Raw genomic sequence first — 227,354 nt, forward strand, 5'->3', positions numbered from 1 at the left:
GGGATATCGAACACCGTGCCGTCCGGCATGATGCCGCGTGCGCGGGTGATGGCGATCTTTCCCAGGCTCAAGTATTCGTCGTTCAGTTGCAGCTCGCTGAATCCATAGAAGGCTGCGTTCAGGCTGCCAAGGCGTTGATGCAGGGCCGCTTCAGCGGCACGGCCAGCCTGCTGGAAATGCTGCGGTTTGACGAACAGGCCTTCAGGCCACAGGACGGGATTACGTGAACTCATGAGCGCTCCATGTCAGCGTGAGTAAGTGAGAAGGGCAGGGTTGCAGGCGCCATCAGTCCTCCTCCTTGAGCAGGATCTGCGTGTCGTTGAGCAAGACCGACAAGATGATGTGTTGGCCGCGCGGTGGAATGCGCAGTACCTGGCTCCAGGTCGCGTTTTCCTGGTGGCGGTAGTCGGCGATCACCGCGATGAACCGGGTCTCGGCCTCGATAGCGGCAAACGGAATGAACTTGAATTGCCCGGGGCGTAGCAGGTAGTCGTCATCACGAATGTAGGTGCTGCGCAGCACCTTGGCGGGGTCCTTGTCCAACAGCTCATAGATGCTGTTGCGCAGCAGCGAGTCGTCGCGTAGTTGCAGGATCTTGATGGCCATTGGGGTGGCGGCCGGCTCGGGGGCCACTGTGGTTGTACGCGGTAAGGTCAGCACCACATTCGATTCTTCGTAGTGGCCCGGCGTACTTTCCTCCAAGGGAGAACGAGCCGGCTCATCGGCCTCGTCCTCTGGCAGTTCGACGGGCGAGATGGCCGGGAATTGCTCGTGAAGAAACTCGAGCAGGGTCCCGACTTTCTCGGTCAGGGCATAGGGATCGCCCGCGCTCAAGCTGACCGCGTAGGGGCTGGGTTCCAGGCTGCTTTCTTGCTCAGTCGCTGCTTGCAGGCTGTTGGGGTTGCTGTTAAGCGCGGGGCTGGCGTTGATGCTGAACGCGATTTCGGTGGGCTGATCCTTGGTCGCGCCGACGGGTATCGAGGGGTCCATCGCCACTTGGCTCATTTTGCTCAGGGCGGTGCAGCCCGAGGCCCCGATCAGTGTTGCCAGAAGGCCGGCCATGAGTGAATGACGCGTCATGAGCGTTCTCCTGAGATCAGTCGATCCAGCGGGTTCTCTTGCACTGGCCGCGTCACTGCTTCCAGGGCAGCCAAGGGATCGTTGCCCATGCCCGGATCGAAGACCGAGCAGATCTCAGCGACGACTGGGGCAGCCGTGGGCCTGTGCAGCCAACGCTGCGCGGGTGCATCCAGGATGAGTCGGTCGAGCACCCGCAAGTCAGTGGTTAACAACTCTTCCAGCGAACGGGCATCAGCTTGTGAAAGCTGAACCAACAGTCGATAAGCGCCAACACGTAGCCGGTCACCCTCGAGCAAACGCCTGGCCGATAGCGGCCCCAGGCTATCGAGGTTGTCGTTCAGGTAGGTGCGCTCGCAGCGGTCGATCACGCAGAAGCCGCCTTCGATCCAGCGGATCTCGCAATGGATCGGCGCCACGCCCTGCTCACGATCATTGATCAGCCACGTGGTTCCCGCGCTGCCGACGGTGCCACCTGCACGATCGAATTCGTGCCGGGCGGTGACGTTGTGCTGCAACTGGTCGAGGTTGGTGATGCTCAAGATCAATGTGCTCATGAGCGCCCCCGGAACCGCACGACGGGGCTGATCTGGCCGTGGTGGTCATCGACGAAGCTGGTCCAGCCCAATTGGGCGCCACGGCTGGGGTGCAGGCAGAAGGGCGACAGCGCGTGCTGCTTCAGCCGCAGCTCCAGGTCGTAGGCCAAGCCGTCGCGCAGCAGGAAGTCGATCAGGGCACGCAAGCGGTTGAAGTTGATGCCGCTGGGCAACAGGTCACGCAGCTGTGCCTGGTCGAGCTCGCTGATCACGATGGTGAACTTGCTGCTGCGAGTCCGCGTGCGGCTGCCGACCATGAAGGAGTTGCCCAGCTCACCATTGCTGCGGCCAAGGCTTACCTGTTGCAGGATTGTCGTAGGTACCAAGCGGGTTTCGAACTCGCGAATCTGCACCTGCTTCAGGTCGAAGCAGTGCGCGATGATGCCGGCGACGGTGCCCGGTGCGCGGCTGCGGCTGGCGATGACGCCGGCGAAACTGAGCAGCCGGCTCCAGGGCAACGCCGTGTCGCCGCGCAGCTGTTTGTCATTCAACCCGAGCAGGGCAAAGATGTACTGGGAGAATCCATCGCTGGCACCCGGCTGGAAACGAATGTAGTAGCGGTACTTGCGCCAGATGCGGTGTAGCAGGCTGAGCAGGTAGTGATTGAAGAAGTCGAAGAACGCCGGGCGCACGCCGATACCCTGTGCATGCTCGTATGCCACCTGCTCCAGATAATAGGAGGGCAAAGGCGAATCAGTGCCGTGCAGACCCATGAACGTGGTGCACACGCGATAGCGATCTTGTGCCTCGGGCATGCGTTCGGCCTTGCAGATGTCCGAAACGGGGAAGCTCAGGCGCGGGTCGCTGCCAAGCCGCACGCGCAGGCGGGCTTCTTCGCTGGGCCAACGGGGTTCAAGATCGTCTCCGTGAAGCCCGTGAAGGCGCTCGAGCAACTGGTAGAAGTTGTACCGGTGCGCGCCCGCGAGCAACTTGTCGGCTAGATCAGCGGTTGCTTGCCGGTCTGGATGGGCCATGTGTAGTGCTCGTTGTTGGTGATGTTGATCACTTCCAGCTGATGGAAGGAATTGATGCTGGAGTACAAGGCGAAGAAGTGCGCGAGCACACAGCCGAACAGGTACAGGTCGCCTTCGCAGAGGAATGCTGCCTGGTCGAGCTTCAGTTGCGTGCGCAGGCCGCGAATGGGCTGCCCTTTGATCAGCCAATCCAGAGGCGCCGTTTGGATATCCCGGATGCCGTCGAGGCGTTTGCGGGTGGTGCGTGTCTGCTGGATGTCGTGCAAGGCCGCGAAGTCATAAGCGCGAATAACCGCCTTCAATGGCTCGGCTGAGAGCAGCGACAAGTAGTTGAGCGACATGTTGGATATCAAGGCCCATTGCAACTGGCCGTCCAGCACCGGCCGATAGGGGCGGGTCGGTGCACAGATATTGGTGTAGGTGGTCAGCGGCGGGGTGACTTCGCAGAGCACATTGATGTCATCGATGCCCAGAGCCAGGGGCAGATCGCGGTTGGTGCAGGTCAGGTCGATGGACGCCGTTTCCAGCTCACCGATATAGGTATTGGCGTCGGCACGCACGAAGGCGATGCGATGCGTGACGCCATCACCCCGCAGTGAGTCTTCGAGGGTGTAGCGGTAATACAGCGCCGTGCGCCCTTGAATATGCTCGATCTCATGGGCGAACGATTCGAAGGGGCGGAAGGTTCGCAGGTATTTACCAGGACTTCCGTCGCTTGTCGTACGGGTGCTGATCACCTGATCGACACTGAAGATTTCGTAGGCGTGGCGTTCGGCGCCTTTGGGTGTGAGCTCGACCTGGGCGGCCTCGTTGGAGAGGTCAATGGGCTCGGCGCTGTGCTTGAACAGGTTTACCGCAGGGGCGCAGAACAAGTTGAAATCCGCTTTGCCAATGCGCAGCGAGTCCGGTAGTTGACGGGTGAAGTGGAAATCCAGACCCACTTGCTGAGTCGTCTGACCAGGCCAGATCTTCTCCAGGCCCGTCAGGGCGAAGAAGTGAAAGCGCTCAGGAAAAATGAAGTATTCCTGCAGGATCCGGTAACCGTCGAAGACGTTCTGCGGATAAGGCAACAACGCGTCGTCCGGGCTGAAACCTGGGAAGACGATGCTGCTGGCCGGCAGCCTGAGGGCCTGATCATTGATGGTCACGCTGACATGGCTGAGATAGTGAGCGATCCATAGGTACAGTGTGCGCGCTGTTTGGGTGGTACCGCTCAGGTGAAAGTCGAGGCTGGTGCATTCGAGCGTGTTCAATGGGCGCTCGACCAAGGTGTGTAGGTCGATGCGAACCACTGAACTGTCGAGCGTTTGGGTTGAGGCCACCGCGTCGATCTCGAACGGGTGAATGTCCACGGTGGTACAGGTGCGGAACTCACAGGGAATTCCGTCGACAGGCTTGGAGAGCAGGCGTGCCCCCCTTGGCACGCGTTGCGACTGGCTGAGCGCCTGTTTGCACGGTGTGAACTGGATGATCGTGGCGCTCGGCAGCGGGCGAAGGTAGTTGGGCCACAGCAGTTGCAACATGGGGTGCGTCAGCTCTGGGAGGTCGTCCTCCAACTTGAGGCGCAGCTTCGCCGTCAGAAAGGCGAAGGCTTCCATCAAGCGCTCCACATCGGGGTCGCTACCCCTCTTGCCCAGCAGCCGGGCAAGTTGTGGATTGTCCTGGGCGAAGTCGTCCCCAAGTTCATGGAGATAGCGTAACTCTTCGCTGAATCGATCTTTGAGCGACATCGATTACCTCACTCGGGTATGGCGGTTATGGCCGTTGACCAGCAGCTCCAGTTGCAACTGCTCCGTGTGGTTATTCACCTGCACTTGGCAGTCCAGCCTGAATTGCAGCTCCTGAGGGGCGTGACAAGCGGGCACGGCTTTGAGTGAACGTACCTGCACGCGAGGCTCGAAACGCTGGATGGTGCGGCGTATGTCGGCGCTCACTTGTTTAAGGAGGTCGCCACTGCTCACGTCATGCCCGTTGAAATCGCGCAGGCCCAGTTCAGGGCTGCTCTGTGAGCAACCCTGTCGAGCGTTGAGCAACGTTTCCAAGTGGCGCTTGATGGCGGCGAACTTGTGGGATGCGTTCTCTTGCCTGGACGGCGCCCGGATCACGGACTGATCGGCAACCAAACGGTCGAAAAATCCGCTCATTGGGTGTCGAGCCGGCCTACCAGGGAGATCTCGAAGTTCGCGCCCATGTATTTGAAGTGCGGGCGCACTGCGAGCGAAACCTGATACCAACCCGGATCGCCGGCAACGTCTGAAACCTCGACCTTCGCAGCACGTAGGGGACGGCGGCTGCGGACGTCGGCCGAGGGATTTTCCTGGTCGGCGACGTACTGCCTGATCCATTTGTTCAGCTCGGACTCAAGGTTGCGGCGCTCCTTCCAGCTGCCGATCTGCTCGCGTTGCAGCACCTTGATGTAATGGGCCAGCCGGTTGACGATGAACAGGTAAGGCAGCTGTGTGCCCAGCTTGTAGTTGGTTTGAGCCTGCAAACCTTCCGGGGTCTTGGGGAAGTTCTTCGGTTTCTGTACCGAATTGGCTGAGAAGAACGCGGCGTTGTCGCTGTCCTTGCGCATGGTCAGCGCGATGAAGCCTTCTTCGGCCAGCTCGAATTCCTTGCGGTCGGAAATCAGCACCTCGGTTGGGATCTTCGCTTGCAACTGCCCAAGCGCCTCGTAGAGATGCACAGGCAGATCCTCCACGGCGCCACCGGACTGCGGGCCGATGATGTTCGGGCACCAGCGGTAGCGGGCAAAGCTGTCGTTGATGCAGCTGGCCAGCAGGAAGGCGGAATTGCCCCACAGGTAATTGTCGTGTCGCCCGTCGATATGTTCTTCGTAGTTGAAGCTTTTGATCGGCTGTTCCTGGGGGTGGTAGGCCGAGCGAAGCATGAAGCGTGGCCCGGTCAGCGCTGTGTGGCGGGCATCTTCGCTTTCGCGGAAGGCGCGCCATTTGGCATGTCGCGGCCCTGCGAAAATGTCTTTGATTTCCTTCAGGTTTGGCAGCTCTTCAAAGCTGCTCAGGTTGAAGAAATCGGGGGAGGGGGCGGCCAGGAACGGGGCATGCGACATGGCGCCGACAGAGGCCATGTAGCTCAGTAACTTTATGTCTGTCGAAGAGGGGCCGAAGTTGTAGTTCCCCAGCATGGCCGCCACCGGCTCACCACCGAACTGCCCATAGCCTGCGGTGTAAACGTGTTTGTACATACCGCTGCAGGTGATATCGGCGGCATTGTCGAAATCGTCGAGCAAGTCTTCTTTGCTGACATGCAGGACTTCAAGCTTGATGTTCTCGCGGAAGTCCGTGCGGTCCACCAGAAGTTTGAGGCTGCGCCACGAGGACTCGAGTGCCTGGAATTCCGGCTGATGAAGAATGGCATCCATTTGCTTGCTGAGCACTCGATCCAGCTCTGCAATCATCTGGTCGACGCGATGTTTATTGATTAGTTGATCTGGATCACCAGTTTTGAGTATTTCTGCAATAAAGGCCGATACGCCTTGACGAGCGACTTGATAGCCCTCTTGAGCGGGAACTAGCTTTGTTTGCGCCATGATCTGATCGAGCAGAGTGGCATGGCTCAATGTCTCGCCAGATAGTTCAGCGGCGAGGGAGGTGCTGGTTGGCTTTGGCATGGGGACGCTCCGTTGTCTCAGTCTTCTTTTGGCGCCTCAAGCACCAGGTCCAATTCTTCGGCGAGTTGTTTGCGGGCCTGCTCGTTGTTCAATAGGTGCTGCAACTGCTCGCGGAAAGCGGGTACGTTGCCCAGCGGGCCTTTCAGTGCCACCAGCGCCTCACGCAGCTCCAGAAGCTTGCTGAGCTCTGGTACTTGGCGAGCGATGCCGTCTGGCCCGAAGTCATTGATCGATCTGAACTGCAGGTTGACCGCCAGCTCCGCGTCGGCGGCCGTGCTGAGCATGGAAGGTACCGACATGGCCAAGCTGACATCGGCGTCGTTCAACACGTTGTTGAAGGTGTGTTTATCGATACGCATGACCGATCGGTCTTCCAGCGAACGGGTGTCATCCAGGCCGAAGTCGCCCATTACCAACATCTTGTGCGGCAGCTCTACTTCGGCCTGTTCATCGCCGGTGGCGGGTACATATTTGATGTTGATGCGTTCTTTGGGTGCAACCGATCCTGTGGATTTTGCCATCGCAGAATCTCTCCGTGTTCTAGTAAGAGTTGTCCGTATTGGATTTTTAGTTACAAATTAGTGTGTGGGAAGTTTCCTAGTTACTTGTCGGATGTGTAAACAAGGTGCGGGATTGGTTGTGCGTCGCGTAAAAACATTGCGCTTGGTTTTGTCATGTCGTCGAGCATGGAAGTGTAAGAAAATATTTTTTTGTTTGTTGCTGTTCCGATGGGCTAGGCTCTTGCCGTCTGCGGAAATTTGAGTGCCTGAGAGGGCTGTTTCAGATCCGCTAATTTGAATAGGTCATATGCACTATATGAAAGGTGTTTACTTGCGATGCCTGGTAATAAAACTTGTGGCGTAAGTCTTTGGCTGGTGCTCGGGTGTATGCCAATACCCGTGTATTCCGATCAGGATTGCTCGCGGATCGTGTCCAACCTGAAGCGTTTGGCGTGTTTTGATGAAGCCGCCGGAACGCCTGCACACTCGGTGCCCATGCAGTGGTCGCCGCCAGAACAGGACTCACCCACGGTGCGCCGGGTGCTGACTCACGAAGCAGGACGCCATCCTGACGACCTAACGTTTCGACTCACGCCTGAAGACGACGGGCTGACGATCTCTGCACCTGCAATCGCTTCGGCCGCGTCGCATCCCTACCTGGTGATCAGTTGTTTGCAGAACATCTCCAGGCTGCAACTGGTCGCCGCGCAACCCGTTGATGCTGGTCGGGTGACGGTGCGATTGCAGGGGGAGCGGAGTACCACCGTCGCAACCCCTTGGCAGGTGACGGAGAACGGTCAGGTACTCGATGCGGGCCGGGGCTTGCCCGGAATCGAGCAGATCAAGCAACTGATTGGGGCCCATCGCATTCAGGTCCAAAGCGACAACCCCTCCATTGACGGGTTGGTCTTCGATGCTCAAGGCCTGGACCCACTCATCGACGAGGCGCGCAAAACATGTCGTTGGTAGCAGAGGTCAACGCACAGGAAATTGTCCGGCTGCTCGCACCCATCGATGCGCAGGCACCGGTCGGTCTGTTCGATGTGGAGGACGAAACCTATCAGGCCATTGACCAGGAAATGGTCAAGCTGGGCGGGCTGCAGGCAGCCACCATCGACTGGGCCTATATCGAGGAAGCCTCACGACAGTATCTGGCGCAGCAGTGCAAGCACTTGCGTATCGTCGCGCACCTGAGTGCTGCGTGGCTTCGCAGTGGATGTTGGGAGCGATGGGGTTTTACCTTGGCGTTGCTGGCCGGCATGGTCGAGCGCTATTGGGAGGTTGCGCATCCAAAGCCTGGCCCCAAAGGTTTTCTGGGCAAGCGCAAGCTGGTTGGCCTTGTGCTCGATCGTTTGAACGAAGCGCTGCCGCGCCTGGACCGCTACACATTCACCCCAGCTCATGCGGCCGTAGCTCAAGAGGCATTGCGGCGCCTGCAACAGCAGCAAGCCGTTGCTCAGTTGGATGGAGCCTTTCTGAATGATGTAGATCGACTGCTGCGCAAGCAGGCGGAGCAGGCGAGCGGTGCTGGCGAGCCTGCTGCGGCGAAGTCGTCGGCGGCGGCCACCAAGTCTGCACCGCTGGCTGAGGTCATTGCCACCCCAATGCCACGTGTGTCGTTAGGCAACGAGCGCGAATCACGACGGGCCGTGCTGGCCATGGCCGAGATGATCAATCAAAAAGACCCCTACGACCCGACGGGCTACCAGTTGCGTCGATTCGGCCTGTGGTCCCATATCCAGGCGGCGCCTCAGATCAAGCAAGGCAATCGCACGGAACTGATGGCGGTGCCAGTGGATATCGCCATCGACTATGAAGAGGCGATTGCTGGCACTGCGATCAGCGCGGCGTTGCTTCAGCGGATCGAAAAGAGCGTGACGGCTTGCCCCTATTGGATACGCGGCAGTTTCCTCGCGGCCAGTGCGGCGACACGGCTGGCGATGGGGGAGGTAGCTGAGGCAATCCGCGCAGCGACTGCCCGATTCGTCCAACGCATGCCCGCGCTCCAGCAGTTGTGTTTCAGCGACGGCAGGTCGTTCGTGGACGATCAAAGCATGGCTTGGCTCAGAGGCGCAGCTGGGCAAGCGCAAGTCGAATCTGCCCACGAGTTCGCAGACCTGCGCGAAGAGTTGGCCGGTCAGTTGGACGCAAGTGGGGTAGAGCCGGTTTTGCTCAAGTTGCAGGCCATGCAGGCGAACCTTCGTGCTCCGCGTGAGCGCTGCCATACCACCGTCATTGCGGCCGATCTCTTGGCAGCGCGAGGCGTGTCCTGGCTGGCTCAGGCCCTGTGCGCCAGCGTCGCACGGACCATGCAGCACACCACGGCCGCCGTTTGGGAGCCAGAGGTGTTTCAACGACTGCAACAGTATGCCTCTGCTCATGTGTTGGCTGATCAGAACAAGGACTAGGCCCCCCTCATGAATCAACTATGGAAGCTATGGAAACGTTGGGGTTTGCCCCTGATGACTCGGATCGGCCTGGCCATGCCGCTGCTGCTTGTGCTGGGTACCGTGCTGATGCTGGTCGCCATCTGGTGGCTCGGGCCGCAGTGGATGTGGCGTGATCAGCACCCGCTGGCCAGCCTGGCGCATCGCAGCTTGGCCAGCCTGGTGCTCGTGCTGGTGCCGATGTTGTGCTGGCTAGTGGTGCTGCGCAGGCGATACGTTCGCCTGCAGGCTGAGCGCAAGCACGCAGTGGCCGCTGAGCTGGACAGCGTATTGCCGCTGGTTCAGGCGCAAGAGAAAGCCTTGGACCAAGGACTTTCGCGATTTCTCGATGGCGCAGGCGGGCGCCGTGCGTTGTATCGATTGCCCTGGTACTTGGTGATAGGCGACCAGCATGCTGGCAAGACCAGCTTCATCGATCGCACAGAACAAAGCTTTTCCCTGACCCGCATCGACAAGGCACAGGCTCGGGGCATGCAGGCCCAAGCGCTGGCCTTTCCGATAGGTTGGTGGGTCAGCAATGATGCGGTGATCATCGATCCGCCAGGGGCGTTCATCAGGCAGGAGTCGCCGGCAGGCTCGCCCGTCGACGAATCAGCCACACAGCAAGTGCCACCTGCAACTTCGGCCAGGCTGTGGCAGCACCTGCTGGACTGGTTGTTGCGCAGCCGCAGCCAGAGAGCCCTCAATGGCATATTGCTGGTAGTCGACTTACCCGCGCTATTGCATGGCACCCCCGAGCAGCGCATTGCCTTGGCGCATGTGTTGCGCGCCCGTCTGTACGAGGTCAGTAGTCAATTGGGTTCGCGACTGCCGCTGTATGTGGTGCTGACCAAGTTCGATCTGTTGGACGGGTTCGACCAGCTCTATACCGGGCTTTCCGTCTCCATGCGGGAAAAAATGCTCGGTTTCACGTTCAAGCTGGATGCGATCGGCACGTTCGACGCTTGGCTGGAGGAGTATGGCGATCACTACGAACAGTTGATCAGCCAGCTGTTCGAGCAGGTGGTGGATCGGCTCGATGCGCTGGACAGTGCTCCGCAGCGCGCGCGCCTGTTCTCATTGCATGCCCAACTGATCGGCTTACGCCCAATACTGCTGGAATTCCTGAAAGAAGCGCTGGCCAGTGATCGCTACACCACGCCAGCCTTGGTACGCGGAGTGTACTGGTCCTCGGTCAGCCAGCAAGGTGACATGCTCAATGCGTTCGTGCGCGAGGCCGCGCAACCCTACAAGACGAAGCTCCCTCTGCTCGAGGGCAAGGCGCAAACCAAGGCGCTGCCGTACTTCGTCCAGCATGCGTTCGGGCGCGTCATCTATAAGGAAGCCGGACTTGCTGGGGATAACATCAAGGTGGCACGCAGTAAGCGCCAACTCCTATGGGTGGGCTCAGGGGTAGGCATGCTGGCTTTTTGTGTCGCCATCGCCGGCTGGCAGCGCTTTTTCGACATCAATGGCGACAAAGCCGCCAACGTGCTTGCCAAAAGCAGGGAGTACAGCCATCACGAGGTGGACCAGCGTCTGGATCCTACCGGACGCAACCTGCTGGAGCCGCTGGACCAGATTCGCGATGCGGTATCGGTTTTTGGCGACTACCGCGCTGCATGGCCGGGTGTTTCCGATTTTGGCCTGTATCAGGGGCGCGCTATAGGCCCGCGTGTCGATGAGGCATATCTCAGCTTGCTCTCCAAGCGGTTCCTGCCGGCCTTGGCCAGTGGTGTGATAGATGCCATGGATGCGGCGCCGCCAGGCAGTGAGCAGCAAATGGCTGCTCTCAGGGTTTACCGCATGCTGGAAGACCGTCAGAACCGCCGCACCGAATGGGTCGAAGAGTGGATGGCCCGACAATGGCAGCAGAAATTCCCTGGCCAGGGGCAACTGCAGCGCGACCTCATGCGGCACCTTAAGTACGCCTTGGCCTACGCCGATACCGACCTGCCGCAGTACAGCCAACGTGTCGCCGTGGCGCAGGCAGCGCTGCGCAAGGTGCCGCTACCCGAGCGGGTTTACGCCGGCCTGAAACAACAGGCCGGGGAGCAGTTGCACACCGGGCTGGACTTGCGTCATCAGGTTGGGCCTGCCTTCGACGTGGTGTATCAGCCGTCCATGGGCGTCAGTAAGGGTAATGATGTGCTGTTAGCGCCGATGCTCACTGCCAAAGGTTTCAAGGAGTACTTCGAGCCACGCAGTCAGAGCTTCGCCGATTTGGCGATGATTGACCAATGGGCGCTGGGCGAGCGTAGCCAGCTCGATTATTCGGAAGCCGACAGGGAGGCGCTAAGCGAACGGCTGCGCAACTTATACAGCGCCGATTACATTGACAGTTGGCGCCGTGCCCTCAACGCTTTCAGCGTGGCTGATTTCCGTGACCTGGACCATGGTGTCGCGATCCTGCAGCAGTTGACGGGGCCTGCGGCGCCGCTGCATCGATTGCTCGATACGGTAAGGGACAACACGTCGCTCTCATCGACTGGCGTTGTTGAGGTGGCAGATGAAGTCAAGACAGTGCCACCGACAAGTCGTAAGCCTGAGCATCAGCAGGCGTGGACTATTCAAAGGGCCTTTGCCGGGCTGAGCGCGATGCTGCAGGTAACGGCAGAGAAGCCTAGCTACTACGATGAAACCCTGGCTGCTATCGCAGCCGTGCACGACTACGCCAAGGCGGTGCAGGACAGCCCGGACCGAGGCAAGGCTGCACTGCAGGCCGTGCATCAGCGTTTCTCGATGACCGGGCATGACCCCATCGGCACCTTGCAGCGGGTATCCACCGGCTTGCCTGAGCCGATCAACCACCAGGTCCGAAAGGTGGCTGATCAAACGGCGCAGGTATTGAACGTTGAAGCCCTGCGCGAGTTGGAACGGCGCTGGGACGCCGAGGTGTACAGCTTCTTCCAGCAGCGCCTGGCAGGCCGATACCCCTTCGTGGCCAGGGCGCCCGACGCGTCCCTGGATGACTTCGAGGCGTTCTTCGGGCCGAAGGGCCGGCTGAAGCAGTTCAATGAGCAGTATCTGAAGGTGTTCCTGAAGGACAACCTCGAAGCCCTGCAAACCGGCCAGCAGGGGCAGTCCCTGATCCGCAGCGATGTGATCGAGCAGTTGGAACTGGCAGACCGCATTCGTGAAACGTTCTTCGATCAGCGCGGCAACTTGAGTGTGCAGTTCAGTATCGAGCCGTTGGGGCTGAGTGCGAACCAGCGCACCAGCCTGCTGGATCTGGACGGTCAGTTGATTTCCTACACCCATGGCACGAGCCAGATCACCGGCATCATCTGGCCCAATACGCTTGGGCAACATGTGCGTAGCAACCTGACGCTGCTCAGGCAGAACGGCAACAGCAGCAGCCTGGAGTATCGAGGGCCATGGTCCATGTTTCGCCTGCTCAGTCGCGGTTCGCTCAATGGGCGGACGGCGACCAGCGTGGATCTGAGTTTCAGGACTGGTGATGGTGTGATGCGCTACCGGCTCAGCGCAGAGAAGGCCTTCAACCCGATTACTCAACAACCGTTCAAAGGCTTCCGCTTGCCGCGCGGGCTGCTGCAACAGCCATCCAGTGTGGCTCTGGTCGGACAGACGATCGCACCTGTCATGTAAGGAGTGGGCGATACAAAAGGAAGGGCGAGTACAAGCTTTGCATTACTGTACCCAGGCCATCGAACAACTTGAGGCTGGGATGCGCACCGTGCGCAATCCGATCGTCGCAGGAGGAGAAATGATGGATGAAGAGGTACTCGTTGGCCTTGCAACCCAGTGCAGGGACAAAATGGAGTACAGAGGTCACCGAGTGATCGAAATGCTCAGTCGCGAAGCGACCCTGGTTGCCGAGATCGCTTCAATGCGGGCGCAGATCAAGCTTGCGCGGCAGGAGGCTTATGCTGGGCACAAGGATCTGGATACCCAGTGGCTGAGAAGGATCAACTACGCAATCATCATGACCAAGAAGGAGTTGGCTGGCATTCGGGTTGATCGTGGCTTGGCACAGTATCAGCAGAAGGAAGAGAGGCGTAAGTTGAATCTGTTGACCCAACTATCCGAGCAAGCGTTGTTCGTGCGCCATGCTAAGTGCCTCCTTACAAAGAAGGCCTTCGAAGAGATTCGCGCGGGAGTTCGTAGCGAGGTGTCGGTAGTGGTGCCGCAGATGTCTGGGCATGGGGTCGATGACTGCACGTAAGCTTGCGCAGGCGCCAGATGGTGGCCAGATCAGGGGAGGGGCGCAGCGCTCCTGTCCGCCGTTTCCCATCTTCACCTGAGGCAGTCAGTTTGCCTCGCCCTTGACCAGTGCTCCCGCTGACTCGTCGAATCTTCATCTTGCTGTCGGCTGACCACAGTCCGCAAGAAACGGAGAGCATCCCCCCGTACCGCACCCAATAGTACCCGCGCACCCTGCAAATCACCTTCAGGACGAGGTACTCATCATGCAACTGGCAGGCAAAGTGGCAATCATCACCGGCGCCAGCTCCGGTATCGGCCGAGCCGCGGCGACATTGTTCGCCCGGCACGGCGCCAACCTTGTGCTCACGGCCCGGCGCCAGGCCGAACTCGAGCAGCTGACGGCGGACATCGCGGCGGCCGGACAAGGCCGGGCTGTGGCCGTGGCTGGCGACATCACCGATGCGGCGTTGGCCAGGGAACTGGTGGACGTGGCGGTGGCGCGCTTCGGTGGCCTGGACATCGCCTTCAACAATGCCGGTACCCTCGGTGAACTGGCCGCCGTCCCCGAGCTGTCCCTGGAGGGCTGGCAACACACCCTGCACACCAACCTCACCAGCGCCTTCCTCTGCGCCCAGGCGCAGATTCCGGCGTTGCTGGCCCGTGGCGGCGGCTCGCTGATTTTCACCTCGACCTTTGTCGGCCACAGCGTGGGCATGCCGGGCATGGCCGCCTATGCGGCGAGCAAGGCCGGGCTGGTCGGCCTGGTCCAGGTCATTGCGGCGGAGCAGGGCAGCCGTGGCATACGCGCCAACGCGCTGCTGCCCGGCGGTACCGATACGCCCATGGGCCGCAGTGCGATGAACAGCCCCGAGGCCCGGGCCCATGTCGAAGGGTTGCATGCCCTCAAGCGCCTGGCCCGGCCGCAGGAGATCGCCGAGGCGGCGTTGTTTTTGGCGTCGGAGGCATCGAGTTTCATGACCGGGGCGGCCATGGTGGTGGATGGTGGGGTGTCGGTGGTGCGGGGGTGAGGTGGTCTGCAGGTTCCGCGTGGTGCTGTAGAAATGATCGCGGGGCAAGCCCGCTCCCACGCAGGTTCAGTTACCAGTAGATCAAACGGGGCTGCCAGGCAGCCCCGAGCGCTTGCATCAATCCGCCGGCTTGGGCGCGAAGCGCAGGATCAGGCAGGCGATCACCGCCGACAGCAGCGAGCCCAGCAGGATGCCGATCTTGGCCGCGTCGATCTTATCGGCCTGGCCGGGGAAGGCCAGCTCGCCGATGAACAGGCTCATGGTGAAGCCGATGCCGCACAGCATCGCCACGCCGTAGATCTGCAGCCAGCTGGCGCCATGGGGCTTGCTGGCCAGGCCGGTCTTGACCGCCAGCAGCACGCCGCCGAACACGCCGAGCTGCTTGCCCAGCAGCAGGCCCAGGGCAATGGCCAGCGGCAGCGGAGCGAAGATGTCGCTCAGGCCCAGGTCGCCGAACGAGACACCGGCGTTGGCGAAGCCGAAGGCCGGCACGATGAGGAAGCCGACCCAGGGCGCCAGGCCATGCTCCAGCTTGAGCAGCGGGCTGGCTTCGCGGGCCTCGCTGTCGCCGGTGCTGTAGGGGATCAGCAGGGCGCCGACCACGCCGGCGATGGTGGCGTGTACGCCCGACAGCAGGGTCACGTACCACAGCGCGGCCACGCCGATCAGGTAGGGCCACAGGCTGACCACGCGCAGGCGGTTGCAGGCCAGCAGCACGGCGACGATGCCGGCGGCGCCGGCCAGGGCCAGCAGGTTCAGCGACGAGGTGTAGAACACGGCGATGATTGCCACCGCGCCCATGTCGTCGATGATCGCCACCGAGACCAGCATCACCTTGAGCGACAGCGGCGCGTGCCGGCCGAGCAGGGCCAGGGCGCCGACGGCGAAGGCGATGTCGGTGGCGGCCGGGATCGCCCAGCCGTCGGCCAGGCCAGGCTCGCCACGGGATACCGCCAGGTAGATGAGCGCCGGCACGGCCATGCCCATCAGTGCCGGCAGTGCCGGCAGGCGGCGCTGCTCCCAACTGGCCAGGCGACCGTCGACCAGCTCGCGCTTGATCTCCAGGCCCACCAGCAGGAAGAAGATCGCCATCAGGCCATCGTTGATCCACATGTGCACGGTCATCGGGCCGAGCTTGTCGGTCAGCACCGGGCCGACGGGCAGGTGCAGCAGGTGCTGGTAGGCACTGGCCCAGGGGCTGTTGGCGATGACGATGGCCAGCGCGGCGGTGAACATCAGCAAGACGCCGCCGGCCGCCTCGGTGGCCAGCAGGTGCCGCAGCATCGAGCGCGGCTTGACGGGTGGAAGGGGTGCGGTCATGTAACGCTCCTCGTTCATGGCATCACCCTCGCGGTGGCAGTGGCGCGGCGGGCAACGGGCACGGCGGTACGCTGGCTCCGGACAAGACGGGCCACTGCGGCGAAGGGCGAGAAGAAGGATAGGGAATGCGGCGCAACAACCCACGCCGTGAAGACACGGGGCAGGAAGGGCCATGGGGAATGGAGGCATGCGTGCAACATGGATAAATCTCACGGAAAACAAATGAATGTTCTCCGTATTCGGGAAGGCTCCCGGGCGCACGCAGCACACGCCAGGCGGCCATTCTAACGGTGCAGGCGAAGGTGTGTGTTGCATTTTTGCATCGAAATGTTGCCAAGCGAAGGTGTCGCCCCGTAGCATCGCCCCTCAGGAGATGGCATTCCTCCTTGAACCGCCTCAGCGCTGATGATGCCTACGCAACCCCTTTGGAGGGCGCGTAGGCCTGTGCCTGTCTCTCTCCATGGGGGTCTTTCGGACCTTTCCTGGAGCTTGTCGATGTACCTCTCGTTCATTTCCGTTGTCGTCGGTGGCAGTGCCGGTTGCGTATTGCGCTGGATCCTTGGCCTGCGCCTGAATTCGCTGTTTCCCGGCATGCCGTTGGGCACCTTGCTGGTCAACCTCGTCGGTGGTTTCGTCATCGGCGGCGCAATGGCCTTCTTCCTGCGCTTCCCCAACCTCGATCCGGCCTGGCGCTTGCTGATCACCACGGGTTTCTGCGGCGGGCTGACCACCTTCTCGACGTTCTCCGCCGAAGTGCTGTCGATGCTCATGCACGGCCGCGCCGGCTGGGCAATGGCCACGGTGCTGGCCCATGTGCTCGGCTCGCTGCTGATGACCTTCGCCGGCTTTGCCCTGGTGCGCTGGCTGGGGTGAGTCAATGCCCGACCAGTTGCGCCAGCAGGCGCTGCTTGTGCTGGAGCAACAGCGCCGTATCGCGTTGTCGCGGATGTGCCAGCTCCAGTTGCACCTGCTCGCCGATGCGCCCCGGATTGGCCTCCATCACGATCACCCGGTCCCCCAGGTACAAGGCCTCCTCGATATCGTGGGTGACCATGATCACCGTGCAGCGCTCCTGCACCCAGATGCGCTGCAGTTCCTGCTGCAGGCGCACGCGGGTCAGGGCATCGAGGGCGCCGAAGGGCTCGTCGAGCAGCAGCACCTTGGGCTTGTTCACCAGCGCCCGGGCGATCGCGCCGCGCTGGGCCATGCCGCCGGAGAGCTGGTGCGGATAGGCCTGCTCGTAGCCCCGCAGGCCGACCAGGGCGATGTGCTCCTCGACCAGGCGCTGCTTCTGCGCCGTGCCCAGGTCATGGTTCTTCAAGGCCAGGGCGATGTTCTGCTGCAGCGTCATCCAGGGGAACAGGCGGTGGTCCTGGAACACGATGCCGCGCTCCAGGCCCGGGCCGTTCAGCGGCTGGCCGTCGAGCAGGATCTGCCCCTGGTAGTCCGGGTCGAGGCCGACGATCAGGCGCAGCAGGGTGGACTTGCCGCAGCCGCTGGCGCCGAGGATGCTGACGAACTCGCCGGGGCGAATGTCCAGGTCGATACCTTGCAGCACCGGCACGGGCCGGCCCTTGAGCGGGTAGGTCTTGCTCAGGTTGCGGATGCTCAGCGCGCCGGTCTGCACGTGGGCGGGAAAGGATGGGGCGATGGCGTTCATGGTCGGGCCTTTCAACGGGTGGGGCGCCAGCGCAGCAGGCGGCGGGCGAGCAGGGTGGACAGCCAGGTCATCAGGTAGCCGCACAGGCCGATGCACAGCACGCAGATCACGATGATCTCCATGCGTGCGCCGGCCTCGGCGTTCATCATCAGGTTGCCCAGGCCGGCGCCGGAGGCGAGGAACAGCTCGCTGCCGACCGCCGTGACCCAGGCGAAGGCCAGGGCCTGCAGTACACCGGTGGCGATGCTCGGCAGGGCACCGGGCAGCAGGACCAGGCGCAATTGCTGCCAGCGCCCGAGCGCCAGTACCTGGCCGACTTCGCGATGGCGCACATCGACCTGGCGCAGGCCCTCGAAGGTGTTGAGCACCATCGGGTACAGCGCCGCCAGGCTGACGATCAGCAGTTTCGACGCTTCGCCGTTGCCCAGCCACAGGGCGATCAGCGGGATCCAGCCGAGCATCGGCACCTGGCGCAGGGCGTGGAACAACGGTGCCACCAGGCGGTTGGCCAGGGGCGACAGGGCCATGAGCGCGCCCAGAGCGACGCCACCGAGGATGCCCAGGGCGAGGCCGGCACTGGTGCGGGCCAGGCTGGCCAGCAGGTTGATCAGCAGTTCGCCGTTGCCCAGCAGTTCCACCAGGGCCTGGCCGATGGTTGCCAGTGGCACGAAAGCGTAGGCGCCGGCGGCGTCCTGGCGCGAGGCCAGTTCCCAGGCGCCGATCAGCAGCAGTGGCAGCAGCAGGCCACGCAGGTTGCGCAGTTTCATCATCACCTCCCGGCTTGCCAGCCGGACAGACGCCGCTCGACACGGCGCAGCGAGAAGTCCAGGGCAAAGCCGATCACCCCGGTGATCGCCACGCCCACCATCACCACATCGATGCGCAGCATCTGCCGGCCCATCTCGATCATCTGCCCCAGGCCGCTGTCGGCCGCCAGCAACTCGCAGGCCACCAGCACCACCCAGGCGCGGGTCAGGGCCACGCGCACGCCGGTGACGATGGCCGGCACCGCGGCGGGCAGGGCGATGCGTGCGACCAGGGTCGGCCAGCGCAGGCGGTACACCGCGGCCACCTCGAAGTGGCTGCGGGGGATGGCGCGGATGCCCTCGACCGTGGCCAGGGCCACCGGGAAGAACGCGGTCTTGGCGACGATCACCACCTTGAAGGTCTCGTCGATGCCCAGCAGCAGCACCAGCATCGGGATCAGGGCGATGCTGGGGATCTGCCGCAGGGTATGGAACAGCGGCGCGCAATAGGCCTCGACCGTGTCCGACAGGGCCATGGCCGTGCCGAACGCAAGGCCGGCCAGGGCGCCGGCGGCGAAGCCCAGCGACAGGCGCGACAGGCTGCCGGCCAGGTGTTCCTGCAATTCGCCCGTGGCCAGCAAGTCGGCGAAGCTGCGCCAGACCTCCAGGGGTGGCACCAGCAGGTTGGCCGGGAACAGTCCGGCGTCGGCGACCACGGCCCACAAGGCGAGCAGGGCCAGGGGCGAGACCAGCCAGGTGAGGGCTTTGAATGGGGGCATGGCGAACCTTGTGCACGGCGGGTGATACCGAGGTATCGCAATCGCCGTGCCAGGGATCAGGCTTCGGTTTTACAGGGGCTGCGAGCGGGGGTGCTGGTGGCGCAGCAGTGGGGTGTTGCTGAGGCAACAGTCGCTCAGCAATGGCCCGGGATATTCGCGGGGGACTGGCTTGCGGCGTCCTGGCGGGAAAGCCAGGCCACGGCACACAGCGCCATCCCCGCCACATTCAGCGAAACCGGGTTGAAGGCATCCACCAGCATCGAGGGTTGCATCACCGCCACATCCACCAGCAGGCCCAGCAGTACCGCTGCGCCGACCAGTAACGGCCAGGCCAGCCGTTGCACCAGCAGCAGGGCGGCGAGCGCCAGTTCGGCCACGCCGGCGGCCTGGGACAACCAGGTGGCGTGCGCCAGTCCGTGAGCTTGCAGCAGCACCTGTTCACCGGGGCTGAGAATGATCAGCTTGGGCACCAGCCCATGGTAGGCGAACATGAAGGCCAGGCTGGCCCGGGCCAGCCAATGGACCTGGTTCAGACGGTTCATGGCTGCTCCTCGAGGAAACGACGCTGGTGGTCCGGGCTGGGCAGCAGGCATTGGTCGTATCGGCCGAACAGCCGATAGCGGTTGAGCGCCACGCGGTCGTACAGCCAGTCCCGCAATCTGCGGGGACAGAGGCGCAGCACGCGCAGCAGCGGCCAGGCGCCGGGCAGCTGGCGCACCACCTCGAAGAAGGCCTCGGAGCGTACCCAGTAGTGTCGATCACGGATCACCGCCATGGTGTCGAAGGCTGTCACCGGCAGGCCTGCCCAGGCCAGCAGGGCCTGGCCTTGCGCTGACTGGACCGTGGCCAGGCGGATACGCAGGTGGCGATCATGGCGGATAACGAACCTCGCCCAGCCGTTGCACAGCCTGCACACGCCGTCGAACAGCAACACGGTTTCCCCAGGCGCAAGCAGTGGGGCAGGGGACGGGCGTATCAGTGAGGCGGGCATGGCTTGCTTCCGTTCAGGCTGGAAGTGGCATTTTAGAGGGCTTGAGCGGGAAATGGCGAGCCACCGGCGCAGGGGGCGAAGCGCCCACTCGGGGATTGGTCGGTTCAAGGGCGATAGCCGAACCGTTATCATGCGCGCCCGACAGTGGAGCGCCCCATGGCCAAAGACATCGACAACCCCTGCGTCTCGCTGTGCCAGCTCAACAGCGAGTTGTGCGTGAGCTGCGGCCGTACCCGGGACGAGATCCGCAAATGGCGGGGCATGAAACGCCCGGAGAAGATGGCGACCGTACAGCGGGCCGCGACGCGGATGAAGGCCATCGTCAAGAAAAACGCCAGGCGTTCGATCCAAGAGACGCCGAACACCTAGACTTGCGCTGACGACCGCTTCCGTGGGAGAGCCCCATGCGCAGACTCTGGCAAAAGTACCTCGCACTGCTCGACGCCGACCTCAGTGCCAAGGTCTTCGACAATTTCAAGAACCTGCTGGTGTGCGCGCTGCTGTTCGCCGCAGGCACCGAGGCGATCCACGGCAACCAGCAGGTCCTGCTGGGGCTGTGGGTGTTCAGTTTCACCGGCTGGGGGTTGATCCTGGTGTCGGCGCTGCTGTTTCTGCTGAATGTCAGCGATACCTTGCACCGCCTGGCGAAGTTGCCCTACCACACGGTACTGCAGGTGATCCTGTGCCTGGTCTATCTGATCCTGGCGTCGCGGGTGGTCGAAATCGTCTGGAGTTTTCGGGCGGAGTAGGTATCGCGGCGGATTCGGGCCTGGGGCCATTCCTATTATGGCCTTTGGGTATAGGGGTATTGACCGAGTGAGGACCGCCAGGTGTTCGCTGCAACGCTAACGTCGAACATCTTGAAAGGCTTGCCTACCGCTTGCAGGTGAGCGGCCGACCTCCAACTCGTCGCCAGCCAACACTTCCCGGCAAAAATCCCGGATAATGCCCGCCATTTATCCGTTCCCGCCCGCTTTTGGTACCCCTGCGCATGGAAATCAAGGTCAATTTTCTCGACAACCTTCGTCTCGAAGCCAAGTTCGATGACTTCACGGTGATCGCCGACCAGCCGATCCGCTACAAGGGCGACGGCTCGGCCCCGGGGCCGTTCGACTATTTCCTGGCGTCGTCGGCCCTGTGCGCGGCGTACTTCGTCAAGCTGTACTGCCAGACCCGCGATATTCCGACCGAGAACATCCGCCTGTCGCAGAACAACATCGTCGACCCCGAGAACCGCTACAACCAGATCTTCAAGATCCAGGTCGAGCTGCCCGAGGACATCTCCGAAAAAGACCGCCAGGGCATCCTGCGCTCCATCGACCGCTGCACCGTGAAGAAGGTGGTGCAGACCGGCCCCGAGTTCATCATCGAGCAGGTCGACAACCTCGATGCCGACGCCCAGGCGCTGCTGATGCCGGTGTCGGATACCAGTACCTACATCCCGGGCAAGGACCTGCCGCTGGAGCAGACCATCGCCAACATGTCGGCGATCCTCGCGGGCCTCGGGATGAAGATCGAGATCGCCTCGTGGCGCAACATCGTGCCCAACGTCTGGTCGCTGCATATACGCGACGCGCAGTCGCCGATGTGCTTCACCAACGGCAAGGGCGCGACCAAGGAAGCGGCGCTGGCCTCGGCGCTGGGCGAGTTCATCGAGCGGCTGAACTGCAACTTCTTCTACAACGACCAGTTCTGGGGCGAGGACATCGCCAACGCGGCGTTCGTGCACTACCCCAACGAGCAGTGGTTCAAGCCAGGACCCAAGGACGCGCTGCCGGCCGAGATTCTCGACGAGCACTGCCTGGCGATCTTCAACCCCGACGGCGAGCTGCGCGGCTCGCACCTGTACGACACCAACTCGGGCAACAAGGAGCGTGGCATCTGCTCGCTGCCGTTCGTGCGCCAGTCGGACGGCGAGACGGTGTTCTTCCCGTCCAACCTGATCGAGAACCTGTACCTGAGCAACGGCATGAGCGCCGGCAACACCCTGGCCGAGGCGCAGGTGCAGTGCCTGTCGGAGATCTTCGAGCGGGCGGTCAAGCGCGAGATCCTCGAAGGCGAGCTGTGCCTGCCGGACGTGCCGCCGGAGGTGCTGGCCAAGTACCCGGGCATCGTCGCCGGCATCCAGGGCCTGGAGGAGCAGGGCTTCCCGGTGCTGGTCAAGGACGCGTCGCTGGGCGGTGAGTTCCCGGTGATGTGCGTGACCTTGATGAACCCGCGCACCGGCGGCGTGTTCGCCTCGTTCGGCGCCCACCCGAGCTTCGAAGTGGCGCTGGAACGCAGCCTCACCGAACTGCTCCAGGGCCGCAGCTTCGAGGGCCTGAACGACCTGCCGCAGCCGACCTTCGACAGCCTCGCGCTGACCGAGCCGAACAACTTCGTCGAGCACTTCATCGATTCCAGCGGCGTGGTGTCGTGGCGCTTCTTCGGCGCCAAGGCCGACTTCGAGTTCGTCGAGTGGGACTTCTCGGGCCACGGCGAGGACTCCAACCAGCAGGAGGCGCGGACCCTGTTCGGCATCCTCGAGGACCTGGGCAAGGAGGTGTACATGGCCGTGTACGACGACCTCGGCGCCACCGCCTGCCGCATCCTGGTGCCGGGCTACTCCGAGATCTATCCGGTCGAGGACCTGATCTGGGACAACACCAACCGCGCCCTGGGGTTCCGTGCCGACATCCTCAACCTGCACAAGCTGGACAACCGCTCGCTCAAGCTGCTGCTCAAGCGTCTGGACAACGCCGAGGTGGACGACTACACCACCATCACCACGCTGATCGGCGTCGAGTTCGACGACAACACGGTGTGGGGCCAGTTGACCATCCTCGAACTGAAGCTGCTGATCCACCTGGTGCTGCAGCGCTTCGAGGAGGCCAAGGAGCTGGTCGAGATGTTCCTGCAGTTCAACGACAACACCGTCGAGCGCGGGCTGTTCTACCAGGCGCTGAATGTGGTGCTGGAGGTGGTGCTGGACGATGAGCTGGAGATGGCCGACTACGAGCACAACTTCCGTCGCATGTTCGGCAACGAGCGGATGGACGCGGTGCTGGGCTCGGTGGATGGCAGCGTGCGGTTCCATGGGCTGACGCCAACCAACCTGCAGCTCGAAGGGCTGGACCGCCACCTGCGCCTGGTTGAAAGCTACAAGAAGCTGCACGCGGCGCGGGCGCGGGCGGCAGGGCTCTGAGCCAAGCCGCTTCGCGTTGGGAAAAGGGTCGCTTGGCGACCCTTTTTCTTTAGCGCAACCGTAATACCCGGTCCAGGGACAGTGTCCCGCCGCCCCGGGCGATCAGCAGCAGGAGCAGGCCGGCCCAGGAAAGGTGGGTGGGCCAGGCATCCGGGTAGACGAAGATCTCGATCACCAGGGTCATGCCCAGCAGGGCCAGGGCCGACAGTCGGGTGAACAGGCCGAGCACCAGCAACAGCGGGAACAGGTGCTCGGCGTAGGTCGCCAGGTGCGCCGCCAGCCACGGTGACACCAGCGGCAAGGCGTACTCGCTCCTGAACAGCTCGTAGGTGCCGGGGGTGATGCTCAGCAGGCCTTCGACCTTGGTCCGACCGGAAAGAAAGAAGATCGAGGCGATGCCCAGGCGGGCGACCAGGCACAGGACGCTGTCGCCGAGCAGGCGCTGCAGTTGTTCGGCGACGCGGTTCCAGTAAAGGCGCAGGCCGTGGGGCGATGGGCTGGCGTGGCTGATGTCCATGGCGTTTTCCTCAGGTGAAGGCGAGCGGGCGCAGGGCCCGGGCATTCAGCAGCCTGCCAAGCAGGTCGCTGAAGTCCAGGTCAGGTTGGGCGTGCAGGGCGAGCTGTGAGGCTTTGTCCAATGTGCAGCCGGCGGCACAGGCATCGAGGAAGGTGCATCCCCCCAAGCTCAACGGCTGGTGGACGACGCCTTCGTGGTCGCCGCTGAGCAGGGCGCCCTCGGCCACCCAAGGCTGATCCTCGGGCCAGGCCCTGCCGTCGCGGCTGTGGTGCCAGAGGCTATAGGCAGGATGCTGGTCGAACCAGTGCCAGCGTACGCTGGAGCGCAGGCTCAAGTAGCTGCGTTCGAGGTCCGAGGCGGTCATGCCAGCCAGGTCGGCCAATGTCAGCCAGGGGTCGTCGTCGGCGCTGAACGCTTCGCACCAGGCGAAGTCCAGCCGTGCGACATCCGCCAGATAGCAAAGCCCATGGACGGGCTGCAGCACCTCGAGAAACGCCGGAAACGCCGCGCCATAGCGGATCAGTCGCACATCACAGGGCGGCGATTGCCGGGCATATTCCGCAGCGGCGTCGTGCATCCATTGCTGCCCGACCAAGGTTTCGACGCTGGGGAAGTTGGCGCGCAGGGCCTCGACGCAACCGGCCAGCACCGTGTTGCGGTACACCGCGAACGCGGGCTGCACTATCAGCGTCCCCAGCTCAGGCGCGGGGCGCTGATAGAGGGCGTCGATGAAGGCATTCTGGAACTGTCCGAGACGCAGGTTCATGGCAAGGCTCCTGCCAGGTCGAGGGTGGCCTGGGCGAGGGCGCGTTCGGCGAGCAGTTCGTCGAACGCGGGGATGTTGCCGTCGCGTTCAATCAGGGTCGGACGCGGGCCGATGCGGGCGATCAACAGCTGGTAAAGCGACCATACCGGCGCGGCGATGGCGGCATCGTGGGAATCGACCAGCAGTGCGCCCTGGGCGTCGTGACTGTGTCCGGCCAGGTGGATCTCGGTGATGGCCTGGGCAGGGAAACGGGCGAGGTAGTCGGCGGCATCGAAGCCGAGATTGTGAGCACTGACGTACACATTGTTGACGTCCAGCAACAGGCCGCAGCCGGTGCGTCGCACCAGCTCGGCGAGGAAGTCGATCTCATCCAGGTCATGGCCCTGCAGGTGCAGGTAGTGGCTGGGGTTCTCGATGGAGATGCGGCACCCCAGGGCATCCTGGGTGCGCTGGATGTTGTCGGCGATGCGGATCAGGGCCTCGTCGCTGCGTGGAAAGGGCAGCAGGTCCGGATGGTACTGGCCGCGCCAGGTCGACCAGGCCAGGTGTTCCGACACCAGGGCCGGGTGTACCTGGTCGATCAGGGTGCGCAGGCGCCGCAGGTGCGTGGCGTCAGGTTCGGCATCCGCCGCCAGTGACAGTGCCACGCCGTGCAGCGACAGCGGATGGCGCTCGGCCATCCGCGCCAGCCAGGCCAGGCGGGGGCCGCCGACCATGTAGTTTTCCGGATGGACTTCGAACCACAACCCTTCGGCGTGGCAGGCCCAGGCCTGGTCATAGTGCTCGGCCTTGAGGCCGAGCCCTGCGCCCATCGGCGTATTTCCGTTCATGGTCGATGGCCTGTGCTCAGGATTTGATCGGGGTCAGCGAACCCATGCCGTTGGGGGTCTTGATCGAGGTGCAGGTACCCGTCGGCACGTTTTTCCACTGCATGCCGTCGTAGTCCTTTTTCGCGCTGCCGGCGCAGGTGGTACCGGCGCCGGCCTTGCAGTCGTTCTTGCCGGCCATGGCAACGCCGTAGCATTTCTCCATGGTGGCCGCCTTGGTGGTGTCGTCGGCCAGTGCCGCGCCTGCCAGCGAGGCGAGGGCAAGGGCTGCAGTGGCGAGGGCGAGGGTTTTCATGGTGTCGTCTCCAGAAGGTGGGGCCGTGGCGAGGTACCGGCGGCTCATGGAGTAGTTCGCGGCGATGGGCGAGGCGGTTACAGCGCCTGCAAAATATTTTTCGCCACCTGCGCCGGCCACCTAAGGTAAGGAAGCGGCGTCGGTGCTTGCGCAGGGCGTTGCGGCGATGGTTGGATAAAAAAGAAACCCACAGACGGTGTAACCCCGGCGGCCGATGCAACGAACTAACCCACAGGATGTGCTCAGCGCACGCGAGTCACAGCTGCAGGCCCTGCTGTTGCTTGGGCTGGCCGGTGACGCCGGGGCCTATCGCGAATTCCTCGCGGCACTGGCGGTGCACCTGCGCGGCTTTTTGCGTCGGCGCCTGGCGCAGCGGCCGGCCGAGGTCGAGGACTTGCTGCAGGAGGTGCTGCTGGCGGTGCACAATGCCCGTCACACCTACCAGGCGCAGCAACCGTTGACCGCATGGGTGCAGGCGATCGCCCGCTACAAGCTGGCCGACCACTGGCGCGGCCAGGCCCGGCGCGAGGCGCGCCATGAGCCGCTGGAGGACGACAGCGAGCTGTTCGCCTGTGGCGAAGAAGAGCCGGCCCAGGCCAGCCGGGACCTGAACAAGCTGCTCGGGCAGTTGCCCGACCGCCAGCGCCTGCCCATCGTCCACGTCAAGCTGGAAGGGCTGTCGGTGGAGGAAACCGCGCGTATCACCGGGCTGTCCAGTTCGGCGGTGAAGGTGGGCATACACCGGGGGCTCAAGGCCCTGGGAAGGTTGATTCGAGGTAAAGACGACCATGAAGACCGATGAGCTGATCAGCCTTCTGGCGAGCGCCGCAGAGCCGGTGGATCGTCATGCGCTGGCGCGACGCCTGCTGCTGGCGCTATTGGCTGGCATGCTGGGCGCGTTGCTGATGACCCTGGCCATCTACGGCGTGCGCAGCGATCTGGCCGAGGTGGCGCGCACGCCGTTGTTCTGGGCCAAGCTGGCCTTGCCCACCAGCCTGGGCCTGCTGGCCCTGTGGCTGACCCAGCGCCTGGCCAGGCCAGGTGTGCGCGGTGGCGCGCTGTGGGGGGGGCTCGGCCTGCCGCTGCTGCTGGTATGGCTGGGGGCAGCCGTCAGCCTGGCCGGCGCGCCAGTGGAAGCCCGCGCCGACCTGATCTTCGGCCGCACCTGGCGCACCTGCGCGTTGAACATCACCCTGCTCTCGGCACCCGTGTTCACCGCCGTGTTCTGGGCCCTGCGCGGTCTGGCGCCGACCCGGCTGCGCCAGGCCGGCGCAGCCGGCGGGTTGCTCGCCGGCTCCACCGCGACCCTCGTGTACTGCCTGCACTGCCCGGAAATGGCGGTGCCGTTCTGGGGGCTGTGGTACCTGCTGGGAATGTTGTTGCCGACCGTAATCGGGGCGTTGGCAGGGCCTCGACTGCTGCGTTGGTGATCGGGTGCGGGTTTGCGGTGCTGCGCAGCCCTTTCGCGGCACAAGGCCGCTCCTACAGGGCAACGTGTGAAGCCTTCAGGCTGTCGTGACCAGAGGCAATGTCACCTGCAGTGCCAGCCCGCCTTCGCTCCGGCGCTGCGCGATGATGCGGCCGCCATGGGCCTCGCAGATGGCCTGGGCGATCGACAGGCCCAGGCCGCCGCCGCCGCTGACCCGCGCCCGCGACTGCTCCGCGCGCCAGAAGCGCACGAACATGTTGCCCAGGTCCTTCTGCTCGACCGCTTGCCCACGATCAAGGAATTCCAACTGCACGCAGTCTTTGGCCTGGCGCACGGCGACGCTGAGCTCGCGGCCGTCGGAGGCATATTTCAGGGCATTCTCGATCAGGATATTGATCAGCTGGCCGACCCGCGCCGGGTCGGCCTCGATCACCACGTCATCGGTCAGCGCCGTGTGCAACTGCATCCCGGCGGCCTCGAACTGCGGCGCGAACCAGGCCAGGCGCTCCTCGACCAGCCTGGCCGGGGAGAACAGGCTGATGTGCAGGGGCAGCTGCCCGGCATGGGCCAGGGACAGCAGGTGCAGGTCGCCCACCAGGGTGTTGAGGTTGTACAGCTGGTTCTGCACCAGGCGCAATTGCTCGGGGCTCAGCGGGAACACCTCGTCGAGCATGCCCTGCACCCGGCCCAGGGCGGCATTGAGCGGGGTGCGCAGTTCATGGGCCAGGTTGGAGCTCGACTCGGCCACTTCGCTTTCGTACAGCGCCAGGCGTTCGACCAGTTTGTTGAAGTCGGTGCACAGGCGCTGCATTTCCTTGGGCTGGCGCGGGTGCTGGCTGACCCGCACGCTGAGGTCGCCCTCGGCCACCCGCCGTGCCCCTACGGCGATCTGGCGGAACTGTCGGGACAGCGGCCTGGACAGGTACAGGCCGACCATCAGGGTGAACGGGATGACCACGATGACGAAACCGTACAGCACCAGCCAGTCGATGCTGTTGCCGGGACCCGGAAGGAAGTCGTGGATGTCGTAGTAGGTCTGCAGCAACTGCCACAGCCTGGACTCGTTGCGCGGCACATCGGCCAGGCCGGCCAGCATCGCGGCGCGGTCCTCGGGCCGCATCGACTGCAGCACCAGGAAGTCGCTGATCCAGAAGTACAGGTACATGCACACGGTGATGGTGATCACCGCGCCGACGGCGAGCAGGGTCATTCTCAGGCCGACCCACAGCCACAGCGGACGCTTGCTCATGGTGGTCAGCGGAACCGGTAGCCAACGGAGCGCACGGTCACCAGCACGCCGCTGACGCCCAGGGCTGCGAGCTTGCGCCGCAGGTTGAGCACGTGGGTGTCGATGATACGCACCAGCGCATCGCTCTCGGGCATGCACAATTCGAGCAGTTCCTCGCGGCTGAAGGCCTTGCTCGGAGTGCGCAGCAGCGCGGCGAGCAGGAGCAGTTCCGAGCGGGTCAGGTCGAGCACCTGTTCCTCGCCATCGCCGGCCCGCACCCCGGCCACGAAACGCTCGGCATCGACCCAGACGCCCAGGCATTCCAGGCGCTGGCGACTGTCGGCCGATGCGCCGTAGCGACGCAGCACCGCGTGTACCCGGGCCACCACCTCCTTGGGGTTGCAGGGCTTGACCACATAGTCGTCGGCGCCGTAGCGCAGGGCGCCGATCTTGTCCGGCTCGTCGCCGATGGCGGTGACCATGATCACCGGGGTGTCGGCGCCGCGGCGGATCTCGGTCAGCAGCTCCGGCCCGGACATTTTTGGCAGCATCATGTCCAGCAGCACGATCGCCGGCGTGCGCTGGCGGAACAGGGCCAGCCCGCGGGCGCCGTCCTCGGCGATGTCCACCTCGAAGCCATCGCGCTTCAGGTAGGCTTCCAGAATGCTTGCACTATCGGCGTCGTCCTCGACGATCAATACGCGCTTGGCGATCATGGGTTGCCTCGTGGGTCGCGCAGCCCGGCCAGTACCTCGGCGGCGGTGGTGACATGACCGAAGTGGTGTTTCCACAGGTCGATGCCCAACTGCCCGGAGCGGTCCAGCGAAGAGCCCATGGTCAGGTCGGTAACCAGCGTTGGCGTCAGGCCCGCATCGAACAGGGCGAAGCCTGCGGCCAGCACGCAGGTTTCGGTCTGCAGGCCGCACACGAGGACGCGTTCGACGCCCAGGCGCTTGATGTAGTCCAGTGTCTCGGCGGTCTGGCCATAGCCATGCTTGACGAACACCTTGTCCGCCTCGACCAGGGCCACGTCCTCAGCGGCCGGGTGCCAGCCGAGCTGGCGCTGGAACGGGGTCACCTGCTCGTCGTGCAGCTCGATCGAGGCGATGGTGGGGATGTGCGCCGACAACACGCGGATGCCATCCACCAGTTTCTCGGAGGGGCTGAAGGTGGATTGCACATCGACGATGAGCAGGACTTGCTGCATGGCGGATTCCCGGACGCGGTTCGAAGGTGGGCGAGTATACCGCCGCGCGCGGGAGTTTTGCGCCAAGGGGCCGGCACCGGCATCGCCGGTGCCATGCATTGCGTTGCCTGCATCGCGGGGCAAGCCCGCTCCCACGCAGTCCTTTTCTCGCTTGCTAGGCCGCCAACCGCCCGCTGGCAATCGCCTCCGAGGCCGCCAGCATCGCCCGCAGCAGCACCGCGCAACCGGCCGCGAGGTCCTCGGGGGCGGCGTTCTCGATTTCGTTGTGGCTGATCCCGCCCTCGCAGGGCACGAAGATCATCCCGGCAGGGCCCAGCTCAGCGAGGAAGATCGCGTCGTGTCCGGCGCCGCTGACAATATCCATGTGCGCCAGGCCCAGGTTGCGCGCCGAGTCGCGCACCGCCTCGACGCAGCCCTTGTCGAAGTACAGGGCCGGGAAGTCGGCAGTGGGCACCAGTTCGTAGCTCAATCCGTGCTTGGCGGTAGTGGCCTCGATAACCTGGCGCACCTCGGCGATCATCGCGTCCAGCTGCTGGCCTTCGAGGTGACGGAAATCCAGGGTCATGCGCACTTCGCCGGGGATCACGTTGCGTGAGCCGGGATAGGCCTGCAGGCAGCCGACCGTGCCGCAGGCGTGGGGCTGGTGGGCGAGGGCGGTGCGGTTGACCGCCTCGACCACGGCGGCGGCGCCGACCAGGGCGTCCTTGCGCAGGTGCATGGGGGTGGGGCCGGCGTGGGCCTCGACACCGCGCAGGGTCAGGTCGAACCACTTCTGGCCGAGGGCACCGAGCACCACGCCGATGGTCTTGCGCTGGTCCTCGAGGATCGGGCCCTGTTCGATGTGCGCCTCGAAGTAGGCGCCCACCGGGTGGCCGGTCACGATGCGGCTGCCGGCGTAGCCGATGGCATTCAGTGCCTCGCCGACGCTCACGCCCTGGGCGTCGCGCTTGGCCAGGGTCTCCTCGAGGGTGAACTTGCTGGCGAACACCCCCGAGCCCATCATGCAGGGGGCGAAGCGCGAGCCTTCCTCGTTGGTCCACACCACCACCTCCAGCGGCGCCTCGGTCTCCACGCCCAGGTCGTTGAGGGTGCGGATCACCTCCAGCCCGGCCATTACGCCGAAGCAACCGTCGAACTTGCCGCCGGTGGGCTGGGTGTCGATATGGCTGCCGGTCATCACCGGTGGCAGCTTGGCGTTGCGCCCGGGGCGGCGGGCGAAGATGTTGCCGACCGCATCGATGCTCACCGTGCAGCCGGCCGCTTCGCACCACTGCACGAACAGGTCGCGGGCCTGGCGGTCGAGGTCGGTCAGCGCCAGGCGGCAGACGCCGCCCTTGGCCGTGGCGCCGAGGCGGGCGAGGTCCATCAGGGACTGCCACAGGCGGGCGCTGTCGATGTGGTGCTTGCTCGATTGCAGAACTTCCTTGGCGAGGGTGGTCATGGGTGTCTCCTCAGGCTGTTTTATTCTTCGGCCCTGTTCGCCGGCAAGTCGGCTCTCATGGCACTGCACATCACTTATCGATTAAGCAGGGACCTGTGGGAGCGGCTTTAGCCGCGAACACCGGCCAAGTCGGTGCCATCCACCGCGTCGCTTGCTTCGCGGCTGAAGCCGCTCCCACAGGGAGCATCACGGCAAAGGTTTCGCCAGCCGCGCCGGCCCGCGCACCGCGAGGCCGCCGAGGGCGTAGTAGAGCCCGCCGCCAAGCAGCGAGCCGGTGAACCAGCCATAGTCGTAGAACCAGCTGAAACTACTGTTGCCGATGGCCATCACGGTCAGCGCCACCGGCACGCCGAAGGCGACGAACCCGGCCCAGTTCCAGGCTGGGTACACGTCGTCGCGGTACAGCCCGGCCAGGTCCAGGTGCTGGCGGCGCACCAGGAAGTAGTCCACCACCATGATCCCGGCGATCGGCCCGAGCAGGCTGGAGTAGCCCAGCAGCCAGTTGGAGTAGACGCTCTCCAGGCTCAGGTCGGAGACGATCCAGCCAAGCTTCTTGAGCAGCTCGTGACCCATCAGCGCCAGGCCGATGAAGCCGGTCAGCCAGACCGCGCGGCTGCGCCCGATCAGGCGCGGGGCGATGTTCTGGAAGTCGTTGGTGGGCGAGACGATGTTGGCCGCGGTGTTGGTCGACAGCGTGGCGATGATGATCAGCGCCATGGCCAGGGCCACCCAGCCGGGGCTCTGGATATGGCCGATCAGGCTCACCGGGTCGGACACCGTCTGGCCCACCAGCGAGGCGGAGGCGGCGGTCATGATCACGCCTAGCGAAGCGAACAGGAACATGGTCAGCGGCAGGCCGAAGATCTGCCCGAGGATCTGGTCCTTCTGGCTCTTGGCGTAACGGCTGAAATCGGGGATGTTCAGCGACAGCGTGGCCCAGAAGCCGACCATGGCGGTAAGCCCGGCGCAGAAGTAGCCGACCACGCTGGCGCCCTCGGGGCGCTTGGGTGGCTGCGCCAGCAGCTCGCTCATCGACATGTGCGGCAGCGCCCAGAACAGCAGGCCGACTCCGACCGCCACCAGCAGCGGCGCCGACAGCGTCTCCAGCCATTTGATCGATTCGGCGCCGCGCAGTACCACCCACAGGTTCAGCGACCAGAACAGCATGAAACCGATCACCTCGCCGGTGCCGCCCAGTGCCTTCCACTCGGGGAACAGCGAACCGAGGAACAGGTGGATGGCCAGCCCGCCGAACATCGTCTGGATACCGAACCAGCCGCAGGCCACCACGGCGCGGATCAGGCACGGCACGTTGGAGCCGAACACGCCGAACGAGGCGCGCAGCAGCACCGGGAAGGGAATGCCGTACTTGGTGCCGGGGAAGGCGTTGAGGGTCAGCGGAATCAGCACGATGAGGTTGGCCAGCAGGATCGCCAGCAGCGCCTCGCCCACGCTCAGGCCGAAGTAGGCGGTGAGCACGCCGCCGAGGGTGTAGGTGGGCACGCAGATGGACATGCCCACCCACAGCGCGGTGATGTGCCACTTGTTCCAGGTGCGCTGGTGCACCTTGGTCGGGGCGATGTCGTGGTTGTAGCGGGGGCTGTCGAGGACGTCGCTGCCGGCGTCGAGCTCGAACAGGCCATGCTGCTCGACCACTTGCGATCTGCTCTGTTGCATGGGGTTCTCCAGGTCTTTTTTCTTGTAGTTGTCGCTCATCGGGCTGACGCGATGGCCGGAGTACACACACCAGCAGTACTGCACCTCCGGCCCGGCCAGGCGGTTGTGGCCTGCGTTTTCAACAAACGTGCCGGGAAAGCCCGCGCCTTCCCGGCGGCCGCCGCCGACCGGAGGTAACTCACTGTCTTGCAAAGGCATTCTTCAGCACGACGACGAGGGTGGGGTGGGCACCCTGGTACGCCGTCCGTCTGGCCGGTCCATCACCCGCGTGGTTCAAACGGGTGCAACCTGGAAAACCACCGGCGCGGCCTGCGCCATCCAGCCAGGAAACAAACAGCTGATTTTGCATAGGAAATCTTGACCAATTTGGCTTCCTGTCAAGTGCGTCAAAATGGTGAAGGGGTGTCACATTTTGGTGATTTCGATAAATTATCGTTAATAATCAACAAGATACGAAATAAGACATTTGCATAGATTTTTTCTTGATCAATATCCGATCAGATACTAGCCTCGATTCTTGTCAGGCCTGACAGGATTGAGCGAATCGCCTCCAGCGCCCGGCCCGAAACAATTCCAAGAACCGGCCAGAAGACCGGTCAGCCTGCGAGGAAAACGGCATGTCCCTGTTGATCCGTGGCGCCACCGTGGTTACCCATGAAGAGAGTTACCGTGCAGATGTCCTGTGTGTCGATGGCCTGATCCGCGCCATTGGCAGCCACCTCGAAACCCCCACCGATTGCGAAGTTCTCGACGGTTCTGGCCAGTACCTGATGCCCGGTGGCATCGATCCGCACACCCACATGCAGCTGCCGTTCATGGGCACGGTGGCCAGCGAGGACTTCTTCAGCGGTACCGCCGCGGGCCTGGCCGGGGGGACCACCTCGATCATCGACTTCGTCATTCCCAACCCACAGCAATCACTGCTCGAGGCGTTCCACACCTGGCGCGGCTGGGCGCAGAAGAGCGCCAGCGACTATGGCTTTCATGTCGCCATCACCTGGTGGAGCGAGCAGGTGGCCGAGGAGATGGGCGAGCTGGTGGCCAAGCATGGGGTGAACAGCTTCAAGCACTTCATGGCCTACAAGAACGCGATCATGGCCGCAGACGACACCCTGGTGGCCAGCTTCGAACGCTGCCTGCAACTGGGCGCGGTGCCGACGGTGCACGCCGAGAACGGCGAGCTGGTGTATCACCTGCAGAAAAAACTGCTGGCCCAGGGCCTGACCGGGCCCGAGGCGCATCCGCTGTCGCGCCCCTCGCAGGTCGAGGGCGAGGCCGCCAGCCGCGCCATCCGCATCGCCGAGACCCTCGGCACGCCGCTGTACCTGGTGCATGTCTCCAGCCGCGAGGCGCTGGACGAAATCACCTATGCCCGGGCCAAGGGCCAGCCGGTATACGGCGAAGTGCTGCCGGGCCACCTGCTGCTCGACGACAGCGTCTACCGCGACCCGGACTGGGCCACCGCCGCCGGCTACGTGATGAGCCCGCCGTTCCGTCCGCGCGAACACCAGGAGGCGCTGTGGCGCGGCCTGCAGTCGGGCAACCTGCACACCACCGCCACCGACCACTGCTGCTTCTGCGCCGAGCAGAAGGCCATGGGCCGTGACGACTTCAGCCGCATTCCCAACGGCACCGCCGGCATCGAGGACCGCATGGCGGTGCTGTGGGATGCCGGGGTGAACAGCGGGCGCCTGTCGATCCACGAGTTCGTCGCGCTGACCTCCACCAACACCGCGAAGATCTTCAACCTGTTCCCGCGCAAGGGCGCGATCCGCGTCGGCGCCGACGCCGACCTGGTGCTGTGGGACCCGCAGGGCACGCGCACGATCAGCGCCCAGACCCATCACCAGCGGGTCGACTTCAACATCTTCGAAGGCCGCACCGTGCGCGGCATCCCCAGCCACACCATCAGCCAGGGCAAGGTGCTCTGGGCCGATGGCGACCTGCGCGCCGAACCGGGCGCGGGGCGCTACGTGGAGCGGCCGGCGTATCCGTCGGTGTACGAGGTGCTGGAACGCCGGGCCGAGCACCAGCGGCCGACACCGGTTCAGCGCTGAGGCCTTTCGCGGCACAAGGCCGCTCCTACAGCAGAACGCGATCCCCTGTAGGAGCGGCCTTGTGCCGCGAAAGGGGCGCAAAGCGCCCCCTGATAACAACACAGACACATGCTCCTGTTGACTGCCATCCCTCAGAACGGACAGGCGAGTGACCGCCGCCTGAGCCCATAAAAAAGCGAGAGGCTACAACCGTGATCGACGCCCTGAACCACTTGCCGCGCCCCCGGGCCGGCGCCGACCAGCTGGCCGAGGCCTTCAGCGACCTCGCGCCCCCGCTCACCGCCCGCCAGGCCGCCGTCGAAAGCGCGCGCTGCCTGTACTGCTACGACGCGCCCTGCGTCAATGCCTGCCCCAGCGAAATCGACATCCCCTCGTTCATCCACCGCATCAGCGACGAGAACCTGCAGGGCGCCGCCGAACGCATCCTCTCGGCCAACATCCTCGGCGGCAGCTGCGCCCGGGTGTGCCCGACCGAGATCCTCTGCCAGCAGGCCTGCGTGCGCAACAACGCCCAGGAATGCGCGCCGGTGCTGATCGGCCAGCTGCAGCGCTACGCCCTGGACCACGCCGGCTTTACCGAGCATCCGTTCCAGCGCTCGCCGGCCAGCGGAAAGCGCATCGCCGTGGTCGGTGCCGGCCCCGCCGGGCTGTCTTGCGCGCACCGCCTGGCCATGCACGGCCATGACGTGGTGATCTTCGAGGCGCGGGAGAAAGCCGGTGGCCTCAATGAGTACGGCATCGCCCGCTACAAGCTGGTGGACGACTACGCCCAGCGCGAAGTGGAGTTCCTGCTGGGCATCGGCGGTATCGAGATCCGCCATGGCCAGCGCCTGGGCGCCAACCTGTCGCTGGGCGAGCTGCATGCCCAGTACGACGCGGTGTTCCTCGGCCTGGGCCTGGCTGCCGTGCGCCAGCTGGGCCTGCCGGACGAAGACGCGCCAGGCATGCTCGCCGCCACCGAGTACATCCGCGAGCTGCGCCAGGCCGACGACCTCACCCAGCTGCCGCTGGCCGACCGCTGCCTGGTGCTCGGCGCCGGCAACACCGCCATCGACATGGCCGTGCAGATGAGTTGCCTGGGTGCCCGCGACGTCAACCTGGTGTACCGCCGTGGCGTGTCCGACATGGGCGCCACCGGCCATGAGCAGGAGATTGCCAAGCACAACCAGGTGCGCCTGCACACCTGGGCCCGGCCCGATGCCGTGCTGCTGGATGATGCCGGGCGTGTGCGCGGCATGCGTTTCGTACGCACCCAGCTGGTCGACGGACGCCTGGGCGATACCGGCGAGACCTTCGAACTTGCCGCCGACGCGATCTTCAAGGCCATCGGCCAACGCTTCGACGACGCAAGCCTGGCTGACCCGCTGGCGGCGCAACTGGCCCGCGACGGCGAGCGCATCCAGGTGGATGCGCACATGCAGACCTCGGTCCCCGGCATCTACGCCGGCGGCGACTGCACCGCGCTGGGCCAGGACCTCACCGTCCAGGCCGTGCAACATGGCAAGCTGGCCGCCGAAGCCATCCATGCCCAACTCATGCTCAACGTGGAGGCTGCGTAAATGGCCGACCTGTCCATCGAATTCGCCGGCATCAAGGCACCCAATCCGTTCTGGCTGGCCTCCGCGCCACCCACCGACAAAGCCTACAACGTGGTCCGCGCCTTCGAGGCCGGGTGGGGCGGGGTGGTGTGGAAGACCCTGGGCGAGGATCCGGCGGCGGTCAACGTGTCGTCGCGCTACTCGGCGCACTTCGGCGCCAACCGCCAGGTGCAGGGCATCAACAACATCGAGCTGATCACCGACCGCTCGCTGGAGATCAACCTGCGCGAGATCACCCAGGTCAAGAAGGACTGGCCCGACCGCGCGCTGATCGTGTCGCTGATGGTGCCGTGTATCGAGGAGTCCTGGAAGTTCATCCTGCCGTTGGTGGAGGCCACCGGCGCCGACGGCATCGAACTCAACTTCGGTTGCCCCCACGGCATGCCCGAGCGCGGCATGGGCGCCGCCGTCGGCCAGGTGCCGGAGTACGTGGAGATGGTCACCCGCTGGTGCAAGACCCACTGCGCGCTGCCGGTGATCGTCAAGCTCACCCCCAACATCACCGACATCCGCCAGTCGGCGCGCGCCGCGCACCGGGGTGGGGCGGATGCGGTGTCCTTGATCAACACCATCAACTCGATCACCAGCGTCGACCTCGACCGCATGGTCGCCCACCCCATCGTCGGCGACCAGAGCACCCATGGCGGCTACTGTGGGTCGGCAGTCAAGCCGATCGCCCTGAACATGGTCGCGGAAATCGCCCGTGATCCCGAGACCCAAGGCCTGCCGATCTGCGGCATCGGCGGTATCGGCACCTGGCGCGACGCCGCCGAGTTCATCGCCCTGGGCAGCGGCGCGGTGCAGGTGTGCACGGCGGCGATGCTGCATGGCTTTCGCATCGTCGACGACATGAAGGACGGCCTGGCGCGCTGGATGGACCAGCACGGCCACCGCAACCTCGAGGCGTTTCGCGGCCAGGCCGTGGGGCACACCACCGACTGGAAGTACCTGGACATCAACTACCAGTCGGTGGCGCACATCGACCAGGACGCCTGCATCGGCTGCGGGCGCTGCCACATCGCCTGCGAGGACACCTCGCACCAGGCCATCGCCAGCACCCTGAAGGCCGACGGCACCCACGCCTACAGCGTGATCGAAGCCGAGTGCGTCGGTTGCAACCTGTGCCAGATCACCTGCCCGGTGGAGGGCTGCATCGACATGCAGGCGCAGGACACCGGCAAGCCGTACATGAACTGGACGCAGGATCCGCGTAATCCCTATCGCGAGGCGGGTTGAGGTCGGTGGGACGCAGACCTCACGCAGGTCTCTAGTGGGAGCGGGCTTGCCCCGCGATAGCGTTGGACGCAGGTCGAACGCTATCGCGGGGCAAGCCCGCTCCCACGAAGTTTTCGTCTACCCGCTCAGACCGCCGCGCAAGGTCTGCTCGATCACCTCGACGAACGCCCGCACCAGTGGGCTGCGCTCGTGCCTGCGGGTCAGCACCAGCAGCGGCGCGCAGGCGCCGGGCTCGGCCAGCGGCAGGTAGGACACGCCACGCCTGACCAAGGTCCGGGTGCACTGCGGTACCACCGCGACACCACGACCCGCGGCAACCAGGGCGATGATCGAGGTGATCTGCCGACCGCTTGGCGCCGGGCGCGGCGTCAGCCCGTGGCGGCGGTACAGGCCGAGGATGATTTCGTTCAAGCCCGAGCCGTAGTCCGGGGGGAAGGTGATCAGCGGCAGTTCGCCGAGCTCGGCCAGGCTGACCTGCAACTGCTGGGCGAGGGGGCTGTCGCTGGGAACGGCCGCGACCAGCGGCTCGTTGTCCACGCAGATGGCCTGGACCTGAGGATCGTCACCTGATGGGCGCATGCGGCTCATGCCGATATCCAGGCGGCCTTCGATCAGTTGCGTGCACTGAGTGCTGGAAGCACCTTCCTCCACATTCAGCTGCACATCCGGGTACTTCGAGCAGAACGCCTGGATGGTATGGCTGAAGGTGTCCGACAGGGCGATCGAACTGGCATAGCCGACCGTCAGTTGGCCGGCCGAACCCGCCGCCAGCTTGCTGGTGATCGCCGTGGTCAGGTCGACCTGTTCGAGCACGCCGCGGGCGTAGGGCAGCAGGTGACGGCCCGCGGTGGTAAGGCTGACGTTGCGCGTGCTGCGGTCGAACAGGCGAAACCCGAGCTCCGTCTCCAGTGCCGATATCTGTCGGGTCAGCGGCGGCTGGGCCATGTGCAGGCGCGCTGCCGCTCGGCCGAAGTGCAATTCCTCGCTGACCACCAGGAAACAGCGCAGACGGCGCAAATCCATCATGTTCTTCCTTGAGTATCAATCGGTCGGGAATAGGTATTGGATCCAAAGTTCGTCCTACCTTATAAACCTGTAACAATTTTTTACGAGTGTTTGTATGCGTTTTCCCGCCGATTTCCCCCGAATTGCCCTATTTCTTGGCGGATGTGCCGCATTTCTCAACCTCTATTCCACCCAGGGCCTGCTCACGGAACTGACCCGGGCCTTTCCGGTAACGCTGCGCCAGGCCAGTTGGAGCATTACCGTGACCATCCTTGCCGTGGCCTTGACCGCGCCTTTTGTCGGCTGGCTGACGGCGCGCGGCGAGCAGCACCGGGTTATCGCCGGGGCGGCGCTGTTGCTGGCGCTGCCTGCATTGTTGGCGGCGTGGGCGGGCAGCTATGGCGAATTCCTGCTGTGGCGTTCGGTGCAGGGGCTGTTCATTCCGATGGTGTTCGCCACCAGCGTGGCCTACATCGGCGTGCGCTGGCAGGGCGGTGCTGTGACCGAAATGACCAGCGTCTATGTTGCCGGCACGATCTTCGGCGGTTTCTGCGGGCGTTTTCTCACCGGACTGGTCACCGAGCTTGCTGACTGGCGCGTGGCATTGACGGTCCAGGCGGGGCTCAGCCTGGCGGTCGCGCTGGGCATCGCGCTGCTGTTGCCGCGCAACCCGCCCGCAGCCAGGCGCGAGCCGCTGGCGCTTGGCGAGCTCGCCAGCAGGCCGTTGCTGGGGGCCTATGCCGTGGGGTTCTGCGTCTTGTTTGCCCAGGTCGCGACCTTCACCTACGTCGGCCTGCACCTGAGCGAGGCCCCGTTTGCCCTGGGCACCGCCGCGCTGGGTGCCATCTACGCCGTGTTCCTGCTGGCGCTGGTGGTGGTGCCGCTGGCCGGACGCCTGAGCAAGGCGCGGCCCCATGCCGACCTGGTGCGGGTGGCCGGTTACCTGGGCATCGCCGGCTCGGCGCTGACCCTGTCCCCGTCGCTGTGGTTGATCGTGCTGGGCCTGGCGCTCAGCTCCACCGGCGTGTTTCTCGCCCAGGCCGCTGCCAATGCCTTCATCACCGCCCAGGCACCCCGGCAGAAATCTGCCGCGGTCGGTCTGTACCTGAGCTGCTACTACCTGGGTGGCAGCTTCGGCGCCTTCGTGCCCGGCGGGCTTTGGGAACGCTGGGGGTGGGGTGGCTGCGTCGCCCTGATCGTGGTGTTCCAGCTGCTGCCGCTGCTGATCGCGCGGGGCAGCTGGCGGGTGGCGCCGGTCCGTGGGCCGGCGGTCCAGCCATTGCAATGAATCGTTTCCTCAACGCGCTACATCATCATCCAACAAGGAAAAGAGTGAGATGACCGTGAGTAACTTGCCGACCGTGCACAGCCAGTTGCTGAATGTGATTGAACCGGTGTTGCAGGAGATGCCTGCCGGCGTGCTGAAACAGGCGCTATGGGATGAGTTCCGCAACCAGGAGGCCGCGCTGGTCGACATCGAGCAGGCGTTCCAGGTGCTGACCTCGCGCCGCCATGGCGCCGCGGCGTTGCGCAAGTTCTTCGCCAGCTGGTCGAAGACCAACAACTCGGCCGCCAGCGTCTCCGGGTTGGCCAATCGCCTGACCCTGCTGGCGCGTTCCGAGCAGGGCAGCGCCGCGGCGCAGCAGATCTACCAGGTGTGTGGCAGCCTGCAGCGGATCACCGACGAGGACCTGGGGGCGCTGGGCAACACCTTGCATGCCGACCTGTTCTACAACATGGCCACGCCCCTTTGCGGCGACGACCAGTGGTTGCTCAAGGAAAACTGCCTGCCATCCGCGCAGGCGTTCAAGGACTGGACCGATGCCCGCCGCCTGCGTGATCGCGACCTGCTCCAGGGCCTGCTGACCACGCTGGTGCATGAGGTCTACACCCACGGTGAAGTGGAGTACATCCATCCGCTGTACACCCGCTGGTTCGAGCGCGACATGGGCGTCCCGCCCGAGCAGGTGCGCAAGACCGTAGCCTGGGTCACCGTGCACACCGGGGGGACCGAGAGCAATCATTTCGCCCACGCGGTCGAGGCGGTCGAGGCCTTCGTCAAGGCCATGGGCATCGCGGTGGACAGGACCACGGCCCGCGAAGTCTTTGCCCAGTACCTGCAGCGCAAGGCCGAGGTGATGCGCGACTGCGCCGCCTGCCTGATCTGACCGGCTGAATCCCGCATGAAAGTCGCCTGCCATGTTCCCCGACATGGCAGCGCTTTCGCGCGCCTTGCAAACCGCCTGCGCGGGCAAGGCGAGGAGTATCAATAACGACTGAATCGGTATTGGCATCGGCCACCGACTCCTCAGCAGAATCATAGTGGAACCTAGCCCTGGTGCCTGGTCACTTTCTGACTCATGCAAGTACGCAAGGAACGCCCCATGCAGCTGATCGTCTTCTGTCCCCCCAAGATCATTCTCCAGCACAGCGCGCAAAGCTGGGCCGACGCGCTAGGGCCGGGAGGCATGCTGCTGAGCTGCAACTCCCGCGCCCAGGAAATCACCGCGCACCTTGGCGAACAAGTGGCGTACCGGTTGTTCGACTATTTCAACGACAACGCGCTGGTCGAGGTGGATGTCCATGACATGGCCCGCGAGATGCGTGATCCGCTGTGCGTGGCACTGGCCGAAATCGACGTGCTGCGGGCGGCGCGCATCAATGACCGGCTGGGTGTCAGCCAGGGCGCCGAGGGGCGCGCGATGTTCTATCGCGACAAGTTCTTCATGAAGCAGCGGGCCCGCGACCGTGGTTTCGCCGTCGCCGACATGGCGCCGCTGACCCACGCCACCGGGGCGATCCAGTTCAGTGAGCAGCACGGCTTCCCGGTGGTGGTCAAACCGCGCGATGGGCGTGGCTCGAACGGCGTGGAAGTGCTCAGGGACCTGCCGCAGCTGCGCCAGTGGCTGGCCGCGCGCGGCGCCACCACCTTCCACAACCTGATGATCGAGCGCTACGTGCGGGGCAGCCACTACATCGTCAACGGCCTGTACATCGACGGCAAGCCGATCCTGGTGTCGCCGGTGCGGGTGATGACCTCGGCGCTGGATTTTCTCGGCGGCAAGGCCCACGACCTGCACATGCTCGATGCCAGCAATCCGATGCGCGACAAGCTGGTGCGCTATGCCCGCGCGCTGGTCGAGGACGTGCTGCCTTCCGAGCCGACCCTGCTGTTCCACCTCGAACTGTTCGTCACCGACGCGGGCGAGATCGTCCTGTGCGAAATCGCCTCGCGGTTGGGCGGGGTGTTCTTCAACCAGGAGATCAGCCATGCCTGGGGCCTGGATCCGCGCATGAGCTTCCTGCGCGCGCTGCGCGATCCCGAGTATCGTCCGGCGGCCATGATCGAGCCGCGGCAGATGGTCGGGCACATCAGCATTCCACCGCGGGTCGGCCTGTTGCGCGAGGTGCCGAGCGACTGCCCGTTGGACGGCGTGCTGGAGTACCGCATCTCGGCGAGCAGGATGACCGCCTACCGGTCGATGGAGTTCACCAACTCGGAAATCCTCAACGCCATCGTCGCCGGGCGCAACGAGCGTGAACTGCAATTGCGCCTTGGCGAAGTCGAGCGCTGGTTCCACGAAAGCTGCGACTGGGCGGGTAACGAAGCGGCCGTCGTCTAGCCGCTGATCCGTCCCGTTCCTCCATCACTTTTGCTGACCGTGCCGCCAGTCGGGACGGTCATGCCTGCAGACAGGTGACGATGCCATGAAACCTTTGATCGAGAGCCTTATCCCCATTCCGGTCGCGGCCCTGGGCGCCTGGCTGGGATTTCTCACCGGGCTGCCGCTCGGTGAACTGATCGGCGCCATCTGCGCGGTCACGGCGCTGAGCAAGTGGGGCGTGCGCATGCGCATGCCGTTTCCGTTCGTGGCCACCGTGCAGTTGCTGCTCGGCATCAGCGTCGGCTCCACGGTCACCGCCTCGATGATGCACGAGCTCACCGACGTCAGCATCCTGCTCGGGCTGCTGGTGTGCATGACCACGCAGATCCTGGTGGGCTACAACTGGCTGCGACGCATGGAGAAGTGGGGCCATATCGAAAGCCTGCTCAGTGCGATTCCCGGCGCCATGGCGGCGGTGATGACGGTGTCGGGAGAAGAGGGGCCGGCCTCCGGACGCATCGCCTTCGTGCATATCGTGCGCCTGCTCGCGCTGTTGCTGGTGGTCACCCTGATCGCCGGTGGCCATGGCGACAGCGCGGCGCATGCGGCGGGAACCCTGGGCGACTACCTGCGCATCGTGCCGGTCGCGCTCGTCGCGGTGGTTGCCGGCTACCTGCTGGAGCGTCTGGATGTGCCCGCGCCCTACATGCTGACCGGGCTGGTGTGCGCCGCCGCGGTGAACATCGGCATGCCCCAGTTCAACCTGCATGTACCCGACCCGGTGGCGATGGTGGCGTTGATCCTGCTGGGCGGCTTGATCGGCATCCGCCTGCGCGACATCACCTTGGGGGACGTGCTGCGATACGTGCGTGCGGGTCTGGTGGTGACCACGCTGACGTTCTGCACCACCTTGCTGGTGGCCGCGCTTGCCGCCCAGCTCACCGGCAAGCCCTTCCTCGCACTGTTCATGTCCTGGGTACCGGGCGGTGTCGAGGTCATGACCGCGGCAGCCCTGTTGCTCAAGCTCGACCCTGCCTTCGTCATGCTCAACCACGTGGTGCGCATGTCGATTATTCATATCTCGCCGGCGTTCCTGCCCAAGCGGCTACTCCAGCCCGAGCCGGCTGCCGACTCACCGCGCAACTGAACCTTCGATCACAAGGACTCGATCTCGATGACCGCTGCAATCGCCATTCATGATCCGACCCTGCGCGACGGCAACCATGCCGTCTCCCATTCGTTGAGCCTGGAAGATATCGCCGCCTATTGCCGTGCAGTCGACGGCTGCGGCCTGAGCGTGGTCGAGGTGGGCCACGGCAACGGCCTGGGGGCATCGTCCCTGCAACTGGGCCTGGCCCGCCACGCCGACACCGAGATGCTCGAGACCGCGCGCGCCAACCTCAGTCGCACGCGCCTGGGCATCCATATGATTCCAGGCTTCGCCAGGCTCGATGATATCGATACCGCGTTGCGGATCGGTGTCGAGGTGTTGCGCATCGCCTCCCATTGCACCGAGGCGAGCGTGACCGAAAGCTATATCGAGCATGCCCGCGCCAACGGCGCCTATGTGCATGGCGTGCTGATGATGTGCCACATGGCCAGCCCCGAGCGGTTGCTCGAGGAGGCGACCAAACAGCAGGGCTATGGCGCCAACGCCATCGTGCTGATGGACTCGGCGGGCCACCTCGATCCGGACAGCACCCGTGAGCGCATTGCCTTGCTCAGCAGCGAACTGTCGATTCCGCTGGGCTTCCATGGCCACAACAACCTGGGCCTGGCCATCGCCAACTCACTGGCCGCGGTCCAGGCCGGGGCGACCATCGTCGACGGCTGCATGCGCGGCTTCGGCGCCGGCGCCGGCAACACCCAGTTGGAGACCCTGTGCGCCGTGCTGGAGCGCTACCGCTTCGCCACCGGCGTGGACATCTTCGCCCTGTGCCGCGCCATCGAGCAGCTGGAGAGCATCGCCCCGGTCAGCACGCCCACGGTCGTCAAGACCGCCAACCTGATCAGCGGTCTGTATGGCGTGTGCAGCGGTTTCGAGAAACATGTCGCGCGCGCCGCCAGCGAGTTCGGCGTCGAACCACGGCGAATCTACGAAGCCCTGGCCCAGTGCAATGCGGTGGCCGGCCAGGAAGATCTGATCATCTCGGTGGCCAGCCGCCTTTCCCAACCTTCTGTTGCCTGACCCTGGAGTGCGTTCATGTCCCTGAAAACCGCCATTATCGGCAGCGGCAACATCGGTTGCGACATCCTGTGCAAGGTCCTGGCCCACCCTGACCTGGACTGCACGCTGGTCGCCGGACGTTCCCCGCACTCCGCGGGCCTGGCCTTCGCCCGGGAGCGCGGGGTCGCCACCACCGCCGATGGCATCGAAGGCTTGTTCGCCCGGATCGGCGAGTTCGACCTGGTGTTCGACGCCACCTCGGCCGCCGACCATGAGCGCCACGCACCACGCCTGATCGAGGCCGGCAAGCTGATCATCAACCTCACCCCGGCGGCCCTGGGCCAACTGTGCGTGCCTTCGCTCAACGGCCTGGATCTGACCGGGGCGAGCAACGTCAACATGATCACCTGTGGGGGGCAGGCCTCGATTCCGCTGGCCGCCGCCATCGCCCGGGCCAACCCGGCGGTGCGCTACATCGAGGTGGTGTCGTCGATCAGCGCCGAAAGCGCAGGCCCCGCCACCCGCCGCAACCTGAGCAACTACATCACCACCACCGAACAGGCGCTGCGGCGCTTCACCGGCTGCGCTCAGGTCAAGGCGATCCTCAACATCAACCCGGCCAAGCCCAATGTCTACATGCAGACGGCGGTCTCGGCACTGATCGCCCAGGCCGACCTGGCCGCTACCCGTCGCGAGGTGGAGCGGGCCGTGGCGCTGGTGCGCGAGGCCGTGCCGGGCTACGAGGTGATCGTCGACCTGCACTACAGCGAAGGTCGCCTGTTCACCATGGTGCGGGTCGAGGGAGCGGGGGACTACCTCGATCCAAGTGCCGGCAATCTCGACATCATCACCGCGACGGCCACCCACATGGCCGCGCTCATGGCGCGTGGCCGCATGGCCGTGCGCGCCGCCTGAAACGGACCTCTGGAGAATCCTGCATGCCTACGCTTTCAGCAGACCTGGAATTCGCGCGATTCTGTCCGATCCTCGGGGTGGCGCAGAAGGTCAGGGAGGCGCCGCAGCCGGTCATCGACCTGGGTGTCGGCGTGCCCGGGTTCCTGCCGGCACCCCATATCCTCGAGGCGGCAGTGCGGGCGGCCCACGAGGACACCGGCGGCTATGGCGCCAGCCGTGGCGACCCGGCATTGCTCAAGGCCTACCTGGGCTACCTGCGGCGCCTTGGCCACGCGCATTTCGACGAACGCAACCTGGTCGCCGGCCTCGGCGCCAAGCACCTGCTGTTCAGCGTGCTGCGGGCGATTATCCGCCCGGGTGACAAGCTGCTGGTGTCGACCCCGTGCTGGCCGACCTACTTCGATATCGCCGATCTGGTCGGGGCGGGGGTCGTCGATGTGCGCTGCACCGCGCAGAGCGGCTACAAGATGTCCCCCCAGGCCCTGGAACAGGCGCTCGACGAACAGGTGCGGGTGGTGCTGCTCAATTCCCCCGGCAACCCTACGGGTGCCGTGTACTCGGCCGAGGAACTCCAGGGGCTGGCGCAAGTGCTGCGCAATCATGACGTCTGGATCATTTGCGATGACGTCTACCAGCGCTTCGTCTACGACATGGACAGCTGTCCCGACCTGCTGACGGTGGCGCCGGATCTGGCCGGGCGCATCATCAAGATCGACAGCGTCTCCAAGCTCTATGGCATGCCGGGGTGGCGGGTCGGCTTGCTGGCGGCGGACCGGCGGATCGCCGACGCGGTCACCACGCTCAACTCCAACTCGATCTCCAACCTGCCGGCCCCCGCGGCGGCGGCGGCGACGGCGGCGCTGGAGGGTGACCAGGCGTTCTCCATCGCTGCCCGGCAGCGTCTTGCCGGGCAGCGCCAGGCCTTGCTCGAAGTGCTGCGCGGTGCGCCGTTGCTGCGCTTCTGCGAGCCTGCCGGAGCGTTCTACCTGTTCCTCGATATCGGCCAGGCGCTGGGCCGGTCGTTCCGCGGGCAGGTGATCGGTGATGACGAGTCGTTCTGCGACGTACTGCTCAGGGACTTCGGCGTTGCCCTGATCCCCGGCAGTTTCTTCGGCGCGGCGGGGCATGCCCGGCTGTCGTATTCCGGCGAAGCCGGCAAGGTCCTGGCCGGTGCCGAGCGCATCAAGGCCTTCCTGGGCGAGCTCGCCTGAGGCTGGAACGCAATCCGTGGACAGGGAAGCATTACTGGAGAGGGACGCACGTTGATGAAAAACACCTTTGCAATCGTCGGCTGCGGCGCGACGGCCATCGCCTTCCTGCAACGCCATCTGGACCGCGTGGCCGCCGGCAGCGCGCCGGCAGGCGTCATCCACCTGTTCGAGAAGCGGGATGATTTCGGACGCGGTGCGGCCTACGAGGCCGACCTGGAGAGCAACCTGCTCAACACCAGGACCGGCCTTATCACGCCATACCCGCATCTGCCCGGGCATTTCCTGCAGTGGTTGCAGCAGAGCCCGCAGGCCTGGCGCCGCGCCTACCCCGATTTTCGTCCCGAGGCGGACGGATTCGCGCCTCGGGCCCTGTTCGGTATCTACCTGCAGCACCAGCTCAAGCAGATCGTGCTGCGCGGCGCGACCCTGGGTTGCCAGCTGGTGCAATTGCAGGCGGAGGTCTGCGCGATCGACCTGATCGATGGCGTGGAAACCCTGCGCACCCGCTGTGGCCTCAGCCTGCCGACCGGCAAGGTCGTGCTGTGCTGTGGCCCGCTGGGCAAGAAGCCGGAGCCGTCCGGCGACCCGCGGGTGCTGGATACGCCGTATCCGGTTTCCCGCCTGCTGCGCGTGGTGGCGCCCCACGAGCGGGTGGCGGTGGTCGGCGCACGGCTGAGCGCCATCGACACCGTCATAGCCCTGATCGAACGAGGGCATCGAGGCCCCATCCGCATGCATTCGCGCAGTGGTTACTTTCCCGTGGTGCGGGGGACCCAGGAGCCGGTTACGTTGCGCTACCTGACCCGCGAGGGCCTTCATGCGCTGGTGGCGCAGAACGGCCGTCTGCAGATCAGCGACCTGGTCGGCCTGTTCCGCAAGGAGCTGGCTTTCCAGGAGCCGGGCAAGGCCAGCGCGGTGATCCCCATGCCCGCGCCGCCGGCCGACATCGCCGGTTTCATCGAGGCTGAACTCGAGCATGCCCGCTCAGCGCGGACCTGGCAGGCGATCCTCTATGCCACCAACGGGTTTGTCGAGGATATCTGGCAGGCACTGGACGATGCCGCGCAGGCGCGCTTCCTGCGCGAGTACTTCAGTTTCTTCATGGCCTATCGGGTCTCCATCCCGGCGCAGAATGCGCGCAAGATCCTCAGCTACCTGCGCAGTGGCCAGCTGGAGTTCGTCGCCGGTCCGTTCGCCGCACCGCAGCGGGGCGGCGATGGGCTGGTCCTGCAGGGCAGCGGCTGGCGCCATGTCTACGACCGGCTGATCCATGCCATCGGCTCTCCGCGCGACGCCGACCTGCTCGACTCGCCGTTGCTCGCCACGCTGCTGGAAAACGGCACGGTCACCCGTCACCCGCAGGGGGGGATCTGCATCGACCCGACGAGCTATCGCGTGCAGGGGCGGACCGGCAGCACCCGGCAGATCCATGCGGTGGGCGAGCTGACGGTGGGCCAGTTCTTCTTCACCTCCGCGTTGGACATCAATGGTCGCCATGCCGCCAGCTGCGCCGATGGGCTCGACTGGAAGCAGGGCGTGCGCGCGGTCGGGCGTGTGGAGGAGCATGTCTGAGCTATCGTTGCCGGGGCACCTTTGACCGGCAACTTCACAGGATGAACCATGACCTACCGATTCGAACGCATTCTGTTGACCAACGACGATGGCATCGACGCGCCTGGCCTGGCCGTGCTGGAACAGGTGGCGGCCAGGCTGGCCAGGGAGGTGTGGGTAGTGGCGCCGCACCGCGACCAGAGCGGCACCTCCCATTCGTTGAGCCTGCATGCCCCGCTGCGGGTCAGCAGCCATGGCGAGCGGCGCTTCGCCGTCACCGGCACGCCGGGTGACTGCGTGGCGCTGGCGCTGGGGCATCTGCTCAAGGACGCCAGGCCTGACCTTGTGTTATCCGGTATCAACCGTGGGGCGAACCTGGGCACTGAAACCGTATTCTCCGGAACGGTCGGCGCGGCGATGACCGGGCTGCTGCTGGGGGTACGCTCGATCGCCCTGAGCCAGGCCTACAGCGACCGCGACGCGGTGCCCTGGGACATCGGCCTGAACCTGGCGCCCGAGGTGATTCTCGGCGTGCTGGATATGCCGTGGCCGGCCGATGCCTGCCTCAACGTCAACTTCCCTGATTGTGCCCTGGAGGCGGTCCGGCCGTTGAAGGTGACGCGCCAGGGGGTCGGGCCGTTGAACAGCGTCTCGGTGCGTACCGAGGTCGACCCGCGACACTTCGAGTACCACTGGTTGCAGCTGAACAATCACCGCACCGAGGATGAGCCCGGCAGCGAAATGGCGGAGCTGGCACGAGGTCACGTGACAGTGACGCCGCTGCAGTTCGAGCGCACCCATGGCGCTGTGGAACAAGCCATGTCTGATTGATTGGCCGGGGCTGCAGACGCGCAATCGCCTAGGCAATCGCGGTTTCATGCAGGCAGCGCCACACCACCCCGCGGTCGCTGCATTCGAGCAAAGCCAGCGACCAGCGCGCCTGCGCCATGCCCTGCGAACGGTGGGTTTCCTTGTAGCGCATCGCCACATTCAACCCGACCTGCCACACCCGTTGCACATCGCTGATCGTGATCTGCAATCCTGGCCTGGTCCCGGCGGCCCCCTTGAACAATTGCTCGACCTGCGGGCGGCTCACCAGCGTGCCTGTCGTGCCGACCATGCTGAAATCATCGGCGAACACCGCCATCAGCCTACCGAGCACCGAGTGGGTCTCGGCCGCCGGGCGGGTGAAGACCATCTGGATCAGTTCGTGGACGTGGTGAATGCTGCGTTCGGCGCGGGCAATCGCGTGTTCAGGCATGGGCATGGTTCTCCTTGGGCAGTGTGTTCAGTGACAGCAGTGGCGTCAGCCCCAGCAGCGCGGCCAGGGTGAAGGTCAGGTATCACCAGGGTGGACACGCGGGCGCGCTCCAGGCCCTGGAACCGCTAGAAGGTCAGCGCTTGCCCCACCAGGATAAGCAAGCCACCGGCCATGCCCTGGAGCAGGCGCCAGGTGATCAGCGCGGCGAAGCTTGCGGCTTCGCCGCAGCCCCACACGGCCACGCTGAACCCCAGCATGGCGGCGCACAGCAGGCGCCGCGCGCCCCAGCGGCTCGCCAGCCAGGTGCTCACCGGCACGGCCAGGGTCAGCCCGAGCATGTAGGCATTGCCGACCCAGGCGCTGCTGGCGTTGCCAATGGCGAACTCGGCCGCGATCCGCGGCAACGCCACCGTCGGTATGAACAGGTTGATGCAGTCGATGAAAAAGCCCATCAGGAAGATCGTTGCCACGCGATACCGGTACGTCATTGCCACTCCTTTTCGGCGCGCAGCGTAGGTGCCGTGGACTGTCCGTGTCGATGTCGCTACCCTTGAAACTCTGTTTGATGGAAGTGAACAATGCCGCGCACGGCCCTCCACACCCAGCTCAACCGGGTGCAGACGTTTCTGGCAGTGGTCGATTTCGGCTCCTTCACCAAGGCGGCGGACTTTCTCGGCATCAGCAAAGCCATGGCCAGCCAGCACGTCAAGGCACTGGAGCAGGCCCTGGGCGTGACGCTGCTGGCGCGCAGTACCCGCGCCGTCGCCCCGACCGAAACCGGCCAGGGCTTCTACGACGATTTCAAGGTGATCATCAGCGATGTCGAAGGCGCCTTCGACAGTGTGCTGCGTCGGCACAACGGCGTATCGGGCAGGCTGCGCATCAGTACCACCGGGGAGTACGGCGAGCGCTTCATCCTGCCGCTGATCCCGTTGTTCGCCGAGCGCTACCCGGCGCTGTCGATCAGCTACGAGACCGACTCGTCGCTGAGCGACCTGATTGCCGAACGGCTCGACCTGGTGGTGCGCCTCGGCGCCTTGACCGACTCGAACCTGCGCAGCCGCAAGCTGGCCGACTACGACATCCTGCTGGTGGCCTCACCGGCGTTTCTCGCTCGCCATGCCATCTCCGAGCCCGCGGACCTTGCGGATGTGCCCTGGATCGCCAACAGCAACCTGCACAGCCCGACCAGCTGGACCTTGCACGGCGCGCGGACGGGCAGCGTGAGCGTGGTGGGCAGGGCGGCCTACCAGTCCAATGCGTCCCACGCCATCCGCGCGATGGCCTGCGCCGCGCTGGGCGTGGCGGTGCTGCCCGCCTGGCTGGTCGAGGAGGATCTGGATGCCGGCAGGTTGCGGCGGGTGCTGCCGGACTACAGCCTGCCGGCGCAGCCGATCAGCGTGGTTTACCCCTACGGCAACCATGTGCCGCACAAGACCCGGGTGTTCATCGACTTCCTGTGCGAGCACCTGGGCCGCTAAGGCTCCAGGCCGATACCGCGCAGGATGACGCCGGTGACGGTCTGCACCGCCTGCTCGAACGCCAGGTCGGACAGCGGCTCGCCGCCATTGAGCAGGTTGACCTGATAACCGAAGTCGGCGTAGTGCTGGGTCGCGGCCCAGATCATGTACAGCAGCGCCGAGGGCTCCACCGGCAGGATGCGCCGGTCCTCGACCCAGCTGCGGATCTTCGCTTGCTTGAGCTGCGCCCAGGGCACCAGAATTTCGTCCAGGCTGGCGCCGAGCAGCGGGGCGCCATGGAGCATCTCCTCGGCCCAGATCTTCGAGCCCAGCGGCCTTGAGCGCGAGTGGCCCATCTTGGCGCGGATGTAGCTGGTCAGCACCACCCGCGGGTCGTCGAAGTGCTCGAAGCACAGGGCGTCCTGCTTCCATACATCCAGCAGGTCCTGCAGCACGGCGCGGTACAGTTCGTCCTTGGTGCTGAAGTAGTAGTGCAGGTTGGAGCGCGGCAGTTGCGCCCGCTCGGCGATATCACCCATGGAGGTGGCGCCGTAGCCCTTGTCGGCGAACACCTGTTCGGCGGCTTGCAGGATCTTCTCGACGTTGCGCCGGCGGATCTCGATCTTGTGGTTGGCCATGGGCTGTCCGTGGTGACCTGAACAGGGCAAGGCTAACAGCTTTGCCGTGCCCGAGGTAAACGGCCTCACGCGATCCCTGTAGGAGCGGCCTTGTGCCGCGAAAGGGCTGCGTAGCGGCCCCAGGATTTCAGCTTCGCAGTCGAAATTGCCGGGGCCGCTGTGCGGCCCTTTCGCGGCACGAGGCCGCTCCTACAGGTGAATGCGTCAGCCCTGGGTGTTCGGCAGCAGGGTCAAGGCCTGGCGGCTTGCCTCGCGTAGATCGTGCGCAGGTACGCCGTCGCGGGCCTGCACGGAAATGCCGTGGAGGAAGGTGGCATAGAAGTGGCCGAGAGCCTCGACCTGCGTGTCGGCCGGCAACTGCCCTTGTTCGCGGGCCTGGCGCAGGCGCTCGACGATCGACTCGGTGCGCTGCCGGCGGTGCCCGGACAACCACTGCTGGACGGCCAGGTTGTCCGGCGCCACGCCGCTGGCGGCGCTGACCACCAGGCAGCCCCTGGGCTCGTCGACGCGGGTATAGGTGCTGATGGCGTCCTCGAGCATCCGCGCCAGGGCCTGATGGATATCCGGCAGGGCCAGGGCGCGGTCAGCGAAGCCACCCTCGGCTGACTCGTACAAGGCCACGGCCTCCTCGAACAGCTTCTGCTTGCTGCCGAAGGCCGCGTAGATACGCGCGGAGGCGATGCCCAGCGCGGACACTAGGGCCGACATCGAGGTGCCTTCGTAGCCGTGTTCCCAGAACAGCCGCATCGCCTTGCGCAGCGCCTGTTGCTTGTCGAATTCCCGAGGTCGCCCTGCCATCGCTCGTCTGCCTGAATACGCAAAACGCGCATTCTAGCCAATTTGCGATTGACGGACAGCGTCGTTCGATCCTATTGTTTGTCGATCAACAAACAATAGGATGACATCATGCGAACACTCAAGGGACCGAGCCTGCACCTCGCGCAGTTCAGCAGTGACAAACCGCCGTTCGACAGCCTGGACAGCATTGCCGATTGGGCCGCGGGGCTTGGCTTCAAGGGCTTGCAGGTGCCGGCCTGGGATGCCCGGCTGTTCGATCTGGAACTGGCCGCGCAGAGCAAGGGTTACTGCGATGAGATCAAGGGCCGTCTGGCCGAGCGCGGCTTGCAGGTCAGCGAGCTGACCACCCATCTGATCGGCCAGCTGGTCGCCGTGCACCCGGCCTATGACCCGATGTGCGACGCCTTTGCCCCGGCCGCGTTGGCCGGGCACCCAGCGGAGCGCACCGCCTGGGCGATCGAGCAGATGAAACTGGCGGCGCGGGCCAGCCGCAACCTGGGCCTGGACGACATGGGTACGTTCTCCGGCGCGCTGGCCTGGCCCTACCTGTTCCCGTTCCCGCAGCGCCCCCAGGGCCTGGTAGAGGCCGCTTTCGAGGAGCTGGCGCGGCGCTGGCGGCCGATCCTCGACTGCTGCGACGAGCAGGGCGTCAACCTGTGTTTCGAGATCCACCCGGCCGAGGACCTGCACGACGGCACCAGCTTCGAGCGTTTCCATGCCCTGGTGGGTGAACACCCGCGCTGCCGCATCCTCTTCGACCCCAGCCATTTCGTCCTGCAGCAACTCGACTACCTGGCCTACCTGGACCTCTACCATCCGTTGATCCGCATGTTTCACGTCAAGGACGCCGAGTTCAATCCGAGCGGCCGGCAGGGCCTGTACGGTGGCTACAGCGACTGGACCGAGCGTGCCGGGCGCTTCCGCTCGCTGGGCGATGGCCAGGTGGACTTCAAGGCGATTTTCTCCAAGCTGGCGCAATACGACTTCGCCGGCTGGGCGACCCTGGAGTGGGAGTGCTGCCTGAAGAACCAGGAGGACGGCGCCCGTGAAGGCGTCGAGTTCATCAACCGCCATATCATCCAGGTCACCGACCAGGTGTTCGACGACTTCGCCGGCGCGCCGATCGACGCCCGGCAGATCCAGCGCATGCTGGGTATCGACAAGGAGGTACGGGTATGAGCTTGTCCGTCGAGACCTTGGGCGATGCCTTCGAGCATGTCTATGTGCAGGTAGAGGGCCAGCGTCTGCACTGTGTCGTGGCCGGTGCGGGCGAGCCGGTGCTATTGGTGCCGGGCTGGCCGCAGACCTGGTACGCCTGGCGCCATGTCCTGCCGATCCTGGCTGCGCGGGGCTTTCGCGCCATCGCCATCGATCCGCCTGGGCTGGGGGATTCGGACCGTCCCGAGCAGGGCTACGACACCGGCAACGTCGCCCGTGTGCTGCATGCCGCCATGACCCGGCTGGGGCATGAGCGCTACCACCTGGTCGGTCACGACGTGGGGATGTGGGTGGCCTATGCCATGGCCAGCGACCTGCCGCAGGCGGTCCGTTCGTTGACGGTGGCCGAGGCGGTGATTCCCGGCCTGGCCGAGGCACCGCCGATCTTCGTGGCGCCGCAGGAGAACAGCTTCCTCTGGCATTTCCTGTTCAACCAGGTGCGCGACTTGCCGGAATTCCTGATCGCCGGACGCGAGGAGGGCTACCTCAACTTCATGTTCGATCGCTGGGCGGTGCGTCGGCACGCGGTGGCGGCGGATGTCTATATCCGCGCCTACGCCTCGCCGGGCGGAATGCGGGCGGGCTTCGCCTATTACCGGGCGATCCCCGAGACCATCCGGCAGAACCTCGAACGCGCCAGGACGCCGCTGCCCATGCCGGTGCTGGCGATCGGTGCCGAGCATGCCACGGGTGATGCGCCGCTGCTGACGATGCAGGGCCACGCCGACTCGGTGCGCGGCGTGATCCTGCCGGGTTGTGGGCACTTCGTCATGGAGGAAGCGCCGGTGTCGTTCAATGAGCACCTGCTGGCGTTCCTGGAGGAGGTCGAGATCAACCGCTGATCGCGGTCCTGGCCCTGGCGGCGTCGGTCACCACCTGCGGGCGGCCGGCGCGCGATACAGCCAATTTGCGCTGCTCGTACTCCTCCAGGCTCAGGCCCTGACGCTGCAACGCCTCGAGTTGCAGCTGGCGGGTTTCCTCGGCGGTATAGGGGCGCAGCTCGGGATGATTGGCACAGCCGCTCAGCACGGCGATGGCCAGGGCGGCGAGGAGGAGGCGGGCGGTAGTGTTCATCGGGGCGGTTCCGTGAGCCTGGGATTCGAGGGTGTCGAATCGATGAGCTCAGGTTATTGGCCACGTCGATGCTTTGGAAATTGCTGCGCTCGATAGTGACTATCGAAGCACACGCATACCCTGTAGGAGATCACACAGCCTCCGGGCCGCGCTGTCGTGCAGGGAACAGGGTTCCAGCGTGGGAGCGGGCTTGCCCCGCGATCACCGGCGAAGCCGGTGCCAAACGCCGCATCGCGGGGCAAGCCCGCTCCCACGCTGCCCCAGTCAAATCAAAGAATTATGTTTTGTTCCATGAGAGCGGGCTTGACCCGCGATGAGGCCAACCCAGTAAAGGCTGGTGTTCGCAGAACAAACCCGTTCCTACAGTCGGCAGGTCAGAACCGGTAATTGACACTGGCCTCAAGGGTTCGTGGCGCACCCGGGGTGATCAGGTCCACCGAACCATGGGCCGAGGCGTAGTAGTCGCGGTCGAAGGCGTTCTTCAGGCGCAAGGCCGCATCCCAGTGCTGCACGCTGTACAACAACGCGGCATCGAAGGTGGTGTAGCCGGGCATCACCACGTTGTTGTCCAGCGCGGTGTAGCGCTCGTCGACGTAGTTGGCGCCGGCGGCCACGCGCCATTCGGGGGTGAGGGTGCGCACCAGCCAGACGTTGGCGCTGTTGCGTGGTGTCAGGGTGGGCACCTGGCCTTCGTTGGCGACGCCGTTGGTCTTGCTGTTGGACTTGGTGATCTCGGCATCCAGATAGGCGTAGCCGGCATAGATCTGCCACTTGTCGCTCAACTGGCCGCTGAGGGTGGCCTCGAAGCCGTCGGTGCGTTGTTCACCGGCCAGGATGGTGAGGTTGGGATTGCTCGGGTCGGCGGTCTTCATGTTGGTGCGTTCGAGGCGGAACACCGCGGCGGTCAGCGACAGGCGACTGTCGAGCAGGTCCCACTTGGCGCCCACCTCGTAGTTGGTGGTCTCCTCGGGTTCCAGGCCGGCATTGGTCGGCGATACCGCGAACACCTCGCCTGAAGGCTGGTAGCTGCGGCTGACCGACACGTAGTAGGACTGCACCTGGTCAGGCTGGTAGACCAGGCCGGCGCGTGGGCTCCAGGTCTTGTCGGTGCGGTCGAGGTCGACGTTCTGCACCCGGGCGTCGTTGTACTCCTGGCCGAAGATGTCGTAGCGCACGCCCAGCAGCGCCTTCCACTGCGAGGTCAGTTCGATCAGGTCCTGCACGTAGAAGCCGCTGGTCTGCTGGTAGTTGGTACCTTCGGAGGACAGGTTGGCGGCGTGTTCCGGCACTGCCACCAGGGCGTCGCGGTACACCGGCACGCGGGCGACGTTGTTCTGGCTGTAGACACGCTGGTATTTGTCCTGGAAACCCACCTCCACGCCATACAGCAGGTTGTGCTGCATGCCGGCCAGTTGCGCCTGCTGCTTGAGCTCGGTCTGGTTGAACACGCCGGACTCGTCGCGGGCCACGTTGCCGCGATTGAGCTTGACCAGCAGTTCACCGTCGGGCGCGGTGACGAAGCGTGTCGGGCTGCTGTCGGCCAGGGTGTTGTTGCGGTCCAGGTCGTAGCGGTAGTAGCGGCTGGTGTTGGTCAGGATGAGCGCGTCGTTGATGCGGTAGTCCAGGCTGGCGGTAAACGAGAACACTTCGCTGCGCGCATAGTCCTGGGACGCGTTGCCCGAACCGAAACGCTTGTCGCGGCTGACGTCTACCGGACGGTTGCCCAGCGCGGGGATGCCGAAGTCGATCAGGCGCTTGTCGTACAGGTAGGTTGCGCCGAGGTTCAGTTCCAGGTCGTCGGACAGTTTGAAGTAGGCCGACGGCGCAATGGCCTTGCGATCGATGTAGCCGTCATCGCGGAAGGTGTCGCTGTCTTCGAAGGCGCCGGTGATACGATACGCCTGGTTGCCTTGCGGGTCGGCCCAGCCGCTGTCGAACTGGGTGCGGCGCTTGCCCTCGCTGTCGAAGCTCACGCCGACTTCCTGCTTGGGGGCGAAGCCGGGTTTCTTGCTGATGCTGTTGATCAGGCCGCCCGACGAACCACGGCCATAGAGCACGGCGGCCGGCCCCTTGATGACCTCGACCCGCTCGATGTTGGAGAGGTCGCGAAAGTACAGGGCGTCGTCGCGCACGCCGTCGATGTACATGTCGCCAATGGCGCTGAAACCGCGGATGGTCACCTGGTCGCGCTGGCCATCGCCGTTGGACAGGCCGACCCCGGGCACGTTCTTGAGCACGTCTTCCATGGATTGGGCGCCCTGGTCCTTGATCACGCTCTCGGGCACCACGTTGACGGTCTGCGGGATGTCACGCAGCGGGGCGTCGATCTTCAGCGCGCTCTTGCTCTCGCTGGCCTTGTAGCTCTGCTGTTCGTAGGCGCCGGTCACCGAAGTCGCCGGCAGGGCGAGCGGGTCTTTGTTTTCAGCATGAAGGGCAGGGGTGACCAGCAGGCCCAGCATCGACAGGGACACTGGGGCAACGGACTTCTTGGCCATCGAATGCGACTCATTTGTTGTTGTGAGGTCGCGAATGGTAATGGTTCGCAAATGTAAAGCAAGTGTAAAGGCGACATATTCAGAAAAATATTTTCTGTTGTCGCAGGTATCCACGTGAGTGTCGGTTCGGCGATGCGCTCAACGCGGCATGTAGCCCAGTTGCCAGGCCCGCGGAATGAACACCGTCACCAGTGCCAGCAGACAAGCCAGGCCGCAACTGGCCGCCAGCGCCTGCAAGCCGAGCCGCTGCTGCAGCCAGGCGCCGAGCGCGGCGCCCAGCAGCATGCCGCTCCAGGGCACCAACTGCACCCGCCAGCCATCGCGCCGCTCACCCAGCAACCAGCGTCCCAGGCCACGACCGAAGCGCGACAGCGCGCCGGTGACGTAGGTCAGGCCAATCGGCAGGCCGTTCACCTGCTCGACCACGGCGTTGAGCATGCCCATGGCCAGGGTGGCCGCGATCAGCGCGGGGAAGGTGATCGATACCGGCCAGGCCGCGGCGAAGGCCAGCAGGGTGGCGACGATCAGCAGCAAGGGCGCGGCGCGCCGGTTCAGGCGCCGGGCCAGCAGGACGCCCAGGGTGTTGCCCAGCACGAAACCGAGGATCGCCAGGGCCAGGCGCAGGATCAGCGCTAGGTCCGCCTGGCTGATGGCCACCGCCAGGCGCGTGGTGTTGCCACTCATGAACGAGACGAAGTCGCCCAGCGCCAGCAGGCCGATGGCATCGGTCATGCCGGCCAGCACCGACAGCCCGGCCACCAGCCCCAGGCCGACCCGCCCGCGCAGGGCCTGCAAGCGAACGCGGCGGACACTGTGCTGGGAGGCGGCGGTGGGCAGCATGGGACGGGTCTCCGGGGCAGGGGGCTCTGATCTTATACCCGGGCCATGGCCTTGCGCATGGGGATACAGGACAGTTCGAGGCCAAAGGGCGACTGGTAGGTCGATAGTGCGTCGCCGACGTAGCCGCAGCGGCGATAGAACGCGGCGGCGTTGAGGGTGGCATCCAGATGGACGGTTTCCAGGCCCTCGGCCCTGGCGATGCTTTCAAGGTGTTCGACCATCCGCCGGGCGATGCCCCGGCCCATGAACGACGGCAGCACGAACAGCGCGCCCAGCTCGCCGCTGTGCAGGTCGAGCATGCCGGTGGCGGCAATCGTAACAAGGGCGTCCGGGAAAACACTGATTGGCGCGACGCAAGGGGATTGTGCTGTTAAATCACCATGGCAGGTCGCATGCTGCGGGCTTCCCGCAAGCACAGTGTCGAGGCAGGCAATGGCAATGGATACGCCCGTGGTAATGGTCAATGGCCTGATCGGCTGCCTGGATCACCCGACGTTTCAGCGCACCCTGCGACCCAGGAAGGTGTTTGCCCCGGACCTGCTCGGCTACGGCAGCCTGGACGACACGCCGTCGACGCTGGTCGACATCGACGCCCAGGTCGAACACCTGCGGCGGATCCTGCTGGCGCGCAACCTGCCCTATGTGCACCTGCTCGGCCACTCCGTGGGCGGGGTGGTGGCGATGCTGTTTGCCCGGCGCTATCCGGCCAGTGTGGCGAGCGTGATCAGTGTCGAGGGCAATTTCACCTTGAAGGATGCGTTCTGGTCGGCGTCGGTGGCGCGTATGGTCCCAAACGAGGCCGAGGCATTGCTGCAAGGTTATCGTGACGATGCCTCTGCCTGGCTGGCGCGCTCCGGCATCATGGCCGATCCTGGGCGCCTGGTCCTGGCGGACCAGTGGCTGGCCCACCAAGGCGCGGGCACGCTGCAGGCCATGGCGCGCTCGGTGGTCGCGGTGACCGGCGTACCAGGCTACCTGACGGAGCTGCGCACGTTGTTCGCCACGAAACCGGTGCATCTGGTCGCCGGCGAACATTCGCGGGCTGGCTGGGATGTACCGGGCTGGGCCGAGGAGCAGGCGGCCAGTTTTACCGTGCTGCCGCGTGTGGGGCACCTGATGATGCTCGAAGACCCGCAAGGCTTCGCCAACGCCATCGCCCGCCTGCTCGACTGACCGGGCTCAGAACGATCCTGTCTGCACCTCGCCGCTGCGCACGTAATGGGCCAGCAGCACCCCGTTGGGCGTGCTGCTCGATTCCACCAGCTTGAAGGCTGCGGCCCGTGCATCGTCACCGAACAGGCGCTTGCCGCGCCCCAGCAGCAGGGGATGGATCAGCAGGCGCAGCTCGTCCACCAGCCCGGCCGCCAGCAGCTGGCGTACCAGTTCACCGCTGCCCTGGGTCAGCAGCGCCGGGCCCTCCTGTTGCTTGAGCGCGCGCACCGCGCCTGTCACATCGGCGCCCAACGGGTGGCTGTTTTGCCAGTCGATGGATTCGGGGCGGTGGGTGGCGACATGCTTGGCCACGCCATTGAACAAGTCGGCCAACGGACGATCCGGCGCCTCGGGCCCGACTTCTGGCCAGAACCCGGCGAAGATGTCGTAGGTGCGCCGCCCCAGCAGCAGTTCGAACGGTTGGCTGAACAAGGTCTGCATGGCCTGGCCGAAGGCCTCGTCGGCCAACGGCGGGATCCAGCCGCCACGGGTGAAGCCGCCGCTGGTGTCCTCCTGCGGACCGCCGGGGGCCTGCATGACGCCGTCGAGGGTGATGAAGGCGGCGACGATGAGCTTGCGCATGGGATGAATCTCCTCGGGTGGGTGTGCTGGGTAGTCGAACGGGGTTGGCGAGAATCGACAGCAGTGCTGAACGATAGTCAGGGTTCGACGGGTCGGTGCACGGGAGGAGAGAAAGCAGGGGCGGGGTACGCGCTCGTCTGCAGGAGCGGCTTCAGCCGCGAGGCCGGCAGCGGGCCGTGTTGTCCTGGCAGGCAATAAAAAACCCGCCACAAGTGGCGGGTTTTTTTGCAGCTATCCGAAAATTACTCCGGACGAACCTGCGCAGCCTGCATGCCCTTCTGGCCTTTTTCGGCGACGAAGGAAACAGTTTGGCCTTCTTTCAGGCTTTTGAAACCGTCGGTTTCGATAGCCTTGAAGTGTACGAACAGGTCGTCGCCGCCGCCTTGAGGAGTGATGAAGCCGAAGCCTTTCTCATCGTTGAACCACTTGACGGTGCCGGTTTGGCGATTGGACATGGGGTGAATCTCCAGAAACATGATTTTTTATCGGGGTGCGATGTCGCCGTGGCTTCAGTAGCACCGACGACACTATAGTCCATTTCTGCGTATCTAGCGCCTTTTACCTTCGCAGGATGTTGATCCAGCGCAAAAGATGCGTGCAATGGCCCGCTATCCCTGGTTATTTCGGCTTGCAGGTGGCCTGAACCACCTGCTGGGCCTTCTGCATCAGTTTGGCGTCAACGCCGTCCTGGCTGTCGAGGTCCTCGATCTCCTTGTCGTTGAAATTCTTCTTGATGGCTTGGGCGCCACACTCGCAGTGTTTCTTCGCCGTCGCCGCGTCCACGCCCTGGCCGCTCGCCACCTGTTGGCACTGGGTCATGTAGTGCGCTTCCTTACCGGCGGGGAAATTGCCTGCGTTGGCAGCCAGCGGCAGCAGCAGGGCGCTTGCGGCGCAGGCAGCCAGAAGGGACTGAAGTCGCATAACCGAACACTCCTTGGGTAAAGGTCTCATCAAGAGTAGGTTGCTTCAGAAGGTCTGATAGGAAATTTTCCGTACAAGTTCACCCCGGCAACGTAATTTCCAAATATTTCTGCGACCCGGTGCAACCCGCGTGCTAGCATGCTCGGCTTGCGGCTCGCCACTGGCAGCCTGCAACTTTTACCTTCCAGTCACTCTGGTTCGACCCTGGCAGGCCGAAAGGTCTCTGCCACTGTGAGGCAGGCTTTCCCGCGGGAAAGGCAGGGCGGATCTTGTACTGGCTCATCCCAACCCACGTGACCTTTGGTAGGGGTCACCACTAGGAGAGGAGGCGCCATGCCCGTTATTACTCTTCCCGATGGCAGTCAACGCACGTTCGACCAGCCGGTATCCGTAGCCGAAGTCGCCGCATCCATTGGTGCGGGCCTGGCCAAGGCCACCCTGGCCGGCAAGGTCGACGGCAAGCTCGTCGATGCCTGCGACAAGATCGACCACGACGCCACTCTGCAGATCATCACCCCTAAAGATGAAGAGGGACTGGAGATCATCCGTCACTCGTGCGCCCACCTGATCGGCCACGCGGTGAAGCAGCTGTACCCGACCGCCCGCATGGTGATCGGCCCGGTGATCGACGAAGGCTTCTATTACGACATCGCCTACGAGCGTCCTTTCACCCCGGACGACCTCGCCGCCATCGAAAAGCGCATGCAGCAGCTGATCGACACGGATTACGACGTGGTCAAGAAGATGACCCCGCGCGCCGAAGTCATCGACGTGTTCACTCAGCGTGGCGAAGACTACAAGCTGCGCCTGGTCGAGGACATGCCGGATGAACAGGCCATGGGCCTGTACTACCACGAAGAATACGTCGACATGTGCCGTGGCCCGCACGTGCCGAATACTCGTTTCCTCAAGGCATTCAAGCTGACCAAGCTGAGCGGCGCCTACTGGCGCGGCGATGCCAAGAACGAGCAGCTGCAACGCGTGTACGGCACCGCCTGGGCCGACAAGAAGCAGCTGGCCGCCTACATCCAGCGCATCGAAGAAGCCGAAAAGCGCGACCACCGCAAGATCGGCAAGCAGCTCGACCTGTTCCACCTGCAGGAAGAAGCCCCGGGCATGGTGTTCTGGCACGCCAACGGCTGGACCGTGTACCAGGTGCTCGAGCAGTACATGCGCCAGGTCCAGCGTGAAAACGGCTACCAGGAAATCAAGACCCCGCAGGTCGTCGACCGCATTCTCTGGGAGCGTTCCGGCCACTGGTCCAACTACGCTGAGAACATGTTCACCACTTCGTCGGAAAACCGCGACTACGCGGTAAAACCGATGAACTGCCCGTGCCACGTGCAGGTGTTCAACCAGGGCCTCAAATCCTACCGCGACCTGCCGCTGCGCCTGGCCGAGTTCGGTGCCTGCCACCGCAACGAGCCGTCCGGTGCCCTGCACGGCATCATGCGCGTGCGTGGCTTCGTGCAAGACGACGCGCACATCTTCTGCACCGAAGACCAGGTGAAGAAAGAAGCCGCCGACTTCATCAAGCTGACCCTGGATGTGTACAAGGACTTCGGTTTCACCGACGTCGCCATGAAGCTCTCGACCCGCCCGGCCAAGCGCGTGGGCTCCGAAGAGCTGTGGGACCGCGCCGAAGGCGCGCTGGCCGACGCCCTGAACGAATCGGGCCTGGAGTGGGAATACCAGCCGGGCGAGGGCGCGTTCTACGGTCCGAAGATCGAGTTCACCCTGCGCGACTGCCTCGGCCGTAACTGGCAGTGCGGCACCCTGCAGTACGACCCGAACCTGCCCGAGCGCCTGGACGCCAGCTACATCGCCGAAGACAACAGCCGCGTGCGCCCGGTGATGCTGCACCGCGCCATCCTCGGTTCGTTCGAGCGCTTCATCGGCATGCTCATCGAGCACTACGCCGGCGTGTTCCCGGCCTGGCTCGCCCCGACCCAAGCCGTGATCATGAACATCACCGACAAGCAGGCCGATTTCGCCCTCGAGGTGGAAAAAGCCCTGAACGGTAGCGGATTCCGTGCCAAGTCGGACTTGAGAAATGAGAAGATCGGCTTTAAAATCCGCGAGCATACGTTGCTGCGGGTCCCTTATCTTTTGGTTATAGGGGATCGCGAAGTCGAAACGCAAACCGTCGCTGTGCGCACCCGCGAAGGCGCTGACCTGGGCTCGATGCCCGTCGCGCAGTTCGCTGAGCTGCTGTCGCAAGCGGTTTCCCGGCGTGGTCGCCAAGAATCGGAGTAATGACTATTAAGCGTGAAATGAGAAACGATAAACGAACTGCACCGAAAGCCCCGATCAACGAGAATATCTCGGCACGCGAGGTTCGGTTAATTGGTGCTGACGGCGAGCAGATTGGCATCGTCTCGATTGATGAAGCGCTGCGTATCGCTGATGAAGCGAAGCTGGATCTGGTGGAAATCTCTGCAGACGCGGTACCGCCCGTCTGCAAGGTGATGGACTACGGCAAGCACCTCTTCGAGAAGAAGAAGCAGGCCAACGAAGCCAAGAAGAACCAGAAGCAGATCCAGATCAAAGAAATCAAGTTTCGTCCAGGGACGGAAGAAGGGGATTACCAGGTAAAACTACGCAACCTGGTACGTTTCCTTAGCGATGGGGACAAGGCCAAGATCTCTCTGAGATTCCGCGGCCGTGAGATGGCCCACCAGGAGCTGGGCATGGAGCTGTTGAAGCGGGTCGAAACCGACCTCGCCGAATATGGCACCGTTGAGCAGCATCCGAAGATGGAAGGACGCCAGCTTATGATGGTCATCGCCCCCAAAAAGAAGAAGTAATCTCCCGGGCACGGCAGGCCTGATGATTATTGTGTAATTTTTATTCGAATGCGGAGTTCCAACATGCCAAAGATGAAAACCAAGAGCGGTGCTGCGAAGCGCTTCCTGAAGACGGCTTCCGGCTTCAAGCACAAGCACGCTTTCAAGAGCCACATCCTGACCAAAATGTCGACCAAGCGTAAGCGTCAACTGCGCGGTGCCAGCCTGCTGCACCCGTCTGACGTGGCAAAAGTCGAGCGCATGCTGCGCGTTCGTTAATTCTGGTTAAGATAGAGGAAGTTACTCATGGCTCGTGTTAAGCGCGGCGTTATCGCTCGTAAGCGTCACAAAAAAATTCTGAAACTGGCTAAAGGTTACTACGGTGCACGTTCGCGCGTATTCCGTGTAGCCAAGCAAGCGGTCATCAAGGCAGGCCAATACGCCTACCGCGACCGTCGTCAGAAGAAGCGTCAGTTCCGCGCACTGTGGATCGCTCGTATCAACGCCGGTGCTCGCACCAACGGCCTGTCCTACAGCCGTCTGATTGCTGGCCTGAAAAAGGCGTCGATCGAAATCGACCGTAAGGTTCTGGCCGATCTGGCAGTGAACGAAAAAGCGGCGTTTGCTGCGATTGTCGAGAAGGCTAAAGCCGTACTGGCTTAAGTACCCACGACAATCATCCGGCGGCGCCTGCGCCGTCGGGTGTAAAACGTCATCGGATAGGGGAAGAGCCTTCAAAAGCTCTTCCCCTATTTTCGTATCTGGAGTCTGTACATGGAAAACCTGGACGCGCTGGTCGCCCAAGCCCTCGAGGCCGTGGAACGCGCTGAAGACATCACTACCCTGGAACAGATCCGGGTTCAATTCCTCGGCAAGAAAGGCGAGCTGACCCAGGTGATGAAGACCCTGGGCAACCTGCCAGCCGAAGAGCGCCCCAAGGTTGGCGCGCTGATCAACGACGCCAAGGAACGCGTCACCGACGTGCTCAACGCACGCAAGGCCGGTTTTGAAGAGGCTGAGCTCAACGCTCGCCTGGCCGCCGAATGCATCGACGTGACCCTGCCAGGCCGTGGCCAGACCACCGGCGGGCTGCACCCGATCACCCGTACTCTCGAGCGCATCGAGCAGTTCTTCACCCACATCGGCTACGGCATCGCCGAAGGCCCCGAGGTCGAAGACGACTACCACAACTTCGAAGCGCTCAACATCCCCGGCCACCACCCGGCCCGGGCGATGCATGACACCTTCTATTTCAACGCCAACATGCTGCTGCGCACCCACACCTCGCCGGTACAGGTCCGCACCATGGAAAGCACCCAGCCGCCGATCCGCATCGTCTGCCCAGGCCGTGTGTACCGTTGCGACTCGGATATCACCCACTCGCCGATGTTCCACCAGGTCGAAGGCCTGCTGATCGACCGCGGCATCAACTTCGCCGACCTCAAGGGCACCATCGAAGAGTTCCTGCGGGTGTTCTTCGAGAAAGAACTGGCCGTGCGCTTCCGCCCGTCGTTCTTCCCCTTCACCGAGCCGTCCGCCGAAGTCGACATCCAGTGCGTGATGTGTTCCGGCAAGGGCTGCCGCGTGTGCAAGCAGACCGGCTGGCTGGAAGTGATGGGCTGCGGCATGGTCCACCCGAACGTGCTGCGCATGTCCGGCATCGACCCGGAAGAGTTCCAGGGCTTCGCCTTCGGCATGGGCGCCGAGCGCCTGGCCATGCTGCGCTATGGCGTCAACGATTTGCGTCTGTTCTTCGACAACGACCTGCGGTTCTTGGCTCAATTCCGCTAGGCCCAATCGACGCAACTTTCAGGAGAACAGCATGAAATTCAGTGAACAGTGGCTGCGCGGTTGGGTAAACCCGCAAGTCTCCCGTGACGAACTGGTTGCCCGCCTGTCCATGGCCGGCCTCGAAGTCGACAGCGTGACCCCCGCTGCCGGCCAGTTCAGCGGCATCGTGGTGGGCGAGATCCTCACCACCGAACAACACCCGGACGCCGACAAGCTGCGCGTGTGCCAGGTGAGCAACGGCGCAGAGACCTTCCAGGTGGTCTGCGGCGCCCCGAATGCCCGCCCAGGCATCAAGATCCCGTTCGCCATGATCGGCGCCGAACTGCCGGGCGACTTCAAGATCAAGAAAGCCAAGCTGCGCGGCGTCGAGTCGTTCGGCATGCTCTGCTCGGCTTCCGAGCTGCAGATCAGCGAAGAGAACGACGGCCTGCTGGAACTGGCGGCTGACGCCCCGGTTGGCGAAGACATTCGCAAGTACCTGAACCTCGACGACGCCAGCATCGAGATCGGCCTGACCCCGAACCGCGGCGACTGCCTGTCCCTGGCCGGCCTGGCCCGTGACGTCAGCGCCCTGTACGACGTGCCGGTCACCCGCCCAGTCGTGCCGGCCGTACCGGCCGCCCACGACGAAGTGCGCCCGGTCGAAGTCAGCGCCCCGGCCGCTTGCCCACGCTACCTGGGCCGCGTGATCCGCAACGTCGACCTGAGCAAGCCGACCCCGCTGTGGATGGTCGAGCGCCTGCGCCGCAGCGACGTGCGCAGCATCGACGCCGCCGTCGACATCACCAACTACGTGATGCTCGAGCTCGGCCAGCCGATGCACGCCTTCGACCTCGCCGAAATCAACGGTGGCATCCGCGTACGCATGGCCGAAGAGGGCGAGAAGCTCGTCCTGCTGGACGGCCAGGAAGTTGCCCTGCGCGCCGACACCCTGGTGATCGCCGACCACACCCGCGCCCTGGCCATTGCCGGCGTGATGGGTGGCGAGCACAGCGGCGTCAACACCGAGAAGACCCGCGACCTGTTCCTCGAGAGCGCCTTCTTCGAGCCGATTTCCGTTGCCGGCAAGGCCCGTTCCTACGGCCTGCACACCGACGCCTCGCACCGCTACGAGCGCGGCGTGGACTCGCAACTGGCCCGTGAAGCCATGGAGCGCGCCACCGCCCTGATCCTCGAGATCGTCGGCGGCGAAGCAGGCCCCGTAGTCGAGACCGTGAGCGAGCAGCACCTGCCGAACATCGCGCCGATCACCCTGCGCGCCGAACGCATCACCCAGATGCTCGGCATGGAGATGGACGCCGCCCAGGTCGAACAACTGCTCAACGCCCTGGAGCTGAACACCAGCGCAAACGGGGCAGGGCAGTGGACGGTCACCGTCCCAAGCCACCGCTTCGACGTCAGCCTGGAAGTCGACCTGATCGAAGAGCTGGCCCGCCTGTACGGCTACAACAACCTGCCGGTCCGCTACCCGCAGGCCCGCCTGGCCCCGCAAGCCCGCCCGGAAACCCGAGGCGAGCTGCCGAACCTGCGTCGTCTGCTCGTCGCCCGCGGCTACCAGGAAGCCATCACCTACAGCTTCATCGACCCGAAACTGTTCGAGCTGTTCACCCCAGGCGTCGAGCCGCTGCTGCTGGCCAACCCCATCTCCAGCGACATGGCCGCCATGCGCGCCTCGCTGTGGCCGGGCCTGGTCAAGGCGATGCAGCACAACCTCAACCGCCAGCAAGACCGCGTGCGCCTGTTCGAAAGCGGCCTGCGCTTCGTCGGCCAGCTCGGTGACCTCAAGCAGCAGCCGATGATCGCCGGCGTCGTCACCGGCAGCCGCCAGCCCGAAGGCTGGGCAAACGGTCGCGACGGCATCGACTTCTTCGACGTCAAAGCCGACGTGGAAGCCCTGCTGGGCTACTCCGGCGCCCTGAGCGACTTCACTTTCGTCGCCGGCAAGCACCCAGCCCTGCACCCAGGCCAGACCGCCCGCATCGAGCGCGACGGCAAGGAAGTCGGCTACCTCGGCGCCATCCACCCGGAACTGGCCAAGATCCTCGGCCTCGACCGTCCGGTGTTCGTCTTCGAGCTGGTGCTCGGTGATGTCGTGGAAGGCCGCCTGCCGAAGTTCAGCGAGCTGTCCAAGTTCCCGGAAACCCGCCGTGACCTGGCTTTGATCGCCGGTCGTGATGTAGCTTCGAGCTCGGTGCTTGAAGTAATTCGTGACAATGCAGGCGAATGGCTCACAGACCTCAGGCTGTTTGACGTCTACCAGGGTAAAGGCATTGATCCTGATAGAAAAAGCCTGGCCGTCGGCTTGACCTGGCAACATCCATCGCGCACTCTTAACGACGATGAGGTGAATGAAACCCTGCAAACCATCCTCACCTCGCTTGAACAAAGGTTGAACACCACGTTAAGGAAATAACGGCATGGGTGCTCTGACGAAAGCTGAGATGGCCGAAAGGCTGTACGAGGAGCTGGGGCTTAACAAGCGTGAGGCCAAGGAGCTGGTCGAGCTGTTTTTCGAAGAAATTCGGCACGCGCTTGAAGACAACGAGCAGGTCAAGTTGTCCGGTTTCGGCAACTTCGACCTTCGCGACAAACGCCAGCGGCCGGGCCGCAACCCTAAAACAGGGGAAGAGATCCCGATCACCGCGCGCCGCGTCGTCACCTTTCGTCCAGGGCAGAAGCTGAAAGCCCGGGTAGAGGCCTATGCTGGAACCAAGCCATAACGACGAGCTGCCCCCCATCCCGGGCAAACGCTACTTCACCATCGGTGAAGTCAGCGAGCTCTGTGCGGTAAAACCGCACGTGCTGCGCTACTGGGAGCAGGAATTTCCGCAGCTCAACCCGGTGAAGCGCCGTGGCAACCGGCGGTATTATCAGCGCCAGGACGTGCTGATGATCCGCCAGATCCGCGCTTTGCTGTATGACCAGGGCTTTACCATTGGCGGGGCGCGCTTGCGGCTTTCCAGTGATGAGGTCAAGGATGAGTCCAGCCAGTACAAGCAGCTGATTCGGCAGATGATTGCGGAGTTGGAGGATGTGTTGGTGGTGCTCAAGAAGTGACCAAAGCCGATGAGTGGAAAGTTTTTTGAAAAAAAGCTTCCATTAATCAAAAGGTTAGGGTACATTTCTTCTCGTTCTCGGCAACATTGAGAACCGCCTTGTCGGGGCGTAGCGCAGCCCGGTAGCGCACTTGCATGGGGTGCAAGGGGTCGAGTGTTCGAATCACTCCGTCCCGACCATTATTGAAACGAAAAAGCCCAGTCGGAAACGACTGGGCTTTTTTGTGTTTTTTAATTGGCTTAAGCTAAATGCAGTGAATGTTGAGTCAATTGAGTAAATCTATTTATTAATAATGGTCAAGCTTTATAGTCCTGGCTGAATGTCACGAGCAAGTGGAAGCGAACTGCCATGGAGCTATTTTGCCCCGTGTTTTTAGCTGGTAGTATCTCCCTATCTGGCTTTTCATGGATTTCAAAAAGTATGTTGGGGGCGATCCGATGAGATCAGTAGAGCTATTCGCAGGGGCGGGTGGCCTGGCCATGGGATGCGAGATTGCAGGTTTTGAACACCTTGCTGTCGTTGAGTGGGATAAATGGGCTTGTGATACAGTTCGAGAGAATCAACGACTTGGTCATTCCTTATTAGCTAGCTGGCAACTCCATGAGGGTGATGTCCGATCGTTTGACTGGTCGACTGTGCCAGAAGGCATTGAGTTACTCGCCGGCGGGCCGCCATGTCAGCCGTTTTCCATCGGGGGAAAGCATAAGGCGCAGGGTGATACGCGAGATATGTTTCCAGCTACAGTGGATGTGATCAGGCAGTTGAAGCCTCAGGCGTTTCTCATTGAGAATGTTAAAGGGCTTACGAGGGTAACTTTTGCCAGCTACTTCAACTACATCCAGCTACAATTACAGTTCCCCGAGCTGCCACCTCGCGATAACGAAGATTGGAGTGAACATCATAGTCGGCTTAAGCAAGAGATGGCTAGTTGTCACTGTTCAGAGCTTAGCTATAACGTTACGGCTACTCTAGTAAATGCGGCCGATTATGGCGTCCCTCAGAAGCGGGAACGAATTTTTTTGGTTGGCTTTAGGAATGACCTCAATGTCAGCTGGAAATTTCCCTCTCCTACGCACAGCTATGATGCGTTGCTTTACGATCAGTGGGTGACTGGGAATTATTGGCGTCGGCATGGGCTGCCAGTTCCTATTCTCCCCGAAAAGCTCATGGCCAGGGTTCAACGGCTGAAAAATCAGAAAGATGGATTGAGCACCCTTCCATGGCAAACGGTTCGAGATGCAATTTACGATCTACCTGATCCCTGCACTTCTGCTTCGTCTACAATATCCAATCATCTCTATCAGGCCGGGGCGAGGGTGTATCCAGGCCATACAGGTAGTCCTCTCGATCTCCCTGCCAAGACCCTCAAGGCGGGGGGGCATGGAGTTCCGGGTGGAGAGAATATGCTAGTCCGTGATGATGGGTCGGTCCGCTATTTTACTGTTAGGGAAAGTGCGCGCATCCAGACTTTTCCGGATAGCTTCAAGTTTCATGGCAGTTGGTCAGAGACTATGCGGCAATTGGGTAATGCTGTTCCAGTTTTATTAGCGCAGCAGGTTGCAGCGAGTGTGGCGGAGCAGCTTAGGGGGGCAGTGTCCATAGCTCAGCGGCTTCGCTGAAGCTGAATGTAGCTACAGAGCTGCTAACATACTGACGCTTCAAAAATCATGTTTGCCAAGGAAATCTGGGTAGGGCGTACTCGCCATGCGCCCAAGCAAAAATTCTAGTAGGGAACAATATGGCACAGGAATTCGATCTTACACCTGACCCGCGTATTTTGCAGATGCTGGGTGAAATCAATCTACCTCAATGGCGCTGTTTGGCTGAGTTGATTGACAACTCTATCGATGGATTTGTGCATGCAACGCGGGCCGGTGCCCCTATTGAAGGCCCAGAAATATCTATTTCCCTGCCAATGGCGGATAATGAGAGCGCCAGGGTCACTATTAAGGACAACGGCCCAGGGATGTCGTTTGAGTCTTTAGAAAATGCTGTAAGAGCTGGTTGGTCAGGTAATGATCCTTTATTCAATCTTGGCCTATTTGGTATGGGTTTCAACATCGCTACCGCTCGTCTGGGCCTGGTAACTGAGGTTTGGACGACACGTGCTGGTGATGCTGAGGAAGTAGGTGTGCGGATTGATCTTGAGGAACTTAGTGCTACTAGAAGTTTCAAGGTCCCGCGGCAAACTCGCCCTAAAGCTGATCATGCGTCACATGGCACAACCATTGTAGTAAGTCGGCTCAAGCAAGATCAAAGGTCGTATTTGGCGAGAGGCAATAACCAGAAGACGATGCGTAAGCATCTTGCCAGGACTTATTCATCCTTACTTGGGCAATCTGAAGCAGGTAGAATCAGATTGACAGTGGGAGGTGTTCGTCTTTCTCCGCGTAGGCACTGCATCTGGAATGAAGGTCGCGTAGTGAACTTCCCAGATGGCTCATGTGCTAGGGCGGTTGAATATATTGATTTAAATCTAGCTTCTCGCCTTTATTGCACAAGTTGCATGCGTACGCTTGCGGTTTCTGAGAAGGTCTGCCCGACGGCGAGTGGGCGTTGCAATATTGTAGAAGTGAAGCGTCGGATTCATGGTTGGATCGGACTTCAGCGATATCTCCATAATACTGAATTTGGTCTCGACTTTATTCGTAATGGCCGAAAAATAGAGATTGCTAATAAGGACCTATTTGAGTGGAGTGATGGAGACGTTTCGGAGGTAGAGTATCCGACTGACGACCAGCGTGGACGTGGTCGCTTTGTCGGTGAAATCCATATTGACCATTGCCGTGTAAGCTATACAAAGGATCGCTTTGAGCGGGATGACCCTGCCTGGAGCGAGATGATAAGGGTAGTGCGAGGTGAAGGCCCGCTGCGCCCCATAGTTGCAAGGCAGCGTGGCTATGAAGGCAACGATAGCCCTCTGTATCGCCTATTTCAAGCTTTCCGGCGTTCGAGCCCGCAAGGAAAAAATGGATTGTGGTCACGAGTACTGGTGGTAAAGGACAACGACCGAGCCATGCAAATGGCGGATCTTTTTGAGCAGGATGAATCCGACTATTTAGCCGATGATCGGTGGTGGGAACTTGTGCTTGAACAAGATCGAGATGTGCTAGGAGAAAAAGTGGGAGGCGAAAATGAAAGTTCGCTTCCGGAGGGTTTTTTAGATATTGAGTCTCCGACCCCTGAAGCCCCAGGAGTTGTTACTGATCAACTACTGATTGAGGCAATGCCTGCCCCAGTATTTGCCCATCGGCCAATTTACGAAATGTCGAGAAAATACATTCATCCGACATATCGAGTTGAGTACGAGGTGCAGGCTTATAGTGTAGATACAAAAGATCCAGGCTTCCCAGTTGGTCTTCCCTGGCTGCTGAAACTAGAAGATGTTTCGACCCGAACTTACGCCTTCATGGTGGATTTGACGCATGATATGTTTCGCTCGACCACCATGACTCCAGTAGATGCCTTGCTTATAGAGCTTACTTATCGAACGGTAGAGTTTTTGAAGGGGCAGGCTCAAGAGCCTCCTTTTGCGCTTGTACTGGCTGATTTTCGGAAACAATATTGCATTGATTCTCGTTTGGATCCGCAGGAGATCATTGCCTCGGCATCTTCGGTAATGTCGGACCTTGCTCGTGCAATACCTCAGTTAGTACCGGATGCGGAAGGAGGCAATATATTCCAAGAGTTGGACGAGCGGGATAAAGAAGTTATTTTTCGGAGAATGGCTCATCGCGGCGTTCCTGATCATAAGGCGTTAATTTCTGAAGGTCGTTTTTGGGAGTATGCTGATCCTGAGGCTATAAGAGCGTTCTTTAGTCGTAGGCCAGATTTGTTCCTAGATGGTAAGTTCTGGGAGGACGCGTATACTTCACTAGATTTTGGTAGTGTGGTAGTGACTAGTCAAGTGCGTGAGTCTGTGCGAACTCGTTATGACGCATACTTGCGTGATTTGGTCTGGATTATTAATCAGTCGCCGTCCGACATTGAGCGCGCAAGCCGAGATGTGATTGTCAGGGCAACATGTTCAGTTCGGCTTCTTAAATCGGATACTTTTGACTGATGAATGAATCTTATCTTGACGCCTCCCGGCTTATAAACGGTACATGGCAAGCATTCGAGCGCGATATTGCTCGCTTGCTTGTATGTAATGGCTTCCAGGATGTTAGATTGGTTGGTGGTTCTGGGGATCATGGCGCCGATGTCCTGGGCGTGAAGAATGGCGAGCTTTGGGTCGTTCAGTGTAAGTTCACAACTGTTGGATATCCTTCCGCAAGTGCCGTGGATGAGGTTGGTGAGGCTGCTCGGTTTTACAAAGCTGACAGAATTTATGTTGCTTTGAATAGAAGGCCTGGCCCGGCAGTTTACGAAGCAATCAAACGTTGGGCGGCGTTGGGTATTAAGATAGATGTACTTGACCCTTCTGTACTCATCGAGCTTGCCAGAAAAAGCCCCGAATATTCATCGCACAGGCGTGAATTGAGAAGCTATCAAGACGAAGCGGTAAGAAAGTTTGTGGCTTCTCTTCGTGAAACTGGGAGGGCTCAAGTTGTTCTTGCTACCGGTCTTGGTAAAACCGTAGTACTAGCTGAGAGCGTATCGGAGTTATTGCGGGATAACGCTGTGCCAGGAGGGGCGGTATTGGTGCTGGCGGGTACGCGAGAACTTGTTGATCAGCTCCAAAGGTCTTTCTGGGACCAACTCCCGAAGTGGGTGAAAACCCATCGATTGATGGCTGGTGAGAAGCCTGATGAATGGAATGGAATAACATTTGCGACTGTTCAGAGTGCTGTGTCTAAGCTTGATGAACTTCCAGATTTCGGCTTGGTTTTGATTGATGAAGCACACCATGTTGGCTCGGAGACTTTTCGTCGCGTAACTCAACGTCTCTCAAGTGCAATGATTGGTGGAGTTACCGCCACGCCTTGGCGAGGAGATGGCTATGATATTGACGAGTTACTAGGGTCGCCGGTCATACAAATCGGTATAGCGGACGGCCTGAAAAACGGATTTTTATGTGAGGCAGACTATCGTTTGCTTGCAGATAATGTTGATTGGAGCGCTGTTCAGAAAAGCTCTCGTCATAAATATTCTGTCTCGCAACTGAATAAGTTGTTGTTGATGCCGGTCAGGGACGAAGAAGCTGCAAGGGCTGTAAGGGAAAGTTTTGATAAGGAATGCCGTCGCTCCGTTATCGTGTTCTGCGCGTCGGTGCATCATGCAAAAAGCTTTGCAGCAACTTTACAATTATTTGGGTTTCGGGCACAGCCTATTACAGGTGAAATGACGGCGCGAGAGCGAGATCGCACGATGGCGGCGTTTCGGAAGGGACATTTGGATGTTGTCACCACTCGAGATTTATTCAATGAGGGTGTAGATGTACCAGACGTCGACATGATTGTATTTATGCGTGTAACGCATAGTCGCAGGATATTTGTTCAGCAGCTCGGGCGAGGCCTCCGCATAAGCCCGAAGAAAAAGAAGGTCGTTGTCTTGGATTTTGTCAGTGATCTGAGACGGATTGCGGAGGTTGTTGAATTGGAGAAAAGTGCGCGAGGAGATATTGAAAGACTCTCGCTGCCTGGTGTTGTGCAATTTCGCGATGAAAGCGCAGGGAGTTTTATGCTGGATTGGATGCGTGATCAGGCGGATCTATTTATGCGCGAGGGTGATCCTGTCCTTGAACTACCGGCTTTTGAGTTTCCAAGGCCTCATAATCGAGGAACGGTACAGTGATGCTTCCTGAGAAGATTAGGATATCCATTAGGGATAAAATTTGGTCGCTTGCGGATCAAATAGGTTGGTCTTCACTTAATGATTTGGATCGCTCTAAGCTCTATGAGAGATGGACTAAAGATCCGGACGTTGGCGGCCAGCTAGCTCATTTTATGGATCCGAGAAAAGTTCGTGTTTACATCAAGGACTCTCTTATAAAGCCATACGAGCGCGCTAAGCTGCTGGCTGCGGAGGATGATATATGGCGAGCTTTAGATATGTCTCCACCAAGAGATGTGAGCGGGACTTTTATTAAGCCGCACGGTTGTCAGTTAGATGATGGGCGAGTCGTCTGCTGGGGTAAGAGTAGAGACTGGAAGTTGGTTCTAATGGCCGCGTTTGAGCGGGCTATAAACAATGGAGGTGTCTCCCATGGTGTTGTTCTTCTAGAGACCGGTAAAACAAGTGATGAGTCTTCGAGGAAATTGGTGGTTGAAGCCTCTATGCGGCTAGGTATTAAAAAAATTGCATGGTTGGACTAAATTATGCGTGATACTTTCGCTGGGTGGTATGGTAAAGATAGCGTTCAAATTGAAAGGATATGGAATGAAGGCCTGTTCATTCCAGATACGAACGTATTGCTGCATTGTTTGCGCCACCCGGCGAAAGTTCGTGACAGATTGTTGGGGGTTTTTGAAGCATTGAGTGGTTCTCTATGGCTTCCGTATCAGGTAGGTCTTGAGTTTCACAAGAATCGACTTGGCGTTGAGTATGGTGCAATTGATGCATATGAGTCTTTAATCAGAGATCAAGAGTCAATTGTTGAAAAGTCACGTGACCGATTTCGGCAGCTTAGAGCGCATCCCACTATTGATGTAGATAGAGAGTTGTCAGCGCTAGAAATGTATATTTCTGACTTTAGAGGGCGAATGGAGGCGGCACGAGACTCCCATCCAAAAGAAGAGATTTCTAAGGCGGTGGATCGGCTTACTAAAGTTTTCGAAGGTAAAGTTGGGCTGAGACTGTCGTCGGAGAAGCTCATTGCAATAAAAAAGGAGGGTGAGGATCGTTATGCAAAAAAAATCCCTCCGGGCTACAAAGATGAAAAAAAGGATTGTACAGGCTACGATAGATTTGGGGACCTCATCATATGGAGAGAGATCATATGCAAGGCAAAAGCTGAAAATCGATCTGTAGTTTTTATTACTGATGATGCAAAGGAAGACTGGTGGTGGATTCACAGAGGTAGAAAGATTGGTCCTCGTCCGGAGCTGATAGAAGAGTTTAAGTTGGAGGTTGGTCAGGATTTTCATATGTATGAGTTCGGTCAGTTCTTAAGGTTTGCTGCGGAGCACTTTCCAGTAATTAACTCTAATTTTGACTTGGTAACTAAAAGCCTCCTTGCTGACGAGCAAGCACGTTTGCATCAGAATGCTAGCTCAAATTTGTTTTTTCATGATCAAATTACGATCTTGGAGGATGAGCGAGATCAGCTGATTGGAATGATTTCTGGAACGCCGGGTTATATGAATTCAACGACTGCTGATCTGGCAGTGTTGCGTTCTCGGTTAGATGAGCTTAACAAGCAGATTTCTAGTTTAAAGTCGATGTCTACTCACTCTTCCGGTGATGTTTCGGGTTGAGTTTGCTAGGCGGTGTAGTCTGACTAACTTCACCCGCTCGGCGCCTTCAGAGTTAAGTGGTTAATGTATTCTCTGAAAGCGCTCCTGGGGCGTAAAGTGTTATACTTTATGCGCCATGCCTAGTTCGGCGTCATCCATTAATGCCTTAGCCAAAGCGCAGAGGTAATGAGAGGCCCAGATTAGCTGCGGCTTATCTTCCATCAGGCCGTCAATAGTCAAATCACGTGCGCAGCCCATTAGTTCAGAAGCTTGTTCACGTGCGTGCTGGCAAGGTATGCCAGCTTCGATACGGAATAAGGGGTAGGTCTGTTTTTCGCCCTGGTAGAATATGGTTTTTCCAACGGTGAACTTGGTATCGTCTGAAGCCATTATTCAATCTCCCTGGTTATTTATTATTTAGCCTGAGTTCCTAAAAATAGCTCGTGCGTTCAGGGTTTTTTACTATGCGCAAAGTGCTGTAGTGGTTTTTGGTGAGCAGGATCAATGCAAGTGTTATTTCACTTGAATTTTAATAAATTCCCCTAGGCTCAGTTGGCACCTGTAACTGGATCAGGGCAGACTCAAGCAATGCTTTCAGTGCCTCTATCTCATGCATCGAGGTCATCATCAGAATCGACACCGGCGACTTGGGCTGTAATAACAACGCCTGTTGCACAACTGTTTCCGCACACAGTGCATGGTCAGTGGCCTGGATCAGGATGTCTTCAAGGATGAGCATATTGTGAGGAGGATCGGGAACGATCTTAAGCATGGTGTGGCTCCTGTCGTGATGGAGCAACCACCTAACGCGGCTAAACGAATAGGTGGCAGCTGTACGCGGGTTAGCCGACCGGGACGTCAGGCACCCGGCGCACCCGAAGGTGCCCCACGTACAGCCGCCATAAAGGCGCAAATGTCGATTACTCGGCATCGCACGGCTGTGGTGTCTGACGATGTCGGGCGGCTAAACCCGGTCGTTGAATAGCAACGACATGCCGAGACTAGAGCTCACTTTTAGCGCATGCAACGGAAAATCAGCGGAGAGAGTATCTTTGGGAAATGGACTACAAGGAAGGGGTTAAATCTGATTTTTTCACAACTCAATACCTCTGATGTCACTTATCTGTAACGACCTGCAAGCTCAAGTCAAATCACTAACCTTTGTGGCTCCACATAAGCCGACGACTCGATAACTTTCACTTGCGACACCAGATATTACGAGGGCGGGATGAGGGTTGCTGCAACGTTCGTGAGCGAATGGTAGGTCTATGTCTAACCGCTAACAGGTGATAATTGCCGCATGGATTGCGGAGGTAAGCATCGCATCAATGGTTTGATGGTTGAGCATCGCCACGTCGGTCCGACGGTCAGTGTTGAGTCAGGCGAAGGCGGGGAGGTGGGTGTGCAAGACCCGCTGTTCCGTGTTGTGGCGGGGCATCCGCTGGACCATGCGGTGGAGCAGGCGACCGTGCTGATGTGTGCGGTGCACAAGATCAGTGATCTGGCGATGGTGGAGCCTGATCATCTGCCTACGCTGCTGACGGCGGTACATTACCTCAGTGGCATGGCCAAGGCGTTGGCCCAGGATGTGAATCATGGGTTGATGGTTGGGCGGGGGGCTGAGTAGGGGGAGGGTGTCTGGCTGGGGGCTTGGTTGTCTGGGTGGACGCTATCGCGGGGCAGGCCCGCTCCCACGATCCCGCTCCAACAAGTTCACTGCCGCGTTTCGGCTAGCCGCTATGGCGCCAGGTTCACGCCGTTACAGCGGCCCTTGGTGGAGAAATCGTTGATCTGCCGCGCCTTGTTCACCGACATCAGTATCGTGCAGCCGCCAGGATGGGCCACGTCGTCCCAGTAGTTTGTATGGACCATCACGTTGCCTTGCATCTCGGCGGTGCTGCCGACCACCTCCTTTTGCACGTAGGTGGTATCGCGGTACCAGCCCAACTGCACCCCAGCGCCACCGGGCAACGGCTCCATGCGCATGGGCGGGCCGAAGAAGTCGATGGCCTGCTTGGCGTCGCGGCCTTGCCATTGGTTGCCCGCCATCAGCTCCGGCAGGGTCGGGATGCAGCCGGCCAGCGCAGGCAGCAACAGGCCAAGGACCAGCAGAGGACGCGTGCTCATCGTGGGGTGTTCGCCAGCATGTCGTCCAGCTCCTGCACCGCCTGGCTGTTGGCCTGCACGCCAATCAACTGGATGAACATGGCCTGGATGGTGGCGACCATCTTCGCCGCCGGCATCTTGCCGATCGACAGCATCTGGTTGCGCGCGCGGTTGTCGGGGGCGCAGACGAAGGCGAAGGTGCGCTGCAGCCAGTAGTCCTTTGGTGCGACCCAGTCTTTGGCGTTGGTTTTCACATCGCGCACGGCGCCGTCGAAGCGACGTATCGCCCGGGCGCTGTCCAGGCGGATCTGGCGCTGTTTGCATTTGACCTGCACCTCGTAGGCGGCGAGGGTCGGGAAGGCCGGGTCTTCGAACAGCTGCATGACCTGGGCCGATTGCACGCCACCGGGCTTTTGCAGGATGCCGGCGGCATCGGCGACGTAGACCTCGTTGTGCAGGCGTTCGCCTTTGCCGTAGATGATCCAGTAGTCGCCCGAGGCGGGTGCAGCCAGGGCCGGGGTGCTGCAGGTGAGGGCCAGGATGGCCAGCCATTGGCAGAGGGGTGGTAGTTTGTGGCCCATGGAGTCCTTTCCTGGTTTTTGTAATCCAGAGGGGACTATACGAGGCCTGGGGAAGCAGGGTCGATTAGGGCGCTTGTGCTAATGGCCAAGCGCCTTTATCACTAAGGCGCAGTAATCAGAACCTTCCGCGAACGGCTTACATTGGGGCTCACCTGTTGCTAGAGCGAGTCGCGGTGGACTCTTACCCTGACAAAATTTATGGAATCTTGATCCCCAGGGAGTTGAGGGTGGGTGTATCCATCCTGCCATTCACGGTCAGTGCACTATCCATTTGGAAGGCCATTAACGCGCCACGAGTAGCCTTGCCCATGACCCCATCAATTGTGCCTTGATAGTACTGGCGAACCATAAGTGCAGTCTGTACGCGCTTGACCAGGTTGCTTTTCTGTTCGTTGGTTGCGCGGGTCTTTGACGTACCTGGGCTCGCTCCGGGAGCAGTGCCGGTCGACTGATAAAGGCTATTGCTACCTGAAGTACTGTGCGAAGTACTCGGCGCACTGTAGCTCCGCGTGCTCGTTGCGGGCGGGCTGTAGTAACGAGGCGCGCTATAGCCACCGGACCCGCTGTAATGGGAACTGTGGGAGCTATGGGACCGATGTGAGCTGTGCGAGCGATGTGCCGCATAAATGTTCACTGCGTCTGCGGCATTGAGCGTATCGGCAAAGACTGGAGGCTGCAGCTTGTCGTTTGGTTGCCAGTTCGCATCGGCGAGCGGTGTATGGCCCGCTTGTGCCAATGTGGTACCAGCCATCGGCAACAAGGTGATGCCACTGATCAGGATTTTCCAGCGGTCAAGCAATTTCACTGTGCACTCCTTGCATAGGCGCTAAAGGCCTCGGTCGATAGTTGTCGTACGCCGCGGCTCTGCCAGCGGTCAGTGTGGGATTTGAAGAACCCTGAGCAATGTTTGACGGCAGCGCATTGCTGGCAGGTATCGATGAACAGGTTTTTCCAGTCGGAGATGCTCTGGCGGGCGAATCGTGAGAGATGGGGTGGGATCAAACACAGGGGCAGGTTGTAGATGGAAACCGGCATCCCACGGTTGAAGAGGAAATAGGCGGTTTGGCTCAATGCCTCTTGATAATCCAGCGGGTCAATCCACAACTCTTCGTAGTGCTTTCTGGCCAGACCAGTACTTTCGATACCCATCAACGCAACGTGCCGCACGAAGGGGAGGTTCCTGAACACGTAGTGAGCTAATTCAGGCAAGCGTGGTGTGGTCAGGCGACTGAGCACCACACGTATTTCAATGATCTGGTTAGCGCGTGCGAGATTGTAGAGACCTTGCACGGTTTCGCTGAAGGCGCCCGGGGACTGAACTACATGGTCATGGTCGACTGCGTTGTCGGCATACAGCGGGATGCCCCAACTCAACTGTGGGTGGCCTAGGGCCGCGAGGGCTGCGATCCAGCTCGGATCTTTGAACAGCCGTCCATTGCTGAGCACATGTATGGACTTCTGCGGCAAAACGGTTTTGCACTTGGCCAGAATCTCAAGCAGGCCATCACGATAAAGTGTGGGCTCTCCGCCGCTGATCCCCAGGTTTTCCTCGCCTGCATCCATCAGGTCGATCAGTCGAAGGTTTTCCTCGATATGCCAGCGGTCATCGATATCTTTAGGCGGTTGCGAGCACATCAGGCAGAGGCTGTTGCAACGATCCGTCATGAACAGCAGGTTACTGTCTGACCCGCGTCGATAGAGCACTCTTACCAATGCATTGCCAGGGGTAATGGCAATGACATCGCCAGGTTGAACGACATCCGGGTCTTTGGGGGAATGCAGATGTAGCCTGCCGTTGTCGAAGGGGCTAGTGAGTGACTCTGGGATCAGGAAGCCGCCCACTGGCAATGAAACCAGATGTGGATTTCGCTCAAGATCTTTGTTGGGTAGCCAGAGCAGCAAATCATGGAATTGCGCGGCACCGGCGCAAACTGCGACACCTTGCTCAATGAACTCATCCAAGGTGATGACCTTGAGCAGCTTTGGTTCATTCAGGTGTTGAATTTCTAAGTGGGTATCTTTGCGCAGCATCGTCCTCAGCCCCTGTAGCCTGGGAAGCGAACATCGTTGTATGAGCGCCTGTTCAACCAGGACAGCAGTACCCTTTGGACGTTGTCATCTCCGTCGCGAAGCAAGGCGAACAAGTGCTTTAACAGCCCCATGTTCTTCTTGCAGAAACTGCTGAACAACCGGTGTCCGATCGGATCACCTTGGCGAGCATAATGCTCGACCGGGTCTGCGCCGCAGTAGGGAACCAATGCGCAATCCGAACAGCCCGGCAATGCCTCCGCGACGCCACTGGCAAGCAGCGCCTCCATAACGGGTGAGGCCAAAAGTTCTGACAAGGGTTGCTGGACTGTGCCCAACCTTAAACCGTCTTCGCCCATCTCCAGCAGCATCCGAGCCTCGTCCGACGGGTAGACGTAACCGTCATAGTTGTAGACCAGCGCCGCTGTACCCGCGCCAGCGGGCGAGCGCAGGTCGACATAGCCGGATGAGAAGGGCGTCAGGATATTTTTCAGCAGCAAGCTGGTGTAGCTCTCCGACAGGTAGGTCCCTTGCTGGTTGATCTTCAGCAGATAGGCCAGCGCCTTCGTGTAGAAGGTCAGGTACTGCTCAATCGGATAGTCAAGGCGATGTGCACTCTTGGAAGCAAACCCATAAGGGCTGAGCGGTCGAAGTGAAATGCTGGAAAAGCCCTGCTTTACATACTCGTCGATGATAGCTTCAGGCTGTTCAAGGCTTCGAGAGGTCAACGTTGTCAGCGCGGAGACTGCGTCGTGTCCAAGATGCTCACGGACCCGTTTTATGCCTTCCATGGTGCACTCGTAAGAGTCTCGTGAAGGCGTCGGGCGGTTGGCATTGTGCAAGGGCGCCGGTCCATCAAGGGAAGTCGAGAACTGGATGCGGTGCTGTTTTGCGAAGTCGAGTACTTCGTCTGTCAGGTGGTGCAACGTTGTGGTAATGACGAACTGAATATCCCGTTGCTCGACCAAGTTTCGTGCAGCTACCCATTCGACAATCTGGCGTACACGTTCGAAGGCCAGAAGTGGCTCGCCGCCCTGGAACTCCACTGTCAGGGCGGGAGCGTTCGACTCGAACAAGCGATCAACAGCAGCGAGTGCATCCGCTTCCGATAAGTCATGGCCCGAGCCACCCAGCGGTGCGCGCGAAACTTGGCAGTACTGGCAGGTGTGGTTGCAGCGTAGCGTTACCACGAACAAGTGCAGGGCTGGGCCCTGGAAAAGAAAGTCTTTGCGGCTGCGATATTGCGCCGCCATTTCGGGAAAAGGATCGTGACGTGTCGGTTCGTAGATGAAATGGCGAGCTAGCAGGTCTTTGTAAAAAGGTGTGCCTGCTTCTATGTCGAAGTAACTAAGGGCTCGCAACTGCGCGTCGTTCACGTGCATGTACTCGCCTGTATCGGAGGTGAGCAAAATGTCACGTTCATTTGCGGTGTTCAGGCGCATGAAGCGAAAGGGCAGCAGACGGTAGCCGTTAGCGTCGGTCGCAATCAGTGTCACCGCGAAACTCCGCATCCAGCAAGCGCTGCCCGAGCCAGCACCTCACGCAACCCAGATGTCTCACGGTTGATGTGATCACGTAGGGCAAAGTCATTTAAATGCTGGAGGATCAGCGAATGCGCCTGCTCCTGAGGCAGCATGACTTTCGCTTTAGCAGGGAAGGCAGTGAGGCTGATCTGGTCAGCTTCAATGCCGATCTGAATCACGACTGTGTCAGCCAAGGCGTAAGCGGTTCGTTGCACCACGCTGAGGGAATAGGCTGCGCTGTCGAGTTTCAGCATGACTGGCCATGTCATTGGAACCGGTCCTTCAAATCCGTTGGGAACGTGTGGATTTTGCCGGCTAACGAGGCATAGTGCCATCATATTTTTTTACATTTGTAACGGTGGCTCGCTCTTGATTTGCCGTAAACGATTCTGCTGTAGCATTCATCTGATCAGACCGCACATGCGGCAGTCGTCGCATGGTTCGGATGAAGGAGCAAAACATGTCCAAATCAAGGGTGAACATGGCTCTTCTAGCCATCGAACGCGAAGCGCAGAAGGCCGAGAAAGCTATTCTTGAGCTTGTCCACATGGACATGACCGAGAAACCGGAACGTCTCCAGCCCATCCCTGCATCGTTGCTGAGTCGCATGGCTGATCTTCGGGCACGGGCACAAGCGAATCGCAAGCGCACCGTGCTGTTCGAAGGTTGAGAACGCGATAGTCAGCAGACAACCTCTGTACACTCACGCCCCCGGTCCTGCTTGTGCCGTCCTCCCTGTCGCTTACGCCAAAGGCTACGTTGGGCGCCTTCAGACGGCCCGTTCCAGCAGTTGGGCCTCTGCGATCTGTCCGTTCTCATAACGCAGCAGTACCTGACGCTCCCCTTGATCGAACAGCGACTGCTGCAGTTGCTGGGTGTCCCGCGGGCCTTGGGCCAAGACGCTGGTCAGGCCGTCCAGTTGCGCCGCGAAGCTTTGTTTCAGGGAGGCGTCGAGGCTGAACATGCGTGAGCTGGTCAGTTCCATCTGCGAGTTGTAGATGCTGCGGCTCTGGTTACCGATTTCCTCCAGTTGGCCGAGGCTTTCGAGGGCCTTGCTCGCCTGAGCGCGGTAGCGCTGCAGTGGCTCGGCCAGGTAGCGCAAGGCACAACTGACCACCTGCAGCTGTGCGGTTTGCAGGTAACCGCTAACCCAACCCTCCATCTTCGTCAGGCTGTCCTGCAATGCCTGGCGGGTGCTGTCCACACCGAACAGTTTGTCAGCCTGCACATCCCGAGCGTGCTTCAGCTCTTCGTCCATCTTGCGATTGAAGTATTGGGCCAGGGAGGTGATCTGGCTATGCTGATTTTCCAGTGTCTGGCGAGCAGTGCCGTCGATGCCGTCGTGCGGATAGTGATCGAGCACGCCTTGGGTGTATTCGAACAGTCCAGTCAGTTCTTGCCACTGCGCTTCATCCAGCTCGCGCAGCACGTTGTCCAGCTGGCGCTTGATGGCACCCAGCTTCTCGTTGATGTCGTGCAAGTGCTTCTGGCCCACCGCCGAGGACACCGCGTTCCACACCGCGCCACTGAGCAGTACGTTCTGCAGGTCTTCAGGCAGCGACAGGCTGGCCTGTTCACTGATCTTGCCGCCGGTACGCACGAAGGCCCGGACGCTGCCGTCGCCGTTGGCGTTCTTGGTCAGTGTCTCGAATGGCAGGCTGCACATCACGTAGTTGCCGCTGGCCAGCTCGCCCATGGCGGCCAGGCCGGGCACATTGGCCAGCAGTGGGTTGAGCGCACTTATCTGGTCGGTTTGCAATGGGCGATGGGTACCTGCGGGCGGGCGTTGCACGACGTTGAGCTTGAGCAATGTGCCGCCCTGGCCGTCCTGGACCACCAGGTCGACCGTGGTCTGGGAAGAGGTGGCCACTGGCAGGGTGTCGGGGCGTGTGGCCGGGGGCGTGGCGGGTGCTTCCCGGCGCAGGCGGATCCAGCCCATCTGGGCAACGAAGGGCACGGTCACGCGGTAGGCTTCAGCCACGCTGCTATGCAGGCCCACGCCGGCCGTGAAGGCAGCGCCGAAGGGGTTCAGGCGCAATCCGGTGGTCGCCGCCATGGTGAACAGTGCCGCGCTGCGCGAGGCGGAGAGGCCGATCATGCTGGCGGCCCCTTTGGGCAGCGCCTCGTCGAGTTTGAACAGCCCGGTCAGCACCTTGGTGCTGGTGGCCCGCTCGAAACGCTCGCTGGCCGGTAGCTCCCGCCAGCCGGCACCGAACAGCGCCAGGGCGATCTGGCGTTCCTTGTCCGCCACGCTGGTTGCGCCGCTGCCGTTAAGCTTCTGGTAAACGTCGTTGACGATCTCGGCGTAGGGCACCGCCGATTTCTTCAACAGGCGACGGGCCAGGTTCATTGCCGAATGCCCGCCGAACTGCTGCAGCTCATGGCCCAGCAGGTCGAGCTGCTGCTCGGTATAGCCTGCCGGTCGCGAACTGTGCTTGGCCTGTACCAGCTGCTTCTTGATGTCCGCATCCAGGCCGGCGCGGCCCCGGGAGAAGTCGGTGATGATGTCCACCAGAATGTCCACTTCTTCGGGCGTGGCGCTGATAAGGCTGGTGAACAAGTCGTCGTCGCAATCGATTCCTGAGGTTGCCATCGTGTGTCCTTACCTTTTGAACGGTGTATCGGGTAAAGGGAGCTTGTGCCCCCATGCAAGTTGGGGTGGGCTCAAGGCACCAGCCAGGTGCTGGTCGGCCTGGCGTCACGCTGAATAGCGACAGCCTGGCAGTGCTCCAGTATCGGCAGGATGTAGGTGATGACGACGGTGCCTGGACGGCCATCGGGTTGGCGACGAGCGGCGTGGCAAAGCGGGCCGGCGATAGCTGGCGCTTGATTGGAGCGAATCTCCACAGCGTGTGCTTCACCGAAATGTCGGTTGCTGGCCAGATAATCCAGCGTTTGCTGGAAGGCCACACGGGTCAGGGTGATCGAGCTGTTGTTCGTACCGGTTACCACTCTTACGTGGTTGTCGTTGACCGACGCGATTCTGAAGCGGGTATTGCTGGCGTTGGAGGGCGTTTGCAACTCCTTGCCCTGCAAGCGGCTGATCAGTGCCCAGAGAGTGTTATCGACCTGGGTAATGTACTGCATGGCGTTACTCCTTGTTGTTCGCTGGCCGTCTCCCTAGATTAGCGTGGCTTGATATCCGAATGACATCATCCTTTGGACTTACCCGTGTAACGATCCAAGGTGGTCTTGCAACTGCAATTAGAGTTGCAGCAGGTGTCATACCGTGTGTCGCCTGCATCGCGGGGCAAGCCCGCTCCCACGATGATTTCGATGGTGCCGATTGATCTTCGCGAAACGTGCTTTCGTCTCTTTAATCTTGTAGCCCTTGGGCTACTAAAGTGAGGTTGTTTACGTTTTTTGTAGCCCGTGTGACACAAAGATATCTGGATGAACAACAGTCTGGAGTTGCTTGACCATGATCCTTGACGTCCTTGTCCGTTCAAGGCTCGTGGCCATGCTTTACCGGGCGCGTTACGAATAACGCGGCGATGATCGAGCAGCTTTGCGAGTCTGAATTGCTGGGTAAAAGGAAATACCGTTCGGGTTGCCGGGTGAGGCTTGCTGCGTGCCTTACCTTCCTGGCAACCCTGAGTTATACCCACCCAATCATTGCAACGAGCCCGCAAGCAGCGCCAACAGGGCATCGGCATCCAGCTTGGCACTCACTTCACCACCCTCCAGCAAGCTGTCGGCCAGGTCTCGTTTGCGCGCATGCAGGGCGACGATCTGCTCTTCGATGGTGTTCTCGGCTACCAGCCGGTAAATCGTCACCGGACGCTGCTGGCCGATGCGATAGGCACGGTCACTGGCCTGATCCTCCACCGCCGGGTTCCACCAGGGATCGAGGTGGATTACATAGTCGGCGGCCGTAAGGTTAAGGCCGCTGCCGCCAGCTTTCAGGCTGATAAGGAAGACTTCACCCGCGCCAGCCTGGAAGGCATTGACTCGGCTTTCCCGTTCCTTGGCGGGCACGCTGCCGTCGAGGTACTGGTAGGCGATGCCTTTTTCATCGAGCCAGGTACGGACGATACTCAGGTGATCGACGTACTGGCTGAAGATCAAGGCCTTGTGGCCGTTGTCCAAAAGCTCTTCGACGATCGCGGTGACAGCCTGGAACTTGCTGCCAGGCAGGGTCGAGCCCGGAGTTACCAGGGCTGGGTGGCAGCAGAACCGGCGCAGGCGGGTGATCTCCGTCAGTATCTGGAATGATCTACCTGCTCCGGGCGCCAGATCAGAGACATTGCTCACCGCTTGCTGGCGAAGGGCCTCATAGAGGTGAGCCTCTTCATCGGACAGCGGTACTTTGTAGGTGATCTCTGTGCGCGCGGGTAATTCGTCGAGCACCTGGCTTTTCAGGCGGCGCAGGATAAAGGGCTGGATAAGCGCTTTCAGGGCCCGTCGGGCTGCTGCATCGCCCTGCTCGATGGGGGTGGCGAAGCGGCTGTTGAAGTGTTCCTGGCTGCCAAGCAGCCCTGGGTTGATGAATCGGAACAGGTTCCACAACTCGCCCAAGTGGTTTTCCAGCGGGGTGCCAGTGGCGACCACGCGGAAATCGGACTGCAAGGCCATTACCGCTTGAGAGCGTTTGGTCTGGGCATTCTTGATGGCCTGGGCCTCGTCCAGCACGACGCTGTGCCAGTGGCAGGCGGCGAAGGCTGCGCTGTCCTGCTGCAGCAACCCGTAGCTGGTGATCACCAGGTCGCCGGGGCCGAGATCTGCCAGGCTGCGCGCTTGCTGATACAGATGCAGTTTCAGTTGTGGCGCGAAACGCCGGCTCTCAGCCTGCCAGTTGAGGGTTACCGACGTCGGTGCCACGACCAGTTGCGGGCCACCGGCGGCCCGCTGCAGCAGAACGGCCAGAAGCTGTACCGTCTTGCCCAGGCCCATGTCGTCGGCCAGGCATGCGCCGACACCCCATTGAGCCAGGCGTGCCAACCAGGTGAAACCCTCATGCTGATAGGCGCGCAGGTCGGCCTGAAGGGTGCGAGGGAGCTGAGGTTGGTGGTCGCGCATCGACTGCAGTTTTTCGAGGTGCGCCTGCCAGCTTTTATCGGCCTTGAACTCGCTCACCTCGGCGGCCAGCCCGGCCAGCAACGGGGTCGTCAGCGGGCTGAGGCGAAGGCCCTGGTCCGTGACCCGATCAGCCAGATACGCCAGTTCCTCCAGGTGTTTGCGCAAGCGCTTGTCAAGCGCCAGCCAGTCACGCTCGTCGAGCTTGAGGAAGCGTCCGGGGCTGGCCTTGAGCAGTTCCAGAAGCTGGCGCAGTTGCAGCACTTTGCCGTCATCGAGTGCGACCTCCCCTTGCAGGATGAACCAGTCACCCTGTTTGCGCAGGCCGAGCTTGAGCGCGTCGAGGTTCACGCGGCCCTTTATGCGCAGGCGCTCGCCCTCTGGCCAGACGCAGTGCAGCAAGCTGCCGTCCAATGCATGCAGTTCGCCGAGTACCTGCAAGGCATCCTGAGGCTGGTCCAGCTGCCATTCCTGGCCATCGCTATTGGCGTTGGCCAGGCCGGGGCAGGCATGCAGTACCTGTTGCAGTGTCTGGCGTTCGCCTGCCAGGTCGCGGCAGACCTGCAAGGGTTTGCCGTCGCGCTCGCCAAGCAGGTTCTGCGCGCCCTGGCCCGGGCGAAACCAGCTGCTCTCGGCCAAAGGGCGCACCAGCAGTTGTAAGCGCAAACCTTCGGCAAGTGGCAGCAAATGCGCGTACAGGCGCGTATCGGCAGGTTCCTGTTCAAGGTTCACCGAGAGCTCGGGCAGGTCCGAATGGATGGGTAGCAGCGGTGCGATGGCACTGATGGCTTCGATCAGTTGCGCCTTGCCCGATTGCGGTACGCGCAGGCCGTCGCCGATGATCCTGGCGATCTGGCGCAGATCGCTGTTGACCGGATAGAGCTGCAAGCGGGTCGGTGTCTGCTGATCAATGTAGAAGGTCTCGGCGGTGACGACGCCCGGAGGCTCGAGACGCAGATGGATCTGTCCGTCCTCGGCCTGAAGGTGCAGGCTGGCTTCGCCTGCCTGGAGATCGATGCGTGTGTCAGGGGCATCTTGCCAGAACAACGCCGGATGACCGACCAACCTGGGCAGGGCCGTGCCAAGCGGCAATTCGTACTCGGTGTGGTAGTAGGACTGGCTGACTTGAATCGCGCTGATCACCTGGCGGTCTTGCTCGCAGAGAAAGTCCAGGCTGTCGCCCTCGTCCATCAGGCGTTTGAGTGCCACGGGGCGGCCCTTGCTCCATTGTCCCTTGGCCCCCAGTTTCTGCTCGCGTGGCTCAAGCTGGTTGCCATAGCGATGAAGACTTAATAACCACGCCAGGCGGGTGCTCTTCTTGCCAGCCGCGGCGACCGGTGCATTGGCCGGTTTCAGCTGACTCAGTGCGCTAAGGGCATGCTGCCAGGCTTCCTGGCGCTGAAGCAGCGCAGTCAGTGGTTTGAGACCTGCATCGTGATGCAGGTCGTGAAGCTGCCGGGGCACGCCGAATTGCATGGCGATCAGGGCGTCGAATTCTGCCGCCAGCCAGTTGTAACCCTGTTGATCGAGTTCGCCTCGGTAACCTTCCAGCTTTGCGCGCCAATCGGGCCCACGCGCGAGCGGGGCATCCAGCCAGTACAGTGCCAGGGAGAGCATCAGCCCATCCAGGCCGTTGAGCGTGGTTGAACGCAGGTAGGACAAGTCCGGCGTGTTGCCTTGCAAGCGCTCGAACACCTGATAGAGCGCCGGATAAGCACTGCCGTAGTTTTCCTTTGTGCCCAGAACCAGTGCCTGTTTGAGCGCAGCATAGTGCTGGCTGTCGTTTTCAGCGATCAGCGCCAGGCAGTACAGTGCATTGAGCAACGGTGGCAGGTCGATTTTGCGCTTCTTGGTCTGTTTGCGCTGATCGGTGAGCCAGGCCCGCAGCAAGCGCAGGGTTTCGTTAGGCTGGCCGCGCAGCAGCGACTGCAGGCACTGTGTTGTCAGCGGCAGCTCTTGCTCGCCATAGTGTTGCAGCGCCCCCCAATCGCCACGCCAAAGCGCCTGTTGAACCAGTTGCAGGCGCAATGCGAGGGACGGCTTGAGTGCCATCTCCTGCTTGGCCAATGCATAGCTCTCGTCTGCCGGCCCCAGCAGGTCGTTGTTCAGGCGCAGGTGATCCTCGATCAGCAGCCCACGTACCGTCTCGTGCAGTTTGCCGATCACTTCCCGCCCGGCCGGATCGCGTTGCAGCAGGCGCATAGGGTGCTGGGCATGCCACTCGCTCACGGGGAGCACCCTGTACGACAGGTACAGCGAGTCCGGCAGTCGCTGACTGTCGCCGCTCAGCAGGTGTAGCCAGAGTTCTTGCAGTACTCGGGGTCTGCCAGGCATTTGCCATTGCCCAAGTGCAGGCAACCTGGCGTTGATCTGATTCAAGCACAGGTTCCCCTCGGCTGTGCCCAGCAGGCTGAGGAGCACGCTGTTACGACACTGTGCCGTCACGCAGAAATATTGCCCTTCGTTGCGCTGCTCCACTTCGACCCAGCCCTGGCTTTGCAACCACTCCAGCAAGGCGGGCAAGGTCGTGGCGTCAAGCAGCCTGCCACCATCGTCACGGATCTCCATGGCCCGCAGCAGTTTGAGCAGCGAGGTCTTACCTTTGCCAGGCACCGAGGTTACCAGCGCATAGAGAACAGCCTTGCAATGATCAGGCAGCGAATGGGGGGAGAGGGTGCTAAGGGACATCCTGGATCTCTTTGATGCGGTTGTGGCACGGGTGCCATGGTTCAAGCCACCGGGTGATGCCCGCGCTGACGTCGGCCTTGGCAGCAACTTGGCTCTGTATCTACCTGGTGCAGTACTTGATTCGGAATGCGAAAAATCCGGTGAAAGAGGATAGCACCAGGCATCGCTTCAATGCGGGCGTTTGGACGGTGACTTGGCCGCACGCTTTTGGGGCTGAAATCGCCGGGACCGCTTTGCGGTCCTTTCGCGGCGCAAGGCCGCTCCTACAGAGGGGGGCGGCGTATATCTTGGCTGGTTAGAGATAACAATGCGGGCGAATTATTTTGATCAAGGCGTTACATTGGAAATATTTTTAAAATATTCGGTACATGTGTTTCAGAAGGGTCCTACATACAGGTAGGTTCTAAATTCATAGCCTTCGAGCCTTCACCTACAGGGAGTTGGCGAAATGGCTCATCACGGTTACATGTCTATTAAAGGGCGGCGTCAAGGCCTGATCTCCGCAGGTTGCTCAACAACCGACTCAATTGGCGGTCGATGCCAAATCGCTCATGTGGACGAAATCATGGTGCTTTCGTTTAGCCATAATTTTTCCAATATGGGCAATACCGAACGCGCGACGCATCGCCCAATTCTGATAACCAAATACATAGACAAAGCGACCCCGTTGTTGGCGGAGGCATTGGCCAGCCGGGAAACAATGGAGTGTCGCCTCAATTTGTACCGTATCAACGCTGCGGGTAAGCAAGAGTGTTATTTCAAGGTTGAGCTGTCAGACGCGATTGTTGTGGATCAGCGCCTGGAAGTGCCTCACTCGGTTTTGCTCAATGCACAGGAACCTCAGGAATATCTCGCTATTCGCTATGGATCAATCGAGTGGCATCATCTGATTGCCAACACCAGCGGTCATGCAAAGTGGGGCGAAAGTCGATGAGGGACGACGATCGCAGCTCTAGCATGGACCATGACCTTTGGGAGCTAAGCAGCCTGGCGGCTCGCCTGACCCAGTATGCCTGCGAAGTAGGTGCGCGGCATTTGGACGATGGCGTTCTCAGAGCTCAGTTCACCCAGGAAATTGCCTACCTTGGGCAAGCGGTTGTCGATGAGGTGCGTACGGGTAACCTCTCGGCGGAGGAGGGGCGCGATGCCCTTGAACAAGCGTATCGCGAACTGCTCGCGCAGGTCTGGGAGTACTCAAAGCTGGTAGCGGGGGTGACCGCAGGTGTTTTGCAAATTAGTACAGGCGTGGCTGTCTGCAAGCTGTCACTGGGCGCTGGTTGCATGATTGGAGGTTTGCCATTGATCTTGCACGGCGCGAACAATATCTATGAAAACGGTCTTAACATTGTAAACGGACGTGGCGGTACAGTTGGGCCTGTGCGCAGGGTTTATCAGGATCTGGCGGTAGCAGCGGGCGGGGTGAATGCCCACGGTAACGTGGCCTACGGCGTCCTGGATCTGGGACTGTCGGCGTATAGTCTGGGCCGTTTGGTGTTGAGGTCGGGCACCTGGCGGTTGTTCCGTTACATAGAGGCCGACAAAGCCCGCGCAATAAAAACCATGAGTGCTCATTCGATAGTCTTCGAGGTGGGAATCGATATGCTGACAGGAGAGCAGGTTATCGTCGAGTTGAGGGATAGATAATGGCTTGGCTGTTTGTCGTGTGCGTGGTGCTTGGCGTGTGCTCGGCATTTGTCTTGCGCGCCAAGTGTTCAGGACCGCGTCTCGGCTATGGGTTGTTTTGTATTTGTCTGATTTATAATCTTTTCTTTATTACCTATTACATGAGAGTCCTGGAGTTTGACCGGTTTTTGTTTTTTGGGTATCAGCCGGAGTTTGTCAGGGAAAACATCATTGTCGGGTGGGCGGCGTTGGTTGGGGTGCTTCTGCATTGTGGGGCAATGCCTTCTAGGGGCAGTGCTTGAGTGGTTGGAGTAGTTGAGGTCGTGATGGTGGTTTGGGCTGAAATCGCCGGGACCGCTTTGCGGTCCTTTCGCGGCGCAAGGCCGCTCCTACAGGGGGCGGCGTTTGGGTTGGGTTAGGCTATAGGTGGCAGCTCATGCTCGAAGGGCAGGTTCGGGCCTGTTCGTGAGCAGGTGATCGCTGCGGCATGGATTGCGTAGGCGAGGATTGCATCGATGGTTTCATGAGGGAGCTTCGCCACACCGGCCGGGCTGTCTGCACCTAGGCGTGCGAGGTAGGCGAGCACGGCGGCTTGGAAGGTGTCACCGGCGCCGACGGTGTCGCTTACCGGCAACGACGTATCCGCCGGGCGCTGCCATGAACCATGTGCGCAATGCACGCTGGCTCCGTCTGCTCCATGGGTGATGAAAACGAGTCGGCAGCGATCGTTCAGCCAGCCTCGCGCCACATCACGCGTCTCCCGGCCTGGATAGAGCAGGGCGATATCTTCCTCACTGGCCTTGATCACATGCGCATGCCCGGCAAACGCTTCCACCCGCCGCCGCCACAGCGCCACATCCGGCTGCGGATTAAGCCGCACATTCGGATCAAGGCTGATCAGCCGCCGGTCCCGCTCGTGCTCCACCAGTGTCATCAGCGTATCGGCCACGGGCTGCACCACCAGGGTGTACGAGCCCACATGGATCCCCCGCACATGCTCATCCAACTCCGGCAGATGCGCCAGCGTCACCTGCCGATCCGCACAGCCTTCACCGCGAAACTGATACTGCGCCGAGCCATTGGCATCCAGCCCGACCATGGCCAAGGTGGTCGGTGCACCGCTGGTTACCACATAGCGGCAGTCCACCCGTTCCTCTTCCAGCACCCGGCGCAGCCGGGCACCGAGGTAGTCGCTGGACAACCCGCCGAACAACGCTGATTCCACGCCCAGCCGGCGCAGGCCGACGGCCACGTTGAACGGCGATCCGCCGGCAATCGCGGTAAACCCCAGCTCGCTGCTGCGGTTGCTGTTTTCCACGCTGAAGACATCGAACAGGGCCTCGCCACACACCAGGTACATGCAGTTCTCCAGAACGAAAGATTAGGGAAGGATACCCGCACTCAGCGCGCAGGCAGTTGCTCCCGGTAGCGTTGATAGGCGACCTCGTACTCGGCCTGTTGCGCCGGACGGGGCAGGGTTCGGGTGCTTTCGTCGAGGGCGACGCAGCGTTTGCACAGGGTTTCGAGGCTGTCGCCCTGGCCCAGCTGGCGACCGAGGCTCCAGGCGGCCTGGATCGCGGCGCCCAGGGCGGCGGCTTCGGTCTGTTGGGGGCATACCACTGGCAGGCCGAGCAGGTCGGCCAGTGTCTGGCGCCACAGCGGGCTTTTTGCCGCGCCGCCGACCAGGCGGATTTCGCTGCCTTGGAGGCCGCTGGTACGTAGCAGGTCGAGGCCGTAACGCAGGCTGAAGCAGGTGCCTTCGAGCACGGCGCGGCAGAGGTTGGCGCGGGTCAGGTTGGCGCTGGTCATGCCGTGCAGGCTGGCCGTGGCTTCGGGCAGCGCGGGCACGCGCTCGCCGTCGAAGAAGGGCAGCATCAGCAGGCCGTCGGCGCCGATCGGGGCTTGGGCGGCGAGGGCAGTGAAACGCTCGAGGTCGAGCGCCAGCAGGTCGCGCACCAGGGCGCAGGCGCTGGTGAGGTTCATGGTGCAGATCAAGGGCAACCAGCCGCCGCTGGAAGCGCAGAAGGTCGCCACTTCGCCCTGGGCGCTGACGTGGGGTTGGTCGGCGTGGGCGGCCAGGGTGCCGGAGGTGCCGAGGCTCAGGGTGATCATGCCGGGGGCGATATTGCCGGTGCCGATGGCGCCGAGCATGTTGTCGCCGCCGCCCGTGGTCACCCAGGTCTGCGGGCTCAGGCCGAGGGCAGTGGCGGTCTGTTCGCGCAGGGTGCCGATGCCATCGCCGGATTCGACCAACTCAGGTAGCGCAGCCAAAAGACGCTCGCCCGGCTCGATGTGCTGAAGGACATCGGGCGCCCAGGTCCGTCGGCGCACATCGTAGTAACCGGTGCCGGAGGCGTCGCCGGGCTCCGTACAGACGCGACCGGTCAGCCAGTAATTCAGGTAGTCGTGGGGCTGCAGGATATGGGCGAGGCGGGCGAACAGCTCGGGATGTTGGCGCTTGGTCCATAGCAACTTGGACAGGGTATAGCCTGGCGCGATCACCAGCCCGAGGCGTTCGAGCGAGCCTTGGGCGCCACCGAGGGCATCGAGCAGTGCCTGGTTCTCGGGCGCGCTCTCGGTGTCGCACCAGAGCTTGGCCGGGCGCAGCACCTGGCCCTGGGCGTCGAGCATCACCAGGCCGTGTTGCTGGCCGGATACCGCCAGCGCGCGGATCGCGTGGCCATCCACACCGGCTTCACGCAAGGCAGCGGCCACCGCCGCACGCAAGGCATCCAGCCAGTCGGCGGGATCCTGCTCGCGCCGGCCGTCACGGCCCTGGGGCGGCGCGTGGGCGGCGCTGCCCAGGCCAAGCACCTGGCCGCTGCCGGCGTCCAGCACCAGGGCCTTGGTGCCCTGGGTGCCGCAGTCGATGCCGAGGAACAATCCGTCCATTTCGAAACACTCCGTGTTAGTCGCCGAGGACCTGGCGCAGGGTTTCACTCACGCCGACTTCACGCAAGCTGTCGTACAGGCGCTCGAAGGCGCTGACGAAAGCCTTGGACGCGGGGATGGCGCTGCCGAAGATCGCCTCGTCGCCCAGCACCCGGGCGGCCAGGCCGTCGCGCTGCACCACCCGGGCCTGGCAATCGGCGGCGCGGGGGTCGGGGATGCCGTAGCGGTTGCCGTGCTCGTCTTCGCCGCGCAGGTACAGGGCCCAGGCGGCCACCACCAGGGCCACGCGCTCCAGCGGCTTGCCGTCGGCGATCAGGCGGTTGGCGGTGGGCACGATGAACTTGGGGAACTTCGACGAGCCGTCGGAGCACACGCGCTCCAGCTGGTCGGCGATGGCGCGGTTGGCGAAGCGTTCGCCGAGGCTTTGCTTGTAGCGCTCAAGATCGATGCCGGGCACCGGGGCCAGTTGCGGGGTCACGTCCTGGTCCATGAAGGTGCGCATGTAGCGGCGCAGCAGCGGGTCGGCGAGGGTTTCGTGGACGAAGCGGTAGCCTTGCAAATAGCCCAGGTAGGTGAGGGCCAGGTGGCTGCCGTTGAGCAGCTTGATCTTCATTTCTTCATAGGGGGTGACGTCGTTGGTGAACTGCACGCCGACCTTTTCCCAGGCCGGGCGACCGGCGACGAAATTATCTTCCACCACCCATTGCAAGAACGGCTCGCACACCACCGGCCAGGCATCGTCGACGCCGTGGCGCTCGCGCAGTTGCTGGCGGTGGGCGGAGCTGGTCATCGGGGTGATGCGGTCGACCATGGCGTTGGGGAAGCTGACGTGGCTGGCGATCCAGTCGGCCAGGTCGGGGTCGAGGCGCTGGGCGAAGGCCAGCAGGGCCTTGCGGGCGACGTCGCCGTTGTGCGGGAGGTTGTCGCAGGACATCACGGTGAACGGGCCGGTGCCGACTTCGCGGCGGCGGCGCAGGGCTTCGCAGAGGTAGCCGAACACGCTTTGCGGGGATTGCGGGTTGGCCAGGTCGTGCTGGATTTGCGGCAGGTCGGCGCGGAACTCGCCGGTGCTGTCGTCGATGCAGTAGCCGCCTTCGGTGATGGTCAGCGAGACGATGCGGATGCCGGGTTCGGTCAGTTTGGCCAACAGCGGTTCGGCGCCGTCTTCGGCCAGCAGCATGCCGTTGATGGCGGCGATCACGCGTACCTTGGTGTCGGGCTGGTCGCCCAGTTCGAACAGGGTGTAGAGATGGTCCTGGCCGGCCAGGGCGTCGCGCATGGCGCGGTCTTCGCTGCGTAAGCCGACGCCGCAGATGGCCCAGTCGAGGCCTTCGCCGCAGTTCATCAGGGCGTCGGTGTAGGCGGCCTGGTGGGCGCGGTGGAAGCCGCCGACGCCGATGTGGACGATGCCCTGGCGTAGCTGGGTTGGGTCGTAGCTGGGGCGGGCTACGGTGGGGGGGAGGTGGTTGAGGTTGGAGTGGCTGAGTTTCATGCTGGGGGCATTCCTTATCGAGGTCATGTTGGATCGCGTGATGGCGGCGAGGTGCTTGACGGGAGCCTTGTGGCGTTCTTGAGATCGAGCGCCGCCCGCGCGGCGCATCGCGGCACAAGGCCGCTCCTACATTTGTTGCAACGTACCGAACCTGTCAGGCCATGGTTGCCCGCCTTGGTGCATGTCTTGAGGCAGGTGAGGCGGCAGTGGTGCCCACGCTGAAACCGCGTCGGGCCAACAAGGCGGACCAGGTAATGGCACAGGATTGACTGGCCCGAAACAGATGTAGGAGCGGCCTTGTGCCGCGATGCGCCGCGCGGGCGGCGCTCGATCTCATAGGCGCCACAACCCTCTCGGTGAACACCTCAGGCCACCTGCTGCAATCGCTTGTCGATCGCCTGGCCGTTGCTGTCGAACAGGTGGCAGTGGGCGGGATCGAAGGTCAGTTCCAGCGCCTCGCCAAAGGCTGGTGCGAAGTCCCCGCGCACTCGCACGGTGAGCATTTCCCCGGAGGCGGCGCGCATATGGCAATAGCTGTCGCTGCCCAGTCGCTCGCTGACATCGGCAGTCACCTGCAGCGAGCCTTGGGTACCTTGCCTGGCACGGTCGATGTTCAGGTGCTCGGGGCGAATCCCCAGCGTCACCTGGCTACCGGTAAGCAGCTCCCCCGCGCACAACGGCAGGGCGATACGGGCGCCGCACTCAAGCGCCACCTCGCACTGGCTGCCCTGGTTACGACTCAGGTGCCCACGCAAAAAGCCCATCTTCGGTGTCCCCAGAAACCCCGCGACAAACAGGTTGGCCGGGTGGTGATACAGCTCCAGCGGCGAGCCAACCTGCTCGATGCGCCCGCCGTTGAGCACCACCACCTTGTCAGCCAGGGTCATCGCCTCGACCTGGTCATGGGTCACGTAGATCATGGTCGCGGCCAGCTCCTGGTGCAGCCGCGCCAGTTCCAGGCGCATCTGCACGCGCAGGGCGGCGTCGAGGTTGGACAGCGGCTCGTCGAACAGGAAGATCTTCGGATTGCGCACGATCGCCCGGCCGATTGCCACTCGCTGGCGCTGGCCGCCGGAGAGCTGGCGGGGCTTGCGTTCGAGCAGCGGTTGCAGCTCGAGGATGCGCGCGGCGTTGTCGACCTTGGCGGTGACTTCCTGCTTGCCGACGCCGGCCAGATCCAGAGCGAACGACAGGTTCTTGCGCACGGTCATGTGCGGGTACAGGGCGTAAGTCTGGAATACCATGGCCAGGTCGCGCTTGGCCGGGGCGGTGTCGGTGATGTCGGCGCCGTCGAGGGTGATGCTGCCGCTGCTGACCTCCTCGAGGCCGGCGATCAGGCGCAGCAGGGTGGACTTGCCGCAGCCGGAGGGACCGACGAACACCACGAACTCGCGGTCGCGCACGTCCAGGTCGATGCCCTTGATGATGGCGTGGCCATCGAAGCCTTTGTGCAGGTTGCGGATTTTCAGGTCAGCCATGGGGGGTGTCCTCGTCAAGGCGTGGAAAGGGGGCGTGGAAAGGGGCTGGCGTGGGAGCGGGTAGCGTGGGAGCGGGCTTGCCCCGCGATGCAGGCGGCGCGGTGGATGGCACCGGCGTAGCCGGTGATCGCGGGGCAAGCCCGCTCCCACGCCAAACGCGAAATCAGGGGCCTCGGCATCATTTGACGGCCCCAAACGAAAGCCCGCGCACCAGCTGCTTCTGGCTGATCCAGCCAAAGATCAGGATCGGCGCGCAGGCCAGGGTCGAGACGGCCGAGAGCTTGGCCCAGAACAACCCTTCAGGGCTCGAATAGGACGCCACCAACGCAGTCAACGGCGCGGCGGCGGACGAGGTCAGGTTCAGCGACCAGAACGCCTCGTTCCAGCACAAAATCAACGACAGCAGCAAGGTCGAGGCCAGCCCGCCGCGGGCGATCGGCAGCAGCACGCGGACGATCTCCTGCCAGGTGCCGGCGCCGTCCAGCCGCGCGGCTTCGAGGATGTCCACGGGGATGTCCTTGAAGTAGGTGTACACCATCCACACCACGATCGGCAGGTTGATCAGGGTGTAGACGATGATCAGCGCCAGGGGCGAATCCAGCAGGCCGAACTGCTTGGCCAGCAGGTAGATCGGCATCAACACGCCCACCGGCGGCAGCATCTTGGTCGATAGCATCCACAACAGCGTGCGCTTGGTGTGGCGGGTCTCGAAGAAGGCCATCGAGTAGGCCGCCGGCACCGCGATCAGCATGCACAGCAGGGTCGCCGAGAACGAAATCAGCACCGAGTTCCAGGCGTAGGCGAAGTAGTCGCTGCGCTCGTTGATGTGCAGGTAGTTCTCCAGCGTCGGCGCGAAGATGAACTGCGGCGGCGTGGCGAAGGCGTCCAGCTCGGTCTTGAAGCTGGTCAGCAGCATCCAGAAAATCGGGAAGAAGATCACCAGGGCGATGGCCCAGCACAGCAGGCCGAGCAGCGCGTTCTTCAGGGTGCGGGTTTGCTTGAGTGTCAGCATGGCGGGCTCCTCAGCTGCGCGCGGTGAGGTTCTTGCCGATCATGCGGACCAGCACGATGGCGGCGATATTGGCGATCAGCACGGCGATCAGGCCACCGGCCGAGGCCATGCCGACGTCGAACTGCAGCAGCGCCTGGTTGTAGATCAGGTAGGCGAGGTTGGTGGACTCGTATCCCGGGCCGCCGCTGGTGGTGGTGAAGATCTCGGCGAACACCGACAGCAAAAAGATCGTCTCGATCATCACCACCGCGGCGATTGGCCGGGCCAGGTGCGGCAGGGTCAGGTGCCAGAAGATCGCCAGCGGGCCGGCACCGTCCAGGCGCGCGGCTTCCTTCTGCTCCTGGTCCAGCGACTGCATGGCGGTCATCAGGATCAGGATGGCGAACGGCAGCCACTGCCACGACACGATCAGGATGATCGACAGCAGCGGGTAGTGCGCCAGCCAGTCCACCGGCTGCGCGCCGAACAGGCGCCACACGGCGGCGAGAATCCCCGACACCGGGTGGAAGATCAGGTTCTTCCACAGCAGCGCGCTGACCGTGGGCATGATGAAGAACGGCGAGATCAGCAGCACCCGCACCACGCCGCGGCCCCAGAATTCGCCGGCCTCCAGCAGCGCGGCGATCAGCACGCCGAGCACCACGCTGATCGCCAGCACGCTGCCGACCAGGGTCAGGGTGTTGAGGGCGCCGGGCATGAAGCCGGCGTCGGTGATGAAGAAGCTGAAGTTCTCAAGGCCCACGAACTGGTTTTCACCGGGGTACAGCAGGTTGTAGCGGATCAGCGAGAAATACAGGGTCATGCCCAGGGGCACGATCATCCACAACAGCAGCAGCGCCACCGAAGGGCTGACCAGGAACCAGCCGGGGCCGACGCGGCGTTTGCCGGGGCGCGCGGTGGCGAGGCTCGGGGTGTCGAGGGCCGAGGTATTCATGGCGACTCCGTGTGCATCGGAAAGGGGCGGTCACCGCGCCGGGGTTCGGCGCGGTAGGCGGCGGTATGGGCTATTTGGGGTAACCGGCGCGCTTCATCTCGCGTTCGGTGGACTGCTGGGCCGAGGCCAGCACCTGGTCCACTTTCATCTGCCCCGTCAGCGCAGCGGAAAACAGCTTGCCGACCTGGGTACCGATGGCCTGGAACTCGGGGATGGTCACCAGCTGGATGCCGACGTAGGGCACGGGCTTGAGGGTGGGGTGGTTGGGGTCGACGCGCTTGAGCGATTCCAGCGTCACCTTGGCGAATGGCGCGGCGGCCAGGTACGCGTCGCTGTAGGTCGAGGCACGAGTGCCCGGTGGCACGTTGGCCACGCCTTCCTGCTCGGCCACCAGCTTGCCGTAGGCCTCGGAGGTGGCCCAGGTGGCGAAGGTCCTGGCGGCCTCCTTGGCCTTGGAGCTGGTGGGGATCGCCAGCGCCCAGGAATACAGCCAGGTGGCGCCCTTGTCGGTGACCTCCTTGGGGGCGAAGGTGAAGCCGACCTGGTCGGCGACCTTGCTCTGGCTCTTGTCGGTGACGAACGAGCCGGCGACGCTGGCATCGACCCACATCGCGCACTTGCCGCTGTTGAACAGCGCGAGGTTTTCGTTGAAGCCGTTGCTGGAGGCGCCGGGCGGGCCGTATTGCTTGAGGGTGGTCACATAGAAATTCAGCGCGTTCTTCCACTCGCTGCCACTGAATTCGGGTTTCCATTGCTCATCGAACCAGCGCGCGCCGAAGGCGTTGGCCACCGTGCCGATCAGCGCCATGTTCTCGCCCCAGCCGGCCTTGCCGCGCAGGCAGATGCCGTACTGGCCTTGGTCGGGGTGGTTGAGCTTGGCGGCGAACTCGCCGAGCTGGGTCCAGGTCGGTTGCTCGGGCATGCTCAGCCCGGCTTTTTCGAACAGGTCCTTGCGGTAGTAGGTGATCGAGGCTTCGGCGTAGAAGGGCAGGGCGTACAGCGTGCCGTTGGCCGACAGGCCGTTGCGCACCGAGGGGAACACGTCGTCGAGGTGGTAGTCGGCGGGCAGGTCGGTCATCGGTGCCAGCCAGCCCTTGGCGCCCCACAGCGCGGCTTCGTACATGCCGATGGTCAGCACGTCGAACTGCCCGCCTTGGGTGGCGATGTCGGTGGTCAGGCGCTGGCGTAGCACGTTCTCTTCGAGCACCACCCACTTGAGCTGGATGTCCGGGTGCTGCTGCTCGAACACCTTGGCCAGGCGCTGCATGCGGATCATGTCGTTGTTGTTGACCGTGGCGATGGTCAGGGGCTCGGCGGCCTGGACGTGCAGCGGCAGGCTGAGGCAGGCGGCGGCCAGGCAGGCCTTGATCGAGTCGTTCATCGGTGAACTCCCTCGGGGATGACGTTATTGTTTTTGTGTCGCTCGCTGCCGATTACACCGTTGTGTGACGACGCCGACAAAGCCTCGCCTGCACCTTGACTGATACTTTTTTGCTGTATGCGCGCCCCCTGTAGGAGCGGCCTTGTGCCGCGAAAGGGGCGCGCAGCGGCCCCAGGGTTTCGGCGTTAACGCATCAATCGCCGGGGCCGCTACGCAGCCCTTTCGCGGCACAAGGCCGCTCCTACAGGAGGTTGCGTATGACGTTCAGCCCCGGTTTTGCTCGGTCAGCCGCTGGGTCACCAGGCTGCGGTAGTCGGACGGGGTCATGCCCTTGAGCTGCAAGAAGCGCCGGTTGAAGTTCGACAGGTTGCTGAACCCCGACTCGAAGCACACCTCGGTCACCGGCAGCTCGCCCTTGGCCAGCAGCTCGCACGACTTGCTCACCCGCAGCCGGTTGACGAACTCGACGAAGCCACGCCCGGCGGCCTGCTTGAAGAACCGCGAGAAGTAGGTCGGCGTCATCCCCAGGTGCTCGGCCACCTCGTTCTGGCTCAGGTCCTGGGCGTAGTGCTGGAAGATGTAGTCCACCGCCCGGTTGATGCGCTCGACGTTGTGCTCGTCGGCCAGCTGCGAGGAGGTGACGGTGGACAGCAGCTGGTAGTCGTCACAGGCGGCCAGCTGCTCCATGAGGATAAAAAAGTATCCCAGGCGGGTCATGCCGCGGCTGTCGGCGATGCGCTGCAGCAGGTGGCGGCTCTCCTGGATCAGCGCCGGATCGCGGAACTCGATGCCATAACGCGCCCGGGCCAGCAGCGGGGCAAGCTGGGTGAGCTCGGAGAACACCTGGCCGCCGTCCTCGAGCACCTCGTCGGTGAAGTTGACCAGCATGTCGCGCTTGCCCACTACCTCCTCGGGGCCGACCTGGCTGATCCAGTTGTGCGGCAGGTTGGGGCCGGTGAGGAACAGCGTGTCGGGGGCGAAGTTGCCGATGTAGTCGCCGATGAACACCTTGCCGGCGCTGGCGACGATCAGGTGCAGCTCGTATTCCTTGTGGAAATGCCAGCGCACCAGCGGGCTGGGGAAGCCGTGCTGGCGGTAGATCAGCGAGGCGCCTTCGTGGTCGTCCATCAGCTCGTAGGACGGATCGGTGACTTTGCTCGGTCTGGGCATGGCGGTGGCTGGGCCTGGAGGGCGAGGTGTCATCCTAGCCTGAAGCGGTGTTGCCGGGCAGCTGGCAAATGCTCGCTGCCGGCAATGGCCTCAGAAGCTGTAGTCGAGCGTGGCGAAGTACGAGCGTGGCGCACCCAGCAGCCATTGCTCGCCGCTGAAGCTGGACTGGGCGTACTGGCGATCGAACAGGTTGTTCAACTGCAGGCCCAGGCGCACGTCGGGCAGCACCTGCCAACCCAGGTTGGCATCGACCACCGTGTAGCCCGGCACGCGCTGGTCGTTGGCGGCGCTGGAATAGCGTTCGTCGACGTAGCGCAGGCCGATGCCGGCATCCACGGTCTGGCCGAAGCCCTTGCCCAGCCACAGGTTGGCGGTGCGCCGTGGCACGTCCTGCGGGCGGTTGCCGGCGCGGTCGTTGACCGTGCCGTTGTCGCCTTCCTCGAGGAAGTCGTCGTACTTGGCCCGCACCAGCGCGGCGTTGGCCGAGAGTTGCCACTGGTTGCCCAGCGCCAGTTCCAGGCTGGCTTCCAGGCCGTCGGAAGTCTGCTGGCCGGCCTGCTGGCTGTCGTGGGTGAGCGGGTTGTACACCGGCAGCTTTTTCTTGACGATGTGATAGGCCGCCAGCGTCCACTCGCCACGTGCATCCCAGAACCGTTGCTTGAGGCCGATCTCGGTCTGTTTCGCTTCGGTCAGCTCCAGGCGCTTGTTCGGCCGCTGGGTGAGCAGGTCGCCGACGCCATCCTCGCTGGTGGAGTACTGCCCGTACAGCGACAGGTCGTCGCTGAGGGCGAACACCAGCCCGGCGCGCCAGTTGCCGCCTTGCAGGCTGCGGTCGCTGCGGGCGTTGTTGACCAGGTCGTCGCGGCCGATGTGGTTCTGGTCGCGGCGGATACCGGTGACCAGCGCCAGGCGCTCGGTCAGCTGGGTGCGGTTCTCGGCGAACAGGGCGAAGGTATCGACCTTGGACAGCGTCTGCGCGTGGGTCGGGCTGAGGCTGTGGAAGCCGCCCGGCGCCGGATGCCACGGGTCGAGCGGGTCGCTGCTGCCATCGTGGTAAGGCGAGTTGCTGTCGACGTTGAAGCGGATGCGGTTGTATTCGGCGCCGACCACGGTCTTGCTGGCCAGGCCGAACAGGCCATGGTCGAAGGTGAAGCTCTGGCGATCGCCGAGCTGCTCCTGGTTATGGCGGATCTCGAAGAAGTTGCCGCGCTGGATCACCCCGTTGGCGGCATCCCAGGTGTAGGACTCGGCGTTGCGCCACTGGCGGCGGCTCTTGATGTAGTACAGCTGGTTGCTGGCGCTGACGCTGTCGCTGAGGGTCCAGTCGCTGGTCAGGCGCGTCCACTCGTCGTGGTAGCGCTGCTCGTCGTTGCCGACGTTGTAGTTCTTGTGGCGCACGCTGCTGCGCAGGTGCCCGTCGATCAGCGGGGTGCCGTAGTAGTTGGCCGGTTGCGCGTCGCCGCGTTCGTGGGCGAGGGTGAAGCTCAGGTCGTCGCTGGCATCGAAGCGCAGGGCGGCGCTGAGGGCCAGGCTGCGCGAGTCGGTGCGGTCGACCCAGCCGTTGCCGGCCTGCTGGTTGAGGGTCACGCGGTAGCTCAGGCGCTCGCTCAGGCTGCCGCCGCTGTCCAGGCCCAGCTGCTGGCGGTCCCAGGAGCCGTAGCCCAGGCGCAGGTGGTTGTGGATGTCGCCGGCGAACGGCTTCTTCGGCACCACGTTGACCACCGCGCCGGTGGCGCCTTCGCCGTACAGCACCGAGGCGGGGCCGCGAACCACGTCGATGCGCTCGACCATCCACGGGTCGACCGGAAAGGTCAGGGTGCCGGCGCCGGCATACAGGCGCGAGCCGTCGAACAGGGTCATCACCGAGTTCTGCCCGGTGAAGCCCCGCGCCGACAGGCCGGTGCCGCCGTCGCCCGGGGTGCCGATGAAGGTCAGGCCCGGCGAGCGGGTCACGGCGTCCTGCACGGTGAGGTTGTTGCGCTGCTGGATCTGCGCCTCGGTCAGGCTGCTGGTGCTGGCCGGGGTGTCCAGGGCGCTGAGGTTCAGGCGCGAACCGGCCGGCGTCGGCGTGGCCAGGTCGATGGCCTGTGGCTCACGGGTATCGGTGATGGCCGTGGAGGGCAGGGTGACGGGCGTCGCTTGCTGATCGTCGGCCAGCGCCGGCAGGGACACGGCCAGGCAGGCCGCCAGGGTGTGAAGCTTGTTGAATCGGGACATGTCGTTCCACTGCTGCAGGAAGAAATGGATCCCGGTGGAAAACACGCAACGGTGAAGCGCGCACGCAGGCGCGCACGCGGATACCGGCCTGCGCCCGCCCACCGCGGGTTGCCAAGTAGAGCCTCAGGCCGGTCTCCGGGCTTGCGAGGGGCGTGAAGCCTTCACCTTCCCATGCGTGCGCACAGTGGTCTGTCGAAGGATTCGCTCGCTTACCGTTGCGGGGGCAGCGCCGGACTTGTCGTGACAACGACGCACCGGCTTCCCGTTTCACCCTGCGCGCGGCGGCGCAGGACACCTGAAACTGGCGCGCATCTGACCATCGAACGGGCAGGGAGTCAATCGTTCGAATGGGTGGAGAAACTGTGACGGACATGGCGGTTTAGAGCGGCTTGGCAAAATTTTTCGAACTTTTGCCAAGCCCGTTGTCTCGAACCGGTCGTTCGCCTTTCATTCACGTCATGGAGACTTTTGCGAATGTCTACCCGTAACCTGCTGCGCCACTCCTGCCTGCTTGCCCTGCTCGGTGCCCCTCTGGTCGCCACGGCGGCACCGAGCACCGACCCGCTGTTCAGCCTCGGCTTGCTGGGTTCCTACGACAAGTTCAAGTTCGAGGGAGGAAGCGAGTCGGACAAGGAACACATGGGGCAGGGCGGTGTGTTCGCCACGTTCGGCAACAAGATGACCGCCGAATCCGGGTTCATCTACCAGATCGGTGCCGAGGCCAAGTACGGCAAGAAGAACGACAACAAGCTCAAGGAAGCCCAGGCCGATCTCGACCTGGGCTGGCGCGCCGCGCTGGATGCGCGCAACTTCGTCGACCTGACGGTGGGCGGCGGCTACAGCTGGACCCGCTTCGAGCCCGAGATCAACGATCTCGATACACGGCTGACCTACAAGTCGCCGTTTGCCAAGGCCGCGTTGGGTTACAACCACCAGTTCGACGCGTCTACCCTGCGCGTGGAAGTGGGGGCGCGCCACACCATTGATGGCCGCGCACGGCTGAAAGTCGATGATTTCGGCAGCGACAGCGTCGACATGAAGGACCGCACCAATCCGTATGCGGAGGTCACGTTGTTGATGAACCAGCAGGGCGGCATGCCGGTGCAGGTGGGGGCGTACTACACCCACACCGAGTACAAGCTGGACGAGGACACTCCGGTGGCCGACAACACCAAGCTCAAGCGCGACGAGTTTGGGGTGAAGCTGGGGTTGGCGTTCTAACCGGTTGAGCCTGCGTTGAATCCGTCGCGGGACAGACCCTCTTTCACGCCATACTCACCCAAACGGACGGGCATGGCGTGGGAGCGGGCTGTTCCGCGATGACATCAACGCTGTCTAGCGTCCGCGTCGGCGCGAAACCCGCGCCTCGATGTTCTTGCGCCCGATCAGCAGCGCCGGTTTTTCCACCACCGGTTCGTCGGCCAGCCACTTGTACATCACCAGGCAGTCCACCAGGCCCAGCTCGGCATGGCGATACGCCTTGGGCAGGCGCCCGACGGTCTCGAAGCCGAGCTTGTGCCACAGCGCCACGGCCACCTCATTGCTGGCCACCACCGAATTGAACTGCAGGGCCAGGAAGCCCTCCTGACGCGCCAGCTTCTGCGAGTGCTCGCACATCAGCCTGGCTACACCCCGGCCACGGGCGTGCGCGCAGACCATGTAGCCGCAGTTGCCGACATGTCCGCCGGGGCCGGCGGCATTGGCCTTGAGGAAGTAGGAACCGAGCAGCACGCCGTCCTCTTCGGCCACCAGTGTGCGCAGCGGGGTTTCCAGCCACAGCCGGCGTGCCTGGTCGAGGTCCAGGGCGGGGTCGAAGGCGTAGGTCTGGCGGGCCTGGACAATGGCCTGGAAGGTCGGCCAGAAGCGCTCGAAGTCTTCCGGGGTCATGGGACGGATCTGGATCATGGCGGTTCCTGCACGGGCTGAACCGTCAAGTCTGGGTGTCGCGGCGCCGTCGCGCAAGGGCGGCGGCGCCATGAAGTGTCAGGCGCCGGCCTTGCCCACGGCGTCCAGCGCCCTGGCCGAGTAGACCAGCGCGGCGCCGGCGTTCATCGCCACCGCCACGCCGAGGGCTTCGGCAATCTCTTCGCGGGTGGCGCCGTGCTTGACCGCCTGCTGCGAATGCACGGCGATGCAGCCGTCGCAGCGGGTGGTGACGGCCACGGCCAACGAGATCAGCTCACGGGTCTTGGCATCCAGGTGGTTGGTCTTGGCCCCGGCGCCGCTGGCGGTCATGTAGCCGGCCACGGTATCGGGAGAGAGTTGCTTGAGATCGCCGATGCCGGCCATCAACTGCTTACGGTAGGCGTCCCAGTCCATCATGCTCATCATCTTCACCTTGTCAGGTTGGCAACAGGAGCTATCAGGCTAGTCGATGTTTGGCGGGAGGGAACTGAGTTCGCAGGTAGTCCGCGCACCCTGTGGGAGCGGGTTTACCCGCGAACACCGGCGGAGCCGGTGCCAGGCACCGCGCTGGATTCTTCGCGGCTAAAGCCGCTCCCACAGGACCCTGTTAAATCAATGCGTTATGTGCAGTTCCATGAGAGCGGCCAGTGTGGCCTGCGAGGGTGGCGGATCAGATGTAGATGAACACCAGCACCAGCGCCGCGACCACCGCCCACTTCTCCAGGTAGTAGCGGGTGCGGTTGCGTTTCTTCATCGCCTTGCCGCGTTCGCGGATCTTGTAGATGCGGGTGAACAGGCGGTTGATGCCGCCGGTCTTGTCGCTGGCATCGTTGGGCGCGGCGGCGGCGGCCATCACGTTGCGGCTGAACCAGCGGTTGAACGCCTCGGCCCAGCGGTACTTGAGCGGGCGCTCGACGTCGCAGAACAGGATGATGCGGTTGTGCTCGGTGGTGTTGGCCGCGTAGTGGATGTAGGTCTCGTCGAACACCACGCCTTCGCCGTCACGCCAGGAGTACTTCTCGCCGTCCACGTCGATGTAGCAGCCATCGTCGTTGGGCGTGTCCAGGCCCAGGTGGTAGCGGTAGGAGCCGGCGTACGGGTCGCGGTGGCGCACCAGCTTGGCGCCCGGCGGCAGGGTGGCGAACATTGCCGCCTTGACCGTGCCAATGCCGGCGAGCAGTTCGGTGGTGCGCGGGCACAGGGACATCGCCGACGGGTGGCTCTCGCCGTACCACTTCAGGTAGAAGCGCTTCCAGCCGGTCTTGAAGAACGAGTTGAAACCGACGTCGTCGTAGTTGTCGGACTTCTTGATCTCGCCGGCCTGCAGCAGCTGCTGGCCTTCCTCGCGGATCTCCTGCCAGTGGTCCTGCAGCACCTGCAGCTCGGGGAAGGCGCTGACTGGCAGGTACGGCTTGGCCGGATGCTTGGAGAACAGGTACAGGAAGGCGTTGACCGGGGCCAGGAAACTGGAGTGATCGCCCAGCTGGCGGGTCAGCTTGTGACGAACCCGACCGCGCAGGTGAACATAGGCGATCGAGAGGACGAAGATCAGTACGAGTGCAATTTTCATGGACGTTTACTTGTCGAAAAATGGCCATGCGCCATGGCGTAAGCCCGCCAGCATAAACAATCGTGGCGCGGGTTTGTACTTATTGTTACGTCTTGTCTGACCGACTTAGGTGCAATGGCTGACAGGTTGCGCAAACGATTCAACAGCTTATGTCGCTGTTTTGCATGGGCAGGGCGCTACACTCGATGGCGCGAACCGTTATCAGGGAGACTCGCATGGTCCAGGATCCGCGCCCCAGTGGCGCGCCGTTCAAACGGCTGTTCTTCGCCTTGCCGGTCAGCGACCAACAATGCCGTGCCCTGGCGCAGTGGCGTCGAGGGCTGAACCTGCGCAGCGGCAAACCAGTGCCTGCGGAGAATTTCCACGTCACCTTGCTGTTTCTCGGTGACGTGGACGCCGAGCAGGTGCCGGCAATCTGCGCGGCGGTCGATCGGCTCAGACTGCCCGATGCACCGTTGCGCCTGGTGCTGAACCGTTTGCAGGCATGGTCGCGCGCGGGGGGGCTGGTGCTTGAGCCCGAGCAACCACCCGCCGGGCTGCGGCAGTTAGTGTACGCGTTGCAGCAGGCTGTCCTGCCGCTGGGGCTGGAGGGGAAACCAAGGGAGTATCGCCCGCACCTGACGCTGTCCCGCGATTATCGGGCGCAGGTGCCCGAAGCGCGCCAGGCACCGGAGTTCTTCCTCGCTCCCCGTCATTTTGTGCTCTACGAATCGCGAAAGGAGCGCTATTGGCCGCTGGCGCGGTGGGCGCTGGATCAATAGGAGCGAGGCCAGGCCGCTCCTGTAGCGAAGGCTAGACAACCGGCACTGCTTGCCTTTCGCTGACGAACAGGCGTTCCCCCAGTGCGCGCGCGCTGCGCAGATGCCGCGTGGGATCCTGTCCCTCACTGTCCTCCAGCAGCGTCGAGCTCAGGACCCGGGCACCGCAGTAGTCGAAGATGCCGTGCTCGATCTGCACGCGCATGGCTTCGCCATAGCCATGGCGCTCGAAGGTGCCGGCATCGGCGCCGGCCACGCCGACCAGGTGCGCGGTCATCCCGTGCAGCAGCTTGGTGGTGCTGCCGTCGGCGGCCTGGTCGAAGGCCCAGCCGTTGCTGAACACTCGCTCGACCCAGCCCTTGAGCAGGGCCGGCAGCGACCACCAGTAGATGGGGTAGACCATGACCACGGTGTCGGCCCGCTCGATGCGCGCCTGTTCGGCCAGTACATCGGCCGGTGGCTTGCCCAGGCGGCGGTGCACGGCGTGGTCGGCCAGGCCGAAGCGTGGGTCGAAGCCTTCGCTGGCCAGGTCGGCGAACTCGCTGGTATGGCCGGCGGCGCGCAGGCCCTCGGCGATCTGCTGGGCGAGGGCGTGGGTGAGGGAGTCGGGGTCGTGGTGACCGATGACGATCAGGGCATGCATGGTGGAATCTCCAGAATCAGGATGCAGGGACACCGGGAGCGTTATATACTCGAGGTAAGTTACGCTTAGTAAGTTACTTTTGGTAGGTAAGCGATGTCAAGCGAGGAAAAGACCGCGCCGCGCAAACGCCTGTCCCGCGAGGAGCGCCGGCGCCAGTTGCTGGATGTGGCCTGGCGGCTGGTACGCGAGGAGGGCACCGATGCCTTGAGTCTGGGATACCTGGCCGAGCAGGCCGGGGTGACCAAGCCGGTGGTGTACGACCATTTCGAGACCCGCAACGGCTTGTTGCTGGCGCTTTACCAGGAATACGACGCCCGCCAGACCGCCATGCTCGACAAGGCCCTGGCCGGCTGCCCGGCCGGCCTGGCGGAGCGGGCCTGGGTGATTGCCGAGGCCTATGTGGACTGCGTGGCCACCCAGGGCCGGGAGATTCCCGGGGTCAGCGCCGCGCTGGCCGGCTCGCCGGAGCTGGAGGCGCTCAAGCGCGGCTATGACGGGCCGTTCATGGACAAGTGTCGCGAAGCGCTGTTGCCGTTCGCGCCGGGTGGCGATATCGGCGTGGCCGGGCTGTGGGTGCTGGTGGGCGCGGCGGATGCGCTGTCCCTGGCGGCGGCGGCCGCAGAGCTGACGGCTGAAGCGGCCAAGCGCGAGTTGCAGGCGACCATTGTGGCGATGGTTCTGCGGCAGTAGGCGATCATCGTGCAAGTGATTTTTGTAGCGGATCGCGCGACCTGCGTGGGAGCGGGCTTGCCCCGCGATGGGGGGCATGGCACCGGCTGCGCCGGTGATCGCGGGGCAAGCCCGCTCCCACGCATCCTGCTCTTGCAGTCTGCCACGACGGCCCCGATCAGGCCGGCAGGCTCTGGTACGGCTGTTCTTCCCCCGGGCTGCGGGCGAACTGGCGCTTGTACTCGCGGCTGAACTGCGAGGTGCTCTGATAACCCACCCGGTGCGCCACCTGGGCCACGCCCAGCCCCTCGCCGATCAGCATCTGCTGCGCCTTGAGCAGGCGCAGGCGCTTGAGGTACTGCATCGGCGCCAGGTCGGTGCAGCGCTTGAAGTGCTCGTGGAAGGTCGACACGCTCATGTTCGCCCGGCTGGCCAGCTCATCCACCCCCAACGGCTCGGCGTAGTGCTCGCGCAAGTAAGTCAGGGCCGCACCGATCCGGGCGAAATGCCCCTGTTGCTCGACCAGCGCCCGGAGCACGCCGGCCTTCGGCCCGCGCAACGCGGTGTAGAGCACCTCGCGCACCCGCGCCGGCCCCAGCACCTTGGCGTCCAGTGGGTCCTGCAGGCACTGCAGCAGGCGTTCGACGCTGTCGCGCATGGCCGTGTCCAGCACTGCCGAGGTCATCGACTGTGGCGTCTGTGCCTGCACCGCGGCATCCGGCCCCAGATCCATACTTTGCACCAACTCGCCGATCAGGGCGCGGTCGATGTCCACCGCCACACCCAGCAGCGGCGCCTGGGGCGTGGCAAAGGTCTCGCACATGAACGGTACCGACAGCGCCTGCACCAGGTAATGCCCGGCACCGTACTCCAGGGTACGTGGGCCCAGGCGCGCCAGCTTGCTGCCCTGGGCGAGGATGATCAGGCTGGGTTCGTAGATTTGCGGGCTGCTGGCCACGTAGTGGTCCCAGGTCAGGACCTGAACCTGGGGCAGGAGGGTGGGCACGAACCCCGGGCCTGTGGCGAGGGCGCGAATCAGTGAGCAGAGCGTGGCATTGGCATCCACATGGCGAGTCAGGTGCATGATGAACCCGGGCAGAGAATCGGACACTGGCATCTTCGCAGATTCACGGGGTCATGCCAGAGGCTGGCGGCAAGGTCCGGAGAATCAGGCATGCATGCCGGAGAATCGGCGGTGGGCGAGGCGGGTAGCGGCGCCCAGAATGCGCAAACTGAATCGTTTCACTTGCACGAGGTACTCCATGTACACCGCCATCGGTTACGCCGCCCAATCGCCCACCAGCCCCCTGGCCCCCATGACCTTCCAGCGCCGCAGCCCGCGGCCGGACGATGTGGTCATCGAGATCCTCTACTGTGGCGTGTGCCATTCCGATATCCACCAGGCCCGCAACGAATGGGGCATCGCCGTGTACCCGCTGATGCCGGGCCACGAGATCGTCGGCCGGGTCAGCGCGGTGGGTGCGCAGGTCAGCCGTTATCAGGTCGGTGATCTGGTCGGCGTCGGCTGCATGGTCGATTCCTGCCGTCACTGCGAGGCCTGTCGCCAGGACGTCGAGCAGTACTGCATGGAAGGCCCGACCATGACCTACGCCACCCCCGACCGGGTCGACGGCAGCAACACGATGGGTGGCTACTCCAGCAGCATCGTGGTCAGCGAGCATTTCGTCCTGCGCATTCCCGAGGGCATGGACCTGGCCAGTGCGGCGCCGATCCTGTGCGCCGGCATCACCACCTATTCGCCCCTCAAGCACCACGACGTGGGCCCCGGGCACAAGGTGGGCGTGCTGGGTATGGGCGGCCTGGGCCACATGGGCATCAAGCTGGCCAAGGCCCTGGGCGCGGAGGTGACCCTGTTCACCCGCTCCGCGGCCAAGGCCGAGGAAGCCCGTCGCCAGGGCGCCGACCATGTGATCGTCTCCACCGATGCCGAACAGATGCGCAGTGCCGCGGGACGCTTTGATTTCCTGCTGGACACCATCCCGGTGCAGCACGACCTCAACCCCTACCTGCAAACCCTGAAGTTCGGTGGCGTGCATATCCTGGTCGGGCTGATCGAGCCGGTCGATCCGCCGGTGCATGCGGCCAACCTGGTGATGCAGCGCCGGGTGCTGGCAGGTTCCTTGATCGGCGGTATCGCCGAAACCCAGGAGGTGCTCGACTTCTGCGCCGAGCACGGGATCAGTTGCGATATCGAAAGGCTCGACATCCGCAACATCAACCAGGCCTATGAGCGGATGATCGCCGGCGACGTGAAGTACCGCTTCGTCATCGAAATGGCCACGCTCAAGGCCTGACCAAGCGGACTGGGCTTGTCCTGTGAAGCGTCACGCTACCTGAGTGGCGCCGCATAGCCCTGGCGCAGGTCCACGGCCCAGCCGTCGAGCACGGCCTTGACGTTGTCGGCGGTCATCACCTGGCGGTCGTTATCCAACGGCACGCCGGTACCCGCGAGCATCGCCTCGCCGACCACCTTGCCGCTTGCGCCCGCCTCGAACGACAGCTCGCTGGCGATCGCGCTGTCCCGGTCGCGAATGCCGGCGGCACTGCTCACCCCGGCCGCGACCAGGGTGATCGGCAGCCACTCGTAGAAGCGCAGGCCCTGGGTGTCGGCGCTGATGCGGGTGATGGCCGGCCTGACCACCAGGGTGTTCGGGCCGGGCCTGTCGACCACGGTCATGACCTTGCCCAGTTCGTTGCGCAGTACCGTGTCGTAGTAGTGGGTGATGCTGGCGAGGGTGGCCTGGGGGATGCGCGTGCTCGGCTCGGGCGCCGGGTAGAACCGGCTGGGTGCCAGGTAGACCTCGATGTAACGGCCCTTTGGCCATTTCGGGTCGGCCCAGCTGAGCACCGTTGCGCCCGAAGGCGCCTGGTGCGGGGTGAGTAACCCGTAGTCCTTGAGATAACCGGTCGGTGTCGGCTTGTTGCTGCTGCACGCGGACAGGCCCAGGGTGGACGTCAGCACCAGTGCCAGGAGGTGACGCCGACTCATGGGTGGCGAACCTCGCGCCGGGTCGGAAGGGCCGCTTGCAGGTGGGGCACGTCCTGCGATGTCTGGATGCGCAGCTGCCCGCGTGCCATCAGCCAGTGCACGAGGTCACGGACGGGAACGGTGTGGCTGTACTCGACCCATTCGCCAAAGGTCGGGTCGTAGTGTTCGAAATACCGGCGCAGGGTGACGTAGCCCTGTTCGTTTGCCAGCTCCAGGCTCTCCTGTTGCACGATCAGCGAACCCGATTGTCCGCGCTGGGTGTTGCGCTGGCTGAGGATCAGGGATGCGGAGCCCTCATGCCCATCGGTGCTGTTGCGGCTGTCGACTATCTTCATGGGGAGCCCTCGGTAATGGAAGGCCGCCAGGGTGAAGGGCCATCGTTGCCGGGTGATGTCCACTTTGTGTCGTGCGTGACGAAATGTTGCGTGATTGAAATAAATGACCCGCGTGGCGCAATGGTTTTAGATACGCCCTTTTCCCGGACCGGTATCACCGTGAGCAGACTGTTGATCGTCGATGACGACGTCGAAATCCTCGCCTTGCTGAAGCAATTTTTCGTCCAGCACGGTTACGAGGTGGACCTGGCCGCCGAAGGGCAGGCGATGTGGGCCGCCATCGCCCGGCAGCGCCCGGATGCGATCATCCTCGACCTGATGCTGCCCGGCGAAAGTGGCCTGGGATTGTGTCAGAAGTTGCGCGCGCAGCTCGGGGTACCGGTCATCATGCTCACCGCCATGGCCGAGCTGAGCGACCGTATCATCGGCCTGGAACTGGGCGCCGACGACTACCTGACCAAACCGTTTGACCCTCGCGAACTGCTGGCCCGCCTGCGCGCCGTGCAGCGCCGGGTTGGTGAACAGCCGCCGCGCGGAGAGGCGGCGCGTCCGGTGATCGGCTTCGCCGGTTGGCAGCTGGACATCACTTGCCGCGAACTGCGCTCGCCCGAGCGGGTGATGGTGCCGCTGTCCGGCGCCGAGTTCGATTTGCTGGTGGTGTTTCTCGAGCACCCGCAGCGCATCCTCACCCGCGAGCAATTGATCGACCTGACCCGTGGGCACGGGCATGACGCCTTCGACCGCAGCATCGATGTGCAGGTCAGCCGCCTGCGGCGCAAGATCGAGCCCGACAGCAAGCGCCCGGACCTGATCCGCACGGTGCGCAATGGCGGCTATCTGTTCAGCGCCACGGTAACCCGCTCGTGATCCGTCGCCTGCTGGGCCGCGATACCCTGCGCAAGCGCATCGCCCTGACCATCTTCACCGCGCTGCTCGCTTCGCTGGCGTTCAACGCCCTGTTCGTCCAGGTCGCTGGCAATTGGGCGCGCCCACCCATCGAGCGCACCGGCCTGCTCGAACAGATCGCCGTGACCACACGGGTGATCGAGACCGCGCCGGCGACGCTGCGCAGGCAGTTGGCCGAGGCGGCGAGCACGCCAACGCTGCGGGTGACCTGGAGTACCCGGCGTGACGACTTTGGCCTGCCGGGCCCGGGCACATTGCTCAACTCCGGGCAGGTGCCGGCGATGGCGCAGCTATTGGGGCCCTCGCGACTGATCGAGGTGTACAACCCGGACGACTGGCCTGCGGGCAGCGCCGAGGCGCACTACGTGGCGCTGGTCGCCCTGGCCGATGACAGCTGGCTGCTGTTCGTGCCGCCGGAGCGCAGCTGGGGCATGAGCGCGACGGCGCGCCTGGCGGTGGTCATCGGCCTGGGGCTGGTGGCGACATTGCTGGTGGCCTGGCTCGCCACCCGCCAGCTGGCCGCGCCGCTGCAACGCTTTGCCAGCGCGGCGCGGCGCTTCGGCGGCGATCTGCAGGCGCCGCCCATCGCTATCGAAGGTCCCGAGGAAATCCGCCAGGCAATCATTGCCTTCAACACCATGCAGGCGCAGATCCAGCACTTTCTTCGCGAGCGCACCCATATGCTCGCGGCCATCTCCCATGACTTGCGCGCGCCATTGACGCGCATGCGTCTGCGCAGCGAGTTCATGGAGGACCTGGACCACCAGCGCAAGCTGATCCGCGATGTCGACGAAATGCAGACGATGATCAACGAGGCCCTGGCGTTCTTCCGCGAAGGCACGCAGTTGGAGCAGCGCACGGCCTACGACCTGTCGGAGCTGTTGCAGACCCTGGTCGACGACTACCGCGACCAGCATCTGGATATCGCCTTCAAGGGCCCGGCGCACCTGGTGCACGACGGCCGCCCGCTGGCGACCAAGCGGGTGATCGTCAACCTGGTGGAAAACGCCATGAAGTATGCCCGCGATCCGCAGATAACGCTGCGCCGCGCCGCTCACCTGATCGTCATCGAGGTTCGCGACAGTGGGCCAGGTATTCCCGAGGAGGCCTTGCAGCAGGTGTTCGAGCCGTTCTACCGGCTGGAGGGCTCGCGCAACCGCGATACCGGCGGCGTCGGCCTCGGCCTCTCGGCCGCCCGGGCCAGCGTGCGCGAGCAGGGCGGCGAGCTGACCTTGCGCAATCGCGTGGGCGGTGGGCTGGTGGCGCGGGTCGAACTACCCGATGGCGGCTGAGCGGGTCAGTACACCCACACCTCGACCCGGCGGTTGCGCAGGCGCCCTTGCTCCAGATCGTTGCCGGCCACCGGCAGTTCGTCGCCCATGCCCGCCACATCCCTGACCTGCACCCCGGTCCGGGCCAGCTCCCGGCGTACCGCCATGGCCCGCAGGCGCGACAGCAGCGCGGCGCGGCCCGGGGTTTCCTTGGGGTCGCCGAAGCCCACCAGCACCACCTTGCCTTGTAGCTTGCCGGCCTGGCGCAGGTAGTCGCCGACCCGCTGTACATCGCGCAGGGCCTTGTTGTCGAGGCCGGCGCTACCCTCCTGGAAGCGGAAGTTCACGCTCAGGCGCTGCGCCTCGCCGGCCAGCGCCCGATAGCGCGGTGGCATGTCGGCCTGGGCCGCAACCTGCTGTGGCTTGATCTGCTGGGAGACGAAGCCCTGTTCGGCGACGATGGCCTGGCCGGCGGGGCTCTGGGCGAACTCGGCGAGGGCCCTGGCTTGCGGCGTGGGGTGGGCGGGGAGGTAGAAGAACAGGCGCCGCGACAGCGGGTAGTCCTCGCTGGCCACCAGGGCGCGGCTGGGCGCAAGTGCCGGTGCGTCACCCTCGGCCACGGCCAGTGCCTTGGCCCGGTGGACCGTGGCCAGGCCGCTGAAGCCGATGGCCTGGCGGTCGGCCATGACCTGGGCGGCCAATTCGTCGGCGGACTCGAAGCGCCGCGCCTGGGTGGCCAGTGTCGCTTGCTGAGGGGTAAGCACCAGGGCCTTGAAGGTTTCGAAGGTGCCGGAGCGATCATCGCGGGCATACAGGTGGATCGCCCCGCCGGGCACGCCCAGCTGTTCCCAGCGCTGCAGCTGGCCGGAGAACACCTGGGCCAGTTGCTCGGTGGTCAGTTGCGTGAGCGGGTTGTCCGGGTGGACGATCACCGCCACGCCATCCAGGCCGATCACCTGTTCCGAGCCTGCGCCGCGCAGGTTGCCCAGGGCCTGCAACTGTTGCGCCTCGCTGTCGCTGATCGGCCGCGAGGCCGCGGCCAGGTCGGCCTCGCCCCTGGCCAGCGCGACAAAGCCGGTGCTGGTGCCGTGGGCGGCGATGTCGATGCGCACGGGCTGGCCGTCTGGACCGACGGCGCGGACTTCGGTCTCGTTGCTCGTGGCGCCGGGCCGGCGCTCGATGGCGCTTGCACCCTGGGCTTGCAGCAGCCCCTGCACCAGGGCCGGGCCAAGGGCCGCGCCGATGGTGTTGGAGCCCTGGATACGCAGTTGCGCGGGCCCGGCGCAGGCCAGGCCCGGGAGCAGGCACAGCAGAAGCAGAAGCAGGCGAGGCATGCCGGAGACCTGTGGCATAGAGTTGCGCCGCAGATTACGACAGTTGCTTGACCGAAAGATGACAGCGCTCTGGCAGAAGCGGGCTAAACATAACGCTTGGATTTAGACAGGACTGCGTGGGAGCGGCGGTGCGCCGATGCGACTTGCCCCGCGAAGCGATATATGGCACCGGCATAGCCGGTGATCGCGGTGCAAGTCGCATCGGCGCACCGCCGCTCCCACGAATTCATATTTCAATCAGCACCCGGCTCAGCGCCCCTCCGGCACGATGATCCCGACCGGCGCCTCGGCCGCCCGGCGGCGGGCCACGCAGTAGTACAGCACGCTCGGCACCACCAGGCCGATCAGCCACGACACGTCCACGCCGCCCAGGTGCGCGACCATGGGCCCGGTGTACAGCTTGGTGTCGATGAACGGCATCTGCACCAGCACGCCGAAGGTGTACACGCCGATGCCCGGCCAGTTCCAGCGCCCGTAGCGGCCGTCAGGGTCGGCCAGCGCCGGGATGTCGTAGCGCTCCTTGGTGATGAAGTAGTAGTCCACCAGGTTCACCGCGCTCCACGGCACGAAGAAGGTCAGCAGGAACAGGATGAACGACTTGAACGCGCTGAGGAACGAATGCTGGCCGAGCAGGGCGACCAGGGTCGCGGCGCCGACGATGCCGAGCACGAACACCAGGCGCTGGATTCGGCTGATCTGCAGGTGGCCACGGAAACCACTGATGATCGTGGCGATGCACATGAAGCTGCCGTAGCTGTTGAGGGTGGAGATGGTCACCTTGCCGAAGGCGATGCAGAAGTACAGCAGCGCCGCCGTGGTGCCGGCGCCGCCCAGGCCGACGATGTAGGCCACCTCGCGCCCGGAGAACTGGCCGCCGGCGATGGCCGCGGCGAACACGCCGAGGATCATCGAGGCCTGGGCGCCGATCACCGAGCCCAGGCCGGCGGCGAGGAAGGTCTTGAGCGGCGAGGTATGGCTGGGCAGGTAGCGCGAGTAGTCGGCCACGTATGGGCCGAAGGCGATCTGCCAGGACGCCGCCAGCGACACCGCCAGCAGGAAGCTGGCCCAGCTGAAGTGGCGGTTGTCGAGCAGCTGGCCGATGTCGGCGAGCATCAGGATACGGCTGAACAGGTAGACGAAGGCGATGATCCCGAGCACGCTGGCCAGGCGGCCGATCCAGTGGATCACCCGGTAGCCGGCTAGGGTCGCCAGCACGATCACCCCGGCGAAGATGAGAATGCCGGCGCTGTCGCTGATGCTCAGCAACTGGCCGATGGCCTGGCCGGACAGCACCGTGCCGGTGGCGGTGAAGCCCAGGTACATCAGGCACACCAGGGCCATGGGGATGGCCGCGCCGTACACGCCGAACTGCACGCGGCTGGAGATCATCTGCGGCAGCCCCAGGCGCGGCCCCTGGGCGGCGTGCAGGGCCATCACCGCGCCACCGACCAGTTGCCCGAGCAGCAGGCCGATCAACGACCAGAACACATCGCCGCCCAGCACCACGGCCAGGGCGCCGGTGACGATCGCGGTGATCTGCAGGTTGGCTCCCAGCCACAGGGTGAATTGGCTGTAGACGCGTCCATGGCGTTCAGACTCGGGGATGTAGTCGATCGAGCGGCGCTCGATCACGGGTTTGCTGGACATCGGGGAGGGCTCCGCTTCGTTGTTTTTGTGAAAGGCGGCGGCTATCGGCGGGACGCAGGGCGGATGGCCGAAACCTGATATGAGCATGTATATACAAGTCTGGTCAAGTGAAGCTTGCGCAGGGTTTTCATGGGTTCTGCGCAGCCATCACAGCCGACTGTTGCGCAAGGCTGGCGCGCAACTGTGCTGGTCCGCGGCTGCGCGATGCCCTTATGCTGTAACCAAATATGTCTATAACAAGCCTGAAGAAGGAATGCGTGCCATGCCACTCAAGGACCTGCTGATCGCCCTGGTGGTGATCATCGCCTGGGGCGTCAATTTCGTGGTCATCAAGGTCGGCCTCGACGGCCTGCCGCCGATGCTGCTGGGGGCATTGCGCTTTCTGCTGGTGGCCTTTCCGGCGGTGTTCCTGATCAAGCGCCCGAACCTGCCCTGGCGCTGGTTGATCGCCTACGGCGCGATCATTTCCCTGGGCCAGTTCGCCTTCCTGTTCCAGGCCATGGCCAGTGGCATGCCGCCGGGGCTGGCCTCGTTGGTGCTGCAGTCCCAGGCGTTCTTCACCTTGGGCTTCGCCGCGCTGTTCCTTGGCGAGCGGCTGCGCCTGGCCAGTGTGCTGGGATTGCTGGTGGCCGCCGGCGGCCTGGCGGTGATCGGCAGCGAGGACAGTGGCCACGTGCCGCTGCTCGCACTGCTGCTGACCCTGTGCGGCGGCGCCATGTGGGGCATGGGCAACATCATCACCCGGCGCTTCGGCAAGGTCGACCTGGTCGCCCTGGTGATCTGGGGCGGGCTGATCCCGCCGCTGCCGTTCCTGGCGCTGTCCTGGTGGCTGGAAGGGCCCGAGCGCATCGGCCATGCCCTGGCCAACATCGGTTGGAGCTCGGTGCTGGCCCTGGCCTACCTGGCCTTCGTCGCCACCATGGTCGGCTACAGCCTGTGGAGCACCCTGTTGTCGCGCCACCCGGCGGGCAAGGTGGCGCCGTTCTCGCTGCTGGTGCCGGTGGTGGGCCTGAGTTCCTCGGCCCTGTTGCTGGGCGAGCGCCTGAGCGAGGCCCAGGGCTGGGGCGCGCTGCTGGTGATGCTCGGGCTGCTGATCAATGTGTTCGGGCCGCGCCTGGGGTTGCATCTGCGCGCGGCTACCGCGCGCTGAAGGCCGATGCGCGCCGGGTCACACCAGCAAGGCCGACCACGCCGACACCAGCAGCAGTCCGGCCAGGCCCTGATTGAACACCCGCAGCGCCTGGGGCGAACGTAACCAGCGGGCGCTGCCGATACCCATCAACGCCCACGCGGTCATGCTCGGCAGGGCGATCAGCAGGAACACCAGGCTCAGCCACCACATCGGCAGTGCCGGGCCGGCGAACAGGCCGACCATTGCCACCGCCGTCACCCACACCTTGGGGTTGACCACCTGCAGGGTCGCCGCGCTCAGCGGGCCCAGGCCGCTATCGCTGCCCGTCTGCAGCGGCGCACCGGCGCTGCGCAGCATCTTCCAGGCCAGCCAGCTGAGCCACAGGGCGCCCACCCAACTCATGACCTGCTGCGCCAGCGGGTAGCGCAGCAACAACTCGCCCAGCCCCAGGCCCACCAGCAGCACCACTGTTGCCGCCGCGCAGCACGCCGTCACAATCGGCGCCAGGCTGGCACGCAGGCCGCGTTGAGCACCGTGGGCGAGGATCAGCAGGTTGGTCGGCCCGGGGCTGATGCTGGCGGCCAGGGCGAAGAGAATGAAGGGCAACAGCGTGTGCGACATGGTCAAGGCTCCGAGTGATCGAAGCGCCATGGTCGCGCCGGGCGCGGGTTCAGTCTGGAAGGTTTGAGCAACGCTTGCGGTAATCCGCCGGGGTCAGCCGGTAGGCGCGGCGGAACCAGCGGCCCAGATGGCTCTGGTCGGCAAAGCCCAGGGAGGTGGCGACGCTGGCCGGCGTTTCACCCAGGGCCAGCCGCCGCCGTGCACGGGCCAGGCGCAGCTGAATCAGGTAGGCATGGGGCGCCAGGCCGAAAGCTGCCTTGAACGCCCGGGTCAGGCGGAAGCGGTCGACGCCGCACACCTGCGCCAGCTCGACCAGGCCGATGTCCTGGTCCAGGTGCGCGTGCAGGTAATCGCGGGCGACCTGGGCGCACAGCGGCAAGCGCGGATCGGGGTCCAGGCGCTTGCGCCAGTGCAGGTGGCCGGTGAGGCAGGCCAGCAGGTCGTCCAGGGCGGTCTGGCGGACGATGCGCAGGTCGTTGTAATGCACCGTCTCGAAGGCCCGGGCGGTGGCAACGGCCAGACGCGGATCCTGGTGCAGCAGGGTGCCGAAGCTGGGCAGGGCGCCCGAGGGCGCGTGTTCGAACAGGGCGCGCAGCTCGGTTTCCAGCCAGTTGGCATCCAGGTACAGGGTCGAGTAGGTGAACCCCTCTCTGGTAGGCGCATGGCCGTCGTGCAGGTCGCCCGGCTCGAGCACGAACACCTGGCCGGGGGTGCTGTTGTGGCGTTGGCGACGGCAGTTGAACTGCTGTACGCCCTGTTCGGTCACCCCGACCAGAAAGCTGTCGTGCCAGTGCGGGTCGTAGGCATGGCCGGTGAAATGGGCGCGGACCGACTCGATGCCGGTGTCGGCGTCCTGTCTGAGGTCGATCCAGTTGCTCATGGGCGTGGGCCGTGCGGGTGTCGGTAGACGACCTTAACGCAGAAACGGCCCGGGCGTTTAGAACGATTGTGCAGCCCTGTCAGCGCTGGGCGAACGCCAGGTTGATGCCAAGCCCGGCGAACGAGGCGGCGAAGCTGCGCCGTAGCCAGGCCTGCACCTGGGGCGAGTCGATGACGGCGCGGCGGAACAGGTGGGCAAGCAGGCCGTAGATCACGAAGACGACTAAGGTCATGGCCATGAACACCGCGCTCAGGCCGAGCATCTGCACGGTCGCGGAACCGGCCTGGGGGCTGATGAACTGCGGCAGGAAGGCGAGGAAGAACAGTGTCAACTTGGGGTTGAGGATGTTCAGCAGGCAGGCCTTGAGCACCAGCTGGCCGGCGGCGGCTGGAGTGGCCTGGGTGTCCACGGCGAAGGCCGCGCGGTCGCGCCAGGTGGCATAGGCCAGGTACAGCAGGTAGGCGACGCCGGCGAACTTCAGGCCCTGGAAGGCCAGGGCGCTGGTGTGCAGCAAGGCCGAGAGGCCCAGCACCGAGGCCAGCAGGTGCGGGACGATACCCAGGGTGCAGCCGGTGGCGGTCCACAGGCAGGCGCGGCGCCCGGCCACCAGGGCGCTGGAGACGGTGAGGATGACCCCGCTGCCGGGAATCAGCACGATGATCAGCGCGGTAACGAGAAACTCCAGGCTCGGCATGAATGACAGCTCCTTGCAGTCGGGGGTGGATGCACTATACGCCCGGCGACAGCGGCTGCAACATGCCCTCCGGGCGCAGCGTGGCAAAGCGCTCGCGCAGCCACAGGTGCAACTGGGCCACCGCCGGGGTGAGCTGCTTGCGGTGCGGGCACACCAGGGTCACCGGGGTCAGCTCGCCGGGGTGTTCGGGCAGCAGGACCTCCAGCTCGCCGGCGGCGACATTGGCGCTGACGTCCAGCCACGACTTGTAGACGATGCCTTCGCCTTCCAGCGCCCAACGCCGCACCACGTCGGCGTCGTCGCTGAACAGCGGCCCGCGCACCTGCACGGTGCGGTTGCCCAGTCGCCATTTGTCGTACACCCGGCTCTGCTGCAGGTACAGCAGGCAGTCGTGCTGCTGCAGGTCGTCGGGGCTGCCCGGCCGGCCATGGCGGGCCAGGTAGTCGGGCGAGGCCACCAGCACCCGACGGTTCCACGGCGCCAGGGGCAGGGCGATGTAGTTGGCGTCCTCGTTCTGGCCGTAGCGGATGGCGACATCCACCGGGTCGCGGTAGAGGTCGGCCAGCTGGTCGGAGAGAAAGAAGCGCAGGCCGAGCCCCGGGTGCTCGCGGCGAAACGCGCTGAGCCAGGGCCGCAGCAGGTTGCGCCCCATGTCTGATGGTGCCGCTACCTGCAGCACGCCGCGCAGGCAGCTGTGGCTGCCGTGCAGGTCCTCGCGGCCCTGGCGCAGGGCATCGAGCACGCGCTGGGCGGTGGGCAGGTACAGCTCGCCCTCGGCGGTCAGGCGCAGGCTGCGGGTGGTGCGGGCGAACAGGCGCACATCCAGTTCGCGTTCCAGGCGCTTGATTGCCGCTGCCACCTGGCCGGGCAGCAGGTCGGCCTCGTGGGCCGCCGCGGTAAAGCTGCCCAGGGCGCTGGCACGGGCGAACAGTTCGAGGTCGTTGATGCGCAGCATTTTCACTCCAGGGATGAAAGTGTTGCTGCATTGTGCTGGTTTTTCTTTGCCGCCGGGAAGATAAGATGCAGCTCATTCACGATCCCTTTGAGGAATTGCCGTAGATGGATACCGTTGCCCTCGCCAAACGCCGTTACACCACCAAAGCCTACGACGCCAGCCGCAAGATTCCCCAGGCCACCATCGATGCCTTGCTCGAGCAGCTGCGCCACAGCCCGTCCTCGGTCAACTCGCAGCCCTGGCACTTCGTCGTGGCCGACAGCGCCGAAGGCAAGGCGCGCCTGGCCAAGGCCACCGACGAGCGTTTCGCCTACAACAGCCCGAAGCTGCGCGACGCCTCCCATGTGATCGTGTTCGCCGCCCGGACCAACATGACCGAGGCCCACCTGCAGGCGGTGCTGGCGCAGGAGGCCGCCGACGGGCGCTTCCGCACCGAACAGGCCCGTGACGGCCAGGACCAGACCCGCCGCGGCTACGTCGACCTGCACCGCCATGACTTCAAGGACCTGCAGCACTGGATGGAGAAGCAGGTCTACCTGGCCCTGGGCACCGCACTGCTGGGCGCCGCCGCCCACGGCCTGGACGCCACGCCGATCGAAGGCTTCGACGCCAAGGCCCTGGACGCCGAACTGGGCCTGCGCGAGCAGGGCTTCACCAGCGTGGTGCTGCTGAGCCTGGGCTATCGCAGCGAGGAGGATTTCAATGCCGGGCTGAGCAAGTCGCGGTTGCCGGCGGCAGAGGTGTTTACTTTTCTGTGATTGATGGTAGGTAGGGCTGTACCCTGCAACTATCAGGTGAGCAGCCGTGTCCTGGCTGCGACGCCCTCCATGTTGGCCGAGGTCAGCCTGGCTCTAGGGCTGACCGATACTGTCGACCCCATGGGGCGTATCCTTCTCGATATCGGGAGTTTGACTTGGGCTCTTGGGCCGACGTTTAGAGGCACGGGGTTTTCTCTCCGGCCGTTTGCCAGGGCGTATGGCCCAGAGGTAGGCGTTTTCCCGCAGCCTCTCCTGGATATGGGGTGGGTAATCGTCAACGGTGGTCACTGCCGGGACGGGTTTTCCCGGCAGGCCGGCTTCACGGATGACCCTGGGCCATCGAGGCTTCCAGCACAGTAGGAGACTCACCCAGTGGCCTGTTCCGATGATCAGGAAGGCAGGAGAGAGCAGTAGCAGGCCGCATTTGAGGACGCGTGGGGAACTGCGGAAGTAGTGGGTCAGACCTTCGAACTGAGGCGTGAAGGCTTGCCAAGGCCAGGGGAAGTGCGAGGTGATGTGGGGGCGTGGCAGTCCTTCTGGACCTTCATCCATGAAGCGACGGATAAACTCCCATTCGGCTTGAAGCTCCGCGAAATTGTTCGCGGACTTGCCTACCCAGATCAGTTCGGTACGTAGTGTGCCGGTGAAGGCGGACGACCATGTGAGCGCCAACGGGAGACCCACACCACTTGCTATGGTAGATTTTTTATCCGCGCCGCTGGACGATACACCGTTCCACGGGAGCGTGACGATTCCACCACAGTAGGCAGGGCGGTGGAGGTAGACCTGCTGGGTGATGCGGTTGAAACGTATCAACAAGTGGCGTGACGTGAACATTTCAAAACGTGTGAAACGCAAACCATATTTCAGATAAAACCACAAGATACAAAGGGTTGTGCTAAGAAAGAAAAGTGCTAAATATAGCCTTTCACCATACGGTTCTCCTTGATAATCAGAAGCAAGGCCGATTAAGGTTTTTATCGAGTTGAAAGCAATTTCTAGTCCGCTGATTATCATCATTATTACTGTGAGAGATAATATGCTGATTAGTCCGCGCTTATCTTCCCACATACCGCTGCGCATTTCGAGTACGTTCTCGTTGAATACGTAGACTGGCCCCCGACTTTTTGGGGCGTCGCATGCTGATTTTTTTGCGGCTGCAATTTCTTCTTCTTCTTCGCTTTCATAAATTATTCTCTTTTTTATAGTCTTGTTCTGTTTCTCAAAGGCTTCGCGCTCTTCTTTTGGGTCAATGGCAGCAAGCCATGAAAGCCATTCAAAAAAATACACTATATAACCTCGCTCATGGCGCTGAATAAGGCTTCTAGCTCTTCAGTGTCCTTCATGTATCCTTTGTCTGATGCTTTAAGGCGGAAGCAGCATTTGCTACACCACTTTTCCAATGCATCATCATCGATAATGAGTAAGGTTATAGTGGTGCCGAGTACGATAGCGCCGCCTATCCAGCTTAAGCGGCTCAGAAACATCATGGCAGTACGGTTGGCTGCCAGCTTTGCAGAAAGTGTGGAAAGAGTAGTAAGTAATCTGCTGGTTTTTTCACTGGTTGCGCTGATTGATAGCCACTGGAAAAGCGCACTTGCCTGCGAAAATGCTATTCCTCCCTGCCCCCAAAGGAGGGCGATCGTAGATCCAGCTCGCAGCCAATAAGTCGTAGCCAGCAATGATTTAGATCGAGCGGTGGCTTCTCTCGCATCTGAAACGTCCCACGCAATACTGACAACGCCGCCCACCGTCGCCAATCCCGCCCCCCACAGCCGATAGCGCCCCAGGCTGATGTCCGCTCCCCGTGCAATCGCGCTGCTCCGCCCGACGCCCAGCAGGGTCTGTTCCGTCCCCACTGCCAGTAACTCGAACCCCGCCGCCGCACTGGCCAATCCTGCGGCCACCACCTCGCTCCAGAAACGCCGGTCCTTGTCATCCCGCTGCCCCTGCAACAGGAGCAGCCCCGCCTCCAGCAGGAGCAGTCCACTGGCCAGCCGAAGCCGATAGAACGAATGAGCGTGAGCGCCCTGCAACGTCTCCACGTAGGCGCGATCAAGGCGTCGGACCATGGGGGCGGCCACCCGTCCCCGCGAGGGGGTGTCACCCTCGAGTGCGTGTTCGCTCAGGCGCAGGTTGATGGCTTGCTCGCCCAGCGAGGCAATCAGGTAAGTGCCCAGGCGTCGGTACAGCAGGCGATCCATGTTGCCGGGGGCGCCGGCCTGCAGGTTCTGGCGCCCCAGTTGACCCAGCCAGGCCAAGGCGCCGGCGGTGTTGAGGGCGCTGTGCTGGGCCAGCTGGTCGAGGTGGCCGTCCACCCGGCTGAACTGCGAGGCGAGTTCCTTGGCGTACTTGAGTGAGGTGTCCACCTGCTGCCAGTGATCGTATTCCGGCGGCAGTGCTTGCAGTGCTTGGCGTGTCTGCTCCAGCACCTCGGCAATGGCGCGCTGGTTGAAGACGAACGAGCGCAGGGCCAGGTTGTCGGGCGTCAGCGTGTCGGCATGCCACCACTGGGCGAGCAGCCGCGCTCCGGCTGACACGCCCTCCATGCCGACCACGCTGAGCCCGGTCTGGTGAGCGAAGCACAGGCCGCTGCGCAGGTCGTTCTCGTCGTAGTAGGCCAGGGCCGCGAGCAGTTGCTCAGATTGCAGCCAGGCGAGATGGTCGTCGGCCCGCACGTCGGCCAGGCGCTGCGCCTCGAGGCCGTGGGATTCGAACCAGGCAAGCTGGTCGTGCATGGCCTTGAGGTCGACGTGTGGCAGGTAGCGTGCTTCGAACTGCCGGGCGAACTCGCCGTTGTTCGCCCGGGCCTCAAGGTCCTGGCGCCTGAGTGCACCTGCGGTATCGAGAATGCCCTCCTTGGCCTGCGCCCACCAGGCGGCCATCTGCGGGTTGGCGCCCTGATCGGCACCGGCGAGGTGGGCGCGCATGGCCTCTTTGTGACGGTCGACCAGCGCGGCGACCTTGCGCTCACTGAATTGCTGATGCAGTTCGGTGAAGGCCTGGGCGACCAGCACCTTGCGCTCGTTGCTGGGGCCGGGTTTTCCCGCGACCGACTCCGAGGCTTGCAGCCAATCCTTCAGGTGTTCCATGCCCGCGTTGCGCCAGGCATTGAGTTGCTGGGTGATGCCGATGGCATCCTCCACCACCACCGCGATACCACGGGCCTCGGGTTTGCCGGCAACCGGGCCCAGCATGTACCGGGCCGCCGTCAGCGAATGGACGCTGGTTTCACTGAACAGCTGGTTGTCCAGCAGCTTGCGCAATGAGCTGTCGGTTTCCGCAGCGAAATCGGCGACCAGGTCCAGTTGGTCATGGCGCAGCACATAAGGCCTGGGCGTCGGGCAGCCAAGGCCGGTGAAGGCGGCGACATCCACGGCCGGCAGCCTGTCGCGTCGACGCAGCAGTTGCTGCTGGGCCGCTTCGGTCAACGGGTCGGGGCTGTAGAACAGGCGCAGCTCAGCCAGGTCTTCGAGGTCATGGACGTTGAACGCCAAGGCCGTGTTGCGAATCATGTCGCGCAGGGTGTGGGCGTCTGTGGCGTCCGGCTCGGACTGCCCGGGGGCAACCAGCGACAATGAACCGTTCGCCGCAATGCGATAGGGCGGGTGCAGGCTGTGCTGCCCGCTGCGCTTGCGTTTCTCCATGACGTACAGGAAGCCTTGGCGCAGTGGCCGGATGGCATAGTCGGCATGCTGGAGCGTGGCAACGCTGTAGGGATGGCGCAGGTGATCGGGCAGGGTTGGCAAGCGCAGGCGCTGGCCGGTAGTGCCGCCAACGGCCGCATAGCGCAGGGGCAGGATGGTGAAGGTGCGCGTGCAATGGACGGCGGGCCCGCTGGCGAAGGGGGCTTCCAGGGCCTCGCAGTTCTGCCGAGTGATTTCGAGCAATTTGTTGAAGTCGAACATCCGATGTCCTCAGCGAAGCTGTTCATGCAGGTGTGTTAGTACCGAGCCCGTGGCTGTTGCAGCCAGCCACGGGCGACGTTACGCAGACCTGAAACACTAGCGAGGAACGGATTGTGGGTGGTCGACAGGGCTTCCCAAATCCGCGTAGGACGTTTCTCTGATTTTCCCTTTCAGCGCTTATTGGCAGTATTCAGTTACATCTCACCGGCGAACCCGCGCGGGCAGGCGATCCGCCGCCGAGCCTCAGAGATCCAGCACCAACCGCGCCGAGCGCGCCCGCGAGACGCACAGCATCATGGTCTGTTGCGAGGCTTTCTCCTCGTCGCTCAGGTACTGGTCGAAATGCTCGGCCTCGCCTTCGAGGATCGCCGTCTCGCAGGTGCCGCACACGCCTTCGCGGCACAGGCACTCGACCTTGGCGGCCTTGGATTTCTCGATGGCCTGGAGGATGGTCATGCCTTCCTCGACGGCCAGTTCGGTGCCGGAGCGCGCCAGTACCACGGTGAACGCCGAGCCTGTGGCCGGCGCGGCGGCGGCGAACTGTTCCCAATGCACGCGGGACTCGGCGATGCCGGCGGCGGCGGCGCTGGCGATCACCGCGTCGATCAGCGGCTTGGGCCCGCACACATAGAGATGGGCGTCATCGGCCAGCCCCGCGCACAGCGCGGCGAGGTCGAGCTTGCGCTCCAGGCTGTCGATGTAGAAGCGGGTGTTGCCGGCATGCGGGCCTTGCGCCAGGTCGCCCTGGAAGGCGCCGTGCTCGGGGGCGCGGAAGGCGTAGTGCAGCTCGTAGGGGGTGCTGCCGCCTTCGAGCTCGTGCAGCTGCGCCAGGAACGGGGTGATGCCGATGCCGCCGGCGATCAGCACATGGCGCCCGGCGCTTGGGTCGAGGGCGAACAGGTTGTTGGGGGTGGAAATGGTCAGCTCGCTGCCCACCTCGACCTGCTGGTGCATGAACGCCGAACCGCCCTTGGACTGCTCCTCCAGGCGCACGCCGATCTGGTAGCTGTGCAACTGGCGCGGGTCGCTCATCAGCGAGTAGGCATTGCTGAACTGGCTGCCGCAGGCCGACTGCATCTGCACGATGACGTGGCTGCCGCCGCTGAAGGCGGGCAGGGCGGCGCCGTCGGCGCGGGCCAGGGTGAAGCGCTTGATCTGCGGCGTGGCCTGTTCCACGTCGGTCACGCGCACCTTGAACATTTCGTATTGCTTGGCCATGGCGTACCTCGACAACGAAGCCCCGCGCCAGGCCCTGGCGCGGGGCGGGGAGCGTGTTCAGTCGTCCAGGTGGGCGACGGCGATCAGGTTGTGGAAGTGGGCGATGCCGTGCTCGCTCACGCCGCTGCGCTGCGAATCGACCATGATCCGACCCTGGCCGCGGTAGCCGCGGGACTTCAGGCCCTTCTGCACGCTCTCGACCAGGCGCAGGTCCTCGGGGCGGAACACTTCGCGGTACCAGTCGATCAGCTTGTGCTGCTCCTCGCTGAGGTCCTTGTTGAGGAAGTAGATGTCGTAGTGCTGCAGGGTGGTCTCGGCATCGACCGGGAACTCGTAGATCACGGTCATGAAGTTGGCCCCTGGCGGTACGTTGAACATGGTGCACGGCCAGGCCCAGAAGCCGGCGAAGGACGGATCCTTGACCGTTTCATCGAACTTGAACGACTGCTCCGACGGCTTGGCCAGGCCGTACTGCAGGGTCCAGTTGCCGTGCAGGCTGTGGCTGTACTGGCCGACGTCCACCGAGTCGGAGAAGCCGGGGTGGGCCGGGGCGCAGTGGTAGCACTCGAGGTAGTTGTCGACGATCGACTTCCAGTTGGCCGGGGTGTCGCTGACGAAGCGCGCGGCCAGGTGCAGGTCGTCGATCACCGCGCAGGCCTCGCGCATGCGTTTTTGCATGCCGGGCAGCTGGTCTTCGACGGAACCGGCGTCGTTGTCCATGTTGATGAAGATGAAGCCGGCGTACTCTTCGACGCGCAACTGCACAAGCGTGGAGTTGTCCTTGTCGAAGTTGGCCACGTTCTCGCAGTTGCGCGCGTGGGCCAGTTCGCCGTCGAGCTTGAAGGTCCAGGCGTGGTACGGGCAGGTGATGACGTTCTTGGCCTTGCCGCTGCCTTCGAGCAGCTGGTGGCCGCGGTGCGGGCAGACGTTGTAGAAGGCGCGCAGCACGTCGTCGCGGCCACGCACGACGATGATGCTCTCACCGATCACCTGGCGGGTGATGTAGGCGTTTTTTTCGGCGACTTCGCTGCGGTGGCCGACGCAGATCCAGCTGCGGGCGAAGATCGCTTCCTTCTCGTGCTCGAAGACGGCGGCCTGGGTGTAGAACTTTGCCGGGAGGGTGAAGGCCTCTTCGGGGTTGGCACAGAAGTCGGCGGGCAGGCGTTTGAAATCGTTCATGGCTCTATCTCGGTTCTTATTGGTTAACACGTATCTGTTGGTTAACAAGCTGGGCAAAAAATTTTGTGTCAGGTTTTGCTGGCGTGGGAGCGGGCTTGCCCCGCGATAGCGATGGCAGCCCATATCGCGGGGCAAGCCCGCTCCCACGACAAATCCAGACTCAGTGCACCGCCGCCGCGCTGCGAGGCGCTTGCTCTTGGGGCTCCTCGCCGGCCAGGCGGGTGGCCTCTTCCTCGATGCGGTACGCCGGCACCTGGCCGTAGTCGGCCGCCAGCCACTTGAAGAAGCCGTAGATCTTCACCAGCAGGATCACCATGAACGGGATCGCGGTGAGCACCACGGCGGTCTTCATGGTCGACAGCGAGGCCTTGGCGAACAGCATGGCCAGCGGCACCAGGGTCAGCACCACGCACCAGAACAGGCGCAGGGTCGGGCTCGGGTCCTCGCCCTCGCGCAGGTTGCGGGTGCTGGTGGCGGCCACGGCGTAGGCGGCGGCGTCCATGTGCGAGGCGCAGAACACCGCCATGATGAACAGGTACGCGGCGAGGAACAGCGTGCCCCATGGCAGGGCCAGCAGGAGATCGGTCACCGCCGCTTCGCCACCGAGGGTGCCGAGCAGCTTGGGCACGTCGATCTGGCCGTTGATGAACTGGTGCATGCTGTAGCTTTCCAGCGCGCCGAAGAAGAACCAGCAACCGAAGCTGCCACCCAGCAGCAGGGCGAACACCACTTCCTTGATCAGTCGGCCACGCGAGACGCGGGCGACGAACATGGCCACGCCCGGCGCGTAGGACACCCACCATAGCCAGTAGAACACCGTCCAGTTGCGGGTGAAGGCGCCGTCGCCGGCCGGGTCGGTGAACAGGCTCATCTGCACGTAGTGCTGCAGCATCAGGCCGATGGAATTGGCGGTGTTGTTCAGGGTGAACTGGGTCGGGCCGACCAGCAGGACGATGGCGGCGAACACCAGGGCACCGATGCAGACCATCTTCGACAGGCGCTGCAGGCCACCGTCGATGCCGATGTACGAACTCAGCGAGAACAGCAGCGCCACGGCGCCAATCACCAGCAGTTGCACGGTGAAGGTGTTGGGGGTGCCGGCCAGGTCGGCAAGACCACGGGTCAGGGTCGAGGCGGTGAGCGCCAGCGACACGGTCAGCGCGCCCATCATGGTCAGCAGGAAGATCAGGTCGACGGCGCGTCCGACGGGGCCGGTGGCCTTGAAACCGGTGACCGCCTCGATGATCGAGGCCAGGTTCAGGCCGCTCTTCTTGCGCACGTGGAAGTGATAGGCCATGGCCAGGGAGGCCAGGGCGTAGATCGACCAGGCGCTGATGCCCCAGTGGAAGAACGAGTAGCTGACGCTGTACTCCAGGGCCTTGGCCGACATCGGCGCGATGTTCAGGCCCGGGGTCTGGTAGTAGTAGGCCCATTCCATCACGCCCCAGTACAGGGTCGAGGAACCCATGCCGGCGCAGATGAACATGAACACCCAGGTGGTGGTGGAGTACTCCGGCTTGCCGGCGCCCAGGCGGATGTTGCCGTACTTGCTGAAGGCCAGGTACAGCACGGCCAGGGAGCTGCCGAACACCAGCACCTGGACGCTGGTGCCGAAGGTGCGGGTGGCCACCTCGAACAGCTGGTTGGCCAGGCTTTCGGCCTGGGCGGGGAAGGCAGCAAGGCCGATCACGGTGAGCAGCACGGCCAACAGGCTCACGGCGATCAGGAACACGTCGATCTTTTTGTTATTGGGGGACATCAATTGTCTCCTGGAGCATTTTTTTTGTAGTAGGCGTCAGGCGTAGGGGAAGTCCGTATCGAGGCTAGGTTGTCCTTTCTGTTAACTGCTGGATAACAATTATCTTTTGGTTTACAGATTCTGCATTGAATCGAAGTGGGTGGCAATAGGATCGTCGGACAATCCGGATGGTTGGGTGTTGTCCGGGCTGGCGCTATCGCGGGGCAAGCCCGCTCCCACGCACGGAAAGACGCATTGCTTCTTTGTAGGAGCGGGCTTGCCCCGCGATGACCTGACGCCGACTCAGGCCCCGAGCAGCTCGGCGATGGCCTTGCCCACTTCCTGGGTCGAGCGGCTGCCGCCCATGTCGCGGGTGGTGTCACCGTTGGCGATCACTGTCTCGATGGCCTTGAGAATGTCGTCGTGGGCTGCCTGGTAGCGGGCGTCGTTGCCGGCCTGGCCGAGGAACTCGAGCATCAGCGCGCCGGACCAGATCATCGCGATCGGGTTGGCGATGTTCTTGCCGTAGATGTCCGGCGCCGAACCGTGCACCGGCTCGAACAGCGACGGGAACTTGCGTTCGGGGTTGAGGTTGGCCGACGGCGCGATGCCGATGGTGCCGGCGCAGGCCGGGCCGAGGTCGGAGAGGATGTCGCCGAACAGGTTGGAGGCCACCACCACGTCGAAGCGCTCCGGCTGCAGCACGAAACGGGCGCAGAGGATGTCGATGTGCTGTTTGTCCCAGCTGATCTCGGGGTAGTGGGCGGCCATGGCGGCGGTGCGCTCGTCCCAGTAGGGCATGCTCACGGCCATGCCGTTGGACTTGGTCGCCGAGGTGACGTGCTTGCGCTCGCGGGTCTGCGCCACGTCGAAGGCGTACTTGAGGATGCGGTCCACGCCACGGCGGGTGAACACCGACTCCTGCAGCACGAACTCGTTGTCGGTGCCTTCGAACATGCGCCCGCCCAGGGACGAATATTCACCCTCGGTGTTCTCGCGGATCACCACGAAGTCGATGTCGCCGGGCTGCTTGTTCGCCAGCGGGCAGGGCACGCCGGGGAACAGGCGCACCGGGCGGATGTTCACGTACTGGTCGAAATCGCGGCGGAACTTGAGCAAGGATCCCCACAGCGAGATATGGTCCGGGACCTTGTCCGGCCAGCCGACGGCGCCGAAGTACAGGGCGTCGAAGCCCTTGAGCTGGTCGAACCAGTCGTCGGGCATCATCTTGCCGTGGGCCAGATAGTAGTCGCAGCTGGCCCACTCGAAGAACTCGAACTCAAGGTTCAGGCCGTGCTTGCGGGCGGCGGCCTCGACCACGCGCAGGCCTTCGGGGAGGACTTCGTTACCGATGCCGTCACCGGGAATGGCGGCGATCTTGAAGGTCTTGGTCATGGTGCGGCTCTCGTGTTCAGGGAAGATGCGGCCATGCTATAAGGCTGTGATTCGGAGATAATCCGGCAATCCATTAATTCTTGGTGCACGAATCGTGAATAATCTGCCGAACCTGGACGACCTCGACATCTTCCTGCAGGTGGCCCGCCGCGCCAGCTTTGCCGCGGTGGCCGACGAACGCGGCATGTCGGCGGCGTTCGTCAGCAAGCGCATCCGCCTGCTGGAGGACAGCCTTGGCGTGCGCCTGCTGCACCGCACCACCCGGCGGGTGACGGTGAGCGAGGAGGGTGAGCGGGTGTACCAGTGGGCGCAGCAGATCTTCGAGACCCTGCAACGCATGGACGACGACCTCAACGCCGGCCAGCGCGAGCCGGTCGGGCAGTTGCGCATCGCCAGCAGCCTGGGCCTGGGCCGGCGCTTCGTGGCGCCGGCGCTGTCGGAACTGGCGGCGCGCTACCCGCGCCTGGACATTCGCCTGGATGTGCACGATTGCCTGGTGGACCTGATCGCCGAAGGCGTCGACCTGGACATCCGCGTGGGCAACGTGATCGCCCCGCACCTGATCGCCAAGCCCCTGGCGCGCAACCGCCGGGTGCTGTGCGCGGCGCCTGCGTACCTGGCCGAGCACGGCACGCCGCGGGTGCTGGCGGACCTGGCCAGCCATGACTGCCTGGTGATCAAGGAGCGCGACCACCCGTTCGGGCTATGGCACCTGGAGGGGCCGCAGGGCGAGGAAAGCGTGCGGGTGACCGGTGGGCTGTCGAGCAACCATGGCGAGGTGGCGCACCAGTGGTGCCTGGACGGGCGCGGCATCCTGCTGCGCTCGTGGTGGGACGTGCACGACAGCATCGCCGAGGGGCGGCTGGTGCAGGTGCTGCCGGATTACCAGCAGGCGGCGGACATCTGGGCGGTGTATACCGCGCCCTTGGCCGGCTCGGCCAAGGTGCGGGTGGCGGTGGAGTTTTTTCGGCAGTACTTTGCCGAGCGGTATCGGTTGCCTGATTGAAGGCAGCGGGCCGCGTAGCGACCCCACCGCCTTCGATGACTTGGCGCGTTCGAGCTCCGTTTAATTGGGCGGGAGATTGTCGAACTTGAAGCGGTACACGTTACCGTTCATGGCACCGCCTGTCTGAGTCCTCTCGATAGTGGCTGGAATACCATCGGGGGAATCGAAGTCGGCTATCCCGAATTTACCCTTGAGCGGGCCTTTGAAGTTTAATTTCCGGCTACGGTCTTCGTTATAGAATGTCCAGTAGTGAGTGGGTGTGCTACCGTCTGGTGAATGGGAGAAGATCCGCGCTGAAAGTGCCTTGCCGCCCGCGTCGAGAGGGCAGCCAACTTCTTCAGTTATCAGGTATTCGGCATAGGAAGTGCTAAAGCCACACATAGGGCTTTTAAAATTCTTTTCTGCAAACAGCAGGACAGCATTATCGCCATGCAGGACATCTACAACGGCGCCATTCAGTGCTCCGCCTTTCTGGCTACGCGTGTAGCCAGCGGGCACATCTTTTGAATCGTCAATATTCTTGACCCTGACCTTATCTGCACCTTCGGCGGTTCTCGTGTAGCACACGTGGCGTTCTCCTGGTCCGTCATAGAGGCAGAGTCGCTGTGCGATGCCAATATTGATCAGCCACAAGGACCGCACAGGTTGCTCATCGCACGCGCTGGAAACATTCAGTGGTTGCCCAGAACGAATATAAAGATAGCATTCCTTTCCCTGGGAGTCCGGTTGTTCAAATAGTGTCAGGGTGATGGCACTGAGCGGGCCGTAGAAGCTGCTCACATACTCGGCCCTGTTGTCCTCAATGAACTGCGCCATGTCATGCAGCGCGTCACCCATGGGCTCGCCCTGATATTCCACCCGGGGGTTGGAGAAGTTGGGCAGGGCGCCGTGGGCGGTGACCATCTGGGTATGGAACTCAGGGGCGGTCTCGTGCTTGTAGCCATGGTTGAGTGGATTGGTAGGCGCGGGGTCCCAGCCAACGGTACCGCCATAGTTCTGGCCAAGTACATGGGCCAGTGACGAAGGGCAACTGATGGCGCTGTACGCCGTCTCCTTGTTCGACCAGCTGTACGCGACGCCACAGGACTCGGTGAAGGTGCCATACAGCGAGACCAGGTCTGCGCTCAGCGCGTTGCGGTATTTCCAGACCATCCTGCCCAGCTCGGTGTCCTTGCTTTTCAGCGCCTCCAGGTCACTACCGTCGCCTTCGTAGTTGGAGTCGTAGATGTCGGCAAGGTAATAGATGACATTGATCTTGCTATTGGCGAAATACTGGTTGGCATCCTGCAAGGCACCAATCAGTTCCTCCCTGTAATTTGGCTTGCTCTCGCGAACTGGCTTGGTCGATACCAATAGAACACTTACCTGATAGTAGTCAGGCCGTTTGATCTTGTCGGAGGGGGTGGTCTTTTCATTGGCGCCGGGTGCCAGTAACGGCTTGGCTTCTGCAGGTAACTTCGACTCATCCACCTTGATCAGCGCGTGCTGGCCAGGGCTTATATAGTCGAGCCGATAGGCCTGCCCATCGACCACCAGCCTACCGACAACTTTGTCTTGATGGCGCACAAGGGAAAGATAGTAGTGCGGGTCGTAATCGATTTCGTTCTTCGATTTGCTGGCGTATTTTTTCTTCCACTCAGAGGCCTTGTAGCCCACCCAGCTGTCGAATCCGGATTTCAGGGGTTTGGAGGGTCGTAAATGGAACGCGGCAGTTTTGCCATCGGGTGTCGTGACAGCGATAGCCTGGGTCTGTGGATTGACCAACTGCGCATCCACCTTGACCAGATTGATCTCGACGTTGGCAGGTTCAGCCAACAATCTCGCCAGGTAACCTGTCGCGATCTTTTTCAACTGGGCGGTATCCTGCCCGGCTTCTACAGTGAACAGTGGCGTGGCCGCCTGCGCGGACATTACCGTGACCATCACCAGTAATACCCCCGCCCACGCTGTTTTCCAGTTGCGCACTTTCATCGGATTGCTCCTGTGGTTTAACCCTCGCCCACAGCAGAGCAGTTTGTGAAATACCAGTCACCTGGCAATAATGTCAGGTGACTGGTCGGGCCTCAGTGGCTCATTACTTTCGCGGTGCCCGTGCGAGCTTTTTCATAGGCGTCGCGATCCATCGGTCGCGCTTGCGGGGTGCCCAGGTCTTCCATGGCCAGTCGATGGGTCTCCGGCGCCAGATACGCGGCGAAGGCGCACACGCAGGTAACCAGGAACGCCAGCCCGCCGACCACCAGCCAGATATGCTCCGAACCCGGTGGCGCCACGGCGGCGAACAGCGCCGGCAGCATGGCGGTGATCATGGTGCCGATGTTCTGCGCGATGGCCATGGCCGACACGCGGTAGCGGGTGTGGAACAGCTCGGGGTAGAAGCTTGGGAACACCGCGTTGTAGCCCTGGTAGACCATGCCCCACATGAGGATCGAGGCGGCGAAGGCCAGCGGCACGTTCTGGATGCTGATCGCGTACAGGTAGGCGAAGGCCAGCAGGCCCGAGCCCAGGCAGCCGGCGATCATGGTCGGGCGACGGCCGATCCGGTCGGACAGGTTGCCGACGAAGGGGATCACCAGCACCGCGACGATGTTGCCCACCACCGGGATCCACAGGTACACGCTCTTGTCGAAGCCGATGCCATAGGCCGGCTGCACCGCGTAGGCCGCGCCGAATATGGTGGCGACCACCGGGATCACGTTCATCAACGCCATGAACATCACCAGCACCATGTGCTTCCAGCTGTGGCGGAAGGCTTCGCCGATCGGCGACTTGGCGACCTTGTCCTGCTTCTCCTCCTGGACGAAGGCCGGGGTCTCGTGCACTTCCTTGCGGATGATGAAGCCGGCGATCAGCACCACCGCGCTCATCAGGAACGGAATGCGCCAGCCCCACTCGTTGAAGGCCTCGCTGGGCATGAAGTAGGCCAGCGGCAGGAACACCGCCGCCGCCATCACCTGACCGGCCTGCACGCCTTGCAGGGTGTAGCTGGCGTAGTAGCCGCGACGCCCGAACGGCGCGTGCTCCATGATCATCGAACTGGCCCCGGAGATCTCGCCGGCCACGGCGAAGCCCTGGACCAGGCGCAGCACCACCAGCAGTGCCGGGGCCAGCAGGCCGATGTCGTGGTAGGTGGGCAGCAGGCCCACGGCCATGGTCGACAGGCCCATCAGGAACATGCACAGCAGCAGCACGTTCTTGCGCCCGCGGGTGTCGCCCCAGTGGCCGAGCACGCAGGCGCCGATCGGGCGCGCCAGGTAGCCCACGCCGTAGGTGGCCAGCGAGGCGATGATGGCCATCTTCGGGTCGCTGGAGGGGAAGAAGATCTGCGGGAAGATCAGCGCTGCGGCCTGGGCGTAGATGAAGAAGTCGTAGTACTCGAGGGCAGAGCCGATCCATCCGCTGGCGGTGGCTTTCTTGGCTTGGGAGCTTGAGCGGGCCATGTTGTCTCCGTTGTTCTTGTCAGGGGCCGGATGGTCAGCGCGCGCAGGGCACGGCAACGGGGCTATGGAGAGAAGACGAACGCGGCGGTGCGGATCGCAGGGCGAGCAAGGTGTGCATAGGTCGGTACCCGTTTTCTTGAACTTATTATGTGGTGACGTTGGGCGTTACAGCGCAGGGCCCGCCGAACGACCGGCGTGGCAGCGAGAAGGGCCGGCGGGGCCTGCGACTGGCGTTCATGGTTGTTCACGGGGGTGGGTGAATCAATTCGCCGGAACGGGTTTTGTTCGGTAATCGAACAAAAACTAACTGTTTCGTACAAAGTGCGTTGCCGGGGCGACTTTACCTGCGAATAATCGATCGTGCCAGACAGATGCTGTCGGGACTGGCCCTTTCGCGGGGCAAGCCCGCTCCTACAAGGGACAACGCAACACCTGTGGGAGCGGGCTTGCCCCGCGATAGGGCCGGACCTGCCCAGACCTCCCTCAATAACAAGGAACACCTGCCATGCACCGTTCGATCGCCACCGTTTCCTTGAGCGGCACCCTGCCGGAAAAACTCGAAGCCATCGCCGCCGCGGGTTTCGACGGCGTCGAGATCTTCGAGAACGACCTGCTGTACTACGCCGGCAGCCCTCGCGAGATCCGCCAAATGTGCGCGGACCTGGGGCTGGCGATCACCCTGTTTCAGCCGTTTCGCGATTTCGAGGGTTGTCGCCGCGACCGCCTGCACAAGAACCTCGACCGCGCCGAACGCAAGTTCGACTTGATGCAGGAGCTGGGCACCGACCTGGTGCTGCTGTGCAGCAACGTCCAGCCCGATGCCCTGGGGGAGGAGCAACTGCTGGTGGACGACCTGCGCCTGCTCGCCGAACATGCCGGCGACCGGGGCCTGCGCATTGGCTACGAGGCCTTGGCCTGGGGCCGCCACGTCAATACCTGGCAGCAGGTGTGGAACCTGGTGCGCCAGGCCGATCATCCGGCGCTGGGGGTGATCCTCGACAGCTTCCACACCTTGTCGATCAAGGGCGACCCCAGCGGTATCCGCGATATTCCCGGGGAGAAGATCTTCTTCGTGCAGATGGCCGACGCCCCGATCCTGGCCATGGACGTGCTGGAGTGGAGCCGACATTTCCGCTGCTTCCCGGGACAGGGCGAGATGGACCTGGCGGGCTTCCTCGCGCCGATTCTCGCCACCGGCTATCGCGGTCCGCTGTCGCTGGAGATCTTCAACGACGGCTTCCGTGCGGCACCGCCCCGGCAAAACGCTGCCGACGGCTTGCGTTCACTGCTGTACCTGGAGGAGAAGACCCGCCTTCAGCTGGAGTGCGAGGCGCGGGCCGTCGAGCCTGGCGTGCTGTTCGCACCACCTGCCGCAAGCCGCTACGACGGCGTGGAGTTCCTCGAGTTCGCCGTCGACGAGTCGGTCGGTGCGCGCCTGGGCGTATGGCTCAAGCGCCTGGGCTTCGCCGAGGCCGGCGAACACCGCAGCAAGGCGGTGCGGCTGTTGCGCCAGGGCGATATCAACATCGTGCTCAATGCCGAGCCTTACTCGTTTGCCCACAACTTCTTCGAGGCCCATGGCCCGTCGTTGTGCGCGACGGCGCTGCGGGTGAACGATGGCCAGGCCGCGTTGCGGCGCGCCACCGCCTACCGCGGCCAGCCGTTCCGTGGCCTGGTCGGCCCCAACGAACGCGAGATCCCGGCGGTGCGCGCCCCCGATGGCAGCCTGCTGTACCTGGTGGAGCCGGACGCCGACGGTCCGACCCTCTACGACACCGATTTCCACCTGGACCCGAACGCCCGGGCCAGCGGCGGTCTCAAGCGCATCGACCACATGGCCCTGGCGCTGCCGGCCGAGGCGCTGGACAGCTGGGTGCTGTTCTACAAGAGCCTGTTCGATTTCACCGCCGACGACGAGGTGGTGCTGCCCGACCCCTATGGCCTGGTCAAGAGCCGTGCCCTGCGCAGTCAGTGCGGCAGCCTGCGCCTGCCGTTGAACATCTCGGAGAACCGCAACACCGCCATCGCCCATGCCCTGGACAGTTATCGCGGCTCGGGCGTGCACCATGTCGCCTTCGACTGCGACGATATCTTCCGCGAGGTGGCCCGGGCCAAGGAGGCCGGCGTGCCGTTGCTGGAGATCCCGCTGAACTACTACGACGACCTGGCGGCGCGCTTCGAGTTCGATGACGAGTACCTCAGCGAGCTGGCGTACTACAACGTGCTGTACGACCGCGATGCCCAGGGCGGCGAGCTGTTCCATGTGTACACCGAGCCGTTCGAGGGGCGCTTCTTCTTCGAGATCCTGCAGCGCAAGGGCGGTTACGCCGGGTATGGCGCGGCCAACGTGGCGGTGCGCCTGGCGGCGATGGCCAAGGCGCGCAGCGGGGCGGGGCGCACGGCGGTGTTGTGAATCAGGGGCCCATCGCGGGGCAAGCCCGCTCCCACGCTGGTGATGCTTGCTGTTCTGTTCTTTGCACTACTGCGCAGCCTCTAGGGCTGGACAATCACGCACGAAGCGTGGGAGCGGGCTTGCCCCGCGATGGGGGCGGCAGCCGCTCACAACACCACGCTTCCCTGCACCGCCCGGCTCACGGATAATCGCCCGGATTCCTATAACGAGCCTGTGAGTCGGTATGAGTGATTCGGTAGCCAAGCCTGAAGTCGAAGGGCTGCGCAGATCGCGCAAGAACAACCCGGAAAAGACCCGCGAGAACATTCTCCAGGCCGCCATCACCGAGTTTGTCCAGCAGGGCCTGGCCGGCGCCCGGGTCGACGCCATCGCCGAGCGCACCGCCACCTCCAAGCGCATGATCTACTACTACTTCGGCAGCAAGGAGCAGCTCTACGTCGAATGCCTGGTCAAGCTCTACGGCGACATCCGCAAGACCGAGCACAGCCTGGACCTCGACTCGCTGTCGCCCGAGCAAGCGATCCAGCGCCTGGTGGAGTTCACCTTCGACCACCACGCCGACAACGTCGACTTCGTGCGCATCGTCTGTACCGAGAACATCCACTACGGCGAATACGTCAAGCAGTCGCCGGTGATTCGCGAGATGAGCAGCATGGTGCTCGACGCGCTGGGCAAGATCCTCGCCCGTGGCGTGGAGCAGGGCGTGTTCCGCCCGGGGATCGAGGTGATCGACCTGCACATGCTGATGAGCTCGTTCTGCTTCTACCGGGTGTCGAACCGCCATACCTTCGGCGACATCTTCCAGATCGACCTGGCCGACGAGCAGGTCAAGCAGCGTCAAAAGCAGGTGATCTGCGAGGCGGTGATGCGCTACATCAAGGCCTGACCCCGCTCAACCGGCGAACACCACCCCGGTGCGCGCCGCAGCGTTGCGGATGTGTTCCTGCATCGCCCGTTGCGCGCCGGCCTGGGAGCGGCGGGCGAGGGCGCGGAGGATCTTGCGGTGCTCCTGCCAGGTTTCCATGGCCCGCTCGGGGCGGATGAACGGCAGCTTCTGACTTTCCAGGAAAATATCCTGGCTGGCGGTGATCACCTGCAGCATCGCGCGGTTGCCGCTGGCCTGCAGCAGTTGCTGGTGAAAGGCGAAGTCCAGGCGTGCGGCGGCCTCGAAGCGCCCGGCGCGCAACTCCACGGCCATTGCCTCGACGTTGGCCTGCAACGCGTCCAGGTCATCGGCGGTCAACGCCAAGGCCGCCTGGCCGGCGGCGAAGCCTTCCAGGGCGTAGCGCAGCTGAAAGGTGTCGGCGGCCGAGACCTGTTCGGCATAGGGCCAGGCGAAGCCGCCCGGCGATGGCTGGCCGGTGGCCGGAGCCTGGACGAACACGCCCTTGCCCGGTTGCACGCTGACCAGTCCCAGGGCGCTGAGCGACGACAATGCCTCGCGCAGCGACGCCCGGCTCACGCCAAGGCGTTCGGCCAGGTCGCGCTGCGAAGGCAGGGCGTCGCCGGGCTGGTAGCCGTCCCGCTCGATCAGTTGGCGGATGGCCTGCAGGGCGATTTCCGGGACGGGGCGCGTGGCGGTGGCGAGCATGCTGTTCAGACCGGTCTGAGGGCGATGGCCTCCCTTTTACGGGCAATCGGCACGGCGTGGCAAGCCTTGCCTCGTCCTGGCGCAGGCCCTGCGGCCGTTGCGCGAAAGCGGGGCGCGGGATGCTTCGAGGTCACAACTGTTCAGACCAGTAAGACCTGATCGGCGCCTTGCGCCACGCCGCTCGCGGGTGTTTTGCCCAAGGCTGGCATGGCCCGTGCACTGGCATCGCAGCCCCTTTCCGGACTCCTGCGAGGCCTTTCGATGAAGACGTTCCGCTCCCTGTTCCTGGCCACCCTGTTCTGCGCCACCCCTCTGGCAATGCCCCTTGCCCAGGCCGACGCGCTGGCCGACATCACCGCCCGCGGCGTGCTCAAGGTTGCCGTGCCCCAGGACTTCCCGCCGTTCGGCTCGGTCGGCCCGGACCTCAAGCCCCGCGGCCTGGACATCGACACCGCGCAACTGCTGGCCGACAAGCTTGGCGTCAAGCTGGCCCTGACCCCAGTCAACAGCACCAACCGCATCCCGTTCCTTACCACCGGCAAGGTCGACCTGGTGATCTCGAGCCTGGGCAAGAACCCCGAGCGCGCCGCGGTGATTGACTTCTCGCGCCCCTATGCGCCGTTCTACCTGGCGGTGTTCGGCCCGGCCGAGGCACCGGTCGACGCGATCGAAGCCCTGGCCGGCAAGACCATCAGCGTCACCCGCGGCGCCATCGAGGACATGGAACTGAGCGCCGTGGCGCCCAAGGGCGCGATCATCAAGCGTTTCGAGGACAACAACTCGACCATCGCCGCCTACCTGTCCGGCCAGGTCGAGCTGATCGCCAGCGGCAGCGTGGTGATGGCCGCCATCGCCGCAAAGAACCCGGCCAAGGTGCCGGTGCTCAAGATCAAGCTCAAGGACTCCCCGGTCTACGTGGGCCTGGCCAAGAACGAGCCGGCGCTTTTGCAGAAGGTCAACGCCACCCTCGACGCCGCCAGGACTGACGGCAGCCTGAACCGCAACGCCGAGAAGTGGCTCAAGCAGCCGCTGCCGGCCGATCTCTGAGCACTTGAGCGATGGCCTATCAATTCGACTTCGCCCCGGTGCTGGCGCAGGGCGACCTGTTGCTGCGGGGCATGCTGTTCACCCTGGAGCTGACCCTGGTCGGCACCGTGCTCGGGGTCGCCATCGGCGTGCTCGGCGCGGTGACCCGGGCCTGGCACCTGCGGCCGTTCGACGCGCTGTTCGGGCTGTACGTCGAGCTGATCCGCAACACGCCGTTCATCGTCCAGCTGTTCTTCATCTTCTTCGGCCTGCCGGCGCTGGGCGTGCGCCTGAGTGAATGGCAGGCGGCGGTACTGGCGATGGTGATCAACCTGGGTGCCTACTCGACCGAGATCATCCGCGCCGGCATCCAGGCGATCCCCAAGGGCCAGCTCGAAGCCTCGGCCGCGCTGGCGTTGAGCCGCTTCGAGGCGTTTCGCCACGTGGTGTTGCAACCGGCCCTGGCCAAGGTGTGGCCAGCGCTGTCGAGCCAGATCGTGATCGTCATGCTCGGTTCGGCAGTGTGTTCGCAGATCGCCACCGAAGAGCTGTCGTTTGCTGCCAACTTCATCCAGTCGCGCAATTTCCGCGCCTTCGAGACCTACCTGTTGACCACATTGCTGTACCTGTTGATGGCCATCGCCGTGCGCCAGCTGCTGGCCTGGATCGGCCAGCGCCTGCTGATGGGGAGACGCTGAATGGACTTCACCTTGTGGGATATCGTGCGCAACCTCATGACCGGGTTGCAGTGGACCTTGCTGCTGTCGCTGGTGGCGTTCGCCTGCGGCAGCGTCGCCGGGCTGTTGCTGCTGGTGGCGCGGATCAGTGACCGGCCACTGCTGCGCGGAGCCGCGCGCGCGTTCATCGAGCTGTTCCAGGGCACGCCGCTGCTGATGCAGCTGTTCACGGTGTTCTTCGGCATCGCCCTGTTCGGCATCGACGTGTCGGCGTGGATGGCCGCGGCCATCGCCCTGACCTTGTTCACCAGCGCCTTTCTCGCCGAGATCTGGCGTGGCTGCGTGGAGGCGATCCCACGGGGCCAGTGGGAGGCCGCCGGCAGCCTGGCCATGAGCCGCCTGGAGCAGTTGCGCCATGTGATCCTGCCCCAGGCCCTGCGCATTGCCATCGCCCCGACCGTGGGTTTCTCGGTGCAGGTGGTCAAGGGCACCGCGGTCACCTCGATCATCGGTTTCACCGAGCTGACCAAGACCGGCGGCATGCTGGCCAATGCCACCTTCGAGCCATTCCTGATCTACGGCCTGGTGGCCGTTGGCTACTTCATCCTCTGCTACCCGCTCTCGCTGAGCGCCCGTTACCTGGAAAGGAGGCTGCATGCCCCTGCTTAGAGTGTCCGCGCTGCACAAATACTACGGCGACAACCACGTGCTCAAGGGGGTCGACCTGAGCATCGAGGAGGGCGAGGTGGTGGCCATCATCGGCCGCAGTGGCTCGGGCAAGAGCACCTTCCTGCGCACCCTCAATGGCCTGGAGTCGATCAGCGACGGGGTGATCGAGGTGGATGGCGAGTACCTCGACGCCGGCCGTGCCGACCTGCGCGCGCTGCGCCAGAAGGTCGGCATGGTGTTCCAGCAGTTCAACCTGTTCCCGCACCTGACCGTGGGCGAGAACGTGATGCTGGCGCCCCAGGTGGTGAAGAAGGCCGGCAGGGCCGAGGCGCGCCAACTGGCCGAGCGGATGCTGGAGCGGGTAGGGCTGGGCGACAAGATCGACGCCTACCCCGACCGCCTTTCCGGCGGACAGCAGCAGCGGGTGGCCATCGCCCGGGCGCTGGCCATGTCGCCCAAGGTGCTGCTGTGCGACGAGATCACCTCGGCGCTGGACCCGGAACTGGTCAACGAGGTGCTGGGCGTGGTGCGCCAGCTGGCGAAGGAGGGCATGACCCTGGTCATGGTCACCCACGAGATGCGCTTTGCCCGCGAGGTGGGCGACAAGCTGGTGTTCATGCACCAGGGCAAGGTGCACGAGACCGGCAACCCACGCGAAGTGTTCGCCGCGCCGCGCACGGCGGAACTGGCCAACTTCATCGGTGCGGTGGTGGGGACCTGAGGGCTGCATCGCTTCGCTGCGCAGCAGCCCAGATTGCGCAAGCGCGGGCTTGCTAGAAGCTGGCGAAGTGCGCCTGCATGCGCTCGGCATCGGCCGGGCGCCCGCTGAACAGCTCGAATGCCTTGACCGCCTGGAACACTGCCATGGTGCCACCGTCCAGGGTGCGGCAGCCCAGGGCCCGGGCATGGCGCAGCAGCTCGGTCTCCAGGGGGAAGTAGATGATCTCCGCCACCCACAGCCGTGGGTGCAGCAGCGTGGGCGGCAAGGGGGTACCGGGCAGCTTGGCCATGCCCACGGGCGTGGTGTTGACCAGGCCATCTGCGTCGGCCACCGCGCTGGCCAGGTCTTCGCCGAGCACGGCGCGACCGGCGCCGAAACGCTGGGTGAGGTTGTCTACCAGCGCCCGGGCACGGGCCTGGTCCACCTCGAACAACTGCAAGCGCTCGACGCCTTCGGCCAGCAGCGCATGGGCCACTGCCGCGCCCGCGCCGCCTGCGCCCAACTGCACGACCTGGCGTAGCGCGACGCCGGGCAGGCCGCGTCGCAAGCCTTCGGCGAAGCCCAGGCAGTCGGTGTTGTGGCCCACCCGTCGGCCCTCGCGCAGCACCACGGTGTTCACCGCGCCAATGCCGCGGGCTTCGTCCGACAGTTCGTCAAGCAGCGGCAGGATCGCCTGCTTGAACGGGAAGGTGATGTTGAGCCCGGTGAAACCGGTGCGTTCGGCGGCATCCAGCAGGGCGGGCAGGGCGCTGTCGTCCAGGCCCAGCTGGTCGGCGTCGATCAGCCGGTACAGGTAGCGCAGCGCCTGGGCGTCGCCTTCATGCTCGTGCAGCGCCGGGGTGCGCGAAGCCTGGATGCCACGGCCGATGAGGCCGGCGAGGATGCCCGGGCCGTTCATGCCGCGTGCTCGCGCAGGTGTTCGCTGAAGTAGCTCAGGGCCATGCGGTAGCCCTGGCTGCCGAGGCCGCAGATCACCCCCACGGCGATGCTGGAGACAAACGACAGGTGACGGAACGGCTCGCGCTTGTGCACGTTGGACAAGTGCACCTCGATCACCGGCAGCTCGCTGGCCACCAGGGCGTCGCGGATGGCCACCGAGGTGTGGGTCCAGGCGGCGGGGTTGATCAGGATGCCGTGGCAGCGGCCACGGGCGGCATGGATCCAGTCGAGCAGCTCGCCTTCGTGGTTGGTCTGGCGAAACTCCAGTTCCAGGCCCAGCTCGGCGGCGCTGTCGGCGCACAGACGGGCCAGGTCGGCGAGGGTTTCGTGGCCGTATTGGGTGGGTTCGCGGGTGCCCAGCAGGTTGAGGTTGGGGCCGTTGAGCACGAGGATTCGGGGTGTCATGACGGGGTATCGCTTTGTTGTTTTTGGATATCCCGATAATTGTACTACCCGGTTAGTTTAGTCAAATGGTGGACTGTATAAAGCGGGCGATTATCGGCTGCTTGTACCCTATCGCGGGGCAAGCCCGCTCCCACGCTGGAACCCTGTTCCCTGCGCGACAGCGCAGCCCGGAAGGGCTGTGTGATCTCCTACAGGGAGCAGAGTTGCAGGCATCACCAGCGTGGGAGCGGGCTTGCCCCGCGATAGGGCCGGTACAGGCGATAACACGCATCCTGACCATACCCGATCAAATCAGTCGGCTAAGCTTGTTTCCGCAGACGCACGGAACGACCAACACGGGAGAGCACATGAACATCAGCAAACGCCCAGGTGGGCAGTCGCGGCACTGGTCCTGGCCCTGGGCCTTCACGCCCACGCCGCCGACAGCAAGCGGGTCGATGTGCTGCTGGTGGGCGGCGGCATCATGAGTTCCACGCTGGCGGTCTGGCTCAACGAACTGGAGCCGGGCTGGTCGATGGAGATGGTCGAGCGCCTGGACAAGGTCGCCGAGGAAAGCTCCAACGGCTGGAACAACGCCGGCACCGGCCACTCGGCGCTGGCCGAGCTCAACTACACCCCGGAGAAGGACGGCAAGATCGACATCAGCAAGGCGGTGGAGATCAACGAGTCGTTCCAGATCACCCGCCAGTTCCTCGCCTGGCAGGTCAAGCAGGGCGTGCTGAAGAACCCGCGCTCGTTCATCAACACCACGCCGCACATGAGCTTTGTCTGGGGCGATGACAACATCCGCTTCCTCAAGAAGCGCTACGAGGCGCTGCAGGCCAGTCCGCTGTTCAAACCCATGCAGTATTCCGAGGACCACGCGCAGATCGCCAAGTGGGTGCCGCTGATGATGGAAGGGCGCGACCCCAACCAGAAGCTCGCCGTCACCTGGACGCCGATCGGCACCGACGTCAACTTCGGCGAGATCACCCGCCAGTACGTGGGCTACCTGCAGACCCGGCCCAACTTCGACCTCAAGCTGTCCAGCGAGGTGCAGGACATCACCCGCAACGACGACGGCAGCTGGCACGTCGAGTACAAGAACCTCAAGGACGGCAGCACCTCGACCACCGACGCCAAGTTCCTGTTCATCGGTGCCGGCGGCGCGGCGCTGCCGTTGCTGCAGAAGTCCGGTATCGACGAGGCCAAGGACTATGCCGGTTTCCCCGTAGGCGGCTCGTTCCTGGTCACCGACAACCCGGCCATCGCCCAGCGTCACATGGCCAAGGCCTACGGCATCGCCGCCACCGGCGCGCCGCCGATGTCGGTGCCGCACCTGGATACCCGGGTGCTCGACGGCAAGCGCATGATCCTGTTCGGGCCGTTCGCGACCTTCTCCACCAAGTTCCTCAAGGAAGGTTCGCTGCTCGACCTGTTCGCCAGCATGTCGCTGCACAACACCTGGCCGATGGTGCGGGTCGGGGTGCGTGAGTTCGACCTGGTGCAGTACCTGGTCGGCCAGCTGATGCAGTCCGACGATGACCGCTTCGCCGCGCTGCAGACCTATTTCCCCGAGGCCAAGAAGGAAGATTGGCGCCTGTGGCAGGCCGGCCAGCGGGTGCAGATCATCAAGAAGGACGAAAACCAGGGCGGGGTGCTGAAACTGGGCACCGAGGTGGTGACGTCCAAGGATGGCAGCATCGCCGGGCTGCTCGGCGCCTCGCCGGGCGCTTCGACCGCGCCGCCGATCATGCTCGACCTGCTGAACAAGGTGTTCAAGGACAAGGTGGCCACGCCCGAGTGGCAGGCGAAGATCAAGCAGATCATTCCGTCCTACGGCATCCGCCTGAACGAGCACCCGGACAAGGTCCAGCAAGAGTGGGCCTACACCAGCGAGGTCCTGCAACTGGCGACGCCCAGCGAGGTTGCCGCGCCCTGAAGACCCGCCCATGACCAGCCGGCCACTGTGAAGTGGCCGGCACCGGCGCAATGTTTTTTTCTCCCCAGGCCAAGCTCCCGAGTACCTGAGCCGCCATCCTCCGGTTCGATCCCTCCCGTACTGCCTGCCCCGGCTCCTGGGCAGCGCGCCGCAAGCCCTGAAACCGCCCGCCGACACCCGAGCTTTTCCCCGCCGAACTCCCGATGTTTTTTCCTTTGCCTGTCACCACAAGCTGCGAATGTTGCCTCCGTGGACAGGCCGCCAGCTCCTCTGGATCAGGGTATGCAGCCTGTGGCCACAGCAATGCGCGACCCACTCAACGTACGAACACGACGATAGGAGATTGCTTCATGTTTAAGCGTACTGTGATCGCCGCCTCCCTGGTGGCTGCTACCCTGGCTTCGGCCCAATCCATGGCTGCTGTAGTCGGTGGCGGCGCCACCCTGCCTGAGCCGCTGTACAACGGCAACGCCACCTGGGAAGGCATCCTGCCAAGCGGCTTCAGCTACACCGGCGTGGGCAGCGGCGGTGGCAAGACCGCTTTCCTGACCAACGCCCCTGCGTCGATCAACCAGCCGGCCGGCACCAACGTCGACTTCGCCGGTTCCGACTCGGTGCTCAGCGCCAGCGAACTGTCGACCTACGACACTAACCGCGCCGCCACCTGGGGCAAGTTGATCCAGATCCCGGCCGTCGGCACCACCGTCACCATCCCTTACCACCGCAACGGTGTCAGCGACCTGCAGGTCAACGCTTCGCAGTTGTGCGGCGTGTTCTCCGGCAGCATCTCCACCTGGGGCCAACTGCTCGGCACCGCCGACACCACCCCGATCAAGGTGATCTACCGTTCTGGCAGCAGCGGCACCACCGAGCTGCTGGCGCGCTTCCTCAACGACAGCTGCCCGACCGCCTTCTCGGTCAGCAGCACCTTCACCAGCGCCAACGTCGGCACCGAGCCGAGCACCTGGCAGGGCGTGGCCGGCAGCGCTGACGTGATCAATGCCGTCAACGCTACCGATGGCGCCATCGGCTACGTCAGCCCTGACTTCGTCGATACCGCCAACAACGCCCAGGTGGCCCGTGTCAGCAAGCTGGCCAGCGGTACCGCCGTACTGCCGACCGTCGACAACGCCCAGGCCGCCCTGGCCAGCGCCGCCGCCCCGACCGCCAACCGCGCCAACCCGGCCAGCTGGGCTGTCACCTTCGGCCGTGGCGCCAGCGACAAGCCGGTCCCAACCACGGGCTACCCGATCGTTGGCTACACCAACCTGCTGGTTGGCCAGTGCTACAAGGACGCCGCCGATGCCACCGCCATCCGTGGCTTCCTCAACGACCTGTACAGCGGCAACCACGACCTGGCCATCGGCATTCACTCCTTCGTGCCGGTTCCGGTCGCCTTCGCCGATGAAATCAAGAAAGCCTTCCTGACCAACGCCGGCAACGAAGGCCTGGATATCGCCAACACCAACGTGTGCAACGGTATCGGTCGCTCGTAACAGGCAAAACCCCGGTGGCCCGCGTCCTCGGACGTGGGCATGGACCCTGGCGGCACCCGTGGGTGACGCCGGGGTCTTTTTATTTTGCGTCGACCTGGCAGCACGAGCGCCGGCACCGGCATTGCGGGCGCAGGCGGTCGCCATACCCCAGCCCCATGAACTTTGCATGACAAAGCTTCGGTCCCTCTGCGGCTGGAGCGCCTTATGGCAAAGCGGCATCACGACCGCCATCCCCTGATCTCGAGAACCAGCACAAGGAACCCTGCGATGTCGCGCGGCATGCCCAAGCCAGCCCTTTCAGCCTCCGCCATCCAGCGTCGCGGCGAGCCGCCGCGGCTCAAGCCCCTGGCCCAGGCCATCGCCCTGCTGATGCTGGCGGGCAGCGCCCACGCGGCGCAGCCGTTCAGTTCGGGCTGGTTTGCCGCCAAGGGTGCTTCAAGTGCTCCGAGCGGCGTCGGTGCCGGCGGTGCGGGGCAGGTGCTGCCGGGATCGCCACCGCCCCTGGCCCAACAGCAGCGCCTGAACCAGCAGTTCCAGCGCTCGGTGAACAACCTCAACAACACGGTGGCGGCCATCGCCGCCCAGCAGGCGGCCCAGGCCAATGGCCGGACCCTGGCCCAGGTGCAGCCGCAGGTGGTGCCCAACGGCCTGGGCGATGGCGGCCTGAAGGTCGACGAGAACCCGCTGACCCAGGGCTGGCTCAATGCCAAGGCGCCGCAGCAGAGCCAGGCCGGCGGCAAGACCCAGGTGCGCATCGAGCAGACCGCCGACAAGGCCATCCTCAACTGGGAGACCTTCAACGTCGGCCGCGACACCACCGTGCGCTTCGAGCAGCAGGCAGACTGGGCCGTGCTTAACCGGGTCAATGACCCGGCTGCACGACCGAGCCAGATCCATGGCCAGATCGAGGCGCCCGGCACGGTGATGCTGATCAACCGCAACGGCGTGGTGTTCAACGGCACCAGCCAGGTCAACGTGCGCAACCTGGTGGCCGCCGCCGCCCAGGTCAGCGACGAGCAGTTCAGCCAGCGCGGGCTTTACGTCGACAGCAGCGCCAGCCAGGCCACCTTCACCGATGCCGCCGGCAAGGTGCTGGTCGAGCGCGGCGCGCAGATCCGCACCCAGGCGCCGAGCAGCTCCACCAGCGCTGGCGGCTACGTGCTGTTGCTGGGCAGCGAGGTGGGCAACGAAGGCCAGATCATCGCCGGCAAGGGCCAGGCGACCCTGGCGGCGGCGGACGATTTCTACATTCGTCGCGGCCAGGGCACCGAGGCCAACCGCTACTCGACCACCCGCGGCAATGAGGTGGCGGGCAGCCTCAGGCCCGGCAGCAGCGCCGGCACGGTGAGCAACAGCGGGCTGATCCAGGCCAGTGGCGGCGATGTCACCCTGACCGGTCACCAGGTGCGCCAGCAGGGTGTGATCCTGGCCAGCACCTCGGTGGATCGGCGCGGCAGCATCCACCTGCTCAATGCCGCCAGCGATGCCACCGGCAGCGTCAGCTTCAAGCGCGGCAGCGTCACCGCCGTGCTGCTCGACGACAGCGCGGCGCTCGACAGCCAGCGCGAAGCCTCGAGGGCGGTGGTCAACGGCAGCAACGGCAACCTGGCCACGGGGCGCTTCGACAACCTCAGCACAGTCATCGACCGTCCCGAGCAGTCACGGGTGGAAGTGGTCAGCGGCGGCACCGTGCACTTCCAGGACGGTTCGCTGACCCTGGCCACCGGTGGCCAGATCGCGGTCAGCGCCGGCCGGCGCAGCCTGGTCGACGATGGCGCGCGCCTCGATGTGGCCGGCGCCCTCGGGGTCAAGGTGGCGATGCAAAGCAATGTCATCAAGATCAATGTCCAGGGCAACGAGCAGCGCGATGCCGCCGGCAACCGCGACAAGGGCGGGCTGATCAACAGCGATGTGTGGGTCGACGTGCGCGAGCTGGTGCATGTGGCGGCCGGTGTCAATGGCCATGCTGGCGACCGCTGGTACACCGCGGGTGGCCTGCTGGAGGTGGGCGGCTACCTGGGCACGCGCAGCCACGGCGTGGGTGAATGGATGGCCCAGGGCGGCACCGTGACCTTCACCGGCCAGGACCTGGTCACCCGCGCCGGCGCCGAGATCAACCTGTCCGGCGGCACCCTGGCGGTGCAGGACGGCTATGTGCGCCAGAGTTGGCTGCGTGGCGAGGACGGGCGCCTGTACGAGCTGTCGCGGGCGCCGGGCGACCTGCTCTACAGCGGCCTGTACCAGGGCTTCGAGGACCATTCGGCGCGCTGGTCCCAGACCCGTGTGTTCTACAACCCGCTGATCGCGCCGCAGCAGCGCTTCGAACAGGGCTACACCGTCGGGCGCGACGCCGGCAGCCTGGTGGTGGCCACCCAGGGCGCATTGCTCGATGGCCGGCTGGTCGGCGAGACCTGGCAGGACGAGCGTCAGGTGCAGGCGCCGGTGGCCGGGCTGGATGGCTACAAGCAGGTCCACAGTGCTCGCGCCCGAGGCGCCCAGCTGGTCATCGGCCAGCAGCTGCCAGGCTACCTCACCGACAGCAAGGACCTGGCCTTCAGCCTGACCCCGGTGCTGCGCCAGGTGACGCTGGGTGGCGGCAACCGTGGCGCCAGTGCCGATGTGCAGTTGCAGGCGCCGTTGGACGAGCAGCGGCGGGGGCGACTGGTGCTGGACAGCGAATTGCTCAACGGTTTCGCGCTGGGTGGCCTGAGCATTGCCGCCGGCGAGTCGGTGCAGGTCGACCAGGCGCTGAACCTGGCCAACGGCGGGCAACTGACCCTGTACGCGCCGCAGGTGCGGGTCGCGGCCGACCTTACCGCCAAGGGCGGGCAGATGCTGTTGGGCGATGTGCTGCGCCAGCGCGACGGCGCCGACCTGCGCGATATTGCCCTGGCCACGCCGGCCGGATTGCGTGCGCAGGTGCTGGTTGGCGAAGGCGTGCGCCTGGATGTCGGTGGTGCGCGCAGCGACCGCGAAGATGTAGGGACCATGGCCTGGCGCAACGGCGGCAGCCTGTCGCTGCGCAGCTCCGGCGATGTGCTGCTGGGGCAGGCCAGCGTGCTGGATGTTTCCGGCGGGGTGGTGCGCGGTGAGCGCAACCAGTTGCGCGGTGGCAGCGGCGGCAACCTGACGTTGCAGGCCGGCGTGTTCAATGCCAGCGGTGACGGGCGCCTGCGCCTCGATGGCGAGCTGCGCGGCCATGGCAGCAACGGCGCCGGCACCCTTGACCTGCAGGCCGAGCGCGTGCGGATCGGCGGTGTGGCCGACGCCAGCGCCTTGTCCCTCGGCGAGGATTTCTTCAACCGCGGCTTCGCCCATTACACCGTACGTGGCACGCGACAGTTGACCGTGGTCGAAGGCGCCCAGGTGCAGGTCACCCGGCCCGTGGAACTGCTCGACGCCAGCCTGCCGGTCGGCGACCAGGCCACCCTGTGGCTGGCGCCGCTGGTGCGCGAGAACGCGATCAAGGGCGAGCTGGGCCTGCGTGCCGGTGCCAGCCTGAGCCTTTCCGCCGGCGATACCCGCCTGGTCCAGGCGGACCGTGAGGCCGCGCTGCTGGAAGTGCGCCGTGGCGCCAGCATCGGTGTCGACCCGTTGCAGTCGATCGCCCTGAGCAGTACCGCGCAATTGAACCTGGACGGTTCGCTGCTCGCTCCAGGTGGCAAGGTGAGCCTGTTGCAGGCATTGCCCGAAACGGTGGGGAGCGGGGTGCAGGAAAGCCTGCACAACCGTGCGATCCGCCTGGGCGGCGAGGCGTTGATCGATGTCTCCGGCCAGGCGCTTACCGCCCTCGACAGCCAGGGCCGGCGCTACGGGCGGGTCACCGCTGGCGGCAACATCGTCATTGGTGGGCAGATCGACCACGCCAAGGGGACCAGCGACGGCGCCTACCTCTTCGTTGATATCGCCCGTGGCGCCCGCTTGCGCGCTGATGGCGCCAGCGCCGTGCTGGACATCCGGGGTCAGGGCCCACTGGCAATGGCCAGCGCCGGTGGCAGCATCAGCCTGGCCTCCAGCTATGGCCTGCGCCTTGACGGCACGCTCAGCGCCAGGTCCGGCGGTGTCGGCGCGGCGGGCGGCAGCCTCGGTGTGGCCCTGGATACCGGCCTGTACCGCAAGGATGGCCTGGAGGATGGCCTGAACGTGCCGCGCGAGCTGGTACTCGGCCGTGGGGCCGGTACCGACCAGCGCTTGCGCTATGGCCATGCGCGCCTGGATGTGGACACCGTCGAGCGCGGTGGTTTCGCCAACCTGGCACTGCTCAGCGACGGGGTGCTGGCCTTCGATGGCTCGCTGGCGCTGGACCTGGCCCAGGGTCTGCAACTGTACGCCGGGTCCCTGGTGCTCGCCGACGGCAGTGCCAACGACAGCAGCATCCGCCTGCGTGCGCCCTACGTGCGACTGGCAGGCAGCAACCACCTGGGCGGCGACCAGACCGTGCGCCCGACGGTCAAGGGCGGGCTGTCGCAGCAGGCGTCGAACGCACTGTTGCAGGTCGAGGCCAACCTGCTCGAAGTGCGCGACGAACTGAGCCTGGGCGCTCGCGGCAACCTGGCCCTCAGTGGTGGGCGACAGCTTGAGTTCGACCGTCGGGGCTTTGCCCTGACCCGCCTGCGCAGTGAAGGGGATATCCGCTTCCTCGGCCGCGACATAGCTTCGCTGCCGACCCAGCTAAGCAGCAATGCCGATATTGAATTGCTGGCCGCGCAACTGTATCCGGTGAGCGGTGCCTACGCTCGCGTGCTGAGCACCCGCGACGCCACCCTGCGGATCGGACGGGTCGGCGAGGCCACGCCAGGCGTGCCGCTGTCGGTGTTCGGCCGCCTGCACCTGGGCGCCGGCACGGTGGAGCAGGGCGGGGTGGTGCGGGCGCCGCTTGGGCAGGTGCTGCTGGGGGATACCGGCGAGAACGGCCAGGATGTGCGCCTGCTGCCCGGCAGCATCACTTCGGTCAGCGCGGCGGGGCTGCGCATGCCTTACGGTGGCACCGTCGATGGCCTGAGCTACCTGTACGGCGGCAAGCCGGTGAACCTGATCGGCGGCAGCGGCGATAGCGACCACGGGGTGGTCCTGGCGGGCAAGCACATCGATGTGCAGGCCGGGGCGCTGATTGACCTGGCCGGCGGCGGCGAACTGACCGGTGCCGGCTTCGTCTCCGGGCGCGGCGGCTCCACCGACGCCCGCTACCATCCGTTGATGCAGCTCGATGCCGATGGCCGCCTGGTACTGCCGTCGCTGTCGAGCAACCCGGTCTATGCCATCGTCCCAGGCCAGGTCGGCGACTACGCGCCGCTGGCCGGGGAAGCCGGCGTGGCCGACCCGGCCATCGGCCAGCGCATCACCCTCGACCAGGGCGTCCCGGGGCTGGCGGCGGGTACCTACACCTTGCTGCCGGCCAGCTACGCGCTGTTGCCGGGCGCCTTCCGTGTCGAGCTCAACGGCTTGGCCATGGCCGGCCAGCGAGGTATCAGCCAGGTCATGCGCAATGGTTCCTGGACCACCTCGGGCAGCCTGTCGGTGGCCAACACCGATGTCCGCCAGCCGTTGTCGGGGCAGGTGATCCTCACCGCGGCCGACACCCTGCGCCGCTACAGCCAGTACAACGAAATGTCCTACGCCAGCTTCGTCAAGGCCGACGCCTTGGCCAAGGGTGTTCCGCGGGCGGCGCTCGAGGCCGATGGCAAGTGGCTGACCCTGCGCCTGAAGCCCAATGCCGACCCCGAGACCGCATTCCGCTTTGCCGGTCAGGCGCGCTTCGACGCCGCCCGTGAGGGGCGTGGCGGCAGCGTGGCGGTACTGGGCGTGGAGGCCATCGAGATCCTCGCCGACGGCCAGGTCAGCGACTGGCTGCAACCCAATCGGGTCGCGCTGCGCGCCAGTGACCTGAGCGCGCTCAAGGCGCCGCGACTCAGCATCGGCGCCCGTCCGGAGGTGCTCTACGGCCAGGGCGGCAACATGGTGCGCTTCAAGGAGTCGACCGCTGACATCCTGGTGCGCAGTGGCGCCGAGCTGCGCGCCAGCGAGGTGTTCCTGGCCACCGACAGGGCGCGTGGCGCCATCGTCGTCGAGCAGGGCGCCGGTATCATCACCCTGGGCCAGGGGGCGGTGCCGTTCGATGCCAATGACGGTTTCCTCATCGACCCCAACGCCCACGGCCTGCTGGCGCTGTCCAACGGCCGCCTGGACGTGCTGCCATCGGTGGCTGGCGATGTCTTCGCCCCCGGCAGCATCCTCATTGGCGGCTGCAGCTCGGGCAACTGCGTGGGTATGACCCGCCTGTACTCGGACGGCTCGCTGTTCGCCGCGACCGACCGTACCTTCAACCTCGACGACCAGGTCAGCTTCGGCACGCGCCACCTGGGCCTGGCGGTGGGCCGGATCAACGTCGGCTCCAGCGCCGCGCTGGCCGCCGCGGCCAGCGCCGGGGTGCTGGGCCAGGGGCTGACACTCAACCAGCAAGTGCTCGACCGCCTGTTCCAGGGCAGCACCGAGGGCGGCATTCCCGCTCTGCAGACCCTGTCGCTGACGGCGGCCGACTCGTTGAACTTCTTCGGCAACAGCGTGCTCGACACCTATGATCCGCTGACCGGACGCAACCGCGTGCAGCAACTGATCCTCGGCACGCCGGCTATCTACGGCCTCGGTCAGGCCAGCGAACGGGCGACCATCCACACCGCCAACCTGGTGTGGAACGGCGCCCGTACGCTGCCCGGCGCACCCATCGCCGGTGGCGCGGGCAGTGGCGACGGCGTGCTCGAACTGCGGGTGGAAAACCTGACCTTCGGCTACGGGCCGGCCAGCCAGCCCGACGGCACCGCCAGCATGAGCCGCCAGACCCTGGGCTTCAGCCAGGTCGACATCCGCGCCAGCCGCCAGGTCAGCGCCAACCACAGCGGGGCGTTGCAGGTGTACCACCAGCGCGGCGCCTGGCAGGGCGAGGGCGGCTTCCAGTACAGCGGCGGCGACCTGCTGGTGGAGACGCCGTTGTGGACCGGCGGCGCTGGTTCGATCAACCGCATCAGCGCCGGTGGTCTGTTGCGCGTGGGCGGTGGGGGCGGCGCGCTGGCCAGCGGCCGCGATGGCGTGGGCGCGGAGCTCGCGCTCAGTGGCCAGCAGGTGCTCCTCGACGGTACCTTCAGCCTGCCCAGCGGCAAGCTGAGCGTCTCGGCGCAACAGGCGCTGGTCCTGGGGGAGGGTTCGCGCATCGACCTGGCCGGGCGCAGCCTGACCTTCAACGACGTGACCCAGTACAGCTGGGGCGGCGAGCTGCTGCTGGCCAGCATGGCCGGTGACATCCGCCAGGCCAGTGGCAGCCTGGTTGACCTCAGTGCCCGCAACAATCGCGCCGGCCGGCTGAGCGCCACCGCCCTGGGTGGGCAGGTCAGCCTGCTGGGCCAGATCCTCGGCAGCGCCAGCGGCGATCATGACGCCGGTGGCACGCGGATACCGTACGCCGAGGGATCGGTGGCGGTCCGTGCCCGCCAGGTGGACGATTTCGCCGGGCTCAACCAGCGCCTTAACCGCGATCAGGTATTCGGCGCCCGCAGCTTCCAGATCACCCAGGGCGACCTGGCGATCGGCAGCGAGCTCAAGGCGCGAGAGATCAGCCTCTCGCTGGATAACGGCCAGTTGACCGTGGCCGGCACCGTCGATGCCAGCGGCGCCCAGGTCGGCAGCATCCGCCTGGCGGCCGGGCATGGCCTGACCCTGGCCGCCGGGGCCGTGCTCGATGCCCATGGCAGCCTGCTGCGGGTCGACAGCAATGGCGCGATCATCGATGCGCCGAACCGGGCGCAGATCGAGCTGGCCAGCGGCGACGGGCTGCTGACCCTGAGCCCCGGCGTTCGCCTGGACTTGCGCCACGGCACCGCCGCCGCGCAACACGACGGCCGTGCCCGTGGCTCGCTGGTATTGACGGCGCCGCGCGTGGGCGGCGACATCGCCGGCGATATCGCCATCGACGCCCGTGGCAGGCTGGACATCCAAGGTGCGCAGTCCATCGCCGTGGTCGGCCTGCAGCGCTATACCGACGCGCCGAATGGCGGCACCGCGGCCAGTGGTCGACCGTACCAGTACATCGACCAGGCTTATCTCGACGCCAAGCATGCGCGCAGCGTGCTGTTCGTCAATGCCGCGCTGGCCAACCGCGACCTGCTCGACAACCGCCTGGCCGGCCTGAACAACGCTGCCTACGCCAAGGCCCTGCACCTGCGCCCCGGCGTGGAGATCGCCAGTCGCGATGGCCAGACCGACCTGGTGGTGCGCGGCGACCTCGACCTGTCCGGGCATCGTTACGCCAGCCTCAACCCGGCCACGGCGCAGACCCTCCTGCGCGGTTCCGGCGAGGTCGGCCACCTGGCCTTGCGTGCCGGCGGCAACCTGGAAGTCCATGGCAGCATCAGCGACGGCTTCCTGCCGCCGGAACTGGCCACCGGCAGCGAACGCATGGATGGCCGTGGCTGGATCCTGATTCCCGGCAAGCAGCCGTTCGACAGTGACCTGGTGATTCCACGCAGCGGTGTCGAACTGGCCGCTGGCACGCGCTACCCTGCGGGCAGCACGCTGAATTTCGACCTGCCGTTCGCCGACACCTCGCTGCCGGCCAACACCCGCTTGCCCAGCGTGTTGACCCTGGCCAGCGCCGTGACCCTGCCCGCCGGTACCGTGCTTGATGCCGCCGTGCGCGATGCTTCCGGCAATCTCCTGTATGCCGCCGGCACCTTGCTCGACCAGGCGGTGACCCTCACCGCCGATACCCGGCTGGATGCCGGCAGCCGCCTGCCGGTAAGCGTGGCGGTGCGCGGCGGGGTCTGGCGCAAGGGCGCTGCCCTGCCTGTGGGAGGGCTGACCCAGCGTGGCGCCCTGGCGCTGGCGGTGGGCGCGCTGCTGCCGGCAGGCACCGACGTCAAGCTGCCCACAGGTGTGTTCTGGGTCGACCTGCGCCAGGAGGTCGCCGGCCAGCAGGGACGCAACTGGGCGCTTGGGCAGATGCTGCCGGAGGGCTCGCAATCCTGGTCGATGCGCCTGGTTGCCGGCGCCGACCTGGGCGCCGCCGACAGCCGCATCACCCGCCCGGAGCCGGACGCCGGCGCATTGCGCCTGGCCGACCAGCACTACATCGCCACGCGGGTGATCGAGACTTCAAAACCCGTCATCAGCTATTTCTGGACCAACCTGGCGGTTGGGCGGGTACCCGGCCAACCGGTGCCCTCCAACCTGCTGGCGCTGTGTACCGCCCGGCCGACCTGGTGCCTGAAGGTCGAAACGCCGGGCGGCGTCACCAAGGCCGAGATCACCCCACGGACCCAGCTGTACAGCGTCTTGCGCACCGGTACCGGCGACCTTGAACTGCTCAGTGCAGGCGACTGGCGCATGGACTCGCTGTATGGGGTCTACACCGCCGGTACCCAGGCGCCGGCCCTGCTCGAGCAAGGCATCGATCCGCATCAGCTGGCCCGCGGTCGCCAGGCCGATGGCAGCGTGCTTGGCGCCCTGGGCGCGGCCTACGAATCGACCACCGGCCAGTACCGGGCCTGGTATCCGCAGCAGGGCGGCAACCTGTTGATCGCCGCTGGCGGTGACCTGACCGGCAACCTGGTCGGGCCCAAGGCCACCGAGCAGCAGACGCGGCGTCAGACCACTTCGGCGGCTGTCGGCAACTGGCTGTGGCGCCAGGGGCAGGCTGACGCCGGCACGCCAGGTGCCTGGTGGCTCAATTTCGGCAGTTTCGCCCAGGACCCGGCCAGCGCACCCGGCCTGCCGTACCTGGTCGGTTTCACCGGTATCGGCACACTGGGTGGCGGCAATCTGGATGTGCGGGTGGCGGGCGCGGCCGGCCTGTTGCAGGCCAGCGGCGCCGACCTTTCCAGCGTCGAGCGCAGCCAGGGCCTGAACCTGGTGGTCGCCAGCAGCGGCCGGGTGGACGCCGATGGGCGCCTGGTACAGACCGGCGGTGGCGACCTTGACCTGCGTGTCGGTGGCGGACTCAACCCGGGGCTGGCCGCGATCACGGCCGCGGACGCCCAGATGGACCTGCAGGGAACCTTGGTCAACCTGCGCGGCGCCTTGCAGGTGGAGGCGGCCAATATCGGTCTGTTGCAGTCGATCTACGGCAGCTACGGCATCGAGCAGGACAACAGCGAATCGCGTGCCTACGACCCCTACACCGCAACCCGGGCCAAGGCCTGGGGCGGCGTCACGCTGATGCCGGGTGACAGCGGCGTGCGCCTGCTCAGCCGCGGCGACCTGGTGCTGCAGGGGGTAGGTGATCCGGGCCGGGTGCCGACGTTCAACAGCACGCCGTTCACTGCCGACAGTGGCACGCGGATGAGTGGGCGCGGCAACAGCTGGTTCTCGCTGTGGACTGCGCAGACCGCTATCGAACTGATCAGCCTTGGTGGCGACCTGGCACCGAACGTTCACAACCGTGCCAGTGTCGCGACCCGCAACCTGGCGATCCATGGCGGCCGCGTGTTCTATCCGACCGCGCTCAGCGCCACCGCCGTCAATGGCAGCCTGTACTATGGCGACTCGGTACGCAGCTCGGCGAGCCAGGCCTCGCCGGAGAGCCTGATGACCGCGCCTTCGGCCAACACGCGCTTGCAGTTGCTCGCGGGGGACTCGATCTATGCCGGCGGCTACACAGTCAGCCAGGCGGGCACCGACGCTTCGGCGCTGCCTACGCCGTGGCGCCCCGCATTCCTGGGCACCAGTACCGGCAACCTCGTGCTGTCGACCAACCTGCACGGCGACCTGCCGCGCAATGTCTGGGAAAGTCCGCTCTACAGTTTCGGCGTCAACACCTATGTCGAAAGCCGGGTGCAGCCTGCGCAGCCAGTACGGTTCTATGCGCTGGATGGCGACATCGTCGGGCTGAACACCGGCGAGGTCATCGATTATCCCGTGCTCGGGCTCAAGCTCTACCAGGGCAGCGGCCCGCTGCGCATCATGGCAGGTCGCGACATCGTCAACGCCGGCACCGTGCTGGGCAGCCAGCGCCAGGCGGCCGGCGGCCTGGTGGCCGGTGGCGAGGGTGGCAACAACCTGTCCCACGGCAACCTCATCATCCATGGCGACAGCCAGGATGTCTCGCTGGTCAGTGCCGGTCGCGACATCCGCCTGAGCACCTTCAATATCGCCGGCCCCGGCCAGCTCGAGGTGGTCGCCGGGCGCAACCTGTACCAGTCCGGATCGGGTGTCGACTCGGCCTATCAGGAGGCGGCGATCACCAGTATCGGTCGGGTCGGCGGCAGTGGCGCTGGTAACGATGGCGCGGCCATCGCCATCATCGTCGGGGCCGGCAAGCAGGGGCCGGACTACGCCGGCCTGCTGGCACGCTACCTGGATCCGCAACACTTGGCCGACCCTTCCCGGTCGTTGGCAGGGCAACCGGGCCAGGTCGTCAAGGTCTACGACCAGGACCTGCTGGCCTGGCTGCGCGCGCGCTTTGCCTTCGAGGGGGACGCCGAGGCGGGCCGGGCATTTCTCGCCACGCTGCCTGCCGAGCAGCAGCGCATCTTCGCCCGGCAGGTGTACTTCAGCGAACTGCGCGAAGGTGGCCGCGAATACAACGACGTCGACGGCCCGCGCAGCGGCAGCTACCTGCGCGGTCGCCAGGCGATCGCCGCGTTGTTCCCGGAGCGCGATGTGGCCGGCAACCCGATCCGCTATGGCGGTAGCGCCACCTTCTACGGCGGTGCGGGCATCCACACCGACTTCGGCGGCGATATCCAGGTACTGACGCCCGGTGGCCAGCAAGTGTTCGGCATCGAAGGCGAGGCCCCGCCGTCCACCGCCGGGGTGATCACCCAGGGCAGCGGCAACATCCAGCTGTATTCGCAAGGCAGCATCCTGCTCGGCCAGAGCCGGATCATGACCACCTTCGGCGGCTCGATTCTCGGCTGGTCGGCCCAGGGCGACATCAACGCCGGTCGCGGTTCGAAGACCACCGTGGTCTACACCCCGCCCAAGCGCACCTACGACCGCTGGGGCAACGTCGGCCTGGCGCCGAGCGTGCCGAGCACCGGCGCCGGCATCGCCACGCTCAATCCGATCGCCGAGGTGCCACCGGGGGATATCGACCTGATCGCGCCGCTGGGCACCATCGATGCTGGCGAGGCCGGGATCCGTGTGTCCGGCAACGTCAACATCGCCGCGCTGCAGGTGGTCAACGCCGCCAACATCCAGGTCCAGGGCGATGCCAAGGGCATGCCGGTGGTGGCCTCGGTGAACACTGGGGCGATCGCCTCGGCCAGTGCCGCGGCATCGTCGGCCAGCCAGGCTGCCGAAGAGGCGGGCCGCCAGCAGCAGGCCGCGTCCAGGCAGCGCCAGCCTTCGGTGATCACCGTGCAGGTGCTGGGTTTCGGCGGCGAGCGGCTGGTGCCGGGCCAGGACGGGGCGAGCCTCAATCCCCAGTACAACCGCCAGAGCCCGGTGCAGGTGCTGGGCGCGGGGGCGCTGGACGAACGGGCGAAGGCGCAGTTGACCGAGGAGGAGCGGGGCAACCTGTTGCTATGAGAGCAAAACCGCCCAACGGCAGGCTTTTCCTGTGGTTTCTTGATCCCGCTCATGGTTTCGGCGAGTGGCCCTCGCCGCGGCTTCGTGGCTGTGCTTTTCTTGCGCGGCATTTCAGACACGGAGTATCGACTTCAATGCGAATCAGGGAAGAGACCTACTGGCAGTGGGCCGATGCGCAGCTGCACAGCCGCTGTCACGACGAGGAACTGAGCGATGGCACCAGTATCGATGTGCAGGTGCGCCTGTCCAGGGTCGGTGCCACGCAGTTGTTTCTCGGGCTGTATGCCCGAAGCGGTGAGGCCTTGCTGGAAGAGTACTACCCCTCGCGGCCGGGCGAGACCATGACTCGGGCGCTGGTCTGGGGCGTGGACCGCGCCCGCGCCCTGGCCACTGGCGCCTTGCCGCTGCCGGAACAGGCACCGCGTCGGCGCCTCGCCTAGCAGACATGAAAAAGCCCGGCCTTTTCAGGCCGGGCTCAAGATACGGTGTGCTGCGCGGGTTCAGTTCAGCGCGTCGATCACCTTGATTGCCTGCCGCTCGCGGGCGGCGGGCCATTCTTGTTGCAGGGTCTGCAGTACGCGACCGACGAAGGTAGTGTCGGCGGCGGCCTTCCTGCCGACGTAGCCCTGGCCACGGCGGTAGACCTTGAAGCGGGCGCGCATGCTGGGCATGTGCGATTCGAATTCGGCTTCGACCGTGTTCGGCGGCAGGCGGTCCAGGCGGACCTCACCGGACTGGCTGACCCACAGCAGGTGGTCGTCGAGGCTGTCCTTGCGTGCGGCGAACAGCCGGGCCAATTGGTCGATGGTTGGATTGTTGTTCAAGTTCATCATAAAGCCCCCATTACTCTCATTCGTTGGTGAAGTTCGGCTGAAGTTCACATTCGGCGCCACACCATGTAGCGCGCTAACCAAGGCTGCTACAGCAGCTTCGCAACAGGGGCTTTCTCACGCTGCCTTCTGGGCAGTTTCCCTCTCCACGGACGGCCTGCGTTACCGCGCAGGCCGTCTGGAACACCCTTGCCACCGCTCCCGATCGGGGAGACGGCCTCATCATGCACAAGGCGCGGGAAGGGCGTCAACCGTTTTGTAGTGATTATTTTTTTTCACTACATCTTGTCGGACAATCCTGCCGGATCTGTCATGCCAGTCCGTTGTCGCCGTGCTCAAGGTAGCCGGGGCGTTGCCGCAGGCGCTGGTGATAGGCCTCCAGCGCCGGCAGCGCCGGGTGCTCCAGAGGCGTGCGCCGCCAGCGGTTGAGGGACAGGCCGATAGCCACGTCGGCGAGGCTGAAGGCATCGCCGGCGACATAGGCGCCGGTGGCCTGAAGGCGCGCTTCGAGCAGGCGCATCCTGGCCGTCCATTGGGCGCTGCTGGCGGCCAGCAGCGCGGGGTCCTGGTGCGCCGGCGACTGGCGCACCAGCGACATGAACGGGTAGCGCCAGGCATCGTTGAGGTCGGTGGCCTGCCAGTCGAGCCACTGGTCCACCGCGGCGCGGGCACGCGGGGCGCCGGGGTAGAGCGCCTCGCCGTGGTACTGGTTGACCAGGTAGCGCAGGATCGTGTTGGACTCCCACAGCACGAAGTCGCCATCGACGATCACCGGCACCATGGCATTGGGGTTCAGCGCCAGGAACTCGGGCGTGTCGGTGGCGCGAAAGCCGCTGCCCCAATCTTCGCGCTGGAACGGCAGGTTCAGTTCGGCGCAGGCCCACAACACCTTGCGCACGTTGATCGACGAGGCCTTGCCCAGGATCTTCAGCATGTCACGGCTCCAGGCTGGAGAGTATGCGTTGCGCGGCGCGCACGCGTTCTTCGTTGGGGTAGTTGCGGTTGGCCAGCAGCACGATGCCCATCTGCCTGGACGGCACGAACGCCACATAGGCACCGAAGCCGCCGGTGGCGCCGGTCTTGTTGTACCAGGCGGCAGGATCGGCGGGCAGCGCCGGGTTCAGCGCCTGGATCGGATTTTCCCCGCGGATGATCTTGGCGCCGTTGTATTCCAACAGGGTGTCGAGGCTGACCGGGTAGGGGTAGCGCTCCCAGCCCAGGCCCTGGGTCATCGCGCCGACCTGGAAGTAACCGGACTGGGTGATGGCGATGGCCTTGCGCATGGCCGGGTCGAGGGTGTCCGGTTGCAGCTGCAATTGCACATAGCGCAGCAGGTCGCTGGCACTGGTCTTGATGCCGTAGGCCTGCTCGGCGTAGGGGCCCGGGTTGACCCGCACCGGCTTGTCGTTGGCGTCGTAGCCTTGCGCGTAGAGCCCGCGGGCACTGGCCGGCACTTCCAGGTAGGTGTGCTTGAGCCCAAGGCGGGGCAGCACCTGCTGGATCATCAGTTCGGCGAACGGCCGTTGCTGGGCGCGGGCCGCCAGGTCGCCGAACAGGCCCAGGCTGGGGTTCGAGTAGCAGCGGTGAGTGCCGGGGGCGAAGCGGGGCTGCCAGTGCTGAAACCAGGCCAGCGTCTGTGCCGGGGTCTGCACCTCATCGGGGAACTGCAAGGGCAGGCAGTCGCCGCTGTAGGCCCCCAGTTCCAGCACGCTGGCCTTGCCGATCGAGGCCTTGGCCAGGGCCGGCTGGTAGCGGTTGGCGGGCGCCTGCAGGTCGAGCTTGCCTTCGGCGCTGGCCAGGGCGGCGAGGGTCGCGGTGTAGGTCTTGCTCACCGAGCCGACCTCGAACAGTGTGTCGCGGCTCACTGCCTGGCGGCTGGCCTTGTCGGCCAGACCGTAGTTGAAGTAATGCGACTGGCCGTTGGCATACACCGCCACGGCCATGCCGGCGATGCCTTGCTCGCGCATGAGCTGTGGGATGACACCATCGACGGTGGCTTGCAGGTCGTTGGCCAGCAGCGGCGGCGCGGCCAGCGTCAGGGTGGCGGCCAGCAGCAGGTGTGGGGGGCGTTTCATGGTGGGGCGTTCCTTGTCGTGGATCAGGGGCGTGGCAAAGCGAGGTGTCCGTTGGGCGACACCGACAGGGGTTCCGGCGTTAGCGGCACAAAGGCCAAGACCTTATCGTCCAGGCTTGCACAAAGACAAGACGGAAACTGAGATGAGATATCTACGGATGCTGTTCGACAACTTCACCCTGGCCCTGCTCGGGGTGGTGTTCATCGCCACCGTGCTGCCGTGCTCCGGCGAGGGCGCGGTGCTGTTCGGCTGGCTGACCAACCTGGCCATCGGCCTGTTGTTCTTCCTGCACGGCGCCAAACTGTCGCGCGAGGCGATCATCGCCGGCGCCGGCCATTGGCGCCTGCACCTGCTGGTGTTCAGCTGTACCTTCGTGCTGTTCCCGTTGCTGGGGCTGGCGTTCAAGCCGCTGTTCGTGCCGCTGGTGGGCAATGAGCTGTACCTGGGCGTGCTGTACCTGTGCGCCTTGCCAGCCACCGTGCAGTCGGCCATCGCCTTCACCTCGCTGGCCCGGGGCAACGTGCCGGCGGCGATCTGCAGCGCGGCGGCCTCGAGCCTGCTGGGGATTTTCCTGACGCCGCTGCTGGTGATGCTGCTGCTGGGCGCCTCGGGCGACACCGGTTCCGGGCTGGATGCGGTGCTGAAAATCACCCTGCAATTGCTGGTGCCCTTCGTCGCCGGGCAGGTCGCCCGTCGCTGGATCGGCGTCTGGGTCAAGCGCAATGCGCGCTGGCTGAAGGTGGTGGACCAGGGCTCGATCCTGCTGGTGGTGTACACCGCGTTCAGCGAGGCGGTGGTCACCGGCCTGTGGCACACGGTGTCGCCGCAACACCTGGCTGGGCTGTTCGCCGTATGCGGGATCCTGTTGGCGGTGGTACTGCTGGGCACGCGGTTGCTCGGGCGGCTGCTGGGATTCAATGTCGAGGACCGCATCACCATCCTGTTCGCCGGCTCCAAGAAGAGCCTGGCGACGGGCGTGCCCATGGCGCAGGTGCTGTTCGTGGGAGGCGGCATCGGGGCGATGATCCTGCCGTTGATGCTGTTTCATCAGATCCAGCTGATGGTCTGCGCGGTGCTGGCGCAGCGGTATGCGGCGCGGGTTGAGGCGGCGCATCCTGAGGCGAGCGCGTCGCTGTAAGGATCATCCCTGAGGGCCTGGCTGTAAGGATGCGGTGGGAGCGGGCTTGCCCCGCGATAGCGATTGCCTGGACGAGCGCTATCGCGGGGCAAGCCCGCTCCCACGAGTTCGCTCTCGCGAAGGCCTCCGATGCACACTCACTGAGCCACCATCGTTTGCAATCGCGCCAATGCCGGCCCTTCGCGTTGGCGTTCGAACACCTGCAGCGACACCTCCAACATGCCGCCCGGCGCACGCGACAGGCGTTGTTCACAGCGCAGGCGCAAGCGCCCCTGGTCACATTCGAACTGCCTGACGCCGGGCTTCGCGCCGCCCTCCAGGCGCAGTTCGGCCAGGCGCCCCTGGGCCGCCAGCAGGGCCAGCCCCTTGTCGCGCAACAGCCCGTTGCCCTGGGTCATCAAACCGGTGGCGCGCACGGCGGCGGCCATGGCCACGGCGACGATGGTCAGCGCCACCAACACTTCGATCAGGGTGAAACCGTCCTCGGTGGTGCGCACGGGAGCTCCATTCGCGCAGGGCAAAGCGGCACTGTAGAGCGGCGCGATGACGGTTTGACGACGCCGACTCCCGAGCTTTTTCAATATCCGTGACATACCGGCTTGCCACAATCGGCCCCCGATTCGAACTCACGCAAGGAATGCCGAGATGCAGATCGCCCGCCGCAACATGCCCGCCCAGCGTATCCGCCAACAGGGTTTTACCCTGATCGAGATCATGGTGGTGGTGGTGATCCTCGGGATTCTCGCGGCGATGGTGGTGCCCAAGGTGCTCGACCGCCCCGACCAGGCCCGGGCCACCGCGGCGCGCCAGGACATCGGCGGGCTGATGCAGGCGCTCAAGCTGTACCGGCTGGACAACGGCGCCTATCCCAACCAGAACCAGGGCCTGAAGGTGCTGGTGGAAAAGCCGGCCCAGGCAAAGGACGGCCAATGGCGCGCCTACCTCGACCGCCTGCCCAACGACCCATGGGGGCGCCCGTACCAGTACCTGAACCCGGGCGCCAACGGCGAGATCGATGTGTTCTCCCTGGGCGCCGACGGCCAGGCCGGCGGCGACGGGGTGAATGCCGATCTCGGCTCCTGGCAGTTGTGACCGGCCATGGCACGCCAGGAGGGCATGGCCGTGATCAGTGCGTTGCTGATCGCCGCAGTGGTGGCGGTGATTGCCGCCGGCATGATCGAGCGTCAGGGCTTGCTGACCCGTCAGGTGGAGAATCGCCAGCTGGCTTTGCAGGGCCAGTGGGCCCTGGAGGGCGGCTTGCAGCTTAGCCGCCAGGTGCTGTTCGAACAGCGCCTGCGCGATCCGCTGGTGCGCGGTGGCCAGCCCTGGTCCCGGCCGATGCGCGACGTGCCGTCCGGCAGCGTGCGTTTCGATGGGCAGTTGGAGGACGAGCAGGGCAAGTTCAATCTGCGCAACCTGGTGGTCGATGGCCAGGTGGACGCCGAGGCGTTGGCGACCTTCCAGCGTCTGTGCGCGCTGATAGGGGTCAATGAGCGACTGGCCACGGCCATTGCCGGGCAGGTGATCGACAGCTACCCACAGCGCCCGCTGGCAACGCCCTCCAATCCCGGCCTGGGCCTGGACAGCGGCCGTGCGACTTCACCGTCCAGCGCCGCCGAAGTGTTGCCGGCCAGGCGCCCGATGCTGCGCAGCGTCGAGGCCCTGGCCGGGCTCAAGGGCATGGATGGCGACGCCCTGGCGCGCCTGCGCCGTTTCGTCACGGTGCTGCCGGCACTTACCTGGATCAACGGCAACACCGCTAGCGCCGAAGTGCTGGCCGCCCAGGTGCCGGGGCTGTCGTTGCAGCAGGCCGCGGTATTGGTAGCTGAGCGCGACGGCGGACGCTGGTTCATCAATCGCGGCGATTTCGTCAATCGCCTGCGCATGCCATCCCTGGCCATGGCCAATGTGCGGGTGGGGATCAACAGCGACTGGTTCCGCCTGCATGGCCTGGCGCGCCAGGGCAATCGCGAGCTTGCCCTGCAGGCGCTGCTGCGCCAGCGCGAGGGGCGGTTGCCGGATGTCATCTGGCGGCGGGTGGGCGCATGAGCACGGTCATGGAGGTCTGGTTGGCACCGCTGGCCGAACTGGACGAGGCGTCGGTGCTGGAGTATCGCCTGGCTGATCGGCACGGGCAGGCGAACCGTGGGCAACTGCTTCGGCAGGCCAAGGGCGCGCCCTGGCGTCTGCACCTGCACGAGCAGGATAGCCTGGCCTTGGATATCGGCATGCCGCCCCTGACCGGCAAGCGCCTGTCGGCGGCAGTGGGCTGCGCGGTGCAGGGGCTGGTGCTGGGGGATGCCGGGCAGGTCCATGTGGCGCATGGGCCGCGTCGGGCCGATGGGCAGGTCGCGGTGGCCTGGCTCGGCTTGGCGGAATTGGCACGGCTGCAAGCGTGGCTGCAGATCGGTGGGATCAAGCCGGCCGGGTTGCACGCCCGTCAGGACGATGCACCGTCGTCGGCGGATCTGTCCGGCGGCCTGGTTGGGCCGGCGAAGCCGATGGGCTGGGGACGCACGCTGGGCATCTGGGCGGCGGCGACGCTGGTCTGGTGCCTGGGCCTCAATCTTTACGCGGCTCACCTGGCTCGCGAAGGTGAAGCGTTGCGTAGCCACATGGTCGCCCAGGTGCGCCTGGCTTTCCCGCAGTTGCCGGTGGTGCTCAACCCGTTGCAGCAGGCGCGCCAGCAACTACAGGGCGGGCAGGGTAGCGCGGCGGCGGGGCTGTCGGCATTGCTGGAGGGTGCCGGGCAGGTCATGCCGTTCCTGGCCGGTAATGTCGAGGCCATGGATTACCAGGATGGGCAGTTGCGTATTACCGCCTTGCCCGACGGCGGCAAGGCCCCGGCGGGCAGCGCCTGGCAGGCCGATCTTGCCGCCCGTGGCATCGACGGCCAGGCCAGCGGGCAGGGCTGGACACTGCGCGCGGCCAATCCGTCTGGTGGGGAACTGGCCCATGTCGATTAAGGCGCGCCTGGCTACCCTGCGTGTGCAGGGGCGGCAACGCTGGCAGGCCCTGGCGGTGCGGGAACGTCGCGCCGTCGCCCTGGGCGCAGGTCTGCTCGGCGTGCTGTTGTGCTGGCAGGTGTTGGTCCAGCCGGCGTTGGCCAGGATCGATCACTGGCAGGCCGAAATACCCAAACTGCGCGGCCAGGCACAGGCGCTCGACGCTCTGCTTGGCGAGCGTCTGGCGCAGCGCCCGGCAGACATCGCCCAGGCAGTGCGCCAGAGCCTGGAACAGGCCGGCCTGCAGGCGCACTCACAGCTCGACGCTGACGGCGATGCCTGGCGCCTGAGCTGGCAGCGGGCCCCGGCCGAAGCGGCGATGGCCTGGCTACAGGGCGTACCGCCGCGGCTTGGACTTGGCATCGGCCAACTGGCGCTGCGCCGCGACCCGGCTACCGAGCCGGGCAGCCCGGTGACCTTCTCCGGAACCCTTCGCATGGATCAGGCGCATGGCGCTAAGGACCCTTCATGACGTGCCTCCGTTCACCGCGACTGCCGTTCGCGCCCTTGCTCCTGGCCCTGGCGCTCAGCGCCTGCGCCAGCGCGCCGAGCGTGCAACGCCCCTTGGCCAGCAGCGAGCTGGGTCGCCCGTTGGCCGAGGCCAGTACCTCGACGGGCGTGCTGGATCATCGTGCCCAGCCCGAGGCGCAGGCCCGCCCGGCAACGCACCAGCCTGCCCCTCGGGTCGGCCAGCGCCACAGTCGCGCCGTGGCAACGCCGGTCCCGGCCAACCGGCTGGGTGAGCAGCCTGTACAACTGAATTTCGTCGACGCCGATATCCAGGCGGTGGTGCGCGGCCTGTCCCGTGCCACGGGGCGTCAGTTCCTGGTCGATCCGCGGGTCAAGGGCCAGCTGACCCTGGTCTCCGAGGGCGAGGTCCCCGCCAGCAAAGCCTATGGCATGCTGTTGTCAGCCCTGCGCATGCAGGGTTTCAGCGTGGTCGACGTCGGCGGCGTGGCCCAGGTGGTGCCCCAGGCCGACGCCAAGCTGCTCGGCGGCGCGCTGGTGACCGGGGACCGCGACGCCGGCAACGGCATGGTCACCCGTACTTTCCGCCTGCAGTACGAGAACGCCGTCAACCTGATCCCGGTGCTGCGTCCGATCGTCTCGCCCGACAACCCGATCAACGCCTACCCCGGCAACAACACCCTGGTCGTCACCGACTACGCCGAGAACCTCGAACGGGTGGCGCAGATCCTCGACCGGGTCGACATTCCCACGGCCATCGACACCGACGTGGTGGCGATCAACAACGGGATCGCCAGCGACATCGCCGGCATGGTCAACGAACTGCTCGACAGCCAGGGCAGCGACCCGACCCAGAAGATCAGCGTGCTGGGCGACCCGCGCTCGAACAGCGTGGTAATCCGCTCCGGCAGCCCCGAGCGCACCCAGCTGGCACGTGACCTGATCTACAAGCTCGACAACGCCCAGAACAGCGCCGGCAACCTGCATGTGGTGTACCTGCGCAATGCCCAGGCCGACAAGCTGGCGCAGAGCCTGCGCGGGCTGCTGACCGGCGAGAGCGACAGCACCGGCAACGACGCCACGCGCGCGCTGCTCAGCGGCGGCGGCATGCTCAGCGGCGGCAGTGGCAACGGCACCAGCGGCAATGGCGGCAGCGCTCAGGGCAACAGTGCCAACAACAACGCCAATGCCAGCCGTAGTAGCAACCAGGGCGCCGGCACTACACCGAATGGTTATGGCAGCAGCACCCAACAGAACGACCAAGGCACCGCGTTCTCCGCCGGTGGCGCGACCATCCAGGCCGACAAGACCACCAACACGTTGCTGATCTCCGCGCCCGAGCCGCTGTACCGCAGCCTGCGCGAAGTCATCGACCAGCTCGACCAGCGCCGCGCCCAGGTAGTGGTGGAAAGCCTGATCGTCGAGGTCGGCGAGGACGATGCCAACGAGTTCGGCATCCAGTGGCAGGCCGGCAACCTTGGCAAGAATGGCGTGTTTGGCGGTGCCAACCTCGGCGGCAGCGGACTGGTCAAGGGACCCAGCAGTATCGACGTGCTGCCCAAGGGGCTGTCGGTGGGAGTGGTCGACGGCACGGTGAAGATCCCGGGCATTGGCGAGGTGCTCGACCTCAAGGTGCTGGCCCGGGCGCTGACGAGCAAGGGTGGCAGCAACGTGCTGTCGACACCCAACCTGCTGACCCTGGACAACGAGGCGGCGAGCATCTTCGTCGGCCAGACCATCCCCTTCGTCAGTGGTCAGTACGTCACCGACGGCGGCGGCAACAGCAACAACCCGTTCCAGACCATCCAGCGCGAAGAGGTGGGGCTGCGACTGAACGTGCGTCCGCAGATCTCCGAGGGCGGCACGGTCAAGCTGGACGTCTACCAGGAGGTCAGCAGCGTCGACCAGCGTGCCTCAAGCGCGGCCGGCACGGTGACCAACAAGCGCGCCATCGACACCAGCATCCTGCTCGACGATGGCCAGATCATGGTCCTGGGCGGCCTGCTGCAGGACGGCTACACCCAGACCAACGAGGGCATTCCGTGGCTGTCCGGGCTGCCGGGGGTCGGTGCGTTGTTTCGCAGCGAGCGCCGCGCCAGCAACAAGACCAACCTGATGGTGTTCCTGCGTCCGTACATCGTGCGTGATGCCGCGGTCGGGCGCAGCATCACCCTGAACCGCTACGATTTCATCCGCCGCGCCCAGGGCAGTCTCAAGCCCGAGCACTCCTGGGCCTTGCCAGACATGGACATGCCGCTGCTGCCGCCGGTGGAGCAGGGCGTGCCCGACCAGGGCCGCGCCCAGCCGGCGGCGCTGCGCGCACCACGGGCCGCGATCCGCGCGGTGCCGGTGGACGAGGTGGCGCGTTGAGTCGGCTGCCATACGCCTGGGCCAAGGCCCAGCGCCTGGTGCTGCGGGTGGACGGTGAGGACGGGGCGGTGCTGTCGCGCTGCCCGTCGAGCCCGGCCTGGGCAGTGGCCGAGGTGCGCAGACGCCACGGCCAGGTGCTGGTCGAGGCGCTCGACGATGCGCAGATGGATGCGCTGCTGGTCAGCGCCTACGCCGACACCGGCAGCGCGGCCGCGGTCGTGGGCGCGGCGGAGAACGAGGTGGACCTGGATCGCCTGCTGCAGGACATCCCGGAAGTCACCGACCTGCTCGAGGCCCAGGACGACGCGCCGGTGATCCGCATGATCAACGCCTTGCTCACCCAGGCCGCGCGCGACCAGGCCAGCGATATCCATATCGAGCCGTTCGAGAGCCACTGCCTGGTGCGCTACCGGGTCGACGGCACCCTGCGCGACGTGGTCTCGCCGCGCAAGGCGCTGCACGGCGCGCTGGTGTCGCGGATCAAGATCATGGCGCAGCTGGACATCGCCGAGAAGCGCCTGCCCCAGGACGGCCGTATCGCCCTGCGCGTGGCCGGGCGACCCATCGATATCCGTGTCTCCACCGTGCCCACCGGTCATGGCGAGCGGGTGGTGATGCGCCTGCTCGACAAGCAGGCCGGGCGCCTGCGCCTGGAGGCGCTGGGCATGGACGCTGGCATCCTGGCGCGGCTCGACCAGTTGATCCGCCAGCCCCATGGCATCGTGCTGGTCACCGGCCCCACCGGCTCAGGCAAGACCACCAGCCTGTACGCCGCCCTGACGCGGTTGGATGCCAGTGTCAGCAACATCCTCACCGTCGAGGACCCAGTGGAATATGACCTGCCGGGTATCAGTCAGATCCAGGTCAACGCGCGCATCGACATGAGCTTCGCCGTGGCCCTGCGCGCCATCCTGCGCCAGGACCCGGACGTGATCATGATCGGCGAAATCCGCGACCTGGAGACCGCGCAGATCGCCGTACAGGCCTCGCTGACCGGGCACCTGGTGCTGGCCACCCTGCACACCAACGATGCGGTGTCGGCGGTCAACCGCCTGGTCGACATGGGCGTCGAACCGTTCCTGCTGGCCTCGGCGCTGCTCGGGGTATTGGCCCAGCGCCTGGTGCGCCGATTGTGCCCGCACTGTCGCGAGCCCGATCCGACAACGCCCGGGCAGTACCGCGCGGTGGGTTGCGCGCACTGCAACCATTGCGGTTACAGCGGCCGTACCGGCATCCATGAGTTGTTCTGCGTGGACGACGAGGTCCGCAGCCTGGTGCACCAGGGCGCGGGCGAACAGGCCCTGCGCGCCGCTGCCCGGCGCAACGGCATGCGCAGCATGCGCGAGGATGGCCAACGCTGGGTCGACAGTGGCAGCACCTGCCTGGAAGAGATCCTGCGCGTGACACGGGACGCCTGATGAACCGCTATCGCTATGAAGCCGCCGATGCCCAGGGACGCGTGGTCAAGGGCCTGCTCGAAGCCGACAGTCCGGGGGCGGCGATGGCCCAGTTGCGCGCCCTGGGCCTGACAACCCTGGAGGTCGAAGTCCAGGCCGTGGCCGGGCAGGGCAGTGGCCTGTTCGGCGCGAAACTGTCCGACGGCGACCTGGCCTGGGCCACGCGTCAGCTGGCCAGCCTGCTGGCCGCCGGCCTGCCGCTGGAGGCGGCGCTGGGGGCGACCCTGGAGCAGGCCGAGCGCAAGCATGTGGCGCAGTTGCTGGGCGCGGTGCGCGGCGATGTGCGCAGCGGCATGCGCCTGGCCGACGCCCTGGCCGAGCGGCCGCGGGATTTCCCCGAGATCTACCGGGCGCTGGTGGCGGCGGGCGAGGAATCCGGCGACCTGGCCCAGGTGATGGAGCGCCTGGCCGACTACATCGAGGAGCGCAACACCCTGCGCGGCAAGATCCTTACGGCGTTCATCTACCCCGGGGTGGTGGGGCTGGTGTCGGTGGGTATCGTCATCTTTCTGCTCTGCTACGTGGTGCCGCAGGTGGTCAGCGCCTTCACCCAGGCGCGCCAGGACCTGCCCGGGCTGACCCTGGCCATGCTGGCGGCCAGTGACTTCGTGCGCGAATGGGGTGTGCTGTGCTTTGCCCTGATGGCTGGGGTGTTCTGGGGCTGGCGGGTCTACCTGCGCGCTCCGGCGGCGCGCCTGGCCTGGCATGGACGGATCCTGCGGCTGCCGTTGTTCGGGCGCTTCGTGCTGGGCCTGAACACGGCGCGTTTCGCCTCCACCCTGGCGATCCTCGGCAGTGCCGGGGTGCCGTTGCTGCGGGCACTGGAGGCGGCGCGCCAGACCCTGGGCAACGACCGCCTCGACCAGTGCGTCAACGAGGCCACGGCGCGGGTGCGCGAGGGCGCCGGGCTGGCCTCGGCGCTGGCGGTGGAGAGGGTCTTTCCGCCGCTGCTCATCCACCTGATCGCCAGCGGCGAGAAGACCGGCAACCTGCCGCCGATGCTCGACCGCGCCGCCGACAGCCTGGCCAAGGATATCGAACGCCGCGCCATGGGCATGACCGCGCTGTTGGAGCCGTTGATGATCGTGGTCATGGGCGCGGTGGTGCTGCTGATCGTCATGGCCGTGCTGATGCCGATCATCGAGATCAACCAGCTGGTGCAATGACCTGTTGCGCCACCTCCCACACCTGCTGGCGGAACCAGCCACGCAAGGGATCGGCGTGGGTGCGCGCGTGCCAGATCTGCATCACCTCGACGTGCGGCAGCACCAGGGGCAGGGCATGCAGGCGCAGGCCGGGGTCGCGCTCGACTGCCTCCATGGCCAGCGAGCGCAGGCAGGTCAGCAGCAGGTCGGTGCCACGCACCAGGCGTGTGGGGGCGATGAAGCTGGACAGCCCGGCTACCACCCGACGTTGCTGGCCGAGGGCCCGCAGGGCCTGGTCGACCCGGCCGTCGAGATCGCCGGTCAAGGTCGTCAACAGGTGGTCGCAGGCCACGAATGCCTCCAGGGTCAGGCCGTCGACCAACCTCGGGTTGTCGGCGGCGGCCAGCACCACGAAGTCCTCGCTGAGCAGCCGCTGCTGGTGGAAGGTGTCCGGCAGGTCGCTGTAGAAGCCGGCGATGGCCAGGTCGCAGGTGCCTTTCTCCAATGCCTCGCGGGGCAGGTCGCCCCGGGTGTTGTGGGTGATCAGGGTCAGGTTGGGCGCTTGGTCACGAAGAATCGGCAGCAGCCCGGGCAGCAAGGTCTGCTCCAGGTAGTCGGTGCTGTACAGGTGCAACTGGACCGGGCGTTCGAGGAAGTGCTCGCCGTCGCAGCGGCTGAAGAAGTCCTGCAGGTGCCCGATCAACTGTTGCACCTCGGGTGCCAGTTCGTGGGCCCTGGGGGTGGGCGTGAGGCCGCGTGGCGCGCGCACGAACAGCGGGTCGCCAAACTGGTGGCGCAGCTTGTTGAGCTTGTGGCTCAGGGCCGGCTGGCTGAGCGCCAGGCGTTGCGCGGCACGGGAGGCGCTGCGCTCTTCGTAGAGCACCTGGAACAGGTGCAGCAGGTTGAGATCCTTGTTACCGATATTCATATATTGGATCGCAGAAATAAGTTCTTTCGAATTATCGAATCATAGCGCGATGGTTAGGATGGGCCTCAACCTGTTGAGGGAGTCGCCCATGACCATCGCCATTTTCGCCATCATCAAGCCCCTTCCCGAGTACCGTGACGCTACCGAGCAGGCCCTGCGCCGGATGGTCGAGCATTCCCGTGCCGAGCCAGGCAACCTGCGCTACGACTTGTTCGTGCGCGAGGGCGGGACGCTGGCGTTCGATCTGTTCGAGCTGTACGTCGACGAGGCCGCCGTCGAGGCCCATCGCCAAAGCACCCATTACCAGGCCTACCGCGCCGCCACCGCCGATTGGCTGGCCGCACCGACCCAGGTGCAGCTTGCCCGTCCGTTGGACATCGCGCCATTCAACTGAATCAGGAATCGACCATGAACAAGATTGCTCCCGTTGCGCTGGCGCTGGCCGGCGCCTTGCTGGGTGGCCACGCCGCCGCTGCCGCGAAGGGCGAAGTGCTGGTGCTGCTGTCCAGCGAGAACCAGTTGCCGCTCAAGGACGGCAAACAGTATCCCACCGGTTATTATCTCAACGAGTTCGGCGTGCCCGCCGACCGCTTGCTCAAGGCCGGCTACAAGCTGGTGCTGGTGACGCCCAGGGGCAATGCGCCGAGTGTCGACGAACGCTCGATCGACCCGATGTACTTCGGCGGCGATGCCGGCGAGATGCAGCGAATCCGCCAGGTGGTCGAAAGCCTGCCGGACATTCGCGACACGCTGTCGTTGAAGGAGGTGCTGGCGGGCGATCTGGATCGTTACGCCGGGATCTTCATCCCAGGTGGCCATGCGCCGCTGATCGACCTGGCCAACAACCCGGACGTCGGCACCGTGCTGCGTCATTTCCACCAGGCCGGCAAGCCCACGGCCGCCATCTGCCACGGCCCGATCACGCTGCTGTCGGCGCAGCAGGATCCGGTCGCCTATCGCGCCGCATTGGCCCGTGGCGAAACCCCGGCAGCCGGAGATTGGAGCTACCAGGGTTATCGAATGACCATCTTTTCCGACCCGGAGGAGCAGGTGTTCGAAGGTTCGCTCAAGGACCAGCGCCTGCAGTTCTATCCGGCCAAGGCCATGGCCGGCGCGGGAGGTGACATGAGTTATGCCGAGGCCTGGCAGCCCCATGTGGTGGTTGATCGTGAGTTGATCACCGGGCAGAACCCGTTCTCCGACAAGGCGTTGGCCAATGCGCTGCTGGAGCGGTTGGAGGCAAGTCCGAAGAAGGATGGTTGAACAGTGAAGCGAAGAGGCCCGCAGCGTTTGACGCGGGCTGTCTTCGTTCAGGCGGCAGATGGCTTGCGTGGCTTGTGCGGTCGGCCTGCATAAGCAGAGCTTTCGACCTTGGCAAAAGCGTCGATGGCATCATCCGACAGAAAATCATCGTATTGCGCCGATGCTCGAAAGCGAGCCATCTGCTTGTCGGCAATGGCCTTGAAACGGGCCACGTTGGCGTTGAAATCGCCGGGATCATTCACCATTGGGAAAGCCCTCCAAGGTGGGAGAAGCATAGCCATGGGCCAACTTGTAGGCAAGGCCGATGCCCTTTATCTGGCGGAAACCATCCCGTTCGTAGGCGGCCCGCGCCTGCGGGAGAGGGTCGCGGATGACAACCCATTGCAAGCCCAGCATCAGTGCGTAGTAGCGTACGCCGCTCAGACAGAGAGGTGCGACATAGCTTCTGGTCGGCAGGGTGCTGTCGGGGTTGCGCTGCAGATAGAGGACCATGATCTTTTCTTTGCTAGCCTGGGGTGATGCCCAGCACATTCCTGCCAGGTGATCGTCATGCCAGAGTGCGATATCGAGTGCACGGGCATGGGCGGGGCGGGTTTTCCATTTCAGCACACGGTCCCAGCCGAAATCGTAGTGATCCGGGTGCCAGGCTTCATGTGCCAGGATAGCGCGCTCATCGATTTCGCCGACCGTCAGCCGAATGGCCTGCGTGCCATACTTCTGACTGGCGTCCTGGGTGACCTGCCCGCGTGCGGACTGTTTGAGCCCGGCGAGCTCGGCCAGTTGCCATTCGTCCATGCGCTGCCCTCGAATGCAGGAAAACTGAGGTAGCGTGAAGTTAACTCGAGTTTCTCTCGGACTGGGCCTTAAGAGTTGAAGGAGGTTTCCTTGGCTTGTGTGGCCAGTATCTGACCAAGCGATTTTGGAGGTCGGACGCTCCTGGGTGCGCGACCTCCTGGCAAGAGGGATCAGACCCTGGCCGGTTTCTTCCAGGCACCCAACGCCAGCACCAGCGCACCCGCCATGATGGCGATGTCGGCAAGGTTGAACACGCCGGTATGCAGCGGCCCAAGGTTGAGCACGAGGTAGTCGACTACATGCCCGTCGCGCAGCACCCGGTCGATCAGGTTGGCCAGTCCGCCCATGGCGATGAAGTAGGCCGCACCGGCCTTCACCGGGGTCGCCTGCCAGTGCCTGAGCGCCCAGGTCACGGCCCAGCAGCAGGCCACGCCTACCGCGGCGACGAAGATCAGTTGCTTGAGGCCCTGCGACAGACTGGCGCCGAGGCTGAGGAACGCGCCCGGGTTCAGGCTCAGGACCAGGTCGAGCCAGACGAACTGGTTGCCGACCACATAGCTGTGGTTGTTCAGGGCGACCAGGGCGATCAGTTTCACCCACTGGTCGAGCATGATGAAGGCGACGCCGAGGATCAGGACGAGGGTACGGCTGGAGAGCATGCAGGCAATTCCTTCGCTGCGCGGGCGCGGCCGTCCGGTATTGGCGGGGCTGCCGGCAGCGCGGCGAAGATAGCGCAGGCGGGTCTAGACTTAAAGTCCGGGTCGCTTGCAGACGCGGCCCGATCATCCATCCGACCACCGCCTCCCGGACCGGACGTCGCCGACGGTGGCCTTCTGGCAAGAGGAGGGCAGGTCATGGACGAGGCACGGCTTCAGGCATTCATGGGCAAGCTGGTGGGCGACATGGGCGCGGCGGCGACGCTGGCCAATGTCATTCTAGGGGATGAACTCGGGCTGTACCGGGCCATGGCCGACAGCCAGCCGGTCACCCCCGAGGTGCTGGCCGAACGCACCGGTTGCCAGCCAAGGCTGGTGCGCGAGTGGCTCAATGGCCAGGCCGCGGCGGGTTACCTGGTGCACCACGACGGGCAGTTCACCCTGCAGCCGGAGCAGGCCATGACACTGGCCCTGGAGGATTCCCCGGTCTACATGGCCGGCGGCGCCTCGGTGCTGGCGGCGCTGTTCCATGACAAGGACAAGCTGGTCGCGGCCATGCGTGGCGACGGCGCGCTTGCCTGGGGCGATCATCATCCGTGCATGTTCAGCGGTACCGAACGCTTCTTCAGGCCGGGCTATCGGACCTTCCTGGTGGCCGATTGGCTACCGGCACTGGAAGGTGTAGTGGCCAAGCTGCAGGCTGGCGCCCAGGTGGCCGATGTCGGCTGTGGCCACGGCGCCTCGACCATCGTCATGGCCGAGGCATTTCCGGCCTCGCGTTTTACCGGCTACGACTACCATGCACCGTCGGTGCAAACTGCCAGCGAACGGGCCCGCGACGCGGGCGTGGCCGAGCGGGTCAGCTTCCAGCAGGCCTCGGCCAAGGACTACCCCGGCCGCGACCTTGACCTGGTGTGCTTCTTCGATTGCCTGCATGACATGGGCGATCCGGTGGGGGCGGCGCGGCATGCCTACCGGGCGCTCAAGGACGACGGCACGGTGATGCTGGTCGAGCCGTTCGCAGAGGATACGCTGGATGCCAACATCAATCCGGTCGGCAGGCTGTTCTATGCGGCGTCCACCTTCATCTGCACGCCCAACTCGCTGTCCCAGGAAGTGGGACTGGGACTGGGGGCCCAGGCGGGCGAGGCGCGCCTGCGGGCTGTGTTCGAAGAGGCCGGGTTCCGCCAGTTCCGCAGGGCGACGCAGACGCCGTTCAACTTGATTCTGGAGGCCAGGAAGTAGAGATTCGTCGGTACTGTTCTCGATGCGGGGCAAGCCCGACTACCAAAGGATGTTTGAGCAAATACGGCTAGGCGGGCCCAGGGGCGGATCGGCGAACCTGTGGCCTGCCGTGATTCCAGGAGCAACCGAGCTTGTCCGTCAATGCCCATTACAAGACCCGCTTCGATACCGTGCTCGCTTACATCCAGGACAACCTGGAAGGCGATCTGTCGGTGGAGGCCCTGAGTGTGGTGGCGCACTTTTCGGTGTTCCACTTCCATCGCCAGTTCAGCGCCTACGTGGGCGTGCCGGTGGCCCGCTATGTGCAACTGATGCGTTTGCGTCGTGCGGCGCATCGGTTGGTCGGCCAGCCCGGGCACTCGGTGCTGGAGGCAGCGCTGGAGGCGGGCTTTGAAAGCCCGGAAGCGTTCAGCCGGGCGTTCCGGCGGGCATTCGGGCATGCGCCCAGCGCGTTCCGCCGCCGGCCCGACTGGCAGGTATGGAACACGGTGTTTGCCATCCCTCATTTTTCCAGGAGCATCACCATGCAGGTACGAATCGTCGATTTCGCCGCTGTGCGCCTTGCGGCGCTGGAGCATCGCGGGCCGGCCAGCCAGGTCAGCGAGACCGTGCGTCGCTTCATCGACTGGCGCATGAGCAGCGGGCAATCGCCCGTGGCCAGCAGCCGCAGTTTCGGCATCCCCTTCAACAACCCGGATACCACCGCGCCGGAAGACTTCCGCTTCGCCATCTGTGGGGAAATCCACGAGGCGGTGGCGTCCAACGCCCAGGGCGTGCTGGAGTCGGGCCTGCCCGGCGGGCGTTGCGCCGTGGTGCGGCATGTCGGCTCACCGGATCATATCGGCGAGACGATCTACCCGATCTACCGCGATTGGCTACCGGCCAGTGGCGAAGAGCTGCGTGATCATCCGCTGTTCTTCCATTACCTGAGCATCTACCCGCAGACGCCGCTGGAGCAGTGGCAGACGGACATCTACGTGCCGTTGCGCTGAGCGCCAGGGCCGAACGCAGACAAGCCCGCCCCCGCAAGGACTGCAGGGGCGGGCTTGTCTGCGCGGCGGCGCCTTGGTCAGTCGCGGATCTTCGCCGGGTCGGTTTGCAACTGCCACAGCCCGGCATGGGCCGCCAGTTGCGCGTCGAGGTCGTACGGGCTGCCGTTGCGCCGGGCCTTCTCATCGGTCTTGAACAGATCGTCGAGCAGATTCAGCAGGTTGCGCGAGCGGCTCACCGACTCGGGCGTGCTGACATCCGACTCGAGCTTGCCACCCTCGTAGGTGAATACGCGCTTGTTGCTGGTGGCCTCCTGGGTGGCCTTGGCTTCCTTGAGCACGTTGTCGACGAATGCCAGTTCGGTGGTGCTGCTCGCCGTTTCGCTGAGCGTGTGGTAGCGGTAGTTCTTCTCATCGAACGGATCCGCCTCGGTGAGCTTGGCGGCGGACGACAGGCTCGAATGCCAGGCGGCGTCCAACTTGGCCTCCTGGCGTTGCTGACGGGCGATGGTGGTGCCCTGGCCACTGGTCGAGGTCGATTGCGACACCTGGTAGGCGAAGCGGTCCTCCTCGTCCAGGCGTCGCGCATTCGGGCGGCTGGACGGTTGCACGATCGAGGCCTTGAAGTCGGCCAGGCCGCTGAGCAACGCACGGCTGTAGGTGTTCACCGCGTCGTTGTGGCCCGCCGGGCGTGGGCTGTCGTCGTCGATGCTGTTCAGTTGGCTGAAGGCATCCTTGAGCAGCGAGGTCAGTTGCGCATCGCCCTTGCCGCGTTTCTGCGCATCGTCGAACTGGGTCAGGTAGTTGTCCAGGGCGGCCTGGCGCTGGGCCTTGCCGCCCAGCAGCGCGCCACCCTGGCTATCGAGGTCCAGCTGCACCTGACCGCTCGGGCCATCGAGTTTCAGGCTGCGGGTGGAGCCGTCCAGACGCAGGTCGAAGGTCTGTTGCCCACCGCTGGGCAAATCCAGCTTGGCGTTCAGCTGCAGGCCGCTGAACAGGCTCGGGTCGAGCTTGACCAGCGCGCCGAGCTGCAGGCTCGGCGGTTGCCGGGTCAGGCCATTGACTGCCGACTGGAAACCGTCGGCCAGGGCGGCCAGGCCCTTGAGCTCGTTGGCGTTCAGCTCGCCGCCCTGGACTTCGGCGTCGACCGCCAGGCCCCGTTCACCGTTGTACAAGCCCAGTTTCACCGTGGCGCCGGAGGCGGTGGTGAGGCTGAGGGTGACGGTATTGCTGGCGAACTCGCGCAGGCGTGCCTGCTGCAGGCTCAGCGGGGTAGTGTCGGTCTCGTTGAGCTGCAAGGCTGATTGGGAGACGCGCTGGCCGCCATTGGCCGCCAGTTGTTCCACCAGGGCGCTGCCCAGGCCCTGGAAGCGGCCGGCGGTGGTGGACGACTTGACCGCGCTGAACATGTACATGCTCAGCTTGTCCAGCCCGTCCTGTTCCCAGGTGTAGCTGGGCTGCGCGCTGTCCAGGGTGCCTCGCGAGGTGTAGGTCTCGCTGTCGGGAATGCGGGTGTCCTGACCCAGGCTGACCTGGGTGCCAGGGGCGCTGGCGACACTCGCGGGTTGGCGAACGATCAGGTTCTGCGCGGGAGCAGGTGGCGTTTGGATCGGCGTCAGTCGCAGTGCCGAAGTGATCGGGCTCATCGTCGCTTTCCTTGCGGAGTGAAAAGGATATGCCCTGATATCGGCATGCCATCAGAAAACCTGAGCGAGCGTTCGGGTTTTTCCTCGGCCATGTCCGGACCAGTCGTCTTGCAGGCGCAGAAACGAATCGGCCCGCCAGAAGGCGGGCCGAGCGTACGGCAAGCGACGATCAGCGGCGGCGGAACAGCGGCAGCGGTTCGTCGGTGGCGCCCTGGTAGGTCACCGAGAAGTCCTTCAGGCTCTGCAGCGCGTCTTCCGGGTCCTTGTCGGCACGGATGGCGAACGCGTCGAAGCCGCAGCGGGCCATGTAGAACAGCTGGTCGCGCAGCACGTCGCCGATGGCGCGCAGCTCGCCCTTGAACTTGTAGCGGTCACGCAGCAGGCGCGCGTTGGAGTAGTTGCGCCCGTCGGTGAAGGCCGGGAAGTTCAGGGCGATGACCTGGAAGTGCTCGACGTCTTCGCCGATTTCCTCGGCTTCCTCGTCGCTGTCCAGCCAGATGCCCAGGCCGCCATCGCGAGCCTTGAGCAGGCTCGGATGATCACGCCACAGCTGCAGCGGCACGATGTAGTCGTCGCAGTTGGTCAGCTCGTCGATCGAGACGTCCTTGGGCAGCAGGTGCCAGGTTTCGTCGACGATCTGGTTGTTCTTAATGATTCGCTGCATAGACGCGTTCCTTGAAGGGGTCGATGCCGATCCGCTGGTAGGTGTCGATGAAGCGCTCGTCTTCGGTGCGCTGCTCGACGTACACATTGATCAGCTTCTCGATCACGTCAGCCATGTCGTCCTGGGCGAAGGAAGGGCCGAGGATCTTGCCCAGGCTCGCGTCGCGGGCGGCATTGCCGCCTAGCGAGACCTGGTAGAACTCCTCGCCCTTCTTGTCCACGCCAAGGATGCCGATGTGGCCGACGTGGTGGTGGCCGCAGGCGTTCATGCAGCCGGAGATGTTCAGGTCGAGCTCGCCGATGTCGAACAGGTAGTCCAGGTCGTCGAAGCGGCGCTGGATGGATTCGGCGATCGGGATCGACTTGGCGTTGGCCAGCGAGCAGAAATCACCGCCCGGGCAGCAGATGATGTCGGTCAGCAGGCCGATGTTCGGGGTGGCGAAGCCCTGCTCGCGCAGTTCCAGCCACAGCGCGTGCAACTGGCGCTGCTCGACGTCGGCGAGGATGATGTTCTGCTCGTGGGAGGTGCGCAGGTAACCGAAGCTGTAGCGCTCGGCGAAGTCCGCGACGGCGTCGAGCTGCTTGTCGGTCAGGTCGCCCGGGGCGACGCCGGTGGGCTTGAGCGACAGGGTCACGGCAACATAGCCCGGCTTCTTGTGCGCACGGGTGTTGCGCGAGCGCCAGCGGGCGAAGCCCGGGTGCTCGGCGTCCAGGGCGCTGTAGTCGACATTGTCGAGGGCCAGGTACTCGGGGTCGACGAAGTGACGGGCAACGCGCTGCACTTCGTCCTCGGTCAGGGTGGTGCTGCCGCCGCGCAGGTGGGCCATCTCGGCCTCGACCTTCTCGGCGAACACTTCCGGGGTGAGGGCCTTGACCAGGATCTTGATCCGCGCCTTGTACTTGTTGTCACGGCGGCCGTAACGGTTGTACACGCGCAGGATGGCGTCCAGGTAGCTGAGCAGGTCCTGCCAGGGCAGGAACTCGTTGATGAACGAGCCGATTACCGGGGTGCGGCCCAGGCCGCCGCCGACCAGCACGCGGAAGCCCAGCTCACCGGCGGCGTTGCGCACCGGCTCCAGGCCGATGTCGTGCACTTCGATGGCGGCGCGGTCGTCGCTGGAACCGTTGACGGCAATCTTGAACTTGCGCGGCAGGTAGGCGAATTCCGGGTGGAAGGTGGTCCACTGGCGGACGATCTCGCACCACGGGCGCGGATCCACCAGCTCGTCGGCGGCGACACCGGCGAACTGGTCGGTGGTGACGTTGCGCAGGCAGTTGCCGCTGGTCTGGATCGCGTGCATCTGCACGGTGGCCAGCTCGGCGAGGATCTCCGGGATGTCTTCCAGTGCCGGCCAGTTGTACTGCACGTTCTGGCGGGTGCTGATATGCGCGTAGCCCTTGTCGTAGTCGCGGGCGATCTTCGCCAGCATGCGGGCCTGGCGGGCGTTCAGCTGGCCATAGGGCACGGCGACACGCAGCATCGGCGCGAAACGTTGGATATACAGGCCGTTCTGCAGGCGCAGAGGGCGGAATTCTTCTTCGCTCAGCTCACCGGCCAGGTAGCGGCGGGTCTGATCACGGAACTGCTTGACGCGGTCCTCGATGATCCGCTGATCGTACTCGTCGTATACGTACATATAAGTCCTGTCTCAGGCTAGCATGCAGCTAATCGCGCGCACGGCCGCGCACTCCGGGTCGGAGCCGAGGCACGATAGCAGAGTGGGTTTATGCGCTAAAGTGATGTTTTTGCATATGAAAAGAACCATTTGGACTAAGTGAGACTGACTGGCATTTGTCCGCGCCGGTACATCGCGGCGCTATAATCCGGGGTTTGCTCCGCAGGGAAGTAACAGCATGCTCAAGGCCTTGTGCCAGAGCCTGTGCCTGAGCCTGCCACTGGCAGCGAGCGCACAGGCCGCGTCCGTGGTGTTCCTCAACCCGGGCTATTCCAACGAGACGTTCTGGGTCGATTACTCGCGCTTCATGCAGGCCGCCGCCAACGACCTGGGCATGGCCTTGCGCGTGCAGTACAGCGAGCGCCGCGCCGACCTCGCGCTGACCCAGGCCCGTGAGGTGCTGCAAGGACCACAGCGCCCGGACTACCTGGTGCTGGTCAACGAGCAGTATGTCGCGCCGGAGATCATCCGCCTGTCGCGGGGCACCGGGGTCAAGCTGTTCCTGGTCAACAACGGCCTCACCGACAGCCAGGCGCACAGCATCCAGGCGCAGCCGGACAAGTACCCCGAAGTGCTCGGTACCCTGGTCAGCAACGACGAGGAGGCCGGCTACCAGATGCTCAAGGCGATGGCGGCGCAGCTGCCGGCTGACGCGGGGCAGGTTGATTTGCTGGCCTTCGCCGGGGTCAAGACCACGCCGGCCTCGCACTTGCGCGTGCAGGGCATGCGTCGGGCGCTGGCGGAGTTTCCCCAGGTGCGCCTGCGCCAGGTGGTGTACGGCGGTTGGAGTCGCCAGCGCGCCTTCGAGCAGGCGCAGATGCTGCTGGAGCGCTACCCCGACACCCGCCTGGTGTGGTCGGCCAACGACCAGATGGCGTTTGGCGCCATGCAGGCGTTCGAGGCCCAGGGCAAGGTGCCGGGGCGCGATGTCCTGTTCAGTGCGGTCAACAGCTCGCCCGAGGCCCTGCGGGCGCGGATCGACGGACGCTTGAGCGTGCTGATGGGCGGGCATTTCACCCTGGGCGGCTGGGCCATGGTCATGTTGCACGATGACGCCCAGGGGCTGGCGGTGGGGCGCGACGGCCAGCGTGAACATAGCGTGCCGGCCTTGCAGCTGATCGACGCGGACAAGGCCCGACGCTGGCTCAAGCTGCTGGAACAGGACAACCACGGCATCGACTTCCACCGTTTCAGTGCCGAGGGCAGGCCGACGGACTTTCGTTACCCCTTTCTCACGTCACCCGTCGACTACTGAAAGCCCCTGCTTGAGGGAAGGGCATTGCTGGACTTAACTGCTGCTTGTGAAGTGCATTCCCATAACCACTACAAGAGGCAATGCAATGGGAAACTCTACCAAGGTCCGCAAAGCTGACAGCAGTGTCGATGCCTGGGCGATCCTGTGTCTGATCGTGCTGGTGGTGGTCACTGCGGTGTACTGGGTCAGCCATCAGTAGCGGAAAACTGCTCGAGACCGTGAGTCACACCTGAACCGCCCGCGGAAGGGATATCCGCGGGCGGATTGCGTTTTGGAAACAGGATTGCAAGTCACGTGGGAGCGGGCTTGCCCCGCGATGAACGCACATGATCGCGGGGCAAGCCCGCTCCCACGAGTGATGTGTCGTTGCTGACCTGACGCGGCGTCGCTAGCGCGCCGTCAGGTGCATTGCCAGCTGCACCAACCCGATCAGCACGAAGATGAAGATCAGCGTGAACAGCGTCCCCATCACGATGAAATGGCTGGCCTTGCCATAGGTGAAGTCGCGGGCGCGGTTCTTGCCGCTTTGCACGCCAAAGGCGGCGGCGAGGATGCTCTGCAGCATCTGCCAGAAGGTCGGTGGCTTGCCGTGTTGGTGGTCGTCCATGAGTGGCTCCCTGGTTCAGAGGCAATCACCGACAGTGTAGGCGATTCAGGCCGAGGCCATGGCCGGATCCGCCTGTTCCTGCTCGTCCTGGGCCACCACCCGTTCGCACAGCTCGATGATCTGCTCGCGCATCCAGCGGTTGGCCGGGTCCTGGTCGGTGCTTTCGTGCCAGTACAGGTGGGTCTCCAGCGCCGGCACCTCCACCGGCAGCGGCTGGTGGCGCAGCTGGTGGCGACGGGCGAATCGCTCGGGCACGGTCATCACCATGTCGGTCTGCTGCAGCACCTGCGAGGCCATCAGGTAGTGCTGCGAGCGCAGCGCGACACGGCGCTGCACGCCCATCTTGCCCAGGGCCAGGTCCACATAACCCAGGCCGTTGCGGCGGCTGGAGATATGGATGTGGGTCATGGCCAGGTAGCTGTCCAGGGTCAGCTTGCCGTCGGCCTGCGGGTGGCCGGGGCGCATGGCGCAGACGTAGCGGTCCTGCATCAGCTTGACGTGGCGCACCTGCGGGTCGGTGTTCAGCGGCGCGTCGACGGCGAAGTCCAGGCGCCCGGCGGCCAGTTCCTTGGTGGTCTCGCGGCGCTTGCACAGGAAGCTCTCGATCACCAATGCCGGCGCCAGCCGGCGCAGACGCTGGAACAGCGGCGGCAAGATCACCGCCTCGGTGAGGTCGGTCATGCTGATGCGGAAGGTCTTGCTGGCCTGCAGCGGGGTGAAGATGCGGCTCTCCTGCACCGAGGTGCGCAGAAGCGACAACGCGTTGCGCACCGGGCCGATGATGTTCTGCGCCATGGGCGTGGGCACCATGCCCTGGGCGGTGCGCACGAACAGCGGGTCGTTGAAGGTCTCGCGCAGGCGCGACAGGGCGTTGGACACCGCCGGCTGGGTGATGCCGACGATCTGCCCGGCGCGGGTCAGGTTGGCTTCGGTGTAGATGGCGTCGAAGACGATGAACAGGTTGAGGTCGACCTTGCTGAGGTTCATGGCGCCGCTCTTTGTTGGAGTTATCAGATGATCATATATTGGTTATGAATGTTTATACACGTAGAAAATAGACTAGGTGGATGAAGGGTGGCTGTTCTAGGCTCAGGTCCATGTTCTTCATTGACTGAAGGTAGCCCCGATGGATTTCGCCTATTCGCCCAAGGTCCAGGCACTGCGCGAGCGCGTCAGCGCATTCATGGATGCATACGTCTACCCGGCCGAGCCGGTGTTCGAGCGCCAGGTCGCCGAGGGTGACCGCTGGCAGCCCACCGCTATCGTCGAGGAACTCAAGGCCAAGGCCCGTGCCGAGGGGCTGTGGAACCTGTTCCTGCCGGAGTCGGAGTATGGCGCGGGGCTGACCAACCTCGAATACGCGCCACTGGCCGAGATCATGGGCCGTTCGCTGCTGGGGCCCGAGCCGTTCAACTGCTCGGCGCCGGACACCGGCAACATGGAGGTGCTGGTGCGCTATGGCAGCGAGGCGCAGAAACGCCAGTGGCTCGAGCCGCTGCTGCGCGGCGAGATCCGCTCGGCGTTCGCCATGACCGAGCCGGACGTGGCCTCCTCGGACGCCACCAACATGGCCGCCACCGCCGTGCGCGACGGTGACGAATGGGTGATCAACGGCCGCAAGTGGTGGACCTCCGGCGCCTGCGACCCGCGCTGCAAGGTGATGATCTTCATGGGCCTGTCCAACCCGGACGGCCAGCGCCACCAGCAGCACTCGATGATCCTGGTGCCCACCGATGCAGCCGGGGTGAAGATCGCCCGCCCGCTGCCGGTGTTCGGCTACGACGACGCGCCCCACGGCCATGCCGAGGTGCTGTTCGAGAACGTGCGTGTGCCTTATGAAAACGTGCTCCTGGGTGAGGGCCGCGGCTTCGAGATCGCCCAGGGCCGCCTCGGCCCAGGCCGGATCCACCACTGCATGCGCTCGATCGGCATGGCCGAACGCGCGCTGGAGCTGATGTGCAAGCGCTCGGTCGAGCGCACTGCTTTCGGCCGGCCCTTGGCGCGGCTGGGCGGCAACGTCGACAAGATCGCCGACTCGCGGATGGAGATCGACATGGCCCGCCTGCTGACCCTGAAGGCCGCCTACATGATGGACACGGTCGGCAACAAGGTGGCGCGCAGCGAGATCGCCCAGATCAAGGTGGTGGCGCCCAACGTTGCGCTGAAGGTGATCGACCGGGCCATCCAGATCCATGGCGGGGCCGGGGTGAGCGGTGATTTCCCGCTGGCGTACATGTATGCGATGCAACGCACCCTGCGCCTGGCCGACGGGCCGGATGAAGTGCACCGGGCGGCGATCGGCAAGTATGAGATTGGCAAGTATGTGCCGAAGGAGATGTTGCGCAGCGGGTATTGATGCAACGAAAGGAAGTCTCCTCTGACCATTCTATGGGGGGAGGTTTCGCGCTTTGATGTAGGGCGTTTCCCGAGCTGGGACTTGTTGCCCTCGATAGGAGAAAAGTGCTGCTAGTTTCTTGCTCTTCGCACAGCATACCGGTCCGAACAGCACACCCCGCATTGGTAGAGTTTCAGGTACCCATGCGGGGCGTGTTTACTCAAGGCGTCTTGAGGTCAATCACCAGATCCTTCGCCGCCTTGGTCGCGAGTACGCTCATCAGTTTGCCCATCTCGTCCTGACGACCAAGTCCCGCGTCGGAGCCTCCCATCATCACGCTGGGCACCGGCGCCTGGGCTGCTGCGTTGGCCCAGGCGCGGTTGATCTGCACCAGGGCGTCGAGCTTGGTCTGCAGGGCGCCGTCGGCCTTGAGCGAGGCCTCGCGTGCATAGGCTTCCGCATCGGCCGTGATCTTGGTGGCCTCGGCGTTGACCTTGGCTTTGTCACGGAGCAGCTCGGCGGTTTGCTTGTCGATCTCGGCCCGGCGCTTTTCCCGTTCGGCATTGATCAGTGTGAGCTGCTTCTCGGTCTCGGCTTCCGTGGTCCGTTCGATTTGCTGGCGCAGGCTTTCCTGGCGCTTGGCCTCGACGTCCTTGGCGCCGCGGGCGGAGACAGCTCTTTTTCTTCTTCTTCCTTGAGGCGGTTCTGCCGGGCCACGGCCAGCTCGGCCAGGGCCTGCTGCACCCTCACCATGCGTTCCTGGTACTGGGGGTTGGGGTCGATGTGCGTCACCCGGGCATCGACGACTTCGACGCCGAACAGGCGGAACTGCTGTTGCTTGCGTAGTTCCTGGCCGTCCTTGTCGAGCTTCTTCTCGATGACGAAGCGGGTCGCGGAGTTGTCGCCGAAACTGCCCTGGTCGGTGCCCGACTGGAGTATCGCGGTCTGTGCCGGCAGGTTGTCGCGCTGCACGCGAATCTCCTTGCGGCTGGTCAGGTACAGGCCGTTGCGCAGCTGGTTCTCGAATTCGGCGCCGAAGTGGCTGCGGTTGCCGGCGTAGTAGTCATCGGCGCTCATCAGCGAGGCGGTGGCCTGCAGGGTTTCCTTGACGGCGGGCAGCAGGGCGCGTTGCAGGAAGTTGTCGGGGGTGCGGTACTCCTGGGCAATCTTCAGGAAGGCATCGCCCGAGGGCAGGCGGAACTGGGTACTGAATTCGGCCTTGGCATCGACGTTGCCGAGGAACACGATCGGCAGGTTTTCCAGGATCACCGAGGGTTGTCCGCTGCGATTGTCCTCCTGGTTGTCCACCCGCAGGGCGGACTGGACGCCAATGGTGCGTCGCCAGACCGTGCTGCGGCCGAACCACTTGGTCGCGTAGCCGACATCCTCGACCACCTTTTCCTCGCCGAAGATCGTGCGCACGTGGGTCATCTGGCCCGCTTCGTTGTAGAAGAACACTTCGTTGAACACGGCGGCGATGGCGCCGAGGGCGAGCATCGGCAGGGCGATGGCGGCAATCAGCTTGCGTTTCTTGTGCAGAACCGTGAAGTCGGGGGCTGGCAATTTTTGCATGGGACACTCCTTGTGCGGGAAGTGCGTATGCTCGCCAAGGTGTTTTGCCTGGAGTAGTCAGCTGGGTCCGCTTGCGATGTAGGACGTTTCTGGGTGAGCGGTGAGTATGCCATGGCAATGGCAGAAGACCCGCCGTGGCGGGTCTTCCTGTCGATCATCAGCCCGGCGGATTCAGACCCCCGCCGCCAGCTTTGCACTCACCTGGCGACGGCGATACGCGCTGTCGCGACTGGCCAGCCACCAGTACAGCGGCGAGGTGATCGCCAGCCCCACCAGCCACGACAGGTCGGCGCCATTGATGTGTGCGGACACCGGCCCGACATACAGCGGTGTGTTCATGAACGGGATCTGCACCGCGATGCCCACCGCGTAGGCAATCAGCGCCTGGGGGTTGTAGCGGCCGTAGATGCCGCCATCGACCTTGAAGATCGAGTCGATGTCGTAGTCGCCCTTGTGGATGACATAGAAGTCGATCAGGTTGATCGCCGTCCATGGCACCAGCACCACCAGCAGTACCAGCACCATGTCGACGAAGTGGCCGATGAAGTCCGCCGAGGCGAACACCGCCACCACGCAGCAGGCGGCCAGGACGATCAGCGACAGCACGGCGCGGCTCTTGGCGGTGGGGATCCAGCGGTAGGCGAAGGTCTGCACCAGGGTGATGATCGACAGCACCGCGCCGTACAGGTTGAGGGCGTTGTGGCTGATCACGCTGAGCAGGAACAGCACCAGCATCAGCGGGCCGAGGGTGCCGGTGGCGAGCTTGACCGCGTCCATGGTGTCCATCCCGGCCGGGATCGCCAGCACCGCGACCGCGCCGAAGATGAACGACAGGCTCGAGCCCAGGGCCGAGCCAAGGTAGGTGGTCCAGAAGGTCGAGGACACCTTCACGTCGGCCGGGAGGTAGCGCGAGTAGTCCGACACGTAGGGGGCGAAGGCGATCTGCCACAGCGCCGCCAGCGACACGGTGGCCAGCCAGCCGGCCAGGTTGAAGCCGCCGCGGGTGAGGAAGTCGTCGCTCTGGACATGGCTGAAGATGTAGCCGAAGCCGACCACGATGCCGATGCCCAGCACCCAGGTGCCGATGCGGTTGAGCACGTGGATGAAGCGGTAGCCGATGATGCCGATGATGCCCGAGCCCAGGGCGCCGATGACGATGCCCACCGGCACCGGCACGCTGTCGACCACGCCGTGCAGGGACTTGCCGGCCAGGACGATGTTGGAGGCGAAGAAGCCGATGTACATGACCCCGGCGATCACCACCACCAGCAGGGCGCCGAGCGAGCCGAACTGGGCGCGGCTCTGGATCATCTGCGGGATGCCCATCTGCGGCCCCTGGGCCGAGTGCAGGGCCATGAGCACGCCGCCGACCAGGTGGCCGACGAGGATCGCGACGATGCCCCAGACCAGGTTGAGGTGGAACAGCTGCACGCCCAGCGCGCCGGTGACGATGGGCAACGGCGCGATGTTGCCGCCGAACCACAGTGTGAACAGATCCCTTACCTTTCCATGGCGGTCTTGCGGCGGCACGTAGCCGATCGTGTGTTTCTCGATGAGGGGTGCCGAATTGGCTGCACTGGTCATGACTGACTCCAAGGCAAGGTGGGGCATCGGGGGAGGCCCGGGTGCGTGCCGGCAAGGGGCGACGCGTTCTTGTTGGAGCGATGATGCGGGGCGGGCGGGTATCGAGAAATTAGTAAATTTGTGCTCATGAACCTTAAAAAACCTAAGGCTGGCAAAAGGTTAAGCGGGGGACGGGAGCAAGGAAGGTGCCAGGTGGCGGGAGCGCCTGAGGTAGGTGGGTTGCAGGGGCTGCGGGTGGCTTCGGGTGCGCGGTGGTGGTGCAGAATGAGCATTGCTGGTGCACGGGTACAGGTTGACCAGGCCGGCCCATTCGCGGGTAAACCCGCTCCCACAGGTTCATCAATAGCCTGCGGAATCTGTGGGAGCGGGTTTACCCGCGAATGGGCCGGTGCAGGCAATACATACCGACCAGGCTACCTACATCGGCAACAACCGATCCTGGATCACCTCCTTCATTACCAGCGTCGAGCTCAGGCGTTTGACATTGGGAATGCTGGTCAGCTGTTCGTCGTACAGCTTCTGGAACGCCGGCAGGTCCCTGGCCACCACATGCAACAGGTAATCCGGATCGCCGAACAGGCGCTGGGCCTCGACGATCTGTGGAATGTCCCCGAGTGCCGCCTCGAAGTCCGCCACCGGCTGGCGGGTCACTTCGCGCAGGGTCACGAACACCAGCGCGGCAAAGTTCAGGCCCAGGGCCGCCGGGGCCAGGCGGGCGTGGTAACCGAGGATGGCGCCGGATTCCTCCAGCGCCTTGAGGCGGCGGTGGCAGGGCGACAGGCTCAGGCCCACGCGGTCGGCCAGCTCGGTGACCGACAGGCGTCCGTCTTTTTGCAGCTCGGCAAGGATCTTTTGATCGATTCGATCCATGGGGAAGAATCTTCCAGTATTTGGCTTGGTAGAGGGAATATACGAAAGAAAATCCTCGGGTGATATCCGTAGTCTTTCTTTCACCGAAACTTGTGTGAAAGGAAGGGTCGATATGACCATGAGTGTGTTGGCGGCGTTCTGGGCTGTTTCCCTGCTGTTCGTGATCACCCCCGGTGCCGACTGGGCCTATGCCATCTCGGCCGGCATGCGCGGGCGCTGGGTGGTGCCGGCGGTGGCCGGCATGCTGTCCGGGCATTTTCTCGTCACCCTGGTGGTGGCGGCCGGGGTCGGCAGCCTGCTCGCCGGGCATCCGCTGGCGCTGACCCTGCTCACCCTGGCCGGCTGCCTCTACCTGCTGTGGTTGGGCGGCAACCTGCTGTTGAGCCCGGCGGTGCCCGAGGAGGGCGAGGGCGGCGAGCGCGACTCGGGGTCGCGCTGGGCGTTCAAGGGCTTGTGCGTCAGCGGGCTGAATCCGAAGGTCTTCCTGCTGTTCCTGGCGTTGCTGCCGCAGTTCACCGACCCGCAGTCGAGCTGGCCGTTGCCGTTGCAGATCCTGCTGCTGGGGCTGGTGCACCTGGGCAGCTCGCTGGTGATCTACCTGATGGTCGGCTACGGCGCCAAGGCCGTGCTGCGCACCCGGCCCGCGGCGGCGCGGGTGGTGGGGCGGTTGTCCGGCGGCGTGATGATCCTGATCGCCGTGGGGCTGATTGCCGGGCAATTGCGCTGAACCTGTCAACGGCGGCGGCTTGGGCTATGCTGACGGCCCTCATGAATCGGAACCGCCAACCATGAAATACGCCGCCGCACTCCTGCTCAGCCTGCTTCCGTTGCTGGCCCATGCCGTGCAGACCGGGGAAACCCTTGCGCCCTGGACCTTGCTCGACCAGTACGACCAGCCCTACAGCCTGGGCAGCGACACCCGCATCCTGCTGGTCGCTCGCGACATGGACGGTGCCAAGCTGGTGAAGGCGGCCATGGCCGAGCAGCCCAAGGGCTACCTGGAGGCACGCAATGCGGTGTTCGTCGCGGATATCCAGCGCATGCCGGCGCTGATCAGCAAGCTGTTCGCCATCCCGGCGATGCGCGACTACAGCTACCGGGTGCTGCTGGACCGTGAAGGTCAGGTCGCCACGCGTTATGCCGGGGAGGAGGGCAAGGTGCTGTGGCTCTCGCTGGACAACGGCGTATTGGTCGGACAGAAGACCTATGCCGCTGCCGATGACCTAAAAGCGGCGCTGGAGCAGGCCAACCAGTAAACGATGGCCCTGTGGAGGCGAGCCTCGTGGGAGCGGGCTTGCCCCGCGAAAGGGCCGTCAGCGGCAGATTCAGGTAAACGCCTGGCGCATCAGCTGAGGCAACACTTCGCCCGCCTTGCCGGCCAGCGCGAATTCCCGCGCATGCCCCTCGCTCGCCGGCTGCGGATTGACATGCACCACCGTCGCCCCCGCCGCCAGCGCCAGCCGTGGAATCGAGGCCGCCGGCTGCACCACGCCGGACGTTCCCACCGACAACAGCACATCGCATTGCTGCGCGGCGTCGAACGCCCGCTCCAGCGTCTGCTCCGGCAACATCTCGCCGAACCACACCACCCCGGGCCGTAACGGCCCGGCGCAACGAGTGCAGCGCGGTGGCTCGATGCGCCGGCCTTGCAGGGCGTCCTCGGGCAGGGCCACAGGCCCGTCAGCCGGACGTGCGCAGTCCAGGCAGCGAAACGCGTCCAGTCGCCCATGCAAATGCAGCACATCCGGGCTGCCGGCGCGCTCGTGCAGATCGTCGACGTTCTGCGTCACCAGGGTCAGCTTCGGCACCCGCGCCGTCAGCGCGGCGATGGCCAGGTGGGCGGGGTTGGGCGTGGCCTGGGCGATTCCGGCGCGGCGCATCTGGTACCAGCCCCAGACCAGCGGCGGGTCAGCGCGAAAGCCTTCGGCGCTGGCCAGTTGCGCCGGGTCGAAGTGCTCCCACAACCCGGTCAGCTTGTCGCGGAAGGTGGCGATGCCGCTTTCCGCTGAGACGCCGGCGCCGGTGAACACCACCACGTGGCGGGCCTGGGCGAGCAAGGTTGGATCGAACGGCATGGGGGCTCCAGGACGACGGGGCGAGGGCGCCACTGTGCCAGTGGGGGGCAAAGGCGACAAGCACTGGGGCATCGAGGGCTTGACCTCGACTTAACCTGAGGTCTGATACTCGGCCGCTCATTCCATCGACGGAGCGATACCATGACCCAGCCAGCCGCCTTCGCCCTGAGCAACCCCGAAGGACTCTACGATCCCAGTGGCAACGCCTATTCCCATGTCGCCGAAGTGCGTGCCGGCAGCCGCCTGCTGTACATCGCCGGGCAGGGCGGCGAGGACCTGCAGGGCAACCTGTCGGCGCGTTTCGACGAGCAGGCGCGCCAGGCCCTGGTGAACCTGAAGATCGCCCTGGCCTCCCGCGGGGCCACCCTCGAGCACGTGTTCAAGCTCACCTTGCTGGTGGTCGACCATTCCGAGGCGCGCCTGAGCCAGTGGGTGGCCGAGGCCGAGCGCGCCTGGGGTGGCAGGATGACGCCGACCTGCACGCTGATTCCGGTCCCGCGCCTGGCGCTGGACGGGATGCTGGTGGAAGTGGACGCGGTGGCGGCGCTGCCCGAGGCGTGAGCGATCAGCCCTGCACAATCCCTGTAGGAGCGGCCTTGTGCCGCGAAGGGGCGCGTAGCGGCCCCAGATTTCCAATGTAAAGCAGAAATCGCCGGGGCCGCTTTGCGGCCCTTCGCGGCACAAGGCCGCTCCTACAGGGGGACGTGCAGGACTTTGGTCCACGATGGGCTGGTAGACTGACGATTTGAATCGAGCCTGCGCCATGACCGTCCCTGTCGAACTGCACCAGACCGGCCCCGAGCACGCCGAGCTGGTGCGCAACCTCTACCAGTTCTACGCCTACGAGTCCTCCGACTGGGAGCAGGAGGACGTCGAGGTGGACGGGCGCTTCTACATCCACGAGCCGCACTTCGCCCGCTACTGGCAATCCCCCGGCTGGAGCGCCAGCCTGATCCTGGTGGACGGCTTCATCGCCGGCTTCATGCTTGTCGAGCGCAGCGAACTGCCCGGCATCGAGGCCTGCGAGCTGGCCGACCTGTTCATCCTCAAGAAGTACCGTCGCCAGGGCGTGGGCCTGGCGGTGGCGCGGCAGACGCTGTGCCAAGGCGACAGCGACTGGCTGGTGCGCTGCTATCCCGAGGATGCCCCGGCCCTGGCGTTCTGCCAGGCAGTGCTGGCGGACCTGCCGCGTGCGGTGCGGGAGATCACGCTGGATGACGAGCCGCAACTGCGCAACTTTCTGGTGACCCGGCAGCGGCACTGACGTTTTCGCAGAATTTTTGTGACGCACTTCACAAAAATCCTGCGTCGAGCGGCATAATGCCAGCACTTGGTTATTTCGGACTGTTCCGACGTACGGTCCGGAGGTTTCCTATTCCTGCTGTGAAAGAGTCAGGTCATTCCCATGCCGCTCGCCGCAAACCCCGACATGATGTACCGGTTGTTGATCCAGAGCGTGGCGGACTACGCCATCTACCAGCTCACCCCCGAGGGCATCGTCGCCAACTGGAACCCGGGCGCGCAGCGGGCCAAGGGCTACCAGGCCGAGGAGATCATCGGCCAGCACTTCTCGGTGTTCTATACCGACGAGGACCGCCATGCCGGCCTGCCGGCGCTCAGCCTGGACACCGCGCGCAACCAAGGACGCTTCCAGGCCGAAGGGCTGCGCCAGCGCAAGGACGGTTCGCACTTCTGGACCAGCGTGGTGATCGAGCCGATCAAGGATGAGCACAGCGGCCAGCTGATCGGCTATGCCAAGATCACCCGCGACATCTCCGAGCGCCGCCAGCATGAGCTGGAGCTGCTCAAGGCCAAGGAGCTGGCCGAGCAGTACAGCCAGGAGATGGCCACACTGTCGCAGTTCCTCGATTCGGTGATTGCCAACATCCCCGCCAGCGTCATCGTCCAGGACCTGCAGAGCCAGCAGATCCTCCTGGCCAACCAGCAGGCCGAACGGCTGTTCGGCCGCCAGGGCACGCGCATGGTCGGCCAGTTGCCAGGCCAGTGCCTGGTGCCGGCGGCCGTCGACTACCTCGAACAGCAGCTGGCGCGTGGGGCACGCAGCACCAAGGGCCATGCCGCCGAAACCCGGGTCGACACCGCCATTGGGCCGCGCACCCTGCGCAGCCGGGCCACGCTCTGCGACAACCGTGAAGGGCAGGGGGACTACGTGCTGTTCGTCGCCGAGGACGCCACCGAGGAGCTGGCCGCCCATGCCCAGATCCACCACATGGCCCACCACGACGCCCTGACCGGGCTGCCCAACCGCACCCTGTTCCACGAGCGTCTCAAGCAGGCGCTGCTGCGCGGCGAGGACAGCGGCAAGCTGACCGCCGCCTTGTGCCTGGACCTGGACAACTTCAAGAACATCAACGACACCCTTGGCCACGCTTTCGGCGACAAGCTGCTGCGCGCCCTGGGCAAGCGCCTGCGCCGCGAGCTGCGCGAGCACGACACCCTGGCCCGGCTCGGTGGCGACGAGTTCGCCGTGGTGCTGTCGGGCCTGGAGACCGGCGATGCGGCGCGCAACACCGCCCAGCGCCTGATCGAGGCGATCTGCCCGCCTTTCCATATCGAAGGGCACCAGTTCAGCGTGGGGGTGAGCATCGGCGTGGCGGTCGCGCCCGACGACCACGACCAGGCCGAGCAGCTGCTCGGCTACGCCGACATGGCCCTGTACGAGGCCAAGCGCAACGGTCGCAACCGCTACGAGTGCTTCCATGTCGAGTTGGATGTCGCGGCTCGTCAACGCCGCCTGGTCGAGACTGACTTGCGCACCGCGCTGCATCTGGGCCAGTTGCAGCTGCACTACCAGCCGGTAGTGGACCAGCAGAGCGCCAGCGTCACCGGCTACGAGGCCCTGCTGCGCTGGGAGCACCCGAACCGCGGCATGATCATGCCCATGGACTTCATCCCCATCGCCGAGGAGACCGGGCTGATCCACGAGATCGGCGCTCGGGCGCTGAACCTTGCATGTCAGGAGGCGGCCAGTTGGGGCACCGCGCAGACGGTGTCGGTCAACCTGTCGGCGGTGCAGTTCAAGAATGCCAACCTGGTACATACCGTGGCCCTGGCCCTGGCCGACTCGGGGCTGCCGGCCACGCGCCTGGAACTGGAGATCACCGAGTCGGTGCTGCTGGGCAACAGCGAGGAGAACGTGCGCACCCTGCGGGCCTTGAAGGACCTGGGGGTGTCGATTTCCCTCGACGATTTCGGCACGGGGTATTCCTCGCTGGGCTACCTGCGCTCGTTCCCCTTCGACCGGATCAAGATCGACAAGTCGTTCGTCCACGACATGTGCGAGAGCCGCGAGGCGATGTCGATCATCCGCGCCATCACCGAGCTGTCCAACAGCCTGATGATCAAGACCACCGCCGAAGGCGTGGAGTCGGCTGAACAGATGGAACGCCTGATGGCCGAGGGCTGTTCGCATTTCCAGGGCTACCTGTACGGCAGGCCGGCGCCTGCGAGCGAGCGCTTGATACAGGTGCCGCCGCGCCCCTGAGCGGCCATCCAGCCTTCTTTTACCGTGGGTGTCGCCTGGCAACGATGCGCTGCGCGGCGCCCGACCACGGCGGCGCCGCAACCCCGACGTTGAACGTCTCGAAAAGCTGACGCCCTGACTACCTTGTCACTGACCCGCGTCAACCCCTCTTCAAGCACCCGCTTCTGTAATAGGGGCGCTTGTGCATCGGCAGGGCTGCCACTAATATCCAAGAGTTTTCTTGTGTAATTGCCTGTTTCCCTTTTGGGCAGGCCATCAATACGGACGTTGATATGGATTTGCACACCTCCCTGTGGCTGTTCCAGGCCATCCAGGCCGTGGGCCTGGCGTTATGGCTGAGCATCGCGGTATTGAACAACCTGCAGGCTTTCGCCAGTTCCGTCGGCGCCATCGGCGCCACCTTGGCCATGGCGCCGCTGCGCCAGCCACCGGCCATCGACTTCCCCTTGCTGCGCCGGGCCTGCCAGTCGACCGGCCTGGCCCGCGCCGCGCTGCTGGTGATCCTGCTGCTGCAGATCGTCGCCAGCCTGGCGGCCTGGGTCGGCTGCTACGGGCTGATCGTCGCCCAGGACCCGCTCATGGCCCGCGCCTGGCTGAACCTGGCGCTCGCCGCGTTCCTCGCCTTCACCTTCGCCATGCTGCTCGGTGGCCTGTGGTTCGGCTACTGGATTCGCCAGGAAGGCCTGCAGCTCACCCACCTGGTGCTGGTGCTGTGGGCGATCCTGGCGTTCTTCCTGTTCAACCTGAATTGGGCCTGAGGCGAGGACGCGAAATGAAAAGCAAGGCGATACTTGGCAGCGCCCTGGTGCTGGCGTTGGTCACTGCCGCCGGCCTGGCCTGGCGCCACACCGGCCAGGCCCAGGCCACGGCGACACCCGCGCGGCACCTGGTCAAGGTGGCCCTGGCCACGGTGCAGAAAGCACCGCAGAAACGCGCCTTCGCCGGCGTCGGCGAGCTGGAGGCGGTGCATCAGGTGCTGGTGTCGGCCGAGATCGGCGGACGGGTGACGGCGATCAACTTCACATCCGGCCAGCAGGTGCGCAAGGGCGATGTGCTGGTCACCCTCAACGATGCCCCGGAGCAGGCCGAGCGCCTGCGCCTGAAGGCCCAGCTGGACAATGCGCGGACCAACCACCGGCGGGTCAAGGACCTGCTGCGCGAGAATGCCGCCACCCAGGAACAACTGGACAATGCCCTGGCAGCCCGGGACATGGCCCAGGGCGAACTGGCCCGTACCGAGGCGGTGATCGCCCAGAAGGCGGTGCGCGCACCGTTCGACGGGCGCCTGGGTATCCGCCGGGTGAACCAGGGCCAGTACCTCAATGTCGGTGATCCGGTGGTCAGCCTGATCGACACCCGCAGCCTGTACGTCAACTTCTCCCTCGAAGAGCAGCTGAGTGCCCAGCTGCGCCCCGGCCAGCCTGTCGAGGTGCGTCTGGATGCCTTCCCCGATACGCCGTTCACCGCTCATATCACGGCCATCGACCCACTGATCGGCCGCTCGCGCACCGTGCAGGTCCAGGCCACCCTGGCCAAGCCCGATGCGCGCCTGGCGGCCGGCATGTACGCCAGCGTGCAGGTGGCCAGCCCCGATGATGGCCAGGTGCTGACCGTGCCGGAGACTGCGGTGGCCTACACCGCCTACGGCGACACGGTGTTCGTCGCCCGCCACGATGACGCCGCCGGTGCGTTGGTGGTGCAGCGGGTGGCGGTGCGCACCGGCGAGCGCCAGGCCGGTCGGGTAGTGATCGAGCAGGGCCTGAACGAAGACGACCAGGTGGTGGTGTCCGGGCAGTTGCGCCTGAGCGACGGTACCGCCGTGCAAGCCACCGAAGACACCCTGCAGGCCCCGGCCAGCGGCGCCTGACTCCAGCGAGAACACGCCATGACATTCACCGACCTGTTCGTGCGCCGGCCTGTGCTGGCGCTGGTGGTCAGCACCCTGATCCTGCTGCTGGGGCTGCTGTCGTTGCTGCAGTTGCCGATCCGCCAGTACCCGCTGCTGGAAAGCTCGACCATCACCGTGACCACCGAATACCCCGGCGCCCCGGCCGAACTGATGCAGGGCTTCGTCACCCAGCCGATCGCCCAGGCGGTGTCGTCGGTGGAAGGTATCGACTACCTGTCGTCCTCCTCGGTGCAGGGCCGCAGCCTGGTGACCGTGCGCATGGAGCTCAACCGCGACTCCACCCAGGCGCTGACCGAGGTGATGGCCAAGGTCAACCAGGTGCGTTACCGCCTGCCGGAGCGCGCCTACGATCCGGTGATCGAGCGCTCGGCCGGCGAGTCGACGGCGGTGGCCTATATCGGCTTCGCCAGCCCGAGCCTGCCGATCCCGGCCATGACCGACTACCTCACGCGGGTGGTCGAGCCGTTGCTCAGCACCATCGAGGGCGTGGCCAAGGTCCAGGTGTTCGGCGGCCAGACCTTGTCGATGCGTCTGTGGATCGACCCGGCGCGCCTGGCCGCTCGAGGCCTGACCGCCGCCGACGTGGCCGAGGCGGTGCGGCGCAACAACTACCAGGCGGCGCCCGGCAAGGTGAAGGGCCAGTACGTGATCGCCAACATCCGCGTCGATACCGACCTGACCTCGGTCGGCGACTTCCGCGAGCTGGTGATCCGCAACGACGGCAATGGCCTGGTGCGCATCCGTGACATCGGCACCGTCGAGCTCGGCGCCGCCTCGGCCGAAACCAGCGCCAGCATGGACGGCGTGCCGGCGGTGCACCTGGGCCTGTTCGCCACCCCGGGTGGCAACCCGCTGGTGATCGTCGAGGGCATCCGCCAGCTGCTGCCGCAGATCCGCCAGACCCTGCCGCCGGACGTCAAGGCCGAGCTTGCCTTCGAGACGGCGCGCTTTATCCAGGCCTCCATCGACGAGGTCACCAAGACCCTGCTCGAAGCCCTGGCGATCGTGGTGGTGGTGATCTACCTGTGCCTGGGTTCGCTGCGCACGGTGCTGATCCCGGTGGTGACCATCCCGCTGTCGATGCTCGGCGCGGCGGCGCTGATGCTGGCGTTCGGCTTCAGCATCAACCTGCTCACCCTGCTGGCCATGGTGCTGGCGGTGGGGCTGGTGGTGGACGATGCCATCGTCGTGGTGGAGAACGTCCACCGCCACATCGAGGAGGGACGCACGCCGGTGGCGGCGGCGTTGATCGGCGCCCGCGAGGTGGCCGGGCCGGTGATCGCGATGACCATCACCCTGGCCGCGGTGTACGCGCCGATCGGCATGATGGGCGGGCTGACCGGCGCGCTGTTCCGTGAGTTCGCCCTGACCCTGGCCGGCGCGGTGGTGGTTTCCGGCGTGGTGGCGCTGACCCTGTCGCCGGTGATGAGCTCGTTCCTGCTCGATGCGCGCCAGTCCGAAGGGCGCATGGCCCATGCCGCCAACCGCTTCTTCGACTGGCTGGCCGAGCGCTATGCCCAGGTACTGGGGTTCTCGCTGAAGCACCGCTGGATCAGTGTCGGCTTCGCCTTGCTGGTGCTGGTCAGCCTGCCGCTGCTGTACAGCCTGCCGCAGCGCGAGCTGGCGCCGACCGAGGACCAGGCCGGGCTGCTCACCGCGATCAAGGCGCCGCAGCATGCCAACCTGGCCTATGTCGAACGTTTTGCCGACAAGCTCGACGCGGTCTACCGCATGCTGCCGGAGACCGTCAGCACCTGGATCATCAACGGCAGCGACGGCATTGCCTCGGGCATCGGCGGCATCAACCTGCAACCGTGGGACGAGCGCGCGCGCAACGCCTCGCAGATCCAGCTCGACCTGCAGGCGGCGGTCAACGATGTCGAGGGCACCAGCATCTTCGCCTTCCAGCTGCCGGCGTTGCCGGGTTCCACCGGTGGACTGCCGGTGCAGATGGTGCTGCGCAGCTCCCAGGACTACCGGGTGCTGTTCGACACCATGGAACAGGTCAAGGCCAAGGCCCGGCAGAGCGGCCTGTTCGCCGTGGTCGACAGCGACCTGGACTACAACAACCCGGTGGTGCAGGTGCGGGTCGACCGGGCCAAGGCCAACAGCATGGGCATCCGCATGCAGGACATCGGCGAGTCGCTGGCGGTGCTGGTGGGGGAGAACTACCTCAACCGTTTCGGCCTCGACGGCCGCTCCTACGATGTCATCGCCCAGAGCCCACGCGACCAGCGCCTGACCCCGCAGGCCCTGACCCGGCAGTACGTGCGCAGCGAAGAGGGCCGGCTGGTGCCGCTGTCCACCGTGGTGCAGGTCAGCGAGCAGGTCGAGCCCAACCGCCTGACCCAGTTCAACCAACAGAACGCGGCGACCTTCCAGGGCATCCCGGCGGCCGGGGTCACCCTGGGCGACACCGTGGCCTTCCTCGAACAGGTCGCGGCTGAGTTGCCCGTTGGTTTCAGCATCGACTGGCAGTCCGACGCCCGCCAGTACCAGCAGGAGGGCAACGCCCTGATGCTGGCGTTCCTCGCCGCCGTGGTGGTGATCTACCTGGTACTGGCGGCGCAGTACGAAAGCCTGGTCGATCCGCTGATCATCCTGATCACCGTGCCGCTGTCGATCAGCGGCGCGCTGCTGCCCCTGGCACTGGGGGTGGCCACGGTGAACATCTACACGCAGATCGGCCTGGTGACGCTGATCGGGCTGATCAGCAAGCACGGCATCCTCATGGTCGAGTTTGCCAACACCCTGCAGGCCGAGCAGCACCTGGACCGGCGCACGGCGATCGGCAAGGCGGCGCAGATCCGCCTGCGGCCGATCCTGATGACCACGGCGGCCATGGTGGTGGGGCTGATCCCGCTGCTGTTCGCCTCGGGCGCCGGCGCTGCCAGCCGGTTCGGGCTGGGCGTGGTGATCGTCACCGGGATGCTGGTGGGGACCTTGTTCACCCTGTTCGTGCTGCCGACCATCTACAGCCTGCTGGCCCGTGACCATGCCAGCACCGCGCGTTCGGCGCGGGCGCGGTCGTTGGCCGAGACCTTGGAGGGCCAGCCATGAAGCCTGTATTCGTCGTTTCCCTGATGGCCCTGGCCTTGACCGCGTGCAGCGTCGGCCCCGACTACCAGAAGGCCAAGGTACCGGCCAGTGGCGTGCACAGCCCGCAGCGCGCCGCCTTCGCCGCCCGTGGCGAGTTGTCGGCGCAGTGGTGGCGATTCTTCGACGATCCGCAGCTGGTGCGCCTGGTCGACCAGGCCCTGGCCAACAACCTTGACATCCGCCAGGCCCACGCCAACTTGCTGGCGGCGCGGGCGCTGTTCGACGACCGCAGCCTCGACCGCTATCCCTGGGTCACCGCCCGCGCCGGCTACAACCAGAGCCTGGAGCAGCAGCAACCGGCCGATGGCAGCGACCCGCGGCGCATGCGCACCGAGCAGTACCGCGCCGGTTTCGACGTGCAGTGGGAGATCGACCTGTTCGGTCGCCTGCAACGCCTGACCGACGCCGCTGAAGCCCGCGCCGACGCGGCGGCGGCGGACCTGCGTCAGGCACGCCTGAGCATCGCCGCAGAGGTGGCCCGCAACTACTACCTCCAGCTCGGCCTCAAGCGCAGCCTGGCCGTGGCCGAGGACCAGGTCGAGGCCTGGCGCGAAACCCTGCAGCTGACCAGCGCACAGGTGCGCGCCGGCAGCGGCCAGTACGAAGACCAGCAGAACGCCCACGCCAACCTGTTGCTCAGCGAGGCGGCGGTGCCGCCGTTGCAGGCGGCGATCCAGCAGGCCAGCTACCGCCTCGACGTGCTGACCGGGCAGGTGCCGGGCAGCCAGGAGCAGGGCGCCGCGCCGTTCCTGCCGCCGCTGGCGCGCCAGTTGCCGTTGGGTGATGTCGACGCACTGATCGGCCAGCGCCCCGATGTGGTCAGTGCCGAGCGTGAGCTGGCGGCCAGCACCGAGGACGTCGGCGCGGCCACCGCCGAGCTGTACCCGCGCCTGGACCTGGGCGGCTTCATCGGCTTCTTCGCCCTGCGCAGTGGCGACCTGGGCAGCGCCGCCCGCGCCTACGAGCTGGCGCCGGTGGTGACCTGGCCGGCGCTGCGCCTGGGCAACGCCCGTGCCCGCCTGCGAGTGCGCGAGGCGCTGGCCGAGGGCAGCCAGGCACGCTACCAGCAGGCTGTGCTGCTGGCTCGCGAAGAGGTGGAGAACGCGGTGACGCAACTGGTGCGCAACCAGGCCCGGCTGCAGAGCCTGGTGGCCTCCGCCGGCCACGGCAGCGAGGCCATCGACATTGCCAACAAGCGCTACCGGCGCGGCGCGGGGACCTACCTGGCAGTGCTGGAGAACCAGCGTGCGCTGTTCTCGATCAAGCGCGAGGTGGCCGAGGCGGAGACAGCCTCGTACCTGGATGCGATTGCGCTGTACAAGGCGTTGGGGTGGGGGAGTGCGGCGCAGTAGTGCGCGCCGATCCTTCATGCTGTACAACCATGGCCTGTCAGGAATGGCCACGTTGCAATAGATGCGGGAGCGGATTTATCCGCGATGCCCCGCGCCGGCGGCGCTCGATCTCGAGCGCCCCGCAATGCTATCGTCGAGCGCCCCTAATTTTCCCCAAGCGTCCTTCGTTTTCATGGAAGCCGCCCTGCGCCCGGCGCGTTCGGCACTCATCATTCAAGGAGACAGGCAATGACTTCCGTTTTCGACCGCGACGATATCCAGTTCCAGGTAGTGGTCAACCACGAAGAGCAGTATTCCATCTGGCCCGACTACAAGGCGATCCCCAACGGCTGGCGCGCGGTGGGCAAGAGCGGCCTGAAGAAGGACTGCCTGGCCTACATCGATAAGGTCTGGACCGACATGCGCCCACTGAGCCTGCGCCAGAAGATGGCCGAAGCAGCGGCGCAGTAAGCCGGTGTCGAGCCTGAACCTGCTGTGCCTGCCGTACTCCGGTGCCAGCGCCATGGTCTACAGCCGCTGGCGGCGCAAGCTGCCGGCCTGGTTGCAGGTGCGCCCGGTGGAACTGCCCGGCCGCGGCGCGCGCATGGGCGATGACCTGCACACCGACCTGCGCGGCCTGGCTCGGCAGTTGGCCCATGAGCAGCGCACCGCCACCCAGGCACCTTACGCCTTGCTCGGGCACAGCCTGGGAGCGCTGGTCGCCTTCGAGCTGGCCCACGAGCTGCGTGCGCTGGGCTGTCCACCGCCGCTGGCGTTGTTCGCCAGTGGCACCGCGGCGCCGACCCGCCGCGAGGACTACGCCGGCGGCAAGTGGACCGAACCCCGTGGCGACGCCGAGCTGATCGCCGAACTGCGCAAGCTGGGCGGCACCCCCGAGGAAGTACTGGCCAACCAGGAGCTGATGAGCCTGACCCTGCCGATCGTGCAGGCGGACTTCCTGCTCTGTGGCCGCTACGCCTACCAGCAGCGCCAGCCGTTGCAATGCCCGCTGCACGTGCTTGCCGGCGAGGATGATCGCGCCAGTGACGAACAGTTGCAGGCCTGGGGACGGGAGACCGTGGGTGCGCATTCGCTGGCGAAGTTCCCCGGCGGGCATTTCTTTATCCATGAGCAGGAAGACCGGGTGCTCGACGTACTCTGTCGGACCCTGGAACCGCTGCGGCTTTGTGCCTGAGCGGCGGTTGCCGTCGCGTTGTAGCGCCGCTTCAAACGTGGCTTAGCTGTTGTCCCCGCGTTGGATTGGTCGCTGGTTCTCCGGCGACCAAGCCTGATATTTTTGCCAGTTGCAGGCCTGTTGTGCTGCACGCAGAGTCATACGGATAGACAACTCGTTCAGGCGTTTTCATGCCGGCCCCGACCACCCCTCCGAATGCTGCATTGCTGGCTCCGGGGTATGTAGCCCGGTGTTTGCGCCAAGTATCCAAGCCTCGATTCAGGCGCGGTTCTATGTATGCGGAACAGCCTTGACCATCCCCGCGTACTGCGCCTTCAAATGCCCTTGCTCATCCAGTAAGTACGCATCCATCACCTCCCGCACCACCGGCCCCGCCACCCGACCACCGGCCTCGCCGTTCTCGATCATCACCGCCACCACCATCGCCGGGTGCTCGGCCGGGGCGAAGCCGACGAACAGGGCGTTGTCGCGGTGGCGCTCGAGGGTCTTGTCGCGGTTGTAGCGCTCGCCCTGCTTGATCGCCACCACCTGCGCCGTGCCGCTCTTGCCGGCGATGCGGTACTGCGCGCCGGCGGCGGCGGCGCGGGCGATGCCGCGCGGGTCGTGCATGACCATCTGCATGCCCTGGCTGACCTGGTCCCAGGCGTGCCGGTCGTGCAGCACGATATCCGGCATCGGGTTGGGGTCCACCGGCGCCTGGCCGCCGATGGTCAGCGCCAGGTGCGGGCGGTGCCAGGCGCCCTTGCTGGCCAAGAGGCTGGTGGCCTGGGCCAGTTGCAGCGGGGTGACCTGCATGTAGCCCTGGCCGATGCCGAGGATCAGCGTCTCGCCGGGGAACCAGGCCTGGCGCCGGGTGGCGCGCTTCCAGGCCTGTGACGGCATCAGCCCGGGGGCTTCCTCGAACATGTCCAGCGAGACCTTCTGGCCCAGGCCGAACTCGGCCATGTAGTCGTGCAGGCGGTCGATGCCCAGCTTGTGCGCGAGGTCGTAGAAGTAGGTGTCGTTGGAGCGCATGATCGCCGTGTACATGTCCACCCAGCCATCGCCCGTGCGGTTCCAGTTGCGGTATTTGTGGTCGTAGTTGGGCAGCTCGTAGTAGCCGGGGTCGAAGACCCGGCTGGCGGGGTTGATCACGCCGCTGTCGAGGCCGGCGATGGCCACCTCGGGCTTGACCGTCGAGCCGGGGGCGTACAGCCCGCGCAGCACGCGGTTGAACAGCGGCCGGTCGATGGAGTCGCGCAGGGCGGCGTACTGCCTGTAGCTGATGCCCTTGACGAACAGGTTGGGGTCGAAGGCCGGGTTGCTGACCATCGCCAGCACATCGCCGTTGGCCGGGTCGAGCACCACCACCGCGCCGCGCCGATCGCCCAGGGCCTTCTCGGCGGCCTGCTGCAGATGGGCGTCGAGGCTCAGCACGATGTCCTTGCCCGGCACCGGGTCGTGGTGGTTGAGCACGCGCATCACCCGGCCCTGGGCGTTGGTCTCGACTTCCTCGTAGCCCACCTGACCGTGCAGTTCGTTCTCGTAGAAGCGTTCGATGCCGGTCTTGCCGATCGACTGGGTGCCGCGGTAGGCGGTGCTGTCGAGGGCCTTGGCTTCCTTTTCGTTGATGCGCCCGACGTAGCCCACCGAATGGGCGAAGTGCTCGGCCAGCGGGTATTCGCGGATGAACTGCGGCTCGACCTCCAGCCCCGGCAGGCGGAACTGGTTGACCGCGATCAGGGCGATCTGCTCTTCGCTCAGGCCCACCAGCAGGGTCACCGGCTCGAACGGCTTGCGACCGCGGCGCAGGTCCTTGTCGAACTGCTGGCGGTCGTCCTCGGACAGCGTGAGGATCTGCGCCAGGCTGTCGAGCACCCGCGCCGGGTCGCCGGCCCGTTCGCGGGTCATGGTCAGGTTGAAGCTGGGCTTGTTGTCGGCCAGCACCACGCCGTTGCGGTCATAGATCAAGCCGCGCTCGGGCGGAATCGGCAGCACATGCACGCGGTTGTTCTCCGACACCGCGCTCTGCTGGTCATGCTGCAGCACCTGGAGGACATAGAGCCGGCCCACCAGCACCGCCACCAGGCTCATCACCAGCAGGGCACAGGCCAGCAACCGGCGGTTGACCAGGTGCTTTTCCTTTTCGTGGTCCTTGAGGGGAATGGGCTGGGGCATGGGCTTCGTGGTGTCACGCAATGGGGTCGCGATGCTACGCGGACGGGCAGGGGGGCTCAAGGCGAGCCTCGCTGCGCAATGCCTGCGCTATGCCGGTCGGCCCCGCTATCAGGGGCGTGAAGGCGAATATGAAGTTTCCTTCATGTCGCCTGGGGAGCCGTGATGGGAACGATGAGATTTGTGGCGAAGGGCTGGGATTTGTCAGAATACGCGACAAGCAATCATTATCATTCGCAAGGTAATCCATGCAGTCGGCTCTCGCTTCCCATGCCCCGGTGCGCATCCTCGCCATCGAGGACGATCCCGTCCTGTCCGCCCATATCGGCAGCCACCTGGGCGAGCGCGGCTTCGCCATCGCCCACGCGGTGTTCCCCGGCGTGGTGATCGCTTACATCGTGCAGATTCCCTACGCCATCGGGGCGTTCCAGGCCGGCATGTTCTGCGCGGTGGCCACGGGCTACCTCAAGGAGAACAGCCGCATCAAGCAGGACACGGTGATGGGCATCGTCTATTCGGGCATGTTCGGCCTGGGGTTGGTGCTGTACCTGAGGATCCAGTCCGATGTGCATCTGGACCATATCCTGTTCAGCGACATCCTCGGCGCCGGCCCCCAGGACCTGTGGCTGTGCGCGGGCATCGCCGTGCTCACGGCACTGGTCATCGCCACCAAGTGGAAGGACCTGATGCTGCATACCTTCGATGCGGTGCAGGCCCAGGCGGTCGGCCTGCGCAGCGGCTGGCTGCACTATGGCCTGCTGTGCCTGATTTCGTTGGCGGTGGTCGGGGCGCTGAAGGCCTCGGGGGGGTGATCCTGGCGATCGCCTTGCTGATTGCCCCGGGGGCCATCGCCGCGCTGCTGACGCGGCAGTTCCGAAATATGTTGTGGCTGGCGCTGCTGGTCGCCATCGGCTGTTCGTTCGTGGGCGTGTACAGCTCGTTCTACCTCGACAGCGCCCCAGCGCCGACCATCGTCATGGCCTTTGCCGGGGTGTTTGTGCTGGTGCTGGGCTGGCAGGCGCTTGGGCGCAGGGTCGGGTCGCCCATGGCGACGTGAACGACCCTCAGAGACTGAGGGTCAGGCTTACGCTGAAGTTGCGTGGCTCGCCCGGCAGCACCCACGAACTGTTGTACGAGCGTTCGTAGTATTTGCGGTCGAACAGGTTGTTGAGGTTCAGCCCCACGGTGACCTGTTCGCTGGCCTTGTAGTGCGCCAGCAGGTCGACCGTGCTGTAGGCGTCCAGGGTGAAGTGGCTGCCGGCCTGGCCGGAGCGCTCGCCGACATAGTTGAACGCCGCGCCGACGTCCGAGCCGCGCAGGGCACCGTCCTGGAACTCGTAAACGCCCATCACGCTGCCGCTGTTGCGGGCAATGCCCAGCAAGTCGCTGCCCTTGGGCAGGGCGGCGTCGCCCTTGGTGACCTCGGCATCGATATAAGCGTAGGCACCGATCACCCGCACGGCATCGGTCAGCTGGCCGCTGAACTGCAGGTCCAGGCCCTGGCTGCGCGCCTTGCCGGCCGCCACGCTTTCGCCGAGCGCGTCGGTGGTGATGACGTTCTCCTTGTCGATATGGAACAGCGCGACGGTCGCGCCCAGGCGGCTGTCGAGCAGGTCGAGCTTGAGCCCGGTCTCGTAGCCCAGGCCTTTTTCAGGCTTGTAGACCTGGCCCTGGGTGCCGATGGTATTAGGCTTGAACGATGTCGAGGCATTGGCGAACACGCCGACCTGTGGGGTCAGCTGGTACAGCAGCCCTACGCGCGGCGTGGCGACATCCTTTTCCTGGCTGTCGCTGGCGCCCGTGGCGCGGTTCTGCGAAATCTGTTCGATACGCTCCAGGCGCACACCTACCAACCCGCGCAGGCGCTCGGTGAAGGCGATCTGGTCCTGCAGGTTGAGGGCATAGCTTTCGGTGTGCTCGAAGAAGTCGTTGGGACGGACGACGGTCGGCTTGGGCTTGCCGTACACCGGGTTGTAGATGTCCAGGCCATAGCCCGCCGAGGTCGCGCTTTGCGGGTACTTCTGGCTGTTGCGGTAGTTTTCGTATTCAAGCCCGATCAGGGCCTGGTGCTGCCAGCCGCCCAGCTGGAACTGGCCGTGCAGCTCGGCCTGGGTGATGTTGTCGTTCCATTCGAAGTCACGCTCGCGGTAGAAGCGGGTGATTGTCGTGCCGACCAGGGCCTGGGGCTCGGAGCTGTTGCCCTTGAGCTTGCCCTGGGTGTAGTGGTTGGCCAGGCGCAGCTTCCAGTCGTCGTTGAGGAAGTGCTCCAGCGCCAGGTCGAGGGTCTGGTTGTCGTTGCGGATCCTGCCGTCGTTGGGTTCGCCCATGAAGGTCGAGCGCGGTACCGAACCCATCTGGCCGTTGACCGCCGGAATGCCCCGGTCGAACACCGATTCGGTGCGCGAGAATTCGGCATCGAGCATCACGCGGGTGTCCGGCGACAGCTGCCAGCTCAGCGACGGGCTGACAATGCGTCGTTCACTGTCCACGTGATCGCGGAAACTGCCGTTGTCCTCCACGGCCAGGTTGATCCGGCCCAGCAGGTTGCCTTCGCTGTCCAGGGGCGAGTTGGCATCCAGGGCGGTGCGGTAGCGGTCCCAGCTGCCCGCGCTCAGGCTGAGGGTGCTGAAGGTCTCGGCCTGGGGACGCTTGCTGACGATATTGACCAGACCGCCAGGGTCGCCACGGCCATAGAGGCTGGCGGCCGGGCCCTTGAGCACTTCGATGCGCTCGATGCTGGAGGTGTCCGGGGAGCTGTAGCTGCCGCGGTTGATGGCGAAACCGTTCTTGTACAGCTCGCCGGTGGTGAAGCCGCGCACGCTGTAGTTGAGGAAGGTCAGGCCGCCGAAGTTGTTTTGCCGCGACACGCCGCCGGCGAAATCCAGGGCGCGGTCGATGCGGGTGGTGTTGAGGTCCTTGATCACCTGGGCGGGCACCACCTGGATACTTTGCGGGGTGTCACGGATATCGCTGTCGGTACGGGTGGCGGTGGCCGAGCGGGTGGCGCGGTAGCCTTGCACCGGGCCGTCGGCACGCTCTTCGAGGTAGGCGTCGGTGATCGAGGTTTCTTCCAGCAGCAGGGGTTGGGCTGCCGAGAGGGGTTGGCCGAACAGGCCCAGGGTGAGGCCGGCCAGAAGCGGTGCGCGAGGGTTCACGAGGGTTCTCCAATTAATATGTAATAACGTAACATTTAACGATACGCTGGCGCCACAGCCAGATTAGGTATTCAGAGCGGTTGTCAGATGGAAATGATTCGCGTTATTGTAATGTTATTACGTAACCTGAGGTTCCTATGCAAGTACTGTCCTCACTCAAGCAGGCCAAGCGCCGTCATCGTGATTGCCAGGTGGTCAAGCGTCGTGGCCGGATCTATGTGATCTGCAAGTCCAACCCGCGGTTCAAGGCCAGGCAGGGCGGGGTGAAGAAGAAGCGGGGGTAGCAGTCGGCTGGGCCAAGAGTTCTAGGCGTTATCAGCGTGGGAGCGGCGGCGCACCGCCGCTCCCACGAGAGCCCGCCGAGAACGCTGCATGCTCGATGCAGACGCTAACGGAGCGTCCTGCGCAAACGCCGCCAACCCAGCACCACACCGCTGAGGGCAATCACCAGTCCACCGGCACTCACTGCGATGATCAGCCCTTCCCGCAACAGCGGCCGCGCCAGCAGCGGTTGCCAGTCCCAGCTGTGCAGCAGGTTGAACAACCAGCGCCCGGTCCGTTGCGTCCGGTCATGGCTGGCCACCAGCAGGCCGCTGGCCGGGTCCAGGTAGGCCCAGGTAGCGGCCGGGTCGGCGAAGCGCAGGCGCAGCACGGGCAAAGGGCGGGACTGGAAGCCGTACATGCTCTGCGGATCGCGGGCGAAGTAGTGGAAGTCGTAGGCGGTCTGCCAGTCGTCTTGCACTCCGATGCCCGGGGCCATGGTCTGCGCGGCCGCCAGCAACCGCTGTCGGGCAAATGCCCGGGCCGGTGGCGTGCCGGCTTCGAGGACGCGGCTGTCACCGTTGGCATTACGTGCCACCAGGTTGGTGACGTCGGCCAGGCGCTGCCACTGCAACTCGACGGTGTTGAAACCTGCCTCCTCGCGCAACCTCGCCAACGCGGTGGCGACCGGCAGCTTGAGGTCGGCGGCGCGCAGCGGGCCGGGTTGCAGGGCGATCTGCGAACGGCTGTCGGTCAGGCCCCAGGGACGCATCGACATCAAACCACTGAACACCCACAACACCAGCACGCCGCCGAACAGCAGCCCGCCGATGTGGTGCCAGCGCAGCCAGCCGCCGGGGTAGGGGCTGCACGAGCCGCTGCGGTAGCGCCTGCGCAGCCGCAGGCGCAGGATGCCCACCGCCATGCCCAGGATCGCCATCAGCGTGCCGAGCACGGACAGGCCGATCACCAGCGTGCGCCAACCGTTGTCGAAGCCAAACCCGCCACGCAAGGGATAGAGCCAGTGCAGCCAGGCACCGACCCAGTTCCAGGCGCGCTCCTGCGCGGTGGCGTCGCGCACCACTTCACCGCTGCGCCCGGACAGGTACAGCAAGGTGCCGGCGGCATCGTCCACCTGCACCCGGTGCAGGGGCCGGTCGCCGTCCAGGGCCCGGGAGTGGGTCCACATGTCCTCGTCCACCGTGCCCTGGTAGGCCAGCGCGGCGTCACCGGCGTACTGCCGGGCATTGGCCAGTGCCCAGGCGGCATCGGCGTGAGCCAAGGGCGCGCCGCTGGCGGCGTCGAGGGTGACGCGGCGACCGTCAGCCAGTTCCAGCAGGTAGTGCGCCCGCCCGCCCAGGCTGGTCAGGCGCAGTGCCTTCAACGGCTGCTGCGCCCACTGCGCCGGCAACTCGGCGCAGCACCCCGCCGGCAAGGCCGGCAGGTGGGCCAGGCGCTCGGCCGGGGTCAGCTTGGGGTAGCCGACATACAGCATGACCACCCCGGAAACGAACCACAGCGCCATGAACAGGCAGGCGACGATGCCCAGCCAGCGGTGCCACAGGTACAGCTGGCGTTTCAGGCTCATCAGTAGCTCCACTGCACAGCGACTTCCAGGCTGCGCGGCTCACCCAGGTAGTACTGGGTGTTGGTTTGGTGGATGAAGCGGGCGTAGACCTCGTCGGTGAGGTTGCGCAGCCGCGCGCTGAGCTGCACGTGCTGGTCCAGGTCGTGGGTCATCGACAGCCCGTAGACGGTGTACGACGGCACCCAGGCGGTGTTGGCGGTGTTGGCGTACACCGACGACACATAGCGGGCATCGGCGCCGACCTGCCAGCCCGGCGCGAGGTCGTAGGTCAGCCACAGGTTGGCGACCCGGTCGGGAATGTTCACCGGGTTCTTGCCCTTGCGCGAGTACACCACGCCGCCGATGGTCTCGTTGAATTCGTCGTACTCAGCGTTGACCCAGCTGAAGTTGCCCGCCGCCAGCAGCTTGGGCGTGACCTTGAACGAGGCCGCCAGCTCGATGCCGGTGGAGGTCTGCTGGCCCGCCTGCTCGGTGGTGTTGGGCACGGTCGAGGAGGGCACCGAGATGTTCTTGCGCACGATGCGATAGGCCGCCGCGGTGGCCGAGCCGCGCCCGTCGAGAAAGTCGAACTTGCTGCCCACTTCCACCTGGCGGCCGGTGCTCAGGTCGAAATCGCCGACCTGGCTGAGCGAGGCGCCGGTGAGCGAGCCTCCCGGCGGCTCGGCCGAGGTGCTGTACTGGGTATACAGGCTGACATTGGGCGTCAGGTCGTAGACCAGGCCCAGGCGTCCGGTGAACGCATCCCAGCGCCGGTCCAGCTTGGCCCGGGTCACATGGTCGACCACGTCGAAGTCGATATGGTCGTAGCGCAGCGCGGTGATCAACGCCAGCTGGTCGGTCAGGCGGGTGCGGTTCTCGACAAAACCCGCGGTGGTGTCGGTGGTGGTGCTGCGGCCCTTGGCGCGCGGCGCGTCCATGCCGGGGATGTCGAGGAAGTGGTCGGGCTGGAAGCCGCTCGGGTCGATGCGGTCGAACGCGCCCTTGGACAGCGGGTAGGCGGTCTGCTGGTTGCGGTTGTAGTCCACGCCGAACGCCCAGTCGCTGGCCAGGCCGAACAGCTGGCCCTGGTGGGTCAGCTCGACGCGGTTGCCGTTGACCTCTTGGTCGTGGCGCTGGCGGTAGCCGCCGGAGCGGTCGATGACGGTATTGCCGGCGTTGTAGCGGTACACCTCGAGGTTGCGGTAATCGCGCTGGCCGTTGTAGTGGTAGAAGGTGTTGCGCAGCTGGTTGCTGTCATCGATGCGGTAGTCGGTGATCGAGCGCAGCCAGCGGGTGCGCTGCTCGTAGCGGCCGTCCTCGACGTTGTAGTTGTTGAAGCGATTGTGCTTGTCGATGTGCAGGGTGCCGACCGCCGGTTGCAGCACCGGCGTGCCCCAGTACGGGCTGTCCTCTTTTTCTTCCAGGTACTCGATGGCCAGGGTGTGCGACAGCTGTTCGTTGATGTCGCTGAGCAGCGAGAAGGCCAGGTTGCCGGCACCGTTCTCCTGGCGGTCGATGTAGCCATTGGTACTGGTGCGGCTGTAGTCGAGCCGCGCGTAGTGGCGCGGGCCGTCGCCGCTGTTGAGCGCCTTGTTGAAGCCGACCGAGGTTTCCATGGTGTCGTAGCGACCATAGCTGACGCGGCCTTCGAAGCTGTCTTCGTCGCGGTTGGCCAGCTTGGTGATCATGTTCAGGCTGCCACCGACGGCGCCGCTGCCATTGAGGAACGACGAGGGCCCGCCGAGCAGCTCGACGCGGTCGTAGATCCACGCCCCGACCGGACGCCCGGCGGCGCCGTACTGCAGGTTGATGCCATTGAACAGCTGGCTGATCTGGGCACCGTTGAAGCCGCGATACGACACGTAGCCGCCCCAGCCGGGCGGTGCCGAGGCGTTGACCCCGGGCAGGGCGTTGGCGGCGTCCTGGAAGTTGCGCGCGCCGATGCGCTCCATGGTCTTGCGGTCGGCGACGCTGACCGAGGCCGGGTTTTCCCGGGCGCTGAGGTTGAGCCGCGAGCCGCTTTCGATAGGCCGGTCGAGGTCCAGGGTGGTGGCTTCTTTGGGTTGGTCGGCGGTGGCCGTGACGTTGCTGGCGGGCAGGGTCAGGGTGTCATCCTGCGCCCAGGCGCAGGTTGCGCTGCCAACGAGCAGCGCCAAAGTGGTCATGCGGAACATGCAAGGCTTCCTGGCTGAAATCGGTGGGCGCACGCCCGCTGCCGATCAGGCAGTACTTGGGCGTGGCGATGTCAGAACGCGAGAAGCGAAGCGGGGGAGGCGCGCGGATTGACCAGTGGCCAGCGCTGCTTGGGCAGGGGCGGCGCGGGTTGTCTGGGTAAGGGTTTGCTCGACTCCCCGGCGAGCAGGGCCAGCAGGCCGAAGAACACCGCCAGCAGGGTGGCGCTGAACAGGCTGGCGATCACGCAGTCGCCGCCGGCGGGCAGCACCGGGTCGGTGATGTCCTGGTCGCCCTTGAACACGCCGCTGCTGTCGGCCGCGCACCAGGCGGCGTCATCCAGGCCGGCCAGGCGCAAGCCGGCCATCTGGCCATGGCCCATGGCGCACAGCAACGAGCCGAACAGGATGCTGAAATACAGCACCCAGGCGACTTGCGATCGTGTGTGGCGGGCCAGCTTCATCGGCAAAGCTCGAAGGGAATGAGAATAGGTTCGGCGTGCGGATTCTACAGCGTTTGAAACATCTGCCTAGAGTGATCGGCCGATAAAAAACATTCGAATCGATTCACCTGGCTGGCTTGACGCCTCTCGGCCGCAGGTGTTCAGATGCCGACCGATTTCAGGTGTCCCATGCCGCCGCGCATGGGGTGAAACGGGAAACCGGTACGCGCTTCGCGCCAGTCCGGTGCTGCCCCCGCAACGGTATGCAAGTGATGCCTTCGATAGACCACTGTGGCCAGTGCGCCATGGGAAGGTGAAGGCGTCTTGTCTTGCGAGCCCGGAGACCGGCCTGGAATGTGGTAGGCAAACTCCTGCGGTGGGCGGGCATGGGCCGGTATTGGCGTGTGCGCGATCCCTGCTCCTGCGTGCTTCTGCGAAAGTCACTTTCGAGAAGAGCATGATTGCTGTGATTCACTCCCAACGTTTCTCCCCCAAGGCCCGGACCCTGTTCCTGGGCTTTCTGGCCAGCCCCCTGGCGCTGGCCGAAAACATGCCCCTGATCCTCCACCAGCAGATCGTCGCCGCGCCGTCGGTGGAGTCGACCACGGTCGCCGCCATGGCCCAGTACGGCAGCAAGGTCGAGATCGTCAGCCGCGAGCAGATCGAGCGCGCCGGCCCCGGTGCCGACATCACCCGGGTGATGCAGATGTTCATCCCCGGCTTCTACGTCGCGCCGAAGAACGGCCCGTTCGACTACGGCACCTACTCACTGCTGGGCGGGCGCAACGACGACACACTGATCCTTCTCGACGGCGTGCGCCTGAACAACCGCCTGTACGGCGGCCTGTACCTGGACACCCTACCGGCCAACGCGGTGGAGCGCATCGAGGTGCTCAAGGGCGGCCAGAGCCTGTTGTTCGGCACCCAGGCGGTGGCGGGGGTGATCAATATCGTCACCCGCAGCCCGCAGAGCCGCGAGGCTTCGGGCGAGGTCAACCTGGGCCTGGACAGCTTCGCCGGCAGCAGCAAGGACGCCCGCGTCGAGCGGATCTTCAGCAACGGTTTCGGCGACCTGGGCCTGCTGGCCTATGTCAGCCACAACGTCTCCGACGGCTACCAGCCGTTTCGCAACCGCGACTACAGCGGCAACGTCAGCGACAAGAAGCGCGGCTATGAGGTGACCACTTTCGGCGGCAAGGCGATCCAGGCCTTCGGTGACGATGCGCGGCTGGAACTGTTCTACCAGTACACCGACGCCAACCTCGATTTCGCCCGGCCGGTGAACAACTACAAGACCACCAACGACCGTGTGCAGCAGATCGCCACCGCCACCTTCGAGCAGCGCCTCAACGAGCGCCTGAGCTACTTCATCAAGGGCCACGTCAACGACTGGGACACCCGCTACACCCGCATCAACAACCGTGACGATGGCAGCTGCAACGTGGTCAACCACAACGACTACTGGGGCTTCACCGACTGGGGCGTGCAGGCCGAGGGCAAGGCCGAGCTCGACGGCGGCCATGTGCTGGTGTTCGGTTCCGACTACCAATGGTTCAAGGGCCAGGACGACGTGCTGGTGATCGACGACAACAAGGCCCAGGCCAATGCGCTGTATGCCCAGCTGCGGCCCAGGATAGAGGTCCTGCCGAACTGGCACCCGAGCCTTGGCGTGCGCCACGAGGCCATGAGCGGCGGCGACAGCGCCACGGTGGGCATGCTCACCTCGCTGTACGACCTGAACGACAACTGGCAGCTGCGTGGCCAGTACGGCAGCGCCTACAAGCTGCCCAACGCCGAGCAGCTGTTCGTCAACGAGCCCGGCGACGAGATCGGCAACCGCGACCTCAAGCCCGAGAAGAGCCGCAATGCCGAGCTTGGCCTGGACTACCACGGCCTGCTGCTGGAACGTGAATTCAGCGCCAGCGTCACCGTGTTCCGACGCAAGATCAGCGACCTGATCACCCTGGACGGCAGCCAGTGGGTGAACGGACAGGGCCAGGTGCGGATGCGTGGTTTCGAGGCCGATGCACGTATCCAGCTCGACGACCAATGGAGCCTGCAGGCCGACATGACCCGCAACCTCACCGAGTCGCGCACCGGGGCGACGATCAATGACGTGCCGAGTTTCTTCGCCCGCTCGCGGCTCGGCTACGAATCGGCGGACCGCATGTGGGGTGCCGGAGGGGCCATTCGCTACATTCGCGACGTGGTCAGCTCCAAGGGCGTCGACTACGGCCATTACTCGGTGGTCGACGCCGATGCCTACCGCTACCTGGACGGTGCCCGCCAGCACCGGCTGAGCCTGCTGGTGGAGAACCTGTTCGACCGCGACTATGTCACCAGCCGGGCGAGCAACGTCGACAACCTCGGACGGCCGTTCACCAGCGAACTGCGGTACACCTACACCTTCTGAGGGGCGTGAGCATGGACTATCAGCGCGTGTTGTTCGTGGGGCCGGGCTTGGCGGGTGGTTCAGTGGCCGAAGCGTTCGGCGCCGAAGTCCGTGACCTGCGTGGCCGAGAGGCGGACCGGGATATCGTCGATACGCTGGAGGGCTTCGACGGGTTGTGGGTGGTTATCCGCGAAGCGCTCGACCAGGGCGTTGAGCGCTTGCTGGTAGTGGACCTGGAACCCACCTCGGACAGCGCCTACCTAGACTGGCTGCGCGATGAACTGGGGCGCCTGGCGCAAGGCCGGGCCGGTATCTGGGTCACGGCCCAGGCCCTGGGTCGGCGCGGGCTGGATGCTCGGGCGGCTTGCGCCAGCATCGGCGAGCATGCCCGTCACCTGCCATGCGACCAGGTCAACGCGGTGGCCAGCGATCCGGACTGGTCGCGGGTGCCCGAGCATGCCCGCCAGGTGTTCCTGTGCACCGGCCCACGCTGCGTGCGGCGTGGCGCCTTGCCCTTGTGGAAACGCCTGCGCCGCCAGTTGCTGGAGCGTGACCTGATCGAGACGCCGGGCGGCGTGCTGCTGACACGCACCGGATGTCAGTTCCCCTGCAACCTGGGGCCGGTGCTGACGGTACACCCTGACGGCTGCTGGTATCGGGTACGTGATGATCGGGAGGTGGAGGAATTGGTGGAAACGCATCTAGAGGGCGGAAGGATCGCCGAAAGATTGCTGATCAAGGGAGTGACATGCGATGCGTAAAGCCTGGCTGCTGTCGCTGGCCCTGTGCTGTGGTACACCGGTCCTGGCCGAGAGCTTTCGCAACTGCGGGCAGGACTGGCAACGGCCTGCGGCGACGCCTGCGCGTATCGTGGCGCTCAACCAGCACGCGGCCGACCTGCTGCTCGCCCTTGGCGCCGGGCCATCGATGGTCGGGGTGGCCTACCTGGACGACAACGGCGTCGCCTACAAGCAGGGCCGCTACCAGGGCGTGCCGGTGATCGCCCGGGAGTATCCGGCCAGCGAGGTGTTGTACGCGCAAAGGCCGGACCTGGTGGTCGGCGGATTCGCCTCGGCCTTCGGCGATGGGGTCAGCTCGCGAACCCGGCTGGCCGGCAACGGGATCGCCACCTACCTGCTCGAGTCGGCCTGTGCCGGTCATTCGCTGGATTACTACGCCCATGTCCGGCGTGACCTGACCCTCCTCGGCGAGCTGCTGGGCAGGCAGGCGAGGGCGCAGGCATTGATCGAGGCGATGGAGGCGGACCTGGCGCGGGCCAGTGCGATCGCACCCACTGGCAAGCCGCTGTCGGTGTTCTACCTCGACAGCGAGGTCCGGGGGCTGGACAGCGAAGGCGGGCGGGGTTTCGTCACGCCGTTGCTGGCCGCCGCCGGAGCGCGCAATGTGCTCGCCGGGCTCGACCAGTACCGTGTGACGGTCAACCGCGAGGCGCTGTTGAGCAGCGACCCCGATGTAATCCTGCTGGCCGACGCCCTGTGGTCGCCGGCCAGCCGCAAGCGTCAGCTGCTGACCCGCGACCCGGTGCTTTCGAGCCTGCGGGCGGTGCGCGAGAACCGCATGCTCGATATCCCGTTCACCCAGCTTGTACCCACGCCGGCCAGCGGGCGGGTGGCCCTGGAGCTGGCGCAGCGGCTCAGGGAAATGGCTGTTCCATAGCTGGCCCGCCCTGATCGTGAAGCTCGGCGTGGGAGCGGGCTTGCCCCGCGATCGGGCGGATCGCTGCTACTCGCCGATGACCAACTGCCGCGCCAACTGGTTGTGACGTTCCAGCACTCGCGGCAGGTCGACGGTGGTGATGCGCCCACCCTGAACCACCACGCGCCCGTTGATCACGCTGGTGTCGACATGGGTCGGGGTGCAGAACACCAGTGCCGCCAGCGGGTCGTGCAGGGCACCGGCATAGGCCACATGGCCGAGGTCGAAGGCGACGAAGTCGGCGACCATGCCCGGGGCGAGGGCGCCGATATCGTTGCGGTTGAGCACCTTGGCGCCGCCCAGGGTGGCGATCTCCAGCGCCTCGCGGGCGGTCATCGCATCCGGCCCGAAACCGACCCGTTGCAGCAGCAGCGCCTGGCGCACTTCGCCGATCATGCTGGCGCCGTCGTTGGATGCCGAGCCATCGACCCCCAGGCCCACCGGCACGCCGTGGTCGCGCATCTTGCGGATCGGCGCGATGCCTGAGGCCAGGCGCATGTTCGAGCACGGGCAGTGGGCGACCCCGGTACCGGTGCGGGCGAACAGCTCGATGCCGTGCTGGTCGAGCTGCACGCAGTGGGCGTGCCACACGTCGTGGCCGACCCAGCCCAGGTCCTCGGCGTATTCGGCCGGGGTCATGCCGAACTTCTCGCGGCTGTAAGCGATGTCGTTGACGTTCTCGGCCAGGTGGGTATGCAGCGACACGCCATACTGGCGGGCCAGCACCGCAGCCTCGCGCATCAGGTCGCGACTGACCGAGAACGGCGAGCAGGGCGCCACCACCACGCGCAGCATCGAGCCGTGGCTGGCATCGTGGTAGTCCTCGATCAGGCGCTGCGACTCCTTGAGGATGTCGCTTTCCTTCTCCACCACCGAATCCGGCGGCAGGCCGCCCTGGCTGCGCCCGACGCTCATGCTGCCGCGCGCGGCGTGGAAGCGCATGCCGATCTCCTCGGCAGCGTGGATGCTGTCGTCGAGCTTGCAGCCGTTGGGGTAGATGTACAGGTGGTCGCTGGAGGTGGTGCAGCCCGAGAGGATCAGCTCGGCCATGGCCGTCTGGGTCGACACCGAGATCATCTCCGGGGTCAGCCGCGCCCAGATCGGGTAGAGGTTGGTCAGCCAGTTGAACAGCTCGCCGTCCTGAGCCGCCGGCACCACGCGGGTGAGGCTCTGGTACATGTGGTGGTGGGTGTTGACCAGGCCCGGGATGACCACCTTGCCGGTCATGTCGAGGATCACGTCGGCGTGCTGCGGCAGGGTGTCGCTGGGGCCGACCTGCCTGATCACATTGTCTTCGATGTAGAGGCCGCCGCGTTTGATCTCGCGGCGCTCGCCGTCCATGGTCACCAGCAGTTCGGCGTTCTTGACCAGTAGTGTCTTGGGCATGGGTGTCCCTCCCGCTTGGGGTGTGTTTTCTGATTGTAGGGAAGCCTCAGGCGCCGTGGCGAAGCCCGGCGTCGAAGGCTGGAGCAGAACCGCTCGCACGCAGGGTCGGCCCTGGCGAGGGCGTATAGGGCGTGTGGATCGATGGCAGCAGGGCGAATGCGGCGTTCAGGGCGCACGGCATTCGAGAAGGGGGCCCGGGGAGGTTGGGCGATAGCGGATGTCGCATGGCTTGAGCCTGTCGCAATACGCAACGGCGATGACCGTTGTCGTAGGCGCGAGGCAGTGTAAACAGAATTTCTTTTTTTTGTATACGAGTTTTTCGCCGCAATTCTGACGACTACGGGACGGGCCACTCCCACAATGATTCAAGGCGCGATTGATGTCGTTGCGCCAGTATGCGACTGTCTCGCTACCAGCCATTGTCACAGGCCGGCAGGTTCGCACGGGCTGATTACACTGTGGAAATCGCCACACGGGGAGTACCTGGGATGGGCTGCGCGTTGATGGAGCATGCGGCAAGGCTGGCGTCTGCACGAGGCAGGCGTTCATGAACAACCGTGGCCGGAGTATCTCCCTGCAATGGCTGGTGGCGCTGGCGATCATGCTGGGCATGCTGGCGCTGGGCGCGGCCCTGGCCTGGCAGGGCTACCTGGGGGTGCGCCAGACCCTGGTGGCGGCCGCAGGCGACGCTGCCCAGCAGGTCGGTCGGACCATCGACGAGCGCGCCCGACGCCTGGTCGATCCGGTGCAGAGCAGCATCCGCCTGCTGGCCTTCGATGCCTCTGCGGGGGCCATGGCGCAGCACCTGGAGCGGCTACCGCAACTGGTCGAGAGCCTGCGCGCCAACCGCATGCTCAGCGCCGCCTACCTCGGCTACCCCAATGGCGAGTTCCTGCTGGTCCGCCGCCTGCGTGATCCGCAGTTGCTGCAGCGTTTCGCGGCACCGGCAGGCACGATGTTCCTGGTGCAGACCGTCAGCCTGGGCGAAGACGGCGCGTTGCATGGCGAATGGCGTTTCTACGACCAGTGGATGACCCTGCTGCTGCACCAGCCCAAGCCGGACTACCGCTACGATCCGCGTCAGCGCCCCTGGTTCGTCGAAGCCTCTGCGCAGTCCACCACCGTGCTTACCCACCCTTATGTGTTCTTTACCACCCGCGAGATCGGCCTGACCATGGCCCAGCGCAGCGTCGATGGCGCGGCGGTGATCGGCATGGACGTTTCGGTCACCGACCTGGCCAGCGAGAGCCGCGACCTGCGCATGACGGCCGGCACCGAGATCGCCGTGGTCGATGACCAGGGCAGCGTGGTGGCCTATCCGGACCTGCAGCGGGTCATCGTCCTCGAAGGCGAGGGCGTGCGCCTGTCGCGCATCGATGAACTGGGCATTGCCAGCCTCGCACGGATCCATGCTGATACCCTCCAGGGTACCCGGCCACAGCCGTATCAGGTCGAAGGGCAGACCTGGTATGGCATGCGCGTGCCGCTGACCACCGTGGCCGGGCAGGACCTGCAGGTGCTGATTGCCGTGCCGGCCCACGAGCTGCTGGCCGGCGCGCGCCAGGTGTTGTTCGAGCAACTGCTCTGGGCTGGCGCGCTGGCAGCGGTGTTGCTGTTGCTCGGCGGCTTGCTTGGCCGGCGCATCGGCCGCCCGCTGCGCCGGCTCACGGAGCAGGTGCAGGGCCTGGCCGGCTTTGATTTCAGCCGCGAGGTGGGTGTGCTCTCGCGGGTGTCGGAGGTGCGTGAACTGAGCCGGGTGCTCAGCCGCATGTCCGGCACCATCCGCAACTTCCAGGCGATCACCCTCACGCTCAGCCGCGAGACCCAGCTCGAACGCATGCTCGACGGCGTGCTCAACCACCTGGTGGCGGCTGCCAGCGCCAGTGCCGGCGCGGTGTACCTGTACGATGCCGACAATACACGCCTGCGCCTGGCTGCGGCCTGCCGGGCCCAGGACTATCCGGCTGAGCTGGTGGTACATGAGCACGACCATCAGGACCTCGCCAATGCCGTGACCCAGGCCTTGTCGTTGCAGGGACGCAGCCTGGCGGTGGTGCTCAACGACCGCGGCCAGTCGCTCCTCGGCATCCTGGTGCTGCAACTGGAGGACGAACACGCCGGGCAGGCGTTCCGGCGCTTCGTCGAGGAACTGTCCGGCGCCGCCGCCGTGGCCATCGAGACCCGCCAGCTGGTCGAGGCCCAGCAGCGCCTGCTGGACGCCATGATCAAGCTGCTGGCCGACGCCATCGACGCCAAGAGCCCCTATACCGGCGGTCATTGCGAGCGTGTGCCGCAGCTGGCGCAGATGCTCCTGGACCAGGCCGTGCAGGCCGACAGCGGCCCCTATGCCGGCTTCAGCATGAACGAGGCCGAGCGCTACGAGTTTCGCGTGGCTGCCTGGCTGCACGATTGCGGCAAGATCACCAGCCCTGAGTACGTGGTGGACAAGGCGACCAAGCTCGAGACCCTGTACAACCGTGTGCATGAGGTGCGGATGCGCTTCGAGGTGCTCTGGCGCGACGCCGAGATCGCCTACTGGCAAGGCGTGGCCAACGGCGATGACGAGTTGCTGCTGCGCCAGGCGCTGGAGCAGTGCCGGGCCGAGTTGCAGGACGAATTCGCCTTCGTCGCCCACGCCAATATCGGCGGCGAGTTCATGCAGGAGGCCGACATCGAGCGCCTGCGCCTTATCGGCCAGCGCCGCTGGCTGCGGCACTTCGACAACCGCCTGGGCATCTCCCGCGACGAGGCCGCGCGCTTCGCCGAAACGCCAGCCGCGCCTTTGCCGGTGGAGGAGCCGCTGCTTGCCGACCGCGACGAGCACCAGGTGCCCTGGGGGCCGCGCAAGCCACCGGTGGCCAAGGACGACCCGCGCAACCACTGGGGTTTCGACATGCGCCTGCCGGCCCATGCCAGCAACCACGGCGAGCTGTACAACCTGTCGATCCGCCGTGGCACCCTCAACGACGAGGAGCGCTTCAAGATCAACGAGCACATCGTGCAGACCATCATCATGCTCAGCGCGCTGCCGTTCCCGCGCCAGCTGCGGCGCGTGCCGGCGATTGCCGGCAACCACCACGAGAAGATGGACGGCAGCGGCTATCCGCGCAGGCTCGGCAAGGATGCGCTGGGCATCCCCGAGCGGGTGATGGCGATCGCCGACATCTTCGAGGCATTGACTGCGGCGGACCGACCGTACAAGGCACCGAAGACCCTGTCCGAGTCGGTGAAGATCCTGGTGTCGATGGCTCGGGACAACCATGTCGACGGGCAGTTGCTGAGATTGTTCCTAAGCACCGGCGTGTATCGGCAGTACGCCGAGCAGTTCCTGCGCCCCGAGCAGATCGATGAGGTGGATGTGGAATATTGGCTGGCGCAGCTGTAGGTACTCAAAGCCTCAGACCCTCAGCAGCAGGTGCTCACGCTCCCAGGCGCTGATCACCTGCCGGTAGTTGTGCAGCTCGGTGCGCTTGACCGCCACATACCCACGGACGAAGCGGTCGCCCAGGTACTCCCCAAGCAGTTCGCAACCTTCGAGCCGCGCCAGCGCATCGTCCAGCGTGGCCGGCAGGCGCAAGCCGCCATGATCGTAGGCGCGACCCTGCACGGGCGCGCTGGGCGCCGCCTGTTCGAGCAGGCCGAGATAGCCGCACAGCAGGCTGGCGGCCATGGCCAGGTAGGGATTGGCATCGGCGCCGGGCAGGCGGTTCTCCACGCGCAGGGCGGCCGCTGTCGCGGTGGGCACGCGCAGGCCCACGGTACGGTTTTCTTCGCCCCATTCGACATTGACCGGGGCACAGGCGTCGGGCAGGAAGCGGCGGTAGGAATTCACGTTCGGGGCGAGCAGCGCCAGTGCCTGGGGCAGGTACTTCTGCAGGCCGCCGATGTAGTGCAGCAGCCGATCGCTCGGTGTGCCGTGAGCGCTGGCGAACAGGTTGGCGCCGGTGGCCCTGTCCAGCACGCTCTGGTGGATGTGCATCGAGCTGCCAGGTTCATGGGCGATCGGCTTGGCCATGAAGGTCGCGCTGATGCCGTGCTGCAGCGCCGCTTCACGCAGGGTGCGCTTGAATACGATCAGCTGGTCGGCCAGGCGCAGCGGGTCGCCGTGGTGGAAGTTGACCTCCATTTGCGCCGGGCCGCTTTCGTGGACCAGCGTGTCCAGGTCCAGGCCCTGGACGGCGCACCAGTGGTAGACGTCCTCGAACAGCCGGGCGAATTCGTGGGTGGCTTCGATGGAGAAACTCTGCCGACCCGTCTCTGCCCGGCCCGAGCGGCCCTCGGGGGCTTCCAACGGCAGGTCCGGGTCATGGCTGCGCTTGGTCAGGTAGAACTCCAGCTCCGGCGCCACCACCGGCTGCCAGCCACTGTCGCTGTACAGGGCCAGCACGCGCTTGAGCACGTTGCGCGGCGACAGCTCGATGGGCTGGCCGTGCCGGTCGAAGCTGTCGTGGATGACCATGGCGGTCGGTTCCGCCAGCCACGGCAGGCGGTAGACGGCATGGGCGGCGGGGCGGCAGTGCATGTCGATGCCGGCCTCGTCCAGCAGCGCGTAGAAGACCTCGTCGTCGACGAAGTCGCCGGTCACCGTCTGCAGCAGCACGCTCTCCGGCAGGCGCATGCTGCCTTCGTCGAGGAAGCGGTCGAGGGAGGCGACCTTGCCGCGGACGATGCCGGAAAAATCGCTCACCACGCATTCGACCTCGCAGATGCCCTGTTGCCTGAGCTGCTGTGCCAGTGGTTCGGCAGGGTTGTTCATACCCACCTCGGAAGGGGGCATGCGTTCATCCTGAATGCCAGCCCGCCCAGGCAGGGGATTCGCGCATAGCGTCATGTTGCACTCTCGATACGCCAAAGACCTGCAAAGGGTATTGAGTTGCGTATCAAGTTGCTGTCGGTTTGCGGCCCGTCGGCGTAAAGAGTTGATAAAGCGTGGCGGGTAAAATCGGCCCGCCACCGCTCTATGAAACAACAGGCGCCTCTCAGGTTAGGCAACGTCAGCGTGGGGGCGGGCTTGACCCGCGATCACCGGCGTAGCCGGTGCCATACCCGGCATCGCGCGGCAAGCCCGCTCCAACAGCGATCGCTCAGGACGGTTGGGCCGCCAGGCGATTGCTGACGCTGCGCCCCAGCACCAGCACCGTGACAAAGCCGCAGCCCACCAGCGCCGTGGCCAGGCTGAACAGCACCGCACTGCCCATCTGGTCGACGATCCGCCCACCGAAGAACGAGCCCAGGGCGATGATCACCTGGAACATGGCGACGAACAGCGGCATGCCGCGCTCCACATCCTTGGGCGCCACGACGAACATCCAGATGCTGGCGCAGGCCGGGAAGGCGCCGAAGGCGAAGCCCCAGAGTGCGATCAGCATCGCCGCGCCGGTGAGGCTGGTGGCGAAGTAGGGGAACAGCGCGGTGCCGATGCCGATCATCAAGGCGACCAGCATCAGGGTGTAGCGCACGCTCTGATTGGCGGCGAAACCGGCGAAGACATTGCCCAGTACCCCGGCCACGCCGTAGAGCAGCAACAGCGAGCCGATCATCGGCCCGTCGAAGCCGGCGTTGTGCTTGAAGAACGGCGCGACGTAGGTGTACGCGGCAAAGTGCGCCAGGCCGATCAGCAACACCGCGATCAGGCCGACCCGCGCCTGCGGGTTGACGAACAGCGCCGGCAGGTCGCTGATGCGGATGGCTTTCTCCGGGTTGAGCCGCGGCAGCAGCAGGACCTGCGCCAGCAGCACCGGCACGCCCACCAGCGCGGTGACCAGGAAGGTCATGCGCCAGCCCATGAGCCCGCTGAGCCAGGTACCCACGGGCACGCCGAGCACGGTGGCCAGGGTCACGCCGACCATGATGATCGAGGTGGCCTGGGCCACGCCCACGCCCTTGGGCGCCAGGCGGCCGCTCAGGGCGATCGCGGTCGCCCAGAAGCCACCGATGCTGATGCCCAGCAGTACCCGGCCGAACAGCAGCAGGCCGAAGTCGGTGGCGTAGGCCACAACGGCGTTGGCGACGATCATGATCAGCGTCAGGGCGATCAGCAGGTAGCGTCGGTCGAGGGCGCCGATGCCCACCGACAGCAAGGGCGCGGCCAGGGCCGCCATGATGCCGGGCAGGGTCACCATCAGGCCGGCCTGGCCTGCGCTGATGCCGAGGTCGGCGGCGACATCGTTGAGCACGCCTACCGGCAGGAATTCGCTGGTCACCAGGGCGAAGGCGCCCACGGCGACCGAGAGAATCGCCAGCCACTGCTGACGGACGCTCTGTTGGCTGTGTTCGGGTGGGCTGTGGGGGGACGGGTTGGGGCTTGGCATGGTGCGGGCTTCCATAGGGGACTGTCGCCTGGGACAGGCGCTGCAGCGAGGGGAAAACGGGGAGGCGATTATAGGGGGTGGATTTTGCAGCTCGACAGGCGGGCGGCTTGATAGTAATCATCAGTGGGATCGATGGGTGGCTTGGGGTAGAGCGTTGCGGCCATCCCTTTTGCGATTTTGGGCTTCAAGATTGCCGGGGTCGCTTTGCGACCCTTTCGCGGCACAAGGCCGCTCCTACAGGGATCGCGTACCCCATGTAGGAGCGGCTTCGTGCCGCGAAAGGCTGCAAAGCAGCCCCAGTACGCTGACTGACAGGCATCACATTTTTTCACCTGCACAGAAGGGCATATGACAGAGGCATACCAAGGAAGCTGCCTGTGCGCAGCGGTCAGCTATGAGCTGCTAACGCCACCCAAGGCCGTGAGTCATTGTCACTGCAGCCAATGCCGCAAAGGTCACGGGGCTGCATTCGGCTCATATGGCAGCGTGCCGCGCAGCGCACTTCGCGTACTTCGCGGGGCCGACAGCATCAAGGCCTACGCCTCTTCGCAGACAGTGTTACGCGAGTTCTGCGGGGCGTGTGGCTCGACGTTGTTCTGGTCACGATCCAAAGGTGAGTTCGCCGACTGGATCTCGATCGCGCTGGGTACACTTGATACACCGTTCCAGCCACGCAAGCAAAAGCACGTTTACATCGATTCTGCGGTGCCCTGGTATACGCATTCCAGTAATTGTACCGAGGCCGACTGACGGCTTGCATCGCCGGAATGGGGTATGTTGTTGCCTCTGCGCTTGCTTACTGGCCTGTCATGACTGCTTGAGTATTCAATGCTGATTTCCACGCTTTCCAACGGTCGACTCATTACGCCATCGCTCCAGGCCGAACCCTGTGTGCCATGGTGGAGTTTCACCAAGACGGTGTTGGCCGCGACCGCCCTGACTCTGGTACGTGACCGACGACTCGCCCTGGATGCTTCGCTTCCTGAAGCCACGTACACCTTGCGTCAGCTACTGCGTCACGAAGCGGGCCTCGCGGATTATAGCGAGCTTCCCGAATACCACACGGCGGTTGCCAATCATGAACCCGCGTGGTCCGTGGACGAGATGATGCAGCGCCTGGATGGCGCTCGGCTTCGCTATGACCCTGGAGCGGGGTGGTGCTATTCGAATGTGGGCTACATGCTGGTCGCCAGGCTCATCGAACGTGCCACAGGCCTGCCGCTTGAAGAGGCGATCAGCCAGCAAGTCCTGGCTCCACTCGGTATCTCGGCGGTTCGCTTGGCAACCCAACGCGCAGATCTGAACGGGGATTACCTCGGACATTCGTTGAACTACGACCCTGGCTGG

The 227,354-nt window shown here is 64.5% G+C and carries 201 protein-coding genes, 1 tRNA gene, 1 pseudogene and 3 riboswitches (2 of these 206 running past the window's edge); of the genes and pseudogenes, 99 read left to right on the forward strand and 104 right to left on the reverse strand.

Features of this window, described 5'->3' with window-relative positions:
* The 8 genes in view from tssK to tssB are tightly spaced (at most 52 nt apart) and all read right to left on the reverse strand, a layout consistent with a single transcriptional unit that may run on beyond the window.
* Positions 1 to 233 carry the 5' end (the start) of a type VI secretion system baseplate subunit TssK gene (gene tssK / locus VUG52_RS10110; protein ID WP_050705292.1) on the reverse strand. It extends 1,105 nt beyond the left edge of the window, so only the first 233 of its 1,338 coding nucleotides appear in the window; it begins with the start codon at positions 231 to 233; the stop codon falls past the left edge of the window.
* Positions 234 to 285: 52 nt separating this feature from the next.
* On the reverse strand, positions 286 to 1,080 hold the full coding sequence (gene tssJ / locus VUG52_RS10115; protein ID WP_331832803.1) for a type VI secretion system lipoprotein TssJ: 795 nt from the start codon (positions 1,078 to 1,080) through the stop codon (positions 286 to 288).
* Positions 1,077 to 1,634, reverse strand: coding sequence for an FHA domain-containing protein (locus VUG52_RS10120; protein WP_050705294.1), 558 nt, complete (start codon positions 1,632 to 1,634; stop codon positions 1,077 to 1,079). Before VUG52_RS10120 ends, tssJ begins: the two co-directional genes overlap by 4 nt.
* The gene (tssG, locus tag VUG52_RS10125) at positions 1,631 to 2,647 is read right to left on the reverse strand and encodes a type VI secretion system baseplate subunit TssG (protein WP_050705295.1); all 1,017 of its coding nucleotides are present in this window, start codon (positions 2,645 to 2,647) and stop codon (positions 1,631 to 1,633) included. The genes VUG52_RS10120 and tssG overlap by 4 nt, the downstream gene beginning before the upstream one ends.
* Entirely contained in the window at positions 2,611 to 4,377 is a 1,767-nt protein-coding gene (gene tssF, locus VUG52_RS10130; RefSeq protein WP_050705296.1) for a type VI secretion system baseplate subunit TssF, read from the reverse strand. Before tssF ends, tssG begins: the two co-directional genes overlap by 37 nt.
* 3 nt (positions 4,378 to 4,380) lie before the next feature.
* The gene (gene tssE, locus VUG52_RS10135; RefSeq protein ID WP_050705297.1) at positions 4,381 to 4,791 is read right to left on the reverse strand and encodes a type VI secretion system baseplate subunit TssE; all 411 of its coding nucleotides are present in this window, start codon (positions 4,789 to 4,791) and stop codon (positions 4,381 to 4,383) included.
* On the reverse strand, positions 4,788 to 6,278 hold the full coding sequence (gene tssC / locus VUG52_RS10140; protein ID WP_050705298.1) for a type VI secretion system contractile sheath large subunit: 1,491 nt from the start codon (positions 6,276 to 6,278) through the stop codon (positions 4,788 to 4,790). Before tssC ends, tssE begins: the two co-directional genes overlap by 4 nt.
* A 17-nt stretch (positions 6,279 to 6,295) precedes the next feature.
* The gene (tssB, locus tag VUG52_RS10145) at positions 6,296 to 6,799 is read right to left on the reverse strand and encodes a type VI secretion system contractile sheath small subunit (protein ID WP_050705299.1); all 504 of its coding nucleotides are present in this window, start codon (positions 6,797 to 6,799) and stop codon (positions 6,296 to 6,298) included.
* A 408-nt stretch (positions 6,800 to 7,207) separates the two neighbouring features.
* Between tssB and vasI the strand changes: the two genes are divergently transcribed.
* The 5 genes from vasI to VUG52_RS10170 all read left to right on the forward strand — a co-directional run bounded on the left by vasI (position 7,208) and on the right by VUG52_RS10170 (position 14,399).
* Complete coding sequence (vasI, locus tag VUG52_RS10150; protein ID WP_052896462.1) at positions 7,208 to 7,747, forward strand: type VI secretion system-associated protein VasI; 540 nt, start codon at positions 7,208 to 7,210, stop codon at positions 7,745 to 7,747.
* Complete coding sequence (tssA, locus tag VUG52_RS10155; protein ID WP_331832804.1) at positions 7,735 to 9,186, forward strand: type VI secretion system protein TssA; 1,452 nt, start codon at positions 7,735 to 7,737, stop codon at positions 9,184 to 9,186. The genes vasI and tssA overlap by 13 nt, the downstream gene beginning before the upstream one ends.
* 9 nt (positions 9,187 to 9,195) lie before the next feature.
* Positions 9,196 to 12,813, forward strand: a complete 3,618-nt coding sequence (tssM, locus tag VUG52_RS10160; RefSeq protein WP_050705301.1) for a type VI secretion system membrane subunit TssM — start codon at positions 9,196 to 9,198, stop codon at positions 12,811 to 12,813.
* 79 nt (positions 12,814 to 12,892) lie between these two features.
* A complete protein-coding gene (locus VUG52_RS10165) occupies positions 12,893 to 13,390 on the forward strand; it encodes a hypothetical protein (protein WP_162232964.1) in 498 nt (165 codons plus the stop codon).
* 244 nt (positions 13,391 to 13,634) lie between these two features.
* Positions 13,635 to 14,399, forward strand: coding sequence for an SDR family oxidoreductase (locus tag VUG52_RS10170; protein WP_050705303.1), 765 nt, complete (start codon positions 13,635 to 13,637; stop codon positions 14,397 to 14,399).
* A gap of 117 nt (positions 14,400 to 14,516) precedes the next feature.
* Here VUG52_RS10170 and nhaA read toward each other — a convergent pair whose 3' ends face one another.
* A complete protein-coding gene (nhaA, locus tag VUG52_RS10175) occupies positions 14,517 to 15,719 on the reverse strand; it encodes a Na+/H+ antiporter NhaA (protein WP_050706371.1) in 1,203 nt (400 codons plus the stop codon).
* Between the two features lie 360 nt (positions 15,720 to 16,079).
* Positions 16,080 to 16,141, forward strand: a riboswitch (Fluoride riboswitch).
* 73 nt (positions 16,142 to 16,214) lie between these two features.
* Here nhaA and crcB point away from each other — a divergent pair.
* Positions 16,215 to 16,592, forward strand: coding sequence for a fluoride efflux transporter CrcB (gene crcB, locus VUG52_RS10180; protein ID WP_050706372.1), 378 nt, complete (start codon positions 16,215 to 16,217; stop codon positions 16,590 to 16,592).
* A gap of 1 nt (position 16,593) precedes the next feature.
* Here crcB and VUG52_RS10185 read toward each other — a convergent pair whose 3' ends face one another.
* The 5 genes from VUG52_RS10185 to VUG52_RS10205 form a co-directional block, all read right to left on the reverse strand.
* Positions 16,594 to 17,379, reverse strand: coding sequence for an ABC transporter ATP-binding protein (locus VUG52_RS10185; RefSeq protein ID WP_050706373.1), 786 nt, complete (start codon positions 17,377 to 17,379; stop codon positions 16,594 to 16,596).
* 11 nt (positions 17,380 to 17,390) lie between these two features.
* Complete coding sequence (locus tag VUG52_RS10190) at positions 17,391 to 18,146, reverse strand: ABC transporter permease (RefSeq protein ID WP_331832806.1); 756 nt, start codon at positions 18,144 to 18,146, stop codon at positions 17,391 to 17,393.
* 2 nt (positions 18,147 to 18,148) lie between these two features.
* On the reverse strand, positions 18,149 to 18,904 hold the full coding sequence (locus VUG52_RS10195; protein ID WP_050706375.1) for an ABC transporter permease: 756 nt from the start codon (positions 18,902 to 18,904) through the stop codon (positions 18,149 to 18,151).
* 134 nt (positions 18,905 to 19,038) lie between these two features.
* The gene (locus VUG52_RS10200) at positions 19,039 to 19,446 is read right to left on the reverse strand and encodes a DoxX-like family protein (RefSeq protein WP_050706376.1); all 408 of its coding nucleotides are present in this window, start codon (positions 19,444 to 19,446) and stop codon (positions 19,039 to 19,041) included.
* Entirely contained in the window at positions 19,443 to 19,895 is a 453-nt protein-coding gene (locus VUG52_RS10205; RefSeq protein ID WP_050706377.1) for a thiol-disulfide oxidoreductase DCC family protein, read from the reverse strand. The genes VUG52_RS10200 and VUG52_RS10205 overlap by 4 nt, the downstream gene beginning before the upstream one ends.
* A gap of 156 nt (positions 19,896 to 20,051) precedes the next feature.
* On the opposite strand from VUG52_RS10205, the gene VUG52_RS10210 reads away from it, so the two are divergent.
* The 3 genes from VUG52_RS10210 (at position 20,052) to VUG52_RS10220 (ending at position 23,079) form a co-directional block, all read left to right on the forward strand.
* On the forward strand, positions 20,052 to 20,264 hold the full coding sequence (locus tag VUG52_RS10210; RefSeq protein ID WP_050706378.1) for a DUF1289 domain-containing protein: 213 nt from the start codon (positions 20,052 to 20,054) through the stop codon (positions 20,262 to 20,264).
* Positions 20,265 to 20,299: 35 nt separating this feature from the next.
* Positions 20,300 to 20,644 (forward strand): hypothetical protein, encoded by a 345-nt coding sequence (locus VUG52_RS10215; protein WP_050706379.1) that lies wholly within the window; start codon positions 20,300 to 20,302, stop codon positions 20,642 to 20,644.
* A 242-nt stretch (positions 20,645 to 20,886) separates the two neighbouring features.
* Positions 20,887 to 23,079: an OsmC domain/YcaO domain-containing protein gene (locus VUG52_RS10220; protein WP_331832808.1), complete on the forward strand. Its 2,193-nt coding sequence runs from the start codon at positions 20,887 to 20,889 to the stop codon at positions 23,077 to 23,079.
* Between the two features lie 49 nt (positions 23,080 to 23,128).
* On the opposite strand, the gene VUG52_RS10225 is transcribed toward VUG52_RS10220, so the two are convergent.
* The 4 genes from VUG52_RS10225 to VUG52_RS10240 are packed head-to-tail and all read right to left on the reverse strand — an operon-like array spanning position 23,129 to position 25,484.
* A complete protein-coding gene (locus VUG52_RS10225; RefSeq protein ID WP_050706381.1) occupies positions 23,129 to 23,596 on the reverse strand; it encodes a DoxX family protein in 468 nt (155 codons plus the stop codon).
* Positions 23,597 to 23,606: 10 nt separating this feature from the next.
* A complete protein-coding gene (locus VUG52_RS10230) occupies positions 23,607 to 24,362 on the reverse strand; it encodes an HvfC/BufC N-terminal domain-containing protein (RefSeq protein ID WP_331832810.1) in 756 nt (251 codons plus the stop codon).
* A complete protein-coding gene (bufB, locus tag VUG52_RS10235) occupies positions 24,359 to 25,192 on the reverse strand; it encodes an MNIO family bufferin maturase (protein WP_050706383.1) in 834 nt (277 codons plus the stop codon). Before bufB ends, VUG52_RS10230 begins: the two co-directional genes overlap by 4 nt.
* Before the next feature lie 16 nt (positions 25,193 to 25,208).
* On the reverse strand, positions 25,209 to 25,484 hold the full coding sequence (locus VUG52_RS10240; protein ID WP_203652138.1) for a BufA1 family periplasmic bufferin-type metallophore: 276 nt from the start codon (positions 25,482 to 25,484) through the stop codon (positions 25,209 to 25,211).
* Positions 25,485 to 25,698: 214 nt separating this feature from the next.
* On the opposite strand from VUG52_RS10240, the gene VUG52_RS10245 reads away from it, so the two are divergent.
* Both VUG52_RS10245 and VUG52_RS10250 read left to right on the forward strand, forming a co-directional pair.
* Entirely contained in the window at positions 25,699 to 26,286 is a 588-nt protein-coding gene (locus VUG52_RS10245) for a sigma-70 family RNA polymerase sigma factor (RefSeq protein WP_110738064.1), read from the forward strand.
* Positions 26,273 to 26,914 carry a DUF1109 domain-containing protein gene (locus VUG52_RS10250; protein ID WP_262952345.1) on the forward strand — a complete coding sequence of 214 codons (642 nt, stop codon included), beginning with the start codon at positions 26,273 to 26,275 and terminating at the stop codon, positions 26,912 to 26,914. The genes VUG52_RS10245 and VUG52_RS10250 overlap by 14 nt, the downstream gene beginning before the upstream one ends.
* 75 nt (positions 26,915 to 26,989) lie before the next feature.
* Here the strand turns inward: VUG52_RS10250 and VUG52_RS10255 are convergent, their stop codons facing one another.
* The 5 genes from VUG52_RS10255 to VUG52_RS10275 form a co-directional block, all read right to left on the reverse strand.
* A complete protein-coding gene (locus VUG52_RS10255; protein WP_331832814.1) occupies positions 26,990 to 28,162 on the reverse strand; it encodes an ATP-binding protein in 1,173 nt (390 codons plus the stop codon).
* Between the two features lie 5 nt (positions 28,163 to 28,167).
* On the reverse strand, positions 28,168 to 28,857 hold the full coding sequence (locus VUG52_RS10260; protein WP_050706388.1) for a response regulator transcription factor: 690 nt from the start codon (positions 28,855 to 28,857) through the stop codon (positions 28,168 to 28,170).
* On the reverse strand, positions 28,854 to 29,348 hold the full coding sequence (locus VUG52_RS10265) for an isochorismatase family protein (RefSeq protein ID WP_050706389.1): 495 nt from the start codon (positions 29,346 to 29,348) through the stop codon (positions 28,854 to 28,856). The genes VUG52_RS10260 and VUG52_RS10265 overlap by 4 nt, the downstream gene beginning before the upstream one ends.
* 154 nt (positions 29,349 to 29,502) lie before the next feature.
* Positions 29,503 to 30,789, reverse strand: a complete 1,287-nt coding sequence (locus VUG52_RS10270) for a Zn-dependent hydrolase (protein ID WP_262974456.1) — start codon at positions 30,787 to 30,789, stop codon at positions 29,503 to 29,505.
* Between the two features lie 186 nt (positions 30,790 to 30,975).
* Positions 30,976 to 32,466 (reverse strand): NCS1 family nucleobase:cation symporter-1, encoded by a 1,491-nt coding sequence (locus VUG52_RS10275; protein WP_050706415.1) that lies wholly within the window; start codon positions 32,464 to 32,466, stop codon positions 30,976 to 30,978.
* Between the two features lie 617 nt (positions 32,467 to 33,083).
* Between VUG52_RS10275 and hydA the strand changes: the two genes are divergently transcribed.
* The 3 genes from hydA to preA all read left to right on the forward strand — a co-directional run bounded on the left by hydA (position 33,084) and on the right by preA (position 37,357).
* Entirely contained in the window at positions 33,084 to 34,523 is a 1,440-nt protein-coding gene (gene hydA, locus VUG52_RS10280; protein ID WP_028692552.1) for a dihydropyrimidinase, read from the forward strand.
* 191 nt (positions 34,524 to 34,714) lie between these two features.
* Positions 34,715 to 36,082 (forward strand): NAD(P)-dependent oxidoreductase, encoded by a 1,368-nt coding sequence (locus tag VUG52_RS10285; protein ID WP_050706392.1) that lies wholly within the window; start codon positions 34,715 to 34,717, stop codon positions 36,080 to 36,082.
* Positions 36,083 to 37,357 carry an NAD-dependent dihydropyrimidine dehydrogenase subunit PreA gene (gene preA, locus VUG52_RS10290; protein WP_050706393.1) on the forward strand — a complete coding sequence of 425 codons (1,275 nt, stop codon included), beginning with the start codon at positions 36,083 to 36,085 and terminating at the stop codon, positions 37,355 to 37,357.
* A gap of 117 nt (positions 37,358 to 37,474) precedes the next feature.
* Here preA and VUG52_RS10295 read toward each other — a convergent pair whose 3' ends face one another.
* Entirely contained in the window at positions 37,475 to 38,383 is a 909-nt protein-coding gene (locus VUG52_RS10295) for a LysR family transcriptional regulator (RefSeq protein ID WP_050706394.1), read from the reverse strand.
* 94 nt (positions 38,384 to 38,477) lie between these two features.
* On the opposite strand from VUG52_RS10295, the gene VUG52_RS10300 reads away from it, so the two are divergent.
* The 9 genes from VUG52_RS10300 (at position 38,478) to surE (ending at position 48,642) form a co-directional block, all read left to right on the forward strand.
* Positions 38,478 to 39,650, forward strand: a complete 1,173-nt coding sequence (locus tag VUG52_RS10300; protein ID WP_050706395.1) for an MFS transporter — start codon at positions 38,478 to 38,480, stop codon at positions 39,648 to 39,650.
* A gap of 49 nt (positions 39,651 to 39,699) precedes the next feature.
* Positions 39,700 to 40,530 carry a hypothetical protein gene (locus tag VUG52_RS10305; protein WP_050706396.1) on the forward strand — a complete coding sequence of 277 codons (831 nt, stop codon included), beginning with the start codon at positions 39,700 to 39,702 and terminating at the stop codon, positions 40,528 to 40,530.
* 216 nt (positions 40,531 to 40,746) lie between these two features.
* Positions 40,747 to 41,985, forward strand: coding sequence for an ATP-grasp domain-containing protein (locus VUG52_RS10310; RefSeq protein ID WP_050706397.1), 1,239 nt, complete (start codon positions 40,747 to 40,749; stop codon positions 41,983 to 41,985).
* A gap of 85 nt (positions 41,986 to 42,070) precedes the next feature.
* The gene (locus tag VUG52_RS10315; RefSeq protein WP_050706398.1) at positions 42,071 to 43,114 is read left to right on the forward strand and encodes an AbrB family transcriptional regulator; all 1,044 of its coding nucleotides are present in this window, start codon (positions 42,071 to 42,073) and stop codon (positions 43,112 to 43,114) included.
* 27 nt (positions 43,115 to 43,141) lie between these two features.
* Positions 43,142 to 44,155, forward strand: coding sequence for a 4-hydroxy-2-oxovalerate aldolase (gene dmpG / locus VUG52_RS10320; protein ID WP_050706399.1), 1,014 nt, complete (start codon positions 43,142 to 43,144; stop codon positions 44,153 to 44,155).
* A gap of 15 nt (positions 44,156 to 44,170) precedes the next feature.
* On the forward strand, positions 44,171 to 45,049 hold the full coding sequence (locus VUG52_RS10325; RefSeq protein ID WP_050706400.1) for an acetaldehyde dehydrogenase (acetylating): 879 nt from the start codon (positions 44,171 to 44,173) through the stop codon (positions 45,047 to 45,049).
* Between the two features lie 23 nt (positions 45,050 to 45,072).
* Complete coding sequence (locus VUG52_RS10330) at positions 45,073 to 46,260, forward strand: pyridoxal phosphate-dependent aminotransferase (protein WP_331832820.1); 1,188 nt, start codon at positions 45,073 to 45,075, stop codon at positions 46,258 to 46,260.
* Positions 46,261 to 46,314: 54 nt separating this feature from the next.
* Positions 46,315 to 47,832 carry an FAD/NAD(P)-binding protein gene (locus VUG52_RS10335; RefSeq protein ID WP_331832821.1) on the forward strand — a complete coding sequence of 506 codons (1,518 nt, stop codon included), beginning with the start codon at positions 46,315 to 46,317 and terminating at the stop codon, positions 47,830 to 47,832.
* Positions 47,833 to 47,880: 48 nt separating this feature from the next.
* Complete coding sequence (surE, locus tag VUG52_RS10340; protein WP_262952337.1) at positions 47,881 to 48,642, forward strand: 5'/3'-nucleotidase SurE; 762 nt, start codon at positions 47,881 to 47,883, stop codon at positions 48,640 to 48,642.
* Between the two features lie 28 nt (positions 48,643 to 48,670).
* Here surE and VUG52_RS10345 read toward each other — a convergent pair whose 3' ends face one another.
* Together VUG52_RS10345 and VUG52_RS10350 are read right to left on the reverse strand one after the other, a co-directional pair.
* Complete coding sequence (locus VUG52_RS10345; RefSeq protein WP_331832824.1) at positions 48,671 to 49,072, reverse strand: DUF4440 domain-containing protein; 402 nt, start codon at positions 49,070 to 49,072, stop codon at positions 48,671 to 48,673.
* 125 nt (positions 49,073 to 49,197) lie between these two features.
* Positions 49,198 to 49,560, reverse strand: coding sequence for an MFS transporter (locus tag VUG52_RS10350; protein ID WP_331832825.1), 363 nt, complete (start codon positions 49,558 to 49,560; stop codon positions 49,198 to 49,200).
* Positions 49,561 to 49,650: 90 nt separating this feature from the next.
* Here VUG52_RS10350 and VUG52_RS10355 point away from each other — a divergent pair, with 90 nt between their 5' ends.
* Positions 49,651 to 50,553 (forward strand): LysR family transcriptional regulator, encoded by a 903-nt coding sequence (locus tag VUG52_RS10355; RefSeq protein ID WP_331832826.1) that lies wholly within the window; start codon positions 49,651 to 49,653, stop codon positions 50,551 to 50,553.
* Here the strand turns inward: VUG52_RS10355 and VUG52_RS10360 are convergent.
* The gene (locus VUG52_RS10360; protein WP_186715114.1) at positions 50,550 to 51,170 is read right to left on the reverse strand and encodes a TetR/AcrR family transcriptional regulator; all 621 of its coding nucleotides are present in this window, start codon (positions 51,168 to 51,170) and stop codon (positions 50,550 to 50,552) included. The two genes, VUG52_RS10355 and VUG52_RS10360, sit on opposite strands and share 4 nt — an antisense overlap.
* A gap of 204 nt (positions 51,171 to 51,374) precedes the next feature.
* Complete coding sequence (locus tag VUG52_RS10365) at positions 51,375 to 51,968, reverse strand: TetR/AcrR family transcriptional regulator (protein ID WP_050706408.1); 594 nt, start codon at positions 51,966 to 51,968, stop codon at positions 51,375 to 51,377.
* A 108-nt stretch (positions 51,969 to 52,076) separates the two neighbouring features.
* Between VUG52_RS10365 and VUG52_RS10370 the strand changes: the two genes are divergently transcribed.
* Together VUG52_RS10370 and VUG52_RS10375 are read left to right on the forward strand one after the other, a co-directional pair.
* Positions 52,077 to 53,147, forward strand: coding sequence for a sugar phosphate isomerase/epimerase family protein (locus VUG52_RS10370; RefSeq protein WP_050706409.1), 1,071 nt, complete (start codon positions 52,077 to 52,079; stop codon positions 53,145 to 53,147).
* Positions 53,144 to 54,028 (forward strand): alpha/beta fold hydrolase, encoded by an 885-nt coding sequence (locus tag VUG52_RS10375; protein WP_262952332.1) that lies wholly within the window; start codon positions 53,144 to 53,146, stop codon positions 54,026 to 54,028. Before VUG52_RS10370 ends, VUG52_RS10375 begins: the two co-directional genes overlap by 4 nt.
* Here VUG52_RS10375 and VUG52_RS10380 read toward each other — a convergent pair.
* The 4 genes from VUG52_RS10380 to VUG52_RS10395 all read right to left on the reverse strand — a co-directional run bounded on the left by VUG52_RS10380 (position 54,018) and on the right by VUG52_RS10395 (position 57,894).
* Positions 54,018 to 54,260, reverse strand: a complete 243-nt coding sequence (locus VUG52_RS10380) for a hypothetical protein (protein WP_050706411.1) — start codon at positions 54,258 to 54,260, stop codon at positions 54,018 to 54,020. The genes VUG52_RS10375 and VUG52_RS10380 overlap by 11 nt on opposite strands.
* Before the next feature lie 374 nt (positions 54,261 to 54,634).
* Entirely contained in the window at positions 54,635 to 56,755 is a 2,121-nt protein-coding gene (locus tag VUG52_RS10385) for a TonB-dependent receptor (RefSeq protein WP_262974445.1), read from the reverse strand.
* Between the two features lie 138 nt (positions 56,756 to 56,893).
* A complete protein-coding gene (locus tag VUG52_RS10390; protein ID WP_331832830.1) occupies positions 56,894 to 57,595 on the reverse strand; it encodes a YoaK family protein in 702 nt (233 codons plus the stop codon).
* 32 nt (positions 57,596 to 57,627) lie between these two features.
* Entirely contained in the window at positions 57,628 to 57,894 is a 267-nt protein-coding gene (locus VUG52_RS10395) for a GNAT family N-acetyltransferase (protein ID WP_262952255.1), read from the reverse strand.
* 139 nt (positions 57,895 to 58,033) lie between these two features.
* Here VUG52_RS10395 and VUG52_RS10400 point away from each other — a divergent pair, with 139 nt between their 5' ends.
* A complete protein-coding gene (locus VUG52_RS10400; protein WP_220690009.1) occupies positions 58,034 to 58,768 on the forward strand; it encodes an alpha/beta fold hydrolase in 735 nt (244 codons plus the stop codon).
* 6 nt (positions 58,769 to 58,774) lie between these two features.
* Here the strand turns inward: VUG52_RS10400 and VUG52_RS10405 are convergent, their stop codons facing one another.
* The 3 genes from VUG52_RS10405 to VUG52_RS10415 form a co-directional block, all read right to left on the reverse strand.
* Positions 58,775 to 59,389, reverse strand: coding sequence for a dihydrofolate reductase family protein (locus tag VUG52_RS10405; RefSeq protein WP_050706414.1), 615 nt, complete (start codon positions 59,387 to 59,389; stop codon positions 58,775 to 58,777).
* A gap of 242 nt (positions 59,390 to 59,631) precedes the next feature.
* Positions 59,632 to 59,844 carry a cold-shock protein gene (locus VUG52_RS10410; protein WP_007956027.1) on the reverse strand — a complete coding sequence of 71 codons (213 nt, stop codon included), beginning with the start codon at positions 59,842 to 59,844 and terminating at the stop codon, positions 59,632 to 59,634.
* Between the two features lie 163 nt (positions 59,845 to 60,007).
* Positions 60,008 to 60,310: a hypothetical protein gene (locus VUG52_RS10415; protein WP_050706418.1), complete on the reverse strand. Its 303-nt coding sequence runs from the start codon at positions 60,308 to 60,310 to the stop codon at positions 60,008 to 60,010.
* Positions 60,311 to 60,643: 333 nt separating this feature from the next.
* Between VUG52_RS10415 and thrS the strand changes: the two genes are divergently transcribed.
* The 14 genes from thrS (at position 60,644) to VUG52_RS10485 (ending at position 75,302) form a co-directional block, all read left to right on the forward strand.
* Positions 60,644 to 62,566, forward strand: a complete 1,923-nt coding sequence (gene thrS, locus VUG52_RS10420; RefSeq protein WP_028691465.1) for a threonine--tRNA ligase — start codon at positions 60,644 to 60,646, stop codon at positions 62,564 to 62,566.
* Positions 62,566 to 63,117 carry a translation initiation factor IF-3 gene (gene infC, locus VUG52_RS10425; protein WP_172402370.1) on the forward strand — a complete coding sequence of 184 codons (552 nt, stop codon included), beginning with the start codon at positions 62,566 to 62,568 and terminating at the stop codon, positions 63,115 to 63,117. Before thrS ends, infC begins: the two co-directional genes overlap by 1 nt.
* Positions 63,118 to 63,180: 63 nt before the next feature.
* Positions 63,181 to 63,375 (forward strand): 50S ribosomal protein L35, encoded by a 195-nt coding sequence (rpmI, locus tag VUG52_RS10430; RefSeq protein WP_003250667.1) that lies wholly within the window; start codon positions 63,181 to 63,183, stop codon positions 63,373 to 63,375.
* A 27-nt stretch (positions 63,376 to 63,402) separates the two neighbouring features.
* A complete protein-coding gene (gene rplT, locus VUG52_RS10435) occupies positions 63,403 to 63,759 on the forward strand; it encodes a 50S ribosomal protein L20 (RefSeq protein ID WP_003250671.1) in 357 nt (118 codons plus the stop codon).
* A 111-nt stretch (positions 63,760 to 63,870) separates the two neighbouring features.
* Positions 63,871 to 64,887, forward strand: a complete 1,017-nt coding sequence (gene pheS / locus VUG52_RS10440; RefSeq protein ID WP_028691467.1) for a phenylalanine--tRNA ligase subunit alpha — start codon at positions 63,871 to 63,873, stop codon at positions 64,885 to 64,887.
* A 31-nt stretch (positions 64,888 to 64,918) separates the two neighbouring features.
* Entirely contained in the window at positions 64,919 to 67,300 is a 2,382-nt protein-coding gene (gene pheT / locus VUG52_RS10445; protein WP_331832888.1) for a phenylalanine--tRNA ligase subunit beta, read from the forward strand.
* A gap of 4 nt (positions 67,301 to 67,304) precedes the next feature.
* Entirely contained in the window at positions 67,305 to 67,607 is a 303-nt protein-coding gene (gene ihfA / locus VUG52_RS10450; protein ID WP_009394049.1) for an integration host factor subunit alpha, read from the forward strand.
* On the forward strand, positions 67,588 to 67,944 hold the full coding sequence (locus tag VUG52_RS10455) for a MerR family transcriptional regulator (RefSeq protein WP_011533210.1): 357 nt from the start codon (positions 67,588 to 67,590) through the stop codon (positions 67,942 to 67,944). Before ihfA ends, VUG52_RS10455 begins: the two co-directional genes overlap by 20 nt.
* Positions 67,945 to 68,046: 102 nt before the next feature.
* A tRNA-Pro gene (locus VUG52_RS10460) sits at positions 68,047 to 68,123 on the forward strand.
* Between the two features lie 225 nt (positions 68,124 to 68,348).
* Positions 68,349 to 69,563, forward strand: a complete 1,215-nt coding sequence (locus VUG52_RS10465; RefSeq protein WP_331832889.1) for a DNA cytosine methyltransferase — start codon at positions 68,349 to 68,351, stop codon at positions 69,561 to 69,563.
* A gap of 119 nt (positions 69,564 to 69,682) precedes the next feature.
* On the forward strand, positions 69,683 to 72,007 hold the full coding sequence (locus tag VUG52_RS10470; RefSeq protein WP_331832891.1) for an ATP-binding protein: 2,325 nt from the start codon (positions 69,683 to 69,685) through the stop codon (positions 72,005 to 72,007).
* Complete coding sequence (locus VUG52_RS10475; protein WP_331832892.1) at positions 72,007 to 73,680, forward strand: DEAD/DEAH box helicase family protein; 1,674 nt, start codon at positions 72,007 to 72,009, stop codon at positions 73,678 to 73,680. Before VUG52_RS10470 ends, VUG52_RS10475 begins: the two co-directional genes overlap by 1 nt.
* Positions 73,680 to 74,201, forward strand: coding sequence for a hypothetical protein (locus VUG52_RS10480; RefSeq protein ID WP_331832893.1), 522 nt, complete (start codon positions 73,680 to 73,682; stop codon positions 74,199 to 74,201). Before VUG52_RS10475 ends, VUG52_RS10480 begins: the two co-directional genes overlap by 1 nt.
* Before the next feature lie 3 nt (positions 74,202 to 74,204).
* Positions 74,205 to 75,302 carry a PIN-like domain-containing protein gene (locus VUG52_RS10485; RefSeq protein ID WP_331832894.1) on the forward strand — a complete coding sequence of 366 codons (1,098 nt, stop codon included), beginning with the start codon at positions 74,205 to 74,207 and terminating at the stop codon, positions 75,300 to 75,302.
* Positions 75,303 to 75,401: 99 nt separating this feature from the next.
* Here VUG52_RS10485 and VUG52_RS10490 read toward each other — a convergent pair whose 3' ends face one another.
* Both VUG52_RS10490 and VUG52_RS10495 read right to left on the reverse strand, forming a co-directional pair.
* Complete coding sequence (locus tag VUG52_RS10490; protein WP_331832895.1) at positions 75,402 to 75,671, reverse strand: DUF3077 domain-containing protein; 270 nt, start codon at positions 75,669 to 75,671, stop codon at positions 75,402 to 75,404.
* A 139-nt stretch (positions 75,672 to 75,810) separates the two neighbouring features.
* On the reverse strand, positions 75,811 to 76,053 hold the full coding sequence (locus VUG52_RS10495; protein WP_331832896.1) for a hypothetical protein: 243 nt from the start codon (positions 76,051 to 76,053) through the stop codon (positions 75,811 to 75,813).
* 528 nt (positions 76,054 to 76,581) lie between these two features.
* On the opposite strand from VUG52_RS10495, the gene VUG52_RS10500 reads away from it, so the two are divergent.
* Positions 76,582 to 76,908, forward strand: a complete 327-nt coding sequence (locus tag VUG52_RS10500; protein WP_331832898.1) for a DUF3077 domain-containing protein — start codon at positions 76,582 to 76,584, stop codon at positions 76,906 to 76,908.
* A 110-nt stretch (positions 76,909 to 77,018) separates the two neighbouring features.
* Here the strand turns inward: VUG52_RS10500 and VUG52_RS10505 are convergent, their stop codons facing one another.
* The 6 genes from VUG52_RS10505 to hxsD all read right to left on the reverse strand — a co-directional run bounded on the left by VUG52_RS10505 (position 77,019) and on the right by hxsD (position 81,788).
* Positions 77,019 to 77,408, reverse strand: coding sequence for a hypothetical protein (locus VUG52_RS10505; protein ID WP_023629525.1), 390 nt, complete (start codon positions 77,406 to 77,408; stop codon positions 77,019 to 77,021).
* On the reverse strand, positions 77,405 to 77,968 hold the full coding sequence (locus tag VUG52_RS10510; protein WP_134694085.1) for a hypothetical protein: 564 nt from the start codon (positions 77,966 to 77,968) through the stop codon (positions 77,405 to 77,407). The genes VUG52_RS10505 and VUG52_RS10510 overlap by 4 nt, the downstream gene beginning before the upstream one ends.
* A 196-nt stretch (positions 77,969 to 78,164) precedes the next feature.
* Complete coding sequence (gene hxsA, locus VUG52_RS10515) at positions 78,165 to 78,773, reverse strand: His-Xaa-Ser repeat protein HxsA (RefSeq protein ID WP_263156390.1); 609 nt, start codon at positions 78,771 to 78,773, stop codon at positions 78,165 to 78,167.
* Positions 78,770 to 79,999, reverse strand: coding sequence for a His-Xaa-Ser system radical SAM maturase HxsC (gene hxsC / locus VUG52_RS10520; RefSeq protein WP_331832900.1), 1,230 nt, complete (start codon positions 79,997 to 79,999; stop codon positions 78,770 to 78,772). The genes hxsA and hxsC overlap by 4 nt, the downstream gene beginning before the upstream one ends.
* Before the next feature lie 5 nt (positions 80,000 to 80,004).
* A complete protein-coding gene (gene hxsB / locus VUG52_RS10525) occupies positions 80,005 to 81,492 on the reverse strand; it encodes a His-Xaa-Ser system radical SAM maturase HxsB (protein WP_331832902.1) in 1,488 nt (495 codons plus the stop codon).
* Positions 81,489 to 81,788, reverse strand: a complete 300-nt coding sequence (gene hxsD / locus VUG52_RS10530; RefSeq protein WP_331832904.1) for a His-Xaa-Ser system protein HxsD — start codon at positions 81,786 to 81,788, stop codon at positions 81,489 to 81,491. The genes hxsB and hxsD overlap by 4 nt, the downstream gene beginning before the upstream one ends.
* A 191-nt stretch (positions 81,789 to 81,979) precedes the next feature.
* Between hxsD and VUG52_RS10535 the strand changes: the two genes are divergently transcribed.
* Positions 81,980 to 82,189: a hypothetical protein gene (locus tag VUG52_RS10535; protein WP_262952272.1), complete on the forward strand. Its 210-nt coding sequence runs from the start codon at positions 81,980 to 81,982 to the stop codon at positions 82,187 to 82,189.
* A gap of 99 nt (positions 82,190 to 82,288) precedes the next feature.
* Here the strand turns inward: VUG52_RS10535 and VUG52_RS10540 are convergent, their stop codons facing one another.
* The 3 genes from VUG52_RS10540 to VUG52_RS10550 form a co-directional block, all read right to left on the reverse strand.
* Complete coding sequence (locus VUG52_RS10540; protein ID WP_331832906.1) at positions 82,289 to 84,112, reverse strand: hypothetical protein; 1,824 nt, start codon at positions 84,110 to 84,112, stop codon at positions 82,289 to 82,291.
* 71 nt (positions 84,113 to 84,183) lie between these two features.
* Positions 84,184 to 84,606, reverse strand: coding sequence for a hypothetical protein (locus tag VUG52_RS10545; RefSeq protein WP_331832908.1), 423 nt, complete (start codon positions 84,604 to 84,606; stop codon positions 84,184 to 84,186).
* Between the two features lie 525 nt (positions 84,607 to 85,131).
* Positions 85,132 to 89,223 carry a DEAD/DEAH box helicase gene (locus VUG52_RS10550; protein ID WP_331832909.1) on the reverse strand — a complete coding sequence of 1,364 codons (4,092 nt, stop codon included), beginning with the start codon at positions 89,221 to 89,223 and terminating at the stop codon, positions 85,132 to 85,134.
* A 448-nt stretch (positions 89,224 to 89,671) separates the two neighbouring features.
* Between VUG52_RS10550 and VUG52_RS10555 the strand changes: the two genes are divergently transcribed.
* Genes VUG52_RS10555 through VUG52_RS10565 form a run of 3 tightly spaced genes read left to right on the forward strand, consistent with a single transcriptional unit; the run spans position 89,672 to position 91,148 of the window.
* The gene (locus VUG52_RS10555; RefSeq protein ID WP_050706181.1) at positions 89,672 to 90,157 is read left to right on the forward strand and encodes an Hcp family type VI secretion system effector; all 486 of its coding nucleotides are present in this window, start codon (positions 89,672 to 89,674) and stop codon (positions 90,155 to 90,157) included.
* A gap of 23 nt (positions 90,158 to 90,180) precedes the next feature.
* Positions 90,181 to 90,867 (forward strand): DUF4225 domain-containing protein, encoded by a 687-nt coding sequence (locus tag VUG52_RS10560; protein WP_331832912.1) that lies wholly within the window; start codon positions 90,181 to 90,183, stop codon positions 90,865 to 90,867.
* Entirely contained in the window at positions 90,867 to 91,148 is a 282-nt protein-coding gene (locus VUG52_RS10565; RefSeq protein WP_050706179.1) for a hypothetical protein, read from the forward strand. The genes VUG52_RS10560 and VUG52_RS10565 overlap by 1 nt, the downstream gene beginning before the upstream one ends.
* 113 nt (positions 91,149 to 91,261) lie before the next feature.
* Here the strand turns inward: VUG52_RS10565 and VUG52_RS10570 are convergent, their stop codons facing one another.
* The 9 genes from VUG52_RS10570 to VUG52_RS10610 form a co-directional block, all read right to left on the reverse strand.
* Positions 91,262 to 92,206, reverse strand: a complete 945-nt coding sequence (locus tag VUG52_RS10570; RefSeq protein WP_050706178.1) for a carbohydrate kinase family protein — start codon at positions 92,204 to 92,206, stop codon at positions 91,262 to 91,264.
* Between the two features lie 41 nt (positions 92,207 to 92,247).
* Positions 92,248 to 93,738 (reverse strand): xylulokinase, encoded by a 1,491-nt coding sequence (gene xylB, locus VUG52_RS10575; protein WP_052895965.1) that lies wholly within the window; start codon positions 93,736 to 93,738, stop codon positions 92,248 to 92,250.
* 16 nt (positions 93,739 to 93,754) lie between these two features.
* Positions 93,755 to 95,230 carry a mannitol dehydrogenase family protein gene (locus tag VUG52_RS10580; RefSeq protein WP_331832914.1) on the reverse strand — a complete coding sequence of 492 codons (1,476 nt, stop codon included), beginning with the start codon at positions 95,228 to 95,230 and terminating at the stop codon, positions 93,755 to 93,757.
* Positions 95,231 to 95,595: 365 nt separating this feature from the next.
* A complete protein-coding gene (locus tag VUG52_RS10585; RefSeq protein ID WP_331832916.1) occupies positions 95,596 to 96,708 on the reverse strand; it encodes an ABC transporter ATP-binding protein in 1,113 nt (370 codons plus the stop codon).
* Positions 96,709 to 96,886: 178 nt separating this feature from the next.
* On the reverse strand, positions 96,887 to 97,720 hold the full coding sequence (locus VUG52_RS10590) for a carbohydrate ABC transporter permease (protein ID WP_050706175.1): 834 nt from the start codon (positions 97,718 to 97,720) through the stop codon (positions 96,887 to 96,889).
* A 10-nt stretch (positions 97,721 to 97,730) separates the two neighbouring features.
* Positions 97,731 to 98,654: a carbohydrate ABC transporter permease gene (locus tag VUG52_RS10595; protein ID WP_331832917.1), complete on the reverse strand. Its 924-nt coding sequence runs from the start codon at positions 98,652 to 98,654 to the stop codon at positions 97,731 to 97,733.
* A 70-nt stretch (positions 98,655 to 98,724) separates the two neighbouring features.
* Positions 98,725 to 100,035: an ABC transporter substrate-binding protein gene (locus tag VUG52_RS10600; protein ID WP_262974308.1), complete on the reverse strand. Its 1,311-nt coding sequence runs from the start codon at positions 100,033 to 100,035 to the stop codon at positions 98,725 to 98,727.
* 264 nt (positions 100,036 to 100,299) lie between these two features.
* Positions 100,300 to 101,205: an AraC family transcriptional regulator gene (locus VUG52_RS10605; RefSeq protein ID WP_050706172.1), complete on the reverse strand. Its 906-nt coding sequence runs from the start codon at positions 101,203 to 101,205 to the stop codon at positions 100,300 to 100,302.
* 90 nt (positions 101,206 to 101,295) lie between these two features.
* Positions 101,296 to 103,422, reverse strand: a complete 2,127-nt coding sequence (locus tag VUG52_RS10610) for a TonB-dependent receptor (RefSeq protein ID WP_050706171.1) — start codon at positions 103,420 to 103,422, stop codon at positions 101,296 to 101,298.
* A 109-nt stretch (positions 103,423 to 103,531) separates the two neighbouring features.
* Positions 103,532 to 103,736, reverse strand: a riboswitch (cobalamin riboswitch).
* A gap of 160 nt (positions 103,737 to 103,896) precedes the next feature.
* On the opposite strand from VUG52_RS10610, the gene VUG52_RS10615 reads away from it, so the two are divergent.
* Positions 103,897 to 104,643, forward strand: a complete 747-nt coding sequence (locus tag VUG52_RS10615; protein ID WP_050706170.1) for an outer membrane beta-barrel protein — start codon at positions 103,897 to 103,899, stop codon at positions 104,641 to 104,643.
* Between the two features lie 114 nt (positions 104,644 to 104,757).
* Here VUG52_RS10615 and VUG52_RS10620 read toward each other — a convergent pair whose 3' ends face one another.
* The 3 genes from VUG52_RS10620 to lpxO form a co-directional block, all read right to left on the reverse strand.
* The gene (locus VUG52_RS10620) at positions 104,758 to 105,327 is read right to left on the reverse strand and encodes a GNAT family N-acetyltransferase (protein ID WP_050706169.1); all 570 of its coding nucleotides are present in this window, start codon (positions 105,325 to 105,327) and stop codon (positions 104,758 to 104,760) included.
* Positions 105,328 to 105,405: 78 nt separating this feature from the next.
* A complete protein-coding gene (locus VUG52_RS10625) occupies positions 105,406 to 105,750 on the reverse strand; it encodes a carboxymuconolactone decarboxylase family protein (protein WP_046856072.1) in 345 nt (114 codons plus the stop codon).
* Positions 105,751 to 105,997: 247 nt separating this feature from the next.
* Positions 105,998 to 106,897 carry a lipid A hydroxylase LpxO gene (gene lpxO / locus VUG52_RS10630; protein ID WP_050706168.1) on the reverse strand — a complete coding sequence of 300 codons (900 nt, stop codon included), beginning with the start codon at positions 106,895 to 106,897 and terminating at the stop codon, positions 105,998 to 106,000.
* A gap of 215 nt (positions 106,898 to 107,112) precedes the next feature.
* Between lpxO and thpR the strand changes: the two genes are divergently transcribed.
* Entirely contained in the window at positions 107,113 to 107,658 is a 546-nt protein-coding gene (gene thpR / locus VUG52_RS10635) for an RNA 2',3'-cyclic phosphodiesterase (protein ID WP_050706194.1), read from the forward strand.
* Between the two features lie 31 nt (positions 107,659 to 107,689).
* On the opposite strand, the gene VUG52_RS10640 is transcribed toward thpR, so the two are convergent.
* Positions 107,690 to 108,298 (reverse strand): NAD(P)H-dependent oxidoreductase, encoded by a 609-nt coding sequence (locus tag VUG52_RS10640; RefSeq protein ID WP_050706167.1) that lies wholly within the window; start codon positions 108,296 to 108,298, stop codon positions 107,690 to 107,692.
* A 93-nt stretch (positions 108,299 to 108,391) separates the two neighbouring features.
* On the opposite strand from VUG52_RS10640, the gene VUG52_RS10645 reads away from it, so the two are divergent.
* Positions 108,392 to 108,988 carry a TetR/AcrR family transcriptional regulator gene (locus VUG52_RS10645; RefSeq protein WP_050706166.1) on the forward strand — a complete coding sequence of 199 codons (597 nt, stop codon included), beginning with the start codon at positions 108,392 to 108,394 and terminating at the stop codon, positions 108,986 to 108,988.
* A 157-nt stretch (positions 108,989 to 109,145) separates the two neighbouring features.
* Here the strand turns inward: VUG52_RS10645 and VUG52_RS10650 are convergent, their stop codons facing one another.
* On the reverse strand, positions 109,146 to 110,051 hold the full coding sequence (locus VUG52_RS10650; protein ID WP_050706165.1) for an AraC family transcriptional regulator: 906 nt from the start codon (positions 110,049 to 110,051) through the stop codon (positions 109,146 to 109,148).
* 178 nt (positions 110,052 to 110,229) lie between these two features.
* Here VUG52_RS10650 and VUG52_RS10655 point away from each other — a divergent pair, with 178 nt between their 5' ends.
* A complete protein-coding gene (locus tag VUG52_RS10655) occupies positions 110,230 to 111,282 on the forward strand; it encodes an NAD(P)-dependent alcohol dehydrogenase (RefSeq protein WP_331832922.1) in 1,053 nt (350 codons plus the stop codon).
* 35 nt (positions 111,283 to 111,317) lie between these two features.
* Here the strand turns inward: VUG52_RS10655 and VUG52_RS10660 are convergent, their stop codons facing one another.
* Positions 111,318 to 111,977: a DUF3313 domain-containing protein gene (locus VUG52_RS10660; protein ID WP_331832923.1), complete on the reverse strand. Its 660-nt coding sequence runs from the start codon at positions 111,975 to 111,977 to the stop codon at positions 111,318 to 111,320.
* Positions 111,974 to 112,312: a hypothetical protein gene (locus tag VUG52_RS10665; protein ID WP_110733858.1), complete on the reverse strand. Its 339-nt coding sequence runs from the start codon at positions 112,310 to 112,312 to the stop codon at positions 111,974 to 111,976. The genes VUG52_RS10660 and VUG52_RS10665 overlap by 4 nt, the downstream gene beginning before the upstream one ends.
* Before the next feature lie 120 nt (positions 112,313 to 112,432).
* Between VUG52_RS10665 and VUG52_RS10670 the strand changes: the two genes are divergently transcribed.
* Both VUG52_RS10670 and VUG52_RS10675 read left to right on the forward strand, forming a co-directional pair.
* The gene (locus VUG52_RS10670; protein ID WP_262974302.1) at positions 112,433 to 113,179 is read left to right on the forward strand and encodes a response regulator; all 747 of its coding nucleotides are present in this window, start codon (positions 112,433 to 112,435) and stop codon (positions 113,177 to 113,179) included.
* Positions 113,176 to 114,510 (forward strand): ATP-binding protein, encoded by a 1,335-nt coding sequence (locus VUG52_RS10675; protein ID WP_262974301.1) that lies wholly within the window; start codon positions 113,176 to 113,178, stop codon positions 114,508 to 114,510. The genes VUG52_RS10670 and VUG52_RS10675 overlap by 4 nt, the downstream gene beginning before the upstream one ends.
* Before the next feature lie 5 nt (positions 114,511 to 114,515).
* Here VUG52_RS10675 and VUG52_RS10680 read toward each other — a convergent pair whose 3' ends face one another.
* Positions 114,516 to 115,823 (reverse strand): phosphate ABC transporter substrate-binding/OmpA family protein, encoded by a 1,308-nt coding sequence (locus VUG52_RS10680; RefSeq protein WP_331832925.1) that lies wholly within the window; start codon positions 115,821 to 115,823, stop codon positions 114,516 to 114,518.
* A 249-nt stretch (positions 115,824 to 116,072) separates the two neighbouring features.
* Positions 116,073 to 117,470 (reverse strand): purine-cytosine permease family protein, encoded by a 1,398-nt coding sequence (locus VUG52_RS10685; RefSeq protein ID WP_331832926.1) that lies wholly within the window; start codon positions 117,468 to 117,470, stop codon positions 116,073 to 116,075.
* A gap of 262 nt (positions 117,471 to 117,732) precedes the next feature.
* Here VUG52_RS10685 and VUG52_RS10690 point away from each other — a divergent pair, with 262 nt between their 5' ends.
* Positions 117,733 to 118,620: an EamA family transporter gene (locus VUG52_RS10690; protein ID WP_331832927.1), complete on the forward strand. Its 888-nt coding sequence runs from the start codon at positions 117,733 to 117,735 to the stop codon at positions 118,618 to 118,620.
* Positions 118,621 to 118,638: 18 nt separating this feature from the next.
* On the opposite strand, the gene VUG52_RS10695 is transcribed toward VUG52_RS10690, so the two are convergent.
* The 4 genes from VUG52_RS10695 to VUG52_RS10710 form a co-directional block, all read right to left on the reverse strand.
* Complete coding sequence (locus tag VUG52_RS10695; protein WP_331832928.1) at positions 118,639 to 119,223, reverse strand: LysE family translocator; 585 nt, start codon at positions 119,221 to 119,223, stop codon at positions 118,639 to 118,641.
* A 49-nt stretch (positions 119,224 to 119,272) separates the two neighbouring features.
* Positions 119,273 to 120,103 (reverse strand): AraC family transcriptional regulator, encoded by an 831-nt coding sequence (locus VUG52_RS10700; RefSeq protein ID WP_050706155.1) that lies wholly within the window; start codon positions 120,101 to 120,103, stop codon positions 119,273 to 119,275.
* Positions 120,104 to 120,182: 79 nt separating this feature from the next.
* Positions 120,183 to 120,797, reverse strand: coding sequence for a LysE family translocator (locus VUG52_RS10705; RefSeq protein ID WP_331832931.1), 615 nt, complete (start codon positions 120,795 to 120,797; stop codon positions 120,183 to 120,185).
* A gap of 34 nt (positions 120,798 to 120,831) precedes the next feature.
* Positions 120,832 to 121,752, reverse strand: a complete 921-nt coding sequence (locus VUG52_RS10710) for a LysR family transcriptional regulator (protein WP_050706153.1) — start codon at positions 121,750 to 121,752, stop codon at positions 120,832 to 120,834.
* A 104-nt stretch (positions 121,753 to 121,856) separates the two neighbouring features.
* Here VUG52_RS10710 and nfsB point away from each other — a divergent pair, with 104 nt between their 5' ends.
* Positions 121,857 to 122,510 carry an oxygen-insensitive NAD(P)H nitroreductase gene (gene nfsB, locus VUG52_RS10715; protein ID WP_331832932.1) on the forward strand — a complete coding sequence of 218 codons (654 nt, stop codon included), beginning with the start codon at positions 121,857 to 121,859 and terminating at the stop codon, positions 122,508 to 122,510.
* A gap of 93 nt (positions 122,511 to 122,603) precedes the next feature.
* Here nfsB and VUG52_RS10720 read toward each other — a convergent pair whose 3' ends face one another.
* The 6 genes from VUG52_RS10720 to VUG52_RS10745 form a co-directional block, all read right to left on the reverse strand.
* Positions 122,604 to 123,800 (reverse strand): DUF6708 domain-containing protein, encoded by a 1,197-nt coding sequence (locus tag VUG52_RS10720; RefSeq protein WP_331832933.1) that lies wholly within the window; start codon positions 123,798 to 123,800, stop codon positions 122,604 to 122,606.
* Positions 123,800 to 126,418, reverse strand: a complete 2,619-nt coding sequence (locus tag VUG52_RS10725; protein WP_331832934.1) for a T6SS effector BTH_I2691 family protein — start codon at positions 126,416 to 126,418, stop codon at positions 123,800 to 123,802. The genes VUG52_RS10720 and VUG52_RS10725 overlap by 1 nt, the downstream gene beginning before the upstream one ends.
* A 243-nt stretch (positions 126,419 to 126,661) precedes the next feature.
* Complete coding sequence (locus VUG52_RS10730; RefSeq protein WP_331832936.1) at positions 126,662 to 127,636, reverse strand: PDR/VanB family oxidoreductase; 975 nt, start codon at positions 127,634 to 127,636, stop codon at positions 126,662 to 126,664.
* Positions 127,637 to 127,693: 57 nt separating this feature from the next.
* Complete coding sequence (locus VUG52_RS10735; RefSeq protein ID WP_050706148.1) at positions 127,694 to 128,815, reverse strand: aromatic ring-hydroxylating oxygenase subunit alpha; 1,122 nt, start codon at positions 128,813 to 128,815, stop codon at positions 127,694 to 127,696.
* A gap of 160 nt (positions 128,816 to 128,975) precedes the next feature.
* Positions 128,976 to 130,574: a BCCT family transporter gene (locus tag VUG52_RS10740; protein ID WP_050706147.1), complete on the reverse strand. Its 1,599-nt coding sequence runs from the start codon at positions 130,572 to 130,574 to the stop codon at positions 128,976 to 128,978.
* A 282-nt stretch (positions 130,575 to 130,856) separates the two neighbouring features.
* On the reverse strand, positions 130,857 to 131,948 hold the full coding sequence (locus VUG52_RS10745; protein ID WP_186711961.1) for a tartrate dehydrogenase: 1,092 nt from the start codon (positions 131,946 to 131,948) through the stop codon (positions 130,857 to 130,859).
* A 94-nt stretch (positions 131,949 to 132,042) separates the two neighbouring features.
* Here VUG52_RS10745 and VUG52_RS10750 point away from each other — a divergent pair, with 94 nt between their 5' ends.
* Complete coding sequence (locus VUG52_RS10750) at positions 132,043 to 132,954, forward strand: LysR substrate-binding domain-containing protein (RefSeq protein WP_050706145.1); 912 nt, start codon at positions 132,043 to 132,045, stop codon at positions 132,952 to 132,954.
* Between the two features lie 60 nt (positions 132,955 to 133,014).
* On the opposite strand, the gene VUG52_RS10755 is transcribed toward VUG52_RS10750, so the two are convergent.
* Both VUG52_RS10755 and VUG52_RS10760 read right to left on the reverse strand, forming a co-directional pair.
* Entirely contained in the window at positions 133,015 to 134,925 is a 1,911-nt protein-coding gene (locus tag VUG52_RS10755) for a hypothetical protein (protein WP_262974297.1), read from the reverse strand.
* A gap of 92 nt (positions 134,926 to 135,017) precedes the next feature.
* Positions 135,018 to 136,391, reverse strand: coding sequence for an MFS transporter (locus VUG52_RS10760; protein ID WP_050706143.1), 1,374 nt, complete (start codon positions 136,389 to 136,391; stop codon positions 135,018 to 135,020).
* A gap of 505 nt (positions 136,392 to 136,896) precedes the next feature.
* Here VUG52_RS10760 and quiC point away from each other — a divergent pair.
* Positions 136,897 to 138,804 carry a 3-dehydroshikimate dehydratase QuiC gene (gene quiC, locus VUG52_RS10765; RefSeq protein ID WP_331832938.1) on the forward strand — a complete coding sequence of 636 codons (1,908 nt, stop codon included), beginning with the start codon at positions 136,897 to 136,899 and terminating at the stop codon, positions 138,802 to 138,804.
* 223 nt (positions 138,805 to 139,027) lie between these two features.
* Complete coding sequence (locus VUG52_RS10770; protein WP_028688744.1) at positions 139,028 to 139,690, forward strand: TetR/AcrR family transcriptional regulator; 663 nt, start codon at positions 139,028 to 139,030, stop codon at positions 139,688 to 139,690.
* A 6-nt stretch (positions 139,691 to 139,696) separates the two neighbouring features.
* On the opposite strand, the gene VUG52_RS10775 is transcribed toward VUG52_RS10770, so the two are convergent.
* Complete coding sequence (locus tag VUG52_RS10775; RefSeq protein WP_050706140.1) at positions 139,697 to 140,395, reverse strand: FadR/GntR family transcriptional regulator; 699 nt, start codon at positions 140,393 to 140,395, stop codon at positions 139,697 to 139,699.
* A 261-nt stretch (positions 140,396 to 140,656) separates the two neighbouring features.
* Between VUG52_RS10775 and VUG52_RS10780 the strand changes: the two genes are divergently transcribed.
* From VUG52_RS10780 to VUG52_RS10795, 4 genes are read left to right on the forward strand one after another with little or no spacing between them, the layout of a single operon-like run.
* Positions 140,657 to 141,442, forward strand: a complete 786-nt coding sequence (locus VUG52_RS10780; protein WP_050706139.1) for a transporter substrate-binding domain-containing protein — start codon at positions 140,657 to 140,659, stop codon at positions 141,440 to 141,442.
* An 11-nt stretch (positions 141,443 to 141,453) separates the two neighbouring features.
* Complete coding sequence (locus VUG52_RS10785) at positions 141,454 to 142,119, forward strand: amino acid ABC transporter permease (protein ID WP_262952048.1); 666 nt, start codon at positions 141,454 to 141,456, stop codon at positions 142,117 to 142,119.
* Entirely contained in the window at positions 142,120 to 142,767 is a 648-nt protein-coding gene (locus tag VUG52_RS10790) for an amino acid ABC transporter permease (protein WP_331832940.1), read from the forward strand.
* Entirely contained in the window at positions 142,754 to 143,488 is a 735-nt protein-coding gene (locus tag VUG52_RS10795) for an amino acid ABC transporter ATP-binding protein (protein WP_050706136.1), read from the forward strand. Before VUG52_RS10790 ends, VUG52_RS10795 begins: the two co-directional genes overlap by 14 nt.
* Before the next feature lie 52 nt (positions 143,489 to 143,540).
* On the opposite strand, the gene VUG52_RS10800 is transcribed toward VUG52_RS10795, so the two are convergent.
* Both VUG52_RS10800 and aroQ read right to left on the reverse strand, forming a co-directional pair.
* Entirely contained in the window at positions 143,541 to 144,386 is an 846-nt protein-coding gene (locus tag VUG52_RS10800) for a shikimate dehydrogenase (protein ID WP_262952051.1), read from the reverse strand.
* Positions 144,383 to 144,832, reverse strand: a complete 450-nt coding sequence (aroQ, locus tag VUG52_RS10805; RefSeq protein WP_050706134.1) for a type II 3-dehydroquinate dehydratase — start codon at positions 144,830 to 144,832, stop codon at positions 144,383 to 144,385. The genes VUG52_RS10800 and aroQ overlap by 4 nt, the downstream gene beginning before the upstream one ends.
* Before the next feature lie 385 nt (positions 144,833 to 145,217).
* On the opposite strand from aroQ, the gene mqo reads away from it, so the two are divergent.
* The 4 genes from mqo (at position 145,218) to VUG52_RS10825 (ending at position 161,205) form a co-directional block, all read left to right on the forward strand.
* Positions 145,218 to 146,753, forward strand: a complete 1,536-nt coding sequence (gene mqo / locus VUG52_RS10810) for a malate dehydrogenase (quinone) (RefSeq protein WP_331833165.1) — start codon at positions 145,218 to 145,220, stop codon at positions 146,751 to 146,753.
* Between the two features lie 350 nt (positions 146,754 to 147,103).
* Entirely contained in the window at positions 147,104 to 148,249 is a 1,146-nt protein-coding gene (locus VUG52_RS10815) for a substrate-binding domain-containing protein (RefSeq protein ID WP_050706132.1), read from the forward strand.
* 267 nt (positions 148,250 to 148,516) lie between these two features.
* Complete coding sequence (locus VUG52_RS10820) at positions 148,517 to 160,765, forward strand: filamentous hemagglutinin family protein (RefSeq protein ID WP_331832943.1); 12,249 nt, start codon at positions 148,517 to 148,519, stop codon at positions 160,763 to 160,765.
* Between the two features lie 134 nt (positions 160,766 to 160,899).
* Positions 160,900 to 161,205, forward strand: a complete 306-nt coding sequence (locus tag VUG52_RS10825) for a hypothetical protein (RefSeq protein ID WP_050706131.1) — start codon at positions 160,900 to 160,902, stop codon at positions 161,203 to 161,205.
* A 60-nt stretch (positions 161,206 to 161,265) separates the two neighbouring features.
* On the opposite strand, the gene VUG52_RS10830 is transcribed toward VUG52_RS10825, so the two are convergent.
* From VUG52_RS10830 to ampC, 3 genes are all read right to left on the reverse strand, one after another.
* Complete coding sequence (locus tag VUG52_RS10830; RefSeq protein WP_050706130.1) at positions 161,266 to 161,598, reverse strand: hypothetical protein; 333 nt, start codon at positions 161,596 to 161,598, stop codon at positions 161,266 to 161,268.
* Between the two features lie 307 nt (positions 161,599 to 161,905).
* Positions 161,906 to 162,529 (reverse strand): glutathione S-transferase family protein, encoded by a 624-nt coding sequence (locus VUG52_RS10835; RefSeq protein WP_262952055.1) that lies wholly within the window; start codon positions 162,527 to 162,529, stop codon positions 161,906 to 161,908.
* A 1-nt stretch (position 162,530) separates the two neighbouring features.
* Entirely contained in the window at positions 162,531 to 163,670 is a 1,140-nt protein-coding gene (ampC, locus tag VUG52_RS10840) for a class C beta-lactamase (protein WP_331832946.1), read from the reverse strand.
* 142 nt (positions 163,671 to 163,812) lie between these two features.
* On the opposite strand from ampC, the gene VUG52_RS10845 reads away from it, so the two are divergent.
* Positions 163,813 to 164,808: a bile acid:sodium symporter family protein gene (locus tag VUG52_RS10845; protein WP_331832948.1), complete on the forward strand. Its 996-nt coding sequence runs from the start codon at positions 163,813 to 163,815 to the stop codon at positions 164,806 to 164,808.
* Between the two features lie 137 nt (positions 164,809 to 164,945).
* Here VUG52_RS10845 and gspI read toward each other — a convergent pair whose 3' ends face one another.
* On the reverse strand, positions 164,946 to 165,305 hold the full coding sequence (gspI, locus tag VUG52_RS10850; protein WP_050706126.1) for a type II secretion system minor pseudopilin GspI: 360 nt from the start codon (positions 165,303 to 165,305) through the stop codon (positions 164,946 to 164,948).
* 148 nt (positions 165,306 to 165,453) lie between these two features.
* Here gspI and gspG point away from each other — a divergent pair, with 148 nt between their 5' ends.
* Genes gspG through gspF form a run of 7 tightly spaced genes read left to right on the forward strand, consistent with a single transcriptional unit; the run spans position 165,454 to position 173,274 of the window.
* Positions 165,454 to 165,900, forward strand: a complete 447-nt coding sequence (gspG, locus tag VUG52_RS10855; protein ID WP_050706125.1) for a type II secretion system major pseudopilin GspG — start codon at positions 165,454 to 165,456, stop codon at positions 165,898 to 165,900.
* Between the two features lie 24 nt (positions 165,901 to 165,924).
* The gene (gene gspK / locus VUG52_RS10860; protein ID WP_331832949.1) at positions 165,925 to 166,857 is read left to right on the forward strand and encodes a type II secretion system minor pseudopilin GspK; all 933 of its coding nucleotides are present in this window, start codon (positions 165,925 to 165,927) and stop codon (positions 166,855 to 166,857) included.
* Positions 166,854 to 167,774 (forward strand): type II secretion system protein GspL, encoded by a 921-nt coding sequence (gene gspL, locus VUG52_RS10865; RefSeq protein WP_331832951.1) that lies wholly within the window; start codon positions 166,854 to 166,856, stop codon positions 167,772 to 167,774. The genes gspK and gspL overlap by 4 nt, the downstream gene beginning before the upstream one ends.
* Positions 167,764 to 168,285 carry a type II secretion system protein GspM gene (gene gspM, locus VUG52_RS10870; RefSeq protein ID WP_331832953.1) on the forward strand — a complete coding sequence of 174 codons (522 nt, stop codon included), beginning with the start codon at positions 167,764 to 167,766 and terminating at the stop codon, positions 168,283 to 168,285. Before gspL ends, gspM begins: the two co-directional genes overlap by 11 nt.
* Positions 168,282 to 170,651 (forward strand): type II secretion system secretin GspD, encoded by a 2,370-nt coding sequence (gene gspD, locus VUG52_RS10875; RefSeq protein ID WP_331832954.1) that lies wholly within the window; start codon positions 168,282 to 168,284, stop codon positions 170,649 to 170,651. Before gspM ends, gspD begins: the two co-directional genes overlap by 4 nt.
* The gene (gspE, locus tag VUG52_RS10880) at positions 170,648 to 172,069 is read left to right on the forward strand and encodes a type II secretion system ATPase GspE (RefSeq protein WP_331832955.1); all 1,422 of its coding nucleotides are present in this window, start codon (positions 170,648 to 170,650) and stop codon (positions 172,067 to 172,069) included. The genes gspD and gspE overlap by 4 nt, the downstream gene beginning before the upstream one ends.
* The gene (gene gspF, locus VUG52_RS10885) at positions 172,069 to 173,274 is read left to right on the forward strand and encodes a type II secretion system inner membrane protein GspF (protein WP_331832956.1); all 1,206 of its coding nucleotides are present in this window, start codon (positions 172,069 to 172,071) and stop codon (positions 173,272 to 173,274) included. Before gspE ends, gspF begins: the two co-directional genes overlap by 1 nt.
* On the opposite strand, the gene VUG52_RS10890 is transcribed toward gspF, so the two are convergent.
* On the reverse strand, positions 173,255 to 174,181 hold the full coding sequence (locus tag VUG52_RS10890; protein ID WP_203652339.1) for a LysR family transcriptional regulator: 927 nt from the start codon (positions 174,179 to 174,181) through the stop codon (positions 173,255 to 173,257). The two genes, gspF and VUG52_RS10890, sit on opposite strands and share 20 nt — an antisense overlap.
* An 88-nt stretch (positions 174,182 to 174,269) precedes the next feature.
* On the opposite strand from VUG52_RS10890, the gene VUG52_RS10895 reads away from it, so the two are divergent.
* The gene (locus VUG52_RS10895) at positions 174,270 to 174,575 is read left to right on the forward strand and encodes a putative quinol monooxygenase (RefSeq protein WP_331832957.1); all 306 of its coding nucleotides are present in this window, start codon (positions 174,270 to 174,272) and stop codon (positions 174,573 to 174,575) included.
* Between the two features lie 14 nt (positions 174,576 to 174,589).
* Positions 174,590 to 175,444, forward strand: a complete 855-nt coding sequence (locus VUG52_RS10900; RefSeq protein WP_050706116.1) for a type 1 glutamine amidotransferase domain-containing protein — start codon at positions 174,590 to 174,592, stop codon at positions 175,442 to 175,444.
* Positions 175,445 to 175,491: 47 nt separating this feature from the next.
* On the opposite strand, the gene VUG52_RS10905 is transcribed toward VUG52_RS10900, so the two are convergent.
* The 3 genes from VUG52_RS10905 to VUG52_RS10915 form a co-directional block, all read right to left on the reverse strand.
* Positions 175,492 to 175,689: a hypothetical protein gene (locus tag VUG52_RS10905; protein ID WP_050706115.1), complete on the reverse strand. Its 198-nt coding sequence runs from the start codon at positions 175,687 to 175,689 to the stop codon at positions 175,492 to 175,494.
* Positions 175,679 to 176,239, reverse strand: coding sequence for a hypothetical protein (locus VUG52_RS10910; protein ID WP_156329642.1), 561 nt, complete (start codon positions 176,237 to 176,239; stop codon positions 175,679 to 175,681). Before VUG52_RS10910 ends, VUG52_RS10905 begins: the two co-directional genes overlap by 11 nt.
* A gap of 170 nt (positions 176,240 to 176,409) precedes the next feature.
* Positions 176,410 to 176,898, reverse strand: a complete 489-nt coding sequence (locus VUG52_RS10915) for a signal peptidase II (protein ID WP_050706112.1) — start codon at positions 176,896 to 176,898, stop codon at positions 176,410 to 176,412.
* A 195-nt stretch (positions 176,899 to 177,093) separates the two neighbouring features.
* Between VUG52_RS10915 and VUG52_RS10920 the strand changes: the two genes are divergently transcribed.
* On the forward strand, positions 177,094 to 178,140 hold the full coding sequence (locus VUG52_RS10920) for a class I SAM-dependent methyltransferase (RefSeq protein ID WP_050706111.1): 1,047 nt from the start codon (positions 177,094 to 177,096) through the stop codon (positions 178,138 to 178,140).
* A gap of 131 nt (positions 178,141 to 178,271) precedes the next feature.
* Entirely contained in the window at positions 178,272 to 179,132 is an 861-nt protein-coding gene (locus tag VUG52_RS10925; protein ID WP_331832958.1) for an AraC family transcriptional regulator, read from the forward strand.
* 77 nt (positions 179,133 to 179,209) lie between these two features.
* On the opposite strand, the gene VUG52_RS10930 is transcribed toward VUG52_RS10925, so the two are convergent.
* The 3 genes from VUG52_RS10930 to VUG52_RS10940 all read right to left on the reverse strand — a co-directional run bounded on the left by VUG52_RS10930 (position 179,210) and on the right by VUG52_RS10940 (position 183,075).
* Positions 179,210 to 180,775 (reverse strand): hypothetical protein, encoded by a 1,566-nt coding sequence (locus VUG52_RS10930; protein ID WP_331832959.1) that lies wholly within the window; start codon positions 180,773 to 180,775, stop codon positions 179,210 to 179,212.
* Between the two features lie 169 nt (positions 180,776 to 180,944).
* Complete coding sequence (locus VUG52_RS10935; protein ID WP_028691443.1) at positions 180,945 to 181,439, reverse strand: DUF934 domain-containing protein; 495 nt, start codon at positions 181,437 to 181,439, stop codon at positions 180,945 to 180,947.
* Positions 181,423 to 183,075 carry a nitrite/sulfite reductase gene (locus VUG52_RS10940; protein WP_050706108.1) on the reverse strand — a complete coding sequence of 551 codons (1,653 nt, stop codon included), beginning with the start codon at positions 183,073 to 183,075 and terminating at the stop codon, positions 181,423 to 181,425. Before VUG52_RS10940 ends, VUG52_RS10935 begins: the two co-directional genes overlap by 17 nt.
* Before the next feature lie 217 nt (positions 183,076 to 183,292).
* Here VUG52_RS10940 and VUG52_RS10945 point away from each other — a divergent pair, with 217 nt between their 5' ends.
* A complete protein-coding gene (locus tag VUG52_RS10945; RefSeq protein WP_050706107.1) occupies positions 183,293 to 184,369 on the forward strand; it encodes an ABC transporter substrate-binding protein in 1,077 nt (358 codons plus the stop codon).
* 388 nt (positions 184,370 to 184,757) lie between these two features.
* Here VUG52_RS10945 and VUG52_RS10950 read toward each other — a convergent pair whose 3' ends face one another.
* Together VUG52_RS10950 and VUG52_RS10955 are read right to left on the reverse strand one after the other, a co-directional pair.
* Positions 184,758 to 184,976 (reverse strand): DUF2970 domain-containing protein, encoded by a 219-nt coding sequence (locus tag VUG52_RS10950; RefSeq protein ID WP_050706106.1) that lies wholly within the window; start codon positions 184,974 to 184,976, stop codon positions 184,758 to 184,760.
* A gap of 45 nt (positions 184,977 to 185,021) precedes the next feature.
* The gene (locus VUG52_RS10955) at positions 185,022 to 185,963 is read right to left on the reverse strand and encodes a LysR family transcriptional regulator (protein WP_050706105.1); all 942 of its coding nucleotides are present in this window, start codon (positions 185,961 to 185,963) and stop codon (positions 185,022 to 185,024) included.
* Positions 185,964 to 186,102: 139 nt separating this feature from the next.
* Here VUG52_RS10955 and VUG52_RS10960 point away from each other — a divergent pair, with 139 nt between their 5' ends.
* Positions 186,103 to 187,332, forward strand: coding sequence for an acyl-CoA dehydrogenase (locus tag VUG52_RS10960; protein ID WP_331832960.1), 1,230 nt, complete (start codon positions 186,103 to 186,105; stop codon positions 187,330 to 187,332).
* Between the two features lie 199 nt (positions 187,333 to 187,531).
* Here VUG52_RS10960 and VUG52_RS10965 read toward each other — a convergent pair.
* From VUG52_RS10965 to VUG52_RS10975, 3 genes and pseudogenes are all read right to left on the reverse strand, one after another.
* Positions 187,532 to 188,883: pseudogene (locus VUG52_RS10965) on the reverse strand (SPFH domain-containing protein).
* A gap of 171 nt (positions 188,884 to 189,054) precedes the next feature.
* Complete coding sequence (locus tag VUG52_RS10970) at positions 189,055 to 190,467, reverse strand: purine-cytosine permease family protein (RefSeq protein ID WP_050706102.1); 1,413 nt, start codon at positions 190,465 to 190,467, stop codon at positions 189,055 to 189,057.
* Positions 190,468 to 190,884: 417 nt separating this feature from the next.
* On the reverse strand, positions 190,885 to 191,337 hold the full coding sequence (locus VUG52_RS10975; protein WP_050706101.1) for an Lrp/AsnC family transcriptional regulator: 453 nt from the start codon (positions 191,335 to 191,337) through the stop codon (positions 190,885 to 190,887).
* A gap of 112 nt (positions 191,338 to 191,449) precedes the next feature.
* Between VUG52_RS10975 and VUG52_RS10980 the strand changes: the two genes are divergently transcribed.
* Together VUG52_RS10980 and VUG52_RS10985 are read left to right on the forward strand one after the other, a co-directional pair.
* Positions 191,450 to 192,064, forward strand: coding sequence for a LysE family translocator (locus tag VUG52_RS10980; protein ID WP_331832961.1), 615 nt, complete (start codon positions 191,450 to 191,452; stop codon positions 192,062 to 192,064).
* Positions 192,065 to 192,125: 61 nt separating this feature from the next.
* Entirely contained in the window at positions 192,126 to 192,593 is a 468-nt protein-coding gene (locus VUG52_RS10985) for an FAD/FMN-containing dehydrogenase (protein ID WP_331832962.1), read from the forward strand.
* A 69-nt stretch (positions 192,594 to 192,662) separates the two neighbouring features.
* On the opposite strand, the gene VUG52_RS10990 is transcribed toward VUG52_RS10985, so the two are convergent.
* Positions 192,663 to 193,412 carry an SIR2 family NAD-dependent protein deacylase gene (locus tag VUG52_RS10990; RefSeq protein WP_050706098.1) on the reverse strand — a complete coding sequence of 250 codons (750 nt, stop codon included), beginning with the start codon at positions 193,410 to 193,412 and terminating at the stop codon, positions 192,663 to 192,665.
* Between the two features lie 141 nt (positions 193,413 to 193,553).
* On the opposite strand from VUG52_RS10990, the gene VUG52_RS10995 reads away from it, so the two are divergent.
* From VUG52_RS10995 to VUG52_RS11035, 9 genes are all read left to right on the forward strand, one after another.
* The gene (locus tag VUG52_RS10995) at positions 193,554 to 193,973 is read left to right on the forward strand and encodes a RidA family protein (RefSeq protein ID WP_050706097.1); all 420 of its coding nucleotides are present in this window, start codon (positions 193,554 to 193,556) and stop codon (positions 193,971 to 193,973) included.
* Between the two features lie 202 nt (positions 193,974 to 194,175).
* Positions 194,176 to 194,676: an acetyltransferase gene (locus VUG52_RS11000; protein WP_050706096.1), complete on the forward strand. Its 501-nt coding sequence runs from the start codon at positions 194,176 to 194,178 to the stop codon at positions 194,674 to 194,676.
* Positions 194,677 to 194,817: 141 nt separating this feature from the next.
* The gene (locus VUG52_RS11005) at positions 194,818 to 196,917 is read left to right on the forward strand and encodes a putative bifunctional diguanylate cyclase/phosphodiesterase (RefSeq protein ID WP_050706095.1); all 2,100 of its coding nucleotides are present in this window, start codon (positions 194,818 to 194,820) and stop codon (positions 196,915 to 196,917) included.
* 272 nt (positions 196,918 to 197,189) lie between these two features.
* Positions 197,190 to 197,675 (forward strand): DUF2165 family protein, encoded by a 486-nt coding sequence (locus VUG52_RS11010; protein WP_050706094.1) that lies wholly within the window; start codon positions 197,190 to 197,192, stop codon positions 197,673 to 197,675.
* A 14-nt stretch (positions 197,676 to 197,689) separates the two neighbouring features.
* The gene (locus tag VUG52_RS11015) at positions 197,690 to 198,784 is read left to right on the forward strand and encodes an efflux RND transporter periplasmic adaptor subunit (protein WP_050706093.1); all 1,095 of its coding nucleotides are present in this window, start codon (positions 197,690 to 197,692) and stop codon (positions 198,782 to 198,784) included.
* A gap of 18 nt (positions 198,785 to 198,802) precedes the next feature.
* The gene (locus VUG52_RS11020) at positions 198,803 to 201,886 is read left to right on the forward strand and encodes a MexW/MexI family multidrug efflux RND transporter permease subunit (RefSeq protein WP_331832965.1); all 3,084 of its coding nucleotides are present in this window, start codon (positions 198,803 to 198,805) and stop codon (positions 201,884 to 201,886) included.
* The gene (locus VUG52_RS11025; RefSeq protein ID WP_331832966.1) at positions 201,883 to 203,277 is read left to right on the forward strand and encodes an efflux transporter outer membrane subunit; all 1,395 of its coding nucleotides are present in this window, start codon (positions 201,883 to 201,885) and stop codon (positions 203,275 to 203,277) included. The genes VUG52_RS11020 and VUG52_RS11025 overlap by 4 nt, the downstream gene beginning before the upstream one ends.
* A gap of 228 nt (positions 203,278 to 203,505) precedes the next feature.
* Positions 203,506 to 203,727 carry an MbtH family protein gene (locus VUG52_RS11030; RefSeq protein ID WP_050706090.1) on the forward strand — a complete coding sequence of 74 codons (222 nt, stop codon included), beginning with the start codon at positions 203,506 to 203,508 and terminating at the stop codon, positions 203,725 to 203,727.
* A 4-nt stretch (positions 203,728 to 203,731) separates the two neighbouring features.
* Positions 203,732 to 204,451, forward strand: a complete 720-nt coding sequence (locus VUG52_RS11035; protein WP_050706089.1) for a thioesterase II family protein — start codon at positions 203,732 to 203,734, stop codon at positions 204,449 to 204,451.
* A gap of 270 nt (positions 204,452 to 204,721) precedes the next feature.
* On the opposite strand, the gene mrdA is transcribed toward VUG52_RS11035, so the two are convergent.
* Positions 204,722 to 206,608: a penicillin-binding protein 2 gene (gene mrdA, locus VUG52_RS11040; protein WP_050706088.1), complete on the reverse strand. Its 1,887-nt coding sequence runs from the start codon at positions 206,606 to 206,608 to the stop codon at positions 204,722 to 204,724.
* A gap of 245 nt (positions 206,609 to 206,853) precedes the next feature.
* Between mrdA and VUG52_RS11045 the strand changes: the two genes are divergently transcribed.
* Positions 206,854 to 207,417: a metal ABC transporter permease gene (locus VUG52_RS11045; protein WP_331832967.1), complete on the forward strand. Its 564-nt coding sequence runs from the start codon at positions 206,854 to 206,856 to the stop codon at positions 207,415 to 207,417.
* Positions 207,414 to 207,662 (forward strand): metal ABC transporter permease, encoded by a 249-nt coding sequence (locus tag VUG52_RS11050; protein ID WP_331832968.1) that lies wholly within the window; start codon positions 207,414 to 207,416, stop codon positions 207,660 to 207,662. Before VUG52_RS11045 ends, VUG52_RS11050 begins: the two co-directional genes overlap by 4 nt.
* 7 nt (positions 207,663 to 207,669) lie before the next feature.
* Here VUG52_RS11050 and VUG52_RS11055 read toward each other — a convergent pair whose 3' ends face one another.
* A complete protein-coding gene (locus VUG52_RS11055) occupies positions 207,670 to 209,760 on the reverse strand; it encodes a TonB-dependent siderophore receptor (protein ID WP_052895959.1) in 2,091 nt (696 codons plus the stop codon).
* A gap of 137 nt (positions 209,761 to 209,897) precedes the next feature.
* Between VUG52_RS11055 and ykgO the strand changes: the two genes are divergently transcribed.
* Positions 209,898 to 210,044, forward strand: a complete 147-nt coding sequence (gene ykgO, locus VUG52_RS11060) for a type B 50S ribosomal protein L36 (protein WP_023632134.1) — start codon at positions 209,898 to 209,900, stop codon at positions 210,042 to 210,044.
* A 104-nt stretch (positions 210,045 to 210,148) separates the two neighbouring features.
* On the opposite strand, the gene VUG52_RS11065 is transcribed toward ykgO, so the two are convergent.
* From VUG52_RS11065 to VUG52_RS11075, 3 genes are all read right to left on the reverse strand, one after another.
* Positions 210,149 to 211,603, reverse strand: a complete 1,455-nt coding sequence (locus VUG52_RS11065) for a PepSY domain-containing protein (RefSeq protein ID WP_050706191.1) — start codon at positions 211,601 to 211,603, stop codon at positions 210,149 to 210,151.
* Positions 211,604 to 211,608: 5 nt separating this feature from the next.
* Positions 211,609 to 213,762, reverse strand: coding sequence for a TonB-dependent receptor (locus VUG52_RS11070; RefSeq protein ID WP_050706086.1), 2,154 nt, complete (start codon positions 213,760 to 213,762; stop codon positions 211,609 to 211,611).
* Between the two features lie 71 nt (positions 213,763 to 213,833).
* Positions 213,834 to 214,223 (reverse strand): DUF2946 family protein, encoded by a 390-nt coding sequence (locus VUG52_RS11075; protein WP_028689433.1) that lies wholly within the window; start codon positions 214,221 to 214,223, stop codon positions 213,834 to 213,836.
* A gap of 142 nt (positions 214,224 to 214,365) precedes the next feature.
* A riboswitch (cobalamin riboswitch) is annotated at positions 214,366 to 214,569 on the forward strand.
* Positions 214,570 to 214,659: 90 nt separating this feature from the next.
* On the opposite strand from VUG52_RS11075, the gene VUG52_RS11080 reads away from it, so the two are divergent.
* The 3 genes from VUG52_RS11080 to VUG52_RS11090 are packed head-to-tail and all read left to right on the forward strand — an operon-like array spanning position 214,660 to position 218,271.
* Positions 214,660 to 216,615 (forward strand): TonB-dependent receptor plug domain-containing protein, encoded by a 1,956-nt coding sequence (locus VUG52_RS11080; protein WP_050706085.1) that lies wholly within the window; start codon positions 214,660 to 214,662, stop codon positions 216,613 to 216,615.
* 11 nt (positions 216,616 to 216,626) lie between these two features.
* Entirely contained in the window at positions 216,627 to 217,355 is a 729-nt protein-coding gene (locus tag VUG52_RS11085) for a hypothetical protein (protein ID WP_050706084.1), read from the forward strand.
* Positions 217,348 to 218,271, forward strand: coding sequence for an ABC transporter substrate-binding protein (locus VUG52_RS11090; protein ID WP_050706083.1), 924 nt, complete (start codon positions 217,348 to 217,350; stop codon positions 218,269 to 218,271). Before VUG52_RS11085 ends, VUG52_RS11090 begins: the two co-directional genes overlap by 8 nt.
* 66 nt (positions 218,272 to 218,337) lie before the next feature.
* Here the strand turns inward: VUG52_RS11090 and VUG52_RS11095 are convergent, their stop codons facing one another.
* The gene (locus tag VUG52_RS11095) at positions 218,338 to 219,696 is read right to left on the reverse strand and encodes an 8-oxoguanine deaminase (protein WP_050706082.1); all 1,359 of its coding nucleotides are present in this window, start codon (positions 219,694 to 219,696) and stop codon (positions 218,338 to 218,340) included.
* A gap of 547 nt (positions 219,697 to 220,243) precedes the next feature.
* Here VUG52_RS11095 and VUG52_RS11100 point away from each other — a divergent pair.
* Positions 220,244 to 223,081, forward strand: coding sequence for an HD domain-containing phosphohydrolase (locus VUG52_RS11100; RefSeq protein ID WP_262974290.1), 2,838 nt, complete (start codon positions 220,244 to 220,246; stop codon positions 223,079 to 223,081).
* Between the two features lie 12 nt (positions 223,082 to 223,093).
* On the opposite strand, the gene VUG52_RS11105 is transcribed toward VUG52_RS11100, so the two are convergent.
* A complete protein-coding gene (locus VUG52_RS11105) occupies positions 223,094 to 224,452 on the reverse strand; it encodes a glutamine synthetase family protein (RefSeq protein WP_050706190.1) in 1,359 nt (452 codons plus the stop codon).
* Positions 224,453 to 224,780: 328 nt separating this feature from the next.
* The gene (locus VUG52_RS11110; protein ID WP_050706189.1) at positions 224,781 to 226,007 is read right to left on the reverse strand and encodes an MFS transporter; all 1,227 of its coding nucleotides are present in this window, start codon (positions 226,005 to 226,007) and stop codon (positions 224,781 to 224,783) included.
* A gap of 348 nt (positions 226,008 to 226,355) precedes the next feature.
* On the opposite strand from VUG52_RS11110, the gene VUG52_RS11115 reads away from it, so the two are divergent.
* Both VUG52_RS11115 and VUG52_RS11120 read left to right on the forward strand, forming a co-directional pair.
* A complete protein-coding gene (locus tag VUG52_RS11115) occupies positions 226,356 to 226,757 on the forward strand; it encodes a GFA family protein (protein ID WP_082337765.1) in 402 nt (133 codons plus the stop codon).
* 78 nt (positions 226,758 to 226,835) lie between these two features.
* Positions 226,836 to 227,354, forward strand: the 5' portion of a protein-coding gene (locus tag VUG52_RS11120; RefSeq protein ID WP_050706080.1) for a serine hydrolase domain-containing protein. 372 nt of this gene lie beyond the right edge of the window; only the first 519 of its 891 coding nucleotides appear in the window; it begins with the start codon at positions 226,836 to 226,838; its stop codon lies off the right edge, out of view.

The organism is Pseudomonas sp. LH21, assembly GCF_036549575.1.
Taxonomy (GTDB): Bacteria; Pseudomonadota; Gammaproteobacteria; order Pseudomonadales; family Pseudomonadaceae; genus Aquipseudomonas; species Aquipseudomonas peradeniyensis.

Coding starts and splice junctions, on each gene's coding strand:
- VUG52_RS10890 (WP_203652339.1), bottom strand. CDS start 174,181: ATGAATATCGGTAACAAGGATCTCAACCTGCTGCACCTGTTCCAGGTG.
- pheS (WP_028691467.1), top strand. CDS start 63,871: ATGGAAAACCTGGACGCGCTGGTCGCCCAAGCCCTCGAGGCCGTGGAA.
- hxsC (WP_331832900.1), bottom strand. CDS start 79,999: ATGCTGCGCAAAGATACCCACTTAGAAATTCAACACCTGAATGAACCA.
- preA (WP_050706393.1), top strand. CDS start 36,083: ATGGCCGACCTGTCCATCGAATTCGCCGGCATCAAGGCACCCAATCCG.
- VUG52_RS10200 (WP_050706376.1), bottom strand. CDS start 19,446: ATGAACCGTCTGAACCAGGTCCATTGGCTGGCCCGGGCCAGCCTGGCC.
- VUG52_RS11075 (WP_028689433.1), bottom strand. CDS start 214,223: ATGAAGCTGGCCCGCCACACACGATCGCAAGTCGCCTGGGTGCTGTAT.
- VUG52_RS10370 (WP_050706409.1), top strand. CDS start 52,077: ATGCGAACACTCAAGGGACCGAGCCTGCACCTCGCGCAGTTCAGCAGT.
- VUG52_RS10270 (WP_262974456.1), bottom strand. CDS start 30,789: ATGACCACCCTCGCCAAGGAAGTTCTGCAATCGAGCAAGCACCACATC.
- VUG52_RS11070 (WP_050706086.1), bottom strand. CDS start 213,762: ATGTTCCGCATGACCACTTTGGCGCTGCTCGTTGGCAGCGCAACCTGC.
- tssJ (WP_331832803.1), bottom strand. CDS start 1,080: ATGACGCGTCATTCACTCATGGCCGGCCTTCTGGCAACACTGATCGGG.
- VUG52_RS10350 (WP_331832825.1), bottom strand. CDS start 49,560: ATGACGTACCGGTATCGCGTGGCAACGATCTTCCTGATGGGCTTTTTC.
- VUG52_RS10205 (WP_050706377.1), bottom strand. CDS start 19,895: ATGCCCGCCTCACTGATACGCCCGTCCCCTGCCCCACTGCTTGCGCCT.
- VUG52_RS10580 (WP_331832914.1), bottom strand. CDS start 95,230: ATGAAACTCAGCCACTCCAACCTCAACCACCTCCCCCCCACCGTAGCC.
- VUG52_RS10795 (WP_050706136.1), top strand. CDS start 142,754: ATGCCCCTGCTTAGAGTGTCCGCGCTGCACAAATACTACGGCGACAAC.
- VUG52_RS10355 (WP_331832826.1), top strand. CDS start 49,651: ATGCCGCGCACGGCCCTCCACACCCAGCTCAACCGGGTGCAGACGTTT.
- VUG52_RS10500 (WP_331832898.1), top strand. CDS start 76,582: ATGGATTGCGGAGGTAAGCATCGCATCAATGGTTTGATGGTTGAGCAT.
- tssG (WP_050705295.1), bottom strand. CDS start 2,647: ATGGCCCATCCAGACCGGCAAGCAACCGCTGATCTAGCCGACAAGTTG.
- VUG52_RS10995 (WP_050706097.1), top strand. CDS start 193,554: ATGACCCAGCCAGCCGCCTTCGCCCTGAGCAACCCCGAAGGACTCTAC.
- VUG52_RS10650 (WP_050706165.1), bottom strand. CDS start 110,051: ATGCACCTGACTCGCCATGTGGATGCCAATGCCACGCTCTGCTCACTG.
- VUG52_RS10310 (WP_050706397.1), top strand. CDS start 40,747: ATGCAGCTGATCGTCTTCTGTCCCCCCAAGATCATTCTCCAGCACAGC.
- VUG52_RS10570 (WP_050706178.1), bottom strand. CDS start 92,206: ATGTACCTGGTGTGTGGCGAGGCCCTGTTCGATGTCTTCAGCGTGGAA.
- VUG52_RS10800 (WP_262952051.1), bottom strand. CDS start 144,386: ATGAACGGCCCGGGCATCCTCGCCGGCCTCATCGGCCGTGGCATCCAG.
- VUG52_RS10250 (WP_262952345.1), top strand. CDS start 26,273: ATGAAGACCGATGAGCTGATCAGCCTTCTGGCGAGCGCCGCAGAGCCG.
- VUG52_RS10775 (WP_050706140.1), bottom strand. CDS start 140,395: ATGCTCGCCACCGCCACGCGCCCCGTCCCGGAAATCGCCCTGCAGGCC.
- gspF (WP_331832956.1), top strand. CDS start 172,069: ATGAACCGCTATCGCTATGAAGCCGCCGATGCCCAGGGACGCGTGGTC.
- VUG52_RS10910 (WP_156329642.1), bottom strand. CDS start 176,239: ATGGACGAATGGCAACTGGCCGAGCTCGCCGGGCTCAAACAGTCCGCA.
- nhaA (WP_050706371.1), bottom strand. CDS start 15,719: ATGACCGCACCCCTTCCACCCGTCAAGCCGCGCTCGATGCTGCGGCAC.
- VUG52_RS11020 (WP_331832965.1), top strand. CDS start 198,803: ATGACATTCACCGACCTGTTCGTGCGCCGGCCTGTGCTGGCGCTGGTG.
- VUG52_RS10545 (WP_331832908.1), bottom strand. CDS start 84,606: ATGCAGTACATTACCCAGGTCGATAACACTCTCTGGGCACTGATCAGC.
- VUG52_RS10680 (WP_331832925.1), bottom strand. CDS start 115,823: ATGCCTCGCCTGCTTCTGCTTCTGCTGTGCCTGCTCCCGGGCCTGGCC.
- VUG52_RS10970 (WP_050706102.1), bottom strand. CDS start 190,467: ATGACCAGTGCAGCCAATTCGGCACCCCTCATCGAGAAACACACGATC.
- VUG52_RS10400 (WP_220690009.1), top strand. CDS start 58,034: ATGGATACGCCCGTGGTAATGGTCAATGGCCTGATCGGCTGCCTGGAT.
- VUG52_RS10295 (WP_050706394.1), bottom strand. CDS start 38,383: ATGATGGATTTGCGCCGTCTGCGCTGTTTCCTGGTGGTCAGCGAGGAA.
- VUG52_RS10275 (WP_050706415.1), bottom strand. CDS start 32,466: ATGCAACAGAGCAGATCGCAAGTGGTCGAGCAGCATGGCCTGTTCGAG.
- VUG52_RS10780 (WP_050706139.1), top strand. CDS start 140,657: ATGAAGACGTTCCGCTCCCTGTTCCTGGCCACCCTGTTCTGCGCCACC.
- VUG52_RS10335 (WP_331832821.1), top strand. CDS start 46,315: ATGAAAAACACCTTTGCAATCGTCGGCTGCGGCGCGACGGCCATCGCC.
- VUG52_RS11105 (WP_050706190.1), bottom strand. CDS start 224,452: ATGAACAACCCTGCCGAACCACTGGCACAGCAGCTCAGGCAACAGGGC.
- VUG52_RS10920 (WP_050706111.1), top strand. CDS start 177,094: ATGGACGAGGCACGGCTTCAGGCATTCATGGGCAAGCTGGTGGGCGAC.
- VUG52_RS10415 (WP_050706418.1), bottom strand. CDS start 60,310: ATGCGACTTCAGTCCCTTCTGGCTGCCTGCGCCGCAAGCGCCCTGCTG.
- VUG52_RS10385 (WP_262974445.1), bottom strand. CDS start 56,755: ATGGCCAAGAAGTCCGTTGCCCCAGTGTCCCTGTCGATGCTGGGCCTG.
- VUG52_RS10975 (WP_050706101.1), bottom strand. CDS start 191,337: ATGGATCGAATCGATCAAAAGATCCTTGCCGAGCTGCAAAAAGACGGA.
- hydA (WP_028692552.1), top strand. CDS start 33,084: ATGTCCCTGTTGATCCGTGGCGCCACCGTGGTTACCCATGAAGAGAGT.
- VUG52_RS10690 (WP_331832927.1), top strand. CDS start 117,733: ATGCCACTCAAGGACCTGCTGATCGCCCTGGTGGTGATCATCGCCTGG.
- gspL (WP_331832951.1), top strand. CDS start 166,854: ATGAGCACGGTCATGGAGGTCTGGTTGGCACCGCTGGCCGAACTGGAC.
- nfsB (WP_331832932.1), top strand. CDS start 121,857: ATGGATACCGTTGCCCTCGCCAAACGCCGTTACACCACCAAAGCCTAC.
- VUG52_RS10470 (WP_331832891.1), top strand. CDS start 69,683: ATGGCACAGGAATTCGATCTTACACCTGACCCGCGTATTTTGCAGATG.
- VUG52_RS10760 (WP_050706143.1), bottom strand. CDS start 136,391: ATGGCCCGCTCAAGCTCCCAAGCCAAGAAAGCCACCGCCAGCGGATGG.
- VUG52_RS10565 (WP_050706179.1), top strand. CDS start 90,867: ATGGCTTGGCTGTTTGTCGTGTGCGTGGTGCTTGGCGTGTGCTCGGCA.
- xylB (WP_052895965.1), bottom strand. CDS start 93,738: ATGGACGGATTGTTCCTCGGCATCGACTGCGGCACCCAGGGCACCAAG.
- quiC (WP_331832938.1), top strand. CDS start 136,897: ATGCACCGTTCGATCGCCACCGTTTCCTTGAGCGGCACCCTGCCGGAA.
- ykgO (WP_023632134.1), top strand. CDS start 209,898: ATGCAAGTACTGTCCTCACTCAAGCAGGCCAAGCGCCGTCATCGTGAT.
- tssA (WP_331832804.1), top strand. CDS start 7,735: ATGTCGTTGGTAGCAGAGGTCAACGCACAGGAAATTGTCCGGCTGCTC.
- VUG52_RS10790 (WP_331832940.1), top strand. CDS start 142,120: ATGGACTTCACCTTGTGGGATATCGTGCGCAACCTCATGACCGGGTTG.
- VUG52_RS10660 (WP_331832923.1), bottom strand. CDS start 111,977: ATGAGTCGGCGTCACCTCCTGGCACTGGTGCTGACGTCCACCCTGGGC.
- VUG52_RS11110 (WP_050706189.1), bottom strand. CDS start 226,007: ATGCCAAGCCCCAACCCGTCCCCCCACAGCCCACCCGAACACAGCCAA.
- VUG52_RS10785 (WP_262952048.1), top strand. CDS start 141,454: ATGGCCTATCAATTCGACTTCGCCCCGGTGCTGGCGCAGGGCGACCTG.
- VUG52_RS10485 (WP_331832894.1), top strand. CDS start 74,205: ATGCGTGATACTTTCGCTGGGTGGTATGGTAAAGATAGCGTTCAAATT.
- VUG52_RS10930 (WP_331832959.1), bottom strand. CDS start 180,775: ATGAGCCCGATCACTTCGGCACTGCGACTGACGCCGATCCAAACGCCA.
- infC (WP_172402370.1), top strand. CDS start 62,566: ATGACTATTAAGCGTGAAATGAGAAACGATAAACGAACTGCACCGAAA.
- bufB (WP_050706383.1), bottom strand. CDS start 25,192: ATGAACGGAAATACGCCGATGGGCGCAGGGCTCGGCCTCAAGGCCGAG.
- VUG52_RS10195 (WP_050706375.1), bottom strand. CDS start 18,904: ATGCCCCCATTCAAAGCCCTCACCTGGCTGGTCTCGCCCCTGGCCCTG.
- VUG52_RS10540 (WP_331832906.1), bottom strand. CDS start 84,112: ATGGCAACCTCAGGAATCGATTGCGACGACGACTTGTTCACCAGCCTT.
- VUG52_RS11025 (WP_331832966.1), top strand. CDS start 201,883: ATGAAGCCTGTATTCGTCGTTTCCCTGATGGCCCTGGCCTTGACCGCG.
- VUG52_RS10345 (WP_331832824.1), bottom strand. CDS start 49,072: ATGCCTGAACACGCGATTGCCCGCGCCGAACGCAGCATTCACCACGTC.
- VUG52_RS10900 (WP_050706116.1), top strand. CDS start 174,590: ATGAACAAGATTGCTCCCGTTGCGCTGGCGCTGGCCGGCGCCTTGCTG.
- VUG52_RS10605 (WP_050706172.1), bottom strand. CDS start 101,205: ATGCCCAGACCGAGCAAAGTCACCGATCCGTCCTACGAGCTGATGGAC.
- VUG52_RS10410 (WP_007956027.1), bottom strand. CDS start 59,844: ATGTCCAATCGCCAAACCGGCACCGTCAAGTGGTTCAACGATGAGAAA.
- VUG52_RS10990 (WP_050706098.1), bottom strand. CDS start 193,412: ATGCCGTTCGATCCAACCTTGCTCGCCCAGGCCCGCCACGTGGTGGTG.
- VUG52_RS10215 (WP_050706379.1), top strand. CDS start 20,300: ATGCGCAGACTCTGGCAAAAGTACCTCGCACTGCTCGACGCCGACCTC.
- VUG52_RS10220 (WP_331832808.1), top strand. CDS start 20,887: ATGGAAATCAAGGTCAATTTTCTCGACAACCTTCGTCTCGAAGCCAAG.
- VUG52_RS10590 (WP_050706175.1), bottom strand. CDS start 97,720: ATGCTGACACTCAAGCAAACCCGCACCCTGAAGAACGCGCTGCTCGGC.
- VUG52_RS10670 (WP_262974302.1), top strand. CDS start 112,433: ATGGTTTTAGATACGCCCTTTTCCCGGACCGGTATCACCGTGAGCAGA.
- VUG52_RS11010 (WP_050706094.1), top strand. CDS start 197,190: ATGGATTTGCACACCTCCCTGTGGCTGTTCCAGGCCATCCAGGCCGTG.
- VUG52_RS11030 (WP_050706090.1), top strand. CDS start 203,506: ATGACTTCCGTTTTCGACCGCGACGATATCCAGTTCCAGGTAGTGGTC.
- thrS (WP_028691465.1), top strand. CDS start 60,644: ATGCCCGTTATTACTCTTCCCGATGGCAGTCAACGCACGTTCGACCAG.
- VUG52_RS10815 (WP_050706132.1), top strand. CDS start 147,104: ATGTTTAAGCGTACTGTGATCGCCGCCTCCCTGGTGGCTGCTACCCTG.
- VUG52_RS10555 (WP_050706181.1), top strand. CDS start 89,672: ATGGCTCATCACGGTTACATGTCTATTAAAGGGCGGCGTCAAGGCCTG.
- VUG52_RS10705 (WP_331832931.1), bottom strand. CDS start 120,797: ATGCCGAGCCTGGAGTTTCTCGTTACCGCGCTGATCATCGTGCTGATT.
- tssC (WP_050705298.1), bottom strand. CDS start 6,278: ATGCCAAAGCCAACCAGCACCTCCCTCGCCGCTGAACTATCTGGCGAG.
- VUG52_RS10480 (WP_331832893.1), top strand. CDS start 73,680: ATGCTTCCTGAGAAGATTAGGATATCCATTAGGGATAAAATTTGGTCG.
- VUG52_RS10535 (WP_262952272.1), top strand. CDS start 81,980: ATGTCCAAATCAAGGGTGAACATGGCTCTTCTAGCCATCGAACGCGAA.
- VUG52_RS10825 (WP_050706131.1), top strand. CDS start 160,900: ATGCGAATCAGGGAAGAGACCTACTGGCAGTGGGCCGATGCGCAGCTG.
- VUG52_RS10730 (WP_331832936.1), bottom strand. CDS start 127,636: ATGGCCAAGCAATACGAAATGTTCAAGGTGCGCGTGACCGACGTGGAA.
- tssB (WP_050705299.1), bottom strand. CDS start 6,799: ATGGCAAAATCCACAGGATCGGTTGCACCCAAAGAACGCATCAACATC.
- VUG52_RS10395 (WP_262952255.1), bottom strand. CDS start 57,894: ATGCTCGACCTGCACAGCGGCGAGCTGGGCGCGCTGTTCGTGCTGCCG.
- VUG52_RS10985 (WP_331832962.1), top strand. CDS start 192,126: ATGAAATACGCCGCCGCACTCCTGCTCAGCCTGCTTCCGTTGCTGGCC.
- crcB (WP_050706372.1), top strand. CDS start 16,215: ATGTACCTCTCGTTCATTTCCGTTGTCGTCGGTGGCAGTGCCGGTTGC.
- VUG52_RS10225 (WP_050706381.1), bottom strand. CDS start 23,596: ATGGACATCAGCCACGCCAGCCCATCGCCCCACGGCCTGCGCCTTTAC.
- VUG52_RS10640 (WP_050706167.1), bottom strand. CDS start 108,298: ATGCATGCCCTGATCGTCATCGGTCACCACGACCCCGACTCCCTCACC.
- rplT (WP_003250671.1), top strand. CDS start 63,403: ATGGCTCGTGTTAAGCGCGGCGTTATCGCTCGTAAGCGTCACAAAAAA.
- pheT (WP_331832888.1), top strand. CDS start 64,919: ATGAAATTCAGTGAACAGTGGCTGCGCGGTTGGGTAAACCCGCAAGTC.
- VUG52_RS10685 (WP_331832926.1), bottom strand. CDS start 117,470: ATGTCCAGCAAACCCGTGATCGAGCGCCGCTCGATCGACTACATCCCC.
- VUG52_RS10365 (WP_050706408.1), bottom strand. CDS start 51,968: ATGGCAGGGCGACCTCGGGAATTCGACAAGCAACAGGCGCTGCGCAAG.
- VUG52_RS11085 (WP_050706084.1), top strand. CDS start 216,627: ATGGACTATCAGCGCGTGTTGTTCGTGGGGCCGGGCTTGGCGGGTGGT.
- VUG52_RS10980 (WP_331832961.1), top strand. CDS start 191,450: ATGACCATGAGTGTGTTGGCGGCGTTCTGGGCTGTTTCCCTGCTGTTC.
- VUG52_RS10830 (WP_050706130.1), bottom strand. CDS start 161,598: ATGATGAACTTGAACAACAATCCAACCATCGACCAATTGGCCCGGCTG.
- VUG52_RS11080 (WP_050706085.1), top strand. CDS start 214,660: ATGATTGCTGTGATTCACTCCCAACGTTTCTCCCCCAAGGCCCGGACC.
- VUG52_RS10165 (WP_162232964.1), top strand. CDS start 12,893: ATGCGCACCGTGCGCAATCCGATCGTCGCAGGAGGAGAAATGATGGAT.
- VUG52_RS10895 (WP_331832957.1), top strand. CDS start 174,270: ATGACCATCGCCATTTTCGCCATCATCAAGCCCCTTCCCGAGTACCGT.
- VUG52_RS11095 (WP_050706082.1), bottom strand. CDS start 219,696: ATGCCCAAGACACTACTGGTCAAGAACGCCGAACTGCTGGTGACCATG.
- VUG52_RS10405 (WP_050706414.1), bottom strand. CDS start 59,389: ATGCGCAAGCTCATCGTCGCCGCCTTCATCACCCTCGACGGCGTCATG.
- VUG52_RS10710 (WP_050706153.1), bottom strand. CDS start 121,752: ATGCTGCGCATCAACGACCTCGAACTGTTCGCCCGTGCCAGCGCCCTG.
- VUG52_RS10615 (WP_050706170.1), top strand. CDS start 103,897: ATGTCTACCCGTAACCTGCTGCGCCACTCCTGCCTGCTTGCCCTGCTC.
- VUG52_RS10265 (WP_050706389.1), bottom strand. CDS start 29,348: ATGCAGCAAGTCCTGCTCATCGTCGATGTGCAATCCACCTTCAGCCCC.
- hxsD (WP_331832904.1), bottom strand. CDS start 81,788: ATGACATGGCCAGTCATGCTGAAACTCGACAGCGCAGCCTATTCCCTC.
- VUG52_RS10375 (WP_262952332.1), top strand. CDS start 53,144: ATGAGCTTGTCCGTCGAGACCTTGGGCGATGCCTTCGAGCATGTCTAT.
- VUG52_RS10845 (WP_331832948.1), top strand. CDS start 163,813: ATGAGATATCTACGGATGCTGTTCGACAACTTCACCCTGGCCCTGCTC.
- tssM (WP_050705301.1), top strand. CDS start 9,196: ATGAATCAACTATGGAAGCTATGGAAACGTTGGGGTTTGCCCCTGATG.
- VUG52_RS11045 (WP_331832967.1), top strand. CDS start 206,854: ATGCAGTCGGCTCTCGCTTCCCATGCCCCGGTGCGCATCCTCGCCATC.
- VUG52_RS10665 (WP_110733858.1), bottom strand. CDS start 112,312: ATGAAGATAGTCGACAGCCGCAACAGCACCGATGGGCATGAGGGCTCC.
- gspK (WP_331832949.1), top strand. CDS start 165,925: ATGGCCGTGATCAGTGCGTTGCTGATCGCCGCAGTGGTGGCGGTGATT.
- VUG52_RS10305 (WP_050706396.1), top strand. CDS start 39,700: ATGACCGTGAGTAACTTGCCGACCGTGCACAGCCAGTTGCTGAATGTG.
- VUG52_RS11090 (WP_050706083.1), top strand. CDS start 217,348: ATGCGTAAAGCCTGGCTGCTGTCGCTGGCCCTGTGCTGTGGTACACCG.
- VUG52_RS10490 (WP_331832895.1), bottom strand. CDS start 75,671: ATGGCTTCAGACGATACCAAGTTCACCGTTGGAAAAACCATATTCTAC.
- VUG52_RS10960 (WP_331832960.1), top strand. CDS start 186,103: ATGGATTTCGCCTATTCGCCCAAGGTCCAGGCACTGCGCGAGCGCGTC.
- VUG52_RS10230 (WP_331832810.1), bottom strand. CDS start 24,362: ATGAACCTGCGTCTCGGACAGTTCCAGAATGCCTTCATCGACGCCCTC.
- mrdA (WP_050706088.1), bottom strand. CDS start 206,608: ATGCCCCAGCCCATTCCCCTCAAGGACCACGAAAAGGAAAAGCACCTG.
- VUG52_RS10735 (WP_050706148.1), bottom strand. CDS start 128,815: ATGAACGATTTCAAACGCCTGCCCGCCGACTTCTGTGCCAACCCCGAA.
- VUG52_RS10950 (WP_050706106.1), bottom strand. CDS start 184,976: ATGGACGACCACCAACACGGCAAGCCACCGACCTTCTGGCAGATGCTG.
- VUG52_RS10240 (WP_203652138.1), bottom strand. CDS start 25,484: ATGAAAACCCTCGCCCTCGCCACTGCAGCCCTTGCCCTCGCCTCGCTG.
- gspG (WP_050706125.1), top strand. CDS start 165,454: ATGCAGATCGCCCGCCGCAACATGCCCGCCCAGCGTATCCGCCAACAG.
- VUG52_RS10245 (WP_110738064.1), top strand. CDS start 25,699: ATGCAACGAACTAACCCACAGGATGTGCTCAGCGCACGCGAGTCACAG.
- ampC (WP_331832946.1), bottom strand. CDS start 163,670: ATGAAACGCCCCCCACACCTGCTGCTGGCCGCCACCCTGACGCTGGCC.
- VUG52_RS11115 (WP_082337765.1), top strand. CDS start 226,356: ATGACAGAGGCATACCAAGGAAGCTGCCTGTGCGCAGCGGTCAGCTAT.
- VUG52_RS10510 (WP_134694085.1), bottom strand. CDS start 77,968: ATGGGCCACAAACTACCACCCCTCTGCCAATGGCTGGCCATCCTGGCC.
- VUG52_RS11000 (WP_050706096.1), top strand. CDS start 194,176: ATGACCGTCCCTGTCGAACTGCACCAGACCGGCCCCGAGCACGCCGAG.
- VUG52_RS10645 (WP_050706166.1), top strand. CDS start 108,392: ATGTCAAGCGAGGAAAAGACCGCGCCGCGCAAACGCCTGTCCCGCGAG.
- surE (WP_262952337.1), top strand. CDS start 47,881: ATGACCTACCGATTCGAACGCATTCTGTTGACCAACGACGATGGCATC.
- ihfA (WP_009394049.1), top strand. CDS start 67,305: ATGGGTGCTCTGACGAAAGCTGAGATGGCCGAAAGGCTGTACGAGGAG.
- gspM (WP_331832953.1), top strand. CDS start 167,764: ATGTCGATTAAGGCGCGCCTGGCTACCCTGCGTGTGCAGGGGCGGCAA.
- VUG52_RS10655 (WP_331832922.1), top strand. CDS start 110,230: ATGTACACCGCCATCGGTTACGCCGCCCAATCGCCCACCAGCCCCCTG.
- VUG52_RS10820 (WP_331832943.1), top strand. CDS start 148,517: ATGTCGCGCGGCATGCCCAAGCCAGCCCTTTCAGCCTCCGCCATCCAG.
- VUG52_RS10455 (WP_011533210.1), top strand. CDS start 67,588: ATGCTGGAACCAAGCCATAACGACGAGCTGCCCCCCATCCCGGGCAAA.
- VUG52_RS11100 (WP_262974290.1), top strand. CDS start 220,244: ATGAACAACCGTGGCCGGAGTATCTCCCTGCAATGGCTGGTGGCGCTG.
- VUG52_RS10625 (WP_046856072.1), bottom strand. CDS start 105,750: ATGAGCATGATGGACTGGGACGCCTACCGTAAGCAGTTGATGGCCGGC.
- VUG52_RS10465 (WP_331832889.1), top strand. CDS start 68,349: ATGGATTTCAAAAAGTATGTTGGGGGCGATCCGATGAGATCAGTAGAG.
- VUG52_RS10905 (WP_050706115.1), bottom strand. CDS start 175,689: ATGGTGAATGATCCCGGCGATTTCAACGCCAACGTGGCCCGTTTCAAG.
- VUG52_RS10585 (WP_331832916.1), bottom strand. CDS start 96,708: ATGGCTGACCTGAAAATCCGCAACCTGCACAAAGGCTTCGATGGCCAC.
- VUG52_RS10330 (WP_331832820.1), top strand. CDS start 45,073: ATGCCTACGCTTTCAGCAGACCTGGAATTCGCGCGATTCTGTCCGATC.
- VUG52_RS10620 (WP_050706169.1), bottom strand. CDS start 105,327: ATGATCCAGATCCGTCCCATGACCCCGGAAGACTTCGAGCGCTTCTGG.
- VUG52_RS10185 (WP_050706373.1), bottom strand. CDS start 17,379: ATGAACGCCATCGCCCCATCCTTTCCCGCCCACGTGCAGACCGGCGCG.
- VUG52_RS10190 (WP_331832806.1), bottom strand. CDS start 18,146: ATGAAACTGCGCAACCTGCGTGGCCTGCTGCTGCCACTGCTGCTGATC.
- VUG52_RS10210 (WP_050706378.1), top strand. CDS start 20,052: ATGGCCAAAGACATCGACAACCCCTGCGTCTCGCTGTGCCAGCTCAAC.
- aroQ (WP_050706134.1), bottom strand. CDS start 144,832: ATGACACCCCGAATCCTCGTGCTCAACGGCCCCAACCTCAACCTGCTG.
- VUG52_RS10120 (WP_050705294.1), bottom strand. CDS start 1,634: ATGAGCACATTGATCTTGAGCATCACCAACCTCGACCAGTTGCAGCAC.
- VUG52_RS10725 (WP_331832934.1), bottom strand. CDS start 126,418: ATGTTCGACTTCAACAAATTGCTCGAAATCACTCGGCAGAACTGCGAG.
- VUG52_RS10260 (WP_050706388.1), bottom strand. CDS start 28,857: ATGATCGCCAAGCGCGTATTGATCGTCGAGGACGACGCCGATAGTGCA.
- VUG52_RS10325 (WP_050706400.1), top strand. CDS start 44,171: ATGTCCCTGAAAACCGCCATTATCGGCAGCGGCAACATCGGTTGCGAC.
- VUG52_RS10695 (WP_331832928.1), bottom strand. CDS start 119,223: ATGTCGCACACGCTGTTGCCCTTCATTCTCTTCGCCCTGGCCGCCAGC.
- VUG52_RS10940 (WP_050706108.1), bottom strand. CDS start 183,075: ATGTACGTATACGACGAGTACGATCAGCGGATCATCGAGGACCGCGTC.
- tssE (WP_050705297.1), bottom strand. CDS start 4,791: ATGAGCGGATTTTTCGACCGTTTGGTTGCCGATCAGTCCGTGATCCGG.
- dmpG (WP_050706399.1), top strand. CDS start 43,142: ATGACCGCTGCAATCGCCATTCATGATCCGACCCTGCGCGACGGCAAC.
- VUG52_RS10505 (WP_023629525.1), bottom strand. CDS start 77,408: ATGAGCACGCGTCCTCTGCTGGTCCTTGGCCTGTTGCTGCCTGCGCTG.
- VUG52_RS10380 (WP_050706411.1), bottom strand. CDS start 54,260: ATGAACACTACCGCCCGCCTCCTCCTCGCCGCCCTGGCCATCGCCGTG.
- VUG52_RS10170 (WP_050705303.1), top strand. CDS start 13,635: ATGCAACTGGCAGGCAAAGTGGCAATCATCACCGGCGCCAGCTCCGGT.
- VUG52_RS10475 (WP_331832892.1), top strand. CDS start 72,007: ATGAATGAATCTTATCTTGACGCCTCCCGGCTTATAAACGGTACATGG.
- rpmI (WP_003250667.1), top strand. CDS start 63,181: ATGCCAAAGATGAAAACCAAGAGCGGTGCTGCGAAGCGCTTCCTGAAG.
- VUG52_RS10610 (WP_050706171.1), bottom strand. CDS start 103,422: ATGTCCCGATTCAACAAGCTTCACACCCTGGCGGCCTGCCTGGCCGTG.
- VUG52_RS10915 (WP_050706112.1), bottom strand. CDS start 176,898: ATGCTCTCCAGCCGTACCCTCGTCCTGATCCTCGGCGTCGCCTTCATC.
- VUG52_RS10835 (WP_262952055.1), bottom strand. CDS start 162,529: ATGCTGAAGATCCTGGGCAAGGCCTCGTCGATCAACGTGCGCAAGGTG.
- VUG52_RS10945 (WP_050706107.1), top strand. CDS start 183,293: ATGCTCAAGGCCTTGTGCCAGAGCCTGTGCCTGAGCCTGCCACTGGCA.
- VUG52_RS11005 (WP_050706095.1), top strand. CDS start 194,818: ATGCCGCTCGCCGCAAACCCCGACATGATGTACCGGTTGTTGATCCAG.
- VUG52_RS10550 (WP_331832909.1), bottom strand. CDS start 89,223: ATGTCCCTTAGCACCCTCTCCCCCCATTCGCTGCCTGATCATTGCAAG.
- VUG52_RS10700 (WP_050706155.1), bottom strand. CDS start 120,103: ATGAGCAACTGGATCGACCTCAGACAGGACGCCGACACCGGCATCGAG.
- VUG52_RS10495 (WP_331832896.1), bottom strand. CDS start 76,053: ATGCTTAAGATCGTTCCCGATCCTCCTCACAATATGCTCATCCTTGAA.
- thpR (WP_050706194.1), top strand. CDS start 107,113: ATGGTCCAGGATCCGCGCCCCAGTGGCGCGCCGTTCAAACGGCTGTTC.
- gspD (WP_331832954.1), top strand. CDS start 168,282: ATGACGTGCCTCCGTTCACCGCGACTGCCGTTCGCGCCCTTGCTCCTG.
- VUG52_RS10360 (WP_186715114.1), bottom strand. CDS start 51,170: ATGGCCAACCACAAGATCGAGATCCGCCGGCGCAACGTCGAGAAGATC.
- VUG52_RS10770 (WP_028688744.1), top strand. CDS start 139,028: ATGAGTGATTCGGTAGCCAAGCCTGAAGTCGAAGGGCTGCGCAGATCG.
- VUG52_RS10755 (WP_262974297.1), bottom strand. CDS start 134,925: ATGAAAGTGCGCAACTGGAAAACAGCGTGGGCGGGGGTATTACTGGTG.
- VUG52_RS11015 (WP_050706093.1), top strand. CDS start 197,690: ATGAAAAGCAAGGCGATACTTGGCAGCGCCCTGGTGCTGGCGTTGGTC.
- lpxO (WP_050706168.1), bottom strand. CDS start 106,897: ATGAAAATTGCACTCGTACTGATCTTCGTCCTCTCGATCGCCTATGTT.
- VUG52_RS10255 (WP_331832814.1), bottom strand. CDS start 28,162: ATGAGCAAGCGTCCGCTGTGGCTGTGGGTCGGCCTGAGAATGACCCTG.
- VUG52_RS10315 (WP_050706398.1), top strand. CDS start 42,071: ATGAAACCTTTGATCGAGAGCCTTATCCCCATTCCGGTCGCGGCCCTG.
- VUG52_RS10745 (WP_186711961.1), bottom strand. CDS start 131,948: ATGACCAAGACCTTCAAGATCGCCGCCATTCCCGGTGACGGCATCGGT.
- VUG52_RS10740 (WP_050706147.1), bottom strand. CDS start 130,574: ATGTCCCCCAATAACAAAAAGATCGACGTGTTCCTGATCGCCGTGAGC.
- tssF (WP_050705296.1), bottom strand. CDS start 4,377: ATGTCGCTCAAAGATCGATTCAGCGAAGAGTTACGCTATCTCCATGAA.
- VUG52_RS10390 (WP_331832830.1), bottom strand. CDS start 57,595: ATGCTGCCCACCGCCGCCTCCCAGCACAGTGTCCGCCGCGTTCGCTTG.
- VUG52_RS10560 (WP_331832912.1), top strand. CDS start 90,181: ATGGACCATGACCTTTGGGAGCTAAGCAGCCTGGCGGCTCGCCTGACC.
- VUG52_RS10955 (WP_050706105.1), bottom strand. CDS start 185,963: ATGAACCTCAGCAAGGTCGACCTCAACCTGTTCATCGTCTTCGACGCC.
- VUG52_RS10595 (WP_331832917.1), bottom strand. CDS start 98,654: ATGAATACCTCGGCCCTCGACACCCCGAGCCTCGCCACCGCGCGCCCC.
- VUG52_RS10935 (WP_028691443.1), bottom strand. CDS start 181,439: ATGCAGCGAATCATTAAGAACAACCAGATCGTCGACGAAACCTGGCAC.
- VUG52_RS10300 (WP_050706395.1), top strand. CDS start 38,478: ATGCGTTTTCCCGCCGATTTCCCCCGAATTGCCCTATTTCTTGGCGGA.
- VUG52_RS10600 (WP_262974308.1), bottom strand. CDS start 100,035: ATGAACGACTCGATCAAGGCCTGCCTGGCCGCCGCCTGCCTCAGCCTG.